The following is a 230,686-nucleotide window of genomic DNA, read 5'->3' as shown; positions in this document are numbered from 1 at the left end:
GAATTTTAAACTCGAAAAAGGAAAAACATACGCATTGGTAGGCCCAACAGGTGGTGGTAAAACTACTACAGCATCCATCATGGCGAGGCTGTACGATCCTGTAAGCGGATTAATCCTTTTAAATGGAAAAGACATTAAATCTTATACTCCCGAAGAAAGGAGTAAGAAAATTGGATTCATACTTCAGGAGCCATTTTTGTTTACAGGAACTGTTAGAGAAAATATTTTATACGGCAATGAGCAATATCATGAATATGATCAGCAAGGTTTCATAGATTTAATTCAGAGCACTGGATTGGAAAGCTTACTTTCTGTATTTGATAATGCAGGAGAAACAAAAGTTCTATCTTCTGCTGACAGTTTAAGCCTGGGGCAAAAGCAATTGATTGCTTTTATGCGTGCAGTGCTCAGAAAACCTGATTTACTAATTCTTGACGAGGCAACTGCTAATATTGATACCATAACAGAGAAACTACTGGGCGAGATATTAGACAAGTTACCAAAAGAAACTACGCTGGTAATCATAGCTCATCGTTTAAATACTATTGAGAATGCTGATGAGATCTTTTTTGTAAATAGTGGTGAAGTAACCAGAGCCGGATCATTTAGGGAGGCAATGGATAAGCTTATCCATCATAAAAGAAAAAGTTAATTTATACACGCTGACAGTTTCTACAGATTTTCTCCAAAGTCTGATTTTACTTTTATACCATATTCATACAGTGAAATTCTGGTAGTAAATGATAAAAAAAGTAAGGCAAATTCGGTTGGTCTTTCTATTAACACTTTTAAGTTATGGCGGAAGTATGTCCTTGTGTCGGGCTCAGAACTATAAGGTTGACGATTACATCCAAAAAGCATTAATTAATAGCCCTCTACTTAAAGATTTTAAGAATCAGCTGCTCCTCAATAAGATGGATAGTGCGATCCTCAAAGCAGGATATAAACCACAGATTACAGCCAGTTCCACTGGGACGTATGCTCCTGTTATAAATAACTATGGATATGATAATGCACTTAGCAATGGCAAAACATTCGACGCACTTATAACAGCTAATCAAAATATTATCGGTAAAAGTAGGCGCGATATTCAGTTAGAAGGAATTGCTTTGCATGCAGATTCAATAAATGCAGCCTCAAAGATCTCTGAGCAGGACATTAAAAAAAGCATTACAGAACAATACATAACAACTTATATCGATCAGCAGCAAAGAGATTTTTATGTCGAAGTCTACCAGCTTTTAAAAAAAGAAGAAAACATACTCAAAGTATTAGCCCAGAAAAGTGTGTATAAACAGGCAGATTATCTTGCCTTTCTGGTAACCTTTCAGCAGCAGGAACTGCAGCTCAGCCAGACAACCATTCAATTGAAGAATGATTTCGCACGTTTAAACTATTTAACTGGCATTGTAGATACCAATGTTGTGGTACTCCAAGAACCCTTGCTAACAACAACAGCTCCTGCGCGATTAAGCAATAGTATTTTTATACAAGGGTATAAAATAGATAGCTTAAAGTTACTTAATAGTAAAAAGCAAATAGATCTGAATTATAAACCTCTCGCAAGTATTTATGTAAATGGGGGTTATAATTCTTCTTTCATCCTACAGCCATATAAAAATTTCGGAACAAGTGTAGGCTTTACTATGTCTGTTCCTATTTACGATGGTGGCCAGCGTAAAATGAAGTATACCCAACTTCAAATACAGGAAAACACAAGGCAAGGTTATCAACGTTTTTTTGTCAGGCAGTATCAACAGCAGGTTAATCAGCTTATTCAACAACTGCAGGCTACTCAAGAATTGCAAACTAAAATTACGCGGCAGATTAAATTTACTGAAGGACTTATCAATGTAGATAGCAAATTGTTGCAAACAGGCGATATCACAATAGCAGATTATGTAATTGCCATAAATAATTACCTAAATACTCAATATATGCTTCGGCAGGTTAATGTATCCAGGCTTCAGCTAACTAATCAACTAAACTATTGGAACAATTAGTAAATATAAAGATGAGCAGTAAACTAACACTGGGTTTCGCTTTAATATGCTTAATTCTTAACGGATGTGGACCGGTATCTACTTCAGGTAATCAAGAATTGGATAAAAGTCCGGAGCCAAAAACTCCGGTAAGCATTACTCAAATCAGTAATGCCCCATTAAGTGATTATATTGAATTGAATGCAACAGCTACATTTCAGCAAAAAGGGATAATAAAGGCCAGCTCTAATGGTTATCTGCAAACTGTAAATGTAAAAAAGGGCGACTATATTAAAGGGGGACAAACGTTATTTACAATAATCACTAAAGAGGCTAAAAGTATAGGGAATGCCATTAATAACCTTGACCCAAGTTTTAAGTTTACAGGATTAACCCGTATTACGGCAAATACAGCTGGTTTCGCAGGAGAGGTAAGTCACCAAAAAGGCGACTATGTACAGGAAGGGGAGCAACTGGCAGTTATTACTAACCTCAACAGCTTTGTTTTTCTAATGGATCTTCCTTATGAACTAACGGGTATCATTAAAAACCAAAAAGCATTAGAAGTAACCCTGCCCAACGGAGAAAAGTTAATTGGGAACGTTGGATCTGCATTGCCTCTGGTCGATTCGGCCTCGCAAACTCAAAGAATAATCATTCAGGTAAAAACACAAAAAATAATTCCGGAAGGGCTTGTCGCAAAGGTTAAATTAATCCGATCAGAATCTTTAAACCCCATTGCTTTGCCTAAAGAATCAGTTCTTGCCAATGAAACACAGGATGAATTTTGGGTTATGAAGTTAATTAATGACACTACAGCAGTAAAAATAAATATCCAAAAGGGTCTGGAAACAAGAAGCTATATTGAAATAAAATCTCCCTTATTTAAACCCGATGATCGGTTTATTCTTACTGGTAATTACGGATTATCAGATACGGCCAAAATTACAATCAACCACAAATGAAGAATTTCTTTCTGACTCATAAAAACCCGATTATAATAATCCTGGCCATTATGATGTTCGGGGGTGTTATTGCTTATGAGAATCTAAAGACCTCACTTTTTCCTGAGATTACATTTCCTAAAATAAAGATCATTGCTGATGCAGGCCTTCAGCCTGTAGATAGGATGATGGTAACGGTAACAAGACCCCTCGAAAATGCGGTTAAACAGGTACCCGGACTAAAGCTGGTAAGGAGTACTACAAGTAGGGGGAGTTGTGAAATATCGGCTTTTATGAACTGGAACTCAGATATTGATTTGAGCCAGCAACGCATAGAATCCAGGATCAATCAAATCAGGAATGCATTGCCTCCTGATATCAATATATCGGTAGAGAAAATGAATCCTTCCATATTACCGGTAATGGGTTATACGCTCGAAAGTCATAGTAAATCTCCAATTGAACTTCGTCAAATAGCTACCTATACCATCAAACCTTTTCTTTCTCAGGTAGAAGGAGTTGCAGAAGTACGTGTTAGTGGTGGAAAAACCAAGGAATATTGGGTTGAGCTGGACAAAAATAAGATGAGTTCGCTTAATATTACCCCGCAACAGATAAATACTGCTTTAAGTCAAACCAATTTCATCCGTTCAAACGGATATCTTTCAGATTATAAGCTGTTGTATTTAACCATTACAGACGCGGCTTTAACAACAAAGTCAGATTTAGAAGATGTTGTTGTTAGTAATAACAGCCATAGGATTATTCAAATTAAAGACATTGCCAGAGTAAATATACAAGAGGGGGTGGAGTATACCAAAATCAATGCAAATGGTCATGATGCAGTGCTAATTGCAGTTGTTAAACAACCTGAAGCCAATTTGATTATCCTTACCCAGGAAATGGAGAAAAGGGTTAAACTTTTACCAAACATCTTGCCTCCGGGAGTAACTATTAAACCTTATTACATACAGGCTGATTTTGTTAATGATTCTGTAAAAAGCGTAACCGATAGTTTGTGGATAGGCTTAGGTCTTGCAATTATTGTTGCAATCATCTTTTTGAGGTCGTTAAAAGCAAGCACCACTATTCTTATTACCATTCCGCTAACACTTTGTTTAACTGTAATTGTATTGTACAGCATTGGCTATACTCTAAATATAATGACTCTTGGAGCTATTGCCGCTGCAATTGGTTTAATCATAGATGATGCGATTGTTGTTGTAGAGCAGATTCATCGGATGCATGAAGAACATCCTGATCTAAAGAGCTATGATCTGGTACATAAAGCCATCATCTATCTTTTTCAAGCGATGCTTGGTTCTTCACTTAGTACCGTAGTTATTTTTATTCCTTTCTTACTAATGACAGGCGTAGCTGGAGCCTATTTTAAAATAATGACCAATACCATGATCATTGCTTTGGTTTGTTCCTTTTTTGTTACCTGGATCTGTTTGCCTGTAGTATATCTGCTTTTAGGTAAAAGGAGCAAATCACCAAAAACTAATCAAACAGAAGTACATGCTGTAAAAAATCAGGCATGGGTAATCTGGTTTGTTAAGAAACCGATAATCAGTTTCGCCGCAATCATAATATTTATCCTACTTATAATACTCATATTGCCAAAACTCCAAACCGGATTTCTACCCGAAATGGATGAGGGTAGTATCGTACTAGATTATAAATCTCCACCGGGAACCTCTCTTCAGGAAACCGACAGGATGTTGAAAGAAGTAGAACAGATCATCATAAAAATCCCCGATGTAGAAACCTATTCCAGAAGAACAGGAACTCAAATGGGTTTCTTTATTACAGAACCAAATAATGGAGATTATCTCATTCAGCTTAAAAAACAACGTAGCAGAACAACTGAAGAAGTAATAAGCGAAATCCGTAATAAGATAACTGCAACTCAACCATCTCTTGAAATAGATTTCGGGCAGGTAATTGGTGATATGCTTGGTGATCTGATGAGTTCAACCCAGCCAATTGAAATCAAAATCTTTGGGGATAATCACTCCAAGCTTACAGCACTTTCTAAAGCGGTTGCTGCTAAAGTTTCTGAAGTTAAGGGAACTGCTGATGTATTTGATGGTATTGTCATAGCCGGGCCGTCCATTAATGTTAAACCCATATATAGTCAGCTTGCTCAATATGGTATTACCGTTGCCGATTTTCAGTATCAATTGCAAATGGCTTTAGAAGGAAATCCATCCGGAACTGTTCTCGAAAAAGAGCAACTCTCAACCATCAGGCTTGTTTATCCAAATAGTAGAAAATATAATGTAGAAGGGATTAAATCCATGCAGATATTCTTGCCCAATGGCAAACTGGTGCCAATCACTAATCTGGCTGTTGTTGATATCAATACTGGAGATGCAGAGATTGCCCGTGAAAATTTGCAGGCCATGGGTGTAATAACTGCTCGTTTAGAAAACAGGGATCTTGGGACCACAATTCAGGATATTCAACAACAAGTTGCAAGTAGTATTCATTTGCCTTCTGGTTATCATATAGAATATGGTGGGGCCTATGCAGAGCAACAACAGTCTTTTAAAGAACTGCTTATGATTCTGGTTTCTTCAAGTTTACTAGTATTTGCTGTTATTTTATTTCTGTTTAAAGATTTCAAAATTGCTACCCTAATATTATTTATAGCTGTTTTGGGTATTTCGGGCAGCTATCTTGCTTTGTTTTTAACAAATACACCATTAAACGTAGGCAGTTACACCGGCTTAATCATGATAATAGGTATTATAGGCGAAAATGCAATTTTTACCTTTCTGCAGTTTAAAGAGTCATGTAAAGAAAACAAAGTTCAGGAAGCCATTGTTTATGCCATTTCTACACGGCTACGCCCAAAATTAATGACAGCCCTGGGTGCAATAATTGCACTTATGCCCCTTGCATTAGGTATCGGTGCCGGAGCACAACTTCATCAACCCCTGGCAATTGCCGTTATTGGTGGCTTCATTGTTGCCATGCCATTACTACTTATTGTTTTGCCAAGCATAATAAACTTACTTTATAAAGACCAATAACTGCTCCAATTATTTACTAAATTTATTTTTTTAACATAGCCTGAATGAAGATCCTATTGATAGAAGATGAGAGCTCACTGCGCGAAAGTATTATCACTTATTTTACTGATGAAGGTAATATCTGTGAAACGGCTGTAGATTACAGGTCAGCAATAGAGAAGATTAATATCTATAGTTACGACTGTATACTTTTAGATCTTACCCTTCCCGGGGTGATGGAATGGAGATTTTGCGTGCCATCAAAAAAATCAATAAAAAAGATGGAGTACTTATTATTTCTGCAAGGCACTCGCTTGATGATAAGCTTGATGGACTGAATCTTGGAGCCGACGATTATCTTGTAAAACCTTTCCATCTGTCGGAACTTAAAGCGAGGGTTACTGCAATTGTGCGCAGAAAAAGTTATGACGGCAGTAATATTATTAATTTCAATGATATATATATTGATACACAGGCTATGTCTGTAAAAATTGCTGAAAATACACTAACGCTAACCCGTAAAGAATACGATCTGCTCGTTTATTTTATTGCAAACCACAGCAAAGTAATAACAAAAAGTGCAATAGCTGAGCATTTGTGGGGAGATGAGATTGATCTTTCTGACCATTTCGATTTTATTTATGCCCACATAAAAAACCTTCGGAAAAAGCTGATAGAAGCCGGTTGCAGAGATTACATTAAATCTATGTATGGCGTGGGTTACAAATTTGAAAATGTATGAAGCTGGCTGCAAAATATAACAGGGTCACCTTAATTGCCTCTATCATTGTGTTTTTATTTACAGGTGTAATCTATTATTCAGTAATACATTATATTTTAACAGGTCAGCTGGATAAAGACTTGGCCATCGAAGAAGATGAAATTGCTGCCTATGTGAAAACCTATGGCAAATTACCCCTGGCTGGTAGTTTTAAAGAACAGAAAGTAAGTTACCATCTGATAGATCCCAACCATGATTTTGAACGCAGGTATTTCTATAATGATTATTTTAATGAATCTGAACAAAGAATAGAACCTGGAAGAAGCCTCATAAGAACAATTGAAGTAAAAGGGAAACTATATTCAGTTACGGTAACAAAATCCAGATTAGAAGCAGAAGACCTGGTCAGAATTATATTTTTAATAACCCTTAGTGTAACCATTTTGCTTTTAATAACACTGCTGTTAATCAATAGGTTTATACTCAATAACATCTGGAGGCCTTTTTATGGAATATTGTTGCAGATGAAAGCCTTTAACCTGGCAGATAAAAATGATATCAGAATTGAACCAACTAAAATTGATGAGTTTGCAGAACTAAACGCCGCAGTAGCAACCATGTCTTTAAGGGTAAAACAAGACTACAGGGAACTAAAGAGTTTTACAGATAATGCTTCTCATGAAATGATGACTCCTTTGGCTGTAATCAATTCTAAGTTAGATACACTGATCCAAACTGAAACATTTAGTGATTCCCAAGGAGAACTGATAGAAGATATTTACGTTGCCGTGGGCAAATTATCCAGGCTTAATCAGTCTTTACTGATGCTTGCCAAGATAGAGAATAACCTGATTGGCGACCAGGAAACAATTAATCTGGATGAGCTGATCAGCCAAAAAACAAGGCAGTTTCAGGAATTACTTCAGTCGCAAAACTTAAATCTAAAAACGGAGCTAGCTACCAGGAAGATTGATATGAATAAGCACCTTGCTGATATGCTGATTAATAACTTGTTAAGCAATGCGATTAGACATAATTATAAAGGAGGAGAAATTTTTATTCAACTAAATGATAGTCAGCTTACAATAAGTAACACCGGGTTAGCTGCGGCATTAGTCGTTAATAAGGTTTTTGAAAGATTTTATAAAAATGCTGCTTCAGAAGGGATGGGTTTAGGCCTGGCCATATCCAATCAAATTTGTAATTTATATCGTTTTAAGTTAAATTATACTTATCAGGATACAAGACATACTTTTAAGGTTAGTTTTTAAAGAAATAATAGCTCCAGAATTACTCCAAAATTTGTAATTAATTTTGATGAACGGTTTAATGTATAAGAAGATGTTTAAGATGAAGTATGGCCTTTTGATTGCCCTTTGCTTTCCTTTTTGCGGTTTTGCGCAATATGCAAGTCAGGCAGATTCTCTGTCTCAAAAAAAGAATACCTTCAAAGTTGCTCCCTTCATTATTCCTGCTGTATTTCTGGCATATGGAGCAATGGGCGGAGGTAATAATTTTGTACATGATCTGGATGTAACTACCCGCAATGAACTACAGGAAGATTATCCTTTTTTTTCTGTACATGCCGATAATTTTATGCAATATGCTCCGGCAGCAGCAGTTTATGCTTTAAATTTATCGGGAGTAAAAGGCCGGCACAACCTTGCAGATGCTACAGGTATTTATGCCATCTCTTTTGGTTTGATGAAAGCATCTACACTCATTGTTAAATCTGCAACTCACAGGCTTCGCCCGGATGGCAGTACAAATAACTCATTTCCTTCTGGCCACACGGCAACATCATTTGCTGCAGCAGAGTTTTTAAAGCAGGAGTATAAAGACGTATCACCCTGGATAGGTTATGCAGGATATGCAGTAGCCGGGGCCACAGGGGTTTTCAGGTTATATAACAATAGGCATTGGGTTAGTGATGTGGTTGCTGGTGCAGGCTTTGGTATTCTATCAACCAAAATAAGTTATCTTGTATATCCACATTTAAAAAAGCTCATTATGGGTAAAAAAAACAATGATTTTACTGTGGCTCCTATGTATCAAAATAAGGCATTTGGTTTTTCCTTATCAGGTCAGTTTTAAGCAGATTAACAACAGAAGAGCCTAGGCTCTTCTGTCTAATATCCCTGTAACCAGGCCTTTAATTCCAAGTTTACGGTTAAAAAATACCGATACAATAACCATTAGTATTAGGCAAACTATGGTTAGTATATAACTAAAGCGAATCAATACTTTACACCAGCTCAGGTCCTTCATGAAAAACTCTTTGTAAAGCAGTAACAATACACTGCCCAGGTACCCGGCAGAATCGCAGATGTAAACAAAAAAGCCTGCATTAGCCTTTATCTTAAATAAAGCGATCATCCTATCGAAAAGCACCACCTGTATAGGTGTATAAGCCAAAAACATGCCCATTCCCACCAGTAGCATCCACCAAAAAGGGCTTATAAGGTGCATCTGGAAAAACAATGTGCTGCCACCGCTTAATAGCAGGCCAAGTGCAATAAGGTATTGGGTAGCCCAAAAACCGCGTATGTTGTTCCGGATCATTGACAGACTTCCTATTGCAATTAAGACGATAATGCCTGAAATGGTTTCTGTTAATGATAACACTCCTTTATCCCAATTGCTGTCAATTTCATTCCAGATTTCAACAGAGAAGTTGTCTCTAAAATCCCGCATGGTGGTTAGCATCATATAGATCAAACCAATGCCAAAAATCGCGAAGCCAAATTCCGCCATTACCGCGCGCTTATCTTCTGCGTTCATTGGCAAACGCTCAACACGCAATAGTTTGTCAGTTTCGGTAGGTTCCGGAATTACAGAAAGCATCCATACAAAAGTCAGAAAAAGTGGTAAAAAAAGTACACCCATCAACGCAGGCATCCAAAACTCCGAAACCATTGGAACCCATTCATTCACTGTAAAATAGATCGTTTTAATCATTCCCGAAGAAAAGATGAGGCTAATGCTCAATCCCATCGCCAATGTTTCTGTAAACCGCCTGCCTTCCAGGTAACTAAATACAATTCCCCAAACCATGCCCAAAGGAAGACCATTTAAAAACAGAAAAAAGAAGTTGTAAGGCTGTGGCACAGCTCCGAAAAGAAGCAATGCAGCCTCCGCAAAAAGAATAAGACAGATGATCAGCTTTTTTCTGCCCGAAGCCTTAAGTTCTGAAATTACCTTAATACCAACTACTTTGGAAAGCATGTAGCCCATAAGCTGTGCAATTATTAACACTGCTTTGTAATCGAGATCCCAAAGGGTTATTCCTGTATAGGTTCCATTGGTAAAGGGTTTTCTGAAGGCGTACATACAAAAGTAGGTGCCAAAAGCGGCAAGCATACACCAGATAATAAAGAAGAGTTTCGAGTTGGCCAGTAAATGGTTTATTCGCTTCATAAGGATTGATCGTAGAGTTTATCTGAGTCTGCCTAGTTGTAAATCTTTTTTATACTTGCTTCTGCGTATCCGGCCGAGGATGTCATGCCCTTGCCACCAATTGCAGTTCTGATATGTATGCGGTCTTCTATGTCATATTCCACAATGTGTTTACTGTTGTGTTGAGGATAAAAACCAGCCCAGGTTGACGCTATTTTGCGCACATCAAAGCTTACAATCTCTTGTGCTGCCGCTAGCATCAGTTCGTTAATGTGGCTGTTAATGCCAAAACCCAGATCATCGGTATGGTTCACATCCGCATACTCATGTGAGTCGCCGATGATAATAGATCCATCTACTGCTTTCTTAAACAAAATGTGGATACCCCATTTCTGGCATTCTTTGTAATGTTCAGGAGTAGATATTCCGGCATACGATGGGCATTCCTGGAACGACTCATATCTGCGGATGGACAATCCCGTCAAGATATTTCCTTCCAGCTGTACTTCGGGCATTGGTACAGTTTTCATCATTTGCAGTTTACTTAAAATGATTCCACTTTTGCTAAACAGATCTGCAAACAATAATTTGAATTCACCACCATTACAAATAATAGCCTTTTCTGCAGTAAATACCTGTTTTGCAGCAGTAGTAATTTCAATGTGATCACCAACGACAGTACAATCTAAAACTGCTGTCGAAGGCATGTAAGTAAGCTTTGGGTATTTAGCAACAGCATAGTCAATCAGTTGGTAAATTAGCTTGTTAGGTTCCACACTTACTTCTTGCGGAAAGAACAAGCCACCTTTACAGTATTCTTTTTTTAAAGAAGGCCATTTAGCCAGACAATCATCTGCAGATAACAAATTAGCCTCATAATCTATCGCATCCATCCGTTCCTTTAGCTCATGGAGTAACTGAGTTTCCTCATCATCAGAGGATAGGTAAACGGTGCCGTTATTGCGCACGCTGATGTCAGCATGCTGCTGAATTTCCTGATACAGCTCAGTTGACCTTCTGGCGTAATCAAACCAATCAGACGACATGCCTGATACTACTGCTTGTCCGAAATTCCTTACGGTGGCATTTATCGGGTATTGATCCTTCTCTGTAAGTAATACACTTTTACCTAACCTTAAAGCATGTAATGCGTGGAAAGTGCCCAGTATACCCGAGCCCACGACTATTAAATCATATTGAATGTTCTTTGTCATAATTACCAGGGCATTGAAAATGTTTTTACATAAGAGAAGCACTTAATGGCTTCAATTACTCCTTCTTTTATACCTAATCCCGAATCCTTAATTCCTCCGAACGGAGAGTTTTCTATGCGGTACCCGGGTACTTCATTAATATTAACAGTACCTACTTTTAATTCTTTTACAAAACGGATAGCGTGTTGCATATTAGTTGTAACCACTCCCGATGATAAACCGAAAGCAGTAGAATTCGAAAGTTCAATGGCATCGTCTATATCCTTAAATGTTAAAATAGGGGCTAATGGACCAAAAGATTCCTGTACCACCATTTGAGCATTGCGAGGCACATTTGTTATAACAGTAGGCTCCAGTAAAGCACCTGTGCGTTTGCCTCCAAGTAATATTTTGGCTCCTTGTGAAACAGCTTTTTGCACAACACCTTCAAGATAAATGGCAGATTGTTCGTCTATTACTGTTCCAACTTTGGTTGCCGGATTAGCAGGATCTCCACAGGTATATCCTTTAGCTTTTTCAATAAAACGCTTAGTGAATTCGTCAGCAATGTTTTCCTGTACAAGTATGCGTTTTACAGCAGTGCACCGCTGACCAGAGTTTCTGAATGATCCTTCAGCGGCAAGTTCAACAGCCAAATTGAGATCAGCATCTTCCAGAATAATCAACGGATCATTACCACCCAGTTCCAGAATTACTTTTTTGTAGCCGGCCGTTTTGGCTATCAGTTTGCCTACAGCAACGCTGCCGGTAAAGGAAACAACATCAATCCTTGGGTCTTGTACCAATATTTCAGAAACCACTTTGGTGTCTCCTAAAAGAACACTTAACATGTATGGGGGTAAACCTGCTTCGTACAAAAGTTCAACAAAGCGGATGGCTGTTAAAGGTGTTTTTTCCGATGGCTTTAAAATCACCGGTGTGCCCGCTGCAAGTGCAGGGGCAATTTTATGGGCTACCTGATTTAGGGGATGATTAAAAGGGGTTATGGCTACTGCAAGTTTTAGTGGTTCACTTGTAGTAAATATTTTTCGCTGTTTGCCATTTGGCGAAATGTCGCACGAAAAGATCTGTCCATTGTCTTTTAGACATTCCATAGCTGAAAAGAGAAGAACATCATGTGCTCTGCCAATTTCATAAGTGCTTTCAGAAATACAAAGTCCCGATTCGGCAGTAATTAGCTGAGCAAATTCTTCCTTTCTTTGTAAAAGCAGCAATCTCGCCCTTTCAAGTACAGTGTACCTTTCAAAACGGCTCATTAAAACACCACCCTTAAGCGCTGTTTCAATAGCGTTATTGGTGTCATTTAAATCTGCTGTTTCCACCGTTCCTACCAGTTCACCATTGTAAGGATTGTGTACAACCAATTGATTGCCTGATGAAACCGGTTTGCCGGCAATTAGTGATGAGAGCTTTATAATGTTTTGAGTGATGATATCTTCTTCTTTCATTTTCCTGATATAAATTGAAACCGTAAATGCAGATGTTAGTTAGTGCCATTAACAGTAAAATCGAACACATCGAAATTTCGGGGATCGCCCTGTGTTTTCATTTTATAAGTTGCATTCAACGGATGAGAAACAACTAAAGGAACCATTTCCTCATATCTGCCTCCGTGTGAGCGCAGGGTGCCGTCAAGTGCTTTTAAATCATGATGTGCTGCGGTTTTGCCAACTACTACATCGCGGGCCGACAGTACAAACAAATCACCCGTTCTATCTGCAGGTTGTTCAAGTATTCGGCAGCCGGTTTCTTTGTCATACACTTCGGTAACTCCAGGTTGTACTGCAAGCCAGTTTTTTACTTCATTTACTTTTGATACATCATCCATATGGACTGCTACATATGATCCTAAAGCACCATGGTGTTTTACATATGGGTCTGTAATAGGGCAAATTACTCTAAAACCGTTGCCAAATTTTTCGGTAAGCATGGTCTCAATAAACAATACATTAGGGGTGCCATCTTCCTTAACCTTAGCATTCATGCCATGATCTGCCGTTGCACCGATAATGGCTCCAAGTTCAAGCATTTTACCTAATTCAGCATCTTGGGCTTCGTAAAATGCAAGCGATTCTTCGGTGTCAGGTGCATAGGTATGCTGCATGTAATCGGTTAGCGATAGATATAAGAAATCGGCCATGCCATTTTCTATTAAAGCCACACCGGCACGTAATACGAATAAACTGGCTTCGGCACTATAAATCGCCGGAGTTTTATGACCAATTACCTGTTCGGCATTTTCAATACCATGAGTATCCAGTTTTGCCTGATCTGCTTTTTCTGCTGAAAAAGCAATCCCGTTTAGTTTGTAAGAAAGGATGTCGCGCAGTTTTTCCTTTGCAGTAACCACCGCAACCTTACGACCTGCATTTGCCGCTGCGGCAAGCAGTGTTTCTGCTCTAAGGTATTCTGATGAGTTCATCATCACTTCCTGATCCTTTGCCGTATCATAGAAGAAATTACCACAAATGCCATGAACAGCAGGGCTAACACCGGTCACTATAGATGAGTTATTTACATTGGTAAACGATGGTAATGCGCCGCGTACCATACCTCTGTAGCCTTGCAGAGCCATCTTTTTAAGGTTAGGCATACGGTCGTGAGCCATTGTGGTATCCAGATATTCATCTGCAGAACCATCCATACAAATTACCACTATGGGTTTTGCCGGAGGTGTATACGTTTTGCCATTAACAGAAAAGGGTTGAGTTGATATATTATTCATTATTACGTTGTTTTTATTGCTTTAAATTGTTTTTCAAGTATTTGTATTGCTTAGGTATTAGTAGGTTTATATAAAATTAGTGAAAAGAGCCACCGAAAAGTGGCCCTTAACCAAATAAACCAACCTTTATTTTATAAGCCACATAATATCATTTCTAGTATCGGAACCATTATACTGGCGCTTTAATGACGCTTTTAAATTCGATTCGTTGGTAGAATATTCTGTAGTAGGGTAAGCCCACCTTACCGGAATCTGATTGTTATTTCCATTTGCAGGTCCTATATCGAACTTCGGCACACCAGTTCTTCTGTTACTGTAAAAGGCTTGTCTGCCAGAGTTTTGAAAAAATGCAGCATATTTTTGCTTTAGTATCTGTTCCAATCCTGCTACTGTATTACCCAGATATTCATTGCCAGGTACCTTAAAATAATCACTAATTGCATCATCGCCAATTCCATAAAATTTCATAGAAGATGTAATTCCCTTTTTAAAATGATCAGCTGCATCTCCATTAATCCAGCCTCGGTTTATTGCTTCAGCAATTGAAAACTCAGTTTCGTAAGCACCAAACATTATAAAGGGTATTCCTGATGGCGACGACATCCAATAATCAAAATTAATGGTTGATAGTTTGCCGGCTACAGCCTGATCTTTTAGAGTGGTTTGTAACTCTCCGGTTTTTCCTCCTCTAAAAGAAGTGAACTTCTTTGCATAATTCACATCTCCGGTTGCTTTGGCAGAATCTGTTGGATTCGCAACTACAAACAACCTCGGGTCTTGCGTGCCTGTCATAATTTTTACATAAGTATCACCCAGATTATTACGAAGATCACTTTTAATAACTACTCCATCAGCCGGCCAAAGCGGATAATTATTATCTCTGGTAGTACTGTTATAAACCAATTGAAAATTATCGGCATTACTGGTTAGCAAGGGGTACTTGGTCAGGTTATTGGTAATGTCAGCAAATTGCTGTTTAATGTTAAGCTCTGGTGTATCATCTGCACGTTTGCTAAGGCTTATTAAAACACGTAAACGATATGCATTTATTAATCTTTGCCATTTATTCAGTTTGCCGCTATAATAGAAATCTCCGTTAACAGTGGCATTTGCTGCAACTAAAGGTGTTAATGCTGTATTTGCATCCTCTAACCATTGCAGGCATTGCTTATACACATCCTTCTGTGAATCGTATTCTGGCTGAAATATGCCATCGCTACGTCCTTTCATAGCCTGTAATAACGGGATGTCGCCAAACCTTTCGGTCATAGTTATTGCAAAGTATGCCTTAAAAAATTGTGCAAGTGCTATATAAGGTTTTCCCTCGTCAGCTTTTTTCTGAGCCTCAATCTCCAGCTGTTGTATATTGCGCAGCTGATCAAATCCGGAGAAGGAAAGAGCACCCCATGTATATGCCTGATTGCCATAATAACTCTCATTAATAACCATAAACTGGTTGTTAATCTGGTCGCCTCCCCACGGACTTTCACGCATGTCCAGTAGTATACCGGTTAGTATCAGTTGTGGATTAGGCTCATAAATGGCGGCAGGATTTTGCTGTAGATCGTCAATTTTTTTGCAAGAGCTGGATGCTATTATTGCAATAAAACACATCCAATAAATATATTTATGCTTCATGATTTTGTCGTTTAGAAAGTTAGGTTAAGATTAAGTCCAAAGCTCTTTACCGATGGGGTCTGGAAATCAGAATTGTTGCCCGTGTATTGATCAAGATCCATACTTTGTGTGCCTTTACCTGTAAAATAAAGTAAATTTCGGCCAACAAGCGAAATACTGGCACTTTGAAGGAATTTTGTTCTTTCTGTTAATTTAGCAGGAAGGTTATAAGTAAGCACTACCTCACGAAGTTTTACGTAGGTTCTGTTTCTGGCCAGTTGATATCCGGATTGATAATAGTTACGAGCCCAGGTTTGCCATAATACAGGTTTGTCATTTGGAGCAAAAACACGGGTATCAGATATTACGTTTCCATCCTGATCTGTACTTAATTGGCCAGATACAATTTTTTGCCCATTAGTCATTACAGAGCCTTTCCAGTTTGGATCATTTCGGTTTGTCCAGTCAAGATAGCGATACTCACTCGCCGATTCCGGATGCGTACCGGCACTCCACTGATACCCGTCTAAATAGTTATTTATCAGCCCGCCAAAGCGACCATCAACCTGAAAGGAAAGACTTAGAGTTTTATACCTGAAAGTGTTATTAATGCCCGCAATAAAATTGTTATCGGCATATCCAATTCGTGAGCTATAAGGATTATATGCCGGTAAACCATTTGTGCCAACAATCATATTGCCCTGAGCATCCCTTTGGAAATCTGTAATGTAATAGCCGTCAGCACGGTCGCCAAGGTGAATATTGCCGTCTCTGGTTAGCACTCCGTCAATATCTCTTAACCAACGGTGACTGGTAGACCAGTTTGCAAGAACATCCCACGAAAAATCCTGACCCTTTATCGGTGAACCATTTAAGGTAATCTCCCAACCTTTACGCAGATAGGTGTAGGCATTTTTTTGTATAGAGCTTACTCCTGAACTGTTTGAAACAGTAACATTTACAATGCCTGGGCCTTCAATGTTTCTAAAATAAGCCACATCAAAACCAACCCTGCTGTTTAGAAAACGTGCTTCTAAACCGGTTTCGATAGTTTTAACCCTGGACGGTCTTATATTAGGATTATAAAGCGTACCAGAATACCCAACACCAGGGTTATTATTCCAGCGAGTGCCGTATACCGAGTATACTGATAACAGATTGTATACATCATATGGGTTGGTAGAATCACCCAGATCCCCGGCAACATTAGCATATGAACCACGTGCTTTTAAAAATGAAATAGCTTTAGGCAGCGTAAACATTTCCGAAAACACAGTACTTAATGATGCCGATGGATAGAAATAAGTGTTGTGCGATTTAGGTAGAGTAGAAGACCTGTCGAAGCGACCGGTAAGGTTTAAGAATACATAGCTTTTGTAGTCAAGATCTACGAAACTATATGCGCTGGCCACCTGCTTAGATGCCAGTCTGTTTGTTGGTGAATTTGGTTCCTTTGAGTTGGTAAGTGTATATACACCTGGTACAACAAGGCCACCCTTTGTAGCACCTGTTATCTCTTTTGCAGATATAGTGCGTAAGTTGCCAAATAAGGCACCTTTAAAATTGAAATCCTTAAAAGTATCAGAATAATTTAAAGATGCCTCTGTGTTATTTTCCCATAGCTGGCTGTAAGATTGTTCATATCCGCCAACCTTGCTGTAAGGAGAATAGAAGGTTCCGCCAAAAGGATATCTTGTATCTCTGTTTAAATCGTATGTGCTTACGTTAGTTCTGGCACTAAATTTAAGTTTTTTGGAGATGGAGTAATCCATTTTAAAATAGCCATAAACATCATTTTTATAATACCCTCTCAGGTTTTCGTAGGCCACTAACCATGGGTTATTATATAAAGTATATTCACGATTGTAAACCTCTATTCCTTCTTTTCCCGGTTTCCAATAGTTTCTCAGATCTTTAATATCATAATCTGTACCGCCCCAAACAGTAATTAAATAGATTAAGCTTTGGGGTCCATAGCCAAGTGTAGGATAATTTTTTGTGTACTGTTTGTTGTAATTGATATTGGTCTCGAATCTAAGCTTAGTCCCTACATTAAGTCCGCCATTAACATTAAAGTTTGTTGAAGCGATCTGGGAGTTAGGTACAGTTCCTTTTTGATAGGTTTGCGACATTGATAAACGGATGTCGCCTTTATCATTATTTGCAGAAATGGCTAAGTTATTTGTGCTTAACAAACCATTGTTTAGGAAATCTTCAAGATTGTTCTTACCTCTTGCAAGCCACGGTAATGGCTGCAATTCTCCTGTAACCGGGTCTTTTGGGCTATTGTATTGGGTTATAGGCTGCCCTTCAAAACGAGGTCCCCAGATAAAGTAGTCATTATCGTTGATACCACTTCCCATACCATCTTTAAATGCATATTTAAACCCGTCGCCCGCCCCATATTCTGTTTGAAACTTAGGTATTGCATTATAACCGGTTTGCAGCTGTGTACTCGAGTTAAAATCTACCGCAAAACCGCGACTGTTTTTGGATCCCTTTTTAGTGGTGATCACAATTGCACCACTAATACCTAGTGCACCATATAAAGCAGCAGCATTCGGGCCTTTTAATACCGTGTAAGATTCAATATCATCAGGACTAAGATTCCATGAATCTGATTTAACTATAACGTTGTCTACAACGATAAGAACTCCAGACCGTCCGCGTAATTGAATTCCAGGGTCTCCGAATAAATTAGGGCTGGGAGAGATCGTTAAACCTGCAACTTTTCCGGTTAACGAACTAATGGCATTGGGTTCCCTTGCTTTTACAAGGTCTGCACCTTTTACCTCTTGTACCGAGTAACCAAGAGCCTTTCTCTCTTTTTTTACGCCAAGGGCGGTTACTACTACTTCATCTAAAGCACTCTGGTCAGGATCAAGCTTTATATTAAGTACTGTTTGTGAACCTATATTAAGTTCTTTTGGTGTGTAACCAATAAAGCTAATAATCAGAATGGCGTTTGCAGGTGCAGAAATACTGAACTTGCCTTCGGTGTTGGTTGTTGTTCCACTTTTGTTGCCTTTAATTTTAATGGAAGCTCCGGCCAGAGGCTGGTTGGTCTCATCAACTACAGATCCTGTAATGGTACTTTGGGCATAGGCAATGCCAAAAGTTAATAGCCACATCACTACTGTGAACAGGCTTGTCTTTTTTAATGAGTAACAGATTTTCATATTCTAAAAGTTTAGTTTGGCTATACTATTGTTTAGTATTTATACAAATGTAAGCACTTTATGTAAACAATATGTTAATAAATGCTAAACTTTTAAATTTATAATTTTAGGAAAAAAATTATATAATAGTTATCAAAAGTGTCTTTTGTTATGCTTTTAAGCTATTGTGTAAGAGAAATAGTTAATGTAGGCTTAAATTGGCTGACTTACTATTTAGTATTTGTAAACGTTTTTGGGTTGAGGCCTGGGGCAACTAGTCGTTTGTAATGAAATAATAAACAACCAGCATGAGGGCGTCAGAGTCGCCAATATTAGATAGGTTATGTCCTAATCTTCCATCAAAGAAGATAGAGTCTCCTTCTTCCAGTACGTAGTTCTTGTCTTCTATCAGGTAGTCAATTTTTCCTTTTATCAGATATTTGTATTCAAAGGCATCGGTACTTACCATTTTATTACGACGAGCACCTTTTTTTAATTCCAGCAGTACAAAATCTACAGGCCCCCATGAATATTGCGTGCAAGTATACGCTGATAATTAAATCCTTTTGCCGCTTCTTTTTTGAGTGGTTTATAATCGCTGGCACGTATTACAAAAACCTTTTCCTGATGATTGGCGGGAGAGATGTCTTTAAAGAATCCGGTTAAATCAAGGTTTAGCGAATGTACAATGTTCATTAATACAGGCAATGAGGGGATAGTACGGTTGTTTTCTATCTGCGATATTAAGCCTTTACTTACTCCGGCTCTGTCTGCCAGTTCCTGTATGGTAATGTTTTTTTCCTTACGTATTTCTTTTATTCTGTAGCTGATCTTTAGGATGATATCGTCTTCCATGGTTTTCGCATTTTATCCAAAAGTAAACAAAATTATAATACCGCCTGTGTCGGGCCAGGTATAAGTTATAATCGATTGATACTGTGTTAAAAATAAATAGATATAGAACACATATAAACAACATATAGAAAACATAATTGACGTACAAGGGTATTTCAATTATATTTTCTATATATTCTTATATGTTGCTTATATGTTTGAATATTAAACCGTATGCTAGTTGCCTGTAAAGCTATTCGCTACAGCTTTTCCTCTCCAGCTTTGAGGTGCTTTCAGTCCAAGTATCCAGGCAATAGTAGCACCAGTATCATAAGTAATAATTACGTCCTTAATCTCATGGTTCTTTTTAACCCCTACACCATTTATTACCCAGGGAATTAGTACTTCATCTAAAGATTTTCCACCATGGCCTTTGCCGGTTCCACCATGATCGGCAGATAAAATAATAATGGTTTCATTCTCGATGCCTGCGTCCTTTACAGCTTGTACAATCTTGCCAATTCTTATATCAACTTTTTGAAGTTGTTCGTAATAGGCAGGGGTTCTGTGTCCAATTCCATGGCCGGTACCGTCTGGCTCATCTAGATGTACAAAAGTGAAATAAGGTTTATCTCTTTTAATGATAGTGGCAGCTGTATCTGCACAAAAATCGTCATTATCATTACCGGGTACTACAATGCTGATCGCATCTTTCTCTACCAATGGTCCGATGCCTGGCCAGCTGTAAATTACTGCAGTTTTAGCAGCAGGTTTCTGATCTCTGATTACACTAAAGATAGAGGGAAATATGCCGTATTTTGTGGTAGTTGCGGATGGTATTTCAGGAGTTTTACTGCCCCATTCTGTGTAGCCATGTTCGGTTGGTCCGGCGCCCATAAGCATAGATGCCCAGTTAACGGCGCTTGAAGAAGGAAGGACAGATCTGGCTTTTAACGACCATGATCCGGTTTCCATTAGTTTTTTAAGGTTTGGCATTTTGGCATCAGGTACTGCATAGGCTCCAAATCCATCGCATCCAATTAAAACTACATGTTTTACCTTCTTTACCTGTGCGTTTAGCTGCATTGCAAAACAGCATATGCAGATGGCAATAATTGATTTTTTCATTTGCTTGTTATTTGTGGTTTAAAATTTTGCTAAAACAATGTGCGGTCTGTAGAAAGTTCGTCATCTCTCACATGCGTTCGAGATGATGTTTTCTTTCAAAAGTTAAATGTATGTAAAAAAAATGTTTAGTAAAACTAAACATTAGAAATATTACAAATTCTTAATAATAGAATAAAGTTAACTTAAGGAGGTTAAAGAGACTTTTTTCTGAATACCCAGTATTTTTGTAAAACGTAGTTAAAGCTCAGAGATACAATGATATCAACCATGATCCGGGTTATTTTGTAGTCTAATTTTAACCAGGTAGTAAATAGATAGGTGCCTGATGATTTTAATAAAATACTGCCTCCAACAACAAATATAAATTTAACCAGTTGCTGTCCAACCGGGGCTTTGTTTGCCTTTGCGGAGGTAAAAGTCCAGTAGCGGTTTACTGAGAAATTGACTATAGCGCCAACTATTCCGCCTATGGCAATAGAAATGGTATAATGAATGCCAAGTAATTCGGTACATAATATCATTACCAGATAGTCAACTATTCCTCCGGTAAAGGCAGAAAGCTGAGCTTTGGCAAAAATAAATACGGCATTTTTTTTACTCATTAAATAGTGTCTTTTTTGGCTAACCGAGTTTCCCGCTCTGCTTTGTCACGAATATCGCCAAGTTTTAAGAGTTTTCTGGTATCTAAAAAGTTAATAATAAACAAGGTAACACAGATTGCAGCAGCAAAATATTCTATTAAGTGACCAAAAATAACCTCGGCAACAAGTATTAAAGCCAGTATAATTCTGATTTCGGTTGGGCCTACAATCCCCGAATCAATACTGTAGATGTCTGTAATTTTATAGCGCAGTTGCGAAATGATCATTGCCCACCCGTATAAAACCACAAAAACGAAGGCAATAAGTTCGTATTCATTTCTCGCATATACCATATAGCCTAGTCCGATAAGCACAGTGCTTACCCAGTCCATTATGATATCTAAAGAGAAGCCATACCACTTTCTTGGAATATTCCGGTAATAGGCTATTCTACCATCAAGCGAGTCGCCAAGCCAGTTTATAGCAAGACCTAAAATACCTAGTAATAAAAATGTGCGGTTATCGTAAGTAGCTAAAATAAAGCCTATAAGCACGATCAGAGAGCCTATTGTACCAGTAAACGTTAGCATGTCTGAGGTTATGGATGAAGGAACCCGTTTTACCAGAAAAGAAATGGTGTTTTGTTCCGCATTTCTTAATATGTTAGTTCTTTTTCTGTCTTGAAATATCCTTTTCAGATCTTGTGTTTCTTCCATTTAGGGGTTGCAAGTATGCTTTATTATAACGAGGTACAAAAGTAGGTATTGTTAATTTATTTTGGGCGATCTTTTCAATTCTATTACAGTTATCTCTGGCCATATTCCAATTCTGCCCGAAAAGCCAAGGAAACCAAAGCCTCTGTTGATGTTTAAGAACCGTCCATTTTTACTTGTTATCCCTGCCCAATGTGCGTAGCGGTACTTTACAGGGCTCCATTTGATGCCAAATGCTTCAATGCCAAATTGCATACCGTGAGTGTGTCCGCTTAGGGTGAGGTGTACTTTTGAAGGGTGTTTTACTACCTCTGCTTCCCAGTGTGATGGATCATGTGAAAGTAATATTTTAAAATCATTGGTTTCGCTACCTGCCAAAGCTTTGTTTAAGTCTCCTCTTTCGCCAAAGCCTATTCCCCAGTTTTCTACTCCTGCAAGTATTATTTTTTGCTCGCCTTTATGTAAGGTTACCTCTTCGTCAAGTAGTAGTTTGTAGCCTAACTCTTTATGGTATTCTTTTAGCTGCTCCAGGTTTGCGCTTTTTTCTGCTTCGTTTTTCCAGGGGATGTAGTCGCCATAATCATGATTTCCCAGAACGGAGAACTGTCCGTATGGTGCTTTTACTTGTTTGAAATGATCTATCCAGGGTTTAATTTCTTCGGCTTTGTTGTTTACCAGGTCGCCCGTAAACACAAACAGATCAGAATTTTGTGCTTTAGTCAGGTTAATGCCTTTTTGTACTGCTGTCGGATTTTTAAAGCTTCCTGCATGTACATCAGAGATTTGTGTGATGGTGAAGCCATCAAAATTTGAGGGTAGATCATCAAAAAATAAAGTATGTTTAATTACTCTGTAGGCATATTTCCCTTTAACTATGCCGTAAATAAATATCAAAATCACCAGCAGGACAACCAAAAGAGCAAATTCTACCCAATGTATGTTTCTTGGCACTTGTGTTATTAGCCTGTATACATCACCTAAAAGAAGAAATGCAGAAAATATGACTTCGGTAACAAACAGGATCAGGAAAACGTGGGTGGTTACTTTAAAGAGTAAATCCATTCCATTGTCGCGCATTCTTATAATGGAATAAATAAGGGCGACTGTTGTAAGTGTAATAAAACCCCAGAAAAGTGGGGTAGTGAACGGAGTTGAGCTTATTGTTCTGATGCCCGAAAGCACATACCAGTTCAAAACAAAAAGCAGGATTGCTATAATAGCGAGTGGCAAAACACTGATTCTTCTCTTCATGTAATTTTATAAACGAATTAAAATTACAGCTTGGATGCCAAAGTGTTTGGTAAGTTACTCAATATGACATTACCATTAAACTTTAATTACCCTATCTGAGATATATGGTACATTAGGGTATCCGTTGTACTCGGGATCGTTTTGACTGGCTTCCTGTCCCATGTATTCAGATTTACGGCCTTTTATTTCGGCGGTGCCATTGGTGTGAATTGTTAAAAGCGCCCATAGGGGCTCTTTGGTGTGTGCAAAATCATATCCTTTAACCGGGTGGGTAAACTGATAGGAGATACTATTGATCTGCACATAATTAGTGCCGTTATAAATATTGTGGTAATCTTCGTGGTGGTGGCCGCTAAAAACAAACTGAACTTTGTGGAAGCCTGCTTTTTGGTTGACTCTTTCAAATATGAGCCGAATTAGTGCGCCTTCTTTTAAGCCATCCTGATCATTGTCTATACCCTGGTGGCAAAACACAATTGTAGGTAAGCTGGTTGCTTCCAGATCTTGTTTCATCCATTTTATCTGGGCTGCGTTTATCGATCTCGGGTATCCTTTAGAGGTGTCTCCCTCTGGTCTTTCATTGCCATTTAGCACAACAAAATGATAGCCATTGGTATCAAAAGAATAATATTTGCCTTTGGCGCTCCAAAAATCAACTACCTGATCATGTGTAAAACCGCCATCGGTATCATGGTTTCCTATTACGTGGTATTTTGGTCCGGTAAATTGGTTCCATATCTCCATTAGGTTTTTGTTCTTTTCCTTAGGGATGCAAAAATCTCCCATTTGAATAATGAAGTCAGGTTTTGCCTGGTTCATTTCGGTGATGAACGATTGTAGTCTTTTTTCGCCATCCTTTATCAGGTCTTGATGAAGGTCTGTGCAAATCCCTATACGCACTAACGGTTTTTTTTTCGGATAAATCTGCAGGGATTTCACTTTTTGCGTATAGGTTTTGTATTCCTGAAAGGCTGCCGGTGCCAATCAATGTGCTGATTAAAAAATTGCGTCTTTTCATAATTTCAGGTTGAAGTTCAGGAAGGGTTATTTGGAATGTAATTGTAAAATAAAAAAAACGAATTAACAAAGTTTATTTTTAATATTTGTAAACATATTGAAATAAACTTATGTTTGCTGTGTTATTGTTATATGGCTAATATAGTGTGTTTTAAGTATTTTTAATTAAAAACACTTAACTGTTAAATTATTGTTATTAAATCTTAAAGTTTATATATACTAAAAATTATGAAAACAAAATTACTTGTGTTTGTGTTGGTTTTTATGACTGCAATTGCCTCTTCGTTTGCCCAAAAGGGTAAGACAAAAAATGTGATCCTTATTTCTATTGATGGGTACAGATGGCAGGAAATTTTTAAGGGAGCTGACTCTTCTCTATTGTTCTCAAAAAAATACCGTAAGCAGGATTCAACAGAGCTGGTTAAAAAGTATTGGGCGGCTACTGCAAATGAGCGCAGGCAAAAGCTGATGCCTTTTTTCTGGAATACTATTGCTAAACAAGGACAGTTATATGGAAACCGCGACCTAAAAAACTACGTGAACGTAAAAAATAAATATTGGTTTTCTTATCCCGGCAGGAGCGAAACCCTGTGTGGTTACTATGATCCGGCAATTAATTCGAATAGTTACCCGGATAATCCTAATGAAAACGTACTTGAATTTATCAATAAACAAAAAGGTTATCAAAATAAGGTGGTGACTTTTGCCGGTTGGGATGCAGTGGCAAGCATAGTAAACCGTAATAGAAACAAAATGCCTTTAAATAATCCTTACGAAGTAGTGAAAGGGGCAAATTTAACAGAAGCTCAAAAACTTGCGAATGAAATTCAGGACTGTTTGCCGGATTATTTCGGTAAATCGGTGCGCTTTGATTTAACAACTTATGCTATTGCTAAAACCTATATTGCAGCGAATCATCCTAAATTAGTCTATATAGATTTTGTTGATCCTGATGATTTTGGACATTCAGGAGAATATGACTCTTTCCTGGATGCCGGTCATTATCTGGATAAAATGATTGCAAGTCTTTGGGCAAGTCTTCAGGCTGATCCATTCTATAAGGATAATACTACAATTATGATTTGTCCGGATCATGGTCGTGGTATTGATAAAGGCTGGGTAAGCCACGGATCTGGAACAGCTCACTCAAACGAAACATGGTTGGCTGTTATAGGTCCTGATACGCCGGCAAAAGGAGAAATGAATGCTGAGGGGCAGATTTATCAGGAGCAGTTTGCGCAAACATTAGCTCATTTTCTAGGCTTTAAGTTCACTGCCAATCATCCGGTAGGTGACAGAGTAGAAACAGTTACTTTGCTTAAATAAAGTGGCAGATTGTTTAATAACTGCCGTCATCTCGAGGGCATCGAGAGATCTCTTGGACAGTGTCTAAACAAGAGGTTTCTCAATGCGTTCGAAATGAGGAGATGAACACGATGCTGTCGTCTCTTCTTTGTATTTCTAATACTTAGGCCTCAGGCCGATATGGTGGCTTCAGTATGATGAAAAAGTCAGCGTTATTTTTTAACAGGTTCTTTTATTGCCGGTTTTTTAGCTTTAGCGGTAGCTGTAGTTTCTTTAACTGGAGCTTCAGCTTTTTTAGCAACTGAACTTGCTTCAATTAAATCAGAGCTGCTTACTTTAAGTTTTTTAGATAGTTTTTTAGCCAGTTTAACTGCTGCTTTATTGATTTCTTTTTTGGCATCTTTCGGATTGTAGTCTAATCCTGTAACTACTGCTTCAATTCCCGAAGCAATTTGAGTATTTAGAGATTTGCGGAGTTCTTTGATTGCAGATTTGATGGAGGATCCCTTTTTTTTATCTTTCATGACGTATCTTTTTAAGAATTACAAAACAACATAAAGATAGTGTAAAATTCATATTATCATTATGTTAACATTTGTTCGCTTGTTAACATAGAGCGGAGCTGAGTAGCACTAAGTTAGCTAATCTTGAATGGTTTTAAATAGCAAAATAACTGATTGATAATTAGTATATTAATATTTATTTTACAATTCCATGTACTACCAAACCTATATACTTTATATATTTGCTTTATGAAAACAGTGAATTGTAGTTTTAATTACGTGATCATGCAATGCATGAAAGGGTAGTACTACGGGCTGTTTGGAACAAAACTTTTAAAAGCTTCTTCAGTCTCCCCGACCAAGGAGCTTTTTTTAAATTAGACCTAACAAAAGATGCAGAGCTTTAGAACAGAGTTAGAAAATCCTATTGTCGAAAAAGATATAATCGATCTTGAAAAGAAGATCAGGGAATTCCGTGAGGGTAAAATCCATGATGAGAAATTTAGAAGCTTGCGTTTGGCGCGTGGTGTTTATGGCCAAAGACAGCCTGGCGTTCAAATGGTGCGTATTAAGCTACCATTTGGTAAAGTAACTTTTAGTCAGCTTTTGCGCATTGCAGATGTATCTGATGAGTATGCAAGCAGGAATCTACACCTTACAACTCGTCAGGATATTCAAATTCACTATGTGAGTTTAGATAGAACTCCTCAGCTTTGGGAAGAACTTCAACGTGACGATGTTACCATTCGCGAAGCCTGCGGAAACACTGTTCGTAACGTAACCTCATCTCCGGATGCAGGCATAAATCCAAATGAACCATTTGATGTGTCGCCTTATGCGCATGCATTCTTTAAATATTTTTTACGTAACCCAATTTGTCAGGAGATGGGCAGAAAGATCAAGTTTTCTTTCTCATCTGACGAAACTGATTCGGCATTTAGCTACATCCATGATCTTGGTTTTATTCCTAAAATTAATGAGCAGGGTGAACGTGGTTTTAAAGTGGTTTTAGGTGGTGGTTTAGGAGCTCAGCCATTTTTAGCTGAACCTGTTCACGATTTTCTGCACGAGGATCAGATCATTCCTTATGCTGAAGCAATGCTAAGAGTGTTTGATCGCTATGGGGAAAGAACCAATAGAAATAAAGCACGTCTAAAATACCTGGTTCAGAAATTAGGTTTAGAAGAGGTTGTAAGGCTTATTGAAGAAGAGCGTGTGGCGAATAAGTCAAAATCTTTTAAAATAGACCGTGATGCTGTACTTGATCCTCAGGTGCCTGAATTATTAGATTATCCTGCTTTGGAGGATGTGGTGAATTCGTTGGATTACAAACATTGGCGCGCTACCAACGTTGTTGCTCAAAAGCAAGAAGGTTTTTATGGGGTGTACATTAAAGTAACTAAAGGTGATATTCCAACCGATCTTGCACGTAAACTGGTTGATGCAATCAGCCCTTTTGCTGCTGATGAAATTCGTGTTACCCAGAACCAGGGTTTATTATTGAAATTTGTTAGAGAAGGCGCTTTACCTTCATTATATGTTGAACTTAAAGCTTTGGGCTTTGCTAAACCGGGCTTTGATAGTGTTGGCGATGTTACTACCTGCCCTGGTACTGATACTTGTAACCTGGGTATATCGAACAGTATGTCGCTTTCTGTTGCTTTAGAAGACGTGATCTACGAAGAATATCCAGAATTGATTTACGATAAAGATCTTAAAATAAAGATCAGTGGATGTATGAACTCATGCGGACAGCATGGTTTGGCTCATATTGGTTTTCATGGCAGCTCTGTAAAGGCTAGCGGCAAAGTTGTACCTGCGGTACAGGTAATGCTTGGTGGTGGTACGGTTGGTAATGGCGAAGGAAGGGTAGCAGAGCGCGTAATTAAAGCGCCATCTAAACGTGCTACTGATGTTTTAAGGACATTATTAAACGACTTTGGTGCTAAAGCTGAAACAGGAGAGGGCTTTAACCAATATTACGACAGAAATGGTAAGGATTATTTTTACCAGTTGTTGAAACCACTTGCTGATCTTACGAATCTTAAAGATGAAGAGTTTGTGGATTGGGGGCATGAAGAAACCTTTGAAACTGCTATTGGTGTTGGCGAATGTGCTGGTGTGGTGATAGATCTTGTTGCTACTTTGTTATTAGAATCTGAAGAAAAATTAGGTTGGGCAAAAGCCTCTTACGAAGCTGGCGCATGGTCTGATGCTATTTATCATACTTATGCAGTATTTGTTGGTTCTGCCAAAGCTTTATTGCTTGATAAAGGTGTGAATAGCAGTACCCAAATAGGAGTGATCAGAGAGTTTGATAAAAACTACGTTGAAACCGGAGAGATTGTACTTGAAGGTTCATTTAATGATCTGGTACTTCAAATTAACAAAAACGAGCCTACAGAAGCATTTGCAACAGCTTACTTAGCTGATGTTGAACGTTTTTATAACTCAATTAAAGGAACAAGAGGGGAGTAACCGAATGATCACTCATAAAAATATATATAACAGAGAACCTAGGATCACGCTTGTGGGCGCTGGTCCTGGTGATCCGGAACTAATCACCATGAAAGGGGCTAATGCGCTAAAAACTGCTGATGTAGTTTTGTATGATGCATTAGTTAATGAAGGGGTTTTAGATTATGCCAACCCTAATGCCATTAAGGTATATGTTGGTAAAAGATCCGGTGAACATTCATATGGACAGGATGCAATAAATAAGCTGATGATTGATTACGCCCTTAACTACGGCCACGTTGTTCGTTTAAAAGGCGGCGATCCGTTTGTTTTTGGCAGAGGGTATGAAGAATTGGATTTTGCTGCAGGTTACAGTGTGCCGGTAACGGTTGTGCCTGGCTTATCAAGCTCTATATCAGTACCTGGATTACAACAGATTCCGGTAACACACCGTGGACTTAGCGAGAGTTTTTGGGTGGTAACTGGTACCACTTCTTCAGGAAAAATATCTAATGATCTTTATGAAGCTGCCCGTTCAAAAGCTACTGTAGTGGTATTGATGGGTTTGGGTAAGCTTAAAGAGATTGTAAAACTGTTTCAGAATGAGGGTAAGAATTTATTGCCTGTGGCTGCTATTCAAAGCGGATCAACAGAGAATGAAAAACTAGCCGTGGGTACTGTAGATACTATTGTGGAACTGGTAGAGGAAAAAGGTATTGAAGCACCGGCTTTATTGATATTTGGTCAGGTTGTTTCTTTACATCCTTCTTTTCAGCCAATTAAGGATTTTTATCAGGCCTTAAAAGAAGAATTGTAGTTTTTATGGAAGGCAATCAGTTATTTCCTGTCTTCATAAAATTGAATACCATACACACCATACTTGTTGGCGCTGGCCCGGTTGGTTTGGAAAAGTTAACAGCAATATTAGGTAATAGTCCGGATGCCCGGGTTACTGTTATAGGGCTTGAGATTTTACCGGAACTGCAGGAACTTGCCGATAAGCATGAGGGGGTAACTGTAATTCAAAAAGAGTTTGCTGCTGCCGATCTTAATGGTGCAGATCTGGTAGTAGCAGCTACAAATAATGAATTATTGAATCAGGAAATCAGGATACAGGCTGATCAGCGTAATTTGCTGGTTAACTTTGCTGATAAACCTGACCTGTGTAACTTTTACCTGGGTTCAATTGTTAAAAAGGGCGACCTTAAAATAGCAATATCTACCAACGGTAAATCGCCAACCATTGCAAAACGGTTGAAAGAAGTGCTTAATGATAGTTTGCCTGACGAGTTAAACGATACACTGCAGCAAATGGAAGCACTTAGAAATACACTTAGTGGTGATTTTGCTTCGAAAGTTAAAAAACTAAATGAAGTAACTTTATCATTAGTTGAAGGAAATACATTAGTTGATGCTGAGCTTACAGAAGAATCTTCTTTAATTAAAGACAAAGAAGAGAAAAGCAAGAGGGGAAGGATGAAGTGGCTGATATGGCTTGCAATTGTGTTTTCTTTTGTAATTGTAGTTACTGCATTTTGGCATAAAGAACCGGAATTTCAGACTTATATTGAAAATCTGAACCCGATGTTCTATTGGTTCTTGCTGGGAGGTTTTGTTTTTGCAATGATTGATGGTGCGATTGGAATGTCGTACGGTGTTACTACTACCTCATTCTCTTTGGCAATGGGTGTTCCGCCGGCTTCGGCCAGTATGGGCGTTCACCTTTCAGAGATTTTGAGTAATGGTATAGCAGGCTGGATGCACTATCGCTTTGGTAATGTAAACTGGAAATTGTTCAGGTTGTTGCTACTTCCCGGAATTTTGGGAGCTGTAACCGGAGCATACTTGTTATCATCATTAGAGCATTACAGTAGTTATACCAAACCAGTTGTTTCTTTATATACTTTGATATTGGGATTTGTAATCCTTTCTAAAGCATATAAAGTAAATGCCAAAACAAAGGGCCCAAAGAAAAAGATAAAGAAGGTTTCTTTATTGGGGTTGTTTGGCGGTTTTATTGATGCTGTTGGCGGTGGAGGCTGGGGGTCTATCGTTTTGTCGAGCTTAATAGCTGGCGGAAGAAATGCCCGGTTTTCATTAGGAACAGTAAAAATAACGCGCTTTTTTATTGCGTTGATGAGTTCGCTAACCTTTATCACGATGTTAAATGGTGCACACTGGGAAGCGGTAGGAGGCTTAGTTATCGGCAGTGCACTTGCATCGCCAATTGCAGCAAGGGTATCTAACAAGATCTCTGCTAAAACTATTATGGTTGCGGTTGGTATTCTTGTAGTTCTGGTAAGTTTAAGAAGCATCATCAACTTTATCCTCAAATTAGTTTAGTTATGAAGGAAAAATTAGAAGAAATAGCAGAAAAAATAAAAGGACTTGATCCGGTTGATGCACTTAAATTCTTTGCAAGTGAATATCCGGGTAAGATTGTTTTTTCGACCAGTTTTGGTTGGGAAGATCAGGTGATTACGCACATGATCTTTGCAAACGATATTCCTATTGAGGTTTTTACATTAGAAACCGGAAGATTATTTCCTGAAACGTATTATGTTTGGAACCGTACTTTAGAAATTTATAAGAAACCGATTTTGGCTTATTTTCCGCAGGCTGAAGCTGTGCAGGAGATGGTGAATAAAAAGGGACCCAGCAGTTTTTATGAATCAGTAGAGAATAGAAAAGAGTGCTGCGGAATCCGTAAACTGGAACCATTAAGGCGCGCTTTAAACGGTAACAATCTATGGGTTACCGGTATCAGATCTGAGCAATCTGTTAACAGACATGATATGGCCAACCTTGAGTGGGATGAGCAAAATCAGTTGATTAAGTTTCATCCGATCTTTTTCTGGTCGCTTGATGAGGTAAAAGAATACATTAAAAAGAATAACATTGTTTATAATACATTACACGATAAGGGTTTTCCGAGTATAGGATGTGCTCCTTGTACAAGAGCGGTAAGAGAAGGTGAAGATTTTAGAGCTGGCCGCTGGTGGTGGGAAGATCAATCAAAAAAAGAGTGTGGTTTACATGCCACTTCGTAAATTGCAACAAAGAAAATGAGTAAGTATAATTTAGATTATTTAGACGAATTAGAGGCCGAGGCAATTCACATTTTACGTGAAGTTGCAGGGCAATTTGAAAAGCCGGCCCTGTTGTTTTCGGGAGGTAAGGATTCTATTACACTGGTACGTTTGGCTGAAAAGGCTTTCAGACCTGGTAAATTTCCTTTCCCTTTGGTGCATATTGACACTGGACACAACTTTGAGGAAACCATCACCTACAGAGATAAAATGATTGAACGCATTGGCGAAAAGCTAATTGTTGGTTCAGTTCAGGATTCTATAGATCAGGGCAAAGTGGTAGAGCAGAAAGGTAAAAATGCAAGTAGAAATTCTTTGCAAACGGTTACACTTTTGGATACTATTGCTGCTCACGGTTTTGATGCCTGTATTGGCGGTGCCCGCAGAGATGAAGAAAAAGCCCGTGCTAAAGAGCGTATCTTTTCGGTAAGGGATGAGTTTGGACAATGGGATCCAAAACGTCAGCGTCCGGAGTTGTGGAATATCTATAACGGAAAGATCCACAAAGGCGAAAACGTTCGTGTTTTCCCTATCAGTAACTGGACTGAGCTTGATGTTTGGAATTACATTCGTCGTGAGAATATTGAACTTCCTTCTATTTATTTTGCTCATGAAAGGGATGTAATTACGCGAAATGGTCAGTTAATGGCGGCTTCTCCATTCTTAAATATGGACGAAGAGGATATTGTTGAACACAAAAAAGTGCGTTTCCGTACAGTTGGAGATATGAGCTGTACTGCAGCAGTTGAGTCGGATGCCGATCAGCTGGACGATATCATTGCTGAAATCAGCGCATCAAAGATTAGTGAACGCGGAGCCCGCATGGACGATAAAGTGTCGGAAGCTGCAATGGAAGACCGCAAAAAAGGAGGATACTTTTAATGAACTTACTTAAATTTTTTACAGCCGGTAGTGTTGATGATGGTAAAAGCACACTTATTGGAAGGCTGTTATATGATACCGATTCCATTTTAGCCGATCAGCTAGAGGCTTTACAGCAATCTAACCGTAAAAACGATGATGGATCAATTGATCTTGCTATTTTAACAGACGGCTTAAGGGCCGAAAGAGAGCAGGGGATTACCATTGATGTGGCTTATAAATATTTTCAGACCGATAAACGTAAGTTTATCATAGCTGATACCCCGGGTCATATTCAGTATACCCGTAACATGATTACAGGTGCATCTACTGCCAAACTTGCCATCATTTTAATTGATGCACGTAATGGTGTGATTGAGCAGACCATCAGACATTCTTACCTGGTTTCTTTATTAGGTATTGAGCATGTTGTAGTGTGCTTAAACAAAATGGATATGGTAGATTTTAGTGAGGATGTATTTAATGCCATTACCGATAAGTATAAAGCTCTTGCCGCTAACTTAAGTTTAAAGGATGTTACTTTTATTCCTATTAGTGCCTTAAAAGGTGATAACGTAGTTAATGAATCGGAACATATGCCTTGGTATAAAGGCCAGAGCTTGCTTCATTTCCTGGAGAATGTTGATGTAGAGACTGGCCCTGATTATAATCTTGCCCGTATGCCTGTGCAGTGGGTGGTTAGGCCTCAAACAGATGAACTTCATGATTACAGAGGTTATGCTGGTCGTGTGCTTAGTGGTTCATTTAATGTAAACGATAAAGTAACTGTGTTGCCTTCTGGTACCAGCTCAGTTATTGAACGTATTGAAGTATTTGATCAAACTCCTTCTGAAGTACATGCAGGCCAGTCGGTAACCATTCACCTGAAAGATAATATAGATATTAGTCGCGGAGATGTATTGGTGAATTCCGATCACTTACCTCAACATTCTCAGCTGATTGAAGCTGATGTATGCTGGATGGATAAGCGCCCTCTTGATGAGAGTATTACTTATTTGTTGCAACACAATAGCAAGGTTACTAAGTGTAAAGTTCGTGAGATCATCCACAAAGTGGATATCAACACCCTTGAAAAACAGGAAGCTTACGACTTTAAATTAAACGACATAGGTCGTATAGTAATTAAAACGGCTGATGCGCTTGCGTTTGACTTTTACACGGATAATAAGGCTAATGGCGCTGCTATTTTAATAGACAGCAGAACTAATTTAACTGTAGCTGCTTTGATGTTCAGAGCTGTAGCAGATTAGATTTCTTGTTTGCTTTTGAAAAAAATCAACATACTACTCAGAGTCTGGAATCTTTTGCCCTGAAAAAGGGCAAAAGTTCCTAGGTCTCTTCGCAGTACAATTGATTTTTTCTAGACGCTTAACTTGGCAAATGTTACTTTCTAATCCAGATTCCCCTCAAATAAATTTGTCCTATCTCTATTTTACTCTCTCAATTTCCTTTCTCTACCCTCTCTTTCTCTCCTCTATCCCTTTATTTTTCCTCCCTATAAATTCAATAAAAATATTGGTGCGTAGTTTTGCACTTAGAAAAAAATGGATATGCTATGAAGAGCCCTAGGAATCATTTAAGCTTCTTCAGCGTAACTTATTCCAGACTCTGAATAGTATGCCATTTTTTTAAAAACTACCCGCCATCATTTTTATTAAATTTTTTTCCTTTAATTATTTGCTTTCCCTATTGGAATCGCTAATTTGAGAGTGATTTTTAAAACCTCAAATTATGGAAATTATACACCTTAGTGCCGAATGCTATCCTATTGCTAAAGTAGGTGGTTTGGGGGATGTTGTTGGTGCTTTACCTAAGTATCAAAATAAGCTTGGGCATGTAGCCAAGGTTGTTATGCCGGCCTACCAGACCCGATTTATGCAAGAAAATGAGTTTGAAGTGGTGTATGATGGCTGGAGTAAACTGGGCTTCCATAACTTTCCTGTAAGAATTTTTAGAGAGAAAACCAATAAACTTGGGTTTGATCTTTATCTGGTACACATTTCTGGCCTTATGGACCGGGAAAAAGTTTACGGTTATGACGACGATACAGAACGCTTTTTAGCCTACCAGATATCTGTTTTAGATTGGATTTCACAATGGGAGCATCGTCCTGATGTAGTACACTGTCATGATCACCATACCGGATTGGTGCCTTTTATGATGGCTTATTGCCAGCAGTTTAGGAATATAAGTAATGTACCAACCATATTAACCATTCACAATGCACAATATCAGGGGCAGTTTGGCTGGGATAAACTTCATTACATTCCACCTTTCGACTTATGGAAGTCAGGCCAGCTTGATTGGAGAGGTGCTATTAATCCTCTGGCATCAGCAATAAAATGTTCATGGAGGGTAACTACCGTATCTCCAAGTTATCTTGATGAAATAAGCTTCAGGGCAAACGGACTGGAAGATTTGCTGGCGCAAGAGAGAGGTAAATCTGTAGGTATACTAAATGGTATTGACAATGACGTTTGGAATCCCGCTACTGATACTATGCTGGAAAAGCAATTTTCAATTAAAACAGTAGAGGCCGGAAAACAAGCAAACAAAGCAGCACTTTGCAGTGTTTTTAATCTTGATCCGGATAAACCTTTGTATACTTTTATTGGCAGATTGGTTGGAGAAAAAGGAGCAGATTTATTGCCGGATATATTTTACAACGCTTTGCATCAGGCAAACGGCGATATAAATGTGCTGGTTCTGGGCTCTGGCGATCCGCAGGTTGAAGGAAGACTTAACCATTTAAAAGATGTTTTTCCTGGAAATTACAACGCATATATAGGGTATAATGAACAGCTTTCTCATCAAATATATGCAGGAGCAGACTTTTTGCTTATGCCAAGTAGGGTAGAACCTTGTGGGTTAAACCAGATGTACGCTTTAAGATATGGTACAATACCTATTGTAAGGCGTATCGGGGGACTTAAAGATACTGTAATAGATATAGGTGATAACGGTTTTGGATTGTGTCATGACCAAACCAGCGTATGGGATGTAAACCATGCAATGGGGCGTGCATATGAATTGTACCTGGATAAGAAAAAAGTAAAAGAAATTCGTAAGTTTATGATGCAGCTCGATCATTCCTGGGATAATGCAGCACAACAATATATTGATCTTTACCAAATTTAAATATGAATGAACATGACTGACAAAGTATTGGGTGTAATTCTTGGCGGCGGCCAGGGCTCTAGGTTAGCCCCTCTTACACAAACTCGCTCTAAACCTGCTGTGCCTATTGCAGGGAAATACAGATTGGTTGATATTCCAATCTCCAATTGCTTAAACTCGGGTATACACCGCATGTTTGTTTTAACGCAGTTTAATTCTGCATCTTTAAATAAGCACATTAAAAACACTTATCACTTTAGTCATTTTAGTCTGGCCTTTGTTGATATTCTTGCTGCCGAGCAAACACCTGATAATCCGACGTGGTTTCAGGGAACAGCTGATGCAGTAAGACAAACAATGCATCACCTGTTGAATCATGACTTTGAATATGTGTTGATCCTTTCAGGAGATCAGTTGTATCAAATGGATTTTAAGCAGATGGTACAGGCGCATATAGACAGCGGCGTTCAGGTTACGCTTGCAACTATTCCTGTAAATGCTAAGGATGCTCCTGATTTCGGGATACTTAAGGCTAATGAACAGAATATCATTACTTCATTCATTGAAAAGCCAAAAACAAATCTGCAAGACTGGGTTTCAGATACCGGTCCGGAAATGCATGCCGAAGGTCGCGATTATCTGGCCTCTATGGGTATTTACATTTTTAATAAGGATCTTTTAATCAAGATTTTCGCAGAAAATGAGGATGAGAAAGATTTTGGAAAAGAGATTATCCCAAGAATGCTTACTGAGTACGATGTATTAAGTTATCAATATGAAGGCTACTGGACCGATATAGGTAATATATCATCATTCTTTGAAGCCAACCTCGGTTTAACGGATGATATTCCTAAATTCAATTTGTTCGATAGCGGTCATAGCATCTTTACACGCGCTCGTATGCTGCCTCCATCAAAGATATTAGGAACCACTTTAGATAAGGCCATTATTGCTGAGGGCTGTATTTTAGAAGCAGAAAGTATAAAGCATGCCGTAATTGGTATCAGGTCAAGAATTGGAGTTGGTACTCATATTGAAAGCTGTTATATTATGGGTAGCGATAAATATCAAACCCTGATAGAAATAGAAAAGGAGAAAGGAACAAAACCACTTATTGGAATTGGCGATAACTGTAAAATTGTTAATGCAATAATTGATAAGAACAGCAGGATAGGCGACAATGTGCAGATTATTGGTGGCGCTCATTTACCTGATGGCGACCATGCACTTTATACTGTTAAGGATGGTATCGTAGTAGTGAAAAAAGGTGCTGTTATACCAGATGGAACGGTAATTTAATTATTGATATTTAAACACCAGAGAAAAGGTAGTTTTTTCGAAAGGAACCGAAGTTACTTCTAAACTTCCCTGGTGCATTTTCATAATGTTTCGGGTAATGGTTAAGCCAATACCCGAACCATTTTTTCTGGTGGTAAAGAATGGCACAAAAATCTTCTCTAATAGCTCCGGCTCAATGCCTTTGCCATTATCGCTAACCTCAAAATATAACTTGTTCTGATCTAGTCTGTAGCTAATCTCAATAACAGATTGCTCTGCAACACTCTCAAGTGCATATATGCTATTGGTAACCAGATTTATCAACGCCTGCTCTATCAGTTTCAGATCTATGTTTATACTAATCTTCGAGGATGTTTGGTCAACCTTAAGGATGATATTTCTGCCACTGGCAAAAGGTTGCATCAACACTTTAATGTGCTGTAGTATTTCGCCAATGGTATGGTAGTGCAAGTCAGGTGTAGGCAGTTCAGCTATTAAACGATAATCTTTTACGAAATCTAACAAACCTTCTGATCTTCTCCTGATGGTCTTGATTGCAGGTTTTAGATCTTCCAGTTCATCAGAATCTAGACTCTGTTTATTAGCAATCATACCATCAACCGTGTTAGAAAGTGAGCTGATAGGGGTAATGGAATTCAGTATTTCATGTGATATAACACCAATAAGCCTGTTCCACGCTTCTGATTCTTTTTGCTCAATCTCGTCCTTAATGTTTTGGAAAGATATTATGGTATAATCCGTATTGTATAAATTTAATGGGATCACTTCTGTTGATAGCTGGATAAGTTTGTCCTGTATTTTAAGTTCCATAAAGCGCTTTCCTCCCTTACCAATAGATTCTATCTCGGTAGAAAATTGAGGAATATGCTGGCTTAGCCTGTGCCAGTATTTGTAAGCGGGTACATTTAATAATTGGCTGGCTGCCTGGTTAAAGAATACTATTTCTTCATGTTTGGTATCTTCTCTATCGTCTTTTATTACAATTACGCCTACGGGTACCTGTTCAAGGATAGTTTTAATGAGCTGAAACATGGAATCTTTTTCGAGCTGTATATCCTTCTGAACTTGTATAATGTCATTAAATGACTCATATAATTCAGGGAAACTTCCTTTTGTCGCTTTGTTTTTGAAGTTTAAAGTATTATCGCGTGTTTTTACAGCCAGAATAAACCTATTGATGTCGTCCCTGATCTGGTTAATGTAATAGTAAAGGCTCAGCATTGTACCAATCAGAATAATGCCTAAACCAATTATTGTAAACCATAGTTCAGTTTTTTTGATTAGATAAAATAACAGGACAGCCAAGGCATTAATAACCACCAGGCGACTTATTAAACGAAAGGTAAAGCGGTTATAAAACATTATAAGTCAAATTTTTCTATACGTCTGTAAAGTGCTGCACGCGTTAGTCCAAGATCAGCAGCGGCTCTGGATATGTTCCCTTTATGTTTATCTATTGCTTTTTGCACCATTAGTTTTTCCATTTCTTCCAATCCCATATCTGATTGGATAGGTGCAGTGCCACCAAACTTCTGCGGACTGAGTTGCAGGTCGTTTACCCCAATTTTAAGGCTATCAGACATAATTACTGCTCGCTCTACTACATGCTGTAATTCGCGAACGTTACCGGGCCAGTGGTAGTTTAGTAACATACTTTCGGCCTTGGCTTCAAAATCAATAATGCTTTTATGGTATTTTGTACTAAAAGTATTTAAGAAATGGTTGGCTAGTAGCAGAATATCATCTCCACGTTGCGCCAGTCCTGGTAAAAGTAGCTCAACGGTATTTATTCTGAAAAGTAAATCCTGACGGAATGTGCCCTTTGAAACCATCTCATTAAGAGGCATATTGGTTGCCGTGATAAGGCGTACATTGATTTTTCTTTCTTTGCTTTCGCCCAAACGGTTAACTGTGCGGTTCTGAATTACACTTAACAGCTTGGCCTGTAATGGTAATGATAGGTTGCCAATCTCATCCAGAAATATTGTTCCACCTTCGGCCATTTCAAATCTTCCTGGTTTATCATCCTTTGCATCTGTAAAAGCACCTTTGGCATAGCCGAATAACTCGCTTTCGAATAGGTTCTCATTTAATGAACCAAGGTCTACATGCATAAAAATCTGATTCTTTCTGTGCGAAAGTTTGTGTAATTCATAAGCAAACACTTGTTTCCCTGTTCCATTCTCTCCCAGAATCAAAACATTGGCATCTGTAGGTGCCACTTTTACCAATGTGTTTTGCAGATGTTTTATGGGCTCAGAATTTCCTACAATGTTTTCAAACTGACGGTTAATATCCTTTTGCAATGAGGAATGAATCCTTTCCAGCTTCTTTACCTTTTTATTAGATTGCCTTAATCTGGATGCAGCAGATAAGGTTGCAAACAGCTTTTCATTTTCCCATGGCTTTAAAATGAAATCTGTAGCACCTTTTTTAATAGCCTGAACAGCAAGTTCAACATTGCCATAGGCAGTCATTAATATTACTACATAGTCTTTATCTATAGATAGGATATGTTCCAACCAGTAAATTCCTTCACGACCATCACTTGCTCCCTTTTGGTAATTCATATCGAGCAAGATAATATCAACTTCATTACGGCTAAGTAATACATTAATTTCTTTAGGTGATTTGCAAGTGATTACCTGATTAAAATGCTGCTTTAAAAATAATCTTGCACTTAAAAGGATATCATCATCATCATCATCAATGACTAAAACGGTTGCATCTATCATTGTAATAAAAGGTTTGTTAATCAAAAGTAGTAAAAGTGTTCGATGATGTACATTGAGTGTCCGATTATGAACATGTTTTGTTTTGTGATATATTTAATTATTTGATTTACAGCTGTATAAAAGCTATTTTTCTTGTTGGCATATACTTGGCTTAGCAGTAAGTGTTAAGCGTAAAAAACAAAATGGATAAGAAAATAGAGAAAAAGAGATTCAATAAAAAAACCATTCTGATGTTGGTAGGAGGGGCAATTTTTGTGGGTCTTGTTGCATATGGTTACAGTTTGTCACTAAATAAAGTTTACAAAGCCGATCCTGATAAAATCACTATCAACAAAGTGCTTTATGGAGATTTTGAAGATGTGGTTTTACTAAATACCAGCGTTGTTCCTTTAACCTCTGTGATTGTTAGCTCACCAGAGGGGGGGACTGTTGCTGAGATTTTTACTGAAAATGGTGCTAGTGTGGTAAAGGGGACACCTCTTTTAAGAATAACCAATCCTAATGCATTGTCAAATTACACCTCTAGCGAAACCAGTATAATTGAACAGATTAATCAGTTGCGTAAGCTTAGGCTTGATCTGGAGCAGAACCAAAGAGTAATGAGCCAGGATATGATGGAAATTGAGAACAGTTTAAGAACGGCAAGCCGTAAGTACAAAATAGATAGCGTATTGTTCTCAAAAAAGGTGATCACCTTGCAGGAGTTTAATATATCAAGTCAGGATTACGAATACTATCAGGGTCGTAAAAAAATACTAAGAGAGGCTGTAAAGCAAGAAAACCAAAGTCGAACGATGCAACTAAAACAAATAGATTTCTCTATTGGCAGAATGAACGAAAGTTTAGAAACCATTAGACAGAATATAGAAAATATGACCATCAAGGCACCTGTTGCCGGCCGTTTATCATCTTATGATCCGGTAACAGGTAAGTCATATAATGCAAATGAAATGCTGGGTAAAATTGATGTGTTGCAAGGCTATAAATTACAGGCAGGTGTTGATGAATATTATATTAATAGAGTAAAAGAAGGACAATCTGCAAATTGTGAGTTCAATGGAAAAACATACCGTTTAACAGTTAAAAAAGTGATCCCAGAGGTAACGGCCGGTCAGTTCCAGATAGAGTTAACATTTGATGGTGCATCGCCAGAGGGGTTAAGAAGAGGCTTGTCGTTACAGGTAAAACTAACCTTGTCAGATAATAGTAAATCGCTGTTGCTTGCACAGGGTCAATTTTTCCAAAGCACTGGTGGTTCATGGGCGTTTGTGATTAAAGACGGAAAAGCAACAAAAAGAAATATAAAGATTGGACGTAAAAATCACCTGTATTATGAGGTACTGGAAGGGCTGCAAAAGAATGAGGAGGTAATTACTTCATCTTATGATCAGTTCAATCAGTATGATATAATTGAAGTTAGTAAATAGAAATTAGTTTAGTTTTAGTTTAGTTGAATGAGAAAGGTTTTCTCTGATCTGTGCGAGGAACAGAGAAACCTTCTTATCATTAAAAATGAAAACCATAAAATAGACAACACGATAAAAATATAACCATGATAAAAATTGAGAATCTGGAAAAAGTTTACAAAACTGAAGAAATAGAAACAACTGCCTTAAATGGCATTAATCTACATGTTAAAGAAGGTGAGTTTGTTTCAATAATGGGACCTTCGGGTTGTGGTAAATCTACCTTATTAAACGTAATGGGTTTACTGGATAAGCCCGAAAGTGGTAGCTATAAATTTATTGATACGGAGCTTTTGAAACTGAACGATAGAGAACGTTCTAACTTCAGAAAACGCAATATGGGATTCGTATTCCAAAACTTTAACCTGATTGATGAACTGACAGTTTTTGAAAACATTGAATTACCGCTGATCTATAACAAAGTTGCTGCCGGAGAGCGTAAGCGCCTTGTAAATGAGATTATTGAACGCATGAACATTGTAAATAGAAGCGGACATTTCCCACAACAACTCTCTGGAGGTCAGCAGCAGCGTGTTGCTGTCGCCAGAGCTTTGGTTACCAAACCAAAATTGGTATTAGCCGATGAGCCTACAGGTAATTTGGACAGCTCTCATGGTAACGAGGTTATGGAGTTGTTATGCGAGTTGAATGAAACAGGAACTACCATTGTAATGGTAACTCACTCATCGCATGATGCCAGTTTTTCTAACAGAATCATCAATTTAAAAGACGGGCATGTAATTTCTGAGAAAATAAATAAGGGCCGCACCGAGGAATTGATTTAAACAAATCCAATTTCTAAGTAATAGAGTGAATAGCTAAGAAGTACACCGATAAATATGTTTAAACTGAATTTTAAGATAGCCCTACGTAACCTTTGGAAAAACAAAGTTTATACAGCAATTAATGTCGGTGGACTTTCAATCGCTCTGGCCGCATTTATAGTAGTGATTTTATATGTTACTTATGAAACCAGTTACGATAAAGATGTGCCTAATTACGCCCGGATTTATCAGGTAGGAAGGAGCTTACCCGACTTTAAAACTGAGTATACACCCGCACCATTGGCAAAGGCGATTAAGGATCACTTCCCGGAAGTTGAGGCGGTTGGAAGAACTAAAAGTATTCCATTTGAGTTTCCAATGACTACTGATCATGGGAGGGTTTACACTACAAAAGCCCTTCAATTAGATCAGGAAACTGCTAAAATGTTCAATATTGTGCCAACAAACGGGCCTGATGAAGAAAAGGATTTAAAGTTGAATATGTATATTCCTGAGCTATTCAGAAAACAACTCTTTCCAGATCCAAAAACTACATTTCCTCAGTTTGTAATGCTTGGACCAAAAGCGGCAGCCCAACAGGAAGTTGTGAATGGAACCATTGATCGCGTTGATCAGCATTCTAACTTAAAGTTTGATATTATAGCCATTGGAAGGGATATAGCCTTTAATGATCAGGACTACGGAACCAATAATCACAATACTTACATACAGGTTAAACAGGGTACAGATGTTTTAGCGCTCGAAAAGAAAATAGATCAGCTCTATAAAAAAGAATTAATAAAAGCTGGAGTTCCAGCCAATGACAGGAGAATTGCCGGCCGTTCTGTTATTTTTTTAGATGCACTTAAGAACCTGCATTTAAAACCTATCGCAGGCAACGATACTAATTATAAAGTTGTAATGGCCCTATTAGGGCTTAGCATTCTGATCTTGATTATTGCCTGCATTAACTTTACTAACCTAAGCATTGTACTCGCTACAAAAAGAGCAAAAGAGGTTGGCATAAAAAAAGTAATGGGTGCATACCGGTTAAATTTAACCTTTCAGTTCATTGCAGAAATTTTTATGCAATGTTTTATAGCCTTGGTACTGGCATTGGTATTAGCAGAGGTTATGCTGCCTTTATTTAATAGCATTTTTAGTACACCGCTTAGTATATGGAAGGGAGTTAGCTCTTTAGCCTGGCAATTGCCTCTAATCCTGGTTATAGTTACCCTTATTTCAGGGATTTATCCATCAATGGTTTTATCAGGATACAAACCAGTGCAGGTGTTAAAAGGCAATTTTCAAACAAGTTACAAAACACTTTGGTTAAGAAATTTTCTATTGATAGGTCAATTTGGCATTGCCATTATATTTATAGTAGGGCTTCTGGTAGTAAGCAGTCAGCTTAAATACATGCGTGCAGAGGACACCGGTTTTAAGCCTGATCAGGTTCTATATATAAAAAATATTGTGTTGTTTAGAGATCCTGCATCGTTTGAGCCTCTTCGTGAAAAAATAACTAAAATACCAGGAGTAAACAATGTTACCATCTCATCAAACTTACCAGACGGAAGTAAGCCTGGAACTAATACTTATAAAGTAGATGGGAAAGAGGCAACAATTGATTTTATTTTTACCGACTACAATTATTTTGAAACCCTTGGTATAGAATTAAAAGAGGGGCGTTTCTTTTCAAAGGAATTTAAATCTGATGAAGAGAATGGGGCTATAATAAATGAAACTGCAGTGGCACGTTATGGCCTTGTTAATCCTATTGGAAAAACCATACACGGTTGCGGTATGGATTATAAAATTGTGGGCGTAATCAAAGATTTTAAATCTCAGGGATTTGAACGTGCCGTAGATCCAACTATATATACTGTAAAAAACCCTTGTAGCTTTAGTAAAGATAAGATTCTGATTAATGTTGATCAAAGCAGAATGTCATTGGTTATTGCTGAATTAAAGAAGCAATGGCCTGATATCAATAAAACAGATGGTGATGATTTTCGTTATGAGTTTGTAAACGAACTTTACGGCCGATTATTTAAAAAACAAGAACAATTACAATCGGTATTCCTTTTTGCTGCTACACTAACCATTTTTATAGCGCTACTTGGTCTTTTTGCATTTTCTGCATTTACAATAGCTAGTAGGGTTAAAGAAATTTCTATTAGAAAGATATTAGGTGCTACAGATTTCGATGTTTACAGGCTGCTTAATTCTTATTTCGTTTGGATTGTACTTGTAGCCAATTTAATTGCATGGCCAGCGGCCTATTTGTTAGCAAGAAAGTGGCTGGATACTTTCGCTTATCGTATAGAAATGCCGCTGATTCCATTTATTACAGCTGCGGCTATATCCACCATTATTACTGTACTTACAGTAAGTATTCAAGCCAGAAAAGCAGTGAGAACAAATCCTGCTGTTGCATTAAAATATGAATAACCTTAAATAATATACCATGTTCAAACTTAATCTGAAAATAGCCCTACGTAACCTCTGGAAACATAAAACTTCATCAATAATTAATGTTGTTGGTTTGGCTATCGGCCTTGCTTCGTGTCTCTTATTGCTACTATATGTATCGTATGAGTGGAGTTTTGATAAGCAATTTAAGGGTTCTGAGAAGGTTTATCAGGTAATGACCAATTTTGTAGATGCCAAGGGTAACATAAAAGGAACAGTAGACCTTACAAGTAATGCAATTGCACAGGTAATAAAACAAGAAGTTCCTGATGTTGAAGCAATTAGCCGTATCAGTAATAACGGACAACAGCTAATCGCAAATGGGGAGAACAGCTTTAAAAAAGAATCTAAATACGCTGATCCGGATATTCTTAAAATATTTAATTACGATTTTATAGCAGGTAATCCGCTAACTGCTTTAAATACGCCTCACTCTGTTGTTTTAACGGAGCGGATGGCAAAACTACTGTTTAAGGATGGAGATGCACTAAACAAATCAATACGTTATAATAACGAAGTAGATTTAAAGGTTACGGGGATTATTAAAGACTTGCCTGCCAATAGATCAATTACATTTGACTTTTTGATGCCCTGGTCTTTGTTTGAAACACTTTCTGATTGGGTAAAAAGACCCGATTGGGGCAATTACAACTGGCAAACAGTAGTTTCTGTAAATGAGCAGGCCAATATTCCTTTAATAAATTCAAAAATGAAGGGAATAATAAAAAAGAACGGTGTAGATGCAACCGATGAGTCTTTTATATTTAAGTTATCCGACAGGCACTTGTTCGGGAAATTTGTGAATGGGAAAAGTGTAGGTGGTGATATTGAACGCATTTACCTGTTTATCGCATTAGCTTTTGGTATTCTACTGATTGCCTGTATCAACTTTATGAACATGGCAACTGCTAAGTCAGAAAGAAGGGCAAAAGAAGTGGGGATTAAAAAAACAATAGGGGCGAGCAGGGCCTCTTTAATTTCCCAATTCTTAACAGAATCTGTTCTGCTAACTATTATTAGTGTATTGATTGCTATTGTATTGGTCGAAATTCTGCTGCCAACATTTAATAACCTGCTTAATATTGAACTTAGTATTGATTATTACAGTAGTGGGTATTGGATAGGTATTTTAAGTGTGATTCTATTAACAGGATTGTTGTCCGGAAGTTATCCTGCATTATACCTTTCTGCTTTTAATCCTATACAAACACTTAAAAGAAAAATTACAAGAACAAAAGTTATCCCTGTTAGTTTAAGACAGGTATTGGTTATTGGTCAGTTTAGTTTCGCAATTATCCTGATTATTGCCACCCTCGTTATTTATAAACAAGTTCAGTTTATCAAAAACAGGCCCGTAGGTTATGATCTAAATCTTTTGGCCGAGATGCCACAGGAAGGTGAATTGGGAAAGAAGTTTGATCTTTTTAAGACCGAACTATTAAAATCTGGTGCAGTTACAGCATTATGTCAATCATCAGGAAGCTTATCCAATAGCGGTTCTAGTTTTTGGAATTTCGAATGGCCTGGAATGACCAAAGCCGATAAAGATGTAATTTTTAATCAGATTGCTACTACCTATGATTTTACCAAAACAAACGGAATACAAATGATTTCAGGGCGTGATTTCTCTAAATCATTTGCATCAGATACTGCCGCATTAATGTTAAGCAGTACAGCTGTGAAATTGATGGGACTTAAAAATCCAATTGGTACACCTGTAAAATATCATGGAAATGATTTTACTGTTGTTGGCGTATTTAAAGATTTTATTTGGGGCTCTCCATACTATACAGATCGGCCAATGGTAGTAGCTTTTAGTCAGGGTTGGGGTGGTCAGATCACCATGCGCCTTAATCCTAACAACAGCTTATCTAAAAATGTTGAATTAATAGCACAGGTAGCCAAGCAAATAAATCCTGCTTACCCTGTTGATTTGAAGTTTGTTAATGATCTGTATGCAACTAAGCTGCAAGGAGAAAAAGTACTTGGTATTTTGTCAAACTTATTTGGTGGCCTGGCTATATTTATATCTTGTCTGGGCTTATTTGGTCTGGCAGCATATAGCGCAGAGCAGCGCACCAAGGAATTTGGTGTGCGTAAGGTTCTGGGTGCTTCGGTGGCCAGTATTATGCAATTACTCTCAGTATCGTTTATGAAAATGATTTTGGCAGCGGTTATAATAGGTGTACCAATAGCCTACTATTTAATGAATAAATGGCTGGGGCATTTTGAATTCCGCACTGCGATTTCCTGGTGGGTTATTGTAGCAGCAGTATTTGGTACAACTGTAATCGCCTTTTTAACTGTAAGCTTTCAGGCTTACAAAGCTGCAAAAGCTAACCCTGTTGACGCATTAAAATATGAATAACCTAAATCAGCTCTAATATGTTTAAACTGAATTTAAAAATTGCATTACGAAACCTTTGGAAAAACAAGGGCTTTACGCTTATAAATATTGGTGGCTTGGGCATAGGACTGGCCAGTTGTATGATCTTATTGCTTTATGTTGCTTATGAGTGGGGGTATGATAAGCAATTTACAAACTACGATAAAACCTATATAGTTTATAACAATCAGAAAACACCTACAGAAACTTTCAGCTTTGCTGCTACTCCCGGAGTTTTGGCTGATGAGGCAAAACAAACTGTTCCTGGAATAGAAAAGATTGCAAGGTTAGATTATCCAACGGATAGGTTAATAACTTATAAACAAAACAGCTTTAAAAAAGGAAGCGTGTTTGTAGATGCAGACTTCACCAAGATATTCGACTTAAAGGTGCTTAAAGGGAACCCCTCAGCGTTTCTGAAAAACCCTAATTCTATAATCCTTACAGAGACACTTGCAAAAAATCTTTTTGGAAATGAAGATCCTTTGAATAAGACATTGAAACTTGATAATACCGAAGAATTAAAAGTGGAGGGAGTTGTTGCCGATGTGCCAAAAAACAGCAGCATTCAATATGAATTCCTGATGCCATGGGCATTGTATGAAAAACTAAATCAATGGACGAAAGAGGCATCATGGGGTAGTAATTTTTGTTTAACATTTGTTCAATTTAAAGACAATTCTTTCTTCGAAAATGCCAATAAACAGTTTCATCGTATGATCAAATCTCATGATAAAGGCAGCAATGGTGAACTTTTCTTATACCCGTTAGCTAAGTGGCATTTGTATAGCAAGTTTGAAAATGGGGTACCTGTTGGAGGCAAAATAGACCAGTTGAAAATCTTCTTTTTACTGGCCTTTTGTATCCTCCTTATTGCTTGTGTAAACTTCATGAACTTATCAACTGCACGTTCAGAGAAAAGAGCTAAGGAGGTTGGGGTACGTAAAGCCATAGGTTCCAGCAGAAATGCACTGGTAGGCCAGTTTATGATGGAATCAATGCTTATGGCTTTAATGAGTATGCTTATTGCCTTTGTACTGATAGAGATTAGTTTGCCTTATTTTAATAGCATAATAGGAATTCAATTATCCATTGACTATAGCAATTGGCAATTTTGGGGTACACTATTTGGTTTAACAGTATTAACCGGTTTATTGTCGGGCAGTTACCCTGCATTTTATCTTTCATCTTTTGCCCCAATTAAAGTGCTTAAGGGATTTACTTTATCAGGAAGATCTTCGTTGTCTGTCCGCAAAGGTCTGGTTGTTTTTCAGTTTGTATTTGCAGCCTGTTTAATTGTTTGCACCATCGTTATCTATCAGCAATTGAATTATATTAAAAATAAACCAATTGGATACAATAAGAATAACCTGATAGAAATTCCTATACAGGGGAATTTGAAAACTCCGGCTAAAAGAGAAATACTTAAAGACCAGTTGTTGAAATCGGGTGCTGTAACATCGGTAACTAATTTTTCGCAAAGACTAACTGCCGGTGGTAATAATGGGTATGACGTAAGTTGGCCAGGTAAAAATTTAAACGATAAGATCCTGATCAATTTTAGGTTTACAAGCTATGATCTGATTAAGACAACAGCTATGGAACTGGTTGATGGGCGAGATTTTAATCCTCAGTTTGCTGATTCAACAAATGTTTTGATTAACGAGACTTTTGCAAAAATTATGGGGATGACCAAGCCTGTTGGCAGTAAGATAAAATGGGGAAATACTGATATTACTATCATTGGAGTGCTTAAGGATTATGTAATGGAATCTCCATATCAAAAAGCCAAGCCGGTTTTGATTGGTATGAGTGACGGTCCGGCAAGGTATGTTATTGCGCGCTTAAATCCAGATCAAAATGTGAGTGCATCGGTAGCTACTATAGATGATATTGTAAAGAAATTGAATCCTGAATATCCGGTGGACAGAACATTTGTAGATGATTCTTTTGAAGGTAAGTTTGCGAACGAAAAATTGCTAGGTACTTTGTCTAATTGGTTTGGTGGTTTTGCTGTCTTTATTTCTTGTTTAGGTTTGTTAGGTCTGGCCCTTTATATGGCAGAACAGCGTAAAAAAGAAATCAGTATCCGTAAAGTTTTAGGTGCCAGTAATTTTAATATACTAACATTACTAAATAAGGATTTTATAAAATTGGTAGCCATTGCTAATGTAATTGCATTTCCACTGGCTTATATCATTATTAATAAGTGGTTGTCCGGATATGAATTTAAAGTGTCCATCTCTGTTATACCATTTGCAATAGCGGCCATTTTATCCTTAATCATCGCCATACTCACGGTAAGCGTGCAATCGGTTAAAGTAGCAAAGTCCAACCCAATTGACGCTTTGAAATACGAATAATTAAGAATGTTCATTATTGTACGAGGTCTGTTCGATAATGGACATTTGTTGTTTGTTTTTGTGTTGTAACTATTTGATTTTTAGATTTATAAGTGTATTTTTTAATTTGGCATACGATTAGCAACCCGAAATAAAATCATAACAATATGTTTAGACTGAACTTAAAAATCGCCCTACGGAATCTTTGGAAATACAAGGGCTATACTTTTATAAACATAGCCGGATTAGCTATAGGATTGGCTGCATGTCTACTTATTTTTATTTTTTTAAGATATCAGACGAGTTTTGATAAAGGCTACCAAAATGAGGACAGGATCTATAGAGTAGTATCATCATGGACATACCCTGAAGGTGAATTCTACAGTAAAGGTGTACCCAGGCCGCTTGCAGCTGCTGTACGTAATGATTTTCACCAAATGGAAAAGGTTGCCGCTATACAGGAGGCATCGGGCATTATTAAGGTAAAAGCAACCGGAAGCAAGCCTGAGATCAAAGAAACATCACGTATTTATTATACCGAACCTCAATTTTTTGATATTATTAAAGTTAATTGGCTCGATGGAGAACCCCATCAGGCATTGTCTGCACCTAATACTGTTGTGCTTTCCCGTAAACTGGCCGACAAATATTTTGGACAATGGAAAAATGCCGTTGGCAAAAGCATAAATTTTGATAATAAAACAGATTTTAAGGTAACCGGTGTAATTGAAGACTTTCCTGATAACAGCAGCTTCCCTGTTGAAGTTGTAGTCTCGTACTTGACTTATAAAGATGAAAGCCTTACCAGTTGGGAATCTGTTACTTCCAGCTCTGAATGCTATGTGTTGTTAAAAAAAGGTGTAGATGCTGCCAGTCTGGAAGTGCCAATGCAAAAGTTTATTGCAAAATATTATGATAAAACTAATGTTGGTAAAGAACATCATATTTTTCAGCCATTAACGGAAATACATTACAACGAGGTTTACAGTAATTTTGCTTACAAGATAATGCCAAAAGGGCAAATAATTGGTTTAATTGTTATAGGCGTATTCTTATTGTTAACTGCCTGTATAAACTTTATTAATCTGGCAACTGCCCAGGCAATTAGCAGATCTAAAGAAGTGGGTATTCGAAAAGTGATGGGTAGTTTACGCAAACAGCTGATATGGCAATTTTTAAGTGAAACAACCCTGATAACAACAATAGCTTTATTAATTGCATGTGTTTTAACAGAATTGGCTTTGCCTGGTATGAGAAATCTGTTTAGCGGAGAGATTAATTTTAGCCTGTTTGGCCATCCTGTAATATTCATTTTCATGATTGCCCTTATTTTAATTGTGAGTTTCCTTGCAGGTTTTTATCCGGCATTGATCATATCAGGTTTTAGCCCAGCCCTGGCAATAAAAAATAAAATAAGTGCCGCCAATGTGGGTGCTTTAGGGCTAAGAAAAGCATTGGTAGTTATACAGTTTGCAATAACAGCTGTATTAATAATTGGTACGTTGGTGGTGGTAAATCAAATGCAGTTTATGAGAAATCAATCATTGGGATTTGATACTAACGCAATTGCCCTGGTCGATGTGCCTTCAGATAGTTTAAGTCAGCTTAAATTTGGATTGTTAAAAGATAAAATATCAAAAATTGCAGGGGTAAAGAGTGTAAGTTATTGTAGTGCAGCCCCATCATCGGGAAACAATAATACTTCAAGTTTTAAGTATAACAGTACTAAAGATGAGAACTTTCAATTGAATGTTAAGGCAGCAGATGAAGATTATACCAAAACTTTCTCATTAAAACTTATTGCAGGCAGAACATTGTCAAAAAGTGATACTATTAAAGAATTTGTTGTCAATGAAACATTACTAAAGAAACTGAACATTACTAATCCAAATGATATTCTTGGAAAATATATCAGAACGCAGGGGCATCAAGCTCCTGTGGTTGGGGTAGTTAAAGACTTTAATAACTTCTCACTTCATGATAAAATTGAGCCTACAGCAATTTTTTCAGTTATCTGGGCATACAACACTATTGCAATAAAGTTAGATCCAAGGGAAATGTTGCCTGCTATGAAGGCCATAGAAAAAGAGTGGAATAATACACTCCCTGAATATGTGTATAAAGCCGATTTTATGGACAATCAAATCAGCTCATTCTATGAAACAGAACGTGTAATGGGGGTACTGTTTAAACTTTTTGCCGGAGTAGTAATCTTTATTTCATTTATCGGTTTGTTTGGGTTAATTTCTTTTATAGCTACTCAAAGAACAAAAGAAATTGCCATCAGGAAAGTTCTTGGAGCATCAACAATTGAGTTGATTAAAATGCTAAACAGTTCCTTTTTATGGATGGTACTTATTGCCAATCTTATTGCCTGGCCGGTTGCCTATATATTTGCTTCTAAATGGCTCGATGGGTTTGCATACCGTATCCCGCTAAGCATCTGGCCTTTTGTACTGGCAATGTGTATTTCGATATTAATTACCTTGATTACAGTGAGTTTGAGGTCGTACAGAGCTGCACACACCAATCCAATTGATGCCTTAAAATACGAATAGAATTAAATGCCCTCGCTATGTTCAAATTAAACTTAAAAATAGCACTCCGCAACCTTTGGAAAAACAAGGGATATACCTCAATCAATGTAGGTGGCTTAGCAATTGGTTTGGCCAGTTGCATGGTTTTGTTACTTTATGTGGCATACGAATGGAGCTACGACAAACAGTTTAAGAACTATGATAAAACTTACGTAATATATCTTAATTCTGTAAGCAGTACTGATATAGTTAGTTATGGCTACACGCCGGGTCAAATGGCCGGAGAAATCAGAGAAAAAATTCCAGGGATAGCTTATGCATCACATTCTTCGTATCCCTCCAATGAACTGTTAAGCTATAAGCAAAACAACTTTAAAAAGTCAGCTGTTTACGCAGACCCATCATTTCTGAAAATATTGGATTATAAGTTTATAAAAGGTAATCCTATGAAAGTATTGCAGGAAACAAATTCAGTTATACTGACCCAGACAATGGCTAGAAATTTATTTGGGAATGAAGATCCAATTAATAAGATTGTAAAATTTCAAAATAATGAGCCATTAAAAGTAGAAGCTGTAATTGAAGATGTTCCGAAAAACTCAACTATTCAGTTTGATTACCTGATGCCCTGGTCATTATATGAAAAATTAAATTTATGGGTAAAAAAAGCTAACTGGGGTAGCAATTCCTTTCTCACCTTAATACAATTGAAAGACAATAAATACCTGGATAATGTGAACGGTCAGATAAAAGACATTTACAAACGTAATTTGAAAAATTCCAAAAATGAAGGATTGGTACATCCTTTATCTAAATGGCACTTGTACGATAGATTTGAAAATGGAAAATCAACCGGTGGTAAAATAGATCAGATCAGAATTTTTATTGTTTTGGCTTTTTGTATTTTGCTAATAGCTTGTGTTAATTTTATGAACCTTTCTACTGCCAGGTCAGAGAAAAGATCAAAAGAAGTTGGCGTACGCAAAGCTATTGGATCATCAAGAAAATCACTTGTCGGACAGTTTCTTCTTGAATCCATGGTGCTTTCCCTTCTGGCTATGCTGGTTGCTTTTACTTTAATAGAAATAAGCCTGCCGTATTTTAACAACCTGCTCAATATTCAATTAGCTATTAATTATCAAGATTGGAAATTTTGGAGCACACTTATAGGTTTAACCATAATTACCGGTTTTATTGCCGGGAGTTACCCGGCATTTTATCTTTCTTCATTTGAACCGGTTAAAGTATTGAAGGGGTTTAATGCAACAAGAGGCTCATCAATATCAGTTAGAAAAGTATTGGTGGTATTTCAGTTCGTATTTGCAGCATGCTTAATTGTTTGCACTGGCGTGATTTACCAGCAATTAAATTTTATTAAGAACAAGCCCATAGGCTATAACAGAAATAACCTTATAGAAATACCTGTTCAGGGCAACTTAAAGGGGAAAGAGAAATTGGATGTTGTGAAGGATGAGCTTTTAAGGTCTGGTGCTGCCACCTCAGTAACTTATTTTAGCCATAGTTTAAACCAATTTGGAGATGCCACTTTTGATTTTAGCTGGCCGGGTAAAAATCCAAAAGACCTGATCTTGTTTAACTACAGAGGAGCCGGCTATGATTTTACCAACACAATTGGTGCTAAAATTATTGCAGGAAGAGAATTTTCATCAGGATTTGTAGATACCGTAAATGTTCTGGTTAATGAGACAGCCGTTAAAATAATGGGGCTGAAACAACCTATAGGAACCGTAATAAAATGGGACGATACTCCGATAACAATAGTAGGTGTTATGAAAGATTTTGTAATGGAATCTCCTTATCAAAAAGTTAATCCCTTGGTGATATATAATCCAACAAGTAATTATAATTACATCATAGCGAGACTGAATCCCAATCAGAATCTTAGTAATTCAGTTGCCACGATAGAGGGGATCATTAAAAAGTTTAATCCGGATTTTCCTGTAGATCACAGATTTGTGAATGATGATTTCGAATTAAAGCTTCAAAACGAGAAGCTGTTAGGAACACTGTCTAACTGGTTCGGTGGTTTTGCCGTATTTATTTCCTGTTTGGGTTTATTAGGTCTAGCCTTGTTTATGGCAGAACAACGTAAAAAAGAAATCAGTATTCGGAAAGTTCTGGGCGCAAGTACTGCAAATATCCTTACTCTTTTAAATAAAGACTTTATTAAGCTTGTTGCCATCGCAAATCTTATTGCGTTCCCACTCGCTTTTATCATTATTAATCACTGGCTGTCTGCATACAGTTTTAGAGTAGCCATATCAATATTGCCATTTGCTATTGCTGTTGCACTCTCATTTCTGATTGCAATTTTAACAGTTAGCATACAATCAATAAAAGTGGCAAAATCTAACCCTGTTGATGCTTTGAAATACGAATAATAAGGATTGTTCATTATTGTACGAGGTCTGTTCGATAATGAACATGTATTGTTTTTTTTGTGTTGTAACTTATTGATTTTTAGGTTTGTATGTGATTATATTAATTTGGCATACGATTAGCAATCTCAAACGAAATCATAACAATATGTTTAAACTGAACCTAAAAATTGCCTTGAGGAACCTTTGGAAACATAAGGCATATGCACTTATAAACATAGCGGGACTTGCAATTGGTATGGCAAGCTGTATCCTCATATTTATTTTTATAAGATATCAGCTTAGCTTCGATGATCAGTTTGTAAACAAGAATCGTATATTCCGGATAGTAAGTAACTGGGAAAGCAAAGGAAGTGTTGATGCATCTCAGGGAGTACCTGTTCCGCTTTCAAAGGCGATAAGAAATGATATATCCCAATTTGAAAAGGTAGCGGCAATTCAAAGTACAGGGGGTGTTGTTATGGCACTTGACCAGACGGGGAAAACTACATTTAAAGAAGATATACGTGTTTTTTACACACAACCAGAGTTCTTTGATATCTTCGATTTTACATGGCTTGCCGGAATACCGCAGCAAGTTTTAAACCAGCCTAATACTGTTGTGCTATCAGAAGAAAAAGCAATAAAATATTTTGGGACCTGGCAACAGGCACTAGGGAAAACAATACGTTTTAGAAATAAAATGGACTTGAAAGTAACCGGTGTATTTAAAGAATTACCTGAAAATACTACATTAACTTTAAATGTACTTATCAGTTATGCAAACTATCCATATAAAGACAGCGATAACTGGGGATCTGTAGGCTCAAGTTCCGAATGTTATGTGCTCTTAAAAAAAGGAATTGATATAAATTCGCTTGATGGTGCATTGGCTCAATTCAATAAAAAATATTACAAAAACGACTCCGATGGAAGTCGGCAGTTTCATACATTTCAACCTCTGAAAGATATCCATCAGAATAGCCGTTACGGTAACTTTTCGGGCAAAAGTATTGAGAAGAGGGAAATCTATAGCTTATCAGTCATAGGGGCTTTCTTACTGCTTACAGCTTGTATTAATTTTATAAATCTGGCCACTGCACAGGCTGTAAGCAGATCAAAGGAAGTTGGTATCAGAAAAGTGATGGGAAGCAGACGCAAACAGCTTGTGATGCAGTTTTTAGGCGAAACGCTTACTATAAGTATCATTTCAGTATTGATAGCCTGTGTGCTTACAGAATTTGCTTTGCCATATATGCAAAATCTTTTTGATGAGCAGATCTCGTTTAGCATGATTACCCATCCTGTAATCTTTGTTTTTCTGATCGTGTTAGTGCTTGTTGTTAGTTTCCTTGCAGGCTTTTACCCATCGTTAATCATGTCAGGGTTTAGTCCTGCTCTAGCCATAAAAAATAAGGTTGCCGCAGGTAATGCAGGTGGTTTAGGTTTACGTAAAATATTGGTAGTGATTCAGTTTACCATCACCATAATTCTTATCATATCTACCCTTGTGGTATTAAAACAAATGAATTACATGCGGCAGCAGCCATTAGGGTTTAATCCTGATGCAGTTGCTATGGTGGGCCTACCCGGCGATAGCTTAAGCCAGCTTAAATACACCAATTTAAAAGAACGGATACTTACTATACCTGGTGTCAGTAATCTGACTTTTTGTGACGTTCCTCCATCATCTAATAACATTGTAGAGAATAATTTTTCCCTTAATAATATTAAAATCAAAGATTTTCAGGTGAGAATGATGCATGCCGATTTTAAGTATTTTGAGACATTTGATTTGAAGTTAATTGCAGGCAAGCTCCTCACTAAAAGTGATACAGCTAATGGATATGTTGTAAATCAGACCTTTTTAAAAATGATGAACATTAAAACCCCGGAAGAGATATTGGGTAGAATAATGAGCATCCATGGTCGCGGATTCCCAATTGTTGGGGTAATTAAGGATTTTAATGATAAATCACTTCGTCAGTCAATTTCACCTATTGCTTTTTCTTCCCAAAAGAATGAGTATTACAACATGGCCATAAAAATGGATAGCAAGCAAATAATGCCGGCGATGAAACAAATTGAGAAGTTGTGGAATGAAACTTTTTCTAATGATGTTTATAACTCTCAGATTCTAAATGACGATTTAAATAATTATTATAACACCGAGCGTGTTATGGGGGTATTGTTTAGAGTATTTTCTGCCATTATCATCTTCATTTCTTTCATTGGTCTTTTCGGACTTATCTCCTTTGTTGCATCTCAGCGGACCCGGGAGGTAGCCATCCGTAAGGTATTAGGTGCATCTAATTATGAGTTGGTAAGGATGCTAAATGGTTCCTTTCTCTTGATGGTGTTTTTGGCTAATCTGGTGGCTTGGCCTGTTGCTTATATATTTGTGAGTAAATGGTTAAATGATTTTGCCTACAGAATACCACTAAGTATCTGGCCTTTTGCAATAGCTATGATTATTTCAATGACGATTACATTTATTACAGTGAGTTTGCGATCTTACAAGGCAGCGCAAACCAAGCCAATTGATGCCTTAAAATATGAGTAGAGACATTTTAAATACACAATCTTATGATAGAATTAAAAAATATAGAGAAGTATTACGCTAACAAAGGTGTAAAAAGTTACATCCTTCGTCACGTAACCACAAGTATAAAACAGGGTGAATTTGTTTCCATAATGGGGCCTTCAGGTGCCGGGAAATCTACTTTGCTTAATATATTGGGGATGCTCGAAGAACCTACTTATGGGCAATATGAATTTATGGGCGAAGATGTAGTCGCATTAAATGAACGTAAGCGGATCGAACTGTACCGTAACCACATTGGCTTTGTGTTTCAGGCCTATCACCTAATCGATGAAATGACGGTAGCCGAAAATATTGAAGCCCCATTATTATATAAAAAAGTTCCGGGTTCTGAACGCAAAAGCCGTGTAGCAGATATTCTGGATAGGTTTAATATGGTTGCCAAAAGCGATCTTTTTCCCAATCAGTTATCAGGAGGACAACAACAGCTTGTAGGTATTGCCCGTGCGTTGGTAGCTCAGCCATCTATCATTTTGGCCGATGAGCCTACAGGCAACCTGCAATCTGCACAGGCATTACAGATCATGGACCTGTTTAAAAAGTTAAATGAAGAGGAGGGGATTACCATTGTTCAGGTTACCCATTCCGAAGTTAATGCTGCCTATGGTAGTCGTATCCTGCACTTATTAGATGGTGTTATTAAAGAAGATATAACTGTTCAGCAAACTGTTTAAAGGATATCTGATAAGTCATGTTCAAACTCAATCTTAAAATAGCGTTTCGTAACCTCATAAAAAACAGGGTTTATACTGCAATCAATATCGGAGGACTAGCCTTAGGTCTCACTGGATTTGTATTGCTACTATTGTATATTAATCACGAAAATAGCTATGATAGATGGGATCAGAGACTAGAAAATGTTTATCAGATCAGAGAATTTCATAATCTTTCTACCCCTGATAATAAACCACATTGGCAGGAACTTAATAATTCCAGAAATGCAGCGATGCTCAAAAAAAGTATTCCTCAGTTTAAATATGTTACTAAGGTTGATAACGATTGGGGTGATAATTATTCTATAAAAACCGAGCTTGCTGACCCCTTAATATTAAAGGGATTTGTTAATACTGATTCTCTATTCTTTAAGGTATTCTCATATAAGTTTCTGCAGGGCAACGAAAATAATGCATTACAATCTCCTAATTCACTAGTTCTGAAGCATAGTACTGCAAAGTTGTTATTTGGTACTGATGAAGCTTTAGGAAAAACAGTTAAGATGTTGACGTGGCAGGGTGATCCTGGCACAACTTATACTGTTACAGGTGTGGTTGAAGATCCCTCTGTTCCGGAAAGCCTTAAGTTTAATGCAATAATGCATAACGGAGAAAGGGAAAAAGACCCTGAGAATTTGAAAGTCACCACCCACTGCAAAATATACGGTTTAGTAAATACGTCAATAGATACAAATGCGCTAAATAAAACAATTAACAGTGCTCATTTAGATTATAAAAATCAACTCTATGGTGAAACACAAAATAAAGCTCTTTCTAAAGGTAAACGCGTTCCGAGTTTAAAAATTATCCCTTTAAAAGATGTACATGCTAATCCTCCCTTTGCAAGAAACTGGATTGATAAAGTTAAGCCTGTAGTAGCATTATCTATATTTTTATTGTTGATATCTGTCATCAATTTTATTAATCTTGCCACAGCTCAATCTGTACAAAGAGCCAAAGAAGTTGGTGTTAAAAAGGTGTTAGGGACAAGTAAGAATCAGCTTATATGGCAGTTTCTTTTAGAGGCGGCTATTCAAAGTATGCTGGCTTTATTTGTTAGCATTGCACTTGTTGAACTGTTACTGCCCGCTTTTAGTAGTAATTTTGATGTACAGCTTAGCTTTTGGCACAATACAAACCTGGTGATAATATTATTGCAGCTGCTGTCGGTCTTTATTATAGTTACCTTGTTGGCAGGTTTGTATCCTGCCGCTGTACTGTCTAACTATAATCCTATCGCGGTATTAAAAGGAAATTATGAAAATAGTTTTAAAGGCATTGCTTTAAGAAACGGCTTAGTTATTCTCCAGTTCGTAATTGCAGCAACGTTTATAATCTCTATTGGTGTAATGCAATCACAAACAAATTTCTTAGTGAATAAAGATCTTGGTTTTGATCGTTCTCATCTCATCAATATATCGACCAATTATAATGACCAACTTGCCAAAAGGATAAAAAAAATACCTGGAGTTGAATACGTTGCCACTACAACCCAGGTAATGGGAAATACGTTTAACGTTTCTGAAAAAGTAGTGTATAAAAATAACACCTTTGACTTCAATACCGTAACAGTTACCATGGAAACATTGCCAGCTTTGGGCGTACAACTGGTTAGTGGTAGGCTGTTCTCCAAAGAGTATAAACAGGATACAATAAATACGGTTGTTTTAAATGAAGCAGCCGCAAAATTACTTGGTGGAAATATTGTTGGTCAGGACTATGATGTACCAGACGAAAAGAAAAAATATACCTTCCGCGTCGTTGGAGTGATCAAAGATTATAATAATGAAGGTTTTGATAAAACTGTTTTGCCTACAGTTTATAAGGTTACCCATTTGGGCGGGATGTCTAGTACAAATAATCTTATAGTCCGTTTCAATGCGGATAATTACCAACATATGATTGAGTCAGTAAGGTTGGAGTGGGCGAAGATTTATCCGGATTTTCCAATGATATATACCTCTGGCGAAGATGCTTTTCAGGCGCAGATACTTTCAGACAAACGTTTCATGAAAATGATTACGATCTTTAGTGCCTTTTCAATATTACTTTCTTTGCTTGGTTTATTTACCTTATCCGCATTTGTTTCAAAACGGAGAACAAAAGAAATTGCAGTGCGTAAAGTGTTGGGCGCATCGAATTTGCAAATCGTCAATATGTTGAATCGTTCCTTTTTGATCATGATCATAGTGGCAAATCTAATCAGTTGGCCAGTTGCTTATATCATTATGAATAAGTGGCTCCAAGGATTTGCCTATCGGGTTGATATGCCGTTCGCCCCATTTGTACTTGCCACTGTTATTTCTTTAATAATAGCGCTATTTACAGTAAGTATACAGGCCAGAAAAGCTGCGGTTAGTAATCCGGTAAAAGCATTGAAATATGAATAATTAAGCTCAATATCATGTTCAAACTCAATCTTAAAATAGCGTTTCGGAATTTATTAAAGCACAAGACCGCTTCGCTGATCAATATCAGCGGGCTTGCCATTGGTCTTGCAGCAAGCTTATTGTTGTTGCTTTATGTACAATACCAATGGAGCTATGACAAGCAATTTGGGAATAGTGAAAACACTTACCACCTCATGGCTAATTTTTACGGTGCCGATAAAAGTATTACAGGAACCACACCACAAGTTTCCAATGTGCTTCCGTTAGTGCTAAAAGAAGAGCGCCCCGAGATAGAACACATCAGTAGGGTATTGTGGGCCAGCAGAAGATTAGTAGCCAATGGGCAAAATTCTTTTAAGATAGATGGACGCTATGCAGACCCAGGCCTGTTGCAAATATTTAAGTTTGATTATCTGAGTGGCAATCCCGAAAAAGCATTTGACGATCCAAACTCCATTGTACTTACAGAAACTATAGCAAAGCGCTTATTTGGCAGCGCCGATGTACTTAACAGGACTGTTCGTTTTGAAAATCAGGCTAATCTGAAGGTTACTGCGGTAATTAGGGACCTTCCGCCAAACTTCACTTATGGATTCGAATGCCTTACCCCCTGGAAACTCTACGAAAATCTGAACAAATGGCCAGCAGAACCTAATTGGGACAATTATTCGTACTTTACACTGCTTACACTTAAGAATGGCACTGATGCCAACACCTTCAACCAAAAGATAAAAAACACCATTGCTCAGAAAACGGGCACAAAGACGCTTGAGGCTGCTCCATTTGTATATCCTCTTGAAAAATACCACCTGTACGGCCACTTTACTAACGGCGTAGCCGATGGCGGCCAGATAGAACAGGTGCGGATCTTCATTATACTCGCCTTAGGTATTCTTGCTATAGCGTGTATCAATTTCATGAATCTCTCTACAGCCAGATCACAGAAACGTGCTAAAGAAGTAGGCATCAGAAAAACAATAGGAGCCAGCCGTGCATCATTGGTAATGCAGTTCTTGTTCGAATCATTTATCCTAACTATAGTTAGTGTGGTACTTGCAATAGTGATGGTTGAATTATTCCTGCCCGCATTTAATGGTCTGTTGAATACCAAACTGCAAATCAATTATGCGAATCCCGCGAACTGGTTTGCAGTAACCGGAATGATCGCATTTACCGGATTAATGGCCGGTAGCTACCCTGCCTTTTTCCTTTCATCCTTTAACCCTGTTCAAACTTTAAAGAAAGCTGTAACAGTTAAAAACAACTTTAGCCTCAGCTTTAGGCAAGTGCTCGTTATCATCCAGTTCGGTTTTGCAATTGTTCTTATAGTGGCAACAATGATTCTTTATCAGCAATTACAATATCTAAAAAACAGACCTCTGGGATACAATACCAATGCCCTGGTCGAGATGCCTCATGAAGGAAACCTTTATCCCAAATTTGATCAGTTCAAAAACAGGCTCCTAAACTCAGGTGCAGTAACTGCAGTCGCCCAGTCGTCCGGTAGTATTGCCTTTCAAAATTCGAATACAAGCGGACTAGAGTGGAAGGGTATGAAAATAGAAGATAAGAAAATGTCATTCGACATTATTCAGACCACTCACGATTTCTTAAAAACAAATGACATTAGGTTAATTGCCGGACGCGACTTTAGTAAAGACCATGCCTCAGATTCATCTGGACTAATGCTCAATGAAACCGCCGTAAAACGGATGGGACTTAAAGATCCAATTGGTGAGCAGGTTTTTTTTAATGGCAAGCAAAGGCCTGTTGTTGGCATATTTGCTGATGTAGTGTGGGATGAGCCGACCAAAACATTGCATCCTATGGCTATAGTATTTAATGCAGACAATAGTGATGTGATTACAATGAGGCTAAACACCACACACGACATTCACGGAAGCATTGATCAGATCACCAAAATCACAAAAGAACTGAACCCCGATTTTCCTGTAGAGATCAAATTTGTAGATAGTCTGGTAGCTGAGAAATTTGAGCATGAACAGATGTTGTCTGTCATATCTAATCTCTTTGCAGGTCTTTCCATATTCGTTTCCTGTCTTGGTTTATTTGGCTTGTCAGCTTTTAGCGCCGAACAGCGTACCAAAGAGATTGGCATACGTAAAGTACTTGGCGCAAGCCTTACAGGTATTATAACCCTGTTGTCAGTAAGCTTTGTTAAAACGGTTATAATAGCTATGGTGCTGGCTATGCCAATAGGATATCTGATTATGGAGAACTGGCTGGTGCAGTTTGATTACCATGTTTCTATTGGCCCTCTGGTTTTCATTCTTACCGGATTATCAAGCGTTTTCATTGCGTTGGTTACCGTAAGCTGGCAGGCATATCGTGCTGCAAAGACAAATCCAGTTGATGCATTGAAATACGAATAAGTACCTAGTAAAGTAGCAAAGTACCTATCTTTGCACTATGCAACGCAGCTTTACCGATCAGCTAAATAGAGAAATCGTAATCCACTACCCGACAAAGCGGATTATCTCTTTAGTACCTTCTCAAACAGAGTTGTTATTTGAGCTTGGGCTTGATCAGGAAATTATTGGGCTTACAAAATTTTGTATCCATCCCATAGAAAAGTTTGCAGAGCGCACCAAAGTAGGTGGAACCAAGAAGTTGAACATTCAGCTAATAAAGGATTTAGATCCTGATCTCATCATTGGAAATAAAGAAGAGAACGAGCAATTGCAAATTGAAGAACTGATGGAAGATTATCCTGTATGGATGAGTGATATTTATACTTTAGAAGATGCCAAAAAAACCATTAGCCAAATAGGGGAACTGGTGAACAGGGAACCCGAAGCTGCTTACTTAAATCATCTGATAACAGCAGGCTTTAACGATCTTCAAACCCTGGCTGTACAAAATAGAATCAATAAAAAAGTTGCTTATCTGATCTGGAAAAAACCATATATGTTAGCTGGCTCAAATACCTTTATAGATAATATATTGGCATTAAACGGCCTTAGTAATGTAATTAAAAAGAAAAGGTATCCGGAAATTGAATTGAATGAGCTTGCCCAGCTAAAGCCCGACCTGATATTTTTATCCTCAGAGCCTTATCCCTTCAAAGAAGAACACCTTGAAGAAATAAGGGCCATAATACCTGAGGCTAAAGTAATGTTAGTGGATGGAGAGATGTTCTCCTGGTATGGTAGCCGACTGGTTAAGGCAGTTCAATACCTTTTTCAGCTTCAAAAAGAACTTTACTAACCAGCCGGTAAGGTTAAATTGTTTACTTTAACAAAGTGACCTCAACTCTTCTGTTTTTTAAACGTCCTTCTTTAGTTTTGTTATCCGCAATTGGTTGCGTGTCACCTAATCCTGAAGTTTGAATCCTGTTTCCGTTAATGCCTAAACTAACCAGATAATTTTTAACAGATACTGCACGTTTTTCTGATAACCATTGATTGTATTTTGCAGTTCCTGTTTTATCAGAATGGCCTTCAATAAGAATTTGACGGTTCGGATCCTTTTGTTTTAAAACTTTGGCAACATCAGCAATACTCTTTTTTGAACCTTCATTTAAATACGAAGAGTTGGTAGGGAATAAAATCTCTGAACTAAATGTAAATTTAATTCCGGCATTTGTACGCTCTACCTGACTTTCAGGAAGATCTTTTTTAATGTTGTCAAGCTCCGTGTCGCCCGCTGGCTTCTCTATTGGAACAGGTGTTGTCTGAACGACTTTCTTTTTTGTTTTACACGAGAGTGTTACGCTAACTAAGAGGGCCAGAAATAAGATTGTTTTCTTTGTCATTTGTGTGGTTTGTATTTAATGTTTGTGTTAATTCAAAGCGGTTGTTTGCTATTTTAATTCATTAATAACTGTATCAATATAGCTAGTGGTGGCTTGGTCAGCTTGTTTTTGCTTTTTAAGTTCCAGCAGAAAGTTAGTTACATATTCATTGTAACCGTAACTTTTATATTTTAGCCCTATGGCCTTAACAAGCTCAACGCCTTTTTTTAAATCATTAATATCACTGGTTTTACCTAATATATGCACATAAGCAGGAATCAGCTCAATTTGCTCCTGAGCAGACATTCCAGTAAATTTCTCAGTAATAAAAGGCAGCTCTTTCTCTGTGCCAAATTTAGAATAAACAAATGCAATAGCTTGGGTAAGTGCAGCTTTGTTATCTTTCTCGAGCGTTCTTGCAACTGCCAAAGCCTCTTCAGGTTGTTGCAAAGCAAGGGCTATTAATGATGATCCCTGTACAGCATACGATTTACTTTCAAGTCCTTTCTTAAATAATGCCAAATCAGCAGCATCTTTGTTGCCTGCAATGATAGAGATTGCCTGTGCCTGCACAAGAGTATTTGGGTCTGAGTTGGCAAGCTTTTGAATTGCAGGCATTGCAGTTTTAAAAAGTTCTGAATCATCAGAAGAAATTGAATCAAGTGCCTGTATTCTTAATGAGTAATACTTATCGTTCAAGGCCGAAAGTAAAACTTTTGCACCTTCAGCATCTTTTTTACTTTTTCCGGCAGCTTCTATAGCTTCAAGCCTGTCCATAAACAAAGGGGCATGTGCATATTGAAAAGCAAACTCAGCTAATGATTTATGATCATCTTTTTCAGCTAATAAAACCTTATCTGCGTCAACATTTACAAGGTCCGGTTTGGTGGTGCTTGCAAATGTAAAAGTCTGTACAGCATCTTTAAATGTTACCTGATAGCGTTTTTTACTGCCACCCGCATACACATCTATAGCCATAGGTAGTATAAAAGGCTCACCTGCCTGCGTCTGTTTAAGTGTTACTTTTTGTGTTTTCGCACTTTCATCCCATGCATAATCTATGCTTATTTTTGGGTGGCCGGCATTAAAATACCATTGGTTAAAAAACCAGTTCATATCCTGTCCGCTGGCTTCCTCCATGGCTAAACGCAATTGATGGGCTTCACCATTTTTAAAGGCGTTTTGTTTCAGATAGATATTTAAACCTTTAAAGAAAACCTTATCTCCCAAATAATTACGCATCATGTTTAAAATGCGACCGCCTTTTTGGTAAGATACTGCATCAAAGACCTCTTCTTTATCAACATAATGAAAACGAACCAGGTTCTTTAAAGCCTCTTTTTTTGAACCTAAATACTGGCTCAAGTCTTCATAATTGTGTGCATCGGCGGCATCTTTTCCATACTTATGTTCTGCCCATAAATATTCGCTGTAATTGGCAAAAGATTCATTTACAGTTAAATTGCTCCAGCTTTCGGCAGTAACATAGTCGCCAAACCATTGATGAAACAATTCGTGAGCAATAGTGCTTTCTGCCTGTCCAAAATTTTCATCAAGCATTTCTCTTGGGGTGCGTTGTACGTAAGCACCGTGCAAGGTTGCAGTAGTGTTTTCCATAGCACCACTCACGTAATCACGAACTACAATCTGGCTATATTTATTCCATGGATAATCAATCCCAAGCGTTTTAGAATAGAAACCGATCATTTCAGGAGTAAGCCCGAAAATTTGTTTGGCATAAGGCGCGTATGTGGGTTCCAGATAGTAATTTACTTCTTTATTATTCCATTTATCACGATAAATTTTGAAATCGCCAACAGCCATCATAAATAGATACGGAGAATGTGGCAGATCCATTTTCCAGGTATCTGTGCGCGTTCCATTAGCATTTTTTAACTGGCTTACCAATTTTCCGTTCGATAAGGTTACGTATTTAGCAGGCGCGGTAATGCTGATCTCGGCCGTAGTTTTTTGATTTGGCTTATCTATCGTTGGAAACCATGCCGACGATGCTTCTGTTTCACCTTGCGTCCAGATCTGTACAGGTTTCCCTTTAACAGCACTGTCAGGATTAATAAAATAAAGCCCTTTAGCATCAGTTATGGCAGCACTGCCTTTTACTTTTAATTCATCAGGCTTTGCCGTATAATCAATAAAGATAGTGTAAGCCTCGCCCGGTAAAAATTTCTTTCCCAGTTGTATTTTTAGCTGTTCCTCATCGTAGGTGTATTTTAACGTTTGCAGGTTTTTGCCATTTATTAAGGCAATAGTTCTAATATCCATGCCTTTTGCATCAAGAGTAAGCGAATCTGTTGCGTAGGCATAAGGTTTTAACGTTAACCATTCTTTACCAATCAGATGGCGTTTCGAATAGTCGAACTTCACATCTAATTTAGTATGTACCAGCGCATTTATTTTTGTAGATGATGCATGGTATGGTGCATTTTTATTACTGTCGTCTGTTTTTTGTACTTGAGCCCAAACACCACCAGAAGTTAAAATTAATGCCAGTCCAACACAGGCCGATTTGCAAGATAAATTCTTCATTAAAGCTAATTAAAGCGCCCAAGTTACGTATTCGTCATAATAAAGAAAAGTAACAGTGTTGTGCGCGTATTTTTTGCTTATTTTTATAAATATAATTTCAGTATTAAATTTTAGGTAAAATAATTTTGGCTATGAAAAGAACATTTAAAAACAGCCTGTTAGCACTTGTCATTATGTTCCCTATTTTTGCACAGGCGCAAAAAACCGATACAAAACAAAAAATGGCAATAACTTATCCCGAAACGAAAAAAGAAAATATAAAGGACACTTATTTTGGAACCGTAGTAACCGATCCATACCGATGGTTGGAAGATGATAGGGCAGAAGATACTAAGGCATGGGTAAAGGCAGAGAATGCAGTAACCCAAAAGTATATGGCCCAAATTCCTTATAGAAAAACCATAAAAGAGCGGCTAACAAAACTGATGAATTACGAAAAGTATTCACAGCCATTTAAAGAGAGTGATTATACCTATTTCTATAAAAATACAGGATTGCAAAACCAAAGCGTACTTTATCGTCAAAAGGAGGGAGGTGAACCTGAAGTATTTCTTGATCCGAATACTTTTTCTAAAGATGCCACCACATCGTTGGCAGATGTAAGTTTTTCAAAAGACGGTAGTTTAGTTGCCTATCAATTGTCGGCAGGCGGATCAGACTGGACCTCCGTTGTGGTGATGCATGCTGCAGATAAGTCGATTATTGGCGATACCCTGATAGACGTAAAATTCTCTGGCATAGCATGGCAAGGCAATACAGGATTCTATTACAGTAGTTACGACAAACCTAAAGAGGGCAGTCAGCTCTCTGGTTTAACAGAACAGCACAAGTTGTTTTTTCATAAACTGGAAACGCCACAAAAAGAGGATCAGCTGGTGTTTGGGGGTGCAAAAACTCCGCGCAGGTATATTGGTGCAGGTTTAACAGAAGATGAACGTTATCTAATCATTTCGGCAGCAAACTCTACATCGGGCAATGAACTGTACATAAAAGACCTTTCTGATGCTAATTCTGCTATCATCCCGGTGGTTGATAATTTTGAACAAAACCATAGCATTATTGATAATATTGGCAGTAAGCTATACATCTATACAAATTTGAATGCACCAAACGGACGTATCGTTACAGTTGATGCTGCCGACCCAAAACCTGCCAATTGGAAAGACCTGATTAAAGAAACAGACAATGTACTTAGCCCATCAACCGGTGGGGGCAAGTTGTTTGCAAATTACATTAAGGATGCAGTTTCTATGGTATTGCAATATGATATGGATGGTAAACTGGAACATGAAATTAAGTTGCCGGGGATAGGCACAGCTGTTGGCTTTGGTAGTAAAAAGAAAGAGCTTGAGCTGTTTTATACCTTTACCTCTTATGTTTATCCTACCACTATCTTTAAATATTCGGTAACTACAGGTAAATCAGAGCTCTATAAAAAACCCGGTATCGATTTCGATCCTTCAAAATATGAGTCTAAGCAGGTGTTTTATACCTCTAAAGATGGTACAAAAGTGCCAATGATCATCACTTATAAAAAAGGAATAGCGCTAAATGGGAAGAATCCTACAGTTTTATATGGCTACGGAGGCTTTAATATCAGTTTAACTCCTGCTTTTAGTACTTCGATAGTTGTGTTATTGGAGCAGGGAGGCGTTTATGCAGTCCCTAATTTACGTGGTGGTGGCGAGTATGGCGAGAAATGGCACCTTGCCGGAACTAAACTGCAAAAGCAAAATGTATTTGACGATTTTATTGCAGCAGCAGAGTATTTGAATTCAAATAAATACACTTCTAAAGATTATCTGGCTATTATGGGTGGTTCAAATGGTGGTCTGCTTGTAGGGGCTACCATGGCACAAAGGCCAGAATTGTTTAAAGTGGCGTTTCCGGCTGTTGGGGTAATGGACATGCTGCGGTATCATAAATTTACTGCCGGAGCTGGCTGGAGCTATGACTATGGAACATCGGAAGATTCAAAAGAGATGTTTGAATATTTACATAAATATTCTCCGGTACATGCTTTAAAAGCTGGGGTAAAATATCCGGCTACGCTGGTTACTACTGCCGATCATGATGATAGGGTAGTACCTGCGCATTCATTTAAGTTTGCTGCAACATTACAAGCAATGCAGGGAGGTGATGCACCGGTGCTGATCAGTATACAGACCAACGCCGGGCACGGTGCCGGTAAACCGACAGATAAAGCTATTGAAGAAATTGCCGATAAGTGGGCCTTTTTATTCTACAATATGGGCTTGGGATATAAGTGATATAACCGGTCTATGTCCGGGTGAATAGAATTTAATGGACATAGAAACTGACCGGTTGAAGGCCTCGGAATAAAAAAGTAAAATATTTTTTTATGAATAAAGATTAGAGTCTTGTCAAAAGTTTTAGATGTATTTTGCTGGTTATCAGAAGGCTGAAATTTTGATGGCGAGTAAGTGATGCTGGGAGGATAGAGAAACGTTAAATATTTATTGAAAATAATTTGAAAAGGGTTTTGAGAATTGAAAACTATCTCTATCTTTGCAGTCCTAAAACAATCCTAACTGCGGAAGTGGCGTAATTGGTAGCCGCACCAGACTTAGGATCTGGCGCTTCACGGCGTGGGGGTTCGAGTCCCTTCTTCCGCACACAAAAGTTCCCCCGCAACACGGGGGAATTTTTATATAAAGACGGTTATAAAATATTGATTCAGAAAGATGAACATTACACAGGAAAAAATTAACGACTTAAATGCAGTTGTAAAAATTAAAATTGCACCTGAAGATTATACTGAAAAGGTTAATAAATCTATAAAAGAACAAGCTAAAAAAGCAAACCTTCCTGGGTTCCGTAAAGGAATGGTTCCTCCTGCCCATATTAAAAAAATGTATGGCAGAAGTATTCTTGTTGAAGAGATTAACAATCTGTTAAGCGAAACTTTAAGTAAGCACTTAACTGATAATAAAGTAGAAATTCTTGGTCAGCCTTTACCTGTGATGGATGATTCGAAAGAATTTAAATGGGATTATACAGACGAATTTGAATTTGATTATGAATTAGGATTGGCGCCAGCTGTTGATGTAAACCTTTCTTCTAAAGATAAATTTACTCAATATGTTGTTAAAGCTGACGATGAGACTTTAGCTGCGCGTATCAAAAACATCCGCAAAAGCTATGGCAAAATGACAAACCCTGAAGTTTCGGCAGAAGAAGACGTACTTTATGCCGAATTAGCACAGCTTTCTGCTGATGGTTCAGTTTTTGAAGGTGGCATTACTCAAACAGGATCTATTCGTTTAGATCAGGTTACTGATAAAAAGATTTTGAAATCTTTAGTTGGTTTGAAAAAGGACGATGTAGTTACACTTGACGTTCAAAAAGCTTTTGATAAAAATGAAGGTGTTATAGCCAAATTGTTAAACATAAGCGAAGAAGACGCTAAGGAATTACAATCTAAATTCCAGGTAACGGTTAAAAATGTAAACCGTTTAGAGGAAGCTGATTTAAACCAGGAGTTCTTTGATAAATTATTTGGTGCAGGTGAAGTAACTGATGAGGCTGGTTTTACTGCCAGAATTACAGAAGAAATCGAAAGTATGTTTAAGCAAGATGCAGATCGTAAATTACAAAACGATATGTATACTAAACTTACTGACAGCGTTAAAATTGATTTGCCAGATGAGTTTTTACGTAAATGGTTAAAAGCCACTAATGAAAAACTAACTGACGAAGAGTTAGCTGAAGGTTATGATGATTTCGCTAAAAACTTGAAATGGACTTTAATCGAAAATAAATTGATTAAAGACAACAACATCGAGATTAAATACGAAGATGTTTTCCAAACAGCAAAACAACGTTTAGACGCACAATTCAGAATGTACAGTCCAGCTCCGATGCCGGAAGATCAATTGGCTCAGTACACTGCTACTTTCTTGAAAGAGAAAGACAACGCTAACCGTATTTTTGATGAAGTAAAAGCGATTAAAGTTTTCGAACACATTCAATCAGTTGCTACTTTAGACCAAAAAGATATAGCTTATAATAAATTTATAGAATTAAAATAGGAAAGGCTGGTAACAGCAAATACACTTTAATTATATAGTATTACAAATAAGGCGGCTTTATTAAGGCCGCTTTATTTATATAAAAGATATTCAAATTTTACAATGCCACAATAAATTACCAATTTAGTTTATCTACTTTGGTAGTAATAAAAGAAGAAAAAAAGTAAGAACTTATGAAACCTCAGAAGGAAGCTTCATAGCAGATAAAATAAAATAGAAACTTTATGAAAATAGATAAAGACGAGTTTAGAAAATATGCAGTTAAACATCACCGTATTAACGGTTTAAATGTTGATCGTTTTATTGGAGCTACAAACAACTCTCCAAAAAGCATGACACCTTATATCATTGAAGAACGCCAGCTTAATGTAGCACAGATGGACGTTTTCTCTCGTTTGATGATGGATAGGATTATCTTTTTAGGTGATGCTATTTATGATGGAAATGCAAACATTATACAAGCCCAATTGTTGTTTTTACAATCAACAGATAACAATAGGGATATTCAGATCTATATCAATTCACCAGGTGGTTCAGTTTATGCCGGTTTAGGTATATACGATACCATGCAGTACATTAGTCCTGATGTAGCTACAATTTGTACCGGTATGGCAGCCTCGATGGGAGCGGTTCTATTGGTGGCAGGAGCTAAAGGAAAACGTGCTGCATTACCTCACTCACGTGTAATGATTCACCAGCCATCGGGTGGTGCTCAGGGTGTGGCTTCTGATATGGAGATTAACCTTAGGGAGATGCTAAAATTAAAAAAGGAACTGTACGATATCATTTCTATCCATTCAGGACAATCTTATGAGTGGGTTGAGAAAGCCTCAGACCGTGATTACTGGATGAAAGCTGAAGAAGCTAAAGGTTTTGGAATGATTGATGAGGTACTGGTTGCTAGTAGTAAGAAAGATTAAAAATGGCTAAACAAAATAAAGAATCGCGTTGCTCTTTTTGCGGCTCAGGTAAGCAGGATACTTTAATGCTTATTGAAGGGCTTGATGCATACATTTGTGATAAATGTGTGGCTCAGGCCAATCAGCTTCTGGTTCAGGAGTTGGGTACCAAAAAAAGTAAAGCTTTAGATCCTTCGATTACCTTATTAAAACCACAGGAAATTAAAGCGCATATTGATCAGTATGTTATTGGGCAGGATGATGCTAAAAAAGTACTTTCGGTGGCAGTGTATAACCACTATAAAAGGTTAAGCCAGAAGATTGATAAAGGCGACGAGATTGAGATTGAAAAATCTAACATCATGCTGGTAGGTGAAACCGGAACGGGTAAAACTTTACTGGCTAAAACCATTGCCAAAATATTACATGTGCCTTTTTGTATTTGTGATGCTACAGTACTTACTGAGGCTGGTTATGTTGGAGAGGATGTTGAAAGTATTTTAACACGTTTGTTGCAGGCTGCTGATTATGATGTAGCTTCGGCAGAACGAGGTATAGTTTATATTGATGAGGTTGATAAGGTTGCACGTAAAAGTGATAATCCATCGATCACAAGAGATGTATCTGGAGAGGGTGTTCAACAGGCATTATTGAAAATTTTAGAGGGTACTATAGTAAATGTTCCGCCACAGGGTGGTCGTAAGCACCCTGATCAGAAAATGATCCCTGTAAACACTAACAACATCTTGTTTATTTGCGGTGGTGCATTTGATGGTATTGAACGTAAAATAGCAAACAGGTTGCGTACACAAGCAGTAGGTTATAAGGTTAAAAAGGATGATGAAGAGCTTGACCTTAAAAACTTGTATAAGTACATTACGCCTCAGGATTTAAAATCTTTTGGATTAATACCGGAGCTTATTGGTCGTGTACCTGTTTTAACGCATCTTAACCCGTTAAATAAACAGGCATTGCGTAATATTTTAACTGAGCCTAAGAACTCGTTGTTGCGCCAGTATGTGAAACTGTTTGAGTACGAGAATGTAAAGCTTGTATTTGATGATGAGGTTTTAGATTTTATTGTTGATAAGGCGATGGAGTATAAACTAGGAGCAAGGGGCTTACGCTCTATTTGTGAAGCGATTATGCTTGATGCGATGTTTGAAGTGCCATCGGACGCGAGTGTCCAGGAATTGAACATTACGCTCGACTATGCCGTAGAGAAATTTGAAAAAGCCGACTTTAAAAAGTTAAAAGCTGCTTAGAAATTTAAATCCCCGGTTTTACCGGGGATTTTTTTTTAACTTGTTATTTGGGGTGAGGAGTAATGTCTCTCTTTCAGGATAACTAAGTTTAACAGAAATACACCTGAAAAAAAAGAATAATAAAGAAAGGATAAATATATGAACGAAGAAAAAGACGTAAAAAAAGATGAAGCGACAGTAGCAAAAGCTAAAAAAAGTAAAGAAGTTGAAACTCCGGTAAAAGATGGTTTAAAATCTAAATCGGAGATTGTTAAGAATTGGTTGCCACGTTATACCGGAAGGCCGCTGGAAGAGTTTGGACAGTATATACTGTTAACTAATTTTAGTAAATATGTGCAAATGTTTTCTGAATGGAATGGCAATGCACCTATTTTAGGATTAGACAAGCCAATGCAGAGCGTTACCGCCAATGGAATTACCATTATTAATTTTGGTATGGGAAGCCCGATGGCTGCTACTATGATGGATCTGCTTACTGCGATTTCGCCTAAAGCGGTACTGTTTTTAGGTAAATGTGGTGGGTTGAAAAAGAAAAACCAACTGGGTGATTTGATTTTGCCTATTGCAGCTATAAGAGGTGAGGGAACATCAAACGATTACTTACCGGCAGAAGTTCCTGCATTACCTGCATTTGCTTTACAGAAAGCAATATCAACAACAATAAGAGATCACTCCAGAGATTACTGGACAGGAACTTGTTATACTACTAACCGTAGGGTTTGGGAACATGATAAGAACTTTAAAAAATACTTAAAGGGTTTACGCGCCATGGCTGTGGATATGGAAACGGCAACCATTTTTACTACAGGATTTGCCAATAAAATACCTACCGGCGCTTTACTGTTGGTTTCTGACCAGCCGATGATACCTGAAGGGGTAAAAACTGCAGAAAGCGATAGCGGTGTAACCACAAATTATGTGGAAACCCATTTAAGAATAGGGGTAGACTCCCTTATGCAACTAATTAATAACGGGCTTACTGTTAAGCACCTTCATTTTTAGTCTTCATCAGCACTTTTGGGGGAATCGAATTCAATTAACGTTCCGCCAAAATGACTTACTTCAGCCCAGCTATCTGTAGGGAATTCTATTATTACAATTCCACAGGTAGGGATATTATAGATACTTGCATCACTTAAATAGTTTGCAAAATCTGTAAATCCCGGGTTGTGCCCAAACATGGCTACTCTGTTATATTTATTGTTAAACTTGTTTGCCACTTTTAAAAGTGTGTTTACATCAGCCTCGTAAATAGCAGTTTCCTCTTTGATCTGATCTGGAGATTTGTGCCATACCTGCGAGAAATGTCTGGCGGTAGTAATTGCTCTTAGTGCCGGGCTACTTACCAATAATTGCGGAACAAGGTCTTTTTGAAGTATCCTTGCCGCCATTTCTGGTGCGTTTCTATGCCCGCGTGGATTTAATGGCCTGTCGAAATCTGCAAGATGGGAGTTGCCCCAGTCTGATTTACCGTGTCTTACTAATAGCAATTGCTTCATATAAGCGTTATTATGAGTTTATAAAACTAACAATCTTATCAGTATGAATGTTTTTCATACATTTAAAATGTCCTAACGGACATTTTTCTAAACCAAATTTTGAACACGGCCTGCAGGAAAGATCTTCTCCAACAATTAGTGATTGCGATATTTTATAAGGATGAACACCAAGCAGGTCAGGTGTAGTTCCGCCCCAAATGGATGCCAGAGGTCTATCAAAAGCTTCTGAAATGTGGGTAAGTCCTGTATCAAAACCTATTACTTTATAGGCTTTGGAAATCAGGAAAACAGACTGATCTAGATTTGTTAATCCGCAGTTGCTGTATACATTATCGCTGGTGGCTTCCTTAATGATATCGGCATTGTCTTTTACATCATTGCCTCCTAATAAAACTACAGGCAGGTTTATTTTATTACATATTTCAATGATTTTATCGTTAGGCAACCTTTTGGTAAAATGAGTTGCTCCAATAACAAATGCTACGAACTTTTGCTGATGAGAGGCAGGTAAAAACTCTGATAATTGATATTCTTTAGAGATGTAATAATCTATTGGCTTATCATCGTTTTTAACGCCCAGGAACTTTACGGTTTCAAGATACCTGTCTACCAGATGTTTTCCGGAAATGAGCTTATTCCACTTAAATTTTAATGCAAGCCATTTGGCTATTCTATCTTTTTTATAAGTAGAAGAGGGCAGTCCGGTTTTGAATTTGATAATAGAAGTGCGCAGGTTGTTATGCAGGTCTATGATCAGGTCAAAGTTTTCGGCTTTAATATCCTTAATCGTGTCTGATAACTTTGGCTTAAGGGTATGAAGCTTAGTTAAATAAGGGTTGTTTTGATAGATGTATTTGAATGCGGGTTTGGTAAGGAAATGTATCTCGCAGTCTGGTAATTGTTGTTTAAGGCATCTTACTACCGGGGTAGTGTAAATAATATCGCCCATTGAGCTGAACCTTATTACAATAATTTTTTTAGGTGTTTTCAAATCAATAATTTCTTATTGTGAACCTTTTATTTTTTCTATGATACTTGTTGATGAATAGCCGGGCAAAAAGTTAAGTACCTTAACTTCGCCTCCGTTTGCAATTGTTTCTTTTGCACCCACAATATTATCAAGGTTGTAGTCTCCTCCTTTAACCAATACGTCTGGTTGAACGGCATTTATTAAATTAAGGGGTGTGTCTTCGCTAAAAAGCACAACTGCATCAACAAAAAACATGGATGCAATAAGCTGAGTGCGACTAAACTCATTATTTATTGGCCTGTTCTCGCCTTTAAGCTTACATACTGAGTTATCCGTATTTAAGCCAACAACAAGGATGTCGCCTAAATCAGCAGCTTCCCCAAGGTAGGTGATGTGGCCAGGGTGTATAATGTCAAAGCAGCCATTGGTAAATACAATCTTTTTCCCTTCGGCTTTCCAGATACGGGCTTTATCAATTAAAGTATCTTTAGATACTATTTTCTGTCCAAGAGTCTGTTTTGAATCTTTTGCCATAATTAATGTGATTGATCTACTGCAGTGCAAAGAATGTGTCCAATAAGGATATGCATTTCCTGTATTCTGGCAGTATTATCTTCGGGGATTACAATGTTTATATCGCAAAGTTCATTCATCTGACCGCCATCTCTGCCAGATAGGCCCAGCGTTTTGCAGCCAATTTCTTTAGCTGCTTTTAACGCGTTTATAATGTTTGCGCTATTGCCACTTGTAGATATTGCAATAAACAGATCTGAGGGGTTTGCCAGTGCGTGTAGCTGACGCTCAAATACGCTATGGTAACCGTAATCATTGCTTATTGCAGTTAATGCCGAGGTATCAACAGTAAGTGCAATTGCAGGTAATGCTTTACGTTCTTTAACAAACCTTCCGGTAAGCTCTGCTGCAATATGCTGTGCATCGGCAGCACTTCCTCCATTCCCGGCCAATAATACTTTATGGCCGGCTAAAAGCGTATCTGTAATTAACTTACAACTGCGCTCAATTTGAGGTACAAGCTTAGAAATGACTTTCTCAATGGTTAACTTATGATGATTTAGTTCGTCTAATACCATGAATGTTAATTGGTTTTTAAAGATGCAATGATTTCTTCAATGCTGGTTGTTGCACTGCCAATATGTTTAATTACAATTGAAGCCGCATAGTTGGCTATGGTTGCTGCTTCTTCAACACTAAAGCCTAATGATAGGCAATAGGCTAAGGTAGCTATTACGGTATCGCCTGCACCGGTTACATCGTATACTTCGGTTGCTGCAACAGGTATAATTTTATGATCTTCTTTAGTGATAATTGCAATTCCTGCCTCTGAAAGTGTTACAATCAGATAGGTAGCCCTGGTTGAATCAAGAATAATATGGGCTGCTTTTATCAGATCCTCATTGGAATTGATTTTTTCCGTTTTTGCAGCTTCTGCCAACTCCTTACGGTTTGGTTTAATAAGAAAGGCACCTTCATATTTACTATAATCCAGTCCTTTAGGGTCTACAAGGATTCTTTTTCCAAGTGATTGGCAATAACCTATAATTCTTAAGGATAGGGTTGGAGTTAGTAAGCCTTTATTATAATCTGAAAGGACTACAATGTCTGTTTTTTCTATATAGGGTGTAATGAAAGCAAAGAAAGATTCTTCCAGTTCAGCAGAGATATTATGGGTGTCCTCTTTGTCTATTCTAACAATTTGATGATTTCCGGCGATAACCCGTGTTTTTACGGTAGTTACCCTGCTGCTATCTTTTAAAATTAATTGATCGCCTATGCCTTTTGTTGTTAAAATATCTGCAACATCATTTGCAAATACATCATCTCCAACAATCCCTGCAAGGTGCACTTTAGCTCCAAGATCAATAAGGTTACTGGCTACGTTTGCTGCGCCACCAATAATTTTAGATTCTCTGTGTGCATTTAAAATTGGCACGGGTGCTTCTGGTGATAATCTGGTTGCCGACCCAAAGATGTAGTGGTCCAACATGAGATCGCCTATAACTAATATATCCGGACTAGGGTTATTGTGATGGGCATTATGTAGTTTTTCTGTTAGCATGCTCTATTTGGGTCAAAGGTAAGCATAATGGCTTTTATAATGATTAAATATTGTTAGTCCTGTTTTTAAAATGATCTGCTATTTCATTTACTGAGTAACTATTTAAGCATTGTTTGGCCTCCAGTCCGCCTTTTCTGCCAACCAGTACACCGTACTTCATATCATGGAAACCCTCTGTTCTATGGGCATCCGGATTTATAGATAATATAACACCTTTTTCAAGCGCATAGCGATGCCAACGCCAGTCGAGATCCAAACGCAATGGGTTTGCATTGATTTCTATAACTACATTGTTGGCAGCGCAGGCATCAATTACTTTGGCATAATCTATCGGATAACCTTTTCTGCTAAGCAATAACCTGCCGGTAGGGTGTCCTAAAATTGTGGTGTATGGGTTTTCTATTGCTTTTATTAATCTTGATGTAGCTTTTTCCTCATCCATCCTTAAAATGCTGTGTACAGATGCTACCACAAAGTCAAAAGTTTTAAGGATATCGTCGGTATAATCCAAAGAGCCATCAAAAAGGATATCACTTTCTATTCCTTTGAATATTTTAAATGGAGCAAGTTTAGTATTTAAAGCATCAATTTCCTGATGTTGTGCGTAAACCCGTTGCTCGTTAAGACCATTGGCATAGAATGCGGATTTTGAGTGATCGCAAATCCCAAGGTATTCTAATTGCAAATTGTCTTTGCAATAAAGAGCCATCTGTTCCAATGTATGTACACCATCACTCCAGGTAGAGTGGTTGTGCAAGCTACCTTTAAGATCCTGGTAGGTAATTAAATGAGGCAATTTGTTCGCCTTTGCCAATTCAATTTCATTTAAGCCCTCCCTAAGTTCAGGTTCAACAAAAGCTAAACCCGCTTTTTCATAAATAGCCTGCTCATCATTAAAAGGACCATTGCCGGCGAGTGCCAAAACATCATTTACATGCTTTTCATTGCCTGTTAATTTAAACCAATTGAGGTAAAAATCTTGCCTGGCCACTACATAAAGTTTTATTTTCAGGCCTGTTGGGCTTTGCGCTATAAGCGCATCATCGCCTTGTGCTTCAAATTGTAAAGGCTCAAATTCTGATATTCTTGTAACCAGTTCATCGATACTTTCAGTACCAATTACAAGTTCTATTTCTTCGATAATTTCCAAACATCTGCGGTACGCTCCGGCAACGCCTAAAAGCGGCTCACCATGAATATTTCTAAGCCAAACAGCAAGGTCTTCAAATAGTTTGTTTACAAATCCTTCTGCCTGGGCATATAGGAATTTACCATGAGCTGCCATTTGAAATTCAATAACCTTTTTGATCTCTTCCTGTGTTTTTAGTCCGAAACCTTTGGCTTCAATAAGCCTGTTTTCATTACAAGCGTAATACAGCTCGCCAATATTTTCTATGCCAAGGTCCTTCCAGATGATTGCTATTTTTTTTGGTCCAATGCCTTTAATGCCCAGCATTTCTACAATTCCTTCGGGGGTTTCGGCCAGTATTGCCTGAAGCTCAGCCATTGAACCTGTTTGTAATAACTCCCATACTTTTGCTGATATGCTTTTGCCAAGACCATCTATCAGGGCAATTTCCTCAAGTGTTTTATCCTTGATTGCATAGGGTAGTTTATCTACCTTAAATGCAGCATTAGCTACTGATTTTATTTTAAATGGGTTCTCGTTATGCAGTTCCATCAATTGAGACAGGAGACGGAGGGTATGGGCAATAGTTTTGTTTTCCATTGAGTTGTTTTTTACTTTAACCACCTCGTCATCTCGATGATAGGAGAGATAACGATAGCTTTATACTCATCGTTGCTAAATTAAATAAAAAGGCTCGGTTTTTTGATTAAACTATTATTGGCATGTTTTTTTTATCTTTATATAGCTATGAGACAATTCAATATTTTAAGCGTTTTTTTTGCTGGCTGTGGTTTTGGGCTGCAACGAACCTAATAGAAAGGTGACAGAGGAGGATAAAGAGACTCGTTTGCCCGCCGGGGCATTCCCTGAATATTCAGGAGATTTGATGATTGTTCCGGGTAAGTCGATTGATAAGGTATTTCTGGGACAGGACATGCAGGAGGTTTTTAAGATCTTAGGTAATCCGAATGATGGTGATGCCGCCATGGGGAAGGCCTGGGGGATCTGGTTTCTCAGGGACTCAACGGATACAAAAAAAGGCACATTGTCTGTTTATTCGTCATACAAGGATAGTACGATGGTAGCCAAGGATGTGAAACAGATTGTTGTAAGCGCTTCGAATTACCGAACCGATAAGGGATTAAGGATTGGAGTTTCGCTGGATGAGATTAAGGCAGTTTTTCCGAATGTTAAAAAAGCAGGAGTTTATTTAAATACAGCTAAAAAGGATACTCTTGTTGTTTACGATGAAGAGAAGGAAGGAATAGCTTTTGATGTAAGGAATAAGGGCGACCATCTTTTTACTACGGCAATTACGGTGCACCCCAAAAATGTATCGGTAAATAGTACATATTTAACGATACATCCGGGTTGGGATAAGGTGCAGTAATGTTGCAGCTTTTATTTCACTATAATTTCAAATGGCATACGGGTTTGTACGCCTGATTTTGAAATGGTTGATTTTATTTGCTGATAAATTGGATAATTTTCGCCAAGTTCCTGCTTAGCATAATATGTTCTTACCTTATCTGTGCTGCTATCCATAAATGATTTTAAAGGGCTTATCATTTCCGGATATTCAACTACTCTGTAATCTTTTACTTTTGCTTTTTTTGCTGCGGAGGTAATTGCATCATTAAAGCTGCCGGTTCTATCTGCAAGCCCTATTTTTACTGCATCGGTGCCTATCCAAACACGGCCTCCTCCAATGCTGTCGATATATGCTTTAGTTCTTTTACGTCCTTCGGATACGTGAGCGATAAAGGTTTCGTAAACTCTGTTTACATCGGTTTGGATAATTAATCTTTCGCCATCTGTTAAAGGGCGGTTTGTACTCATTATATCAGCATACTTGCCAGTTTTAACGCCATCAAAAGTAATTCCCAATTTAGTATTTAATAATTTCTGGAAATTAGGGATCACGCCAAATACACCGATAGAGCCTGTGATTGTGTTGGGCTGTACAAAAATTGAATCGGCTGCGCAGGCAATGTAATAACCGCCTGATGCTGCTACATCGCCAAATGAAGCAATTACAGGCTTAACTTTTTTTGCAAGAATAATTTCCCTCCAGATCACATCAGATGCAAGCGCGCTGCCACCTGGTGAATTTACCCTTAATACGATGGCTTTAATATTTGAATCTAGTCTGGCTTTTCTGATGGTTCTTGAAAGACGCTCAGAACCGATCTGTGCATTAGAGCCCTCTCCGCCAACAATATCACCATCAGCATAAATTACCGCAACTTTGTTTTTACTGCTTTCACCAATATCTGTGTTTACATTTTTAGCATAGTCATTTATAGTTATGCTGCTGATGTTACTTTTCTTGTCTTTACCACTTAAAGTTTTAAGTTCATCAAGTATTTCATCTTTATATTTAAGCCCGTCAATTAGTTTATAAGCTACCGCATCTTTTGGCTGCTGGATTTTATAATCATCTGCAATTTGATGTAATGTAGGTGTACTGATATGTCTGCTTTCACCTATTCCTTCAAGAAAAGTATTGTACAGGCCGGTTAAATAAGCAGTAACCTGTTCACGATTTTTATCACTCATTTTATCGGTAATAAATGGCTCAATTGCACTTTTATATGAACCTACTCTTATTATTTGGGCTTCAATACCTAGTTTATCAAGTGCGCCTTTAAAGAACATAATCTGAGAGCTTAGGCCTTTAAATTCAAGCGCCCCTTCAGGATTCAGATAAACTTTATCAGCAGCAGATGCCAGGTAATAAGCACCCTGAGTATAAACTTCGCTGTAGGCTATGATTTTCTTTTTGCTGGTTTTAAAATCTATTAAAGCATTTCTTACTTCGCGTAATGTTGCAAAGCCCGCATTTGGAGAAGTTACATTAAGATAAATGCACTTGATGTTATCGTCGGTTTTTGCTTTTTTAAGAGATTTAAGTATGTCGTTAAACCCGATGCTTTTTTCACCATCCCCGCCCACGATTGGCAGATTTGAAAAAGTATCATCAGGAGTACGTTCTCTAATTGCCTGATCGAGGTTTAAATATAGTACTGAGTTGCTGCTAACGCTAACAGTTTTATCGCCCTCGAGAGATGAAACCACACCAACAATAATTACTACAAATAACAGGGTAAAAAGGACAAGTGAAATGATAACGCCTACAATGGTTGCAAAAACATACTTGAAAAATTCTCTCATGTGGTGGTTAAATATTTATTTTGTAAATATAAGTAAAAAAATAGCCTCAGGCTTTTATATGATGTTTGATACTAAAAAAGTTTATTTGTTACTGGGTAGTAACCTTGGAGATAGGAAACAGCTGATTGATGATGCTATGGCACAAATTGCACTTGATATTGGTGAGGTATTTGTAAGATCATCGGTTTATGAAACTGAGGCATGGGGTAAGGAAGATCAGCCTTCTTTTTTAAATGTTGCATTGGGTGTGAACACAAAGCTTACACCTGTTGAGGTGTTGGATAGGGCTTTAGAAATTGAATTGGAACTGGGTAGGGTAAGACACGAAAAATGGGGCTCCCGTTTAATTGATATTGATGTTATTTTTTATGATAATATTGTAGTGGATATGAAAGATAAGTTACAAATACCTCACCCTCAGATGCAATATAGGAAATTCGTTTTAGAGCCTCTGGCAGAGATTGCACCTGATTATGTACACCCGATCTTGAAAATAACTGTTAAGCAGGTATTAGAAAGATTACATGATAATTTATCTGTATCTAGAATTTAATTATATTTTTGTTCCGATGATTAACGTAAATAAAAATGATGAGCCTTTAGATCTTTCTTATTTAAGAGAGATGTCTGCAGATAATGCAGAGTTTATCATAGAGATGATAGATCTTTTTAAAGCTCAAACACCTGTATATCTTTCTGAACTTGAAAGTGCAGTTGCCGATAAAAATTGGCCGTTGGTATCAACATGTGCACATAGAATGAAGCCTACCTTTGCTTATATTGGAAGGGAAGACGCTAAATTGCATATGCAGATGATTGAACATAATGCCCGTGAACTTATTGAAGTAGAAGCATTGCCAAAGGCTTTTGCTGAAATTGCTGAGTTTGTGCCGGTTTTATACAGGCAATTGGATTTGGCAAGGGCAGATCTTGAAAAAGAACTTTAGGCAGTAGGGATACGCCTGAAATGTAGAATCGACAATCCTATATACAATACTAATATAAAAGGCACTGCTGCAAATTTTAGAAACGGAATTAACAGTACTGATATGATTAGAAAAATATATTTTATTTTGTTCTGAGCCCAGCTTGTTGAGCTGAATTTTAAAGAGAATATTCTAATTTCACTTACCAGTAACCAGCTTAATAATGCCGTTAATGCTATAAGAAGCAAGGTAGAATTGATAACCGAAGGATAGTCTTTTTGAATGAAAGGCAAGGAGACTATAAACAAGGTATTCATTGGGGTATTGAGTCCAATGAAATCTTCAGTTTGCCTGGTATCATTGTTAAATTTGGCTAACCTTAATGCAGAGAATACAGTGATGATAAATGCAAGGTAAGGCAGGTAAGATAATGTGTAATCACTTTGAGAAAGCAACTGATACATTACTACTCCCGGCAGGAAACCAAAGCTTACCATATCAGCCAAAGAATCGAGATCTTTCCCGATGTTTGATTTTACATTTAGCAGTCTGGCAGCAAAGCCATCAAAGAAATCAAAGATTCCGGACAGCAGCACAAAGTATGCTGCTGTCTCCAGAGCTCCGTTAAAAGCATAAACTATTCCTATACAACCTGAGAACAGATTTGCACAGGTTATTGCATTAGGGATATGCTTCTTTATCATTTATTAGCTATTCATCGAAATTAAAAACTCTTCGTTGGATTTTGTGCCTTTTATTTGTGCCTGTACAAATTCCATTGCTTCCTGAGCATTCATATCTGCAAGGTGGTTACGTAAAATCCATACACGTTGTAACGTATCTCTGTCATGTAATAGATCATCTCTACGTGTACTTGAAGCAGTGATATCAATAGCAGGGAAGATACGTTTGTTAGATAGTTTACGATCTAACTGTAGTTCCATGTTACCAGTTCCTTTAAATTCTTCGAAGATTACCTCGTCCATTTTAGAACCGGTATCTGTTAAGGCTGTTGCAAGGATGGTTAGAGAACCACCTTTTTCTATGTTACGTGCAGCACCAAAGAAACGTTTAGGTTTGTGCAATGCGTTTGCATCAACACCACCAGAAAGAATTTTACCAGATGCTGGAGCAGTTGTGTTGTATGCTCTTGCTAACCTTGTGATAGAGTCTAACAGGATTACTACATCATGACCACATTCTACAAGACGTTTTGCTTTTTCTAAAACGATGTTAGCAATTTTAACGTGACGTTCTGCAGGCTCATCAAAAGTTGAAGCAATAACCTCAGCTCTTACGCTTCTTGCCATATCAGTAACCTCTTCCGGACGTTCATCTATCAATAATATGATCAAATAAACTTCAGGATGATTTTTGGCAATTGCATTGGCAACCTCTTTAAGTAAATTGGTTTTACCTGTTTTAGGCTGTGCTACAATCAGACCACGCTGACCTTTACCTATTGGGGTAAACAGATCAATAATCCTGGTAGAGTAGTTGTTGGTTTCTGTGAAAAGGTTTAACCTTTCTGTAGGAAACAGAGGAGTAAGGTAGTCAAACGGAACACGGTCTCTAACATCAGCTGGTAAGCGTCCGTTAATCGTTTCTACTCTTACCAAAGGGAAATATTTCTCGCCTTCTTTTGGAGGGCGGATGCTTCCTTTAACTGTATCGCCTGTTTTTAAGCCAAATAGCTTGATTTGAGATTGAGATACATAAATATCATCAGGAGATGAAAGGTAATTATAATCGGCAGATCTTAGGAAACCATAACCATCTGGCATAATTTCCAGAACACCTTCGTTGGTGATGGTATTGTCAAAATCAAGATTTGAATAGCTATTCTCATTTTGTTTTTGATGACCACCTGAATTAGGTCCTTTAGGTCTGTTTTCGTCTCTTTGAGGCTTGTTGTTCTTTTTGTTTTCGCCTGAAGGGGCATTTTGAACAGGGGCAGCTACCGGAGCTGATTTGGCAGTTTCTATAGTTTCTGAAGGTGCTTGTGGCGTTTCAACCTCTGGCTCAGCATCAGGTATGATTATCTCTTGAGCAGCTTCATCTGCATATCTTTGTTCAGAGCCCGGAAGAGGATCAAACAATGATGCCTTATTGAAAGGTTTAGTTGTTGGGCCTTCATCTTCCTTTGCCGATATCCGGATTCTTTTACGGGTTGGTTTTTCTGCAGTGCCGGTATCTTTTGCAGCCTTTGCTTTACTAACTTTAGCTGGTGCTGCTACCTCAGTCACCTCAGCAACAGGAACATTTGTTTCTTGTTCTGTAATCTGTGCAATAATTTCAACCAGTTCAGCCTTACGTAACTCATCAGCATTTAGTATGCCCTGAGTTTTTGCAATCTCACGCAATTCGGCTGTGAGTTTTTCATTTAATTCTGTTTTATTAAACATTATATGGGTGTAGAGAAATTTTTAAAAAAAGCATTTATCACTTCAACAAAGCAGAAAAAACGGCTATAAAATATAGTTGGAAACAAAATTTTTATTGGATTTTCTGGAATGTGCAGATAAACTTTTAGAGAATTATGTTGCAATTGTATGTATTTGTAACCTAATCTCCAAGAAAAACTTAAAATTGTTTAAAATAATTTCGTTTAAAAGTTTTTAAATAGGCGTTAAATCACTGTTAAATTTGGCATCTTTGCACACAAAATTTACCCTCTGATGAATAAGAAGCAGTTATTTGAACAAATCAAAAGTAAGAAATCTTTTTTGTGTGTTGGCCTTGATCCGGTTCTGGAAAATATCCCAAAACACTTATTAAAATACGAAAACCCCGTATTAGAATTTAATAAGCAGATAATTGACGCGACTAAAGATCTGTGTGTAGCTTACAAACCTAATACTGCTTTTTATGAGTCAATGGGATTAAAGGGGTGGGAAACTTTAATTAAAACGTGGCAACATATTCCTAAGGGTATTTTTACAATTGCTGATGCAAAAAGAGGGGATATCGGGAATACCTCAGCCATGTATGCCGATGCTTTTTTTAATGAGGATAAGTCGGGTATGAGCTTTGATTCTATAACTGTTGCACCCTATATGGGAAAGGATTCTGTTGGCCCGTTTCTGGAATACAAAGATAAATGGGTAATCCTGTTGGCTTTAACTTCAAACACAGGCCATAGCGACTTTCAGTTACATAAAACCCCAGAGGGCAAATTATATGAGGAAGTTATCAGAATTTCATCTCAATGGGCAAATAGTGAGCAACTGATGTATGTTGTAGGTGCTACTCGTGGCTCTGAGTTTGAAAATATAAGAAGATTGGCTCCTGATAATTTCTTACTTGTACCAGGCATCGGTGCCCAGGGTGGCAGTCTTGCTGATGTTTGTGAATATGGTTTAAATAAAGAATGTGGTTTGCTTGTAAATTCTGCAAGAGCTATTATATATGCAAGTAAAGGCGAAGATTTTGCTGAAAAGGCAAGAGAGGAGGCGCTAAACGTACAAAAAGAGATGGAGCAGATCTTGCTGTCTGCAAAATTGATATGACCGCCAAAACGGATTTTAAACTAGTTTTTGCACTGATAGGCGTTGCTGTAGTTTGGGGAACAACATACCTGGGAATCCGTGTTGCAGTAGAAACCATTCCGGCCTGGTTTGTTGCGGCTATAAGACAGGCATTTGCATCCTTAATTTTGATGGGGATACTGCTGAGCAAAAATGAATTAAAATGGAAAGATTGGCCTTATTTAAGAAGGCAGCTGCTGGTATCTGTTTTAATGATTGTTGTTGCCAATGGTATGACTACCGTAGCAGAAGAAACTATACCCAGTGGTTTAACATCTTTATTAAATGCGCTGAGCCCTCTTGTAGTATTTTTGGGAAGTGTGTTGTTCGGTTTGCAAAAGCCTAGTTTAAAGGGGTTTTTGGGTGTAGTAATTGGCTTTTTAGGGGTGGCTTTTATTTTTAGAGCGGGTTTGGGTGATCTGCTTGATCCTAATTACAAAACAGGGATCATGTTTTTATGTTTTGCTGTTACGGGTTGGGCCACTGGAACTATTTATACTAAAAAATATACCCTTAAAACTGATAATATTTTTCTTGATCTGTTTTATCAATTTGTATTTTCTTCTATAATTCAGCTTGGGCTTGCTTTTGTTTTTTCTGGTAATACTCATGTAGCTGAATGGAGTTTAAAGAGTTTGATGGCGGTAGGTTACCTGGCAATTTTTGGATCTGTAGTTGGTTATTTCTGCTATCATTATGCTTTAAAGAAGGTTACTGCAACTGAAGTATCTATACTTTCTTATTTCAATACCATTATCGCCTTGTTTTTAGGCTGGCTGATCCTTGGTGAAATTGTTACTGTCGATATCATTATTGCTACTGCTCTGATTATTCTGGGGGTGTTCATCACAAATTATAGGAAACAAAAAATATAGGCTAATACTTGTTTAAATGAACATGGATCAGCCACATTTTATGGAAAGATCATTTGATTTTTTAAATCATATACCAGCAGAGGGAAAGATAATGATCACAAATTTTTTAGAATATGTGGTTAAGCCGGGCAATGCTTTTATGTCTCAGGCGTTATTACAATTAAATAAATATTACTGTACTCAAAAAAAATGCTTAAATTGTGGTATAGGAATTAAAATATTAAAAAAATAATATGTTCCAGCGCATTGTTACCTTTTTTGAAAAACAAAGTTTTGGGGTATGTACATATCTCGCAGAGCGTTTAAATATGTCGATTAGCAAAATCAGGCTATTCTTTATATACTCTTCTTTCTTGGCGGTAGGTTTTCCAATTGTATTTTATATTCTTGCAGCTCTGGTTTTAGACGTAAGGCACTATATTAAGCGTATACGCCTGCGCATTTGGGATGTATAGTGACGTTAAAGACGCAAAATCTCTGCTATTTCTGAAAAGCCTTTTTCTTCAGCGAGATCGGCAGGTAATTTACCTCCCTCCATCCGGATATCGAGATCTGCATTATTTTCCAACAATAAAACTATCATTTCAATATCTCCTTGTTGCGCTGCAGCATGTAAAGGGGTGAAGCCGGCTTGCTGTTTTACATTTATTATCGCTCCGGCATTAATAAGCATTTTGGTAAGGTTGTAGTTTTTTGCTGCAACTGCAGAATGGATAGGGTAAACATTAAAACCATTGTTTGCGGGAATATTTACATCAGCACCGCTATTTATGAGTAGCTTACATATCTCCTCGTTTGCAAAGTAAGTAGCAAGGCCTAATGGTGTAAAACCATCTGTAGAAAAGGAATTAACACCATCAGGATCTTGATCGATCAGTTTAGTTGTAAGTTCGTATTTGCCCAATGCACAGGCTTCAAATAATGTTATATTAGTTGAAAAACTGGCTATTAACAAAGCTATTCCAGGTTTTCTGTAATAACAGGCTAACAATACGGGAGATATTCCGTGGCTTGTTTTTTGATTGGCAAGCTGTGGTTGTCTGATCAAAAGATCTGATATGTCTTGTTTCTTATCGGCCTCAATTAAACTTTCAAGATGAGCAATGTCCATTGTTAAATTTAAATTAAAAATGCTTAATTAAATTAACAAACTTAGGTAAAATGTTATATCTAAAAAAGAATCCCGCTTAGTAGTACACTAAACGGGATCACCCTAAAACAAAACTATATCTAAAAATCAAAACTTAAACGCTTTGTATCTATGACTTTAATTACGAGAGAAGGTTTAAAATTCTGTTGAAATTTATTTTTAGAAGAACTCTTTTGTGTAAAAGTTTTTGAAGAAATGGACGTTTTTACTTTGAATAAATTTGTTGAATTAGATATGGTTTGCGGTATTTGTAATATCTTAGCATAGATGGCAATAATATTATTTAAGTTTGTTGATTATTAATATTTGTAAGAAAAATGTCGGTAAGGGGAAACCAATTTAAGTCCAATTCTTTTAAAAATGATCCAGCAGATAAGCAGGGTTCCAGATCACAAGGCCCTAAAAAATTTAGGGAGAGAACTGAGATATTACCCCGTCTGGATTTTCAGAATGGGAGAGCGGTTAAGATCATAGGCCTGTTTTTTGTCATTCTTTCGCTCTACTTTCTTATTGCGTTTACTTCGTATTTATTTACATGGCAAGAAGATCATAGTTATGTAATTGATGCAAATGGAGGCTGGAGCAATCTGTTTAAAACATATGAGGAATTGCAACAGACTAATATACCGCCTGTAGTACAGAACTGGTTAGGTAAAATAGGTGCATTATTGTCTCACCAATTTATTTACGAATGGTTTGGGGTGGCGTCGTTTCTTTTTGTTTTTGTATTCTTTGTTATAGGGTACAGATTGCTGTTTAAAGTGAAAATATTTGCGCTTGAAAAAACTCTTGGTTATAGTTTGTTCTTTTTGCTGTTTATTTCTTTGACCTTCGGCTTTTGCCATGCTTTCTTTTCAAACGCCCCTCATTTTTTAGAGGGTGAGTTTGGCTACTGGACTAATAAATTGTTGACGGCCCAGATTGGAACTGCCGGAGTGGGTGTATTAATTGCTTTTTTAGGGTTAACCATTTTAATAATTGCCTATAATATTGATTTTAAATTGCCACAGCGTAAGCAGGATGGAGCAATTATTCCGGAAACCCCTGATAATATTGAGATGGAGAATGAGGTGCGCTCTGAACCTGTTGAATTTACGCTTAATGATAAATTAGCAAATCAGCGTAAAAGGGAACAAAATGTGGTAGTTACCCCATCAAGATTTGAGGAGAAGGAAGCAGAGGAAGAGGGTGCACCGGTATTTACTCCGGCAGTAAATGTTATGCATACACCTATTGTGCTTTCTCCAACTGTTGATGAAAGACCTAAGTCTCCTATATTGGAAGTCCCTGTAAAGGCAGAGCCGGAATTGACAATTGAAAAAACTGAGGAAGACAAGAAATCAGAGGAGCTTGTAGAACAATTTGGTCATTATGATCCAACACTTGATCTGGCAAGTTATAAATATCCGCATCTGGACTTATTGGAAAATTATGGTTCTAATAAAATCTCTGTGAATGCAGATGAACTGGAAGCAAATAAAAACAAGATTGTTGAAACGCTAAATCATTATAATATAGAGATTGATAAGATTAAGGCGACAATAGGTCCAACGGTTACACTTTATGAAATTATACCAGCACCCGGTGTTCGTATTTCGAGAATTAAAAACCTGGAGGATGATATTGCTTTAAGTTTAGCAGCTTTAGGTATACGTATTATAGCACCGATGCCTGGTAAAGGTACCATAGGGATTGAGGTGCCTAATATGCATCCGGAAATGGTTTCGATGAGAAGTATCCTGGCTACTGAAAAGTTCCAGCAGACTGCAATGGATTTGCCTATTGCGCTTGGTAAAACCATTTCGAATGAGGTTTATATTGCCGACCTTTCTAAAATGCCTCACTTGCTTGTTGCCGGTGCTACCGGTCAGGGTAAGTCAGTTGGTATTAACTCCATTTTGGTATCGTTACTTTATAAAAAGCATCCTTCTCAGCTTAAATTTGTGTTGGTTGACCCTAAAAAAGTTGAGCTAACCCTGTTTAATAAAATTGAACGTCACTTTTTAGCAAAGCTCCCTGGCGAAGCTGATGCCATTATTACAGATACCAAAAAGGTAATTAATACCTTAAATTCTCTTTGTATTGAAATGGATCAGCGTTATGATCTGTTAAAAGATGCGCAGGTAAGGAATTTAAAAGAGTACAATGAGAAATTCATTAAAAGGAAGCTAAATCCGAACAATTCACATAGGTTTTTACCATATATAGTGCTGATTGTTGATGAGTTTGCAGATTTGATGATGACTGCTGGTAAAGAGGTAGAAACACCTATTGCGCGATTGGCACAGCTTGCCCGTGCGGTTGGTATCCACCTTGTACTTGCAACTCAGCGCCCTTCAGTAAATATCATTACGGGTACTATTAAAGCCAATTTCCCGGCGCGTTTGGCGTTTAGGGTGTTGTCTAAAATCGATTCAAGGACTATTTTGGATAGTGGAGGTGCTGATCAGTTAATTGGTAGGGGTGATATGCTTCTGTCGACAGGAAATGATCTTATCAGGTTGCAATGTGCATTTGTTGATACACCCGAAGTTGATAGGGTTTCTGATTTTATTGGCGTTCAGCGTGGTTATCCGGAGGCTTATCAGTTACCTGAATATATTGATGAGGCTGCTGAATCGGCGAAGCTTGACTTTGATCCGAATGACAGGGATGCCATGTTTGAAGATGCTGCCCGACTAATTGTTATGCATCAGCAAGGTTCTACATCTTTAATACAAAGAAAATTGAAGCTGGGTTATAATAGAGCAGGTCGTATTATTGATCAATTAGAGGCTGCGGGAGTGGTTGGGCCATTTGAAGGAAGCAAGGCAAGGGAAGTTTTAATACCCGACGATTACGCTTTGGAACAGTTCTTGAATGAGCTAAATAAATAATTGAAGAACATGATGAAGAAGATAGTGTTGTTGATGTTTGTGTTGGGAGTTGCCTTGTCCTCGTATGCTCAAACCGATGTTAAGGCTAAAGCTATATTAGCAGAGGTGAGTAAAAAATATCGTTTATATGATGTTGTTAAGGCCGATTTTACATTTACTATAGATAATCAGCAAGCAAAAGTTAAAGAAACGCAGCAAGGCACGTTATATGCAAAAGCCGGTGCCAATAAATATAAGGTTGCTATGTCTAATCAGGATTTAATAAGTGATGGTAAAAGCCAGTGGACTTATTTGAAAGACGATAAAGAGGTACAGCTCACAAATGTGGATAATAGTGATGATGTGATAAACCCGGCAAAGATTTTTACTATTTATGAAAAGGGCTATAAGTATTTGTATACTGGAGATAGTAAGGTTGGCGGAAAGGTTTATCAAATGATTGACCTGTCGCCAGTAGATACAAAGAAATCCTTTTTTAAGATTCGTTTAAGCATTGATAAGGCAGCAAAACAAATTGCTAATGTGCTGATTTTTGACAAGAACGGAAGCAAATATGCTTATGCTATAAAATCTTTTGTGCCTAATGTTAAGGTTCCCGAATCTACATTTGCTTTTGATGCTAAAAAGTATCCGGGTGTAGAGGTGGTAGACTTAAGGTAAGATTGTATTTTTTTAACAATTTTTTCTAAGTTTGGTGGTATGACAGTAACCTCTTTATTTTGAAGATCACGATTTTAGGAACAGGTACTTCGCAGGGTATTCCTGTTATTGCATGTAATTGCATAGTTTGTCGGTCTGCCGATCATAAAGATAAGCGTTTAAGGGTGTCTGTGTTGATAGAAACTGATGACAGAACCATTGTTATTGATAGTGGGCCTGACTTTAGATATCAAATGCTTAGGGCAAATGTTAAAGATCTGGATGCTATTTTGTTTACCCACGAGCATAAAGATCATGTTGCAGGTTTAGATGACATCAGGCCATTTAATTATCTCCTGAAAAAGAATATTGAGATTTATGCTACCGAACGTGTTCAGCATGCTTTAAAAAGAGAGTTTTCTTACATTTTTGCCGAGGCTCACTATCCGGGTTTACCACAAATTGATTTAAATACAATTTCTAATGAGGTATTCTCAGTGGGTGACACCTCTATAATCCCTTTGGATATTATGCATTATAAGCTGCCAATTTTGGGATTCAGGATAGATGATTTCGTTTATATAACTGATGCAAAAACTGTGTCTGAAGAAACAATTGCCAAAATTAAAGGGGCTAAAATACTTGTTGTAAATGCTTTGCAAAAAGAACAGCATATTTCTCACTTTACATTAGATGAAGCTATTAACTTTGCACAGAAGATAGGTGCTGAAGAGACTTATTTTACGCATATAAGCCATAATATGGGACTTCATGAGGTTGTTGAAAAAGAATTGCCTGATAATATCAAATTAGCTTATGATGGCTTAACATTATATTGTGAATAAATATATCTTTGCAGCAATATACCCGGGTGGCGAAATTGGTAGACGCGCCAGCTTGAGGGGCTGGTGCTGGCAACGGCGTGGCAGTTCGAATCTGCTCTCGGGTACACTTTTTAATAGCTAACAATCTTATTGTTAGCTATTTGTGTTTTATAAATCATCCTTTTCAAAATATTTTTGCTGCACTTTTAGAAAATTTGATTTTACAACTTTTTGATTCTCAAACACTTCGAAATCGCAGATTAATCAAGTTCTGATCTTATAGAAATTTCAATCAAAGTGGACATAATTTTACATGAAGAGACAACTAATTTGATATTTAGAATTGAATAAATATCCTTCATTGCATTTTTTTTATTTTTGAACTTCTGTATAACCTTGAGAAGATTTTTACAAGACATGCTCAGAATCAAGTTGCCGTCGGATAACCTATATACCTCTGTCTTGTCTGACTCCATTAGATAGCATTCCTTTACTAAATACTTTTTTAATTTCTTTTTGTATTTTGAATTTTTAAAAAATCGATGACTTCTTTTCGTCTCGTTAAGGTGTAAGACGACAAATTGTTCTATTTCTTCAATTGGAACATTATTGGCAATCCAGTCTTCGGTAATCCAGGAAGCGTCTAGTTTTAGTTTAACAAAATAGGAGAGTTCTGATTCACTTAATGCAATGCCAGTTATGGGATTTTTTAAAATCATACTAAATGTGTTTGGTTTATCTCATCAGTGCCATTCGCTGGCACTATTAATTTACTAATTCCTTTTGTTAATTGTTAACGTTAATCAAGTTGACTATTACCTTAACCATCATTTCTTTTTCGTCGGATTTGCTTTCCGCAATCATGAGTGTCAATGCAACGAGTGCATTGTCTGCAATGCGTTTAGAGCCATCCGATTTATATAGGATGTCATTTTTATCAAGAAACCAAACAAAAAGATAAGCGGCAATCCGTTTATTACCATCAGAGAAAGAATGGTTTTTAACTACAAAATACAGCAAGTTTGCAGCCTTTTCTTCTACGCTTGGATATAAATCTATACTGCCAAATGTTTGATATATGGCAGCGATAGAACCTTTGAAGGATTGATCTTTTTCATTTCCAAATAGAGAACTTCCCCCGAATTTTTCTTTTAAGTCTGTTATTGCTTGCTTCGCTTCCTTGTAGTCTATTATAAATAATTCAGTTGCAGTTGTTCCCTCAATTTTCAACTGTTGATGATCATACCTATCCAAGATATCCAATGCATAAGCGTAATCAGTCACTACTCTTAACAAGCCTGTCGCTTCATCAGAATTCAGTTCCTTGTTTATCAGAACATTGCTTAATAGACTGACAGTACTCTTGAGTTCCTTTAGGTGCTGTTCCTGCTCTTTGAGCCGTTTTTGATTAATGGCGTATCCTTTAATGAGATATTCTTTCAATACGTTATTAGCCCATATTCGAAACTGTGTACCCTTTTTTGATTTAATTCGATAACCAATAGATATGATTACATCCAAAGAGTAGTGCCTGACTTTATATCTCTTCCCGTCTTTGGCAGTTGTCAAGGATTCCTTGACAACTGCATCTTTGGTTAATTCATTTTCTTTAAATATATTGTTTATATGTAGACTTATATTCTGCTTTGTCTGGTCAAAAAGTAACTGCATTTGCGTTTGTGTGAGCCAAACAGTCTCATCTTGGAGCTTTACATCTATTGCAGTTTCGCCATTTGACGATTGATAAATAATAATTTGATCCTCAGTCATATATTAAATTTAGTGCTAACTTATTTATAAATCATCAAAGGTAGGTAATCATCTTATCCAATATTGGATTACGCATGCGTAGAAATCATTGACTGCTAAAAGCAAAAGGCCGATTATTGTTTTTCAAAAGTATTTGCTTACAAATACGCAAATTTTCTAGTTCTATATTATGGGATATAGGGGTGCGCATAAACTAAATTTATAAATTCCATGCTCACAATTTATATAAAACCTTTACTTTTTAAGTCCTGAATAATTGGATCCAGAATCATGCAGAAGCGCTCCAGATGTTCAAAGTAATCCTCCTTTACGGTACATTTTTTTAACACTGTGTTAGTATAGTGTTAAAGTTTCTTAGGAAAATTATTAAAGGGGCTGTAGATTAATGTCTGCAGCCCTTCTTGTTAATGACAAGCATTTTATGTAAATTTGATATAGTTTTAAGGTCAACATTTCATGGACAAAAGGAAACAAATATTTGATCAGGCCGAATTGGAACTTTTAAAAGAGGGTCTGAAACGAAGCTATAAAGAACGTTTTGAAATGGCTACGCGTTTGTATAAAATACAACAGACCATGAGTAAGGCTTCTATATCACATAAACCATTTATCAGTAAATAATTCGTGGATATCTTTGATGAAGAGATACTAAATTTTTGGAGAGCACTTCAAGAGTATAATGTGCAATATATTATAGTCGGTGGTTACGCCACCAATTTACACGGCTACCAGCGTTTTACTTATCCAAAGTAGATCGTTATCAGATCACCTCTTTTTCTTCTCCTTAACTAACTGATTCACAGTACTACTTTTGATAATCTTCTTTTAATAATCATCGTTATCTCTTGACCAAATGTAATTCAGCACTTGGTTAATGAAAATAAGTGATGATACAAGAAGACATTGATTCCCTCACCAACACATGTATAGCTTGGTTAAGGGAGAACGATTATTCTGAAGCACGAATTCGGGATTATATTCGGTTGTGGAAGAATGGTATAGTGATGTTCATGGAAAAACATGCCATATCTGTTTACAGTCCTACAGTTGGAGACGATTTTATTGACTCCCCGCTGCCCTTTAATAGTCCCACTTATAGACGTGCTGTACGCCGTAGCGTAGCTGTGCTTTCAGATTTCCTTGTCTACGGCAAGGTTAGCAACAGGATTGTCCCGCGTGTCAATCATGAACTCCTAGGTGAGATAGGATATGCCGCAGAGGCTTTTTTGGCATCGCAAGCGGAACTACGACGGAGTAAACCTACTCTCGATAACCACCGGCGTGTACTGAGTTATTTTCTAGAGCACCTATCACTGACAGCAGTACAGAGTATCTCTGCCATCAACGAGGAGCACGTACTTGCCTTCCTGGCTTCGACGCAGAACTGCAAGGATCAATACCTCAACACTACCCGTCTGTTCTGCCGCTATCTGTATGCCAGCAAACTGGTGGAGAGAAATATCGAATACGTCATCGGCAGAAACGCACTTGGCAAGCGAGAAAAAATACCATCCATATACGATCCTAATGAAGTCCTGCTAATAGAAGGTGTAGTGGATCAATCTTGTCCTGTAGGAAAGCGTGATTATGCTGTACTATTGCTGGCTACCAGGCTAGGACTTCGGTCATCTGATATTGCCGGCCTTAGGTTTGCCAATCTGGACTGGGATAATAACACGATCCGGCTCATCCAATATAAGACCAAGCGAGAGGTTGAACTTCCCCTTCTTTCCGATGTCGGTGATGCCATTATCAATTACCTGAAACATGTACGTCCGATATCATCCGAGCCCAATATATTCCTTTCGGCGTGTGCCCCATACCGTCCGATCAACCGCCTGATCATCAATGGTGCGATCAGCAGGATTATCAAAGCGTCAAAGGTAGATATTGGAAACAGGAAATTTGGACCCCACGCAATGCGGCATACCCTTGCAAGCCGGCTGCTTAGCAACGGTGTTCCATTACCTGTCATCTCGGAAACCCTCGGCCATACAGCCACTCAGACTACGATGAAATACCTCCGCGTCGACCTAAATAACCTCCGGCACTGCACACTTGGAGTTCCCTTGGTCGGAAGGGATTTTTATGAACAGAAGGGAGGAATGTTTTATGAGTAAGCAGATTATTTTCAAGAGCGTTTTTGCCCCGTATTTCAACAGTTTTCTACAAATGAAAGAGCAGCTAGGCTTCGGACTTCCTAAGTTCCAGAATGTATTTACCGAGCTAGATCATTTCTTCCTTGCAACAGGTGCAACCGAACCCCACATTACGCGGGATCAGATCAACGCATGGAGTGAAACCCGTTTCAATGATAAGGCCCGGACGCTTTATGATAAGCACTCTATTATGCGGCAGTTTTGCCGCTATCTCTGTCACTTGGGGCACGAGTGCTACATACATCGGTTACCCCGGAAGAACTGGCCGCCATTTATCCCTTATATTTTCTCGCACAAAGAAATGGAACTTATCTTCGGGGCGAGCGATAAATTGACCTTGCCGTACAGGTGCATGACTAGCGTGCTCATTGCCGTTCCTTGCCTGATCCGAGTGCTTTATTCCACGGGAATGCGTATCGGTGAGGCCCTGTTCTTGAAAAACGAAGACATAGACTTCCTGCGAAAACACATCCTTCTTAAACGGACTAAGAACCAGGAGGAGCGACTCCTACCTATTTGTCCTTCTTTGCTTGAGGTACTCAACAAGTACAAGGCCTACCGCGATCGCATACCCATCAAAGGGGTGTCAGCTTCTGGATCATTCTTCTTCGTGTCTACGGTGGGTAAGCCCATAAGTAAGAACTCAATTCATCGCTGGTTCAGTGAAATACTCGTGGAGTGCAGAATCCCGCGTCGCAATGATGGTCAAGGACCGCGTATCCACGACATTCGCCATACCACGGCCGTGCATTCACTCATGCAGATGGTGCGGGATGGGATGGATGTGTATTGTGCTATGCCGATACTTTCAGTCTTCCTGGGGCACAAATCACTCGCAGGGACAGAGACCTATGTACGGCTGACCCAAGAGATGTATCCAGATATCCTCGGAATGAAATATCCGGTGACCTCTTCTGTATTCCCAAACAATCCTTATATCGAAACAGATCATGGAAACAACTGACTTTGCAAAATACCTGAGCAGGTTCTTTTCCGATTACCTGGTCGGAGAACGTGGTGCCAGCACCAACACAATCAGATCATACAGTAATACCTTTACACACCTGCTGACTTTCCTGGATGAAAATGAACACATCAAGGCAGACGCCTTATTACTCGATCACTTTGACAGAAATGTAATCTTGCGTTTCCTTGACTGGCTGCAAACCAGCAGACAATGCGGCAACGCAACCAGAAACCAACGACTCGCTGCACTGCATTCTTTCTTTAGATATATGCAATACGAAGATGTGAAGCGCATTGGCCGTTGGCAGGAGATCTTATCTATCAAAGTGAAACGGCAAGAAAAACGAAGTGTTAACTACCTTACCGTTGATGCCGTCAAGTTACTCTTGGAGCAAATCCCCACAGGTAATAGGATTGGACGCAGGAACTTGGCTCTCATTGCATTGATGTACGACAGCGGGGCCAGGGTCCAGGAAATTATCGACCTTTCTCCTTCTTCTTTACGTATGGACAAACCTTGCTGTATCACGCTCCACGGAAAGGGAAACAAAAAACGGATTGTACCCTTACAAAACGAACAGGTGGCATTGTTACTGGACTATATGAAGGAAAACTCACTTGATAACCCTGCTAACAACCAACGTCCGCTGTTTGCCAATAATCATGGCGGGAGACTGACTAACGCCGGGATAACCTACATACTTAATATCTATGCCGATATCGCCCGTAAGTTGAAACCGGATCTAATCCCGGACAAGATCAGTCCTCATACATTGCGACACAGTTATGCCATGCATCTTTTACAAGCGGGGGTTAATCTCGTGTATATACGCGATATCTTAGGGCATGTCTCCATACAGACTACTGAGATATATGCTAGGGCAGACTCAAAACAGAAGCGTGAAGCATTGGAAGCTGCATATATAAACGTCATTCCTAATCTGGGAACCGAAGGGTCGTGGGAAAAGGATTCTCAACTCAAGATCTGGTTAAAAAACCTCACCAAGTAGTTTATCGTATCGTTATCAAAAGCTGTATTATAAAGTAGAGAAGGTAAATGGCTGATTTTCAGAAATGGTAAAATGCACTTTTGATAACGATCTACTTTGGATAAGAAAATTTATCACAACTCATGATAATTTTACAGGTGACTTAGATATTTGGCTAAAAGACACCTTAGAAAATAGAAAGCAGCTGAGAAAAGCATTTGTAAAATGTGATATGGGGGATTATTCACTGATCGAAACTATGCAATTTATACTTGGCTGGACAGATTTTCATCTTAACAATGGTCTCCGTTTAGATATACTCATTGAAATGAAGGGGCTTGAAGGATATACCTTTGACGAATGTTTGGAAATGGCCTCTATTGCGGATATTGATAGCGTAAATGTTCCTTTTTTGCATATTAATCAATTAATTGAGAATAAGAAGGTTGTTGATCGCGCAAAAGATCAGATTGACGTAGCAGCACTTGAACAAATACGAAAGTTGCGAGACGATTTTTAGTTCGATACAATCTGTTTTTGATTTTAAAAATCGGTCGGGAAATCATAAAGACGGGCACATTTTTTCATACCCTCTTTAAAACTCTTCGTTAACAATATGCTTTGGAGTACTTATCGGGATTTTGTCCGAAAATTGAAAGGATTGTTCATAATTGATTAGTTCTTTTTTGTTCATTTCCAGTGCATTAGCTATGAATTTGGGGTCAATGAAGTTTGTTTTAAACATACCGCCCCGTAGGCTAGATTGTCTTTGAACAAGGCGCGGACGATTGCATGCTTCTGAAATATGTTACAAAGCTCGTAGATTTCGAAGAGATTTCTCAGGTGTGGAAGCGTAATATTCAAATTTAATTGTTACCCGGATAGTTTATGTCATTGCTTGATGATTGTAAGAAGAATGTAGCAAGAATTCAAGGGTAATTTGAAAGGCCAACTTGTAACTGTTTCCTAAATAAATTCGTTTTGATTTTTGTCGCTGAATTATGTACTTAACCTCCACAAGGTTACCAGAAGTTATACCCGAAATGCAATCCCGGCTGCCCGAAGAAGAATTTTGACCATCTATCATCAACCTGTTTAAACGAATCAGGCATTGTTGATTGATAGGGACGATGAGTAATTGCTATTGAGGGTTGAAAGAAGAGCCTATCCTTGAAAAGTTTAATGTGATAACCAATGGAATAAGTGTTAAAGATTTGAAAGCCATTGTTCTTCTTGCCGTTATCATTTACAAAGGTTTGAAACGCAGGCATCACGTCAACTTGAGCAAAAAGATGCTTTAATAGAAACCTTTGATAATTAAGTGAAACCCCGTGTTCACGAATATAACCCGGGAACCCTTCTCCTTCTGCTTCAAATGATTTTCCATAAGGGATGCCAATTGGCCAGGCATATTTCCAGGTTTTAAATTCAAGTGAAACTACATCTTTTCCTGTGATGCGATAACCTAAGTTGAGATAAACCATTCCAGGCTTGTTATTATCAGCTACTACATTAGCTAGCATAAATAAGGTACTACCTATAAAATACTTTCTATAAGTACTGTCTTGTTTGGAATATTGAGCTTTAACTTGGAGTGTGCCTGCCATTATTAAAATCAAGGCGAACCATAAAATTTTCTTTTGCATTTTGATATATTGGTTGTTAAACGATAATGCAAAGGTAGATTGACGAGAGGCTATAACTCGTTCACTTAAGGTAAGAAATGAACCCTATCATGTATTTTAGTTTTTGAAGATTTAGTATGATCAGATTTTCATGTGAAATAATTTTTTTTGGGCATTAATATATCATCAAGAAATATTAAATTGACACCCCTATCGCCTAAATATTAAAAAAATGCAATTGACTAATGATAAAATGGATCAAATCCTATTAAATTTTTTAGCGAGGTATGTAATCCTGTCTGAAGAGGAGCAAAATGTTATTTTAAATTTAGCCATTTTTAAAAGTTTTAGGAAAGGAACAATCTTATTGAAAGAGGGACAGCGCTCAAAGGATGCTTATTTTGTGCTTCAAGGATGCATCAGGTGTTATTATATGGTTGATGCCGAAGAGAAGACTACTGCTTTTTATACCGAGTCTGAAACCCTTAGCCCTCCAGGTGCATTAAACGATACCCCATCCGAGTATTATGTTGATTGTCTTGAGGACTCTATTTTGATTATAGCTAGTTCAGAGACAGATGAAGAGCTTTTTGCAAAATACCCTATCTTAGAAAAACTGTGCCGTCTTGTTTCTGAAGATTTACACTCAAAAAGTCAAATAGCATTTGACAGTTTTAAGATTTCTACACCAGAGCAACGCTATTTGAATTTGCTGGAAATAAGGCCTGATTTGGCTCAAAGAATCCCTCAGTACCATTTAGCGAGTTATTTGGGCATCACTCCGCAATCTTTAAGCAGAATGAGAAAAAGGCTGGTTAGAAAAGCGTCATAAATTTACAACTCTGCGAAATCTGTTTTTGGCTTTTGTGTCGTTTTGACTAGTAGGTCACAAAGGTTTGATTTGTTCTTTTAATATCCTTTACATTTCCTGCTCACTTTAATACACACTGTCCACAATGAGACAGTTAAGTTTTGCTACATTATTGTAACTGATTTATTTACAGATGTTTGTTTCTGGCATTTCTATTGGAATACTGGGTTCAAATTATTGTAAATATGGACCGTGAAATTTCATCCAAAGAACAAGCCTGGCGAAGAACCAGGATATATATTGTCGTCACCATTGTCGTTATGGCAATCGTTTTTGGATTTATTCAATTTAAAAGTATTGTGGAACCTGCGGTGAAACTCAGTACCCTGACAACTTCAATTGCGGAAGCTGGTAGGATGGAAGCAACGGTACCAGCATCGGGTGTCATCACACCAGAATATGAATTCTCTATCAGTTCTCCGGTTAATGCGAAAATTGAACAGGTACTTTTTAATGCTGGTGAAAAGGTTCTGCCTGGGCAGTCAATTCTACGCCTGAATAAGGAAGCTTCTTTGCTGGCCTTTGAAAAACTGAACGAGGAACAACATGTTAACCGTAATAAAATAAACCAATTGTCCCTGGGTCTGGAGAAGAGTCTTGATGAACTGAAGACGCAGTATGCCATTAAGCAAATGAAAATCAGTAGCCTGGAAACTGCATTAGAACATGAACAATCGCTTTTAGCGATTGGTGGAAGTACAGATGAAAATGTTAAACAGGCTCGTTTGACTTTAAATGTAGCAAAACTGGAGCTACAGCAAATCAAAAACCAGATGGATAACCAGAAAGCTACAATGCAGGCTGATCTGAAAAGCCTGGGCTATGAAATCAATATCCGTGAGAAGGATATTAAAGGCATTAGCGATAAACTGAAAAATGCCTCCATCTCCTCGCCCCGAGATGGGGTAATCACCTGGGTGAACAGCAAGATCGGCTCGGAAATTAGTGAAGGGGAAGAACTGGTGCGTATAGCTGATTTAAGTAGTTTTAAAGTGGAAGCGAGCATTTCTGATACGTATGCAGACCAAGTTAAATCGGGCGGAGCCGCCTTGGTTAGGATCGATAAAACTGACCTGCGTGGTACAATCAGCAATGTACAGCCTGCAGTAGAGGACGGAACGGTGAAATTTGCCATCAATTTAAGTAACAAAAGTTCAAAGCTACTCCGGGCCAATTTAAAAGCTGATGTTTTCGTGGTCACTTCCTATAAAGAACACGCATTGAGGGTAAAGAATGGTGCTGCATTTACTGGGTCGGAAGAGCAAAAGGTGTTTGTGGTTGAGGGGGACCATGCCCTATCCCGTAAAGTGAAAGTGGGGGAAAGCAGTACCGACTATATCGAGATTCTTTCGGGAATAAAAGCAGGAGAAAAAGTCATTATCTCGGAGATGCAGGACTTTATTCACCTTGACAAAATAAAGATCAAGTAATTAAACTTAATAAGCTACAAATCCATGTTCAAGCCCATCTTATTACTTGCGGGAATTTTCATCACTATACCAGGGAAAAGCCAGGGCGTTAGTGATACGCTAAAACTAAACCTGACTGAAGTGATCGGGATTGCAAAGATGCATTCCACCGCGGCAGTACAGGCATCAACCATTCGGGAGAACCAATACTGGCAATATCGAACGTTCAAATCGAATTATAATCCACAGTTAACGCTCGACGGAACATTGCCTCAGTTTAGTAAAACTAATATCCCAGTGATCCAGCCAGATGGGACGGTAGAATTTAAACCGGTGATCAACGATAATTCACAATTAAATCTGGGGCTGACACAAAATATTAGCCTGACTGGTGGACAAGTATTTCTGGGTTCCAATGTATTAAGGTTCTCAGATTTTGACCGCAAGCAAACCCGTTACAATGGGAATCCGCTTATCATCGGGCTGAACCAGCCCTTGTTTGCATTCAATTCTCTGTCCTGGGATCAGAAGATTGAACCGCTGCGATATGAAGAATCTCAGAAAAAGTACAAGGAGGATATGGAAGTAGTGGGCCGGGATGCTTCAGAACTCTTCTTCGGTCTGCTAATCGCGCAGATTAACAAGGATATTGCCACTAAGAACCTGTCGAACAACGAGACCATTTATAAAATTGGCGAGGGGAAAGCTGCCTTGGGAAAATTATCAAAAGATGAATTACTTCGCCTGAAGCTGGGAGTATTGAATGCCAGGAAAGCGGTAGCACAGGCAAATGTAGATGCAGAAACTGCTGACCTGCAATTGAAATCTTTTATCGGTTTTTCTGCTACCAATCAGATCCAGCTCATCCTTCCTGAAAACTTATTGACCTTCGATGTAGATGCTAAAGTTGCCATTTCGCAGGCAAAAGAGAACCGCCAGAAAGCGATAGAGTTTAAAAGAGCCTTACTTGAGGCTGATCGGGAGGTAGCAAAGGCAAAGGGTGATAATGGATTAAAAGTAAATCTGTTTGGTACTTTTGGATTGACCAATGTAGCAGATCAACTTCCGGGAATTTATAGCAATGCGAAAGACCAGCAGGAAATACGCCTTGGTTTTCAGATTCCCATCCTGGATTGGGGTCGGGCAGCCTCAAGGATTAAAACGGCACAGTCGAACCGGAAGCTGGTAACTGCTACCATCAAGCAGGCACAAATAAATTTTGAGCAGGAGATCTTGACCACTCTGAGACAGTTTTCTATGATTAAGGAACAAATGCAAACCAATGCGGAGGCAGATGTTACGGCAAATGCACGCTATGAAATTGCAAAAAAGAGGTATTTTCTGAACGATTTGAGTATCACCGACTTGAATATTGCACTACAGGAAAAGGATCAGGCGCGTCGTGATTACATCTATTCCTTAAAAAGCTTCTGGAATGCTTATTTCAACCTCAGGCTGCTAACACTTTTTGATTTCACCACCAATAAAAAAATATAAACTCATTAATCAAATCAACATAAAACAATCAGATCATATGAAACACTTTATTGTTTTAATACTAGGCACACTAACTTGCAACCATTAACTCAAATCGAAATGATAAAATTATCCAACATAGAGAAAATTTACCGTACCAAAACAATTGAAACCACAGCCCTTAACCAAATCAACCTTAATATCGGTAAAGGTGAGTTTGTAGCCATCATGGGGCCATCAGGCTGTGGTAAAAGTACACTGCTCAACATCATGGGGCTATTGGATACACCAACTGCGGGATCCATCGAGATTGATGAGCAGACGGTGACCGCACTTAGCCGCAAAAGCCTTGCAGCATTCAGAAATCTTAAACTGGGATTTGTTTTCCAAAGCTATCACCTGATTAATGACCTTTCTGTTATAGATAATGTAGAATTACCGCTGTTGTACCGTAAAGGCATTTCTAGTGCCGAAAGACGCAAACGGGCAGTAAAGGCTTTGGAAAAGGTGGGCTTAAGTGCCCGTAGCAAGCATTATCCGAATCAACTTTCAGGTGGACAACGTCAGCGAGTGGCCATTGCACGTGCTATTATTGGGAACCCGGAAATCCTGCTTGCAGATGAGCCTACAGGAAATCTGGACAGTGCCATGGGAGAAGAGGTGATGAATTTAATGTTGCACCTAAATAAAACCGATGGGACAACGATCGTTATGGTCACCCATGATCAGCACATGGCAAAAAAAACGCAGCGGATCATTCATTTCTTTGATGGTCAGCAAGTAAGTTAACCGGTATAACCCAGAAATCATGTTAAAAAATTATATAAAACTCACTTTTAAAGTGATGCTTCGCAAGAAGTATTATACAGCACTTACCCTGATAGGAATTAGCCTGACAATTATGGTGATCACGGTATTTGCGTCCTTTCTCGATCAGATTGTAAGTGCCAATCCACCGGAAGTCCGTAGGGAAAGAACCCTGATACTAGATAAGGTATCGGTATATAAGGGCGGTAAAAAAACAGATGCTGTACCCAGTATCAACTTTCTTCAAAAAAACATACACAATTTAGAAAGCACCGAGTTCATTTCGTATTTTACGACCAGGGAATTTATTTCTTTCCTTAATGGAAAAACTGCCGGCCACGTGCTCAAGTTTTCCGATGAAAATTTCTGGAAGATTACTGATTTTGATTTTTTGGAAGGAAAACCTTTCCATGGCAATGAGGTTAGAAAAGGGGCGCGGGTTGCAGTGATCAATGAAAAGACAAAGAGCTATTTCTTTAAGGATGGCGCTGCCTTGGGTAAGACGTTTCCTATACAGGGAATTTCTTACCAGGTTATAGGCGTGGTAAAGCCCTCAACGCCTTTCAGCAGAATTTATGCTGATGTTTATGTTCCTTATACTACGGATATCAATATCCAACGAACGGATAAGGCATTGGAGGGCACTTATAATGCAATGCTGCTGGCAAAAACGAATGACTTGAAAAAGGTGCGTGCAGAGTTGAGAGGACTTTTGAAAAAGGTGAACCCGGTTTCAGGTGCAGATTCGGTAAAGGTGCATGCATTCAGCGCATTGGAACAATTCGCTAAAAGCAGCTCTTTTAACGATGATGAACCCGAGTATGGAAAGACCGCAATCATCATCAGCATTGTCCTGATTCTTTTCCTGTTAATCCCCGCGATTAGTCTGGTGAACATCAATGTTACGCGTATCGGTGAACGGGCAGAAGAAATTGGCATCCGTAAATCGTTTGGAGCTACTTCAGGTACCTTGATAGGTCAGCTGGTGACTGAAAACATTATCATCACCCTAATAGGTGGATTGATTGGGCTTGGTTTATCTGTTTACGCTTCACAGTTATTGGTGCAGTTTATTAATACTTTCGACCCTTTATTTAAAATGCCTACCGACAGTTTTGTCATCAGCTGGCGGGTATTTGGCTTCTGTCTTTTCAGTTGCCTGTTACTAGGATTGGTCTCCGGGATTTATCCAGCCTGGAAAATGTCCCGAATGGATGTTATTTATGCATTGAAAGGAGGGAATAACTTATGATTATGCACTTGTTTAAAATGATCATACATAGGAAAAAAGCGAATTTCTTCCTGTTACTGCAATTGTTTGTCACCTTTACTGCCTTGTTTCTGTGTTTGGGGTTGAATTTGAAGAAGTTAGGTAACTATTTCAGGCCACTGGGTTATCAGTATGAGGATGCCTGGCTGGTCTCACTTGATTTTCAGCAGATGCCCGAGGAAAAGAAACTGACCTATAGCACACTGATTAAGCAAAAGTTACAGGCCTTTAAAGAGGTCGAACTGGTAAGCGGTGCTCAGTTAATTCCCTTTCTACAATGGGGTAGTGAAGAAAAGATCACCTACAACAAACAAACCAGCAAAGCCCTGGAGTTTGAAGTAGATGAGGATTATCAGAAGGTGCTGGGTATTAAATTAGTTGAGGGACGATGGTTTACGGCTAAGGATGAGGTATTAAATATGATTCCCGTTGTCATAACTAAAGATCTGGCTGAACGCGATTTCACGGAGGGAAACCCTATTGGAAAAACAATTTTGATCGGGGGCAAATCCGCACGGATCGTAGGGGTATCAGAAGCTTTGAGAGAAAATACAGGAGCCGATCAGGTTCCGGGTTTTTTTGTCCCGTTGAAAACAGCTGCAACAACTTATTTACTGAAATCAAAAAACACAGACAACTTCAAACTACTGGAGGAACAGATCAGGAAATCCGTCAACTCGGTTGACGCTTCTCAAATCCTGATTAAGCAGAATATCTCTTTAACCCTGGTCAAAAAATATGCACAGAAAACAGATTACATTCAGTTGAGTATCACCTTGTTGGTGTTCGCATTTTTGCTGATCAATGTCTTTCTGGGGATCTCGGGGGTATTTAGTTATAATCTTTCAAAACGTAAAGCCGAAGTTGGCCTGCGGGTTACTATGGGGGCAAGTCCGGGGGATGTATTGAAACAATTTCTCCTGGAAGCAATGGTACTGACAACCTTAGGTATTTTACCGGGTGTGCTAATCGCGGGTCAGCTATTAATTATGCAATACTTAGACCTCTATTATGGAACTTTAAGTATTTTAGGGTCTGCGTTATTTTTGTATTTGCTGATGCTTAGTTGTGCTTTCTATCCGAGCCTGAAAGCAGCGCGGCTTAATCCTTCGGATGCTTTACATGAAGAATAAACTTATTAATTTGTTCCTATGATTTTGATTATTGATGATGATATTGCGGTATGTGCTTCATTGAGCCTGTTGTTGAAACAGAACGGATTCAAGTCCATCAAGGCAAATGGCCGGGAAGAGGCTCTCGAATATCTTAAGGAAAAACCAATAGTTGCGGTACTGCTGGACATGAATTTCTCTATGGAAACCTCGGGAGAAGACGGATTGGCGATGCTCCAGCAGATTAAAAAATCAAGGCCATTGTTGCCAGTCATTTTAATGACTGGCTGGGGCTCGATTAAACTAGCAGTTGAGGGGATGAAACTAGGGGCGGCAGATTTCATCAATAAGCCATGGGATAATGACCACCTGATGCGTGCCTTAAGAACAGCCCTGGATTTATCTACCGAAGAGGATAGCCCGGGTGCAATGAACCGGAAAAAACTGAATGATAAATATGGTTTTGAAAATATTGTCGGAGAAGACCCACGGCTTTTAGATATCCTCCAGACCATCGCGAGGGTTGCTGGTACTGACGCATCAGTACTGATTATCGGAGAAAGTGGCACCGGGAAGGAGCTTATCGCTGAAGCCATTCACCAGAACAGTTCCCGCAGGAATAAGCCCTTTGTTAAGGTTAACCTTGGAGGTATCTCTGCCAGCTTGTTTGAAAGTGAGATGTTCGGTCATAAACGCGGTGCTTTTACCGATGCCCGCAATGATAGGGTAGGCCGTTTTGAGCTGGCCGACAAAGGCACGATTTTTTTAGATGAAATAGGGGATTTGGACTTAAACAGTCAGGTGAAATTGTTACGGGTATTACAAGACCGCAAATACGAGGTGCTGGGCGATAGCCGGACCCGGGCGGTGGATTTTCGTGTAGTTTGTGCAACTAACCGTGATCTGCGGGAGATGATCGTTGCGGGAAATTTTAGAGAAGACCTTTACTACCGCATCAACCTGATCATTATTCGTTTACCACCTCTGCGGGAACGTGCAGAAGATATTCCGATTCTGGCCAATTACTTTCTTCGTAATCTTAAGGAAATTTATCAACGACCCAGGTTGCAAATTAATAACAAAGCCTCGAACTGGTTGAAATCACTTTCACTCCCTGGCAATATCAGAGAACTTAAAAACCTGATTGAACGTACAGTATTGCTCAGCGAAGGGGATGACCTTGATATCAAAGATTTTGAACAGCACTTGGAAGTGCAAAGACTATCAAATGCGCCCAAGACCTTGCCAGCTGTAGGGACATTGTCGATTGATGAAATGGAGCTTTCCATGATCAGGAATGCAATGGATTTTCATCAAAACAACATCAGTAGGGTGGCTAAAGCACTGGGTTTAAGCAGGGGAACGTTATATCGCAAACTGGAAAAATATCATATTCCCTATGAAACTCAAAACTAAAGTCTTACTGGTAGTAGTTGCAGTTCATGCGGTATTTATCTATCTACTCACTAAACTTTATACGGCAGATCGCACTGCATTTTTTATCGGAGAAGCCGTGCTTTTTGTTTCATTTTTGCTTTCTTATTGGCTCTATCAGTCGATAAGCAGGACTTTCGATACCATTTCCTCAGGAATTGAAACCTTGAAAGACAAGGATTTTAGTGCGCGGTTAAGCGAAATTGGTCACCCGGAAACGGATGAACTTATTCATGTCTACAACCTGATGATCCAGCAGTTGCGACATGAGCGCTTATTACAGGCGGAAAAAAGTTCTTTTCTGGGAAAACTGATTGAGGCATCTCCTTCCGGGATTATCATATTCGATTTTGATGGACTTATCTCTGCTATAAATCCCGCTGCAGCAAGTATATTTGACATGAAGCCAGATGAGGTTCTAAGAAAATCCCTTGGTCAGATCGGCGGAAGACTTGCTGAGGAACTAACAATGTTAGAAGTAAATGAAGCAAAAGTAGTTAACCTGGATGGTATAAAATCTTACAAATGCCACAGTGCAACCTTTACAGACCTGGGATATTCCCGGGCATTTATTACAATTGAAGAGTTAACCAGTGAGATTTATCTAAAGGAAAAAAATGCTTACGAGAAGGTGATAAAGATGATGTCTCATGAGGTGAACAATTCGATCGGTGCCATCAATTCAATGCTGAACAGTTGTTTAAATTATAAGTGCCAGCTGAACGAGGAAGATCAGGAAGATTATATGGCGGCCTTAAACACTTCTATTAACCGCAACCACGGTTTGAGTGAACTGATGTCAAATTTTGCCAGAGTCGTACGTGTTCCGGAGCCAATTAAGCATACTATTGAATTGGTCTCCTTGCTTCGATCTGTTGTTTTGCTTATGGAAGCAGGCGCGAAGAAAAAACAGTTGAACTGGTTATGGGATCTGGATGTGCTTGTATTTGAAAGCTTTGCGGATGCCCAACAGTTAGAACAAGTTTTTATTAATATACTGAAAAATGCAATTGAGGCTGCAGATCAGCTGGGGACCATACGGATTAAAACGTTATTTGCTGAGCAGATGATTTCAATTTCCAATACCGGACCCGGAATTTCAAATGAGGTGAGCCGGAAGCTTTTCTCCCCATTCTTTAGTACGACAAAAAACGGGCAGGGTATTGGACTGATGTTAACGAGAGAAATACTCTATAATCATAATTTTAAATTTTCTTTGCAAACTATTGGAGAATGGACAGAATTTAAAATCGTCATACCTGGTAGAGAGGAATAATTCATATTATCCAGGTTCCTGCTAAGACTTGTAAAGCGCGCGTAATGTTTACCTCAACTGGTTGATTTTTTTAAGGTGTTAATTAAGGACAGATAATTGATCAGGATATGAATTAAGGCTTGCAATATGGGACCTGAGAATATGACAGAGTGTATCCAGATCAAATGGTTTAGTTATGTAGCCGTCAAAACCATAAACCAGCATAAACGTTATGAATATTATAATTACAGCTGATTGCTAAAATAGGGAGTTTTGGATAGGCAGGTTTAATTCACTGACAGATAAGTATGTTGTCGGCCCCTTTAAGTTTAAAATCTAAAACCAATAGATATGGTCTTACAAATGCTACCAGATTTAACAATTTTTCATTACAGTTTTTAATCAAAGTTCCCTCAAAGCCATCGGCTTTGAGGGACAAGCTCAAGACATCCCTGATGGATGCATCGGCTTCCTGAATAAGAATTTTATGCATAACAGCTCTTTTATGAATCAGGTCAAACGAGCTTTAGCCATTACTGGAGATCGAAGATTCGATTTAATAATAGTCTGCTTGCTTTTGCACTTTATTCAGGCCCCTCGCGGATTGTTCTGAAAACACTTCAGAAACAGAAGATTTTTATGGAGAAAATTTTGCGATCTCCTTTGGTATTTGTATAACGGTCCAAAGGCAAATTTGTTTTGACTTATTTTTCAAGTAAATAATTGGGTTTTCATTATTTTAAACAATTTGATTTTCTGTGTGTTGATTTTATTCTATTTAAAAGTTCTTTTATGAGAGCAGCATTGTTTCACAAGTAAGGAGGATATCGCTAGCCTCCTTTAAACTTATTATTATGGCAAAGTATTCAGAAAAAGCATCAGAAAAGGTTGAAAAAACAATGCATGAGATGAAAGAAGGAAAACTGAGATCAGGAAGTGGGAAAAAGGTAACTTCTAAGAAGCAGGCTATTGCGATTGGATTATCAGAAGCAAGAAAGGAAGGGGCTAAAATGCCTAAAAAGAAAGGGAAATAGCTTGTTTATCACTATACCATCAGCAATTTTTGTAAATTTGGGTTTTCGAAAAGCAATCAAAAACATATTCCGTATTGACAATTTTATTTATCCTTATAATTAGTTTCATAGCATCTTTAGTACGTTCAACTTTGGGATTTGGTGAGTCACTGGTCGCCGTTCCGCTTTTTCTTTTTTTCCTGCCGGTAGATATTGCAGTTCCATTGTCCGTAATGCTGTCCGTGATTATTGCACTTATTATTGTGATACAAGACCATAAGAAGATCCATTTTTACAGTGCTAAATGGTTGATTTTTTATGCCGCACTTGGAGTACCTATTGGCATTATGATTCTGATGTATGGAAATGAAGTACTGGTAAAAATTGGCCTTGGAATATTGATTATAATATATTCCTTGTATTCGCTTCAATTTAATAGCAATAAAACATTAAATGAAGATAACAAGTTCTGGCTTTTTGTTTGTGGCTTCTTATCTGGAATATTTGGTGGAGCTTATGGTTTAAATGGTCCGCCATTGGTTGTATACGGGAATTTAAGACAATGGGACCCAAAATATTTCAGAGCCACATTACAAGCCTACTTTTTACCGGTAAGTCTTATTAGTATCATAGGATATTATGCCAAAGGGCTTGTCACCTCACAAGTGAATACTTATTTTCTTATTTCGATAATCACAGCTATGCCCGCCATATTTTTAGGGAGATATTTAAATCATCAATTGAAAGATGGATCCTTTTTTAAGTATGTTTATTGCGGGCTTATAGTGATTAGCCTAATTTTGATTATCAGTACTTATACCTCGTAAGCTATCTTTGCAAACTTATTTCTATACTCAATTGGGGTAAGTCCTGTAATCTTTTTAAATGTATCTCTAAATGCTTTTGTATCGGTATAGCCCACATCAAACATGATTTCTGATATATTTCTTCTTGATGCTTCAAAAAACTTTTTAGCAGCTTCAATTCTTACTCTTTGTATATACTCTATAGATGTGTTGTTGGTAGCCTCTTTAAATCGTCTTTCAAATGTTCTACGGCCCGTATTAATTAAATTTGCTAACGTTTCTATCGTTATTTTATCTTCAAAATGCTTTTCAATATGATCCTGTACCTTTTGAATTTCTGCATCCCCATGGTTTCTTTGACCTTTGAATATGGCAAATTGAGATTGGCTATCTCTGCCAATATCTAAAGCAAAATATTTCGAAATCATAACTGCTGTTTCCCTATCAGAAAACTTTTCAATAAGGTATAGTATTAAATTCCATAAACTACTTGCACCACCACTGCTGTAAATATTGTCGTGTTCTGTTATTATGGCTCCATCCTCTACTTCCACCTCAGGATATCTTTCTTTAAAATCACTAATGTAAGCCCAATGTGTAGAACATTTTTTACCATTCAGTAAGCCTGTTTCAGCTAAAAGGAAAGCACCAATACACAAGCTGGCTAGACTACAACCATTTTTATACAGCTTTTTAAAATAAGGAATAGCCTCTGCATTGGCCTGTATTCCTTTGGTAGTATCGCCAAATGTAGGAGGTATAATTAGTAAGTCCGTTTCACTAACATCTTTGAGTAGCCTATTGGTTTTAATTGTGTACTCTCCATTATTGGCTGGTACATAATCATTTAAACCAACGTACTCTACCTTGAAAATGGGTTTTTTACCAAATGTAGTTAAAAACTCATTAGCAGTATGGAAGCTTCTAAAAGGAGGTGTAATTGCCTCAATTACACCATACTCAGGCACAAAGACTGAAATTCGCATATCAATTATTTGATTATAATTACTAAGCTAAAAAATATTTTGTCATAATTTGCCCCCAAAGTTGTCGTTTTCGCAATAGCCCTGATTTTGTTTGCTAGTGTATCTTTGAATAGTAAAATTTAACATAAGATAACAATGGCGCAAGTAACAAGAATTACGGTAGAAGCAGCAACTAATCTTCCCGTAGCAAAAGTTTGGAAAGCTTGGAATACACCAAGCGATATTATGCAATGGAATAGTGCTGACCCAAGTTGGCATAGTCCAAGTAGTGAAAACGATCTGACAGTAGGTGGTAAGTTTAAACATAGAATGGAAGCTAAAGATGGCAGCTTTGGTTTTGACTTTGAAGGCGTTTATGATAAAGTGGATTTATATAAGGAAATTACTTACACCATGGGCGACGGAAGAAAGGCTACTACTTTATTTACAGAAGAAGATGGCAAAACTAACATAGCAACCACATTTGATGCTGAAACAGAAAATGATCCTGAATTTCAGAAACAAGGATGGCAAGCTATCTTAAACAATTTTGTGAAATATATTGAATCAACTAATTAATTAACCCTACTTATTTTAACTATTATGAAGAAGAATAAAGTAATTTTTTGGGTGGCAACGGGAATTATACTACTTTGGGAAGGAGTAATGCCGCTTGGAACTATGCTATTTGCACCCCAGTATGTAAATGCAGGTACAAAACCTTTAGGCTATCCAGATTATTTTGCCTATGCACTTATCATCTGTAAAGTACTAGGTGTTTTAGCTATTTCTTTCCCTAAAACACCTGTTAAGCTAAAAGAATGGGCTTATGCCGGGCTTACATTTAGTTTGATCTTTGCCTTCATCAGCCATGCATGCGTTGATAAAAACATCAGCTATATGATAATGCCACTTGCCGTATTAGGTATTCTGGCTGTTTCTTACAGGTATAACAATAAAATTCAGAATAATAGCAATTAATTAATCACCCATTAAATTTTATAACAATGAAAAGTAATTCAGTTTCTTTACACCGCGTTATTAAGGCAAGTCCAGAAAAAGTATTTCGGGCATTTGCAGATCCTATAGCACATTCAACATGGCTGCCACCATATGGCTTTATATGTACAGTAGAGCAAATGGATTTTAAGGTAGGAGGTAAGTTTAAAATGTCCTTTATTAACTTCAGTACCGGGAATAAACATTCTTTTGGAGGAACATATCTTGAAATAGTTCCGAATGAATTAATAAAGTATACGGATAAGTTTGATGACCCTAATTTGCCCGGAGAAATGACAACAACCGTATGGCTAAATAAGGTTTTGTGTGGCGCTGAGCTTAAAGTGCTACAAGAAGGTATACCTGAAGTAATACCCACAGAAATGTGTTATTTAGGTTGGCAGGAATCCTTGGATAAATTGATAAAACTTGTTGAACCTGAGATTCCTGATGCTTAATTTTTGCAGCTATGATTGAGTATGATCATAACAAAATAATAAGTGCTGTTTTCATAACGTTTTCAGGAAATTGCAAGAAAGCACTTAGCTTTTACCAAACCTGTTTTGGAGGGCTCTTGCAATTTGAAACTTTTGAAAAGAAAGTAAATGGTTACACTGAAATGCCTATTGTAAGTGGATCACTGATTTCTGACACTATAATTATCCACGGGTCTGATCTGGTGCACAACGAGGGAAGAAAACTCGGGAATTATATCTCCATTTTTTTGCACTGTAAAAATAGCTATGATAGAGATGAGCTTGTTAATAAGCTGGAATTTGCCAGAAAGAACTTTCTGGCAAATAATTATGATGACCAAAAGCTAATTGAAATAACAGATGCTTTTGATGTAAGGTGGGTACTGGGTATTTAGTAGTATAGATAATTAATCTATGTAGTTTTGTCATGTATAAAACTTTAACCATATGAGAAAATTAATATTAGGATTAGCTGTAACATTAGACGGATACATTGAAGGTCCCAATGGAGAGTATGATTGGTGTTTTACAGACCAAGATTATGGCCTCAATAAATTTTTTACCTGTATAGATGCGCTCTTTATTGGCCGTAAAAGCTATGAAATAGCACAGCAATATGCTAATAGCAATAATGGTGAAATGATACCTGGGATGCCGGCAATGACCGAATATGTATTCTCGAAAACATTAAAGTCAGTAAAAGAAGGAGCCGTAATTATAGCAAACAATAGTATTTCCGAAGCGCGGAGGATAAAAGAATTGCCCGGTAAAGACATATGGCTATATGGTGGGGCCTCATTAACCGAGGTATTTATGAAGGAAGGTTTAGTTGATGAATTATGGCTTTCAGTACACCCTATATTACTGGGAAGTGGCAAGCAGCTATTCCAAAGTTATGGCCACCGTACACATCTTACACTTTTAGAGAGTAAAACTTATGAGACTGGTTTGGTTTCGCTTCGTTATGGTATTAAAAATATTGCTTAAATGCACTGATACAAAAAATGAAATCTTCAACCGATCTTAATAATAAAATAATCCATTAATATAAATGGAATATCCATTTCCTTTACATTAGGTTAGTGTATGTTTGCTTTTATTGTTAAATAATGGATTACCATGAATATAAAATCTACATTCTCCTTTTTTGTTCTCCTTCTAATTATGAACGCTGGCTTTTCTCAGCAGAAACTCTCTGTTGCAGGCTCGTGGAAATTTCAGTTAGATCCAGACAAAAAAGGAGAAAAGGAACATTGGTATCAAAAACAATTTACAGATAACATTCTTTTACCTGGTACAACAGATGAGGGAAAAAAAGGAACAAAAACCAAAGGTGCCGATTATGGTATTTTGTCAAGAGCATATAAATACATTGGTGCTGCATGGTACAGCCGCGAGATAAATATTCCAGCAAACTGGAAAAATATGGAGGTAAACTTGTTTCTTGAACGGGTAATGTGGCAATCAAAAGTATGGGTAGATGATAAGCTTGTTGGAACTGAAGATGCACTTGCTGTACCTCACGTGCATAACTTAGGAAAGTTAAAACCAGGAAAACACCGCATTACCTTGCGAATTGATAATGATTTAATCTATAATATAGGCGATAAAGGCCATGTGTATACCGAATATACCCAAAGCATCTGGAATGGTGCGGTAGGGAAATTAGAACTGAGAGCAAAAAAATCTACACAGATAAGTGAAATTCAGGTATTTGCAGATGCTGAAAGTAAATCGATTGAACTGAAACTAAAGGTTAGCAATCCTGTTCCAATGAAGGTCACCTATCGTGTAATTGATTTACAAACCAACAAGCAGGTATTTCAGGCAAATGAAAAGCTAACTCCCTCCGCAAAGCAACGGCATAACCTTAAATTAAATTTTCCTGTTAAACTGTGGGATGAATTTTCTCCTAATCGCTACAAAATAACTGCGAGTTTGCAAAACGAAAACCAGATCGCAACAAATTTTGGCTTTCGAAGTATTGGGCATTCTGCCTCAAAAATATTGATAAATGATGCTCCGGTTTTTTTACGGGGAAATCTGGATTGTGTACACTTTCCTCTTACAGGCTATCCTTCATGCGATGTTAAGGAATGGGAAAGGATCTTTAAAATATACAAATCTTATGGACTCAACCATGTCCGCTTTCATTCCTGGTGTCCGCCTGAAGCAGCTTTTGAGGCAGCAGATAAGCTTGGCATTTATATACAGGCCGAAACCATTTGGATAGATTGGTGGATGACTGATCCACCTAAAGACAGACCGGATATGGAAACTAAAGGACATCCCAACGGTCTCGGTAAAAACCCATCAGCAGATAAGTTTGTACAGGATGAAATGCAGCGTATGATTGATGCATATGGAAATCATCCTTCATTTGTGATGCTTTGTATCGGAAACGAATTAGGTAATTCAGATTTTAACCAGATGGAGCAATGGGTTAAAAAGCTAAAAGAAAAAGACAACAGAAGACTATATGCTACATCTACTGCAAGGAAAATAATGTCAGTTGATGACTATTCTGTTACCCATAACATCCCAAATGTAGGTGGTACCTATGGTTTAAAAGGAGGACGTTCAGACTATGATCTGGAAAAAAACTATTCACAAAGTAATATCCCAATTATTGCACACGAAGTTGGTCAGTTCCCGGTTTATCCATTGTGGTCAGAAATAGATAAATATAAAGGGGTTTTAAAAGCAAGGAATCTCGAGGTATGCAGGGAATCGGCCATCGCTTCCGGGCTTGAAGGTCAGGATTCTATATTTCATTTTGCAAGCGGGGCCTCACAAAGGATCTTATATAAAAGTTTAATTGAAAACTTCTATCGCACTCAATCATGTGCCGGATTTCAAATGCTTAGCATGCAGGATTATCAGGGGCAGGGCGAAGCTTTAGTTGGTTGGTTAGATGTGTTTTATGATGACAAAGGAACAACAAGTCCGCAGTATTTTAAGCAGTACAATAATCATGTTGTACCTCTGGCCAGGATTAAAAAATTTGTGTGGGAAAACTCAGAAACCTTTAGCGCATCATTAGAAGTTGCCAATTACAGTAATGATACTATACAAAATAGTGTGAGCTGGGAGGTTATTGATAATGAAGGGAAAATTCTTGGCAAGGGTATTAGTAATCCCACTACTATAAAAAGAGGAGAGGTTAAGGCCATCTCAGAAATTAGCGTTCCCTTAAACACTGTATTAAAGGCTACTAAGGCAAAACTTGTGGTTAGTTTGCCAGGTACATCTTATCGCAATGAATGGGATCTCTGGGTATATCCTCAAAATTTAACAAACCCTTCTACTGCAGAAGTTATTGAAAGTAACCAGCTTGACAGTAAAACCTTGGATGCGCTGGCCAACGGTAAAACTGTACTGCTTTATGCCTCCAAACTTGGTAAAGATGCAAGTTTCAGACCATTGTTTTTTACCCCTTTGTTTTGGTCTAACGTATTTTTTCCAGGGCAAGAGAACACTACACTTGGAGCATACATTAACAATAAACACGATCTCTATAAGTATTTCCCTACCGATAACTATTCAGATTGGCAGTGGGAACCAATTAGCAAGGGCAGATCTTTTAAACTTGCAAGCTGGCCAAAAGATATTGAGCCAATAGCCCAACCCATAAGTGATTTCCATATTAATGAGAAATTGGGCTCACTTATAGAATGTAAAGTTGGAAAAGGTAAGCTGTTAATTTGCGGATATGATATACAAGAGGCAACAAATCCTGTAGCTAAGCAATTAAGATATAGTGTTTTAAAATATGTAGAGAACGAAACCTTTTTGCCGAAAGTGAATGTTGATGCTAACTTTTTAAAAGAAAATTTCCCTTTGGTACAGGAAGCTGAAAGTAAGGTACCAGTACCGGCTGCATTTGCGGATGCATTGGTTTATGTTAAAGCAGAGCCTGAAAATGTAGTGTTAAAGCGTAGTACTAAATACGCACTGAAGGACTCAGAAGGTATTTGGCGCTGGGATAAAAAGGCTGCCTGGTATGGTAAGAAACTGGAAATAGAAATCAACCCACCTCAGGGCGTAATTGGGGAGTTGTTTATTCATTTTGAAGATTGGAACAATGAAGGCAGGATAGCTAAAATTTGGATTGATGGCAGAGAGTTCTCAACCGGAAAACTTGATAAGCAGGGTAAATGGATAAAACTGTTTGTGATGAGAGAGGATACAAACGACGGTAAATTAGTAATCCGGATTGATTCGCAATCTGGCAGTAATGCTATGATTGATGAACTTGTGTTTTTAGAAAATAAGTAGATTCTACATTATAATGTTATTTTTGAAAAAAGTATTAGTCAGTAGATTAAGCTTGTTTAAATAGCATATAACATAACTCAATTTATATTGAAAACATTAGTATTAGGAGCATCAGGACAATTAGGGCAATGTCTTAAGGCAGTTGCCTCGAAAAGAAATATCGGAACACTAGACTTTCCGGATGAAACTACAGCAAACATTCTGGATGTTGAGAAACTAAAAGCTTTGTTTGCAGATAAAAAGCCTGAATACGTAATCAATTGCGCTGCTTATACAGCGGTCGATAAGGCTGAAGATGATGTTGAGCTTTGTCGATTAATAAACAAGCAGGGGGCATTAAACATTGCCTTGCTTTGTAAAGAATTTGGAGCTACACTTGTTCACGTTTCAACAGACTTCGTTTTTGAAGGTGCTATCCCTGAATTGCTAAAAGAAGATGATTTGGCAAAACCGATTAGTATTTATGGCTTAACTAAGCTTGAAGGTGAGGCAGATATTATTGATAATCTTAATGAGCATTACATTATTCGCACAAGCTGGTTGTATTCTGAGTATGCAAATAACTTTGTGAAAACAATGTTGAAACTAGGAGCAGATCGTGATGAGTTGAATATTATAGCTGATCAGATTGGCTCACCAACTTATGCTATTGATCTGGCAGGTGCAATTCTGGACATTATTGCTTCTGGTAAAACCGAATATGGAATATATCATTATAGTAATGAAGGCTCTATTTCATGGTTTGATTTTGCTAAAGGTATTTTCGATATCAGTAATACACAGGTAAAAGTTGGCCCGATTCCAACTTCTGCCTATCCAACAAGAGCCAGCAGACCCAAATTCTCTGTAATGGATAAAACAAAGATTAAAGCAACTTTTGGAATAGAAATACCTTATTGGAGAGATAGTTTAGTGAGGTGCATTGAGCAATTATCTGTATTAGAAAAGGGTTAAAACATAGGGTAACTAAACCCTGATGTAAAAAAAGAACGGAATTATATAAATCTTTCTCCGTTCTTTTTCCAATCTTTGAACCGTAATGAAAAGAACACTGCTTACCATACTCGCCATTTTCTATCTGGGTGTTTCCAGTGGGGCAGCTGTGCATTTTCATTATTGCATGGACAAGCTGGTAAGCTGGAGCATGTCAAAACAAACTGGTAAGCTATGCGATTTCTGTAAAATGCCTTTGGCAGAATCTAAAAAGAAATCATGCTGTAAAGATGTTAAGCATGAAGTTAAGGTCGAGAATTCTCAAAAAGTAAATCAAGCGGTTTATAAATTTGATCAGCCATCTACTGCAATCTTGTCAGCAGAATTATTTGTTAATTATCAGGCTCCGGTGCCTGTTAAAATTATAAGGGAAGCATTAAGCAATGCACCACCTAACGGACAGCAAGTGCCTGTCTACCTAAAAAACTGTACCTACAGAATATAATACCCTCTTTCTTTTCTAATGCCCGGCACATCCGTGCCCTGGTTACAGCATTACTGTAGCCCCAATTTTTATTTATACCAATTTCTTTAAAACTTATTAAGATGAACTCATTAAGATCTCTTCTGGTAGTCGGCTTGACTTTCCTTGGTAGTGCTGTATTTGCACAATCTAAAACCGATAAAATTAAAGTATCAGGAAACTGTGGAATGTGTAAAAAGCGCATTGAAACTGCCCTTAAAGTTGAAGGCGTTAATACTGCCGTATGGGATGTAAAATCTAAAATATTAACCGTAAGCTATGACAGTGCCAAGATTACGGCTGATAACATTCAGCAAAAAATTGCGGCAGCAGGGCACGATACTCAGAAAATTACTGCCAAACAAGAAAATTATAGCAAACTACCTTCATGCTGCCAATACGATAGAAAGAGTACAGACAAAAAATAACTAAAAGAAAGAGGGTTATTAACAATGGTACATAAAATTATAGAATGGTCGATGCACAATAGATTTATTGTGTTGGTACTTTCTGCCGGTTTATTTATATGGGGAGTCTTCTCCGTGCAAAAGAATCCGATAGATGCGATTCCTGATCTTTCAGAAAATCAGGTAATCGTATTTACCGAGTGGATGGGCAGATCGCCACAGTTAATTGAAGATCAGGTAACTTATCCGCTGGTTACCAATTTGCAGGGAATACCAAAAATTAAGTACGTAAGAGGTTCTTCCATGTTTGGAATGAGTTTCATATACGTGATTTTTGAAGATGATGTAGATGTTTATTGGGCCAGAGAAAGGGTTCTGGAACGGATAAGTACCATTTCCAGAACGCTGCCCGAAGGTGTATCTCCACAACTTGGACCAGATGGAACAGGAGTAGGCCATGTATTGTGGTATACCCTGGATGCTCCTGAGATGGATTTGGGAGAGCAGCGCGCAATACAGGATTGGTATGTGAAGTTTGCTTTGCAAACCGTTCCGGGAGTAAGCGAAATAGCCTCATTTGGTGGTTTCCAAAAGCAATATCAAATCTCAATAGATCCAAATAAACTGCTTTACTATAAACTTACTGTACCACAGGTAATAGCCGCTGTTAGGAGTAATAACAACGAATCTGGCGGCCGAAAATTTGAGATGAGCGATATGGGCTATATCATCAAAACATCGGGCTACCTCAAGTCAATTCAAGAAATTTCAAACATCCCGGTAAAGAATCAGAACGGTACACCGGTAAAGGTATCCGATCTGGCTACCGTTCAGATGACGGGAGAAACCAGGTTAGGCATATTTGACCAGGATGGTAAAGGCGAACGGGCAGGCGGTATTGTAGTTATGCGATACGGCGAAAATGCCGCGCAGGTGATTGATCGTGTAAAAGAAAAGATGAAGGAAGTGTCGAAAGGATTACCTAAGGGCGTAAAATTTGATATCGTTTACGATAGAGGTGAACTAATTAAAGAATCGGTTGATTCTATAAAAAATACACTGATCGAAGAGATGATAGTAGTGTCGCTCATCGTGTTTGTATTCCTCTTTCACTGGCGTAGTGCCCTGAGCATAATTATACAAATTCCCATTACAATTGCCGCAAGTTTTATCCTGCTTAATGCCTTTGATATCTCATCGAACATCATGTCACTAACCGGTATTGCACTGGCCATCGGGGTAATTGTAGATAATGGGATTATCATGAGCGAAAATGCCTATAAGCATTTGGCAGAGCGATATGAACAGTGGGAAAAAGATCAAAATAAAACTACAGTATCATGAGGAACTGGTTTAAAAATATATTTCGCAAATCTCCGGATTGGATTAGCGAAGAAGATCGCCTTGCCGTGATCACTAAATCCAGCAAACAGGTATCCAGAGGTGTATTCTTTGCTACGGTAATTATTATAACCTCCTTTTTACCCGTATTTATGCTAACCGGACAGGAAGGGAAATTGTTTCATCCGCTGGCCTACACCAAAACATTCATCATGATTGTTGATGCTTTGCTGGTGATTACGTTAGCGCCTGTACTGATCTCTTTCTTTATGAAAGGGAAATTCAGACCAGACCATGCAAACCCCGTAAACAGGCTTTTGGAAAAGGTTTATGAGCCAATTATCAGAACGGTATTGAAATGGAGAAAAACAACTATTGGCATTAACATTATCGCTTTGCTGATTACCATTCCGTTGCTTAAAAATTTAGGAACAGAGTTTATACCACCTTTAGATGAGCAAAGTATTTTGTTTATGCCGGTAACGCTGCCTGATGTTTCAAATGCAGAGGCAAAGCGGATATTACAGGTTCAGGATAAGATAATTAAAGCGGTACCCGAAGTTGATAAGGTTCTGGGAAAAGCAGGAAGGGCAAATACCGCTACAGATAATTCACCGATCAGTATGATCGAAACAATTATTACACTAAAACCTAAAAGCGAGTGGAGAGAGGGCATCACCAAAAAAGATATTGTTTCAGAACTGGATGCCAAGCTTCAAATTCCGGGTGTGGTAAACGGCTGGACACAGCCAATTATTAACAGGATCAATATGCTGGCTACCGGTATCCGTACCGATGTAGGGATAAAGGTATTCGGACAAAATCTGGATACCATTGCCTCAGTTTCTGAAAAGGTAAAGGCCGCATTAGCAGGTACGCCTGGGGTAAGCGATTTATTTGTTGAGCCCATTACTGGCGGTAAATATTTAACTATAGATGTAAAAAGAGAAGAGCTGGCAAGGTATGGCTTAAACGTAGACGATGTTAATCAGGTTGTTGAAAGTGCCCTGGGTGGAGCAACCATTGGCAATACCATTGAAGGTAGGCAACGCTTTTCTATAAGTGTCCGTTTGGCTCAGGAATATCGTAACAGCGTAGAGCGTATTCAAAGAATCCCTATTCAATCAGCTTCTTTTGGTGAAGTTCCTTTATCGGCAGTTGCCGATGTGAAGTTTGAAGATGGGCCGCCAATGATCAGCTCTGATAATGCTATTCTTCGGGGTGCGGTAATGTTTAACGTTCGCGATAGAGATTTGGGTAGTACGGTTAAAGATGCAATTGAAAAACTGAATAAAGAGAGAGGTGTTCTTCCCCAAGGATATTTTCTGGAATGGAGTGGCCAGTACGAAAACCTGATCAGGGGTAAGCAAACGTTGATGTGGATAGCTCCGGTGGTTCTGGTAATCATTTTCTTCTCACTGTATTTTGCATTTCGCTCTATCAGAGAGGCATTCTTAAGCCTGATCACTGTTCCTTTTGCCTTAATTGGGGGAGCTTACATGATTTATTTTTGGGGAGTTAACCTCTCTGTTGGTGTGGCTGTGGGCTTTATTGCTTTGTTTGGGATAGCTGTAGAAACCGGTATTGTGATGGTAATTTACCTGAATGATGCCATGCAGCAACTTATCAAATTAAAAGGCAATTCTAATGAGACAATTACAAAGGATGACCTTAGAGAATATGTAATTCATGGTGCAGCCAAAAGGTTAAGACCAAAATTGATGACGGTTTGCGTGTCGTTATTCGGATTGGTGCCAGTGTTATGGGCTAGTGGCGTTGGGGTAGATGTAATGCAGCCAATAGTATTGCCAATGATAGGTGGTGTACTAACCTCTTCTACACACATTCTGTTGGTTACGCCACTTATCTTTTTAATGTCCAAAGAGTATGAATTGAGGAAATATGGAAAACTGGAGGTTCACGATGTACATCATTAAAAAATTAACATGGGTATTGTTGTTGCTGCCCTTTTACACTGCAGCCCAGCAAAAACAGGTGCTATCGTTGGATACGATTTTGTACCGTATAGATAAAAATAATCTTTTACTGCAATCGTATGGCTTAAAAGCCGAGAGCTATAAACATACCGCCAAAGCGGCTACAGCCTGGATGGCGCCAATGATAGGTGTGGGTACTTTTATGACCCCTTATCCGGGTCAGGAACTTATGGACGACAGGGATAAAGGATCTATAATGGTGCAGCTGGAACAGGATATTCCAAACCTGTCTAAATTAAATGCCAACAAGCGTTATATCGAATCGAAAGGTAAGGCAGAGAATGAAACCCGCGGCATTACCTTAAATGAATATAAAACACAGGCAAAGCGATTATATTTCGGTTGGCTGGTTGCAGCTCAGAAAATAGAGGTGCTTAAGCAAAATGAAAAAATCATGCAAACCATGAAGAAGATTGAAGAGATCAGGTATCCCTTTAATCAATCGAAATTGGGTAGCGTATATAAAACCACTGCAAAACTGGAAGAAAACAGAAATATGATCCGTATGCAGGAAGGGGATATTGCTAAATCAAAAGCATGGTTAAATAGTTTAATGAACCAGCCCGGAAATGCAGATATAGCTATTGATACCAATTATCAGCCAAAGTTTGTACAGGCAAATGCTATTGATACAGGAAGCCTGGCCATGGCCAGAAACGATATCAAGAAGATGGATTATAATATCCAATCTATGCAACTAAATATCGAAGCAATGAAAAAGCAAAGCAAGCCCGATTTTAAGCTGCGGTTCGATCATATGTCGCCCTTAACCAAGATGATGCCTAAAGCTTTCAGTGTAATGGGTATGGTAAGCATTCCTATTGCCCCATGGTCTTCAAAAATGTACAAATCAGAAGTGAAGGGCATGGAATATGAAGTACAGGCAATGGGCAAAGAGAAGGCCGCTATGCTACAGGAAACACAAGGGATGCTCTATGGTATGCAGTTCGAAATCCAGTCTATGCAAAAGCGTATTGATGCTATGGAAACTAAGATTATTCCAACACTGCAAAAATCGCTGGATGTTAACTTTTTAAACTACCGTGAGAATAAGATGGAACTGCCAGAGGTAATTGATTCGTGGGAAGCACTTACCATGATGCAGACCAGTGTTTTAGATGAGAAATTGAAACTTTATTTAATGATAGCCGATTATGAGAAAGAATTATATCGCTAAGCTGCAAACCTACAGACTGGTTGCACTTGCCCTGATCGGCTTATTGGCAATTAGCGCTTGCAACAGTGCTAAAAACAATAAACATACCAATCACGATGATCCGGGTGTGGTAAAAATTGACAGTAATCTTTCTCACTTGTTGAAGCCTTCAAACGAGCAGGTAGTATCTACACTACCTGTAATTAAGGCCGAATATGGTACTAAAATATTTACGGAAGAGGCTCAAGGTATCATTAATTACGATACAAGAAATCAGAGCAGTATTGCCAGCAGAGTGAGTGGAAGAATAGAGCGTTTGCTAATCAAATACAATTATCAGCCAGTTAAAAAAGGACAACTGATAATGGAGGTTTACTCTCCGGATTTGGCGGCTGCACAGCAGGAATTGCTATTCCTGAAAGGTACAGGAACTGATCAGACCATGTTGCAGGGAGCAAAGCAACGCTTAATGTTACTGGGGATGAGTGCTGCCAGCATCAATCAGCTCTTAAAAACAGGAAAGGTAAATTACCGTATTCCGATATACAGCAATGCAGATGGATACATCCTCGAAAAATCTGCAGCACCGGCACCTGTTGCTAGTGCAAGGGCATCGACAGCATCATCTGGTGGAGACGGAATGGATAATATGGGAGGCGGAGGGAGCCCATCGGCAGCAGCTCCTGTAAGTGCTGTTCCGGTAAATTCTCCTGTGCTTTTGCGTGTCGGGCAATATGTAAGCGCCGGACAATCGCTTTTTACCATCTACAATGCCAATCAGCTGATTGCTGAATTTTCCTTAAAGCCTGCCCTGGCGTCGCTGATTAAAAAGGGAGACAAGTTTTTATTCTATAAAACCGCTGATAAAAGTACCATTCAGAATGCCGGTATAGGTATGATACAGCCAGTTTTTAAAGATGGAGTGAACTTTACCATTGCCCGCACTTATCTTAATAAACCAAACTTTAGGGTAGGTGAGCTACTAACTGCCAGAATTCCTGTATTACTTGAGGCATCCTGGTGGTTGCCAGAATCAGCTGCGGTATCTCTTGGTAATAAAACAGTGGTGTTTAAAAAGGGAGGTAATGTTGTTATCCCTAAAGTTGTAAAATCGGGGGTTACCATATCCGGAATGATACAGATTAAAGAAGACATCAGGAACTGGGAGGTAAGTAAAAATGCAGCTTATCTGGTAGATAGCGAAAGCTTCATAAAAATGACTGAAAACAAAAGAAATTAAGTTATGGAACGGAAAGTATTTATAAAAAAGTTTGCCCTGCTGGCTTTGGTTCCGTCGGTATTTGTTGCTGCCTGCAGTAGCGAGGATAAATCGAAAGGGAAAGTGGGTGCGGTAAAACAGCAAACGTTTACCTGCCCTATGCACCCACAGATAATAAAAAACGAGATGGGTACCTGCCCGATCTGTGGAATGGATCTGGTGCCGTTTGAAAAAAACAGTAATGAAAAAGCCCTTAAAATAGATGAGAAGCGACAGGCCCTGGCTAATATTACTACCTTAGTAATTGGCGAAGGTAACCTTTCAGGAGCTAAACAGCTTAATGGCAGACTTACTGTAAACCCAGAGCAAAGCAGCTATATATCGAGCAGAATTGCCGGTAGAATTGAGCAATTGTATATCAGAGAAACCGGAGCTAAAGTTGGTAAAGGACAACCTCTATACAAACTTTACTCAGAGCAATTGGCTACGCTTCAACAAGAATACCTGATGGCTATAGCCCAGGAAAAACAATTCCAGGGCGATAAAATAGAACGACAGATTGTAGCCGCTGCAAAACAAAAATTGCAATTGTATGGGCAATCTGAAAGTCAGATCCAACAGCTTGTTAAAACTCAGAAAAAAGATCCATATGTGGTATTCTATGCGCCAGAAGGTGGAGTAGTTGCCGAATTATCAGTAACACAAGGCCAATATGTAACAGAAGGTAGCCCGATTTTAAGACTGGAAGGATATGGTCAGTTATGGGTTGAGGCTGATGTTTATCCAAACGAGGCCAAGAATATTAAAATAGGGCAGAAGGTTAAAGTAGTTATTGCCGGATGGGAAGATCAGCCAAAGGAAATGACCATTAGCTTTATTACGCCGTCACTTCAGGCTGGAACACAGCTTACCCAAATCAGAGGAAGCATTGCAAACCCACGGCAGCAATGGCAGCCGGGCCTGCAGGCAAATGTTTTTTTACCATCGGCAAGTAAAAGTAACGTGTTGACTTTACCGGTTGATGCTGTAGTTAGGGATGGTAAAGGAATGCATGTGTGGGTTAAAAATGGTAAAGACCACTTTGAACCACGATTAGTAAAAACCGGACAAGAGAATAACAATGAAGTAGAGATTTCTGAAGGTTTAAAAAACGGAGATCAGGTTGTTGTAACCGGGGCTTACCTTTTATATAGCGAGTACATCCTTAAAAAAGGTAAAAATCCAATTGAAGGGCTTAAAATAAAATAGTAATAAACACACAATAATTAAAAAAGAAGAAAATGAAAACAGTAACTAATTTCATTATTACTTTGGCAGCAGTAACCTTACTTGCTGCCTGTGGCAACTCGCAAAAAAACGCAAATGCTGATGCACACGATGGTCATAACCATGCAGCAGGCGAGGGACATGCTGCACCTACAGAAAAGAGTAGCGCCACAGTAAGTTTAAAAGACGATAAATTAAACGCAGTTTATCAGCATTATGTTCACTTAACCAACGCGCTTGTTAAAGGAGATGTGGCTGAGGCAAAGGTAGCTGCTAATGCAATTGAACTAGGCTCAAAAGAATTAAGTAACGGAACTTCTTTAGCAACAATTGTAGCTAAAATAGGATCTGCCACTGATATTGATGCACAAAGAATTGCATTTGCCGAATTGAGTACAAACTTTATTGAAAGAGTAAAAGCATCTGGCCTAAGCTCTGGTGAGTTGTATGTAGATTATTGCCCAATGGCCTTAAATGATAAAGGTGCATCGTGGTTAAGTAGCCAAAAGGAAATAAAGAACCCTTATTTTGGCGAAAATATGCTTACCTGTGGTGATGTAAAAGAAACTATAAACTAAGATTTGAAAATCTCTATATTTATAGAAACTATCTTAAAATGAAAAAAATAATTCTCCTCACCCTACTGATTTTACTTAAAATTGGAGTTTACGGTCAGCAAAAATCTAAGCAGGATTTTCAAAAATTAAAATGGCTGTCTGGCGATTGGATTCGTACCAATGGTAAACCCGGGCATAAAGGCTATGAAAGCTGGAAAGTAATATCTCCTTCAAAATTAGTGGGTGAGGGGGTAACCATTAAAGGCACCGATACAGTGTTCTTTGAAAAGATGGAATTGTTGACCAAAGGGAACGATATTTTCTTTACCGCAATTGCAAAAGGCGATCCAAATCCTACCTTCTTTAAACTAACGTCCATTTCCAATAGTGGATTTGTTTGCGAAAACCCAGAACACGACTTTCCCAAAAAAATAGCTTATACGCTAAAAGATAAAAAAATATATGCTACAATATCTGGTGATGGACATAGTGTTGATTTTATTTTTATTAAAAAACCATGATATAACAAAAGGAACATCTTCTTTAATTCTCTATACCAAGCCCTCACATAGTTCACACATTCTACACACATCCTTCACAAACAGTTACGTGGCTGTTGCAGAACAATAAAACATTTCTAATTATTTCCAATTATTTTTTAGATTGGGTATATTAAAGCCATGCAAGGCAAAAAGGGTTATAATGAAAAGTTGTTTACTAATTTCCAATTATCAAACCATGTTCCCCAGGAGAACTTTTATCGTAGGCTTCTAGAAACAATTGATCTTAGTTTTCTATATAAAGACACTAAATTTCTATACGGAAATACATGAAACCCGTCTATTGATCCTGTATTTTTCTTTAAACTGATGCTAACAGGTTATCTAGAGAATATCACATCAGACCGGAAGCTGGTTGAGCATTGCGCTATGCGAATGGATATACTTTATTTTTTAGGATATGACATAGATCAGGAGCTACCTTGGCACTCCACCATTAGTCTCAGTAGACAATTATATCCCATCTCTTTATTTGAGACCCTGTTCAATAAGGTGTGTAGTCTATGTGTAGTGGCAGGGTTGGTGTCTGGGCATACTCAGGCAATAGACTCAGCACCAGTTAAAGCTAATGCATCAATGGAATCCCTGGCCTTAAAAGTTCCTGTTGAATCAGTTGGAAGTTATCTTAAGAAAGCAGATTCAGAGAATAGTGAAGATAAAAGAAACAATAAACCGATTAAAGAGCAACATATCACTGCTCCAGAACATCAGTTAAAACCAGTGGAAAGGCAGCAGCAGAAAATACGCAATAGCGAAGTGAAACCTATGGGCGCTTCCAATAAACAGGCTCAACTAGTTAGTAATAAAACACACTATAACCCTCATGATCCCCACGCCCGTATTTCAGTTAAACCAGGTAAAGCAAGAAAGCTAAATTATCACTGCAGCATGGCTGTAGATACAGCACAGGGAATCATTAGCCATGTACAAGCTGATTTTGCGGATGGTCGTGATAGCCAATATTTACCTGGATTAACCAATAAGATACAGCACCGTCTGCAGAAAAATGAACTGATGTTAGAGAACCTGTTAGCAGACACGGGGTATTCTAATGGGTTTAACTATCATTGTTTAGCGCAAAGAAATATTACCGCATGGATACCTGTTTTTGGCAGGTACAAACCAGAAATAGAAGGATTCCCTTATGACAAAGAAAAGGATCAGTATACTTGTACAATGGGCAAATCAATACCTTTTAAAAGGTTTAATAAATCTCAAGACGGTAGTTTATTGAAGAATTACCGGTCAGCTCACAAGGACTGTAAAAACTGTCCTTTAAAGACTGACTGCATCCCAAATAGCAACTCGAAAAAAATCAACAGATCAGCCTATGGAGAAGAGTATCAAAGAGCATATAGTCAGCAGCATAGCAAAAGAGGTAAGCAAATGAAACGATTACCTCAAAGCACCCTGGAGCCAGTATTTGGAAGTCTTGTTCATTACTACGGCTTGAATAAAATTGGTGTAATAGGAAAACCCGGTGCACATAAAGTCATGTTGATGTCTGCAATAGCTTTCAATCTTAAGAAATACATGAAATTCAGAGTAAGGAAAGCCTCAGATAACCTCTTTAAGTATGTACAAAAAGCAAAGAGTCATCAATATAAACTAGATAATGCTCCAGATCAAGCATTTGTCATAAGCCTGAATTAATTAGCCTATAAACTACAATTCATCATATAAAAACGAATATGCTCAAAATTATAAGTCTTCTGCAACAGCCACGTACCTGTTTGTGTATTTGGTGTGAAGGAGGTGTGTAGAAGGTGTGAAGAAAAGCTAATCTTGTGAAGGATTTGAATTGCATAAGGTTTTATCGCATCTTTATTGTTAACCACACATTTTGAATTATTTATACGTCTATTTTAATGAGCAAACAAAGAACTAATTTCAGGGCTTTAATAGAATTAACGGCAGGTTTTTGCTTAGTATTATTTGTACTGGTAATAAGCGTTAAAGTAGCCTTAGCCCAAAAACCAATTAGAGAGCAAAAAGCTGTTAAAGCAATTGATTTTTTAAATAGCATTGGTGTAAACTCTGCAATATCCAAACGCGGAGAATCTTTAGATAAAACTATTGAACTGATGAAGTATACAGGGATTAGGTGGATACGGGCTGGTTATGAAGGAGATATCCCGGATGCAGATTTTATTAAACTTCATAAAGAAACGGGTGTTAAGTTTAGTTATGGACTTTTAAGTGGTGGAACTGATATTGAAAGATTATTAAAAGGTGCAAGGAAACTTGATGCCGTAGGAGCGCTGCTGGCTTTTGAAGGTTCTAACGAGCCAAATAACTGGGGTTTTAAGTACAAGGGGATAGCGGGAGGCAAAAACTTAACCTGGCTGCCAATAGCGCAATTACAAAAGGACTTATACGCTGCAGTTAAAAGTGACGCGATGTTGAAAAAATATCCGGTATGGGACCTCTGCGAAAATGGGGCACAAACTGATAATGTAGGCTTACAATTTCTTAAAATACCTATGGGGGCTGGCACTTTGATGCCTGATGGAACAAAATATGCTGATTTTGCAACATGTCATAATTATTTTTCGCATCCTTCTCATCCTGGCTTGTATGACAACCAGACCTGGAATGCCGCTGATCCGGGACCATTGTGTAAGGTTGACGGGCTTTATGGTAATTATGGTAAAACCTGGCTAAAAAAATATCAGGGATATACTGAGAATGAACTTTTGACATTGCCACGGGTTACTACCGAAACAGGTGTAACCCTTAGTAACGAAATAAATGAGGAGAAGCAAGCACGACTATACCTGAATTTATATTTGTCGCAATTTAAACAGAACTGGAGTTATACTGCTGTTTATTTATTAAGAGACAGAGTAGACGAAGCAGGTAATCAGACCTTTGGTTTTTATAAGCCAGATTATAGTCCAAGAAAATCGGCCATATATTTACATAATTTAACAACAATCCTGGCAGACAAGTCTTCAAAATTTAATCTGCGTAATATGTCTTTTGAGATTATTGATCAGCCTGAAACTGTACATACGCTTCTGCTTCAAAAAAGTAATGGCAAGTTTGAACTTGTAGTTTGGGGAGAGAAAGCAAAGGGCTCAGAAGAAGTAGAAATAAAACTAGGCAAAACGTATCCTTTGGTTAGAATTTACGATCCTACAAAAGGAACAGAAGCAGTTCAGTTTTTAAGGAATACAAGCGCTGTTAAGCTTACAACAAGTGATCATCCTTTTGTTATAGAGATATAATTATTAGATAATGTTTTTCTTATATTTATAATGTAAAAAAACTTTCTTTGCTACTATAATTATCCCGGTTAATGAAGCGCTTCAAATTCTTTGTGCCTTTTATTCGTGAGAATGGAAAGATCATTTCCAGTTATATTTTTACTCTTTTTTTTATTGGTCTTGCCATTTGGTTTATTAAGCAGGAACGGGGCGAAATACATCACGTAAAACAATTGTTAATAACAGCAAAATGGGCCTGGTTAGGGGCTGGAATGCTGCTGAGCGTGGTTTATGTGTTTATTCATGGAATGATGTACAGATCTTCATTTGCTGCGGTATCGAGTACTATCACAGTTGCAGAAGGCACCCTTCTTTTTTTAAAACGGAATTTTGTAAGTGTTTTTTTGCCGGCCGGAGGGGTATCATCACTAGCCTTTTTTAGCGCGCCAATTGAAAGGAAGGGGATAAGCAGATCGCAAATTAATTTTGCATCATCTATTTACGGTTTTGTAGGTATTTTATCCGTATTGGTAATTGCCATACCTGTATTTGTTTATGGCGTTTTAGAAGGAACACTGGGGCAGGGCGAATGGTTTGGTTTGCTGGCCGCATTGCTGCTAATTGCCGGTATTTATTTGTTGTACAGATCAGTTATAAAAAAAGGAGTAGTTTATAAGCTTATTGTTAAGTACATCCCGACGGTAGAGGTATTTGCCGCCGAATTCAGAAGCAATAAAATTGAACGTAAGCATTTTCTTTCAACTTTTATTTACAGCATTTTGATAGAGGTAGCCGGCATTGTTCACATCTACATTGCAATGGTTGCGTTGGATATGAATCCCTCCTTAATTTTTGCAACCATAAGTTACGTAGTTGCAGTTGTGTTTTTAATTATTTCTCCTTTTTTAAGAGGGTTGGGTGCGGTAGAGGCCTCCATGACTTTCATTTTAATTAGATTGGGTTATTCAAACGTGGCAGCGGTTTCAATTACCCTATTGTACCGGTTTATGGAGTTTTGGATTCCGATGGTTCTGGGCGCGCTAAGTTTTCTTCTAAAAATTAACAAGCTGTTGATGAGAATAGTGCCCGCATTGCTGTTGCTACTGCTGGGTGTTATTAATATTGTTTCGGTACTTACGCCGGCAATCCATTCCAGACTTGCATTTCTTAAAGATTTTTTGCCCATAGAAGCAATCAGGGCATCCAATTATTTTGTACTCGTTGCCGGGCTGTTTTTGCTGGTTACAGCCGCATTTATGCTTAAAGGTTTACGCATGGCATGGTACTTTGCCGTTGCGCTGTGCATACTCTCGCTGGTAGGGCATTTAACTAAAGCAATTGATTATGAAGAGGCAGGGTTCTCTGTAATTGTACTCGTTATTTTATTCGGATCGCGCAAAGAATACTACATTAAGCACAATTCCAGACTAAGGTTTATTGGAATTCAAACAACACTGTTAAGTATACTGGCAGTTTTGCTGTATGGTGTTATTGGATTTTATTTTCTTGACCAAAAGCATTTTGATATTGATTTTAGCTGGCCGCAATCGATCAGGTATACTTTGCAAAATTTCTTGCTGGTTGGAAGTTCTGATTTGGTACCTCAGGATGGGTTTGCCAGAGGCTTCCTTTTTTCAATTAACATTAGCGGATTCTTATCTATAGCTTTTCTTATTTATACTATGATAAGGCCGTATATTTTAACAATGGATACCTCAGAAGAGGAATTTGAAGCAGCAAAGGCCGATCTGGAAAAATATGGTAATTCGGCAATTGATTATTTCAAAACTTATAGAGATAAGCTTATTTATACAAGTGATGAATTTGATGGGTTTATAGCCTATCGCATAGCTGGGAATTTTGCAGTTGTACTGGAACTACCTGTTAGCCTGCCTGAAAGCAGACAGGGATTTATTAAGTCGTTTGACCGTTATTGCATGGAAAGTGGAATGAAAAGCCTTTATTACAGGGTTTCTGAAGAAAGCCTGGACGATTTTGTTTCACTAGGTAAAAAAAGGCTTTTTCTGGGACAGGAGGGGGTGGTTGATCTGAGTTCTTTTTCGTTGGAAGGAGGAAGTAGAAAGTCTATCAGAAATGCACTAAAAAAGGTTTCAGATCAGGGATACTACACAAAGGTTTATAATAGCCCAATTAAGGACGGACTGCTTCAAAAACTTAAATCAGTATCTGATGAATGGCTTGTTGAAACTGAGCGCGAAGAAATAGTGTTTTCGCAAGGCATATTTATTTGGGATGAGCTAAAAAATCAAACTATAATTACTGTAGAAAATACAGAAGAAAAGATTGTTGCCTTTTTAAATGTAATACCTGATTATGTAAAGGGGGAAGGGACTTATGATTTGATCAGAAAAACCGCCGATGCTCCGAATGGCGTTATTGATTTTATTATGGTTGCCTTGTTTAATTACCTTAAGGAGCAGAATTATACCGCAGTGAACCTTGGTTTTGCTCCCTTGTCGGGCCTTAAAACACCACAGAATTTTACAGAACGGTCTATGAGATTTGCTTACGAAAAAATCAGGTCATTTTCTCACTATAAGGGATTGCGTGCAGCAAAGGAAAAGTTCTCGCCAGAATGGCATAATAAGTATTTGATATATGATCAGGATTATGATCTTTTACAGGTCCCCAATGTATTAACTAAAGTAATTAAACCCTAATGATTATGAAAAGATGCATCTTTTTATGCTTTATGCTGGTTTGCCTGTGGGTAACAAAAGGGTTAGCAGGGCAAATAGACTCTGTAACTCATAAAAAGTTTGGCCTAATAACGGTATATCATCCCACCGGTACACCAACTTCTGTAGCTTTATTTGTTTCGGGCGATGGGGGATGGAAGAACGGGGTAATTAATATGGCAAAAAATATTGCCAATCAGGGAGCATTGGTGTTAGGTATTGATGCCAAACGCTATGGAAATTATTTATCGAAAGTGTCTACCCAATGCTTGTATCCGGCAGCCGATTTTGAGGAACTGAGTCTTTTTATCCAAAAGAAATACAAGTTTACTAACTATTATAAACCGGTACTTATTGGGTATTCGTATGGAGCTGTTTTGATATATGGAATATTGGCGCAGGCTCCTGCAAATACATTTAAAGGGGCTATAGCTTTGGGGTTTTGCCCTGATATTGAGCTTAAAAAACCTTTGTGTAAGGGTAGCGGGCTTACGCAACATGTTTTAAAGCCAGGTGTTTCGTATTACCTGGAAGCTACAAAAAGCTTAACGGCTCCGTTTATTGTATTAAATGGGGTGAAGGACCAGACTTGCCCATTTGATGCTACGGCAGCTTTTTTAAAGGATATGCCAATGACCGAGCTTGTTACATTGACAAAAGTAGGCCACGGATTTTCTATAGCTAATAACTGGCTCCCTAATTTTAATGCAGCATATAAAAAGGTATTGGCTGCCCGGGCCTTTAATGAACAAGCTTCGCAGCCTAAGGCTTATTCTGGTGCAATGCCATTAACGCTGATCCATTCTGATAAAAAGAATAACCTGCCTTTTGTTTTTATGATCTCTGGCGACGGAGGGTGGACTAGTTTTGATCAATCGCTTGCAGAGTCTATGGCTTCTAAAGGGTTATCGGTAATTGGGCTTGATGCCCAGAAATATTTTTGGAATGCTAAAACTCCGGAAAGAGTAACGGCAGATTTAAGTAAGGCTGTTGCTTACTACAAACAGGAACTTGGAAAAGAAAATTTTGTACTTGCAGGGTACTCTTTTGGAGCTTCTGTTGTTCCCTTTCTGGCAAGCAGGTTATCCGCTGAAATGAAGAACGACTTAAGAACTGTTTTTTCTCTTTCGCCTGATGTAAATGCTGATTTTGAAATTCATATTACAGATATGCTTAGCCTTGGAAGTTCAGATGATAAGTATGATGTAATTGCTGAAATAAAAAAGATAAGGTCGCTAAAACCAATTTGTGTTTTTGGAACAGAAGAAGATGCGGATATTAAAGATAAGTTTGTGCGAAATGGCATTAAAGTGGCTACAATTTCTGGGAATCATCATTTTAACGATGATTATACAGCCATTTCTTCCGTTCTTTTAAAGGAACTGGCTCAGTAAGTTTTTTTCTTATTATTTGGCTGATTTGTTACCTTTAAAAACACTAACTTATGATTATGAAATATTTTTCGCTGCTATTGCTTTTCTCAGCAATATGTTTTTCTGGCTTTACGCAAAACAAGGATGCGATTCTTGGAAAATGGATTAACTCGACAGGAGAGGCCCACGTAGAAATCGCTAAAAAGGGCGATAAGTACTTTGGTAAAATTGTTTGGCTTAAAGAAACAAAGGATGATAAAGGTGTTGTTAAAACAGATTTGAAAAATCCTGATGAAAGCTTAAAATCAAGGCCTATTCTGGGATTGGAAATTCTTAAAGATTTTGTTTATACAGGTAGTAAGTGGGCTGATGGAACAATATATGATCCTAAGTCTGGCAAAACCTATAGCTGCAATATGACACTTAAAGATAATGGCCAGCTAAATATGAGAGGATATGTTGGTATCTCCTTAATTGGCCGATCGGAAGTTTGGAAAAGAGTTAAATAATGAAAAAAATAATCTGGTGCCTGATCTTTTTGCCCTTATTAGGGTTTGGGCAAACCTATGAATTAACCCCCTTAACAGGAGGTACAAATACAAGCTTAAGGGGTATGTCTATTGTTTCTGATAAGGTTGCCTGGGTAAGTGGTAGTAATGGCAGTATAGGCAAAACTATTGATGGTGGTACAACCTGGGAATGGATTATGCCCGCCGGATATGAAACACTCGATTTTAGAGATATTGAAGCCTTTGATGCTGATAGGGCTGTAATTGTAAATGCGGGTGCTCCTGCATTTATATTGCTTACTAAAGATGGGGGTAAAACCTGGACTGAAACCTATAAGAATGTTGATTCGGCAATTTTTTTAGATGGGATGGATTTTTGGGATGAGCAAACTGGAATGACATTTGGCGATCCGATAAAGGATAAGATGCAGTTGCTAAGAACTAAAGACGGTGGGGCTACCTGGACTGATGTTTCAGATAATTTAAAAGCCAAAATGGCTTCGGGCGAAGCCAGCTTTGCCGCCAGCGGCTCAACTATAAAAGCCGTGGGCAAGGGGAAAGTGTGGATTGCCAGTGGTGGTGCTGTATCTAACATTTATTTTTCGAACAATTATGGATACACCTGGAAGGTTTTTAAATGTCCTATTTTGCAGGGAGAAAGTAGCACGGGTCCGTTCTCTATCGCTTTTTTTGATAAAAATAAAGGTGTTGTAGTAGGTGGTAATTATTTAAAAGATAAAGAGAATACCAATAATGTACTATTAACTAACGATGGTGGGCAGAGCTGGAAGAAACCTCTGAAACCTGTGAGTGGTTTCCGTTCAGGTGTAACTTATATAAATTCAAAGTTCTTGCTTGCAACTGGAACATCTGGAACTGATGTATCTAAAGACGGGGGCCTGAATTGGTATAATATTTCCTCATCAAGCTTTAATGTAGTTCAAAAGGCTAAAAAAGGTAAGCTTATTCTTTTGGCGGGAAATAAGGGCGAGATTTATAAACTTACTATTGCAGCGAAGTAACGGGAAATTAGATGATGATAAATAAAGTACATCATATTGCAATAATATGTAGTGATTACGAGGTTTCTAAAGCATTTTATACCGATGTTTTAGGGCTTACAATAATTAGAGAAGTATATAGAGCAGAAAGGTTGTCGTATAAACTTGATCTGGCATTGAATGGGGTTTACATTGTAGAACTTTTCTCTTTTCCTGATCCGGTTAAGCGCCCATCCAGACCAGAAGCTACGGGTTTAAGGCACCTTGCTTTTGAAGTTGATGATCTTGATAAGGTGGTAAGTACGCTTAACAACAAAGGAGTAGAAGCTGAACCGATACGTGTTGATGAGTTTACAGGCAAGCGCTTTACTTTTATTGCTGACCCTGATCAGCTCCCTATTGAATTCTATGAAAAATAATATTTTTTTTGCCTCTGATACAATAAATAGAATATTTAGTCGTCTATGTATATGAGAGCGTTAATTTAGATAGCGGGGATACGGCGGATTGCTGTATCCCCGTTTCTTTTTGCAATAGTTTTTTCTGAGCTGGAATACGTTATGCTATTAAACAGCAAAGCCAGGTCATCCAACCTGGCCGCATTTTAAACAAAACTTAGATCTAACCAAACATCTAATGATTCAGACAATATAGAAATTGAACTGGACGTCAAGGGCGGATTCGAACCGCCGTCAAAGGTTTTGCAGACCCTCACCTAACCACTCGGCCACATGACTATAGGACAAATATATGTAAAGTCTACAGAATTACTAGATTTTATTTAAAAAAATATTTCCTTTAACTGTTTTTTTATCATTTAGTCTACCCAAAATGGAATAAACCATACCATATTGGAAGGCTACTTTAACTGTGGAAACAGTGCGCAGCGAGCTATAAGTGCATTTTCTAACCGTTTAAAGTGGTTTGTTGCATTTGTCTACTGTATGGGCATCTCATTTGATAATGCCGTTCATTAATCTTTAAAAAAATGGAAAATCAGATGATATTTGTTCGTATCGCTACAATAGCAGATATTAAACATGTTGATGAAATAGTTAATGAAACAGAATCTTCGGCAATTGCAAGGGGATCCGGCATAGCAAAGCGTAGTCCGGAATCTATTGCTCAGAAGATAAAAGAAGGTAAAGGAGTTATTGCAGTAACTGGCGGTGGTGAATGGGTAGGTTTCTCTTATTTTGAAGTTTGGGAAAACAATTCTTTTGTCTCTAACTCTGGCTTAATTGTAGCCCCTAAATTCAGAAATGCCGGAGTTGCAAAGGCAATCAAAGATCGGATATTTAAAATTTCGAGAAGAATATATCCGGATGCAAAGATATTTAGTATTACATCGGGGGCGGCCATCATGAAAATGAATGCTCAGCTGGGCTTTGAACCGGTAACATTTGACCAGATCACACACGACGAGCATTTCTGGGAGGGTTGTAAAAGCTGTGTTAACTATAATATTCTGGAGGGTAAGAAAAGATGTAATTGCTTATGTACGGCTATGCTATTTAATCCTCATAAACAAAATTTTAGTGCTCACACGCAAACCAATACTACTGAAAAGTGTGAAATGACGATTGATTGTATTGCCTGCCCAAGGTTGAGCCTGGCAGCCGGGGCTGAAGGGACTAATGCTATTTGTAGTGCTTTAACCGATATTTTATGGTTTTCGGAATATACCTTTCCTATTGAATCCAATTTACCCGAGCCGGTTAAAATGACTGTTACAAATGTAAATATGGATGGAAGCCCAAATTCTAGTTCTAAAGAGTGCCACTTTACAGTTGTAATTGTTTATGATCATAATTACACCGAAAAGGAGATATTAAATACAATTAAAAACCATACAAGGTGTAAATTTACAATAAGAGAAGATGTTACTAATGTTTCTATTATTGATGATTGCATATATGAACAGCAACTTGTCTTGAATAATTGCTAATATTGTTGAAATTATCAGCGATGCAAAAAACCGTTTTAATAATAGACGACGAGAAAAAGATCTGTAGCCTGTTGGCACGCATCATTGAACTGGAAGGCTTTAAAGTTTACCAGGCAAATACAGGGAAAGAGGGCTTGAAAATTCTGGCTGCTCAAGATGTATATGTGGTAATTAGCGACGTAAAACTTCCTGATATTAACGGAGTTGAACTTGTAAAAGAGATCAAAAAAATTAAACCTTATGCTGAAGTGATCAATCTGACTGCTTTTGGAACAATACAGGATGGTGTAATGGCAATGCGTAACGGTGCTTTTGATTACATTACCAAAGGTGATGATAATGATAAAATTATCCCCTTGGTTTATAAAGCAATGGATAAAGCAAGGCTTCAGTTTAGAATTAGTGAGTTGGAAAATAAGGTAGCCAGAAAGTACGATTTTGCCTCCATACTGGGACAATCAAAAGTAATTAAAGAAGCAATATCATTATCTGAAAAGGTAGCTGGTACTGATACAACAGTACTTTTACTTGGCGAAACAGGTACAGGAAAGGAAGTATTTGCGCAAGCGATCCATTATGAGAGTTTAAGGAAAATGAAACCTTTTGTTGCCGTAAACTGTAGTGGATTTAATCATGAACTTTTAGAAAGCGAACTGTTTGGTCATAAAGCGGGAGCTTTTACAGGGGCAATTAAAGATAAAAAAGGCCTGTTGGAAGAAGCCAATGAAGGTACTATCTTTTTGGATGAAATTGGAGAGATGAATCTGGACTTGCAGGCAAAGCTGCTGCGTGTGTTAGAAAATCAAACCTTTATAAAAGTAGGGGATACACAAACCAGTAAAATCAATGTAAGGATTATTGCTGCTACTAATAGAGACTTAAAAACTGAAGCGGAAAATGGTAAATTCAGATTGGATCTTTATTATCGGCTTTCTGTATTTTCTATTGAACTTCCGTCTTTGTCTCAGCGGAAATCGGACATTTTATTAATTGCCAAACATTACCTAAAAGAGTTTGCTAATAAAGTAAACAAACAAGAACTGGTAATGGCCGATGATTTTTCTGAGCTACTCCTTAAGCATAGCTGGAAAGGGAACATCAGAGAGCTTAAAAATGTAATTGAGCGGGTTGTTATTCTGGCTGAGGGGAATACTGTTGCCGCAAGCCTTTTACCTTATGAGTTTCATAATTTAGGCGAGGCGACAGAACAAACTGATCCTATGAAAATGGAGATTGTTGAGAAACAGCACATCATTAAAGTGTTAAAATACACCAGAGGTAATAAGACTGAAACTGCCCGATTATTGGGCATTGGACTTACCACCTTATACCGGAAAATTGAAGAGTTGAAAATAACAACTCATCTCTAAACTTATATCGTTTCATAATGATAAAAAACCCTTCCATTTTGGAAGGGTTTTTTATTTTCGGCTAATTCCATTTTGAGTCGTTTTTGTTTTTATGTTTTGATATTCAGTTGGTTATGTGTTTTTGTTTTTGTTTTGGTACGTAGGTTGGCTATGGCTTACTAAAAATATACTAAGATGTTGACAATACTACTCTTTCTTGCCCTGCTGATACTTTGCTGGGTGGTTTACAAATCAATCGACTGGTTCGAAAAAATCTAAAAATTATGATCGTATTATTTCTAATCGCAATTGCCGTATTCATCTACATGATTTATGTGCTGATCAAACCCGAAAAATTTTAATTAAAAGCTATGAACACTGAATTACTCGGAATTATTGCTACCTACCTGCTTACGTTGGTTATAGCTATTCCTTTAGGCAAATACCTGGCTAAGGTATTTGCCGGAGAAAAAGTCTGGACAGACTTTTTAAAACCTGTTGAGAACGGAATTTATAAACTTTCCGGAATCAATACCAAAGAAGAAATGAATTGGAAACAACATATGAAAGCCTTAATTACCATTAACCTGGTATGGCTTATTTATGGTTTTTTTGTATTGATGTATCAGGATAAATTACCCTTAAATCCTGATGGTAATCCTGGTATGTCTCCCGATCTTTCTTTTAATACCATTATTAGCTTTGTGGTTAACTGTAATTTACAGCATTATTCAGGAGAAAGTGGTCTGACTTATCTTACCCAGCATTTTGTAATCATGTTCCTTCAATTTGTAAGTGCTGCAACTGGTATTGCAGCAGCGGTGGTGCTCTTTAAAGCATTTCGTGATAAAACATCCGTTAAACTGGGTAACTTCTGGGAGTATTTTGTAAAATCAATTACACGTCTTTTACTTCCTTTATCGCTTGTAATGGCAATTGTACTTGCCTTTAATGGTACGCCATCAAGTTACGAAGCTAAAGATCAGTTCATTTCCGTTCAAGGTGACACCGTAAATGTATCCAGAGGCCCTGCTGCTGGTATGATTGCCATCAAACATTTGGGAACAAATGGTGGCGGATATTTCGGAGTCAATTCCGCTCATCCTCTTGAAAATCCGAACTACATTACCAATATGGTTGAATTGATTGCACAGGTAATCATCCCTATTGCCATGGTCATCGCCTTTGGTATTTTCATCAGACGTAAAAGACTAGGCTGGATGATCTTCGGGGTTATGACCATTGGGATGCTCCTATTGTTAATCCCAACCGTAAGTTCAGAACTTGGTGGAAGTCCAGCCATTGCAAAAATGGGTATTTCTCAAGCCACAGGCGCTATGGAGGGCAAAGAGGTGCGCTTTGGGCCGGCCATATCGGGTTATTGGAGTACAGTAACCACCATTATATCTACAGGTTCAGTAAATAGTATGCACGACAGTACCATGCCTTTAACAGGCGCATGGCAATTACTGGGTATGATGATCAACTCGTTTTACGGGGGGTGTGGTGTCGGGGTATTGAATTATTTCATCTACCTGATCATTGCTGTATTTATTTCAGGATTAATGGTGGGTAGAACACCGGAATTTCTTGGTCATAAAGTAGAAGCCAGAGAAGTAAAGATCGCCGCATTGATCACCTTACTAAGTCCTTTCCTGATTTTAGCAGGAACAGCAATAGCAAGTTATGTGTTTACCAATCATGGCGATGCAGCCTGGGCAGTACAACCTAAAAACTGGTTAAACAACCCAGGTTTCCATGGTTTTTCTGAGATGTTGTATGAAATGACCTCATCAAATGCTAATAACGGTTCTGGTTTTGAGGGTTTAGGAGATAATAATGTATTCTGGAATGTGGCTACTGGTTTTGTTTTGCTGCTAGGCCGTTTTTTACCAATAATTGGCCCAATAGCCATTGCAGGTTTACTTGGTGCTAAGAAATATATACCAGAATCTGCAGGTACTTTAAAAACTGACACGCTAACATTTAGTCTGATGACTTTTGCCGTGATCCTGGTATTAAATGCCCTTTCTTATTTCCCTGCTTTGGCCTTAGGCCCTCTGGCAGAATATTTTACCATAATTAAGTAGAAATGAAAACTCAAAATAATAAATTATTTGAACCTGCTTTAGTGCAAACTGCATTAAAACAATCCTTTATCAAACTCGATCCGCGGGTGATGGTGCGTAACCCGGTTATGTTTACTGTTGAAATAGGTACACTGATTATGGCTTATGTTACTGTGTACTCTATAAGTCATACAGATCAGGGTTCTGCATTGTATAACTTCTTCATCTTCTTTATCTTATTGCTTACTGTGCTCTTTGCCAATTTTGCAGAGGCAATTGCAGAAGCCAGAGGAAAAGCCCAGGCCGATAGCTTAAGAAAAACAAGAGAAGAAACCCCTGCTAAAGTATTACTAAGCAATGGAAATATCGAAATGCGTTCTTCCAATCAACTTAAAAAGGGCGATGTTTTTGTTTGTGAAACCGGTGATGTTATTCCTACAGATGGAGAGATTATTGAGGGAATTGCCACAATAGATGAATCTGCAATAACAGGAGAATCTGCTCCGGTAATTCGTGAATCTGGTGGTGATAAATCATCTGTTACAGGTGGTACTAAAGTATTATCAGATCATATTAAAGTGCAGGTAAGTACACAGCCAGGTGAAAGTTTTTTAGATAAAATGATTGCCCTTGTGGAAGGAGCATCACGCCAGAAAACACCTAATGAAATTGCATTGACCATATTGCTGGCCAGCTTTACATTGGTGTTTATTATTGTTTGTGTAACCTTAAAACCATTTGCTGATTATGCAAATACACCGATAACAATAGCTGCACTAATCTCATTATTTGTGTGCTTAATACCAACTACAATTGGTGGCTTATTGTCGGCCATTGGTATTGCAGGTATGGACAGGGCGTTGAGGGCCAATGTGATTACAAAGTCGGGTAAAGCTGTAGAAACTGCCGGTGATATTGATGTTTTACTTCTTGATAAAACAGGGACAATTACCATTGGAAACCGTAAGGCTACTAATTTTTACCCTACAGCAGGAGTTATTATTAAAAACTTTACAGATGCCTGCGTGTTGAGTTCGCTTGCTGATGAAACCCCTGAAGGTAAATCGATTATAGAGCTTGCTGCAGCACAGGAAAATAAAGTGCTTACAATCGCTCCTGATGGTTCCAGGTTTATCAAATTCACCGCCGAAACCAGATCAAGTGGTATAGACACTCCAGATGGAAGAAGGATTCGTAAAGGTGCTTTTGATTCCATTAGAAATATCGTTTTAACAGCCGGTAATCCATTTCCATCGGATATTGAAGAACAGGTTAAAATCATAGCCAGTAATGGGGGGACGCCTTTAGTTGTTTCTGAGAATGAAAAAGCTTTGGGGGTGATAGAACTACAGGACATTATAAAACCAGGCATTAGTGAACGTTTTGAACGTTTGCGTAAAATGGGGGTTAAAACGGTAATGGTAACAGGTGATAATCCACTTACAGCCAGATTTATTGCCGAAAAAGCCGGGGTAGACGACTTTATTGCTGAGGCCAAGCCTGAGGATAAAATGAATTACATTAAAGAAGAACAGGCTCAGGGTAAGTTAGTAGCAATGATGGGCGATGGTACTAATGATGCTCCTGCATTAGCGCAGGCAGATGTTGGTGTGGCCATGAACAGTGGAACGCAGGCTGCGAAAGAAGCAGGAAATATGGTTGATTTGGATAATGATCCGACCAAACTCATAGAGATTGTTGAAATAGGTAAACAGCTGTTAATTACCAGAGGTACATTGACTACCTTTTCAATAGTCAATGATGTTGCCAAGTATTTTGCTATTGTGCCTGCATTATTTATAGCTTCTATCCCTGCGTTACAAAGTTTAAACGTGATGGGATTACACAGCCCGGAAAGTGCAATTTTATCAGCTGTAATTTTCAATGCCATCATTATTCCTTTTCTTATTCCACTTGCTTTAAGAGGGGTTGCTTACAAGCCTATAGGTGCAAGCGCACTGTTGTTGAGAAACCTTTTTATTTACGGAATTGGGGGAGTTATTGCACCATTTATCGGTATCAAACTGATTGATGTTGTAGTAGGCTTATTTGTTTAAAAAAATATCATGAAAACCGCTGTATGAATTCATACAGCAGCTTGAATACCATTAAATAACAATAAAAATATCATGAAAAAATATATTATACAATCTATACGCCTTACCGTAGTATTAATGGTATTGCTTTGCGTAATCTACCCGCTTGTTGTGGCATTTGCCGGAGGCTTTTCAAAAGGCAAGGGAGGTGGAGAGAAAATAGTTAAAAATGGTAAAGTGGTTGGGTATGCTTTGCTGGGACAATCTTTTACTAAACCCGAATATTTTTGGGGCAGGCCATCGGCCGTAGGCTATAATGCAGCTGGTTCTGGCGGCTCAAATAAAGGAGCCTCAAATCAGGATTACCTGAAAGATGTATCCAATAGAGTTGATACATTACTAAAATACCATCCTTATTTAAAAAGATCGGATATCCCTGCTGATATGGTTACTGCTTCTGGTAGTGGATTAGATCCTAATATCTCAGAGCAGGGTGCAATAATGCAGATCAAAAGAGTAGCAGGTTACCGTAAGCTAGATGAAAGAACAGTTGCAGAATTGGTGGTGAAAAATACTCAGGGACCTTTAATGGGGATGTTTGGCCCTTCATCTGTAAATGTATTGAAACTTAACCTGGCTCTGGATGAGTTGAAAATTAAATAACCAAGGAACATGAAAAGAATAATATTATTAGCCGTTGCCCTATCAACAGGATTATTTGCTAACGGTCAGGAAACATCAAAGATTAAAGTAAGCGGTTATTTGGAAACCTATTATGGGTTCGATTTTAACAAACCATTGGATAACAACAGGCCTGGATTTATATACTCCCACAACCGCCATAATGAGGTAAACTTAAACCTTGGTTTTATTAAGGGAAGTTATGATAATGGTAATATCCGTGCTAATGTAGCCATAATGGCGGGTACTTATACTAACGCAAACCTGGCTGCTGAACCTGGTGTGTTAAAGAATATTTATGAAGCAAACGCAGGTGTAAAGCTTTCTAAAACAGCTAATTTATGGCTTGATGCAGGTGTTTTTTCGTCACATATTGGATTTGAAAGTGCAATTTCTAAAGATTGCTGGGTGTTAACAAGAAACATATCTTCTGAAAATACCCCTTACTATGAGTCGGGTGCTAAAATTACTTACGGAACAAATGATGGTAAGTTTACTGCTGCACTTTTGTATTTAAATGGCTGGCAGCGTATTACCAGGCAAGCTGGAAATAGTAAGCCTGCAGGGGGCATGCAGTTAACCTGGAAACCTACCGACAGGGTAACGGTAAACTATAGCAATTATCTGGGTACTGAAGGTGTGGATTCTGTACAGGTAACCCGCTTTTATCACAATGTGTATGGGATTTTTCAGTTAACAGATCAATTGGGTTTAACCCTTGGCCTTGACTACGGTACTCAACAAAAAACAAAAGGAAATAGTGAGAAAAAAGAAGTCTTATCGCCAGTTGCAATAGCTCAATATAAAATAAACAGTACCTGGGCATTGGCCGGAAGATTTGAGTATTATCAGGATAAAAGTGGTATTTTTATATCTACAGAAACACCCGATGGTTTTAAAACGAAAGGTTATTCTATTAATGTAGATTATGCTCCAATTGCTAATGCGGTAATCAGGCTTGAAGGGAAATTATATCAAAGTAAGGATAAAATATTTGTGCGCGAACAATTACCGGTAAATAATAATGCAGCAGTAACTGCAAGTATCGCAGTGTCATTTTAATTAAATAGGCTGAATTATGGAAGATGAAAATAAAGCGGGTTCTGTAAGAAAGTTTCTGGATCTGGTGAAAAAGTCCAGAAGAGGGAAATTTAAAGTTTATATAGGCATGAGTGCGGGCGTTGGAAAAACCTATAGGATGCTTCAAGAAGCTCATGCACTTTTAAAAAGCGGGATAAACATCCAAATTGGTTATATAGAAACTCATAACAGAGCTGAAACTCATGTGCTTTTACATGGTTTACCATTAATTCAGCGTAGAAAAATATTTTATCGCGGCAAAGAACTTGAAGAAATGGATGTGCAGGCCATCATCAATATCCACCCCGAAGTGGTTATTGTTGATGAGCTTGCTCATACAAATGTTGAAGGCAGTAAAAATACCAAGCGATGGCAGGATGTATCTGATATTCTTGATGCTGGAATAAGTGTGATATCTGCAGTAAACATCCAGCATCTGGAAAGTATGAATGGCGAGATTGAAAAAATTACAGGTATCCCTATAAACGAGCGGATACCTGATAAGATTCTTGAATTGGCAGATGAGATTGTAAATATTGACCTTACTGCAGATGAATTGATTGACAGGCTGAAAGCCGGTAAAATTTATGACAAGAGTAAAATTCAGAGCGCACTAAGTAATTTTTTTCAATCGGAAAGGATTTTACAACTGAGGGAACTGGCTTTAAAAGAAGTAGCACACCATTTAGAACGGAAGATAAGCATAGAAATACCCTCACAAATTAAACTTAGACCGGAACGATTTATGGCCTGTATATCTACAAATAGTCATACTGCCAAAATTGTGATCCGTAAAACTGCAAGGCTAGCGTCTTATTATAGGTCGCCATGGATTGTGCTATACGTACAGAGTAGCAGGGAAAGCGGGGACAGGATTAAACTTGATTTACAGCGCCATTTGATTAATAATTTTAAACTGGCCACGGAACTTGGTGCTGAAGTAATAAAGATAAAAAGTGATCATATAACAAAAACTATTATTGACATTTCAAGAGAGAAAGAAATTACAACAATCTGTATTGGTAAACCTCATTTAAATTTGTTTCAGATTATTATGAGAACCGCTATTTTTAACCAACTTTTACGGAATATTTCTGCAACCGAAACAGATCTTGTAATTCTATCTTGAAAGTTAAAATTAAATTATATCAGGATGAAATCATCATGAGCAAACATTCAAAACAACAATGAACATTGCTCATATAGCTTCATCACCATCAAAAAAAGTAAACTATAAACTGATGAAAATAAAAACCAAATTACGCCTCGGATTCGGATTCCTATTCGTGGTGGTTCTCTTTTTCGGTGCAATTTCTTTGTTCTATATGAACAAAATTTCAATTAGTTCTAAGGTTATTTTAAAGGATAATTATGAAACACTAAGCTTTACGCGCAAAATGCGGGCAATACTTGATGTAAATAATTTACCACTTTCAACAACTGTATCAGACCAATTTGCCGCTTTACTTGCACAGGAGGGTAAAAATATAACAGAGCCCGGAGAAGGAGTTGCCGTGGCTAATTTAAATAGAGCTTACCTTGGCATTATTAACCCTGACGCTGGCATGGTAAGCCGACAAGCTGCTGTAATTAAGGCCAGACTTGAACTGAGCGCTATTGATCAATTAAACATGAATGCAATAGTAAGAAAAAATGCCGCGGCACAGGCTGCAGTAGAAAGGGCGAGTATGTACTTGATTTTTGCTGCATCTATGTGCTTTCTTATTTTATTCTCTTTCATTGTGAATTTTCCGGGGTTTGTGGCAAATCCATTACGAGAATTTTCGGATGCAATTAAAGAGATCAGTAAAAAGAATTACAAACAACGATTGGAATTTGATGGCTCTGATGAGTTTGCTGAACTGGCGGGTTCCTTTAATGCTATGGCAGCAGAACTTAACAGATGGGAAAGTAGTAATCTGGCTAAAATTCAATCTGAAAAGCTTAGAATTGAGGCAATTATAGAGCAAATGCAGGATGCTATTATTGGATTGGATGAGAAAAATGATGTGCTGTTTATGAATAAGGTAGCCGGTCAATTGATAGGTAAAAATGAAAAAGAAGTTGTAGGGTTAAATGCCCTTGAACTAAGAAAAAAGAATGATCTTTTGAATAGGGTTCTGCAGAATGATGGGGGTGATAAATTAATGAAAATCTATGCTGATGAGAAGGAATCGTACTTTCAGTTGGAACGAAGAAAAATTATAGTGCCAAGCTACGATGAGAATAGTGAACAGGCAACAGTACAGACTGGTAAGGAGGCCGGAGAGGTATTTATCTTAAAAAATATTACCCAATTTAAAGAATTAGATGAAGCTAAAACCAATTTTATTGCTACCGTTTCTCATGAATTGAAAACGCCAATATCATCCATAAAAATGAGCTTAAAATTAATGGATGATGAAAGGGTGGGGAGTATGAATCCTGAGCAAAAAGAACTGGTGCAGCATATTAAAGAAGATTGTAGCCGTTTGCTAAAAATTACAAGTGAGTTACTGGACCTTGCTCAGGTAGAAACTGGTAACCTGCAATTGAATTTTGTAAAAACCGATCCAAGAAAAATAGCCATTTATGCTATGGATGCAGTTAGGTTTCAGGCAGAACAAAGATCTATAGAGCTGGAACTGATCAGCAGGAATAACCTGCCTAATGTAAGTGTAGATATTGAAAAGACAGCTTGGGTATTGATCAATTTTTTATCTAATGCCTTAAGGTACAGTTCTGAAAAATCTAAAGTAGTTATTCAGGTTATTGAAATAGGAAATAACATAGAATTTTCGGTGCGTGATTTTGGGAAGGGAATAGATGAACAGTATCAAAAAAGATTGTTCGATAAATATTTTCAGGTACCTACTGATGGTAATAATAAATCCGGTTCGGGTTTAGGACTAGCCATTTCAAAAGATTTTATTACAGCAGAAAGCGGCTCTATTTGGGTTGAAAGCGCAATTGGAGAGGGAAGCAGGTTCTGTTTTTCGTTGCCGATAACTGATTAATAGAAAGAGATTTGGATGGCATTGATTAATTCATACATTTGAATTAATCAAATATAACCCCTATGCCTAAACATTTACCTGACCTAAATAGTCTGATAAGTCATATTGCTTTATATAATAATGAGAATGCATATGAGAAGCTCTTTAAATCATTATTTCCTTCTCTATATCGTTTTTGCTTTTATTTGTTAAAGTCGCGTGAACTTGCAGAAGAAGTGGCAAGTGATGTTATGATTACCCTTTGGCGAGACAGGGAAAAATTAACAGAAATAAAAAATATTAAGGTGTATGCCTTTGTTATTGCGCGTAATTTATCATTAAATGTCCTGAACAAACATTCTAAACAGGAATGGGTATCTCTTGATGATATTGAATTCGAGATTATTCTTGATAACCTGAATCCGGAGCAAATATTGATTAATGATGAGCTGAAAAAAAAGCTCGAAGTGGCAACTGAAAAGCTCCCTTCTCAATGCAAACTGGTATTTAAGTTAATAAAAGAAGATGGGTTAAGCTATAAAGAAACAGCATCAATTTTAAACATTTCTCCAAAAACGGTGGATGCCCATTTGGTAACAGCAATTAAAAAGATGAGTAATGTTTTAAAAGCTGAGTTTAACCTCATGTAAAAAAAAAACTTTTATTTTTTTAGAAAAGACTAGGGAGTTTCTTAAAAAGGATTGTCCTATACATACAAACCAATATAAACTTACCTGGACTATCTGTATGTATAAAAACAGAATTATAGAATTGTTAGCTCGTAAATTAGCTGGTGAAGCTACAAAAAGCGAACTTGAAGAGCTAAATGACCTCATAACAAGGTATCCCGATTCTGTTTATTACGAAGAATTTTTAGAACAACTTTGGTTAAATTCAGATGAGCAAACTGATATACCCGATGTAGATCAGGCATATCTGCTACATACGCTGAAGTTTCGTGATGAGTTTGAACCGAAGCCACAGACAAATAAAATTGTTGGTTTCAGGAAATATAAAAGTCTTATTGGAATTGCCGCGATATTGCTGGTTGTAGTATCAGTATCTGTTTTTTATTTTAACAGAGGTCATAAATTTTCACCTGATACGGAGATAGTTGCAGGCAAGGGTATCAGAAAAAAAATTAAGCTTCCTGATGGCACTTTAGTCTGGCTTAATTCTGATAGCAAGCTTTCTTATGAAAGTGACATTAATCAAAAACAGAAGCGGATTGTTTATCTGGTAGGCGAGGCTTTTTTTGATGTAGCCCACCACAAATCTCATCCGTTTATTGTACGCACAGATAAACTTTGCGTAAAAGTTCTGGGAACTGCATTTAATATTAAAGCTTATCCCATCGATAAAAAATCGGAAGCAACGTTGATCCGTGGTTCTATTGAACTTTCCGTAAATGATAGGTCAGAGCAAAAGATTATATTAAGTCCTTCTGAAAAGTTTGCACTGGTAGAAGATAAAAAGGTGCTTCATGTTAAATCTGGACGTACCCCAGATGTTCCTAAAGACATCACACTAACAATTCAGCATATTGTACCGGTTCGTATTGGCGAGAATGAATATATCGAAGAAACTTCATGGCGTGATAGCCAGCTTGTATTTCAGAATGAATCGCTGGAAGATCTGAAACCAAAGCTTGAACGCTGGTTTAATGTGAAGGTCAACTTTGAAGCAGAGAAAGCAAAATCTTATCGCTTTACAGGGGTGTTTAAAAATGAAACAATTGAAGAAACCCTGAAAGCAATGCAATTAATCAAACCATTTAACTTTAAACTTAAAGAACATGACGTGATCATTTACTAACAAAAAAGGGAGTTAAAATGCGGCTAACATTTTCTCTCCCCCTAAACCTTCATGAGTAGCTAAAAGCTACTATTACAGATTTTTAACTTTGAAATTCACAAATCTATGAAAAAAAAAGAACTGTGCAATAAAGTTCTATGTGCCAACTTTCCCAACAAAAAACTAATAATGATGCTAAACTGGATCTTTGTTTCATCGTTCCTCCTATGTTTGCAAGTATCGGCCTCCACCTTCTCTCAGGGTACAAAAGTTGATTTAGAGCTGCATAGAGTCAAACTAAAGGATGCACTCAATGTGCTTGAAAAGAAAGGAAATATCCGCCTTCTATATAGCGAAGATGACCTTTCGGGTAGTAAAGATGTTACACTGGTAAAGAGTCAGATATTTGTTTCTGATGCCCTGATGTTACTTTTAAAAAACACTAATCTGGAGTTTCAGGAATTGGAAGATAATCTGGTAGTGATAAGACTAAAAAACATTTGGGCTGCCGATATTTTGGTGAAAGGTCTGGTTACTGATGCCAACGGAACGGGCATCCCCGGGGTAAGTGTTAAACTAAAAGATGGTGCAGCAGGTTCAACCACTGATGCAACCGGTAAGTACAGCATTAAAGTGCCGGAAAATGGCACATTGATATTCTCTTATATGGGATATCAGACTCAGGAAATCCCGGTTAATAAGCAGGGAACAATTAATGTTAAATTAGTAGAAAGTGCGCAGGCACTATCAGAAATTGTAGTTGTTGGTTATGGAACACAGAAAAAAGCTGTCGTTTCGGGTGCTGTAACTTCAGTTAAAGGAGCAGAGCTGGCAAAAACACCAACAGTAAACCTTTCTAACTCATTGGCTGGTCGTTTGCCGGGTGTAACCGCTGTTCAGGCAAGTGGTGAACCTGGTTATGATGGTTCAACTATCCGCATACGTGGGGTTAATTCCTTAGGAAATAACAATGCCCTAATTGTTATTGATGGGGTGCCAAACAGGGCAGGTGGTTTAGAGCGTTTAAATCCGAATGATGTAGAAAGTGTATCCGTTTTAAAAGATGCTTCTGCAGCAATTTATGGTTCAAGGGCGGCAAATGGTGTAATCCTTATAACCACTAAGCAAGGGAAATCAGGCAAACCACAATTATCTTATGATTATGGTTATGGCTTGCAACAGCCAACCAGAACTCCTAAAATGTCAAATTCATCGCAGTATGCAGAAATATTGAACGAATTAAACATATTTGGTGCCGACTTGCCTCAGGATCAGTGGAGCGCTGCATGGCAGGCATTTAAGGAAACAGGATCATACAAAAGAACAGATAACAACAGTACAATCAGTGCTGCCTATCGTCCTGATGAAATGCAGAAGTTGCGTGATGGTTCAGACCCTTTAAGATATCCGAATACAGATTGGTTTAATACTACACTTAAAAACTGGTCGCCGCAACAAAAACACAACCTTCAGATAAACGGGGGTGGAGAGAATATAAAATATCTTGTTTCCCTTGGTTATCTTGATCAGGATGGTTATTACAGAAAATCGGCTACAGGCTATCAGCAGTACGACCTAAGAATTAATCTTGAAGCAAATATCAACAAGTATGTAACCGCAACTTTAGGTGTTACCGGAAGAGAGGAAGTTCGTAATTTCCCAACTGTAAGTGCATCTGATGTATTTAGGATGTTAATGCGCGGAAAACCAACTGAAATTGAGGTTTGGCCTAATGGTTTACCAGGACCTGATATCGAATACGGGTACAATCCATATGTAACAACTACCGATCTGACAGGTTATAACAGAGATCGCAGAGATTATTTACAAACTACCGGTAAAGTAGAAATCCGAATTCCATGGGTTGACGGTTTGAAAGTAACCGGGACTGCCTCTATCGATAAATTTGCAGGCCGTCAAAAAAGATGGCAAACACCTTGGACGCTTTATTATTGGGATAAGAAAAGCTTTGAAGCCGATGGTGTAACGCCCGTGCTAACTGGTTCGGTACGCTCTGAACGTACTGACCCTAGTTTAACTGAAACCGCCGGAGCACAATTGGCTACAAACTTAATGGGGATGATTAATTATGATAAAAAAATAGGAGATCATACTATTGGTTTAATGGCTGGTGTAACCAGAGAAAAGGTTGACAATGATGGCTTTTCGGCCTTTAGAAGATACTTTATTTCTACTGCTTTGCAAGAATTGCTGGCTGGTAGCGATAAAGAGCAATCGATAAGCAATCCGGGTGATCCGAATAACTTATATAAAAGAGCTCGTTTGAGTTATTTTGGAAGAGTAGGTTATAATTACAAAGAGAAATATCTTGCTGAATTCTTATGGAGAGCCGATGGATCTTATATTTTCCCTGAAGACAGACGCTTCGGTTTCTTTCCTGGGGTATCATTGGGTTGGAGATTATCTGAAGAACCTTTCTTTAAAGATAACGTTCGCTTTATTAACAATTTGAAAATAAGAGCTTCATGGGGCCAGATGGGAGCAGAGGCATATTTCGGAGATGCACTTGCAGAGTATCAATACCTGAGCACTATGGGCTTTGGAAATTATGTAATTAATGATCAGTTAAGTCAGACTTTAGTTGAAAATCGTGTTCCCAATTTAGATTTTGGCTGGGAAGTAGCTAACAACTCTAACGTAGGTTTGGATGCATCATTTTTAGATAATAAATTGAGTTTTGAATTTGATGCTTTTTATAACAAGCGTACAAAAATTCTTATAGCAAGAGGTAACTCTATACCTGGAAGTTCGGGTATTACTGATAAACTGCCTCCGGTCAATCTTGGAAAAGTAAACAACAAAGGTTTCGAATTTAAGCTGAGCTACAATGATAATATAGGCGAGCTTAATTACGGAGTAAGTGTTAACGGAGGATATTCTAAAAACAAGATCATATTTTGGGACGAAACACCTGGTGCACCAGCGTGGCAACGATCAACAGGAATGCCTACTGGAACAGAACTTGTATATCAATATGATGGGGTTTTTAGAGATCAGGCAGAAATTGACGCTAACAAAATTGACTACAGTGCATTTACTGGCAAATTACTGCCAGGCGACATGAAGTTTCAGGATGTAAACGGCGATGGCAAAATCAATGGAGATGATCAAATCAGAATGGATAAAACCAACATACCTACTTTTACAGGAGGCTTTAACCTAAACCTAGCTTATAAAGGTTTTGATCTTTCGGCTTTAATTCAAGGAGCATCAGGTGGTTTACAAATTGTTGGATTAACAGAATCTGGTGATATTGGTAACTTCTTAGAATGGTCATACAAAAACCGTTGGAGCATTGAAAATCCTAGTAGTGAGTTTCCTAGACTGTCGAACCGTGGTAAAACCTATTATACCGATTTTAATAATGCAGCACGTAATACGTATTGGATGCGTAGCAACAACTATATAAGATTAAAAAATGTTGAGCTGGGCTATACGTTTGCTCCGGAATTGGTAAAAAGAGTAGGACTAACAGCGCTTAGGGTATATGTAAATGGGCTAAATCTTGTAACCCTGGATAAAATTAAAATTTGGGATCCTGAGTCGACAAACTCCAGTGCCCAATATTATCCACAGGCAAGGGTTATCAATACAGGAATTAAAGCCACTTTTTAAGTTCAAAGAATTAAAATATTTTATATGAAACCTATAAATAGAATTACATACATATTTTTCATCGCTCTTATAACTCTGTTCGGAACAGGTTGTAAAAAGGATTTCCTTGCAGTAGATCCGCCAACTGCAATTAATGCTGATCTGGTATGGAAAGATCCCGCACTAGCGCAAGCTTTTGTTACGGAGATATACAACGGATTAAGTGTTGGAGGTTTTGATGAGCAAATGTTATCATCAGTTTCGGACGAGTCACTTTTTACGCACCCAAACAGGGGAATTGATCTTGTTAATGCAAGTACAATAAATCCAACAACATTAGGCTGGGTTCACGTTACCTGGGGTTATGATCAAATGTATAACCGTATAAGAGCTTGTAATATTACAGTAGAGAAGTTAACCGCTACCGACAATGCAATTACTGACGAAGCTGTAAAAGCGCAGTTGTTAGGTCAGGCTTATTTTTTAAGAGCGTATTTCTATCAGCAGTTGTTGCGTTATTATGGCGCTGTACCACTTATTACCAAAAGCTATGCTTTGAATGACGATTTTAAAGTAAAGAGGGCTACATATGAAGAGTGTGTAAACTTTATTGTTAAAGACTGCGATGAATCTTTTAATCTTTTAAAAGGTAAAACCATGTTAAAAGGCCAAACTAATTCTTTAGCTGCTTTAGCCTTAAAATCACGTGTTTTGTTATACGCTGCAAGTGATCTACACGATGTTCCAACTGCAAAAGCAAAATCAACAATTATTTCGGGCTATGGCAATCCAGAATACTTAGGCTATTTGACCGGTGATCGTACTGCACGCTGGAAAGCCGCACAAGATGCAGCAAAAGCAGTAATGGATGCAGGAACAGGATATAAGTTAAATTTGAGCGCAAAAGTATCCGCTGCCGAGGGAACCAGCAATTATAAAAGCATAGCCATGGGCGGTGGTAGTAAAGCTCCAGGTATTGATATAGGTGCTGCCTCTGAATTAATTTTTGCCAGATATTTTATAGACCGTAGCGACTTGCGTTATGGTCGAGCAAATGGACCAAATGGGTATCACAACTGGGCAGGGAATACACCAATAGGATTACTTGTTGATGATTATGAGATGACGGATGGAACAAAATTCAGTTGGACTAATGCTGTTCAAAAATCAGCTCCTTATGAGAATCGTGATCCACGTTTCTATGCAACTGTTCTATATGATGGTGCCGGTTGGAAGCCTAGGAGTAAAGTTTCTGGTTCTGTAGATCCTGCCAATCAGATACAAACAGGTGAATATGATTTGATGGAGGATGGAAAAAAGATTCGCTTTAAAGGGCTTGATACCAGAGGTAGTTCTATTGAAAACTGGAACGGAAGCTGGACAGGATATTATACACAAAAATTTATAGATCCAGATCCTAATATCATAGATGCCTCTATGCCTCAATTTGTACCATGGCCATTTTTTAGATATACTGAAGCGGTAATGAATTATATTGAAGCCAGCATAGAGCTAGGTGATTTTGCTCCGGCTGTATTGTGGTTAAATCGCATCCGTTTCAGAGCAGGGATGCCAGCAATTACCGGTAGCTCAAAAGAAGTTTTAACAGAGCTTTATCGTCATGAGCGCAGAATTGAAATGGTATATGAAGAACAACGCTACCATGATACCCGCAGGTGGATGATAGCGCCAGAAACATTAGGTAGAAAAGCAACTTACATTAAGGTTTCAGGTACTTTTAAAGCTGGTAAAACAATGTCTGAGCCATATCACTACGATACTTCGGTTTATGATTATACATACACGCCAACTGTAGAGACCGCTCAGGAAAATCGCAAATGGGAAGATAAAATTTATTTTAGACCATTTAGTCGTGACGAGATCAACAGAAACAGTGAACTGAAGCAAAATCCAGGTTATTAATAGCGCACTCTAATTAATAAGGGCTGTTCAAATTGAACAGCCCTTTTTTTTGATTTATCCTCAATTGGGGTTTTACTATTTGTTAGTAGAATAAAAAAACATATTTTTATCGAGGAATCAAATAATAAAGGAAATTGCAGCATGTTATAACACATTCAGGAATTCAATCTTGATTGTACTTTTCTATAAAGAATTTTCCGCTTACTTACGACTTCCAGGCTGAGTACATTTTTAAATGTCTAAGTCAAATTCATCATTTTTATAACATTTAAATTATCAATGGATTCATCGATCAACACCTTTATGAATAAAATACAATTCCGGAACTCACATGAACCGGAATTTTTACAGGCAGTATATGAAGTAGCAGAATCAATAATACCCTTTAGTGAAAAGAATGCCAAGTATAAGATCAACAAGATTTTAGAAAGAATTGCAGAACCGGAAAGGGTAATTATTTTTAGAGTGCCCTGGTTGAACGATAAAGGTGAAGTTGAAATTAATCGTGGATTTAGAGTTCAAATGAACAGTGCAATTGGGCCTTATAAAGGCGGGTTACGCTTTCATCCATCTGTAAATTTGAGTGTGCTTAAATTCCTGGCATTTGAGCAGGTATTTAAAAATAGCCTTACCGGTTTGCCTATGGGCGGAGGTAAGGGAGGCTCAGATTTTGACCCTAAAGGGAAATCTGATGCCGAGGTGATGAAGTTTTGCCAAAGCTTTATGACTGAATTATATAGACATGTTGGACCAGATATAGATGTTCCTGCCGGAGATATTGGTGTCGGCGCCAGAGAAATAGGATTTTTATTTGGTCAGTACAAACGCATTAGAGGTGAATTTACAGGTGTGCTAACCGGAAAAGGATATGAGTGGGGAGGAAGTTTAATTCGTCCTGAAGCAACCGGTTACGGTGTAGTATACTTTGTTCAGGAGATGTTGAAACTGAAAGGTGACTCACTAAAAGGGAAAACTGTCGTAATTTCAGGTTCTGGAAACGTTGCTCAGTATACAGCAGAAAAATGTATTGAGGTAGGAGCGAAAGTATTAACCTTGTCAGATTCTGAAGGTTTTATCTATGATCCAGAAGGAATAGATGCTGAAAAGCTGAAGTTCATTATGGAACTTAAAAATGGCCGCAGAGGAAGAATTAAAGAATATGCCGATAAATTTAACTGTCAGTTCTTTGCCGGAGAGAAACCATGGGGATAAAATGTGATGTGGCTTTCCCGAATGCAACGCAAAATGAAGTAAATGAGAACGATGCCACAATTTTGGTGAAAAATGGTTGTATTTGTGTAGCAGAAGGGGCTAACATGCCATCTACACCAGAGGCTATCCATGTTTTTGAAAACGCAAAAATTTTGTACGCGCCAGGTAAGGCTGCAAACGCAGGTGGTGTTGCTGTTTCCGGGCTTGAGATGTCGCAGAACTCTCTTCGTTATTCATGGGACCGCGAAAAAATTGATGTTAAACTAAAAGTAATTATTGCTCAGATTCATCAGAATTGTGTTAAATATGGCAGGGAAGACGATGGATATGTAAACTACGGTAAGGGTGCAAATATTGCAGGCTTTGTTAAAGTTGCTGATGCAATGATAGCACAAGGAATTGTATAAAACTATTTAGAGAACAGGCAAAGGAGGATTCGAGGAATCGTTTATTACTTTGCCTGTAATTTTATGTCTTTTACCTCCAAAGTAGGTGTACTATAACCTTTCGAAACACAATTAATCATAGCTAACCCCACTTCGCGCATTGTACAAATCCAATTAGGAACAATCAAATACCATAAAAACGACAAAGCATCGAACACACGGTAAATAAACCTGACATTTTTTTGTCCTTTTACAGGCCTCATAAATCCCGGACGAAAGTTATATGCTGCTTTAAAAGGGAGTTTCAATAAAGCGTTTTCCGTGCGGCCTTTTACTCTTGCCCACATTACTTTTCCCTGTTCTGTACTATCTGTGCGATTACCTGAGACATAAATGAATGTTATTTTGGGACTGATATTGCTAAGGATTTCGGCAAATGAGATCACAAAATCGTATGTTTTTTTCGTAAATGAAGCTTCATCTTCACCCACAGAACTTACACCAGCACAAAAGAAACAAGCATCGTACGTATTGATTTGAGTGTCATGATTTTTGATTTCATCAAAATCTTTTACGATCAATTCTTTAAGTTTGTCATGTTTATGGGACAAAGGTTTTCTGCTAATGCTTAATACTTCTGTAACTGACGGATTTTCGAGGCATACCAACAGTACACCTTCGCCAACCAAACCAGTGGCACCGGTAATAATTATCTTCATCACTGTTTATTTTATATTGCCTAATTTAGCTAAACTATTTGCAGTAGCCAAAATAGCTTTATCTGTAGAACAAGGTATAAGTGATTAATAATCAAGATGATTACATGATCTTATTTCATAACTATTAAAATTGATTCACCGAGATTACTTTGATAATTTTCAAGTTCGACAATTAGTATTGCAAATAAAAATGTAAACTTTGTAAATAAAAACTTGACACCATGACTGATAACCGAAATCTCCTGCCTGGAAAAAGCAAATTCCTTTTCGGATTGGTAACACTAGTATTTATCTCTGTAATCTGCTTGGCTTTCAATATGAAGAATAATGACGATTTTGATGTCTCCAGAAGGGAAGTTTTACTCCGAAAAATTGGACATGAATTACTTTTACAATCGGGCGACAGTACATCAAGGGTACTCCCTGTAGAAAAGATCGCCGAAAATGAATACCAGATCAGATTTGAGAATGAGCTTGCTTTTCAATCGGATTCACTGGTAAATACTACTCAGCGTTTGTTAGCTAAGGATCCACTTGCACATGATTATGTTGTTAATGTCTTGAACTGCGGCAATGCCAGCGTTGCTTATGGATATGCCATATCAAAAAATAAGAAGGATGATATTGTTGCCTGTATGGGAAGAAAGCAACCTAAGGCATGTTACATGATCAATATTAAATTCAAACCTACAGGCATAAATATACCAAAGAAAGTATACCTTCTGAGCAGCCTGCCTTTTTTAGCATTTGTTGGCTTTATTTTTTTGAGATCTGCTAAGCCAAAGAGAGCCTTGCCTAAAGGCCCGAATACCAATATATTCGCTTTTGGATCCGTGTTGTTTGATGCTCAGGAAAGGAAACTGATAATAAATGAAAAAACTATAGATCTAACTGGAACTGAAACACGTTTACTGCTCATTTTTGTATTATCCCCTAATGAGACTATAGCCAGAAGCCGGTTGCAAAAAGAGATATGGGAAGATGAAGGAGTTATTGTAGGGCGTAGTCTGGATATGTTCATATCAAAGCTTAGGAAAAAACTGGAGCCCGACTCCAATATTAATATACTTGTTATACGTGGCAAGGGGTATAAGCTTGAAGTTAGCGCTTAGCGCGGCATAGCTGCTCTAATATCACTAAAAAATAAAACCCTCCCTACGTAATGTAAGGAGGGTTTTGTACTCAGAGCGGGAATCGAACCCGCACGACTTTTAAGGTCACAGGATTTTAAGTCCTGCGTGTCTACCAGTTCCACCATCTGAGCAGGTGAATAACCTTTTAAAATTAAATGCCTTCTACTGAAGGCATTTTGAGCGAAAGACGAGATTCGAACTCGCGACCCCGACCTTGGCAAGGTCGTGCTCTACCAACTGAGCTACTTTCGCGTTGGTATTAATGTTTTATTGTACTCAGAGCGGGAATCGAACCCGCACGACTTTTAAGGTCACAGGATTTTAAGTCCTGCGTGTCTACCAGTTCCACCATCTGAGCATAGTCTAATTTCAATATCTGTTGAAATTATTGACTGTTTACTTAAAAACCTTTAAAGGTTTTTAGAGCGAAAGACGAGATTCGAACTCGCGACCCCGACCTTGGCAAGGTCGTGCTCTACCAACTGAGCTACTTTCGCATTGGTTTCATAAATCATTATCCAATGACTCCCTTTTTTAAACAATAATTAATGAATTAACCTTGTTTCCGTTTGGGATTGCAAATATAAATACTTTTGCATTACTGTCAAGTTATTTTTTTATAAAAAATGCTGCGGTTAGGCTAAGCCATTGGCCTGTAGTACTTCCGAGATTAAATTACTTTCAAACCCCTTGCTCATAAGGTAGGTGGTAAGCTTATACCTTCTCTTATAATCTTCCTTTTCTTTAATAGCAGGTAGTTTTTTATTCGCTAAAACAAGTATAGTTTCTAAATATTCATCATAATCTATTGTTTTTAACGCATTCGAAATCATCTTTTCAGTTACCCCTTTTAATTTAAGACCTTGTTTGATTTTCATCTTACCCCATTTTTTTATCTTAAATTTTCCAGAAACATACGCCATTGTAAAACGTTCCTCGTTTAAAAAGTTTGTTTGTATAAGTTCTGAAATGAGTTCCTCAACCTCATCTTTCCAAAGTCCCCATTCATAAAGCTTGCTCCTGATTTCCTGTTGTGACCTCTCTTGGTATGCACAGTAGTGTTCTGCTTTTGCTAAAGCTGCTTTCTTATCTAACTTTACTGTTTGTTTTTTTGAAGAATCGAGCATTTACAATATTACAAAATGTGCAGATTATTAATGAGATTTATGTTTAAACAAAAGATTGGATATTTGCTTTTTTATGTTTTTTAAATAAAATGTGCAATTGGTCTCATTTTAACGTATTGTAAATGAATAAAAAGCAATAATTACCTAAAACATTTTGCTTGTTTTGAGGTTTTTTTGTTATACTATTGTCGAAAAGGTGTATTTTAGCTTCATTCGAATGTTATTTAGTTAACTCTCCATCTATGGAACCAAAAAAGATATTGAAAGTCGGATTAGATTCGGCAGCTCCATTTCCAATGCATTCAGATTATAATTCTGAAAAATTCGAAGGTTTCGAAGTTGATTTAATGAAAGCCATAACCGAACATCTTGATCTGGAGGTTGAGTATGAGGTTTCATTGTGGGCTACCATTCTCGAAAAACTATTTAAAGGAGAACTTGATCTTATCTGTTCGGCGGTAACTGTTACTCCTTCGCGCAGGCATATCCTTGAATTCAGTAATCCTTATCTGCATTTCAGATTATGTGCGGTAGTAAATAGCGAAGATCATTTGAAAGATGTAAATGATCTTAAAAATAAAACTATTGGCATCAGAGAAGCAACAGAAGCTGAAAGATATGTCCATGTTAATTTTCCGGCCAACAATATGGTTCATGCCGAGACAAATAGGGAGTTGTATAGGAAGCTTCAGGCAGGGAAAATAGACCTACTTATTGATGACTCTCCAATTGCTGGTGGTTTTTTGCAAAAAAACAAAAAGCTTAAAGTGGGGATGTATCTGCCCAAAACAGACTCACAATATGCAATCGCCATGAAAAAAGGTGATACTCAACTACGCGATCAGTTTAATGAAGTTTTAGGCCTTTTAAAAGAGAATGGAACTTATCAGACTATTTATAAAAAATGGTTTACTGATATTCAGTTTTAGAAAAGGTGATATAAAGACAAAAAGTTTAATTTTGAGGCATGAGCAATCCAAGTTATTCCATTTCTCTTATCGCCGGCATTTTATCTGCAAGATCATACATTGTTAATGATCAGGCCATAATTACCAAACTGGTAATTGATAGCCGAAGTGTGATCGATCCGGAAGAGTCTTTGTTTTTTGCTTTGGATGGAAAAAGGGATGGGCATGAGTATCTTAATCACGCTTATACAAATGGAATTACGAACTTTGTAATTAGTAATAGAAACTACGCTGACCGATTCCCGGATGCCAATATTCTATTAGTTGCTGATGTGTTAACTGCACTTCAAGCTTTAGCAAGATATAACCGTGAACATCATAAATTAAAAACAATTGCTATTACCGGAAGTAATGGTAAAACAATAGTCAAAGAGTGGTTGTATCAATTGCTTGCTGCTGATTTTAATATAGTTCGAAGTCCTAAAAGCTTTAATTCTCAAATAGGTGTGCCACTTTCTGTATGGGAAATTGAAGAAAACCATACCTTGGGGATATTTGAGGCAGGTATTTCAAGAGCTGGAGAAATGGATAGCCTCGCTAAAATTATACAGCCCAACATAGGTGTTTTAACCAATATTGGTGAAGCACATGCCGAGGGTTTTTCTTCAACTAAAGAAAAATTACTCGAAAAACTAAAGCTTTTTAAAAATACAGAACTGTTTATCTATTGCCCAGAATATACTGAAGAGTTAAGTTTGGATCAATTGCCTGGTAAATTAAAATTCTCCTGGAGTTTTAAACAAAAGGCTGATTTGCAGATTTTATTTATAGAGCCAATAGATGGCAGAAACTATATAAGAGCTATATTTAAGGGCGAAGAAATAGAATGCTTAATTCCATTTAGTGATAAGGCGTCTCTTGAAAATGGTGTGATTTGCTGGGCTACACTACTTGCTTTAGGTTACAGCCCTCAACAAACGGATAGTTTATTAGAAAAGCTAACGCTGGTTAGCATGCGTTTGGAGCTAAAAAACGGAATTAATCAATGCTCTGTTATAGATGATTCATATAGTGCCGATATTTCCTCGCTGGCCATTGCACTTGATTTTTTAAATCTACAGAACCAGCATCCTAAAAAGACCCTTATTCTCTCTGATCTTTATGAAACAGGTAAAAGTGATGAGGACCTTTATGCAGAGATATCTGCCCTACTTAAACAAAAGAATGTTAATAGATTGATAGGTGTTGGGTCGCATATTTCTGCTGCTGCCAATCTATTTGACATGGAGACTTCTTTTTTTGAAAGTACCACGGCTTTTATTGAGAGCTTTCCATCTCTTCATTTTAGTAATGAAACCATTCTAGTTAAAGGAGCCCGTAGGTTTGAATTTGCCCGGATTAGTAAGCTGATTACCCAAAAAATACACGATACTGTTCTGGAGATTGACTTAAATGCATTGGCAGGAAATCTACAGTTCTATAGGAATAAAATACAGCATGGTGTTAAGGTAATGGCAATGGTTAAAGCCTTTTCTTATGGTAGCGGTAGTTTTGAAATTGCAAACCTTTTACAATACCATAAGGTCGATTATCTTGCTGTAGCATATACAGATGAGGGCGTTGCACTTAGAAAAGGTGGTATTTCTATGCCTATCATGGTAATGAGTCCGGAGCCTTCTGCTTTTGATGCAATTGTTAAACATAAGCTTGAACCTGAAATATATAATCTGGATATTCTAAAAGAATTTATTGGCTTTTTAAATGAGAATGTGGAAGGCTATCCTGTTCATCTAAAAATAGAAACAGGAATGCACAGACTCGGTTTTGAAGAGTCGGAACTTTCAGATCTTTTGGAACAACTAAATGGAACCAAAAAAATAAAGGTGGTTTCTGTATTTTCTCATCTGGTCGGTAGTGATGATCCAATGCACGATGAATTTACGGCATATCAGTTAGCACGATTTACAGCTGTTGCAGATAAGATCAGGAATGGGGTAGGCTATTCATTTATCAAACATATTTCTAATACATCAGGTATTTCCCGCCATCCGGAGGCCCAATTAGATATGGTTAGGCTTGGTATTGGTTTGTATGGTTTTGATGGAGGCCTGGCTCATAATAAAGGACTTCAAACGGTAGCTGTTTTAAAAACTACAGTAACCCAGGTAAAGCCTATAAAACCTAACGAAACTGTTGGTTATAGTAGGCGGGGCGCTTTGCCAAATGGAGGAATGATAGCTACAGTTAAAATTGGTTACGCAGATGGCTATAATCGCAAATTTGGAAATGGGGTAGGTAAGATGCTGATAAACGGACAACTAGTATCTACTGTAGGGGTGATATGTATGGATATGTGTATGTTAAATGTAACAGGTTTGGACGTGAAAACAGGCGATGAGGTGATAGTTTTTAACGGGGAACTCACCATAGCCGAATTAGCAAAACAAATAGATACTATTCCCTACGAAATATTAACAAATGTATCTCAAAGGGTAAAACGAGTGTATTTTTATGAGTAGTTTTATCTAAGTTTGCATCATGAATAGAATTGGTAGGGCGTTGTTAAATTACCTCATTAAAGGGTTGTTGATTGTGCTGCCTATTGCACTAAGTATTTTTATTGTGATTTGGGCTGTTACCACCGTAGATAGTTGGTTAAATGTAAACAACATTCTTGGTGTGGATCCCAGAACCGGAGCAAGCAGAAATATTCCTGGATTAGGATTGGCACTGGTAATTTCTATTATCCTTATGGCCGGAATTTTTGTGACAAATTTTGTTACAGAGCCAATGTATAACTGGTTTCAGAAGGCTTTAGACAGGTTGCCTGTTGTAAAATTTATTTATTCGTCTATTAAAGATCTTACGGAAGCATTTGTAGGTGATGAGAAGAAGTTTAATCACCCTGTGCTTGTAGAGGTTGAAGGAGACTTAAAAAGGATAGGGTTTCTTACGCAGTCAGATCTTAAATCGATAGGACTTCCTGGCGAAGCGATTGTTTACTTCCCATTTTCTTATTCTTTTGCCGGACAGGTGTATGTTGTTAAAAACGAAAAGATTAAGTCGTTGAATATTAGTGCCGCGGATGCTATGAAATTGGTGGTGTCTGGCGGAGTTAGCCATTTCTAATTAATAAATATGATCAGAATTTATCATAATAGCAGATGTAGCAAAAGCAGGTGTGCACTAACTGTTTTGGAAGATAGCGGAAAAGAATTTGAAGTTGTCAATTATCTGGAAACGATACCTACTGCTGATGAACTGCGGACTATTATCGCTAAACTAGGAATAAGCGCTCATGAGCTTGTTCGCAAATCTGAAAATATTTATAAAGAGCAGTTCAAAGGAAGAGATCTTTCGGATGAAGAATGGGTTTTAGCAATGATAGAAAATCCAATATTAATAGAACGCCCTATATTAGTTTCTGATGATCTTGCCGTTATAGCAAGACCAACAGAAAAAATTTATGATATCCTTTAAAGGATAACTTAGAAATTCGGTTTCAGGACATATTTGTCATAGAACCTGAAAATATGTTCTGTAGCTTCTTCGGCGGTATCTACCAGTCTGAATAGGTTTAAATCCTCTGCATGTATATTATGCTCCTTGTTTAACATTGTATTGGTTATCCAGTCAACCAATCCGCCCCAGTAATCCTTGCCAACAAGCACAATAGGGAATCTAGCGATTTTACCTGTTTGTATAAGGGTAATGGCTTCAAAAAGCTCATCCATTGTGCCCATGCCACCGGGTAATACAATAAAACCTTGCGAGTATTTCATGAACATAACTTTTCTTACAAAGAAGTAATCAAATTCCAGAAGTTTATTATGATCAATATACTTATTGTGGAATTGTTCAAAAGGCAATTCGATATTTAAGCCTACCGATTTACCACCATTTGTATGTGCGCCTTTATTTCCGGCTTCCATAATTCCGGGTCCGCCTCCTGTAACAACTCCATAACCACGGTCAGTTAGCAGTTTGCCACATTCTACAGCTATTTGGTAATACTTATTTGTTTCAGCTGTTCTTGCCGACCCAAAGATGGTAACACATGGACCTATCTTTGCTAATTTTTCAAAGCCGTCAACAAATTCGGCCATTATTTTAAAGATTTGCCAGGAGTCGGTAACTTTTATTTCCTGCCAGTTTTTGTTTTCAAAAGCGCTTCTTATTTTCTCTTCACTTGTCATTCTAATAGGTATTAAAATATTTAAAATTTGGTCTGGGTGGTAGTTTGTTTTCCAGTTACCCAAAGTAGTATAAACGTTATCAATCCGTTTAATATAATAAGTTCAAAACCTAGTGCATAATTGAACCAGGTTAATGAGTTTATATCTATTATGTAGCATAGTATTGGCGAAAGGATGCAGATATAAGGTACAAGCTTATCTGTTACAGCTTTTTTGGTTAACATACCAAAGCCAAACAAGCCAACCAGAGGGCCGTAGGTATAACCTGCCGCCTTAAATATAGCATTAACAACAGAATCGTCGTTGATCAGCTTAAAAATCAAGATTACCATGACCATTAATGCCGAAAAGCCAACGTGGACATAATGTCTTTTGCTAACAAGCTTAGGGTCGTTTTGATCTGCTTTTTTATCAAAATGTAAAAAGTCAACACAAAAAGATGTGGTTAGCGCTGTTAAGGCCGAATCTGTTGTCGCAAATGTTGCAGCTGTTAAACCCAGCATAAAAATAATTCCGGGAATAATGTTTAGGTAATTTAATGCTATTTCAGGATAAAGGTGGTCTGGTGTTTTTAAAGCTGCTACCTCAATTCCGTTTTTAGCTGCAAACAGGTACAATAACGCTCCTACACTTAAAAAGAAAATATTCATTACAACAAAGACTGCAGTAAATGTGAACATGTTTTTTTGTGCCTCACCTATTGTTTTCATACTCAGGTTTTTTTGCATCAGATCCTGATCAAGTCCGGTCATGGCTATGGTTACAAAAATACCGCCAAGGAACTGCTTTATAAAGTGTGTTTTACTGCCCATAAAATCTTCCCAGAAAAAGATTTTTGAATAGCTGCTGTTCTTTACAGCCTCAAAAGTGCCGGTAATATCCAAATTTAAAGATCTTGCAATGAAGATAATAGATAATACTACTGAGAGTAGCAAAAATACTGTTTGCAATGTATCGGTAATAATAATAGTTTTTAATCCACCTTTATGGGTGTAAAGCCAAATTAGAACCAGGCAGATCACAATTGTAAGCCAAAAAGGAACATTCCAGGCATCAAATATGAATTTTTGTAAAACAATGGCAACAAGATACAGCCTGAAAGAGGAACCAATAGTTCTTGAAACTAAAAAGATAACTGCGCCACTCTTGTAACTCCAAAAACCCAGGCGTCGTTCAAGATAGGTATAGATAGATATGATATTAAGCCTGTAATATAAGGGCAACAGAACGGTAGCTATAATTACAAAACCAACGGCATTACCCAGTATAAATTGAAAGTAGCCGAATTCACTTTTACCAACAGCGCCCGGAACAGAGATGAAAGTAACACCGGAGAGCGCAGTCCCAATCATTCCAAATGCTACCAGATACCACTTCGAGTTTCTGTTTGCTATAAAAAATGCTGCATTATCTGAATTGTTTCGGGAAGTAAAGTAGGAGACACCTATTAACAGTGCAAAATAACCGAGCAGAAAAGACAAAAGTATAATTGGACTCATTTTTTATGATTAGTTAAGATTCTAAATGTAAGAAACCCTCATGAGTTTCTACTTATAAAAATTAAATATCTAAGTTTGTAAAATGAACTTTTCTTCTAAATTGCTTGAGGACGCTGTTAATGAATTTTCGAAGTTACCTGGCGTTGGACAAAAGACGGCTTTAAGGTTGGTTTTGCATTTATTGAATAAAGAGCAGGAGGAAGTGGAGCATTTTGGAAATGCAATTGTAAGGCTTAGAAAAGAAATTAAGCATTGTAGTGTTTGTCATAATATTTCTGATAGTCATATCTGTGAAATATGTGTAGCGCCCAAGCGTGAAAAGGAAGTGATTTGTGTTGTCGAAGACACCAGAGATGTAATGGCGGTAGAAAATACTTCGCAGTATTTCGGTGTTTATCATGTGCTTGGAGGGCTTATATCTCCAATGGATGGGGTAGGGCCATCTGATCTTTTCATCGATTCACTTGTGCAGCGTGTTGCTACAACTCCTGTAAAAGAGATCATACTTGCGCTTAGTGCAACCATGGAAGGCGATACTACACTCTTTTATTTGTATAAACGGCTTAAAGATTTTCAAATACCAATTACTACAATTGCCAGAGGGATTGCCTTTGGTGGAGAGCTGGAGTATGCTGATGAGATTACACTGGGAAGGTCTATCATTACCAGGGTGCCTTATGAAAACTCATTAATTAAATAATTAGAATGGATTTTAAGAATAAAGTAGTCATAATTACGGGTGCATCATCTGGTATTGGAAAAGCATGTGCCGAAGAGTTTGCAAGACGAGGTGCTAACCTGGTGCTTGGTGCCAGACAATACGTTACGCTTTGTGAAATTACTGCCGATCTGGAGGCAAGGTATGGCATAAGGGCTATTGCAGTACAAGCAGATGTGAGCAAAGAAGAAGAATGTGAAGTACTTGTTAAACAAGCTTTGATTACTTTTAGCAGGATAGATATATTAATCAACAATGCAGGCTTATCTATGCGCGCGTTATTTGATGAACTGGATCTGTCTGTATTAAAAAACCTGATGGATGTTAATTTCTGGGGTACAGTTTATTGCACCAAATATGCTCTTCCCGAAATCTTAAAAACCAAAGGGAGTATAATTGGTGTGTCCTCTATCGCTGGTTATCGTGGTTTGCCTGGCCGTACGGGTTATTCGGCCTCTAAGTTTGCTATGAATGGTTTTATGGAATCATTACGAACTGAATTGCTTAAAACAGGTGTTCATGTGATGGTTGCTTGTCCGGGTTTTACGGCTTCTAATATTAGGGTTACTGCACTAGCTAAAGATGGCGCCTCGCATGGAGAGACAAGTATGGAAGAGGGTAAAATGATGACAGCCGAAGAAGTGGCCACTCGTATAGTTGATGGTATTGCGGCAAGAAAGCGAACTTTAGTTATGACAGGGCAGGGTAAACTAACTGTATGGATTAATAAGTTATTACCCGCACTGGCCGATAAACTTGTTTTTAATCATTTTACTAAAGAAAAGAATGCCTTGATTAAGTAAAGTACTCTTGCAAAGAGGTAATAAATTTTATTTTTTTTGATAAAAGATTTGCTGCTTTGCAAAAACAATTCCATATTTGCTTTAATGATACTTACAAACGGACTTAATAACTGGTGGTGGCACAACGCAATAGCGTAGTGTAACCCCGTTTTGAACGTTTTATTTTATATAAAAATATTTTGAGGGTTGCTTAAGGCAACCTTTTTTGTTTTACGACATTTTGAAAAAGCTTCTTTAAGAAGAAAAGAACATGAAGAAAATACTTAACCACTTATTCGAAAACAAAACCTTTAGCAGAGCAGAAGCGCAAAGGATACTTACTTCTATTGCCCATGGCGAATTTAATACCTCGCAAATAGCTGCTTTTATTACTGCTTACGGAATGAGGAATATAACCGTTGCTGAGCTTCAGGGCTTTCGGGATGCAATGCTTGATCTTTGCGTAAAACTGGATTTTTCTGATTTTGAACTTGTTGATCTTTGTGGAACAGGGGGGGATGGTAAAGATACCTTCAATATTTCTACCCTTGCTTCTTTCGTTGTTGCAGGTGCAGGTCATAAAGTTGCCAAGCATGGTAATTATGGTGTGTCATCAGGCTGCGGTTCTTCAAATGTTATGGAGTATCTTGGTTATACTTTTACAAATGATCAGGATACTTTAAAACGTAGTTTAGATGAGGCAGGGATATGTTTTATTCATGCTCCACTATTTAACCCTGCAATGAAAATTGTTGCTCCTATACGTAAGGAATTAGGTGTTAAAACCTTCTTTAACATGCTGGGGCCAATGGTTAATCCTTCCCAACCTAAAAATCAGATTGTTGGCGTGTTTAGTTTAGAGCTAGCCAGACTTTATGCTTATTTATATCAGGATACGGATAAAAACTACACGATACTGCATGCAGTAGATGGCTTTGATGAGGTATCACTTACCTGCGATTTTAAAACTTTTAGTAAAAAAGGAGAATCATTGTTAACTGTTGCAGATCTTGGTTTTACGCAAATCGATGAACAGGAGATAAAAGGAGGGGATACTGTTGAGTCGTCGGCAAAGATTTTTATGGATGTACTTAATGACCAGTGTACCGATGCTCAGCGTAATGTTGTAATTTGTAATGCTGCGCTTGCTATTCAAACAATTGATAACACCAAATCTTTTGCTGATTGTTTTTATGAAGCAGAAGCTTCTTTAATGAGTAAGAATGCTTTGAATTGTTTTAACAAATTAACATCAAGGTAATGGACAAGAGACTGAAAGTATGTGGAATGAAGGTGCCATCAAACATAGAAATGGTGGCCGACCTACAGCCTGACTATATAGGATTTATTTTCTATAAAGGCTCAAAAAGATATGTAGCAGATCTTTCAGCTCAGTTTGTTAAAGATCTTCCATCAAATATCAAAAGAACAGGTGTTTTTGTAAATGAGGAACTTAGAACAGTTGTAGAGCGGGTATTGGAATATGGATTGCACGCTGTTCAATTACATGGAGACGAACCTGCAAGTTATGCCAGAGAGCTGAAAGCTTTGATTGATATAGAGGTAATAAAGGCATTTGGAATTGATGATCAATTTGATTTTGATCAGCTGGATGCATATTCAAACTCTGTAGATTATTTTTTATTTGATACTAAAACTCCCGATCATGGAGGTTCCGGAAGAGTATTTAACTGGGATTTACTTAAAAAATACAGTTTAGATAAACCTTACTTTTTAAGTGGGGGAATTGATCTGGAAAGTATTGATGAAATAAACCGAATAAAGGATGAGCGTTTTTATGCAGTAGACGTTAACAGTAAGTTTGAACTGGAGCCAGGCCTAAAGGATATAGATAAATTGATTGACTTTAAAAATATGTTGTCCTACTGAGCTATGCTCAATAAAGGATTTAAGAACAAGATTATGAACTACTTTGTAAATGAAAAAGGATACTACGGAGATTTTGGCGGAGCTTATATTCCGGAAATGCTATATCCTAATGTAGAAGAATTGCGACAGAATTACCTTAAAATTATTGAGGATGAAAGCTTTCAAAAAGAATTTCATCAGCTGCTTAAAGATTATGTTGGCAGGCCTTCACCATTGTATCTTGCTAAACGCTTATCGAAAAAATACAATGCCAATATCTTTCTGAAACGAGAGGACCTGAATCATACCGGTGCACATAAAATTAACAATACTATTGGGCAAATATTGCTTGCAGAACGTTTAGGTAAGAAACGTATTATTGCCGAAACTGGTGCCGGCCAGCACGGCGTGGCTACGGCAACTGTATGTGCATTACGCGGACTTGAATGTGTAGTGTATATGGGTGAGATTGATATTCAACGTCAGGCTCCTAACGTTGCCAGAATGAAAATGCTTGGCGCTACGGTTGTGTCGGCTACTTCTGGAAGCAAAACCTTAAAAGATGCTACAAATGAGGCTATGCGTGATTGGATAAATAATCCTGTAGATACGCATTATATTATTGGCTCTGTTGTAGGTCCTCATCCTTACCCAGATATGGTAGCTCTTTTTCAATCAATCATTTCAGAAGAGACTAAAAAACAACTGATAGAACAAACCGGTAACGACCAGCCTGATTATGTATTGGCTTGTGTTGGCGGTGGTAGTAATGCTATGGGAATGTTTTATCATTTTATTGATGATGAAAAGGTAAAACTGGTAGCTATAGAAGCAGCTGGTAAAGGAGTGGATAGTGGCTTTTCTGCAGCTACAACCGCTTTGGGTAAAGAGGGTGTATTGCATGGCAGCAGAAGCATTTTAATGCAAACTGAAGATGGTCAGGTTGTTGAGCCGCACTCGGTGTCGGCAGGTTTGGATTATCCTGGAATCGGCCCTCAGCATGCACACTTATTTAAAACTGGTCGCGGTAAGTACGTTTCAATAACCGATGATGAATCTTTACAGGCAGGCTTGCTGCTTACTCAAATGGAAGGGATTATTCCTGCCATAGAGAGTGCCCATGCATTGGCTTATTTAGAAAAAATGAATTTTAAAGGAGGAGAGAATGTGGTGGTTTGTTTGTCGGGTCGCGGCGACAAGGATATGGATACTTACATGAAATATTTTGGATTATAAACAAATGAATAGAATTAAGAAGTTATTTCAGGAAAAGAAAGATATATTATCAATTTATTATACAGCCGGTTATCCTAATTTGGGAGACACAGTTGCAATTGCTGAAGAGTTAGAACGTTCGGGTGCAGACTTATTGGAAATAGGCTTCCCTTATTCTGATCCTGTTGCTGATGGACCGGTAATACAGGCAAGCAGTAAACAGGCGCTTGATAATGGTATGGATTTAAAATTGTTATTTGAGCAGCTTAAAGACCTACGAAAAAAAGTAAGCATTCCCGTTTTACTAATGGGCTACGTTAATCCAATGCTTCAATTTGGCGTCGAAAATTTTTGCAAAGCTTGTGCAGAAGTGGGTGTTGATGGGTGTATAGTTCCAGATTTACCGATGGTTGAGCACGAAGAGCTTTATGAACCTGTTTTTGCTAAATATGGTTTAAGCAATATTTTTCTGGTTACCCCTCAAACTTCTGAAGAGAGGATCCGTAAAATAGATAACTTAAGCAATGGTTTTATCTACTTGTTGTCATCTTCAGCAACTACAGGTAAGAATCTACAGGTATCTGATACTACCGAAGCATATTTTTCAAGAATTGCTTCCCTAAAACTTCAAAACCCAACTATGATAGGTTTTGGGATCAGTAGTAAAGAAACCTTTGATAAAGCTTGCAAATATGCAAATGGAGCAATTATAGGTACCGCATTCGTTAAAAGTTTGTCTGCAGATGATGTTCAGGGCAGTGTCAAACAATTCATGAAAGAATTTAAACCTTAACAGGTGCTTTTTCTTTAATAGATTTTAGAAAAATAAAGCCTGCTAAACCTGCAATAACCGAAGCACAAAGAATAGCAAATTTTGCTTCGGTTACATGCATTTCGTCGCTAAAAGACAATAGGGAAATAAAAATAGACATTGTAAACCCTATACCTGCAAGCATACCTAAGCCAATAATGTGTTTCCACCCTGATTCAGAAGGAAGTGTACCTAGCTTAAGTTTTACCGCTATCCATGAGAATAAAGCTACACCTATTGTTTTGCCCGCAAACAGCCCAGTTATAATTCCAAGTCCTAATGGAGATACCAGGCCTCCAAGCATTTCTTTTTGAAAGGTAATATTGGTATTTGCCAACGCAAATATTGGCATTATAAAATAATTTACCGGGCCGTTTAATAAATGTTCAAGCTTTTCTAAAGGCGATTCGATGTTATTCGAATTGCATGGTATGGTAAGTGCAAGTAATACACCTGCAATTGTTGCATGTATGCCGGAATGGTGGATAAAGTACCATAAAAAGATGCCAGGGATAAGGTAAAAGTAAAGTTGTTTGATTTTGAAAAAGTTAAATACAAGTAACAACGCAAGTACTCCGCCCGCCATCAATAGATAATCCAGATGCACCTCATTTGTGTAAAAAATAGCAATAACCAGTATAGCTCCAAGGTCATCAACAATGGCTAGGGCAGCAAGAAATATTTTTAATGAAGCAGGTATACTTTTCCCTAGCATAGAGATAATGGCTAATGCAAAGGCAATGTCTGTAGCCATTGGAATTCCCCAGCCCGATGCAGTATCCGTATTCTTATTTAAAATAAAATAAATAAATGCAGGTATCAACATGCCTCCAAGTGCTGCAACCACAGGTAACGAAGCACTTTTTACAGATGATAATTCACCTTCTACCAATTCTCTTTTTATCTCTAATCCTACCAAAAGAAAAAATATAGCCATGAGTGCATCATTTATCCAGGCAGAAACCGAAAGAGAATAAGAAATAGAGCCAAGCGTAAAGCCTAAGTCCGTTAATAATAATTCAGAAAAATTGTCTTTGTGGTTTGAATTTGCAATAATTAGCGAAATTACAACACAAATCATTAACAGTACACCGCCGATTTGGCCTGAACGCAAAAAGTCCTTAAATGCTTGTAGGTTTATTATTTTCGTCATTTACAGATAGTTTTCCAAGTTTCCTTTTCCTTGACGGATAATTTCAAAATCTCCCAATGTACAATCTACAACTGTAGATGGCTCATTGTCTCCATATCCACCATCAATTACAATATCCACAGTATCTTCATACTTTTCATGGATCAGTTCAGGATCTGTTGAATACTCTACTACCTCATCATCGTCATGTATAGAAGTAGAGAGGATTGGATTGCCAAGTTGTAATACAATTTCTCTTGCAATGTCATTGTCAGGTACCCTTATACCAACAGTTTTTTTATTAGAACTCAATAGCTTCGGTACATTGCTGTTCGCATTTAAGATAAATGTAAATGGACCAGGTAATGCCTTTTTCAGTACCCTAAAGGTTGTAGTATCAATTGGTTTTATGTAATCAGAAATATGTCTTAAGTCCGAGCAGATAAAAGAGAAGTTGGCTTTTTCAGGTTTAATGCCCCTCAGCCTACAGATTTTTTCAATTGCTTTATGATTACCAATGTCACAACCCATCCCATAAACGGTGTCGGTTGGATAGATGATTATTCCTCCCTTTTTCAATACTTCAACAACTTGCTCAATTGCCTTGGGATTTGGATTTTCTGGGTAGATTTTAATAAGCATATGTAAATTTACAAAATCTTGATCCGAAATCAGATTATAATTGTTCTATTGGCATGTTTTTATTAAATTAAGGAATATGAGAAAAGCATTTATCGCAATTGCGGCGTTTTTGGTAGCACTTACTGTAATGTTGGGCCTTACTTATCCACCTTTATGGTGGTTGTTTATTTTTACCGGCCCGGTTGTTTTACTTGGTATTTATGATCTGTATCAACCAAAACACAGTATAGTAAGAAACTATCCGGTAGTAGGTAGATTAAGGTACTTTATGGAAGATTTGAGGCCTAAAGTTTATCAGTATTTTGTTGAAAGTGATACCAATGGTAAACCTTTTAGCAGATTAAGCCGCTCTTTAATTTATCAGCGTGCAAAAAGAGAAAATGATACCATTCCATTTGGTACCCAGTTAGATGTATATGAGAATGGGTATGAATGGTTAAGTCATAGTATTTCTGCAATCAGCCATACTGAGCTTAATGAGGATCCAAGGGTATTGGTTGGCGGTCCTGAATGTTTAAAGCCGTATTCTGCAAGTATTTATAATATATCTGCAATGAGTTTTGGTTCATTAAGTCAAAATGCAATTCTTGCATTAAATGGTGGTGCTAAGATGGGTAACTTTGCTCATAATACGGGTGAGGGTGGTATTAGTGATTACCATGCTAATCCCGGTGGAGATTTGATATGGCAAATTGGAACAGGTTATTTTGGTTGCCGTCATCATGATGGTACATTTAATTATGAGGCCTTTGCGGAGAGAGCAAGTACAGATCAGGTAAAAATGATTGAAATTAAGCTTTCGCAAGGAGCTAAACCCGGGCATGGAGGTATATTGCCCGCCAAAAAGGTTACACCCGAAATAGCCAAGATAAGGCTGGTAAAAGAAGGCTTTGATGTGATTTCGCCTCCGGCTCATGCTGCTTTTAAAACCCCCTTGGAATTAATTGGTTTTGTAAAGAAGTTAAGAGAGCTTTCGGGCGGAAAGCCTATCGGTATTAAGCTTTGTATAGGACGAAGAAGTGAGTTTTTTTCAATATGTAAAGCCATGGTCGAAACTGGCAGTTATGTAGATTTTATTACTGTTGATGGGGGCGAGGGAGGTACCGGTGCTTCACCTCAGGAGTTTTCTAATGCTGTGGGTATGCCATTAAGGGAGGCTGTTGCTTTTGTTTATGATGTTCTTGTAGGGTTTAACCTGAAAAAGCACATTAAAATTATTGCTTCGGGTAAAGTGGCTTCAGGATTTGATTTGGTAAAGAACATTGCACTTGGAGCCGACCTTTGTAATTCAGCCAGAGGGATGATGTTTGCCCTTGGTTGTATACAAGCCCTGGAATGTAATAGTAATACGTGCCCTACAGGTGTAGCAACACAAGATCCAAGTTTAATGAAGGGACTTGTAGTAGAGGATAAAACGGTAAGGGTTTATAATTTCCATAAACTTACTGTAGCGAGTGCAGTAGAATTATTAGGCGCCGCGGGGCTGCATCATCCTTATCAATTAACAAGAGCATATATCAACAGGCGTACTGCACCGAACGTAATGCAATCGTATATGGAAAGTTTCCCATATATTCCTGAAGGGAGTTTATTAAAATCGCCTTATCCTTTACGGTTTGAGCTGGGGATGGCATTAAGTGTGTCTACAAGCTTTGTGCCTTCCGATTATAAAGTTTCTTTGGTTGATTACACTCATGCAAATTCGTTTGCCGATGATTTGAATCAGAACCTGAATAGGTAAATTAAATATAAAGCCCCTGTTTCAATGAAGAAGCAGGGACCTTTTTTGTTATAGTGGTGAGTCTATTAAAATTCTGCGTTTTTAGGGAAACGAGGAAATGCAATAACATCTCTGATGTTAGTCATTCCACTTACAAATAATATCAGTCGTTCAAAACCTAATCCAAAACCAGAGTGTGGTGCCGATCCAAAGCGTCTGGTGTCAAGATACCACCACATTTCGTCTTGTGGAATATCAAGATCTTCCATTCTTTGGGTAAGCCTATCAAGGCGTTCCTCTCTTTGAGATCCACCTATTATTTCTCCAATTCCTGGAAACAAAATATCCATCGCAGCAACCGTTTTTCTGCCCTGTGCATCAGGCTCATTCTGACGCATATAGAACGATTTAATATCAGCCGGATAATCTGTTAATATAACAGGTTTTTTAAAGTGTTTTTCAACAAGGAAGCGTTCATGTTCTGATTGTAAATCAGCTCCCCATTCATCAATAATATACTTGAATTGTTTTTTCTGATTAGGTTTCGAAGATTTTAAAATCGCTATAGCCTCTGTGTAAGTTAAACGTTCAAAATCATTGTTCAGGCAGAAGTTTAGTTTTTCTATTAAAGATAACTCACTGCGCTCATTCTGAGGTTTTGTTTTTTCCTCTTCAAGTAAACGATTATTTAAGAACTCTATTTCTTCTTTACAGTGCTCAAGCGCATAGCTAATAACATATTTAAGCATATCTTCAGCAAGCTGCATATTGTCATCAAGGTCAGCAAAAGCAACTTCAGGCTCAACCATCCAAAACTCAGCAAGATGGCGGGCTGTGTTCGAGTTTTCAGCTCTAAAAGTAGGGCCAAAAGTATAAATCTGTCCAAAAGCCATTGCAGCCAATTCACCTTCTAGCTGTCCTGATACTGTTAGGTTAGTTGCACGTGCAAAGAAATCCTGTGAGTAATCTACTTTTCCATCTTCAGCACGTGGTACATTATCAAAGTCAAGAGTAGTAACTTTAAACATTTCACCTGCACCTTCAGCATCCGAAGCGGTAATTACCGGAGTGTGCATATATACAAAGCCTCTTTCATTATAAAATTGGTGAATAGCAAAAGCTAATGCATGGCGTAATTTGAAAACTGCATTAAATGTATTGGTCCGGAAGCGTAGGTGGGCAATCTCACGTAAAAATTCCAAACTATGTTTTTTAGGTTGAAGGGGGAATTTTTCAGGATCACTATCGCCTAATATTTCAATAGATTCTGCTTTAATATCTACTCTTTGACCTTTTCCTAATGATTCAACAATTGTTCCTTTAACAGAAATTGCAGCCCCGGTAGTTATACGTTTTAAAAGTTCTTCCGGAGTATTATTAAAATCTACTACAATTTGGATATTCCCAATGCAGGAACCATCATTTATTGCAATAAACTGGTTGTTGCGAAAAGTTCGCACCCATCCCATAACTGTAACTTCTCTGTCGAATTCGTTTGTATTTAACAAACTTTTTACTTTTTCTCTTTTAATCATGATTTTCTTGTGGAGCGGCTCAAAAATAAGGATTTCCTTTAATAAATGAGAGGGAATATTTTAGTTGATCATTAAAGTTGTATAAGGTTATTTTTGTTTTGATTTATGCTGTTTTTTTATGTTTTTTATAGTTTTGTTATGGTTTTTTATAAAAATGTGTTATTTTTTATTGTGTTTTTATCAGTTTGTGTATGTTTTTTGAGATTTTTTTAGTTTTATATTATGTATATTTTGTATTTGTTGTTGATTTGTTGTTGTTTATTTGACTATTTGTATTGTTTTTGTATGTTATTTGTGTTTTGTGTCAGTTATTTTAATGATTTTATGATTTTATTTTTAAAAATATATCATTTTGTATTGTTTTTAATTTAAAAACTCTATATTTGTAATGCTCGTTTAATTTATATTTGGTTAGAGAGGCATACAATTGGATGGTTGTATGCCTCTTCTTATTTTAAAAGTGTTATTTCAATTTTTTTGTGTGCGGTGGGCAGATAATAAGCCTATTTATTTTTTTGTAAATGAAAAAAGCCAATTGAGTTAACAATTGGCTTTTTCTTGTGTGCCGGGCATGGCAATCAGCTCTAGGGTGCAAGTCCCGAACACACTTTGCAGTAGGAAGTGTTAGCCAATAGCAAGGGTGTCGCAGGCGACTGCGAATCCGAAGGAAGCTGGCGGCAAATATGGGGACTTACGAACAGGAACTGTATATAAGGCGAGGTGATATGGGTGATGTTGCAAGACAAACAAAAGCCCTATACTGCACAGAATATCACTACGTAGATACAGAGGTCACATCCATAGAAAGCGGGTTGCCTTACCCCGGGAGATCTCCCTATAATCTGTCGAGAGCAAGTGCGATTGCTGTAGAAGAAACAATGGACAGTATCGTAATGCCCATCTGGTACAGGGAGAAGTCAGCCGAGGTCATAATACCTATATTTTTTTAGGGAAGGACTGAATGTTGGGATGGCAAAGGAAACAGAAAGTTTATGGCAGAGTGATTACAGCGGAACCACTTTAGAGAACTGCTTACATGATGGTAGGACGGAATCCGAGAGTAGACTGTAAGAGGAGCTGAGCCGAGCCGTGCAACCAATGTGCACAATGCCTGGGAAAGAGTTTTTTTTAGTAGTATGCTTGAAGAAATATTAGACATCCGAAATGTACAAAGCGCCTTTAGGCAGGTAACCGCCAATAAGGGAGCTGGTGGTATTGATGGTATGCAGACCGATGAACTTCGGGACTACCTGAATATCAACTGGCAGACATTACGGTCTGATATTTTGAACGGCAGTTACCGCCCGAGTGCGGTAAGAAAGGTAGAGATACCCAAGTCTGGTGGGGGAGCAAGGATGCTTGGCATCCCAACGGTCATTGATCGGTTGATTCAACAGTCTATTTCCCAATGGCTGAGTCCGAAATATGAGGGCGACTTTTCTTTCAGTAGTTATGGTTTCCGTCCAAAGCGCAAGGCTCATCAGGCAGTGCTCAAGGCACAGGAATACCTTAATGCTGGTTACACATGGATTGTGGAGCTTGATCTGGACAAATTCTTTGATCGGGTAAACCATGACAAACTCATGTGCCTGCTATCAGGAAAGATAAAAGATAAGCGTACATTAAAGCTTATCCGTTTATATCTGAGCAGTGGTATGATGGAGAACGGGCTTGTTTCCCCAAGAAAAGAGGGCACACCACAGGGCAGTCCACTTAGTCCGCTTTTATCCAATATTGTTCTTCATGAACTGGATGCTAAGCTCGAAGAGCGGGGTCACAAGTTCGTACGATACGCTGATGATTGCAGTATATATGTTCACAGCAGAAAATCGGCAGATAGGGTGATGGATAACATTACCAGCTATCTGGAAGGAGGTCTAAAGCTGAAAGTGAACCGTGAAAAGAGTAAGGTGAGCAGACCATCACAGAGTACCCTGCTGGGCTTCTCGTTCTACAAGACGGGCAAAGATTGGAAAATGAGGATTGCAACCAAGTCTGTTAAGATTATAAAACAGAAACTCCTTGGACATACTAAACGCAATGATCCAATTACTATCATCGAACGGATCAGAAAGCTTGATATGACCATTAGGGGTTGGGTCAACTATTTTTTCCATTGCAGGGGCTAAGCATGTGATGATAAGGCTGGATGAAATGACACGGGTCAGACTGCGGATGATCATCTGGAAACAGTGGAAGAATGCAGGATGCCGAAGCCGAAACCTGATCAAACTGGGGGTTGGAAAGCAGAAGGCATTCGAATGGTCTAATAGTAGGAAGTCCTATTGTCGACTGGCACGTAGTCCAATCCTTCAGGGTAATCTGAGTATTGAGTATTTCGCAAAGCTGAAGTACATTGGATTTGCCAACTACTACTATTGGAAAACTGAACACCAAACGAAGTTATTCTAACAAACCGCCGTATGCCGAACGGCACGTACGTGTGGTGTGAGAGGACAGATAGGGAAATAATCCCTATCTTCCTACTCGATTAATAAAGATTTATTTTTTGTAGCTAAATATTAAGCTAATACTTTAGTAACTAAATCAGCAGCATCTTTTAATGCTATTGCAGAGAAAACTTTTAATCCTGAATCATCTATTAGTTGCTTAGCTTCAACAGCATTTGTTCCTTGTAAGCGACAAATGATTGGAACTGGAACATCTCCAATTTCTTTATAGGCATCAATAACACCTTGGGCAACACGGTCGCAACGAACAATACCGCCAAATATGTTAATCAGAATAGCTTTCACATTTGGATCTTTAAGGATAATGTTAAAACCAGCTTTTACTGTTTGTGCATTTGCAGTACCACCAACATCTAAAAAGTTAGCCGGCTCTCCACCTGCAATTTTAATAATATCCATCGTAGCCATTGCAAGTCCTGCTCCATTAACCATGCAACCAACGTTTCCATCAAGTTTAACATAATTAAGGTTTGATTCGCTTGCTTCAACATCAGTAGGATCTTCTTCCAGTTTATCACGCATTGCAGCGTAATCCGGATGACGGAATAATGCATTTTCGTCTAGATCTACTTTAGCATCAACAGCAATAATTTTATCATCGGATGTTTTTAAAACAGGATTGATTTCAAACATTGAAGAGTCAGTGCTGTCGTAAGCTTTGTAAAGTGCGCTAACAAATTTTACCATCTCTTTAAAAGCCTGACCACTTAGGCCAAGGTTGAAAGCTATTTTACGAGCCTGAAATCCTTGTAAACCAACTTTAGGGTCAATCTCTTCTTTGAAGATCAAATGAGGAGTATGTTCTGCAACCTCTTCAATATCCATCCCACCTTCAGTAGAATACATGATTATGTTTCTTCCGTTAGCACGGTTTAACAATACGCTGATATAGAATTCTTTGGTTTCAGATGCACCTGGATAGTATACGTCCTGAGCAACTAAAATTTTGTTAACTTTCTTTCCTTCCGGACCAGTTTGTGGAGTTACCAACTGCATACCTAAAATAGCAGTAGCTCTTTCCTTAACCTCATCAAGGTTTTTAGCAAGCTTTACACCGCCGCCTTTACCTCTACCACCAGCGTGGATTTGAGCTTTAATTACAACCCAGTCAGAATTGTAGTCAGTTTTCATTTTTTTAGCAGCTTCTACAGCCTGCTCTACCGTGTCGGCTACTATACCTTCTTGTACGGCTACTCCAAAACTTTTAAGTATTTCTTTACCTTGATATTCGTGGATATTCATTATGCTGAAAAAATTTGTTCAAATCTACAATTTCAAAAGCTTTATAACAAATGGCTACAGGTATTTTCGGTGTTTATATTTTCGCTTTCTGGTTTCAGTTTTTTAATAGTCTTTCTAAACTTGAGTTTCATCTTGACCCAATAACTGTAAAAGTGAACCTTGCCAGCATTGAACAATCTTTTGTGCGCAAGCCAGACTACCATGGCTGTAGAAAAATAGAAAACTGTGTAAAAATAATAGGTAATAGTTCTTGTAAATGGACTCTTGTGTTTATATATCAAATGTAATCTCTCAATTTGAAAATTAATATGAGCTGCTTCGTCAATTAAAATATCGGTACATATTTGTTTAAGCAGTTTACAGTTGGTAGCATCCTTTAAACATTGATAAAATATCTGGGCAGTACTTTCAACTGTAATTACAGCAATGGTCCAAAACTCCATGTCTGTATTTAGTCCCCTTATTTTTCTAAACAAGCTATCGCCCCAGTCTTTTTTTATCCTTTGTTCACCAATTAGATCAATATACCGGCCCAAATTATTACCATGCTTTTGCTCTTCTTTAATAAATAGCTTAATTGCATCTGTGTAATACGGATCACTTAGGTTCTTTGTATGTTTGGTCGCAGCATTTACCAGGTTTGTCCCCTCAGATGTTTCTCCCAATTGCCAGGCCTGTAAAGAGCTTAAAATATTGGTTTTTTCTAGTTGAGTTAAATTCGGGCTGATGCTCCAGTCGATTCTTTTGTTCTGTAGGTTTTGGTTAAAATAGTTTATCCAGTACGATGAGTTGTGCATACATCAGATTTTAAGATTATAGATGATTTTCAGTTAAAAATTGCATGGTTTGCCAATCGCGGTAATTCCACGAAAGCCAGGATGTTTCATTGTATTTTGTTTTAAATGTATTGTTGCGCTGGTTTAAATCTTTTTCAAAAGCCAAAATCTGTTCTGCATCGGTTGGTGCAGTTGGTTTTGTAGCGATACGGGTTGTATCGTTACTCCATCTGTAGGCATATTTTGAGGTGCTCAAATATTTTCGAAGTATCAACTTATTCTTATTCAAGAGGGGGAGTGTCTTGTCAGACAATTCTGTTAAATGATCAAGATCTAAGTTGATGGAGTCCCTGTTATTAATGTTGTGATTCACGATTAAAACATCCCAGTTTACAAAACCAAAAACTAGCAGTAATGTATACCACATCAATCCATTCACTTTACACAGATAGAAGAAGGTTTTCTGTTGTGCAACTTTGATGTAAACAGTAAAAAGGCCTATTGAACAAAGTAATAAGAAAACCAATACCCCAATGCGCTTGTAAGTTAGCCCAAGGGCATTTATATAATGAAAATCTCTGAGTAAAACAGAACAAACCAGAAACATATTCTGAAAAATCCATAAATAGGCCAGGAGTCTGATTGTCTTATTTTTGCTATAGAAATTTAAATTACCTCTAAAAAAATAAACAATAACCATCATGGCCATAACAATACTTATTATTAGCGCGTTGGTACCATCATGAAGTTCATTTGAATAGTCTGCTCCGCTTAACCCAATATTTTTGCCTAGCCACAACGTAGTTAAATCAATAATATTTAATGAAAGCAATAAGAGGTTTAAGGCTATGAATGAGATGATGCCTATAATGTTTTCAGTTTTTAAAGCCATCACTTTTTTTAGCAAACCTTCAGCAAAAACTTCCATAAACATATACCCGATAGATTTGGATGTTTTATTTCTGTGCGCCTTTGTTAGCTGCTCATTAAAGCGACTTTCAATTTTTTCAAGTTCAACCTTTTTTAAGCTGATGAAAATTCCTGCACTCAAAATGATCCCAAGTATAATGTGCATAAAGCGTTCAAAACTTAATTGGGGGAACAGGAAGATCAGTATGTTGTTTATAAATGTGGATATGCCAGAAGTAATCTGATTAAGGTAATCGGCAAAAATGGTGTTAGCCTCGCTATAAAGTATACTAAAAAAAAGTATGGCAAAGCATGGGATAACAATGTATGTAACAATCTTTAAAACAGGCTTAAAAGAGAGACTCCTGAAATGAAGTGCCATTATTTTTTTTAAAAGATTTATCGGAGCTGTAATGATTTGTAAAAATGCAGCCAGCAGGACAGAAAAAATATTCCTTAACAGAGGGAAATGGATTAAGCCCATCATCACTGCAAAACTGATATACCAGGTTATGATGTTCAGTATCGATTGATTTATAACTACAAGCACGGCAGCCAGAAGATGACTGGCGATAACAATGTAGAGTTTTTTGGTTTTTTGCTTTTCCTGGTCAAGTAAAGTGATGACAATTAAAAAAAGGGAGTAAATAAGAAGGTTAAGAGCCTGTTTCTCCATCCAGAAGAGGAAAGTGAAAAGAATGCCGCCACCAATTGTTGCAAAAAGCTGTAGGTCTATGCGCTGTTTCATATGAGTTATAATATTAGATTAAGGGTAATTCTGTGATTATCCACAGGTAGATAAAGGCAATGGGGAGGTTAAACAGCATAACAATTGCTGTCTTTAAGAGCGGGAGGTAATCTTCAGGATAAATGATTATGGTAATCAATAAACTCAAAAAGATAATTGAGTTGATCACCAAAGCGAGCACGATGTATAATAAGCCTACTCCAATCAAAGGACTAAATTTTGTAAGACAATAAATTAAGAATAATAAAGACCCGGCAATAAAAGAATACCTGGTACATTCTTTAGCAATTGTTGTGATTTGACTGATTGATGTTGTTTCCATTTTTGTTTATTAAAAGTGCTTTGTATTTCAAAGTGAATAGATAAAAAAAATTAAAGGCTCTTGATCATCTTTTCTAAAGCTTCCAGATGTACTTTAAAAGCTTGTTTGCCTAAATCTGTAATTATATAAGTAGTATTTGTTTTTTTGCCGATAAATGATTTTTGGACTTTTAAATACTGAGCCTGCTCCAAAGTATTCAGGTGGGAGGCAAGGTTGCCATCTGTAAGTTCCAGCATTTGCTTTAGTTCATTAAAACTAATGCTGTCGTTTACAATCAAAATAGACATCACGCCCAGTCTGATCCGGCTATCAAATATTTTGTTAAGGGCTCCAATCGGGTTTTTCATTACTTAGTCCTTTCGTACTTAAAATACATAAGCAAACCATAAAAAATATGAAGTACACCAAAACCAAAGGCCCAGAAATAAAGTCCATATCCGATATTAAACATTGCTGCTAATCCAAGCACAACTTCGCAAAGGCCTAAAAAACGGATGTCACTATAAGTATACTTGCTGGCATTAATTAAAGCCAGACCGTAAAATAATAAGCAAGAAGGAGCTATTAAACCATAAGTGCCTGGATGAACCAAAAGAAGAGCAATAATAAATAAGCCTCCAGCGATGAGGGGGATTGCCAAATTGATCAGTAAATTTTTAGTGGTTCTGTCCCAAAACGGTAATTTCTTTCTTCTTGTTTGTCTAAGTGTAAGCAGAAAGCCTCCTATAAGAGCAATAACAAGTACTCCAACACCTATTTTAATTAAATTGGCCTCCAGATCATCCTGGGTATAGCCATATTCATAGGTTCCGTTTGCACCATTGGTAATTTCTAAATGAGCAAGATAGGCACCTACTAATGCGGTAACTCCGGCAAAAACTCCTGATAAACCACTTAAAGAAATAAATCTTGACGAACGATCCATCATTTTTTTAATGTCGTTCAATGCATTTAGCTGTTCTTCCTTGTTACTCATTTTAAAAGCACTTTGTTTTTCAAAGTTAGTTGAATAATCTGAACTTCCAAGAAAAATTTAGCATTATTTGTTATCTCATATTTGTTTAACCTTGTGCTATGTTTTTGTAAGTTTGCATTTATGCTAAAAGCCACAGGTATAAAAAAAGCGTATGGGAACCTACCCATATTAAAAGGAGTAGATTTTGAAGTATCAAAAGGTGAGATTGTAAGCATAATAGGTGCTTCAGGTGCAGGAAAAAGTACTTTGCTCCATATACTAGGTACGTTAGATAAGCCCGACCACGGTACAGTAGAGCTTAACGGTTCAACAGTTAATAAGCTCTCTGGCGAATTGCTAAGCGTTTTTAGAAATAAGAATATCGGCTTTGTTTTTCAGTTTCATCATCTTTTACCTGAATTTACTGCGTTAGAGAATATTTGCATACCAGCATTTATAGCCAAAGTACCCACAAAGCAAGCAATAGCAAGGGCAACTGAACTTTTAGAGCTTCTGGGGTTAAAAGACAGGTCCGATCATAAACCTAACCAGTTGTCTGGTGGCGAGCAGCAGCGTATTGCGGTAGCAAGAGCGTTGATAAACAATCCGGCAATTATTCTTGCCGATGAGCCATCTGGTAATCTGGATTCGGCAAATGCCAGCTCATTGCACCAATTTTTTATTACACTTAGAGATAATTTTAAGCAAACCTTTGTTATTGTAACCCATAATGAAGATCTGGCTAAGATTAGCGATAGGGTAGTTACTATGAAAGACGGTTTAATTATTTAAGTTGTGAAAATATTAATAACAGGAGGGAAGTCTGCTCAATCATTAAAACTAATTAAGACTTTTGCAGATGATAATATTGTATTGGCTGATTATGGAGATGTACCTTCTTTTCCATCTGCGCGGTACTATTTCATTTCCTTAGGCCAGAGAAATGATGAGATTATAGCTCATAATTTGTTAAACCATTGCCTCAATGAAGGAGTTGATGCAGTTTTACCTTTACATGAGTTTGAGGTAAATGAAATATCAAAATCGCAGGTGCTTTTTGAAGAATTTAATATTCAGGTACTATTGCCCAAAGAGGACCAGATTATCCATTTAACCAATATTTAATGGCATTTGAACATTATTTAAAAGATAAACAAGCATTTGTTTTTGAGCTCGACGATGTCCTTTATCCACAGAAGGATTATTTATTACAGGTCTATTATCTATTTGCTCAATTTATAGAATATGCAGAACAAATAAGCGCTGATGAGATTGTTAAAAGTATGCAGCAAGCATATGTTACAACTGGTAATGATGATATTTTTGAAATAACAGCCGCACAATTCAATATTCCATTAAAGTATAAAATGAACTTTGATATGCTTTTCTTAAGCGCGCGGTTGCCTCTAAAGCTTCTGATGTTTAATGAGATGCTTAGCTTTTTGCAGGAAATTACGGTTGAACGTAAACAAATATTTATATTCACCAATGAAGATCCTATGATGCAGCTCAATAAGATTAAGCAGGTTGAATGGAATGGACTAGAGAGCTATCTTACTGTTTATTTTGCAGCAGAAACTGCTTATAAACCATCTTTAGCAGGGATTCAGGAAATTTTAGATAAGCATAATTTAAAGAAAGAAGATGTGTTGATGGTAGGCAAGTACAAGGTAGATGAGGAATGCGCAGCAAATGCCGGTGTAGACTATTTGAATGTTGATAAACTATTAGTAACTTAATTACGTTTATACCTCCGGACCTGGTGTTGGTGTTTAAAATATTATTAATGAAAAATAACTTCGTAAAAGATTATATAATGGGTTCGGTCTTGGTGATCTGTGTCCTTTTTAGTGCGTGCAAAAAAAATAAAACTGCACCAGAGCCTCAATCAGAGCCTGTTCAAAATACCAAGCAAACTCCTACAACAAACAGGGTAGAGTTAACCAATGATTCTATATTTCTGTACGCTAAAGAAGTTTATTTCTGGAATGAGGCTTTACCTACCTACGATGCATTTAATCCACGGCAGTATAATACCGGCGCAACCAATTTGGAGAAGTATGAATCCAATTTGTATAACCTGGTTAAATCATCAAATTCTCAAGATTATTTAAGTAATAGTTCGTCGCCTAAATATTCTTATATTTTTGATAAAGCTGATAAAAATCCTACTGCTGTTATTCCTGGTACAAAAATGTCGGTTGATTTAGAAGGAAATGGTAATGATGTTGGTTTAAGGTTTGGTTATTTTGGTCAAACTAATACAGACTATTCGATTTATGTTACTGCTGTGTATCCTAATTCTCCTGCGGCCAAAGCTGGCGTTACAAGGGGAGATGAAATTACAGCGATCAATGGCGTAACTTATGGAACTAATTTTAATGCAGAAGTCGATAAAATTGAAAGCGCAATAGAAGGTGGTACAGTAACAGTAGCAGGTAAAAAAGGAACTGTAAGTTTTACTAAAACACTTACTAAAGCCATTTATAAAAGCAGCCCTATATATAAAGATACTGTTTTCACAGCCAGCACTAAAAAGATAGGTTATTTGGCATATGCAAGGTTCTCAAATAAAGAGAACTCAGAAAGCGCATTAACTACAGTATTTAATAATTTCGCTGCTAAAGGGGTTACGGATCTTATTATAGACCTTAGATATAATGGTGGTGGTTATATAAGCACCGCACAACATCTTATTAATCTTATCGCACCTACAGGAACTTCAGGTACAATGTTTACAGAACATTATAATTCTACCATGCAAAACAAAAAGGCTACAATTTTAAAGAATCAGCCTGTTGTTGATAATGGCCGTATTACAGGGACTTATTTTGATGATGATTATTCTGTAAGTGGCAATACCACAACCTTTCAAAAAACTGGAAATTTAACTGGTGTAAAGAATATTGTTTTTATTGTAGAACGCTATACGGCATCTGCAAGTGAACTTGTAATAAATAGTCTAAAACCCCACATGACTGTTAAGCTTGTAGGAGAGACCTCTTATGGTAAACCTATTGGGTTTTTCCCGATAACGCTTGAAAATAAATACGATGTTTACTTTTCAATGTTCGAAACTAAAAACTCAGCCGGTGCAGGAGGGTATTATAATGGGATGACACCTGATGTTAAAGGATATGAATTTGCTGAAGGAGATATTATGTACAATTTTGGTAATGCCAAAGACGATTGTACGGCAATGGCTATCAACATTCTTGCTCCAGGTATTACCGTTACCAGTCAGGGAAAAGTGGCTGCTACTGCAAACAGATCCAAGTCAACTCGTTTGCAGGCAATAGGAGGCAACGCAAGTGGTGAATTTGTAGGGATGATTGAAAACAGAAAATAACCTGTATTTAATTTATTCTTTTCTTATCATTAATTACAGATTTCAAATAAAGCTGATGGTCTAATCTTGCTGAAATTTCAAGAATAGCCTCGCTTGCATTGGTAAAAAATGTAGGGTTTATGTTTTTAAACTCGTCAGTAGCTTTGTGGTAATCCTTATGGTCCTCAACTCCAAAATAAATAAAAGGTATGTCCTTGTCGTTAAAAGCCGAATGGTCACTTTGATTAGTCCAGTCATTGCTTCCCATTTTGGGGTCATCATGGCCTAAAATTATTTTTATTTTAGAACTCTTACTAAAAACAGCTGGTTTTAACTGAGGATATTTAAATGTGCCACAAGCATACAGCTCACCTTTATCATTGTGGCTTACCATATCCATATTGATGTTAAGTTTGATGTTCTCAAGTTGCACAGGAGGATTTTTTACAAAAGCACTTGCACCCTGTAAGCCTGCTTCCTCAGCATCAAAAGCAGCAAAAATTAAAGTATGGTAAGGTTTATTTTTTAAATAATGTGAGGCAAGTTTCAATAAAGCTGCAACTCCCGAAGCATTATCATCGGCACCATTGTAAATCTCATGGTTTATAATTCCAATATGATCATAGTGAGCAGATATAACTATTACGTTTTTGCTTTTTCCCTCAACATAGCCAAGCAGGTTTTTACCTTCAATGGTCGTTCCTTTATTATTTTTAAAAGAAAACGGCATCTCATAGCCTGAAAATGATGGTAGTGTATTTAAGCCAATTTCTTTAAAACGCGACTCTATATATTTACGTGCCATTTCGGCCCCTTTTGTCCCTGTTTTTCTCCCTTCATATGTATCAGAAGATAATATTTCAACATCTTTAAGTAGCTGGCTTCCAGCCTGAGCATCTGTTTTTTTTACAGAACTGCAGCTCAATAATAAACTAAGCGGTATTAATAGGTAAAATTTCATTTTTGATGTTTAAATATATAATACTAAAGTAAAGATATAGAACGATATTAATAACTCTTTTCATGTCCTATTGTTATTTAAGTAGATTAAATGCATATTTAAGTAAGAATAAGTCATACTACTATGTTAGGGGAATTAATAGAAAAAGAATCAATAGATATAAGTAAAATCGTTCCAGCCGATCAGAATCATACAGAAGAATTAAGGGATAAGCTAAACTCCGCACAAAGACTGGGAAACGAGTTTAAGTCAAAAGCCGATATCACATTTAACACTACCGAAGGTCCAAAAACTGTTAACACCACAGTTTGGTCTGTTACCGAGAAATATATTCAATTAAAAAGGGGGGTACATATCCCGCTAAGCAGCTTGATTGATATAGATTTTTAAAAACAAAAAGACCGGGTATTGCCCGATCTTTTTGTTTTTATATATTTTTCTTAAGCTTTATGCGGCTTATCCCAGGTATGATTTTAAGATCTTACTACGTGAGGTATGACGCAAGCGCTGAAGTGCTTTATCTTTAATCTGACGTACACGTTCACGGGTTAAGTTAAACTTCTCTCCAATTTCTTCAAGAGATAAAGGATGGTTAGTGCTTAGTCCAAAGAAAAGTACAATGATTTCGCGTTCTCTTTCTGTTAAAGTAGACAATGAACGTTTAATCTCTTCCGAAAGGGATTCGTTAATCAGGCTGCTGTCTGTATTAGGTTCGTGGTTTTCCAATACATCTAACAATGTATTTTCTTCGCCCTGAACAAAAGGAGCATCCATTGATACGTGTCTTCCTGAGTTACTTAAGGTGTCAGATATCTTATCAACAGTTGTTTCAAGTATGTCTGCCAATTCTTCAGGAGATGGTTCGCGTTCGTATTCCTGCTCCAGTTTAGAGAAAGCTTTACTGATTTTACTTAACGACCCAACCTGGTTAAGTGGTAAACGAACAATACGGCTTTGCTCTGCAATTGCCTGCAAAATAGACTGACGGATCCACCAAACAGCATACGAGATAAATTTAAAACCCTTTGTCTCATCAAAACGCTTGGCAGCCTTAATTAAACCCAGGTTTCCTTCGTTAATTAAATCCCCTAGAGTTAAACCTTGGTTTTGATATTGTTTTGCTACCGAAACCACGAAGCGCAAATTTGTTTTAGTTAAACGTTCTAATGCTGCCTGATCGCCCTCACGTATTTTTCTTGCTAATATTACTTCTTCTTCCGCGGTAATTAAATCCACTTTACCAATTTCGTGAAGGTATTTGTCTAGAGATTGACTTTCGCGATTGGTAATCGATTGCGTGATTTTGAGTTGTCTCATTTATATGCTTTGGTACTCTTTATGTGTTTGAACGTGCAAAAGTAAGAATTTATAGGCAATTAGAAAACATAAATTACTGAAAACGTTACACTTTACACGTATTAATTATACAAAACTTTAGTAGCAAAAATTATTCCAAAATCCTTTTGTCAGTATTAATGTCACTATATTATAAAACATATTATTATTATTGTATATCAATGTATGTATTGTGTATTTCAATCAATATTGATGAGCTTATAAACTAAAATAAATGTTTGTCTTTATGATGTCAGGAAATAAAATGAAGAAATAGTATCTTATTAATGTCTGGTAATAAAAACATATTATGCCAATAATTACAAATTTAGATGTGATGCTAGCTAAAAGGAAGATGTCCTTAACAGAGCTAAGTACAAGGGTAGGGGTAACAATGTCTAACCTCTCTATATTGAAAACAGGAAAGGCTAAAGCAGTACGACTGGATACTCTGGATGCTATATGCAATGCTCTTGACTGTCAACCTGGTGACATCCTGGAGTTTCGGAGGTGATGAGAATAAGTGTTATTAAATCTGTGGTCATCATGTCATCCTGAATTATAAAACAAATGCCTGATCAATATCATTGATCAGGCATTTAAAAAAATTATATGAATAGACTTTAGGTTAAATCAGAAATTTCTGCACCTGGAGCATTCTTTTTAACCGATTCAATACCGTTGTCTCTACTTGCAACACTTTCGTACATTTCACTGTTGCCAATAATTTGTCCGTTTGTAGCTTTTAAATTAAAATATGGTTTATCATTAGAAGAAGTTTTTCTCTCATACTTACTGTCATCCTGAGAATTTTTCTTTACAGATTCTATTCCGTTTGTGCACCCGCTTTTGCTGGTATATCCCTCACTTGTTAAAATTACCTGGCCATTTCCTGCCTTTAAATTGAATTGGAATTCTCCATTCTTTCTTGTTGTGATTTCAAATTTGCCCATAATCTTTTATTAATTTAGTTTTACCGTAGGTTGTTTTAATATCCCAATTTATAAAAAACTAAACAAAACCAAGCGATTATTATTTTTTTGTTTATGGATTTGTAATACTTGTTAAATCAAAAGTCTGGTTAAGCCTTATTCCTTTTTCTGTATGGTGTAAGGTACAGCATTCATTTACGGCATCATGTTCCAGGTAAAGTATGTAACCATTATCAGTAGCTTCCTGTAAAAAAGATCGCTTTTCTTTTAATGTTTGTAATGGGAACATATCATAAGCCATTACATAAGGTAAAGGGATGTGTCCAACCGAAGGCAGTAAATCGGCCATATACACTATAGTTTTGCCCTTATATTCAATCTGAGGCAGCATCATTGCATCAGTATGGCCATATGCAAAGCGAATGTTTACACCATCATGAAATTTAACCCCATCAACGTCATCAATAAACCTTAATTGTCCGCTATCCTGAATAGGCAGGATATTTTCTTTTAAAAAAGAAGCCTTCTCCCTTTCATTCGGGTTAACGGCCCAATCCCAGTGTTTCTGGTTGCTCCAGTAGAAAGCGTTTTTAAATGCAGGCCTCAGTTTGTCGCCAACACGCATTATAGAACCGCCACAATGATCAAAATGAAGATGCGTTAAAAAAACATCAGTTATATCATCTCTCGAAAAGCCTTTTGCAGCCAATGATTTATCTAAGGTATCATCGCCATGCAGATAATAATGACCCAAAAATTTCTCGTCCTGTTTATCACCAATGCCGTTATCTATTAATATTAATCTATCACCATCTTCAATTAACAAACACCTCATAGCCCAGGTGCACAAATTATTTGCATCTGCCGGATTACTGCGTTGCCATATAGACTTCGGAACCACGCCAAACATAGCGCCCCCATCAAGTTTAAATAAACCGGTATTAATTGTGTGTAAATTCATGATAACCTAGTGTAAGTTGTAAGCTAGTGTAATTATAACTCAGTTGTAATTGTGCAATTTAATACCAACTGGCTTTGTAAATATAAACATAAAAAAAGAGGTAGTTAACAACTACCTCTCTAAGTTTTTTTGCAACAAATTTAGTGTCTGGAAGAGGGCCTAGCATTCATTTTCGCTTCTTCAGCGAAATTTAATGCAGCCCGAAAACAGATCACTCAATTTGTCTTTTACAAATGAATTACCTCTCCATACGCATCAGCAGCAGCTTCCATTATTGCTTCGCTCATAGTAGGGTGAGGGTGAACAGATTTAATCATTTCATGGCCAGTTGTTTCCAATTTACGGGCAACAACAATTTCGGCAATCATTTCAGTAACGTTAGCACCAATCATGTGGGCACCTAATAATTCACCGTATTTAGCATCAAATATTAATTTAACGAAACCATCTTTAGCGCCGGCAGCACTTGCTTTACCAGAAGCAGAGAATGGGAATTTTCCGATTTTTAATTCATATCCGGCAGCTTTGGCAGCTTTTTCAGTATAACCTACCGAAGCAATTTCAGGACTGCAGTAAGTACATCCCGGAATATTGTTGTAGTCTAAAGGCTCAGGTTTATGGCCTGCAATCTTTTCAACACAAATAATACCTTCGGCCGAAGCAACGTGAGCTAAAGCCTGTCCGCCAACAACATCACCAATTGCATAATAACCTTTTACAGCAGTGTTGTAAAATTCATCAACAACTATTTTACCTTTTTCAGTTTTGATGCCGGTTTCTTCTAAACCAATGTTTTCGATATTGGCAACAACACCAGCAGCAGAAAGCACGATGTCGCACTCAAGAGTTTGCATACCCGATGCAGTTTTAACCTGCACTTTGCAACCAGCCCCACTGGTATCAACAGATTCAACACTTGATGAAGTCATGATCTCGATACCAGCTTTTTTAAAGCTGCGTAACAATTGTTTAGATACATCTTCATCCTCAACAGGAACAACATTATCCATAAACTCAACAATGGTAACCTTAGTGCCTAAAGTAGCGTAGAAATAAGCAAACTCCACACCTATAGCGCCAGAACCAACAACCACCATAGATTTTGGTTGTTCAGGCAACACCATAGCTTGTCTGTAGCCAATTACTTTTTTACCATCTTGTTTTAAATTAGGTAATTCTCTTGATCTTCCGCCAGTAGCTATTATAATACTGGTTGCGGTGTACTCTTTTTGAGACCCGTCAGCAGCTTTAACTTCAATTTTGTTTCCAGGTTTAACTTTCCCTGTTCCCATTATAACGTCAATTTTGTTCTTTTTCATTAAGAACTGAACCCCTTTGCTCATGCCATCTGCAACACCACGGCTACGTTTAATGACAGCTGCAAAATCAGCTTCGGCTTCGGCAGTTTTTATACCATATTCAGACGCATGGTTAATGTATTCAAAAACCTGTGCACTTTTTAGTAATGCTTTAGTAGGTATACAGCCCCAGTTAAGGCATATCCCACCTAAGGATTCGCGCTCTACAACTGCAGTTTTCAAACCTAACTGAGAAGCTCTGATTGCAGCTACGTATCCTCCGGGACCGCTGCCTAATACAATTACATCGTAGTTCATATCTTATTATAAAGGAATTTAACTTTAATAAACGCCCAAAAATAAAAAAAAATGTTCGTTAATACTCCCTTTAAGATTTTTGGGCAGCTGATTTCGCTTAACAACCTGTTAACATGTTGCTATATTAATAGCCAGCTTATTTATAGTGTAAAAACAAATAGCTGATAAACTGTAGGTTATATATTTAATTCTTATGTTAAATGTTGCAATTTTTTGACTTTATTAATAATTATTTAACATGAAAATTAAACTGAACATTGAATTAATATTTAAATTTGCCCCCATCATCAATTTTTGATGGTATTCATAAAAAAACAAAGCAATATGAAGAAATCTTTACTATTTAAAATGGTATTAATCGTTTTAGCTATGGTAGGGTCTATTTCTGCAGTGAATGCACAGATAACCACATCTGCTATGAACGGTACTGTTAAAGACGCTAAAGGTGCCTTGCCAGGCGCTAGCGTTAAAGCCATACACGTACCAACCGGTACTGTATATTCTGTTTCAACAAACAACGACGGCAGATTTAGCATTGCGAATATGAGACCAGGTGGTCCATATACGATTGAAGTAAACTATGTTGGCTTTCAAAAAGAAACTGCTAATGATGTTTATTTAAAACTAGGTGATCCTTATACCTTTAATGTGGTTTTAAGTGACGACAGCAAAAACCTTGAAGAAGTAGTAGTATCTGGTAAAAAAGATGCAACTATGAACAGCAAAAGAACAGGTGCAGCTACAACAATTTCAAAAGAGCAGATTCAAAATTTGCCAACTTTAAGCCGTAGTCTTCAGGATTTTACGCGTTTAACGCCTCAGGCAAACGGAAACTCTTTCTCAGGATCAAGTACACGTTATAACAGCATCAACATTGATGGTGCTATGAACAACGATATCTTTGGTATTGCAGGTTCTCCGGCACCGGGTGGTTTGGCAAAAACTCAGCCTATCTCTTTAGATGCTGTGCAAGAAATCCAGGTGGTTTTAGCTCCTTACGATGTAAGTTATGGCAACTTTACAGGTGGTGGTATTAACGCTATTACACGTTCAGGAACTAACAATGTAGAAGGATCAGCTTACTTTTTTGGCAGAAACCAGAAGCTTGTAGGTAAAAACTTTGCCGGCGAAAAAGCTAACGATTTTTACAGAACACAATACGGTTTCCGCTTAGGCGCTCCTATTGTTAAGAATAAATTGTTCTTATTTGTAAACGCTGAGCAAACCAGAGATAAAGTGCCTACATCATACAACGTTGGCGATGCTAATGCAATGCTTTCTGCATCTGATGCTAAAACCTTGGCAGATTTTGTTCAAAAAACTTATGGTTACGATATTGGTAGCTACGATAAAATTGATCAGGAAACAAAGAGTGATAAGATTTTTGCACGTTTAGATTGGAACATCAATAGCAAAAACCAATTAACATTACGTCATAACTATATCAAAGCATCTGATGATAACCTTAGCAGAAGCCCTTCTTTCTTCCGTTTAGAAAACAATGGTTATAAATTTAACAATACTCAAAACATCAGTGTATTAGAGTTAAGGTCTCAGATCAATTCAAGCTTGTCAAATAACCTGATTGTTGGTTATTCAAGAATCAGAGATGCACGTGCAACAAATGGTTCTTTATTCCCTCAGGTAGAAATTCAGAACTGGGGCGGACAAGCAGGAAGCACACTTCAATTTGGTTCAGAAAGAAGTTCAACAGCAAACTCACTTAATCAGGATGTTATTGAATTTACAGATAACCTAAAACTATTAACGGGTAACCACACTTTCACATTAGGTACACACAACGAGTTCTTTAAGTTCAGTAACTTGTTCGTTAATAACTACAGAGGTCGTTACCGTTTTAGCAATCTTGATAACTTCTATAACGATAAACCGAATAATATTGATGTTACTTACCCTTCGGTTGCTGGTACAGTTCCTGCTGCTGCATTTAAAGCAGCTCAGTTAGGATTTTACTTCCAGGACGAAATCCAGGTAGATCCTACATTCAGGTTAACTGCCGGTTTAAGGTTAGATGTTCCTTTATTCTTTGATAAACCAGCTGATAACCCTGCAGTTTCCGCTTCGTTCCCTGGTTATGGAACAAGTAATTTACCAAGCGGTCAGATATTGGTGTCGCCTCGTATCGGGTTTAACTGGGATGCAACTGGTGATAGAACAATTCAAGTACGCGGTGGTAGTGGATTATTTACAGGCCGTGCTCCATTCGTATGGTTCTCTAACCAATACGGAAATACAGGTTTAGATTACAGAAGTATTGCTTTGTCAGGAACTACTGCTAATAATGCAGGTTTTGAGCCAGATCCAGAAAAACAATCAACAGTTGGATCAGCTGGAAATACTTATCAGGTTAACTTAATGAGTCCTAGATTCAGAGTACCTCAGGTATTCCGTAACAACTTAGCCGCTGATTTTAAATTGCCTGGAGGTATGGTAGGTACTTTAGAAGCTATTTACTCAAAAACAGTAAATAACGTTCTTTACAGAGACCTTAATGTTAAAGCAAAAGGAACAACTATTAGCCCAGATTTAAGTAACGGAGCTGATTTGCGCCCAGCTTATTCAAATAGAGTAATCCCAACTTATACAGGTGCTTACCTTTTGGATAACACAAGCAAAGGTTATTCATACAGTTTAACTGCAGAGTTAAAGAAAAACTTCTCTAATGGTTTATTTGCAACAGTAGCTTATAACTATGGTCAATCTAAAGATGTAAACTCTGGTGCAAGCAGTACTGCTCAGTCTAACTGGGAATTTGTTCAGATTGTTAATAACCCTAATGATCCTGATCTTGTATATTCAAACCAGGATGTTCGTCATAGAATTTTAGGTAGCTTATCATACGCTGTAAACTATGGTCGTCAAAAAGCAAGTGGTACTACTTTCTCAATCTTCTATGCAGGTAGCTCAGGTACACCTTTCACCTACCTATATAACGGCGATTTAAATGGCGACGGAGCTTTTGGTAATGATTTGTTGTTTGTTCCAAGAACAATGAACGATATTAACATGGTTAAACTTGAGATCAAAGATGCAAAAGGTGCTGTTGTTAAAACCTATACTCCGCAGGAGCAATGGGATGCATTAAACACTTACATCAATAACGATTCATATCTTAAAACCATCAGAGGCCAGTATGCAAAAAGAAATGGTAGCCGTTTACCTTGGCAACATCAAGTTGATTTGCGCGTAATGCAAGATATAGGTACTATGATCGGTTCAACTAAAAACCGTTTACAGTTATCATTCGATGTATTTAACTTCACCAATTTATTAAATAAGAAATGGGGTCGTCAATACAGCTATGCTAACCAGGCTTATCAGTTAATTTCATACAATTCAGGTTTAAAAGGATTCAATTTCTCTCCTACAACACCTGCTAATACATCAACTGAATCTTTCGATTCAAGATGGCAAGGACAAATTGGAGTGAGATATTTGTTTAACTAGGATTTATTATCATAAACAAAAAAGGCTTCCAAATCTGGAAGCCTTTTTTGTTTAGTTGAATTTTTACTACAATACCGTTATCAAACCCAGGTATTGACTGTTCGAAGCGCTGAGTCTGTCGTCTGATACAAACGACATGTAAACCTCAAGCGGTTCATTTTTCATAGAAGATGGGATTTTTAAGATATCGCATCCTTCTATTCTTTGTGCACCACTATTATTAAAGCTCATATCCTTGCTGTTGGGAGCATAAGCCAAAAGCATTACACGATCTGTGTTTTCTTGCGGAATGTTATGTTGTACTTCCCAATTAAATTTTAATCCTTCAGCTACCATTTCTACTGTAGGGTTAAATGCCAGCGACAAATGCCCTGCGCTGATAACAATTTTTGGATAGTCTATTTCTACATCTGGGAAATAACCTTTTAGTGCATTTGGCTTGTTGTATTCAATAGCCAGATTGTGATAATTTTTAATTGTACCAATTGCTTCATGACCAAAGCCTGCTTTAAGAATAGGCTTCATTCCATTAAAGAATTCACTTATAACTTCCATTTGCTGGTAATTATTAAGCTGTTTAATTGTTGGTGGATTGTTGTTTTTTCCGTTAGACCTTACGATTTCCTGTCCATTAAGGCAATAACATGTTACGGTACCAACTTTTCCCGATACACCCCCAAGGATGCCGTTTTTAAGTTTACCCATTTTTTTATATTTGATTAAGTTAGTTAGCAGGATTCTTAGATATATCCCGAAGTTGAACAAAGATATATATAGTTGTACATTAAGTGGTTAGTTCTAAGGTAGATTTGTGAGTTTTACTAGTGCTTTTTTAGGGGGTTGCAAGGGCAATTAGCCCTACCAAGGCCCTATCAAGGCTCAATGAACACCCCATCAAGGCCCTCGCACGAGAAAGTGTCTATTTAGCCATCCAGGTATGATTAAAGTACTCTGGATCAAACTAAAATTCAATCAAATAATATTCAGGTATATTATTTCCTTTTTTACAACGTTATATAACAATTAAGTTACAGTTGGAAGCCGCAAATTATTAGGAGGAGCAATAATGCCTTTAGAAATTACAGAATCAGAAAAATTTCAAATGACTACAAAGGAATTCTTGAATGAACATTCTTTTCAAGAAATCCATGAGATGCTTGATAAGTTGTATAGTGGATGGGCAGGTCATGCGGCAATTCAGGTAGAAACTGAAGAACGCCTTAAAACGCTGATATTTTTTGATGAATTAAAACAGTTCTTCGAAAAAATAGAAGAAAGCAATTAGTTATACCATTTGTAATTAAAATTAGTAAATTGGATTTATAAGCCTATTCTTATCAATAAAGATAAGAATAAATGCCTCCTAATATTGTGAGTCGAATACCTTTTAAAGTAGTGCTAAAATACATGTTTGTATGTGGCATGTTTTGCTGTCTATTTTTAGGTGCTCGTGCACAAAACAACCCTCGTAAGTTTAAAGTAATTGCATTTTATACCGCTAAAAACGATCAGGCTCATACAAGTTTTGTCCACGAAGCGAATAAATGGTTTCCAAAAAAAGCACTGGAGCATAACTTTACTTACGATTCTACCAATAACTGGGACGACCTTAATACAAACTTTCTTTCCAAATATCAGGTTGTTATTTTTTTAGATACCCGACCAGATCAGCCATCGCACCGAGAAGCATTTGAAAATTACATGAAACATGGAGGGGCATGGATGGGTTTTCACTTTTCGGCTTTTGCGCTAACTCCGTCAGACTTTCCTCAAAACTGGGACTGGTATCATAACGAGTTTCTTGGTTCCGGATCTTATGGAAGTAATACATGGCGGCCAACATCTGCAATACTTAAGGTTGAAGATAATAAGCATCAGGCAACAAAAAATTTGCCTCAAACTTTTAAGGCTAGTCCAAATGAGTGGTACAGGTGGACAAATGATTTAACCAAGAACCCTAATATTAAGATCTTGCTGTCTATTGATAGCAGCAGCTTTCCGTTAGGTACCGGCCCTAAACCTTACGAAATATGGCATAGCGGTTACTATCCTGTGGTGTGGACAAATAAGCAGTATAAAATGATTTATATGAACATGGGCCATAACGATATAGATTATGAGCATCCACCACATAACAAAGAGTTATCATTTACATTTGATAATGAAGTTCAAAATAAATTGATCATTAACAGCTTAATTTGGCTCGGCAATAAATAAGTACAACTCAAGGCGAAATATCTACGCTTCATCAACTATTTGTCTTTTCCTATTTAACAGATCAACAGCTTTGTACAGATAAGTATTAAGCAATATGTTAACAGGATGTCTTTTTGAAAATAGAGTGGGTGTCAAAATATTTGGCGATACTTCTGATTTGATTTCGTTGCACAAAACTGTGCATAAAATAAACATGGTAATAGTTGATTATGACCTAGACAATACCGATGTATCTAATTTACTGGTCGATTTTTTAGAGAATATTGAAAAAGCAATTCATAGAAATCGGGGTATGTATTATGGCTTTCAAAGCCGCTGGATAGATTTATTAATAGTTAGCAGTCTGTTACGATCGTTGTCTGAACATGCAGTAACGGATGACATGGACGAAATTAACATGCATTTGCTTGAATATATTATTGAACAGACTGCTTTATCGGTTAATAAGCAAGACTATATTGCTATTATTAATTATATAGAAAAAGGGCTTTTATGTGTTGGCATTAGGCAGTTTATTAAAGGTTTTGATGCGATTATAAATAATAAATACAGTTATGAAAAGCATTAGGTATACTTTAATTACTGGCGCCAGTTCTGGTTTAGGCAGAGAGTTTTCGGTTCAATGCGCCACCATGGGGATGAATATTATTATGATTGCCCTTCCGGGAAGTAATATGGCCTCAATTGCCCAAAACCTTGCCGCTGAATATAAAATAGCTACCAAAGTATTTGAGTTTGACATTACCGATAGCATATTGCTTATAGAAAAGATGAACCACATAACAGAAAACTTTGAGGTTGATTTTTTAATTAATAATGCTGGTATTGGTGGCACTGCATCTATAACAGAAAGTTCATTAGAAGCGATGGATAGAATTTTGCAGGTTAACATCAGGAGCATGGTTTCTATAACCCAAATGCTTTTGCCTCATTTATTAAAACACTCCCAAAGCCATATCCTTAATATCTCGAGCATGGCTGCTTTTACGCCAATAGCTTATAAAACAGTGTATCCGGCATCAAAAGCATTTATTTCTTCATTTTCTTTGGGTTTAAGAGAGGAACTTCAGGATAGTAATTTATCGGTTAGTGTGGTTTACCCGGGGCCAATTATGACAAACTCAGGCGTGTCTATACGAATAATGGGGCAGGGTGCAAGGGGGAGGATTGGTTTATTGGCAACGGCTGATATTGTTCGCATTGCACTGAAACAAACCAGGCTTAATAAGGCGGTAATTATTCCGGGTTTGTGGAACAAGATAAATCATAGGCTTATGGGCATTTTGCCTTTAGGGCTAAAACTCAGAATCGTATCAAGAGCAGTTAAAAAGGAAATAGCAATTAAATAGTTCTTTAATAATGAAAGTTTTAATAACCGGCGGAAATGGCTTTTTAGGCTCTAATGTTGCACGTGAATTGTTTAGGCGTGGTTATGAGGTTAAATTGATGATGAGGGATACGGCAGATGCAAGCGTGGTGGCCGATATTCCCTGCGAGATATATCATGGCAACATCAGTAACCAGGAGGAGGTATTAATGGCTGTAAAAGGTTGCGATTATGTGGTTCATACTGCATCTATAACTCAGCAATGGGCAGTAACTTTTAAAGAATATGAGCTGGTTAACGTTAGGGGTACCATAAACGTGGTTAATGCTTGTTTGCAACATGGTGTTAAAAAACTGATCCACATTAGTACTGCAAATACTATTGGGCCGGGCAACAGGGTTAAGCCTGCAAATGAATTGAATTCTTTTACATTGCTTCATGTAAATTCTGGTTATATAAATAGTAAATACATTGCCCAGCAGTATGTTTTGGAACAGGTTGAGCGTAAAAACCTTCAGGCAGTAATTGTAAACCCAACTTTTATGATCGGCCAGTATGATGCGAAGCCCAGTTCAGGTAAGATTATATTGCATGGCATAAATAAACGATGGTTTTTTTATCCGCCAGGGGGTAAAAACTTTGTGCACATTAATGATGTATGTACTGGGATAGCCAATGCATTGGAAGTAGGTAAAATAGGTGATTGCTATCTGTTGGCTGGCGAAAATTTATCGTATAAAGAGTTTTTTAAACTGCTGAACAGCGTGGCAGGACAAGATCCTGCAATGGTACGCATACCTCAATTCGTTTTAAAAATGATAGGAATAATGGGTACATTGGTTGGTGTATTTAGCAAAACATCTGGTAAGCTGACTTATTCTTCGGCCTATATGCTGTGTTTGTACAACTACTATTCGGGTAAAAAATCTGAGCGGGAATTATTAATAAAGTACACCCCAATAGAGAAAGCGATAGGTAGTGCATTAGCGTGGTTCAAAGAAAATAATTACTGCTAGTGCTATGTTAATTGGTTTTATAATAATGCTGATAAGGATGAATCCGGCTAAGGTTGAACAGATTTTTCAGAACAAGTATTTTAAGTATGGCTTAAGGGTATTGGTGCTTTATATTTTTAGCCTGATATTTAAATCATTTGACCTTACTTTTCCGCACGAAGTAGGCTCGTTCTTATTAAGAGGGCAGGCTTTTAGTTTGTTGTATATCATTTTTGGGTTAATTTCGTGGGAGGGCGCTGCAAGGCTCTCTAAATATATAGAAAGGAATATTTTTAATAAAAGTGTTTCTTCTAAATTACTGTTTTTGTGCGTAAGCCTTTTGCTTTACGGTTTGCTTGTAGCTTATTTGTTTGGGTTGTGCTACTCTGTATTTGATATTGTATTGTTTAAACAATACGAGGCCTGGAATCATTTTGTGGCTTTTAGCTATGATTTAATTTTTGGTACATTCCTTTTCTATCTGTTAATACTTGCATACAATGGTGTGGTTCTGTATTATAAAAACTGGAAGGAATCGCAACTGAATGCTGAAAGATTAATGCGCGAAAATATTCAGGCTAAGTACGATGTATTGAAAAGCCAGATAGACCCTCATTTTTTCTTTAACTCATTAAGTGTACTTACCAATCTGGTTTATAAAAGTCCGGATTTATCGGCCGAATATATTACCCAGCTGGCTAAAAGCTACAGGTATATACTGGATAAGAAATTCGAAAACCTGGTAACTATTAAAACAGAGCTGGAGTTTCTAGAATCGTACTCTTTTCTGATCAGGATAAGGCACCAGAGTAGTATAGAGTTTCATATAAATATTAGCGAAGAGGTGCAAGGTACCGGCATGGTGCCGCCTGCAACTTTACAAATGCTGGTAGAGAACGCTGTTAAACACAACCGGTTTTCGGCCAACGACCCTCTGCGCATTTGCATTAAAGATGAGGATGGATCGTTGGTTATAGCAAACGATTTAAGGAAACGGGCAAGTGTGCAGAATTCTATTGGTGTAGGGCTAGAAAATATTAGCAAAAGATATGAACTAACCAGCGATAAGAGAATTACGGTAACCGAAACGGCAAATACATTTACAGTACGTGTACCAATAATACATACTTATGAAGATTATAATATTTGAGGATGAAAGGCATAATGCCGAAAGGTTGATTCAGCTATTGCAAAAATGCCTGCCCCAGGTTGATGTGATAGCTATAATTGAATCTGTAGAGGACGGTGTTAAATGGTTTGATAATCAGGTTGATGCTGCGGATTTGATATTTATGGATATTCAGCTGTCGGACGGTAACTGTTTTGAATTGTTTGATAGGAGGGATGTTCAGGTTCCTGTTATTTTTACTACTGCATATGATAGTTTTGCTTTGCAGGCATTTAAGGTTTATAGTGTTGATTATTTGATGAAACCTATTGATGTAAAAGACCTTAAGCGGGCAATAGAAAAGTATGAGTATTTTAAGCTTCCGGCAAACTCCGGAGTTAATATTTCTAAAATTGCCGAGGAGTTTTCTAAACGGGAGAATACACGGTTTATAGGTAAAATTAACAACCAGCTTATTTATGTAAAGGCTAAGGATATTGCCCATATTTATTTTGCTGATGGGTTGACCTGGGCTACTACAATGACTGATCAGAAGATCCCGCTGGATTATTCTTTAGATCAGATCGAGAAATTACTTGATAAGAATTTGTTTTTCAGGATCAACAGGAAACTGATTATCCATATTGATGCGATAAAGAAAATTACTACCTATTATAACAGCAGGTTTATTCTGCAGTTATCGCCTGCTGTTGATGTTGAGGCCATTATAAGCAGAGAGCGGGTAAGTGGTTTTAAAGCCTGGCTTGAGGGGCAGGCCATTTCATCATAATTTGTTATTTATTAACCAGTAATCCCAGCAGCTTGATTTTCTTTTCTACTTCATCACTCCATTGAAGTCCAAAGCTTAACCGTAAGCAATTATCAAATTGTTGTTTTAAACTAAACATTCTACCTGGGGCAATACTTACATTCTGCTTTATTGCACGCTCATATAAGTCTAGTGTATTTACATTTTTGTTTAGCTCTACCCATAAAAAGTACCCGCCTTCAGGTCGGCTTACACGTGTGTTTTCTGGAAAATAATTAGCTATGGCACTGCTGTATTTGAGGCTGTTGTTATAAAGTATCTGGCGTGTTTTTCTTAAATGATTCTCATATCGGCCATTCTTTAAAAAGTCTGCAACAACTTCTGATGTGATTGTAGTTGATGAAAGTGCGTGACTAAATTTTAGTCTCATTACCTGTTCCTTAAACTTTCCGGGGGCAACCCAGCCTACTCTATATCCCGGAGCAAGTGTTTTAGATACGGAATTACAATAAAGAACCAGGCCGCTCTCGTCATATGTTTTGCAGGTGGTTGGGCGGTTGGCACCAAAATAAAGATCGCCATAAAGATCGTCTTCAATTAAAGGCACATTAAAGTGCTCCAGTAATTTAACTGCCTCTTTTTTATGTTCGGCAGGCATAGAAGAACCACATGGATTGTTAAAGTTGCTTACCAGCAGACAAACCTTGATTTTATTTGTGGCAAGTGCTTTTTTTAAAGCTTCAAGTTCTATACCTGTAGTTGCATTTGTTGGAAGTTCCAGAACATTTAGTCCCATAGTTTGGGTAAGCTGAAGGATGCCAAAATAAGCGGGGCTTTCAATTGCTATCGTATCTCCGGGTTTAGTTGTGGCCAGTAGGCAATAAGCAACGGCATTCATGCAGCCGGCAGTAGTTATAATATCTGTACTGTTCAGATCGCCACCCCACGAAAGAGACCATTTGGCAACCTCACGTCTGAGTTTGTCATTTCCCTGAACCTGATCGTAAGATGTTCCGCTGCCATCAAGCGTTCTCATGGCTTGTATCATCCCCTTATTTAATTTTGCAATAGGCAAGAGGCTTTTATGAGGCACACCTAAAGAGAGCAGTGTTATTTTTGGATTTGCACTATCCTGATGGACACGGGCAATAAGATCGTCCTGACTATGAAGTGCCGCGCCCGCAGAGGGGTTGCTTGTTTCGGGTACAGCTAAACGTTTTTTAGGAAGCACGCTAACATAATACCCCGATCTTGGCCTTGTTTCAATAAGTGACCTGCTTTCCAATTCATAGTAGGCTTGTGTAACGGTACTCATGTTATGGCCTAATTCCCTGCATAGCATTCTTACAGATGGGAGTTTGTCGCCGGCTTTTAACACCTCGTTCATGATTTGCTTTTCAATACGGGCAGCTATCTGAAGGTATAAGTATGGTTCTGATTTGGAGGCTTGCTTTAATTCCATAGTTAAAACTGTATTGGTCAAATTTAATAAAATTGTATCTGTGTTGGTGTAATTATATTGTAGAATTTTGTGTTATTATTTTAATAGTACTGATATGACCATTTTACATAGCACACAGGAAGACTTAGATTCTATTTTTAAAATTTATGATGATGCTACTGAGTATCAAAAAAAACAGACCATTAATTATTGGAAAGGTTTTGAAAGATCGCTTGTTAAGAAAGAGATTGACGAAAAGAGGCAGTACAAGATTATGGCAGATGATGAGATAGCCTGTGTTTTTGTGATCAACTATGATGATCCGCTAATTTGGAAAGAAAGAAATGCAGATCCATCTATTTATATTCATCGTATAGCAACTAACCCGGCATTTAGAGGTAGTTCTTTTGTAAAACAAATTGTAGAATGGGCTAAAGGCCATGCTAAAGAAACTGGCAAGGAGTTTATAAGGATGGACACTACCAGTGGTAACGATAAGCTGAACAACTACTATTTTAACTGTGGGTTTGCAGATAAAGGAATTGCACAGATAGGGTTTGATGAGGAGCTACCTGTACATTACAGAGGCGGTAGCGTTAACCTGTTCGAGATAAAATTGTAAATCTAAATATATGGACATGAAGAAAATAGAGTTTTATCAGATTGATGCATTTACTGACCAGCTTTTTGGTGGTAATCCGGCATGTGTAGTTCTGCTTGATGAGTGGTTGTCTGATGGTCTGCTTTTAAAGATTGCTATGGAAAATGCCGTTCCTGAAACTGCTTTTTTTGTGGCGGATGGTGAGGCTTTTCATTTAAGATGGTTTACTCCAGATCATGAGATGGATTTGTGTGGCCATGCAACATTGGCTACTGCCCATGTTTTAAAAACGATTCTGAATTATCAGGGTGATAAGATTATTTTCAATTCTAAAAGTGGATTATTAGAGGTTACAGTAGCTGATGAGCAATACACTTTAAATTTTCCATCGAGAAATCCTGAGCCGGCAGAGTTGCCAGAAATCATTTCCAGGTCTTTAAAGAAACAACCAAAGGAGGTGCTAAAGTCAAGAGACTATGTGCTGGTTTATGATGATGAGCAAGATATAAGGGACTTGGTACCTGACAGAGAAGTTCTGAATCAGATAAATCTTGATCCGGGAGGTATAATTATTACAGCAAAAGGTGATAAGGTTGACTTTGTATCCCGTTTCTTTGTTCCCCAGGCAAGTATATTTGAGGATCCGGTAACAGGGTCGGCGCATTGTTCATTGATTCCGTATTGGGCAGAAAAACTGGGTAAGACGGAGATGAGTGCCTTGCAATTGTCGGACAGGCTAGGTAAACTTCAGTGTGTTAGTTTAGGTGACAGGGTGCTGATCAGTGGAACGGCCAGAACCTACGCTGCAGGTTTTTTCTTTATAGATTAACCCAGTTATTCATTAACTTTACGGCATAACTAACTAATTATTTTATCATGAAGAAAACAGTATATCTGCTGTTGTGTGCAATGGTATTTTCCTTTGTAAACACTGTTAAAGCAGATGAAGGGATGTGGATCCCGATGCTGATAGGTAAAAACTATGAGCAAATGAAGAAACAGGGCTTTAAATTGACTGCAAAAGACCTGTATAATGCAAATGGATCGAGTTTAAAGGATGCTATTGTTCATTTTGGTGGATTCTGTACAGGCGAGATCGTATCTGATAAAGGTTTGATCTTTACGAATCATCATTGTGGCTATGATGCTATTGCTTCAAATTCAACTGCTCAGAACAATATTCTTGATAACGGTTTTTACGCTAAAAATTACGGCGAAGAAAAGCCAATTGACGGATTGTTTGTGCGTTTTCTTCAAAGAATGGAAGATGTAACGGCTCAGGTTAATGAAGCAACTAAAGGTTTAAAAGGTGCTGAGAAAGCCTCAAAAATGCTTGAGGTGTTTAATACCATTTCGAAAGCGGCTGTTACCGGCCCAACAATAGAGGCTAATGTAAAGGATTTTTATAAATCTAATCAGTTTATACTTTTTGTTTACGAACGTTTTGATGATATCCGTTTGGTTGGTGCTCCGCCACAAAATATTGGTAAATATGGTGGCGATACAGATAACTGGGAATGGCCTCGCCAAACCGGTGATTTTTCTGTTTTCAGAGTTTATGCTGCTAAAAACAATGCGCCTGCAAAGTATGCTGCTGACAACGTTCCTTATAAACCAAAGAAATTCCTGCCTGTATCTATTAAAGGTGTTAAAAATGGTGATTTTTCGATTGTTTATGGATACCCTGGCCGTACGGATAGGTATTTAACATCGTACGGAGTTGATCTGGCTACCGAAAAAGTAAGTCCTACTATTGTTAAGCTTCGTGATATTCGCTTAAAAGCATGGAAAGCGGAGATGGATAAAAGTGTTGAAACACGCTTAAAGCTGTCGTCTAAATATGCTAATATTGCTAACTACTGGAAATATTATATTGGCCAAACTGAGCAATTAAAGCGCTTAAAAGTTGCCGAATCTAAAAGAAAAGACGAAAAAGCATTTACGGAATGGGCTGCTCAGAAAACTGAATTTGCAGGTTTAATGGAGCAATATGACCAGATTTACAAAAGTATTGATCCGATTTCTGTTCAGCGTACTTATATTAATGAAGGTTTCTTAGCATCGGCATGGGTGCCAAATGCCATTTCAATTGGCCGTGCGTGGAATGCAATGGATCAGAAGAAAGGTGATGATGCTTTTGCTGCACAGGTAAAAGGTGGTGTTGATAAAACTCTTGCTACTTATCAGGAAACATATAATGAAACTGCAGACAAGAAGATTTTTGCGCAAATTCTTGCCTCTTTTTACAATGACGTTCCGGTAAAATCACAGCCTAAGTTCTTTAGTGAAATTGCAGAAAAGTATTGGACAGGAAATCCTGAAGCTACTTTCCAGAAGTATGCAGATTACCTTTGGGAGAACAGTAATTTTATTAAACCGGAGAAGTTAAAGATGTTTATGGCTTCTAATCCTTCTCTTGATGCCATTAAAAATGATCCCGGATATAAGTATGCGGTAAACCTTTATCCGGCAGATTATGTTAAGACTAACTTTGGTTCTGTAGTTGCCGATTTTGAAAGCAAAAAAGAAGAATTGGATAACTTGTACCTTAAAGCAATTCTGGAGAAGAATGCAGGGAAAATAATGTATCCTGATGCAAATTCAACAATGCGACTGAGTTATGGTAATGTGCAGGATTACTCTCCAAAAGATGGTATTGTATATAAAACTACAACTACCATTGATGGGGTGATGCAAAAGTATATTCCAGGCGATAGTGAGTTTGACTTGCCGGCTAACCTGATAGAGAACTATAATAAAAAGAACTTTGGCCAATATGGTAATGACGGAACTTTAACAGTTGGTTTTATTACCAATAATGACATTACCGGAGGCAACTCAGGTTCGCCTGTTATTAATGGTAAAGGTGAACTGATCGGTTTGGCTTTTGATGGTAACTGGGAAGCAATGAGTGGTGATATTGCTTTTGATAAGCAGTTTAAACGTACGATATGTGTGGATGTGCGATATGTTTTATGGTGTATTGATGTGCTTGGTGGTGCTAAGAACTTGATTGATGAATTGGAGTTGAGAAAATAAAAGGAAAAAATGATACACTCTTTTCATCCTCGAATCTTTGCTGAAGGGCAAACATTCGCATGTCTTCAAAGAGGAATCATTTTTTCTGGGAAAAGGGAGAGGATGGAGCAGATTTTCAGGGAAAGAGGAGAGGATGGAGCAGAAATAGCTTAATATATAATTTTTAGAAAAGGGCCGGTTTGCATTTGCAGACCGGTTTTTTTATAGCGGTTTATTGGTTTGCTATAAGGGTTTAGTAACGTAAATAATGCTGTTTTTTATGGAATGTGTTTTATATCTTTAGCATTGCACACATTGTGAAAACTTAAGAACCAAATTTATAACTAATCAGTATTATGTCCTTAATCTTTAATAGAACAATTACGTCCAAATTTAAGGTGGCCTTTTCAGCAGCTTTACTTTTTGGTCAGGGTATTGCTATGGCCCAAACAAACCAATATGAGGGAACTGGTAACCTAAAATATGTAGATCCGATAATTGGGAACGTAGGTCAGCTTTTGGAACCTACCAGACCAACTGTACAACTTCCTAATCAAATGATAAGGATGTTTGCTCAAAGACCTGATTACATGTCTGATCAGATTTCCAGCTTTCCATTAAATGTGGTTTCGCACAGAATGGGGCAGGTTTTTGCAATTAAACCGACAGTAAAGTCTATTGAAGGAAATGATTGGGGTAAAAAAATGACGTATGATCATGATTTGGAGATCAACCGCCCATGGTATTATACTACCTGGCTGATTGACGAAGAAGTAAAAGTTGAGTTTACTCCGGGAAAAAAAACGGGTATATTCAGATTTGAATTTCCTGCGAATAGTGAAAAAGGTTTATTGCTTAGCACATATAATGGTGGCGACCACGAGTATAAGTCAATTTCGAAGAAAGAAATAAGTGGCATAGAAACTTACAGTGGAAATATTAAGGTGTACATGTATGGTGCTTTTAATACAGATGTTGTACTGGGTGGTTTGAAAGATGGTAAAGCAGTAGCAGCTAATTCAGTAAATGAAAAAGAATTAAAAGCGTGGGTTAGTTTTCCGAAAAATACCCCCAAAGCTATTGAGTTTAAATACGCGATTTCTTATATCAGCGCTGAGCAGGCCAAAAAGAATTTCGACAATGAGTTGAAAAACTCAACATTTGAGCAGCAGGTTAAAAAAGGGGAAGAAGCTTGGTCGAAGGTGATTAACCAGATTAAAACAGTAGGTGGTACAGAAGCTCAAAAACGTTCATTTTATACTGCTTTATATCGCTGTTATGAGCGTATGGTTGATATTACCGAAGATGGTCAGTATTATAGTGGTTACGACAAACAGATTCATAAAACCACACGTCCGTTTTATGTAGATGATTGGTCGTGGGATACTTATCTTGCTCACCACCCACTTCGTACAATCCTTAATCCTGAACAGGAAGGTGACATGATGAACTCTTACGTAAACATGTATACTCAAAGCGGATGGGTACCTACATTTCCGTTGTTATTTGGTGATAATCCATGCATGAATGGATTTCACTCATCAATTACCTTTCTTGATGCGTACCGTAAAGGAATTAGAAGTTTTGATGTTAAAAAGGCCTATGAGGGAATGCTTAAAAATGCAAATGAAGCCACAATGCTGCCTTGGAAAAATGGCCCTAAAGGAGAGTTGGAAGACTTCTATTATGCAAAGGGATATTTTCCATCTCTAAAAAAGGATGAAAAGGAAACTGTTGCAGAAGTACATAGCTGGGAAAAGCGCCAGGCGGTAGCGGTTACCTTAGGGCACAGCTATGATGACTGGGCTGTTGCCCAAATGGCGAAAGAGCTTGGGAACGACCAGGATTATACCAAATTTATTGCAAGAAGTAATAACTATAAGAACTTATGGGATAGTAAAACTCAAATGTTCTTGCCAAAAGATAAAGATGGTAATTGGGTAGATATTGATCCTAAATTTGATGGTGGCATGGGCGGCAGAGACTATTATGATGAGAATAATGGCTGGACTTATTTGTGGCAGGTGCAACAGGATGTGAAAGGCCTTATAGGATTGTTTGGTAGTGAAAAAAGCTTTGAAAATAAGTTAGACCAGCTTTATAGAGAGCCGCTTGGCAGAAGTAAATATGAAAATTGGGCTAAGTTTCCGGATGCAACAGGTATGGTTGGTCAGTTCTCTATGGGTAATGAGCCTAGTTTCCATATTCCTTATTTGTTTAACTATACGGCTTCGCCTTGGAAAACTCAAAAACACATCAGATTCCTTTTAGATACCTGGTTTAAAGATAATGTATTCGGCATTCCGGGTGATGAAGATGGTGGTGGTATGACCGCTTTTGTTGTATTTTCTTCAATGGGCTTTTATCCTGTTACTCCAGGTATTCCGGTATATACAATAGGAAGTCCGGTGTTTCAGAATGTTACCATAGATCTTCCAAGTGGAAAGAAATTTCAACTGATTGCCAATAACTGTTCGGTTGTAAATAAATACATTCAAAGTGCTAAGTTCAATGGACAGGTGTTAAATACCCCATGGTTTACCCATGAGCAATTAGTTGCAGGTGGTAAACTGGAACTTGAAATGGGTGCTAAACCTAATAAAACCTGGGGAGTATCAAAGTAAGTAAGAAACCGTCTATACAAAAATGAATTAACCATTTATAACTAAATTATGAGCGATTTAAAAGTTAAAGTGCCACTTACTGAGAAGAAATTTGTGGTAACCATGATATTTGTAACCTCCCTTTTTATGTTCTGGGGAATTGCAATTACAATGGCCGATGTGCTGAATAAACATTTTCAGCAAACTATGAGTCTGTCGAAGTTTCAATCGGCGTTTGTGCAATTTGCAGTTTTTGGAGCATATGCGGTGATGGGGATACCGGCGGGATTATTTATGAAGCGTTTTGGGTATAAAAATGGGGTGCTTTTAGGGTTATCTCTTTTTGCTGCGGGTGCTTTTTTGTTTATTCCGGCTGCTAATATATCATCGTTTGCCTTTTTTGGAATTGCATTATTTATTGTTGGATGCGGTTTATCAACCTTAGAAACGGTTGCCCACCCATTTGTTGCCTCGCTGGGAGATCAGCGTACGAGTGATCTTCGTATCAATTTCGCGCAGACCTTTAATGCGGTGGGTACCATGATTGGTCCTGTTATGGGAGGGTTTTTTCTGCTTTCAAATAATGTTGAAGGAAGTACAGATCTTACCTCGGTTAAGTTATTATATGCTGTAATAGGAACTGTTATTTTGCTTGTTGCGATATCTTTCTCTTTTGTTAAAGTTCCTGCTTTAGTGGATCCGCATGTAACTTCTTCGGCAGATGCCGATGCTGTAAATGTTGATTTTGAACCAGGTAAAAAATTGTTTGCGCACAAGCATTTTGTGTGGGCAGTTGCTGCTCAATTTTTTAATGTAGCTGCACAGGCGGGTACATGGGCATTCTTTATAAACTATACTCATGAAATAGCCGGTTTTAGTGCTTCTAAAGCATCGTACATTATGGGTGCCTTTTTTATGGGTATGATGCTTGTTGGACGTATTCTTGGAACTTTCTTAATGCGGTTTATAGCGCCGAACAAGTTGTTGGCTGCATTTGCAGTAGGTAATATTGTTATGTGTATTATTGTTGCCCAGGGGCTTGGTATGGTTTCGTTTGGTGCCTTGCTTATGATAAACTTTTTCTTTAGTATTATGTTCCCAACTATTTTTAGTCTTGGACTTAAAAATTTGGGCTCGCATACGCAGCAGGCTTCTTCATTTATTTCAATGGGGGTTGTTGGTGGTGCATTTTTCCCTTTTATAATGGGGGCAGTTGCTGACAGAGCAGGAGTTGCAAATGCTTATTATGCGCCAATAATCTGCTATATTGTGATCTTTATGTTTGCTTATAAGTTCTATAAGGTAAAACACTAGAAAATAACTTTAACCAAATGAATAGTATGAAAATAATTTCAAAAAGATGGCTGATTGTTCCGGCTATTTTACTTTCGGTTCAATTTGCTCAGGCGCAGGATTGGGCGAATCTAAAAAGATATCAGGAAGAGAATTCAAAGCTTAGTGCACCTTCAGGTAATGAAAACAGGGTTGTTTTTATGGGTAACTCGATTACTGAAGGATGGAAGAATAATCACCCTGAGTTTTTTAGCAGTAAGCCCTACGTTTGTCGTGGGATTAGTGGGCAGACTACTCCGCAAATGCTTATCAGGTTTCATCAGGACGTAGTAGCATTAAAACCTAAAGTAGTGGTAATGCTCTGCGGAATCAATGACATTGCTGGTAATACTGGTCCATCGACCCTGGAGATGATTGAAGATAACATCATGGCAATGACTGAGATTGCTCGGGCAAATAAAATTAAGGTAGTTCTTTCATCTGTTTTACCTGCTTTTGCATTTCCATGGAAACCAGGAGTGGAGCCTGCTGATAAAGTAATTGAGCTAAACAAGTGGATTAAATCTTATGCTGAAGAAAATAAACTTATTTATGTAGATTATTTCTCAGCTATGAAAGATGAAAGAAATGGCTTACCGAAAAGTCTGGCAGAAGATGGTATTCATCCTAATAAAGCGGGTTATGCTATTATGGAGCCCCTTGTGGATCAGGCTATAGCAAAAGCGCTAAAGCAAAAGAAATAGGAGTAAGTAATCAACAAAAAAGCTGGAATAAACTATACTCGCATGTATAATTTATTCCAGCTTTTTTGTTGAAAGAGTGTTTTTATATGTTAGTTATAAACAAACTCGCCGTTTTCTGAAACAATTGTTACTTGTTTTTGGGTTGAACCCTCAACGCGACCAATAATCTGGGCATCAATATTAAAGCTTTTAGAAATGGCAATGATACCTTCAGCTATTTCGGCTGGAACATACAATTCCATACGGTGACCCATATTAAATACTTTATACATTTCTTTCCAATCTGTGCCTGATTGTTCCTGTATTAAACGGAACAGGGGAGGAATTGGAAATAAGTTATCTTTAATGATATGAACATTATTGTTTACAAAGTGAAGTACTTTGGTTTGTGCACCACCACTGCAATGAACAATGCCATGAATTTGAGACCTGTGTCCTTCTAATACCTTTTTAATTACAGGAGCATAAGTACGCGTAGGTGATAATACTAATTTACCTGCTGTTACTTCTGTTTGTTCATCAATTTTAACCGGATCAGTTAGTTTCTTCCCACCAGAGAATACCAGGTCAAAAGGAACTGCAGGGTCAAAACTTTCAGGATAGTTAGTAGCTACAGATTTATCAAATACGTCATGACGGGCTGAAGTAAGTCCATTTGATCCCATACCTCCATTATATTCAGTTTCGTAGCTGGCTTGCCCATAAGATGATAGACCTACAATTACATCACCTGCCTGTATTTTATCATTGCTGATAATCTTTTCGCGCTCAATACGGCATGTTACGGTTGAATCGACAATAATTGTACGTACCAGGTCGCCAACATCTGCAGTTTCACCCCCGGTTGAGTAAATAGAGATGCCCTGAGATCTAAGCTCAGCTAAAATCTCTTCAGTGCCATTAATGATGGCAGCAATTACTTCTCCAGGAATGAGGTTTTTGTTACGGCCAATTGTTGATGATAATAAAATATTATCGGTAGCTCCTACACAGATCAGATCATCAATATTCATAATGATGGCATCCTGTGCAATTCCTTTCCAAACAGAAATATCACCGGTTTCTTTCCAGTAAACATAAGCTAATGAAGACTTTGTGCCTGCACCATCCGCATGCATTATATTGCAAAAGGCCTCATCATTACCTAAAATATCAGGGATGATTTTGCAGAAAGCCTGCGGAAAAATACCTTTATCTATGTTTTTGATGGCTTGGTGCACATCTTCTTTCGAGGCAGAAACGCCACGTTGGTTGTACCTGTTATCACTCATGTTATTGCAAAGATAGGGAAACCCCTTAATGTTAAAACGTTAATGTAGAAAAAAAACACACTAACTGATAAAAAAATAACCCCTACTAATTAAAGCAGAGGTTATAAAACTAAAAAATAGTTGGTTATTAGGGGGTTGGTTTATTTTATAAACAATAATTCCCTGAACTTAGGTAGAGGCCATACGCTGTCATCTACAATTTGTTCTAATTTATCTGTATGGTAACGGATAGTATCGAAGTAAGATTTCACTTTCTCATCGTAGCTGATTGCTTTTTCACGTGAATCTTCAATTGCATTTACTTTTTTACGTTGCTCAAGCATTGCGTCGATGCTGGTTTTAACGATATTTAAGTGCTCAGATACTTTGTTGATAATTGCAAGTGGAGTTGCTAATGCATCGCCAGATAAGCCAAGTTCTTTTAATCCTTTAGCATTTTCAATTAGTGAATTCTGGTAAGCAATAGTAGCAGGAATAATCATGCTGTTTGTTACTTCGCCCATTACCCTTGCTTCGATTTGAAGTTTTTTGTAATAGCTTTCTAACAAGATCTCGTGACGTGCATGTAATTCACGCTCGCTAAAGATGTTGTTTTTAGTAAATAATTCAGTAGATTTTTCACTTACATAAGCATCTAAAGCAACCGGAGTAGTTTTGATGTTTGATAAACCGCGTTTAGCAGCTTCTTCAGCCCACTCATCGCTGTAACCATTTCCTTCAAAACGGATATCTTTTGATTCTTTGATGTATTTTTTAAGGATAGTTAATAATGCAACATCTTTTTTCTCTCCTTTTTTGATCAGTTTATCAACTTCAACTTTGAATTTAGCTAATTGATCGGCTACGATTGTATTTAAAACAGTCATGGGAGCAGAAGAGTTAGCAGATGAACCAACAGCTCTTAACTCAAATTTATTACCTGTAAAAGCAAAAGGAGAAGTACGGTTACGGTCGGTGTTATCTAATAAGATCTGAGGAATCTTAGGGATACCTAACCATAAAGAATCTTCATTTTTAACTTTTTTAATGATGCTTCTTGATGATTCGATCTCGTCTAATACTTCAGCTAATTGAGAACCAAGGAAGATAGAGATGATAGCAGGAGGAGCTTCGTTAGCACCTAAACGGTGATCGTTACTTACTGAAGCAATACTTGCTCTTAATAAATCTGCATGCTCATGAACAGCTTTAATGGTATTAACAAAGAATGTTAAGAACATTAAGTTGTTTTTTGGAGTTTTTCCTGGAGATAATAAGTTTTTGCCAGTGTCAGTAATTAATGACCAGTTGTTGTGTTTACCTGATCCATTGATACCAGCATATGGTTTTTCATGTAAAAGAACTTTAAAGTTATGTCTTAAAGCTACTTTTTCCATTAAGTCCATTAACAATTGGTTATGATCAATTGCAAGGTTGATTTCTTCATAAATAGGAGCACACTCGAATTGAGATGGAGCAACCTCATTATGACGGGTTTTCAAAGGAATGCCTAATTTTAAAGCTTCATTTTCGAAATCAACCATGTAAGTGAATACACGCTCAGGAATAGATCCGAAATAGTGATCTTCTAATTGTTGTCCTTTTGCTGACATGTGACCAAATAAGGCACGGCCAGTTAATGCTAAATCCGGACGAGCATTATATAATGCAAGGTCAACAAGGAAATATTCTTGTTCAATACCTAAAGATGCATTTACTTTAGTGATGCTTTTATCGAAATATTGACAAACATCAACAGCAGCCTTATCCATAGCAGCAAGTGCTTTTAATAAAGGTGCTTTATAATCTAATGCTTCGCCAGTATAAGAAACAAATACAGTTGGAATACAAAGTGTTTTACCAGCTTTGCTTTCCATAATGAAAGCCGGAGAAGAAGGATCCCATGCAGTATATCCACGTGCTTCGAAAGTATTACGGATACCGCCATTTGGGAAGCTTGATGCATCTGGTTCTTGTTGAACTAATGCACTTCCAGCAAATTTTTCAATTGCTCCGTCACCACTTGGCTCAAAAAATGAATCATGTTTTTCAGCTGTAGTACCAGTTAAAGGTTGGAACCAGTGGGTGTAGTGAGTAGCACCTTTTGCCATTGCCCAGATTTTCATAGCTGTAGCAATGTGGTTCGCGTCTTCGTGATTAATTAATTCACCATGTTCGATGGATGAAACAAGTTTCTCATAGACCTCTTTTGACAAGAAATCTTTCATTTTTCTCTTGTCAAAAACATTAACGCCATAAAAATCAGAAATTTTAGTCGAAGGTGACTTTACCTCTGTTGAAACTCTTGTCTGCGCTTCTTTTAATGCAATTGTTCTTAGGCTTTTCATTTATTTGTTTAAAATTTTACCAAAAATAGGATTATTAATTAATATTTTCTATCAAATTGTTTGTAAAAATACAAATGTTAGCAAAATTTGACACAAAAATTCGGCTTTTTTGATGAAAATCAGTTTTTGATACGAAAAATAAGTTAAAGAGGTGCTTGGTTTGTTGGAAGGTTAAGTTGGCCTCTTGAAGGGTAAATATACTGTTTGTTCGATTGTTTTTATATTTTTTGAAGTATTTTTTTCTTTTTTTAGGTCTTTTTAATAAATATTTCATTGCTTTTTAATGTAAAAGCAATGAAAATCTGTAAAACGTTAGTTTTTTTAAATTTTTATCAGAGAAAGCATTTTTCGCTGTTTTAATGGAAAAGTAGTGTGATTTAAGTTTTTTTTAAAGTATTATGGAATATATGTGCCTTTTGCATCTTGTTTAAAACTAATACTTAAAATTATGTTTAACATCTCATCCAATTTACACAAGGCAGAGTGGCTCAACCTTGTATTTAAAAACAGGAACAAAAACTATGGGGCTTATGCATTAAGGTCTCAGTCGTCAGGTACTACTGCCCGCGCGCTATTTATAGCCGCGCCACTCTTTGTTCTGCTTTTTGCGGGTCCAATGATTTATAAACATTTTTATGGTAAAGAGGAGGTGATGGAGCCTGTTAACACAGATGTTGTTATTGATATTAATATGGCTGAACGTGCTATAGAGAAACCGAAACCTCAGGAAAAGTTGGAAATGCCAAAAACAGAACCTGTAAAGGAAAAAATTAAAACTGTTAAGCCAATTTCTAATCCAATTGTTGTGGATAGACCTGTGATAACGGATCCACCAACTTTAGAACAAATAGAGCACGCTGCGGTTGGGGCTGTTACCCAGTCAGGGGTAGAGACATCGCTTGGGTCAGTTCCTACTGAGGGTAATGGTAATGGGACAGCAATAGGTAATGGAGAAGGAAATGGTGTGAAGGAAGATACCGGAATTCATGAATTAGGAGATATACAGGCCTATCCTGAGTTTGAGGGAGGAATGAAAGCCTGGGCCAAATTTATACAAAGAAATTTAAGGTATCCGAATGCAGCTCAGGAGGTGGATGCCCAAGGTAAAGTTTTTATCAGCTTTGTAATAGAGAAAGATGGTTCTGTTTCTAATGTTACAGTTTTGAAAGGTATAGGTTATGGATGTGATGAAGAAGCCGTGAGGGTGATAAGTAAGTCGCCAAAGTGGAAACCAGGCCGACAAAATGACCAAAATGTTAGAGTTAGGTATAATATGCCGCTTTCATTTATGATAAACAGGTAGAATCAAAGAAATTTGGTGCGCTCTCGGTGTAAAGGATAGGGTTGAGGGGGTGTAATTAAGTTTACAGCCCCTTTTTTGATGCTATTTTGCGGTAAAAAACTAAATTGCATGTTCAAAGACCACTTTATGCAAGATTTTAAACCTGTAGAATACTCTCAGACCACACTTACTGAACTTATGATTCCTTCTTATTCTAATTTTGGAGGAAAAATACATGGAGGTATTATTCTAAGCTTAATGGATAAAGTTGCGTATGTATGCGCAGCAAAACATTCTGATGGATACTGTATAACTGCTTCAATTGATGTTGTAGACTTTTTAGCGCCTGTTGAAGTAGGGGAACTGGTTTCTTTAATGGCATCAGTAAATTATGTTGGTAATACCTCTATGATAATAGGAATAAAGGTTGTTTCAGAAAATTTGAAAACTCAAACTATAAAGCATACCAACACCAGTTATTTTACTATGGTAGCCATAGGGGATAATCACAAACCTAAACAGGTGCCGGGATTGATATTAAAAAGTGAAGAAGATGTTAGGCGATTTGCGCAGGGCTTAAATAGAAAAAACCTTAAAACAGAATACAAAAGGAATGAAGCCAGCCTAAAGGAAAATTACAATAATGAGAACTGTTTAGTTACGCTTAAAAATGAAAGATGTAAGGTTGAATTGTTCTAGATTTTATAATACAGATAAAATTATTTAATATTGATTTAATCATCCGGGATTAAAATTCTTAGCCTTAGCATATTGGATACAACAAGGAATATTCCTATTGATTTAACTGCTTTTGAACAATTATTTAGATTACACCACAAGCGTCTTTGTTTGCTTGCATTGAACTTGATTGGAGATAGTGATGTTGCTGAAGATATTGTTCAGAATTTCTTTATTACATTATGGAATAACCGTGAAGTTGTACGATTGAAAACTTCTTTTGATGCTTATGCTTATAAAGCAATAAAATATAGCTGTATTGATTATCTGAGAAGGGAAGCTGTATTGGAAAAAAGAAAGGAATTACTTTCTGTGCAAGTAGAAGATAATGATGAAGAGGATAGTATTGCTGATCGTGTTAAATTGTACGCTCAAATTATTGAAGTAGTTGATAGCTTACCTACTGATCGTAAAAATGTGTTCTTATTACACGCTGTAGATCGATTGAGCTATGCCCAGATTGCTGATAAACTAAATATTTCGATTAATACGGTTAAAACTCAGCTTAGACGTGCATACATGTACCTGCGAGATAAACTTCATTTGTTCTTACTTGTTGCTTTTTTGAGTCTTTTATAGAAAAGATATACTTTTTTGTTTTTTCTGTCACCCTTTTTTGTTTATCGTGCGACATACTATTGAACAAACGATAAAAAGATGTCATCAGAAAATCCAGATTGGGAGAAGCTAATAGAATCTCTCGAATACGAAGAGTCGTTGGGTAAGGTGTTGAGTAAAGAAGAAACGGACCTGTTAAATGAACTTAGGCGAATTAAGGATGATTCTGTTAATGCCTATGTAAACTTAAATAAGTTTAATACAAATAAGAGTTGGGTTGATTTTTTGAGTCGTGTCAATTTTGAAAAATCATCAGAGGAAATACAGAAAGATCAGGCTGTAATAAGAAAAATAGATCGTAGTAACCTGGTAATTAAAATTTCTGCAGCAGCAGTAATTATCTGCGCACTATTGGCAGGTATTTTCTTTTATAATGGAAAGGGAAAAGGTGATCAACCAGCTTTTGTTTCAAAAAATACAAAAGAAATTATAAACCCCGGGGGCAATAAAGCAACACTTACTTTAGGGAATGGTACCAAGATAGATCTTACAGCAGCGGGGGTTGGTCAGGTAGTTAAGATTGGAAACGTGACAGTTGTAAAATCTGAAGACGGGCAGGTTGAGTATAAATCTGCCAGCGCTTTGCCTTCTACAGCTGTTTCTTATAACACAATTACTACACCTCGGGGAGGGCAATATAAAGTGGTGCTGCCTGATGGCAGTGAAGTGGTGCTGAACTCTATGTCGTCACTTAAATTTCCAACTGCATTTTCAATGAATGAGCGTTTAGTGTCACTCACTGGTGAAGGATACTTTGAGGTGAAAAGGAATGAAAAAGCTGCTTTTAAGGTTAATGTGAATGGTAAACAAGTGGTGGAGGTTTTAGGGACTCACTTTAATATTATGGCCTACGATGATGAACCTCTAATAAAAACCACCTTACTTAAAGGTAGAGTGCATATTAGTGTAAATAAATCTGATGCAGGTTTAATTCTTAAACCTGGCCAACAAGCCCTACAATCTACTTCCGGAGAGCTAAATATGAAAGAATTGTCAGATCCTGATCAGATCGTAGCATGGAAAAATGGACTGACCTCATTTAGTAAGTCTGATATTAAAAGTATTATGAGGCAGGTAGCCAGATGGTATGATGTTGAAGTTGAATATAGGCCCGGGATACCCAACCGTTCTTTTTCAGGTGATATTTCCAGAGGTTCAAGTATTTCCAGCCTGCTCAAAATATTGGAACTGAATGATGTTCATTTTGTAGTTGAAGGGAAGAAAATTATTGTTATGCCCTAAATAAATATTGATTAAACTTTAAACTTAACCAGATATATGATGAGATAAACTTACCCAGAACCGGGTTGATCTAAAATAAAAAGCCGGCAGTGCTCGTAACACTACCGACAAATGTTTGGCTCAATCCATTCCGCATAATGCGGTAAAAACCTTTCTACAGTCCTTAATTCAATTAAACCAAACACTCAAAAGTATGAATTTTTATACGCCCAATAGGTATGTCCATAAATATTATGGAAAACTTAGATATGCAATTCTAGTTATGAAGCTTACGGTATTTCTACTAGCCTTTACCTGTTTTCAAGTTTGTGCAACCGGATATGCACAAAGGATTACATTGTCAGAAAAAAATGTATCGGTCGAGACGATCTTGAAGAAAATAAAAAAACAATCGGGCTACCATCTCTGGTACGAAGATAATCTGCTGGATAAAACCAGAAATACAGATATTAATGTAACCAATGTTTCTTTGGAACAGGCGCTTGAGAGCTGCTTAAAAGGATTTCCGCTTACCTATGCTATAGTAGACAAAACTGTAGTTATTAAACGAGATAAATCATGGTATGAGTTATTGACCATTACAGGTAAAGTAACTGATGAGCAAGATCAGCCAATGACTGGTGTAAGTGTAAGACTCAAAGGAAGTGAAATTGGGGCTACTACAGATAATCAAGGGCGTTATTCTTTGGATTTGCCAGATGGAAATGGCGTGCTCTTATTTTCATATGTTGGGTTTAAAACTTATGAGGTTAAGGTGAATAACCAGAGTATTCTGAATTTAAAAATGACACCTGAGGCTCAGGGATTAAATGAGGTTGTAGTTGTAGGGTACGGTACACAGCAAAAAAAGGATATTCTTGGTGCAATATCCACTGTTGGTGCTAAAGATCTGGAAGAAAGGCCTGCAACTAATTTTGGTTATTCAATTGAAGGAAAGGCTGCCGGTGTGCAGGTACTTACACCTTCGGGCAAACCTCAGGCAGGGTTTTCTATAAAAGTAAGAGGTACAACTTCTATTACTGCCGACAGTGAGCCTATGTATGTAGTTGATGGAGTACCTAGTGTTAACACTTATGATATAAACCCGAGCGATATTGAAAGTATATCGATTTTAAAAGATGCTGCGTCGGCAGCAATATACGGTGCTTCAGGAGCGAATGGTGTAGTTTTAATTACTACAAAGAGAGGGAAGAACCAAAAGGCCCAGCTTTCATTTAGTACATATGCTGGTATATCTAACGTGAAAAGCAAAATAGATGTATTAAATAGGGCCGATTATATTGCCTTAATGACAGAAATTGGTCAGGTAGCGGCCTGGGATAATTATAAAGATGATACTGATTGGCATAAAGAGATTTATAGAGAAGCATATGCCCAGAATTATCAGCTTTCGGTAAATGGGGGTAACGATGCTACAACTTACTACATATCGGGGGCCTGGACAAAACAAGATGGTGTAGTTAGAACAAATACAATGAACCGGTTTAATTTTAAGGTTAACCTGGATCAAAAAATAAATGATTTTATTAAAGTTGGTACAAGTGTTTCTTACGCAAGATGGTATGATCGTAATATTGATGACAACCGTGGTTCTGCAAATTCAGGAGTAATTATGAACGTCCTTACTTCATCACCTGTAACGGGCATTTATAATGAAGACGGGACATTTACCGCAAATCCATTAAGACTATCTTTCAATAATCCTGTTGCTTATACCGATGGTTCAACCAACGGATTTAATAACAGTCGCTTTTTTGGTAACCTATATGCAGAGGTGTCAATTTTAAAAGATCTAAAGTTTAAAACTTTATTTGGTTACGATAATTCAAAAGGAAAATACAATTACTTTTTAGATCCTTTTAGAACAGATTGGGGAAGAGTAAATAAAGGCCTGGCTGATTTGAATATGAATGAAAGTGAGTATTGGCTTTCTGAGAATACCTTGAGTTATGCTAAAACTTTTGCTGAAAAGCATGCGGTTGATGCTTTTGTAGGATATACTTCAAGTCGTACAACTTCTGAAATTTCGGAAATTGAAACCAAGGGATTTAGCGGTATAAGTGTACCAACTGTAAATGGAGGTTCTATTGTGAATTTAGCCACAGGCTCAAGAGCTGCACGAACAAATACTTCTATTGTTGGAAGGGTACGTTATGCCTACGACGACAAGTATTTAATATCTAGCAATTTAAGAGCAGATGCGTCTTCTGTTTTTGGACCTGATAAACGATGGGGCTTTTTTCCTTCTTTTTCTGCAGGATGGAGAATATCAAAGGAGAATTTTTTAAAAGATGCTGAATTTATTAATGATTTAAAGATTAGGTATGCCTGGGGTAAAGTTGGTAATGACCATATTGATCCTTATGCGTGGTATGGACTTATAGGAACTGGAAGTAATTATATTTTAGGAGAACAGGTGAATTCAGGTACGGCTCCTACTACTCCTGAAAATAGGAATTTACAATGGGAAAGTACTACTCAGAATAATCTTGGAGTAGATTTGAGTTTGTTTAAAAGCAGGGTTAATTTATCGGTTGATTTATACCGGAAATCTACTGCGGATTTGTTATTTAATAAACCTGTGCCTACTTCAAGTGGCTTTTTAGGAGCATTACAAAATATTGGTAAGCTGGAAAATAAAGGGATAGAGTTTGCTTTGAATACAAAAAACCTAAATGGGGTTGTGAAGTGGGAATCTGATTTTAACATCTCGTTTAACAGAAATAGAATAGGATATATAGGTGATCAGGAGCTTGCAGTAGGGGGGATTCCACAGCGGCAACAAGCTGCAATTATAAAAGAAGGTTTGCCAATTGGTACTTTTTGGGGATATGTTTCGGATGGAGTAGATCCTAAGACAGGTAATATGATTTATGAGGATGTAAATGGCAATGGGTATAATATTGATGAAGATGGTGCGCTTGATGCCGGAGATAGGAAAGTGATAGGGAATGCAAATCCTAATTTTACTTATGGATTTACAAACAGGGTTTCGTATGGCAACTTTAGTTTAGATGTATTTTTACAAGGGGTGCAAGGAAATGATATCTTCAATGCTACGCGAATTGAAACAGAAGGGATGATGGATTATAGAAATCAATCTGTAGCAGTATTAAGAAGATGGACAAAGGAGGGGCAGATTACAGATATTCCCAGGGCAGAATCTGGAAATGTGGTTAATTCAGATATATCCTCCAGATTTATTGAAAATGGCTCTTATTTGAGATTGAAATCATTAACATTAGGCTACAAATTACCACAATCGTTATTAAGCAAGTTTAAGGTAAAGAACGGGTCACTGTATGTAACCGGTGAGAATCTGCTAACCTTTACGAAGTACTCAGGTTATGATCCAGAGGTTAGTGCCTTTGCTGGTACTGGTGGCGAAAGTTCTAACGGTGCACTGGGTATTGACTATGGTACTTACCCCCAGGTTAGGCAGTTTATTTTTGGATTAAGTTTTTCTTTTTAAAATCTACGATCATGAAAACGAAATTATATATCATTATTTGCTTTTTAATGGCCGCTGGCTTCTCTTCGTGTAAAAAATTTTTAACTGAAGAACCTGAGTCTAGTGCAACAACCGGAAATGCATATAAAACTGCTTCGGATATTGAGGCTGCTTTAACGGGTGTTTATAATTCTTTGTACACAGAATATTTTGTATGGGAGTTCTTTCTATTATCGGATGTACGTTCTGATAATGCTTACGCAGGAGGGGATGCTCAAGAAGTATATCAATATGATAACCTGGCTGTATCTCCGCTTAATGTAAGGGTGTTTTATGACTGGCAGCAATTGTATAACGGTATTGCTAAAGCCAACCTGGTGCTAGAGAAAATTGGGGAGGTAAAAGATGTAGCTCTTGATCAAGGTAACAGAAGAGCACAGATTATAGGTGAAGCGAAATTTTTAAGGGCTCTGTTTTATTTTGAATTGGTAAAAAACTTTGGAGATGTGCCATTGGTAATGCAGTTTGGAAAGATTGATCCGGCTGAAGCAAACGTTTCTAAGTCGCCTGCGGCTGAGGTTTATACAACAATTATAACTGATTTAAATGATGCACTGGCCGTGCCGGATAGTTACAGTACTGCATCTTTAAGTAAATCGAGAGTCACCAAAGGTGCAGTTTATGCATTGCTGGCAAAAGTATATGCACAAAAGTCTGATAGGGATTACAATAAGGTGTTAGAAAACATTAAACATGTTGAAGAACTTGGATACAAATTGCATGGTAATTATGATGAACTTTTTGATGGTTCTCATTATGTGAATGACGAGGCTATTCTTGAAATTCAATATAAAGCATCTACGCCTCAGGCAAATTATGGTCCTCAGCTTTTATTGCCTCCATCTATATCTGGTGATGATTGGAGGAAATACTGTACTCCATCTAAAGATTTGATTAAAGCTTTTGATACCGAAGGAGACCAAATTCGGAAAAACTCTACCGTTTTGTTTGAAGATGTAGAATGGTCAGATGAATTCTGGAAACCTTGTGCCAGTGCAGGCTCAGTACCCTTTACTTATAAATGGAGGCACGCTGAAGGTTGGGCCAGTGGTGATTATGTATATATATTAAGGTATGCCGATATTCTTTTGCTTAAAGCAGAAGCATTAAATGCCTTAGGGCGAAGTTCTGAGGCTCTTGCTCCTTTAAACATGGTTAGAGATAGGGTGGATTTGCCTATAATTAAAGCAGGTGATTTTTCTGATGTACAGCTTGCCGACAAGATATTAAATGAAAGAAGGTTGGAGCTTGCGTTTGAAGGGCAGCGCTGGTCTGATCTGATACGAGCTAATAAATTGGAATCTGTAATGGGAGCACTAAAGGAGTATGTGTTAACTTGTGAAGGTGGCAGTAAGCAAATGAATTATAATATGAATTTAGATAAAAGGCTTTTGCCTATTCCTCAGGATGAACTTAACAGGAATACTAAATTAATTCAAAATAAAGGATATTAGCGTTATGGGTTACTGATAGAATACACCGTTAATTTATCTGATTTTAACGGTGTATTTTATTGAAATAGTTGAAAGTCTTTACATTTAAATTTTAGGCTCCCACCCTTTTTCATAGGTACGGCCCCATAATTTCTGAGCATCTTTATCTCCGATAATATGTCCGTTTTTAGGATCAATTTTTAAGTCGCGACCTACTCTCCAGGATATATTGCCTAGCTGCATAGCTAGACAGCTTTTGTAACCTAGTTCAACATCACAGTTCGGACGCCTGTTGTTTCTAATTGCTTCAAGAAAATCTGCCATATGCAAACTATCCATCCCTAAACTTGGGCTTGCAGTGTTTCTTCCCTCTAAAGATTCTCCACCGGTTTTTGGTTTTACATCTTCAATTAACTTCCCTTGAAGATCATATATTTTATAGGCATCATCTCCAGTATCCAAACTTCCTTTTTCACCATAAAAGATAATACCTCTTTCCTGACCTTCAACTTTTCTTCCGTTGCAGCTTCTGTTTTCCCAAAGCAGAGTAATTTTACCGGGATAATCTATTGTTACTACCTGCGTGTCTGGGGTTTCCCAGTCATCATTAAAATGATATCTTCCTCCAGATGAGCTAACGCGTGTTGGGAAGTCTACCCCCAAACCCCAACGGGCTACATCTACCTCGTGCGTCCCGTTATTTAGCGCTTCGCCGGTTCCCCAATTCCAAAACCAGTGCCAATTGTAATGTATAAGACCATCTTTGTAATTAACACGAGGCGCCGGGCCCTGCCATAAATCATAATCCAGCCAATCGGGTACATTGCCTGGTTTTAAAAAAGTTTCTTTTCTTGTGTTTGTGTACCATGTTTTTGCCATGTATACACGTCCAATAATACCTTCATGAAGTAATTGAATTCCTTTTGTAAGCGTAGGAGCAGAACGGCGTTGCGCACCCATTTGTACTATTCTGTTGTATTTTCTGGCCACTGCCACAGCCATTTCGCCTTCTTTTGGATTATGACTTAAGGGTTTCTCTACATACACATGTTTGCCTGCCTGACAAGCCATAATAGTTAATGGGGCATGCCAATGATCTGGGGTAGCTGTATATATGGCATCAACAGATTTGTCTTCCAAAATCCTGCGCAGGTCTTTTTCGGATTTAGGTGCTGTCGTTTGGCCTGCTTTTACAATAGTGTCTATTGCTTTAGGGATTGCTCTTGAATCTACATCACATACGGTAATAACCTGCGCGTTTTTTTGTTTGGCAATTGTGCCTCCCATGCTATTTCCTCGGCTATTAACGCCGATAGTTGCCATGTTTATTCTGTCATTAGCGCCAATGATATTCCGATAGCTTTTTGCACTAAATGCAGAGGCAGTTCCGCCGAATAAGCTGTTTCCAACAGATAAGGCTGCTGTTCCGATACCTATTTTTTTTATGAAATCTCTTCTTGAATTGTTGCTCATAATTTGGTTCTTGGTTGATTCACTGTAGATAAATTTAGCGAAACAATTATGATATCAACAAAGAATGGTTAGCTGGTAAGAAGATAGTATGAAGTTGTTACATATGGAACGCCCTAAAAGCATTAAAGCCAAATCATCATTTCTGATTGATTCGGCTTTAATGCTTAGTAGTTATGTTTTTTTAATTTTATCCTTTGTGGCTTTCCACCCATTTTCTGGCATTTACAAATGCTTCTATCCAGGGGGTTACTTCATCCTTACGGCCTTTAGGATAGTTTGCCCAATGCCATTGGAATAGTGAGCGCTCGATATGGGGCATCATTACCAGGTGGCGACCAGACTCATCGCACATCATTGCGGTGTTGTAATCTGACCCGTTCGGGTTTGCTGGGTAAGTTTCATAAGCATATTTAGCTATAATCTGATACTTATCTTCCGAATACGGTAATTGGAACCTGCCTTCACCATGTGAAACCCAAACGCCTAATGTAGTTCCCGCTAATGTAGAAAGCATAACTGAATTGTTTTGCTGTAAGGTTAATGAGGTGAATATACTTTCGTGTTTACCACTTTCATTATGCAGCATTTTTGGTTTTTCTGCATGATCTTTATTGATTAAGCCAAGCTCAACAAAAAGCTGACAGCCATTACAGATTCCAACAGATAATGTGTCTGGTCTGTTAAAGAAGTTTTCAAGAGCAATTTTTGCTTTTTCGTTGTACATGAAAGCTCCTGCCCATCCTTTGGCTGATCCTAAAACATCTGAATTAGAGAAGCCACCAACAGCACCGATGAATTGTATATCTTCCAGAGTCTCTCTGCCAGCAATTAGATCTGTCATGTGAACATCTTTTACATCAAAACCGGCAAGGTACATAGCGTTAGCAAGCTCACGTTCAGAGTTACTTCCTTTTTCACGGATAACAGCTGCCTTTGGTCTTGGTTTTGAAGCATCAATAACTGGTTTCCTGCCGTCAAACTGAGTAGGGAAGTTGTATTTAAGCACGTGGTTTTTGTAGTTGTCAAAGCGTTCTTTTGCTTTTACCGGTCCACTTTGTTTTTTATCTAAAAGATAAGAAGTTTTGAACCAAACATCACGTAAGTGATCAATGTCAAAAGATAGCTCATCTGAATTGTTTTTTATTTGCAAGCTAGCAGTTGAAGTCACTTTACCAAGTTTATGGTAAGCAACACCATTTGCAGAAAGGGTAGCCTCAACATCTTCAGTTGCCTGGAACACAATACCTATGTTTTCTGCGAAAAGTAATTTGATAATGTCTTGTTCACCTAAAGCAGATAAATCTAAAGACGCGCCAAGATCACGATCGGCAAAGCAAAGCTCTAGTAATGTAGTTATTAAGCCACCACTACCAATATCATGTCCGGCTTGTATTTTATCAACTTTTATTAAGTCCTGAAGTGTATTAAAAGCATTCTTAAGTTGGTCTGCATTTTTAACATCAGGCGTTTCATGGCCAATTCTGTTTATAATTTGAGCAAATGAAGAACCACCAAGTTTATAAGCATCATTAGATAAATTGATGTAGTAAATTGAACCGCCGTCTTTTTGTAAAACAGGTTCAACCACTTTAGTGATATCATTACAATTTCCTGCAGCAGAGATAATCACTGTGCCAGGTGCAATAACCTCATCGCCTTTGTATTTTTGCTTCATCGACAGTGAATCTTTACCTGTAGGAATATTGATTCCTAAACTGATTGCAAAATCAGAACAAGCTTTTACAGCTTCGTATAATCTAGCATCTTCACCTTCGTTTTTACAAGCCCACATCCAGTTCGCTGACAGCGAAACGCTTTTAAGCCCATCTTTTAATGGTGCCCATACAATATTAGAAAGAGATTCGGCAATTGCAATACGACTTCCGGCTGCAGGGTCAATTAATGCAGATAGCGGAGCATGACCCACTGAGGTTGCAATACCTTCTTTTCCCTGGAAATCTAACGCCATAACACCACAATTGTTTAGTGGTAATTGCAGCGGACCTGCACATTGTTGTTTGGCAACACGGCCACCTACACAACGGTCAACCTTGTTTGTTAGCCAATCTTTAGATGCAACTGCTTCAAGTTGTAAAACCTGTTCCAGATAGATATTTAGTTGGGTCTTATCGTAAGTAACTGGCTCATATTTTCTATCAATGGTTTTGTCCTCCATTACCATCTTTGGCGAACTGCCAAACATGTCTTTCAATTCAAGATCCATTGGCTTAGCACCAGTTGTTGCTGATTCAAAGGTAAAGCGATGATCACCTGTAACTGTACCTACAGTATACATTGGAGAACGTTCGCGATCAGCAATTTTTTGCAATGTTTCTATATCTTTTTGGCCGATTACAAGACCCATACGTTCCTGGGATTCGTTGCCGATAATTTCTTTAGATGAAAGGGTTGGATCTCCCACAGGTAATTTATCAAGGTCTATTTTTCCGCCAGTTTCTTCTACTAGTTCAGAAAGACAGTTTAAGTGACCACCAGCACCATGATCATGAATAGATACAATGCTGTTATGATTGCTCTCTACCATACCACGAACAGCATTTGCTGCTCTTTTCTGCATTTCAGGATTGGATCTTTGAATGGCATTTAGTTCGATTCCACTACCCAGGGCACCAGTATCTGCAGATGATACTGCAGCACCACCCATACCAATTCTATAGTTCTCTCCTCCAAGAACTACAATTTTATCACCAGTTGTAGGTGTATGTTTTTTGGCCTGGCTGGCTTTACCATAACCAACACCACCGGCAAGCATAATTACTTTATCGAAACCTAGCTTACGTCCCTCTTCCTCATGTTCGAAGGTAAGTACAGATCCGGTGATTAGGGGCTGACCGAACTTATTTCCAAAATCAGTAGCTCCATTAGAAGCTTTGATCAGAATATCCATTGGAGTTTGGTATAACCATTTTCTTTCTTCAACCGCTTTTTCCCATGGGCGATTTTCCTCTAATCTTGATAAGGCAGTCATGTAAACTGCAGTACCAGCCAATGGTAACGAACCTTGGCCACCTGCAAGTCTGTCTCTAATTTCACCGCCTGAACCTGTAGCTGCGCCATTAAATGGCTCAACAGTAGTAGGGAAGTTATGTGTTTCTGCTTTTACAGAAATTACTGATTCAAAATCGCTGATCGCATAGTAATCAGGTTCATCTGCACGTTTTGGTGCAAATTGCTGAACTACCGGGCCTTTTATAAAAGCAACA

The 230,686-nt window shown here is 37.7% G+C and carries 191 protein-coding genes, 7 tRNA genes and 2 pseudogenes (2 of these 200 cut by a window edge); 138 read left to right on the top strand and 62 right to left on the bottom strand.

Annotated elements, in window-relative coordinates; genetic code table 11:
- From CPT03_RS11880 to CPT03_RS11850, 8 genes and pseudogenes are all read left to right on the top strand, one after another.
- A protein-coding gene (locus tag CPT03_RS11880; protein WP_099441094.1) for an ABC transporter ATP-binding protein crosses the window boundary here: on the top strand, positions 1–652 show its end. Its footprint begins 1,109 nt before the window's first position; the window shows 652 of its 1,761 coding nt (coding positions 1,110–1,761); the start codon falls outside the window, past its left edge; it ends in the stop codon at positions 650–652.
- An 88-nt stretch (positions 653–740) separates the two neighbouring features.
- Positions 741–2,003: a TolC family protein gene (locus CPT03_RS11875; protein WP_099439051.1), complete on the top strand. Its 1,263-nt coding sequence runs from the start codon at positions 741–743 to the stop codon at positions 2,001–2,003.
- Positions 2,004–2,014: 11 nt separating this feature from the next.
- The gene (locus CPT03_RS11870) at positions 2,015–2,947 is read left to right on the top strand and encodes an efflux RND transporter periplasmic adaptor subunit (protein WP_099439050.1); all 933 of its coding nucleotides are present in this window, start codon (positions 2,015–2,017) and stop codon (positions 2,945–2,947) included.
- Positions 2,944–5,967: an efflux RND transporter permease subunit gene (locus tag CPT03_RS11865; RefSeq protein WP_099439049.1), complete on the top strand. Its 3,024-nt coding sequence runs from the start codon at positions 2,944–2,946 to the stop codon at positions 5,965–5,967. Before CPT03_RS11870 ends, CPT03_RS11865 begins: the two co-directional genes overlap by 4 nt.
- Positions 5,968–6,011: 44 nt before the next feature.
- Positions 6,012–6,286: pseudogene (locus CPT03_RS23290) on the top strand (response regulator transcription factor); the annotation flags it as partial.
- A 138-nt stretch (positions 6,287–6,424) separates the two neighbouring features.
- Positions 6,425–6,688, top strand: a complete 264-nt coding sequence (locus CPT03_RS23380; protein WP_410522630.1) for a winged helix-turn-helix domain-containing protein — start codon at positions 6,425–6,427, stop codon at positions 6,686–6,688.
- Positions 6,685–7,938, top strand: coding sequence for a sensor histidine kinase (locus CPT03_RS11855; protein WP_099439048.1), 1,254 nt, complete (start codon positions 6,685–6,687; stop codon positions 7,936–7,938). Before CPT03_RS23380 ends, CPT03_RS11855 begins: the two co-directional genes overlap by 4 nt.
- A 46-nt stretch (positions 7,939–7,984) precedes the next feature.
- Positions 7,985–8,761 carry a phosphatase PAP2 family protein gene (locus CPT03_RS11850; protein WP_245869818.1) on the top strand — a complete coding sequence of 259 codons (777 nt, stop codon included), beginning with the start codon at positions 7,985–7,987 and terminating at the stop codon, positions 8,759–8,761.
- Positions 8,762–8,782: 21 nt separating this feature from the next.
- Here the strand turns inward: CPT03_RS11850 and CPT03_RS11845 are convergent, their stop codons facing one another.
- The 14 genes from CPT03_RS11845 to CPT03_RS22970 all read right to left on the bottom strand — a co-directional run bounded on the left by CPT03_RS11845 (position 8,783) and on the right by CPT03_RS22970 (position 24,302).
- On the bottom strand, positions 8,783–10,084 hold the full coding sequence (locus tag CPT03_RS11845) for a DUF5690 family protein (RefSeq protein WP_099439047.1): 1,302 nt from the start codon (positions 10,082–10,084) through the stop codon (positions 8,783–8,785).
- Between the two features lie 32 nt (positions 10,085–10,116).
- Positions 10,117–11,277, bottom strand: coding sequence for a TIGR03364 family FAD-dependent oxidoreductase (locus CPT03_RS11840; protein WP_099439046.1), 1,161 nt, complete (start codon positions 11,275–11,277; stop codon positions 10,117–10,119).
- Between the two features lie 2 nt (positions 11,278–11,279).
- Entirely contained in the window at positions 11,280–12,725 is a 1,446-nt protein-coding gene (gene phnY / locus CPT03_RS11835; RefSeq protein ID WP_099439045.1) for a phosphonoacetaldehyde dehydrogenase, read from the bottom strand.
- A 35-nt stretch (positions 12,726–12,760) separates the two neighbouring features.
- Complete coding sequence (phnA, locus tag CPT03_RS11830) at positions 12,761–14,002, bottom strand: phosphonoacetate hydrolase (RefSeq protein WP_099439044.1); 1,242 nt, start codon at positions 14,000–14,002, stop codon at positions 12,761–12,763.
- A 126-nt stretch (positions 14,003–14,128) separates the two neighbouring features.
- Positions 14,129–15,640: a SusD/RagB family nutrient-binding outer membrane lipoprotein gene (locus CPT03_RS11825; protein WP_216641542.1), complete on the bottom strand. Its 1,512-nt coding sequence runs from the start codon at positions 15,638–15,640 to the stop codon at positions 14,129–14,131.
- An 11-nt stretch (positions 15,641–15,651) separates the two neighbouring features.
- On the bottom strand, positions 15,652–18,798 hold the full coding sequence (locus tag CPT03_RS11820; RefSeq protein ID WP_099439042.1) for a SusC/RagA family TonB-linked outer membrane protein: 3,147 nt from the start codon (positions 18,796–18,798) through the stop codon (positions 15,652–15,654).
- Between the two features lie 253 nt (positions 18,799–19,051).
- Entirely contained in the window at positions 19,052–19,246 is a 195-nt protein-coding gene (locus tag CPT03_RS23070; protein ID WP_245869817.1) for a cupin domain-containing protein, read from the bottom strand.
- 44 nt (positions 19,247–19,290) lie between these two features.
- A complete protein-coding gene (locus CPT03_RS23065; RefSeq protein WP_245869816.1) occupies positions 19,291–19,632 on the bottom strand; it encodes a helix-turn-helix domain-containing protein in 342 nt (113 codons plus the stop codon).
- A 216-nt stretch (positions 19,633–19,848) separates the two neighbouring features.
- Complete coding sequence (locus CPT03_RS11810) at positions 19,849–20,739, bottom strand: alkaline phosphatase (protein ID WP_099439041.1); 891 nt, start codon at positions 20,737–20,739, stop codon at positions 19,849–19,851.
- 191 nt (positions 20,740–20,930) lie between these two features.
- The gene (locus CPT03_RS11805; RefSeq protein ID WP_099439040.1) at positions 20,931–21,341 is read right to left on the bottom strand and encodes a GtrA family protein; all 411 of its coding nucleotides are present in this window, start codon (positions 21,339–21,341) and stop codon (positions 20,931–20,933) included.
- Entirely contained in the window at positions 21,341–22,036 is a 696-nt protein-coding gene (locus tag CPT03_RS11800) for a CDP-alcohol phosphatidyltransferase (RefSeq protein WP_099439039.1), read from the bottom strand. The genes CPT03_RS11805 and CPT03_RS11800 overlap by 1 nt, the downstream gene beginning before the upstream one ends.
- A gap of 51 nt (positions 22,037–22,087) precedes the next feature.
- The gene (locus tag CPT03_RS11795; RefSeq protein ID WP_099439038.1) at positions 22,088–23,284 is read right to left on the bottom strand and encodes a metallophosphoesterase; all 1,197 of its coding nucleotides are present in this window, start codon (positions 23,282–23,284) and stop codon (positions 22,088–22,090) included.
- Between the two features lie 75 nt (positions 23,285–23,359).
- Positions 23,360–24,184, bottom strand: a complete 825-nt coding sequence (locus CPT03_RS11790; protein WP_157766418.1) for a metallophosphoesterase family protein — start codon at positions 24,182–24,184, stop codon at positions 23,360–23,362.
- Positions 24,084–24,302: a hypothetical protein gene (locus CPT03_RS22970; RefSeq protein ID WP_216641680.1), complete on the bottom strand. Its 219-nt coding sequence runs from the start codon at positions 24,300–24,302 to the stop codon at positions 24,084–24,086. The genes CPT03_RS11790 and CPT03_RS22970 overlap by 101 nt, the downstream gene beginning before the upstream one ends.
- Positions 24,303–24,529: 227 nt before the next feature.
- Between CPT03_RS22970 and CPT03_RS11785 the strand changes: the two genes are divergently transcribed.
- Positions 24,530–25,627 carry an alkaline phosphatase family protein gene (locus tag CPT03_RS11785; RefSeq protein ID WP_099439036.1) on the top strand — a complete coding sequence of 366 codons (1,098 nt, stop codon included), beginning with the start codon at positions 24,530–24,532 and terminating at the stop codon, positions 25,625–25,627.
- A 191-nt stretch (positions 25,628–25,818) separates the two neighbouring features.
- Here CPT03_RS11785 and CPT03_RS11780 read toward each other — a convergent pair whose 3' ends face one another.
- A complete protein-coding gene (locus CPT03_RS11780) occupies positions 25,819–26,130 on the bottom strand; it encodes a hypothetical protein (RefSeq protein ID WP_099439035.1) in 312 nt (103 codons plus the stop codon).
- A gap of 372 nt (positions 26,131–26,502) precedes the next feature.
- Here CPT03_RS11780 and CPT03_RS11775 point away from each other — a divergent pair, with 372 nt between their 5' ends.
- The 8 genes from CPT03_RS11775 to CPT03_RS11740 all read left to right on the top strand — a co-directional run bounded on the left by CPT03_RS11775 (position 26,503) and on the right by CPT03_RS11740 (position 36,953).
- Positions 26,503–28,587 carry a HEPN domain-containing protein gene (locus tag CPT03_RS11775; RefSeq protein ID WP_099439034.1) on the top strand — a complete coding sequence of 695 codons (2,085 nt, stop codon included), beginning with the start codon at positions 26,503–26,505 and terminating at the stop codon, positions 28,585–28,587.
- A gap of 4 nt (positions 28,588–28,591) precedes the next feature.
- On the top strand, positions 28,592–29,383 hold the full coding sequence (gene cobA, locus CPT03_RS11770) for a uroporphyrinogen-III C-methyltransferase (RefSeq protein ID WP_099441092.1): 792 nt from the start codon (positions 28,592–28,594) through the stop codon (positions 29,381–29,383).
- Positions 29,384–29,424: 41 nt separating this feature from the next.
- The gene (locus CPT03_RS11765; protein ID WP_317044284.1) at positions 29,425–30,909 is read left to right on the top strand and encodes a TSUP family transporter; all 1,485 of its coding nucleotides are present in this window, start codon (positions 29,425–29,427) and stop codon (positions 30,907–30,909) included.
- 2 nt (positions 30,910–30,911) lie between these two features.
- A complete protein-coding gene (locus CPT03_RS11760; RefSeq protein WP_099439032.1) occupies positions 30,912–31,616 on the top strand; it encodes a phosphoadenylyl-sulfate reductase in 705 nt (234 codons plus the stop codon).
- A gap of 15 nt (positions 31,617–31,631) precedes the next feature.
- On the top strand, positions 31,632–32,537 hold the full coding sequence (cysD, locus tag CPT03_RS11755; protein WP_099439031.1) for a sulfate adenylyltransferase subunit CysD: 906 nt from the start codon (positions 31,632–31,634) through the stop codon (positions 32,535–32,537).
- Positions 32,537–33,787: a sulfate adenylyltransferase subunit 1 gene (locus CPT03_RS11750; RefSeq protein ID WP_099439030.1), complete on the top strand. Its 1,251-nt coding sequence runs from the start codon at positions 32,537–32,539 to the stop codon at positions 33,785–33,787. Before cysD ends, CPT03_RS11750 begins: the two co-directional genes overlap by 1 nt.
- Positions 33,788–34,268: 481 nt before the next feature.
- A complete protein-coding gene (locus tag CPT03_RS11745) occupies positions 34,269–35,675 on the top strand; it encodes a glycogen synthase (RefSeq protein ID WP_099439029.1) in 1,407 nt (468 codons plus the stop codon).
- A 12-nt stretch (positions 35,676–35,687) separates the two neighbouring features.
- On the top strand, positions 35,688–36,953 hold the full coding sequence (locus tag CPT03_RS11740) for a glucose-1-phosphate adenylyltransferase (RefSeq protein WP_099439028.1): 1,266 nt from the start codon (positions 35,688–35,690) through the stop codon (positions 36,951–36,953).
- On the opposite strand, the gene CPT03_RS11735 is transcribed toward CPT03_RS11740, so the two are convergent.
- Both CPT03_RS11735 and CPT03_RS11730 read right to left on the bottom strand, forming a co-directional pair.
- Positions 36,954–38,315 (bottom strand): sensor histidine kinase, encoded by a 1,362-nt coding sequence (locus CPT03_RS11735; RefSeq protein WP_099439027.1) that lies wholly within the window; start codon positions 38,313–38,315, stop codon positions 36,954–36,956.
- Positions 38,315–39,688: a sigma-54-dependent transcriptional regulator gene (locus CPT03_RS11730; RefSeq protein WP_099439026.1), complete on the bottom strand. Its 1,374-nt coding sequence runs from the start codon at positions 39,686–39,688 to the stop codon at positions 38,315–38,317. Before CPT03_RS11730 ends, CPT03_RS11735 begins: the two co-directional genes overlap by 1 nt.
- Positions 39,689–39,870: 182 nt before the next feature.
- Here CPT03_RS11730 and CPT03_RS11725 point away from each other — a divergent pair, with 182 nt between their 5' ends.
- From CPT03_RS11725 to CPT03_RS11670, 12 genes are all read left to right on the top strand, one after another.
- Positions 39,871–41,115, top strand: coding sequence for an efflux RND transporter periplasmic adaptor subunit (locus tag CPT03_RS11725; protein WP_099439025.1), 1,245 nt, complete (start codon positions 39,871–39,873; stop codon positions 41,113–41,115).
- 125 nt (positions 41,116–41,240) lie between these two features.
- Complete coding sequence (locus tag CPT03_RS11720) at positions 41,241–41,939, top strand: ABC transporter ATP-binding protein (RefSeq protein ID WP_068890251.1); 699 nt, start codon at positions 41,241–41,243, stop codon at positions 41,937–41,939.
- Between the two features lie 54 nt (positions 41,940–41,993).
- A complete protein-coding gene (locus tag CPT03_RS11715) occupies positions 41,994–44,372 on the top strand; it encodes an ABC transporter permease (RefSeq protein ID WP_099439024.1) in 2,379 nt (792 codons plus the stop codon).
- Positions 44,373–44,388: 16 nt separating this feature from the next.
- Entirely contained in the window at positions 44,389–46,761 is a 2,373-nt protein-coding gene (locus CPT03_RS11710) for an ABC transporter permease (RefSeq protein WP_099439023.1), read from the top strand.
- 17 nt (positions 46,762–46,778) lie between these two features.
- Positions 46,779–49,142 (top strand): ABC transporter permease, encoded by a 2,364-nt coding sequence (locus tag CPT03_RS11705; protein WP_099439022.1) that lies wholly within the window; start codon positions 46,779–46,781, stop codon positions 49,140–49,142.
- A 146-nt stretch (positions 49,143–49,288) separates the two neighbouring features.
- Positions 49,289–51,679 (top strand): ABC transporter permease, encoded by a 2,391-nt coding sequence (locus tag CPT03_RS11700; protein ID WP_099439021.1) that lies wholly within the window; start codon positions 49,289–49,291, stop codon positions 51,677–51,679.
- A 17-nt stretch (positions 51,680–51,696) separates the two neighbouring features.
- On the top strand, positions 51,697–54,060 hold the full coding sequence (locus tag CPT03_RS11695) for an ABC transporter permease (protein WP_099439020.1): 2,364 nt from the start codon (positions 51,697–51,699) through the stop codon (positions 54,058–54,060).
- A 145-nt stretch (positions 54,061–54,205) separates the two neighbouring features.
- Positions 54,206–56,599, top strand: a complete 2,394-nt coding sequence (locus CPT03_RS11690; RefSeq protein ID WP_099439019.1) for an ABC transporter permease — start codon at positions 54,206–54,208, stop codon at positions 56,597–56,599.
- A 23-nt stretch (positions 56,600–56,622) separates the two neighbouring features.
- Positions 56,623–57,312 carry an ABC transporter ATP-binding protein gene (locus CPT03_RS11685; protein WP_099439018.1) on the top strand — a complete coding sequence of 230 codons (690 nt, stop codon included), beginning with the start codon at positions 56,623–56,625 and terminating at the stop codon, positions 57,310–57,312.
- Between the two features lie 17 nt (positions 57,313–57,329).
- Positions 57,330–59,741, top strand: a complete 2,412-nt coding sequence (locus CPT03_RS11680) for an ABC transporter permease (RefSeq protein WP_099439017.1) — start codon at positions 57,330–57,332, stop codon at positions 59,739–59,741.
- 14 nt (positions 59,742–59,755) lie between these two features.
- Positions 59,756–62,134 carry an ABC transporter permease gene (locus CPT03_RS11675; RefSeq protein WP_099439016.1) on the top strand — a complete coding sequence of 793 codons (2,379 nt, stop codon included), beginning with the start codon at positions 59,756–59,758 and terminating at the stop codon, positions 62,132–62,134.
- Between the two features lie 37 nt (positions 62,135–62,171).
- A complete protein-coding gene (locus CPT03_RS11670) occupies positions 62,172–62,969 on the top strand; it encodes an ABC transporter substrate-binding protein (protein WP_099439015.1) in 798 nt (265 codons plus the stop codon).
- Positions 62,970–62,991: 22 nt separating this feature from the next.
- Here CPT03_RS11670 and CPT03_RS11665 read toward each other — a convergent pair whose 3' ends face one another.
- Both CPT03_RS11665 and CPT03_RS11660 read right to left on the bottom strand, forming a co-directional pair.
- Positions 62,992–63,516, bottom strand: a complete 525-nt coding sequence (locus tag CPT03_RS11665) for an OmpA family protein (RefSeq protein WP_099439014.1) — start codon at positions 63,514–63,516, stop codon at positions 62,992–62,994.
- Positions 63,517–63,564: 48 nt separating this feature from the next.
- On the bottom strand, positions 63,565–66,042 hold the full coding sequence (locus tag CPT03_RS11660; protein WP_099439013.1) for a M1 family metallopeptidase: 2,478 nt from the start codon (positions 66,040–66,042) through the stop codon (positions 63,565–63,567).
- 131 nt (positions 66,043–66,173) lie between these two features.
- Here CPT03_RS11660 and CPT03_RS11655 point away from each other — a divergent pair, with 131 nt between their 5' ends.
- The 6 genes from CPT03_RS11655 to CPT03_RS11630 all read left to right on the top strand — a co-directional run bounded on the left by CPT03_RS11655 (position 66,174) and on the right by CPT03_RS11630 (position 73,260).
- Entirely contained in the window at positions 66,174–68,312 is a 2,139-nt protein-coding gene (locus CPT03_RS11655; protein ID WP_099439012.1) for a prolyl oligopeptidase family serine peptidase, read from the top strand.
- 284 nt (positions 68,313–68,596) lie between these two features.
- A tRNA-Leu gene (locus CPT03_RS11650) sits at positions 68,597–68,678 on the top strand.
- A 69-nt stretch (positions 68,679–68,747) separates the two neighbouring features.
- Entirely contained in the window at positions 68,748–70,094 is a 1,347-nt protein-coding gene (gene tig / locus CPT03_RS11645; protein ID WP_099439011.1) for a trigger factor, read from the top strand.
- Between the two features lie 224 nt (positions 70,095–70,318).
- A complete protein-coding gene (clpP, locus tag CPT03_RS11640) occupies positions 70,319–71,014 on the top strand; it encodes an ATP-dependent Clp endopeptidase proteolytic subunit ClpP (RefSeq protein WP_099439010.1) in 696 nt (231 codons plus the stop codon).
- Between the two features lie 2 nt (positions 71,015–71,016).
- Positions 71,017–72,258: an ATP-dependent Clp protease ATP-binding subunit ClpX gene (clpX, locus tag CPT03_RS11635; protein WP_099439009.1), complete on the top strand. Its 1,242-nt coding sequence runs from the start codon at positions 71,017–71,019 to the stop codon at positions 72,256–72,258.
- A 138-nt stretch (positions 72,259–72,396) separates the two neighbouring features.
- Positions 72,397–73,260, top strand: a complete 864-nt coding sequence (locus CPT03_RS11630) for an AMP nucleosidase (RefSeq protein WP_099439008.1) — start codon at positions 72,397–72,399, stop codon at positions 73,258–73,260.
- Here the strand turns inward: CPT03_RS11630 and CPT03_RS11625 are convergent.
- Genes CPT03_RS11625 through CPT03_RS11600 form a run of 6 tightly spaced genes read right to left on the bottom strand, consistent with a single transcriptional unit; the run spans position 73,257 to position 78,533 of the window.
- The gene (locus tag CPT03_RS11625) at positions 73,257–73,757 is read right to left on the bottom strand and encodes a SixA phosphatase family protein (protein ID WP_099439007.1); all 501 of its coding nucleotides are present in this window, start codon (positions 73,755–73,757) and stop codon (positions 73,257–73,259) included. The two genes, CPT03_RS11630 and CPT03_RS11625, sit on opposite strands and share 4 nt — an antisense overlap.
- A 10-nt stretch (positions 73,758–73,767) precedes the next feature.
- Positions 73,768–74,748 (bottom strand): glycosyltransferase family 9 protein, encoded by a 981-nt coding sequence (locus tag CPT03_RS11620; RefSeq protein ID WP_245869815.1) that lies wholly within the window; start codon positions 74,746–74,748, stop codon positions 73,768–73,770.
- 12 nt (positions 74,749–74,760) lie between these two features.
- On the bottom strand, positions 74,761–75,261 hold the full coding sequence (gene rfaE2, locus CPT03_RS11615; protein WP_099439005.1) for a D-glycero-beta-D-manno-heptose 1-phosphate adenylyltransferase: 501 nt from the start codon (positions 75,259–75,261) through the stop codon (positions 74,761–74,763).
- Positions 75,262–75,263: 2 nt separating this feature from the next.
- Complete coding sequence (gene gmhA, locus CPT03_RS11610) at positions 75,264–75,818, bottom strand: D-sedoheptulose 7-phosphate isomerase (protein WP_099439004.1); 555 nt, start codon at positions 75,816–75,818, stop codon at positions 75,264–75,266.
- A gap of 5 nt (positions 75,819–75,823) precedes the next feature.
- Complete coding sequence (gene rfaE1 / locus CPT03_RS11605) at positions 75,824–76,804, bottom strand: D-glycero-beta-D-manno-heptose-7-phosphate kinase (RefSeq protein WP_099439003.1); 981 nt, start codon at positions 76,802–76,804, stop codon at positions 75,824–75,826.
- A 43-nt stretch (positions 76,805–76,847) separates the two neighbouring features.
- The gene (locus CPT03_RS11600) at positions 76,848–78,533 is read right to left on the bottom strand and encodes a DNA polymerase/3'-5' exonuclease PolX (protein ID WP_099439002.1); all 1,686 of its coding nucleotides are present in this window, start codon (positions 78,531–78,533) and stop codon (positions 76,848–76,850) included.
- 178 nt (positions 78,534–78,711) lie between these two features.
- Between CPT03_RS11600 and CPT03_RS11595 the strand changes: the two genes are divergently transcribed.
- Positions 78,712–79,323, top strand: coding sequence for a hypothetical protein (locus CPT03_RS11595; RefSeq protein ID WP_157766417.1), 612 nt, complete (start codon positions 78,712–78,714; stop codon positions 79,321–79,323).
- Positions 79,324–79,334: 11 nt separating this feature from the next.
- Here the strand turns inward: CPT03_RS11595 and sppA are convergent, their stop codons facing one another.
- Positions 79,335–81,107, bottom strand: a complete 1,773-nt coding sequence (gene sppA / locus CPT03_RS11590; RefSeq protein ID WP_099439000.1) for a signal peptide peptidase SppA — start codon at positions 81,105–81,107, stop codon at positions 79,335–79,337.
- Here sppA and folK point away from each other — a divergent pair.
- Both folK and CPT03_RS11580 read left to right on the top strand, forming a co-directional pair.
- Complete coding sequence (folK, locus tag CPT03_RS11585; RefSeq protein WP_245869814.1) at positions 81,091–81,660, top strand: 2-amino-4-hydroxy-6-hydroxymethyldihydropteridine diphosphokinase; 570 nt, start codon at positions 81,091–81,093, stop codon at positions 81,658–81,660. The two genes, sppA and folK, sit on opposite strands and share 17 nt — an antisense overlap.
- Before the next feature lie 16 nt (positions 81,661–81,676).
- A complete protein-coding gene (locus CPT03_RS11580) occupies positions 81,677–82,054 on the top strand; it encodes a histidine phosphotransferase (protein ID WP_099441090.1) in 378 nt (125 codons plus the stop codon).
- Here CPT03_RS11580 and pssA read toward each other — a convergent pair.
- Together pssA and rho are read right to left on the bottom strand one after the other, a co-directional pair.
- Positions 82,051–82,737 carry a CDP-diacylglycerol--serine O-phosphatidyltransferase gene (gene pssA, locus CPT03_RS11575; RefSeq protein WP_099438999.1) on the bottom strand — a complete coding sequence of 229 codons (687 nt, stop codon included), beginning with the start codon at positions 82,735–82,737 and terminating at the stop codon, positions 82,051–82,053. The two genes, CPT03_RS11580 and pssA, sit on opposite strands and share 4 nt — an antisense overlap.
- Positions 82,738–82,740: 3 nt before the next feature.
- Positions 82,741–84,438 (bottom strand): transcription termination factor Rho, encoded by a 1,698-nt coding sequence (gene rho / locus CPT03_RS11570; RefSeq protein ID WP_099438998.1) that lies wholly within the window; start codon positions 84,436–84,438, stop codon positions 82,741–82,743.
- A gap of 273 nt (positions 84,439–84,711) precedes the next feature.
- Between rho and pyrF the strand changes: the two genes are divergently transcribed.
- From pyrF to CPT03_RS11550, 4 genes are read left to right on the top strand one after another with little or no spacing between them, the layout of a single operon-like run.
- Positions 84,712–85,542, top strand: coding sequence for an orotidine-5'-phosphate decarboxylase (gene pyrF / locus CPT03_RS11565; RefSeq protein ID WP_099438997.1), 831 nt, complete (start codon positions 84,712–84,714; stop codon positions 85,540–85,542).
- Entirely contained in the window at positions 85,539–86,435 is an 897-nt protein-coding gene (locus CPT03_RS11560) for a DMT family transporter (protein WP_099438996.1), read from the top strand. The genes pyrF and CPT03_RS11560 overlap by 4 nt, the downstream gene beginning before the upstream one ends.
- A gap of 16 nt (positions 86,436–86,451) precedes the next feature.
- Complete coding sequence (locus CPT03_RS11555; RefSeq protein WP_099438995.1) at positions 86,452–86,667, top strand: hypothetical protein; 216 nt, start codon at positions 86,452–86,454, stop codon at positions 86,665–86,667.
- Between the two features lies 1 nt (position 86,668).
- Positions 86,669–86,890: a PspC domain-containing protein gene (locus tag CPT03_RS11550; protein ID WP_048904402.1), complete on the top strand. Its 222-nt coding sequence runs from the start codon at positions 86,669–86,671 to the stop codon at positions 86,888–86,890.
- 5 nt (positions 86,891–86,895) lie between these two features.
- Here the strand turns inward: CPT03_RS11550 and CPT03_RS11545 are convergent, their stop codons facing one another.
- Complete coding sequence (locus CPT03_RS11545; RefSeq protein ID WP_099438994.1) at positions 86,896–87,546, bottom strand: ankyrin repeat domain-containing protein; 651 nt, start codon at positions 87,544–87,546, stop codon at positions 86,896–86,898.
- Positions 87,547–87,902: 356 nt separating this feature from the next.
- Between CPT03_RS11545 and CPT03_RS11540 the strand changes: the two genes are divergently transcribed.
- The 4 genes from CPT03_RS11540 to CPT03_RS11525 all read left to right on the top strand — a co-directional run bounded on the left by CPT03_RS11540 (position 87,903) and on the right by CPT03_RS11525 (position 92,049).
- Positions 87,903–90,461: an FtsK/SpoIIIE family DNA translocase gene (locus CPT03_RS11540; RefSeq protein WP_099438993.1), complete on the top strand. Its 2,559-nt coding sequence runs from the start codon at positions 87,903–87,905 to the stop codon at positions 90,459–90,461.
- Between the two features lie 9 nt (positions 90,462–90,470).
- Positions 90,471–91,121, top strand: coding sequence for a LolA family protein (locus CPT03_RS11535; RefSeq protein WP_099441089.1), 651 nt, complete (start codon positions 90,471–90,473; stop codon positions 91,119–91,121).
- A 59-nt stretch (positions 91,122–91,180) separates the two neighbouring features.
- The gene (locus CPT03_RS11530; protein ID WP_099438992.1) at positions 91,181–91,945 is read left to right on the top strand and encodes an MBL fold metallo-hydrolase; all 765 of its coding nucleotides are present in this window, start codon (positions 91,181–91,183) and stop codon (positions 91,943–91,945) included.
- 20 nt (positions 91,946–91,965) lie between these two features.
- Positions 91,966–92,049: transfer RNA gene (locus tag CPT03_RS11525), tRNA-Leu, on the top strand.
- Positions 92,050–92,184: 135 nt separating this feature from the next.
- On the opposite strand, the gene CPT03_RS11520 is transcribed toward CPT03_RS11525, so the two are convergent.
- Both CPT03_RS11520 and rhuM read right to left on the bottom strand, forming a co-directional pair.
- Positions 92,185–92,643: a hypothetical protein gene (locus CPT03_RS11520; RefSeq protein WP_099438991.1), complete on the bottom strand. Its 459-nt coding sequence runs from the start codon at positions 92,641–92,643 to the stop codon at positions 92,185–92,187.
- 67 nt (positions 92,644–92,710) lie between these two features.
- Complete coding sequence (rhuM, locus tag CPT03_RS11515) at positions 92,711–93,694, bottom strand: RhuM family protein (RefSeq protein WP_099438990.1); 984 nt, start codon at positions 93,692–93,694, stop codon at positions 92,711–92,713.
- Positions 93,695–94,150: 456 nt separating this feature from the next.
- On the opposite strand from rhuM, the gene CPT03_RS22795 reads away from it, so the two are divergent.
- From CPT03_RS22795 to CPT03_RS11495, 5 genes are all read left to right on the top strand, one after another.
- Positions 94,151–94,315 (top strand): hypothetical protein, encoded by a 165-nt coding sequence (locus CPT03_RS22795; RefSeq protein ID WP_157766416.1) that lies wholly within the window; start codon positions 94,151–94,153, stop codon positions 94,313–94,315.
- A gap of 266 nt (positions 94,316–94,581) precedes the next feature.
- Positions 94,582–95,814 (top strand): tyrosine-type recombinase/integrase, encoded by a 1,233-nt coding sequence (locus tag CPT03_RS11510; protein WP_216641541.1) that lies wholly within the window; start codon positions 94,582–94,584, stop codon positions 95,812–95,814.
- Positions 95,807–96,817: a tyrosine-type recombinase/integrase gene (locus CPT03_RS11505; protein WP_157766415.1), complete on the top strand. Its 1,011-nt coding sequence runs from the start codon at positions 95,807–95,809 to the stop codon at positions 96,815–96,817. Before CPT03_RS11510 ends, CPT03_RS11505 begins: the two co-directional genes overlap by 8 nt.
- On the top strand, positions 96,804–97,829 hold the full coding sequence (locus CPT03_RS11500; RefSeq protein WP_099438988.1) for a site-specific integrase: 1,026 nt from the start codon (positions 96,804–96,806) through the stop codon (positions 97,827–97,829). The genes CPT03_RS11505 and CPT03_RS11500 overlap by 14 nt, the downstream gene beginning before the upstream one ends.
- A 64-nt stretch (positions 97,830–97,893) precedes the next feature.
- The gene (locus CPT03_RS11495; protein WP_216641540.1) at positions 97,894–98,328 is read left to right on the top strand and encodes a hypothetical protein; all 435 of its coding nucleotides are present in this window, start codon (positions 97,894–97,896) and stop codon (positions 98,326–98,328) included.
- A gap of 502 nt (positions 98,329–98,830) precedes the next feature.
- Here CPT03_RS11495 and CPT03_RS11490 read toward each other — a convergent pair.
- The gene (locus CPT03_RS11490; protein ID WP_099438987.1) at positions 98,831–99,454 is read right to left on the bottom strand and encodes a hypothetical protein; all 624 of its coding nucleotides are present in this window, start codon (positions 99,452–99,454) and stop codon (positions 98,831–98,833) included.
- A 211-nt stretch (positions 99,455–99,665) separates the two neighbouring features.
- Between CPT03_RS11490 and CPT03_RS11485 the strand changes: the two genes are divergently transcribed.
- The 8 genes from CPT03_RS11485 (at position 99,666) to CPT03_RS11450 (ending at position 109,088) form a co-directional block, all read left to right on the top strand.
- Positions 99,666–100,265 (top strand): Crp/Fnr family transcriptional regulator, encoded by a 600-nt coding sequence (locus CPT03_RS11485; protein ID WP_216641539.1) that lies wholly within the window; start codon positions 99,666–99,668, stop codon positions 100,263–100,265.
- A gap of 224 nt (positions 100,266–100,489) precedes the next feature.
- Positions 100,490–101,734, top strand: a complete 1,245-nt coding sequence (locus tag CPT03_RS11480) for an efflux RND transporter periplasmic adaptor subunit (RefSeq protein ID WP_157766414.1) — start codon at positions 100,490–100,492, stop codon at positions 101,732–101,734.
- A gap of 24 nt (positions 101,735–101,758) precedes the next feature.
- Entirely contained in the window at positions 101,759–103,210 is a 1,452-nt protein-coding gene (locus CPT03_RS11475; protein WP_099438985.1) for a TolC family protein, read from the top strand.
- 99 nt (positions 103,211–103,309) lie between these two features.
- Positions 103,310–103,978 (top strand): ABC transporter ATP-binding protein, encoded by a 669-nt coding sequence (locus CPT03_RS11470; RefSeq protein WP_099438984.1) that lies wholly within the window; start codon positions 103,310–103,312, stop codon positions 103,976–103,978.
- Positions 103,979–103,997: 19 nt separating this feature from the next.
- Positions 103,998–105,248: an ABC transporter permease gene (locus CPT03_RS11465; RefSeq protein ID WP_099438983.1), complete on the top strand. Its 1,251-nt coding sequence runs from the start codon at positions 103,998–104,000 to the stop codon at positions 105,246–105,248.
- Between the two features lie 17 nt (positions 105,249–105,265).
- Positions 105,266–106,399 (top strand): ABC transporter permease, encoded by a 1,134-nt coding sequence (locus CPT03_RS11460; RefSeq protein WP_172954170.1) that lies wholly within the window; start codon positions 105,266–105,268, stop codon positions 106,397–106,399.
- 18 nt (positions 106,400–106,417) lie between these two features.
- Positions 106,418–107,794, top strand: a complete 1,377-nt coding sequence (locus CPT03_RS11455; RefSeq protein ID WP_099438981.1) for a sigma-54-dependent transcriptional regulator — start codon at positions 106,418–106,420, stop codon at positions 107,792–107,794.
- Positions 107,778–109,088 (top strand): sensor histidine kinase, encoded by a 1,311-nt coding sequence (locus CPT03_RS11450; RefSeq protein ID WP_099438980.1) that lies wholly within the window; start codon positions 107,778–107,780, stop codon positions 109,086–109,088. Before CPT03_RS11455 ends, CPT03_RS11450 begins: the two co-directional genes overlap by 17 nt.
- Positions 109,089–109,359: 271 nt before the next feature.
- On the opposite strand, the gene CPT03_RS11445 is transcribed toward CPT03_RS11450, so the two are convergent.
- Positions 109,360–109,560 (bottom strand): hypothetical protein, encoded by a 201-nt coding sequence (locus tag CPT03_RS11445; RefSeq protein WP_099438979.1) that lies wholly within the window; start codon positions 109,558–109,560, stop codon positions 109,360–109,362.
- Between the two features lie 361 nt (positions 109,561–109,921).
- Between CPT03_RS11445 and CPT03_RS11440 the strand changes: the two genes are divergently transcribed.
- Positions 109,922–110,101, top strand: a complete 180-nt coding sequence (locus CPT03_RS11440; RefSeq protein WP_099438978.1) for a DUF6496 domain-containing protein — start codon at positions 109,922–109,924, stop codon at positions 110,099–110,101.
- 74 nt (positions 110,102–110,175) lie between these two features.
- Positions 110,176–110,907, top strand: coding sequence for a sulfite exporter TauE/SafE family protein (locus CPT03_RS11435; RefSeq protein WP_099438977.1), 732 nt, complete (start codon positions 110,176–110,178; stop codon positions 110,905–110,907).
- On the opposite strand, the gene CPT03_RS11430 is transcribed toward CPT03_RS11435, so the two are convergent.
- Positions 110,895–111,872 carry a GlxA family transcriptional regulator gene (locus tag CPT03_RS11430; RefSeq protein ID WP_099438976.1) on the bottom strand — a complete coding sequence of 326 codons (978 nt, stop codon included), beginning with the start codon at positions 111,870–111,872 and terminating at the stop codon, positions 110,895–110,897. The two genes, CPT03_RS11435 and CPT03_RS11430, sit on opposite strands and share 13 nt — an antisense overlap.
- 135 nt (positions 111,873–112,007) lie before the next feature.
- Here CPT03_RS11430 and CPT03_RS11425 point away from each other — a divergent pair, with 135 nt between their 5' ends.
- The 23 genes from CPT03_RS11425 to CPT03_RS11315 all read left to right on the top strand — a co-directional run bounded on the left by CPT03_RS11425 (position 112,008) and on the right by CPT03_RS11315 (position 136,773).
- Complete coding sequence (locus CPT03_RS11425; protein ID WP_099438975.1) at positions 112,008–112,430, top strand: SRPBCC family protein; 423 nt, start codon at positions 112,008–112,010, stop codon at positions 112,428–112,430.
- A gap of 24 nt (positions 112,431–112,454) precedes the next feature.
- Positions 112,455–112,832: a DoxX family protein gene (locus CPT03_RS11420; RefSeq protein WP_099438974.1), complete on the top strand. Its 378-nt coding sequence runs from the start codon at positions 112,455–112,457 to the stop codon at positions 112,830–112,832.
- Positions 112,833–112,858: 26 nt separating this feature from the next.
- Positions 112,859–113,308, top strand: coding sequence for an SRPBCC family protein (locus tag CPT03_RS11415; protein ID WP_099438973.1), 450 nt, complete (start codon positions 112,859–112,861; stop codon positions 113,306–113,308).
- 11 nt (positions 113,309–113,319) lie between these two features.
- The gene (locus CPT03_RS11410; RefSeq protein ID WP_099438972.1) at positions 113,320–113,721 is read left to right on the top strand and encodes a glyoxalase; all 402 of its coding nucleotides are present in this window, start codon (positions 113,320–113,322) and stop codon (positions 113,719–113,721) included.
- A gap of 52 nt (positions 113,722–113,773) precedes the next feature.
- Positions 113,774–114,313, top strand: coding sequence for a dihydrofolate reductase family protein (locus CPT03_RS11405; RefSeq protein WP_099438971.1), 540 nt, complete (start codon positions 113,774–113,776; stop codon positions 114,311–114,313).
- A gap of 177 nt (positions 114,314–114,490) precedes the next feature.
- A complete protein-coding gene (locus CPT03_RS11400; protein ID WP_172954169.1) occupies positions 114,491–117,604 on the top strand; it encodes a sugar-binding domain-containing protein in 3,114 nt (1,037 codons plus the stop codon).
- A gap of 87 nt (positions 117,605–117,691) precedes the next feature.
- Positions 117,692–118,558 carry a dTDP-4-dehydrorhamnose reductase gene (gene rfbD / locus CPT03_RS11395; protein WP_099438969.1) on the top strand — a complete coding sequence of 289 codons (867 nt, stop codon included), beginning with the start codon at positions 117,692–117,694 and terminating at the stop codon, positions 118,556–118,558.
- Between the two features lie 85 nt (positions 118,559–118,643).
- On the top strand, positions 118,644–119,042 hold the full coding sequence (locus CPT03_RS11390) for an HYC_CC_PP family protein (protein WP_099438968.1): 399 nt from the start codon (positions 118,644–118,646) through the stop codon (positions 119,040–119,042).
- 101 nt (positions 119,043–119,143) lie between these two features.
- Positions 119,144–119,488: a heavy-metal-associated domain-containing protein gene (locus CPT03_RS11385; protein WP_099438967.1), complete on the top strand. Its 345-nt coding sequence runs from the start codon at positions 119,144–119,146 to the stop codon at positions 119,486–119,488.
- Positions 119,489–119,512: 24 nt separating this feature from the next.
- Positions 119,513–120,811 carry an efflux RND transporter permease subunit gene (locus CPT03_RS11380; protein ID WP_099438966.1) on the top strand — a complete coding sequence of 433 codons (1,299 nt, stop codon included), beginning with the start codon at positions 119,513–119,515 and terminating at the stop codon, positions 120,809–120,811.
- Complete coding sequence (locus CPT03_RS11375) at positions 120,808–122,745, top strand: efflux RND transporter permease subunit (protein WP_099438965.1); 1,938 nt, start codon at positions 120,808–120,810, stop codon at positions 122,743–122,745. The genes CPT03_RS11380 and CPT03_RS11375 overlap by 4 nt, the downstream gene beginning before the upstream one ends.
- A complete protein-coding gene (locus CPT03_RS11370) occupies positions 122,732–123,982 on the top strand; it encodes a TolC family protein (RefSeq protein ID WP_099438964.1) in 1,251 nt (416 codons plus the stop codon). The genes CPT03_RS11375 and CPT03_RS11370 overlap by 14 nt, the downstream gene beginning before the upstream one ends.
- Positions 123,960–125,201, top strand: coding sequence for an efflux RND transporter periplasmic adaptor subunit (locus CPT03_RS11365; protein WP_099438963.1), 1,242 nt, complete (start codon positions 123,960–123,962; stop codon positions 125,199–125,201). The genes CPT03_RS11370 and CPT03_RS11365 overlap by 23 nt, the downstream gene beginning before the upstream one ends.
- Before the next feature lie 3 nt (positions 125,202–125,204).
- The gene (locus CPT03_RS11360; RefSeq protein ID WP_099438962.1) at positions 125,205–126,428 is read left to right on the top strand and encodes an efflux RND transporter periplasmic adaptor subunit; all 1,224 of its coding nucleotides are present in this window, start codon (positions 125,205–125,207) and stop codon (positions 126,426–126,428) included.
- A gap of 32 nt (positions 126,429–126,460) precedes the next feature.
- Positions 126,461–127,024: a DUF3347 domain-containing protein gene (locus CPT03_RS11355; protein WP_099438961.1), complete on the top strand. Its 564-nt coding sequence runs from the start codon at positions 126,461–126,463 to the stop codon at positions 127,022–127,024.
- Positions 127,025–127,062: 38 nt separating this feature from the next.
- Positions 127,063–127,524 (top strand): DUF6265 family protein, encoded by a 462-nt coding sequence (locus tag CPT03_RS11350; protein WP_099438960.1) that lies wholly within the window; start codon positions 127,063–127,065, stop codon positions 127,522–127,524.
- Positions 127,525–127,872: 348 nt separating this feature from the next.
- Entirely contained in the window at positions 127,873–129,216 is a 1,344-nt protein-coding gene (locus CPT03_RS11345; protein ID WP_216641538.1) for a transposase, read from the top strand.
- A gap of 215 nt (positions 129,217–129,431) precedes the next feature.
- Positions 129,432–130,793 (top strand): glycosyl hydrolase, encoded by a 1,362-nt coding sequence (locus tag CPT03_RS11340; protein ID WP_099438959.1) that lies wholly within the window; start codon positions 129,432–129,434, stop codon positions 130,791–130,793.
- Between the two features lie 71 nt (positions 130,794–130,864).
- Positions 130,865–133,453, top strand: a complete 2,589-nt coding sequence (locus tag CPT03_RS11335; protein WP_099438958.1) for a phosphatidylglycerol lysyltransferase domain-containing protein — start codon at positions 130,865–130,867, stop codon at positions 133,451–133,453.
- A gap of 5 nt (positions 133,454–133,458) precedes the next feature.
- Positions 133,459–134,865, top strand: coding sequence for an AcvB/VirJ family lysyl-phosphatidylglycerol hydrolase (locus CPT03_RS11330; RefSeq protein ID WP_245869813.1), 1,407 nt, complete (start codon positions 133,459–133,461; stop codon positions 134,863–134,865).
- 56 nt (positions 134,866–134,921) lie between these two features.
- A complete protein-coding gene (locus tag CPT03_RS11325) occupies positions 134,922–135,353 on the top strand; it encodes a DUF2147 domain-containing protein (RefSeq protein WP_099441086.1) in 432 nt (143 codons plus the stop codon).
- Entirely contained in the window at positions 135,353–136,375 is a 1,023-nt protein-coding gene (locus tag CPT03_RS11320) for a WD40/YVTN/BNR-like repeat-containing protein (RefSeq protein ID WP_099438956.1), read from the top strand. Before CPT03_RS11325 ends, CPT03_RS11320 begins: the two co-directional genes overlap by 1 nt.
- Positions 136,376–136,386: 11 nt before the next feature.
- Complete coding sequence (locus CPT03_RS11315; protein WP_410522613.1) at positions 136,387–136,773, top strand: VOC family protein; 387 nt, start codon at positions 136,387–136,389, stop codon at positions 136,771–136,773.
- Between the two features lie 244 nt (positions 136,774–137,017).
- On the opposite strand, the gene CPT03_RS11310 is transcribed toward CPT03_RS11315, so the two are convergent.
- Positions 137,018–137,091: transfer RNA gene (locus CPT03_RS11310), tRNA-Cys, on the bottom strand.
- A gap of 251 nt (positions 137,092–137,342) precedes the next feature.
- Here CPT03_RS11310 and CPT03_RS22965 point away from each other — a divergent pair.
- From CPT03_RS22965 to gdhA, 14 genes and pseudogenes are all read left to right on the top strand, one after another.
- A complete protein-coding gene (locus tag CPT03_RS22965) occupies positions 137,343–138,302 on the top strand; it encodes a hypothetical protein (RefSeq protein ID WP_216641537.1) in 960 nt (319 codons plus the stop codon).
- Positions 138,303–138,322: 20 nt separating this feature from the next.
- Positions 138,323–139,672, top strand: a complete 1,350-nt coding sequence (locus tag CPT03_RS11300) for a sigma-54-dependent transcriptional regulator (RefSeq protein ID WP_099438955.1) — start codon at positions 138,323–138,325, stop codon at positions 139,670–139,672.
- A 263-nt stretch (positions 139,673–139,935) separates the two neighbouring features.
- Positions 139,936–140,013, top strand: coding sequence for a K(+)-transporting ATPase subunit F (gene kdpF, locus CPT03_RS23375; RefSeq protein ID WP_099441084.1), 78 nt, complete (start codon positions 139,936–139,938; stop codon positions 140,011–140,013).
- Between the two features lie 9 nt (positions 140,014–140,022).
- Positions 140,023–141,741, top strand: coding sequence for a potassium-transporting ATPase subunit KdpA (gene kdpA, locus CPT03_RS11290; protein ID WP_099438954.1), 1,719 nt, complete (start codon positions 140,023–140,025; stop codon positions 141,739–141,741).
- Between the two features lie 2 nt (positions 141,742–141,743).
- A complete protein-coding gene (gene kdpB, locus CPT03_RS11285) occupies positions 141,744–143,777 on the top strand; it encodes a potassium-transporting ATPase subunit KdpB (protein ID WP_099438953.1) in 2,034 nt (677 codons plus the stop codon).
- Positions 143,778–143,849: 72 nt separating this feature from the next.
- Positions 143,850–144,419, top strand: coding sequence for a K(+)-transporting ATPase subunit C (locus tag CPT03_RS11280; RefSeq protein WP_099438952.1), 570 nt, complete (start codon positions 143,850–143,852; stop codon positions 144,417–144,419).
- A 9-nt stretch (positions 144,420–144,428) separates the two neighbouring features.
- The gene (locus CPT03_RS11275) at positions 144,429–145,499 is read left to right on the top strand and encodes a porin (RefSeq protein ID WP_099438951.1); all 1,071 of its coding nucleotides are present in this window, start codon (positions 144,429–144,431) and stop codon (positions 145,497–145,499) included.
- Between the two features lie 16 nt (positions 145,500–145,515).
- Complete coding sequence (locus CPT03_RS11270) at positions 145,516–146,646, top strand: sensor protein KdpD (protein ID WP_099438950.1); 1,131 nt, start codon at positions 145,516–145,518, stop codon at positions 146,644–146,646.
- 58 nt (positions 146,647–146,704) lie between these two features.
- Positions 146,705–148,513, top strand: a complete 1,809-nt coding sequence (locus tag CPT03_RS11265; protein ID WP_317044283.1) for an ATP-binding protein — start codon at positions 146,705–146,707, stop codon at positions 148,511–148,513.
- A 62-nt stretch (positions 148,514–148,575) separates the two neighbouring features.
- Entirely contained in the window at positions 148,576–149,142 is a 567-nt protein-coding gene (locus tag CPT03_RS11260; RefSeq protein WP_099438948.1) for an RNA polymerase sigma factor, read from the top strand.
- A gap of 97 nt (positions 149,143–149,239) precedes the next feature.
- Positions 149,240–150,307, top strand: a complete 1,068-nt coding sequence (locus CPT03_RS11255; protein WP_099438947.1) for a FecR family protein — start codon at positions 149,240–149,242, stop codon at positions 150,305–150,307.
- Positions 150,308–150,412: 105 nt separating this feature from the next.
- The gene (locus CPT03_RS11250) at positions 150,413–153,922 is read left to right on the top strand and encodes a SusC/RagA family TonB-linked outer membrane protein (RefSeq protein WP_216641535.1); all 3,510 of its coding nucleotides are present in this window, start codon (positions 150,413–150,415) and stop codon (positions 153,920–153,922) included.
- A 24-nt stretch (positions 153,923–153,946) separates the two neighbouring features.
- On the top strand, positions 153,947–155,824 hold the full coding sequence (locus CPT03_RS11245; protein ID WP_099438946.1) for a RagB/SusD family nutrient uptake outer membrane protein: 1,878 nt from the start codon (positions 153,947–153,949) through the stop codon (positions 155,822–155,824).
- 279 nt (positions 155,825–156,103) lie between these two features.
- Positions 156,104–157,443 (top strand): annotated as a pseudogene (gene gdhA, locus CPT03_RS11240) (NADP-specific glutamate dehydrogenase).
- Between the two features lie 44 nt (positions 157,444–157,487).
- Here the strand turns inward: gdhA and CPT03_RS11235 are convergent.
- A complete protein-coding gene (locus CPT03_RS11235; protein WP_099438945.1) occupies positions 157,488–158,141 on the bottom strand; it encodes an NAD-dependent epimerase/dehydratase family protein in 654 nt (217 codons plus the stop codon).
- Positions 158,142–158,362: 221 nt separating this feature from the next.
- On the opposite strand from CPT03_RS11235, the gene CPT03_RS11230 reads away from it, so the two are divergent.
- Positions 158,363–159,253: a winged helix-turn-helix domain-containing protein gene (locus CPT03_RS11230; protein WP_099438944.1), complete on the top strand. Its 891-nt coding sequence runs from the start codon at positions 158,363–158,365 to the stop codon at positions 159,251–159,253.
- A 67-nt stretch (positions 159,254–159,320) separates the two neighbouring features.
- Here the strand turns inward: CPT03_RS11230 and CPT03_RS11225 are convergent.
- The 5 genes from CPT03_RS11225 to CPT03_RS11205 form a co-directional block, all read right to left on the bottom strand.
- Positions 159,321–159,405, bottom strand: a tRNA-Leu gene (locus CPT03_RS11225).
- A gap of 48 nt (positions 159,406–159,453) precedes the next feature.
- A tRNA-Gly gene (locus CPT03_RS11220) sits at positions 159,454–159,526 on the bottom strand.
- A 21-nt stretch (positions 159,527–159,547) separates the two neighbouring features.
- Positions 159,548–159,632, bottom strand: a tRNA-Leu gene (locus CPT03_RS11215).
- 66 nt (positions 159,633–159,698) lie between these two features.
- Positions 159,699–159,771 (bottom strand) — tRNA-Gly (locus CPT03_RS11210).
- Between the two features lie 138 nt (positions 159,772–159,909).
- A complete protein-coding gene (locus CPT03_RS11205) occupies positions 159,910–160,401 on the bottom strand; it encodes a regulatory protein RecX (RefSeq protein ID WP_099438943.1) in 492 nt (163 codons plus the stop codon).
- Between the two features lie 242 nt (positions 160,402–160,643).
- Here CPT03_RS11205 and CPT03_RS11200 point away from each other — a divergent pair, with 242 nt between their 5' ends.
- Genes CPT03_RS11200 through arsC form a run of 4 tightly spaced genes read left to right on the top strand, consistent with a single transcriptional unit; the run spans position 160,644 to position 164,789 of the window.
- Positions 160,644–161,330, top strand: a complete 687-nt coding sequence (locus CPT03_RS11200; protein ID WP_099438942.1) for a substrate-binding periplasmic protein — start codon at positions 160,644–160,646, stop codon at positions 161,328–161,330.
- Between the two features lie 38 nt (positions 161,331–161,368).
- Entirely contained in the window at positions 161,369–163,828 is a 2,460-nt protein-coding gene (locus CPT03_RS11195; protein WP_099438941.1) for a bifunctional UDP-N-acetylmuramoyl-tripeptide:D-alanyl-D-alanine ligase/alanine racemase, read from the top strand.
- 19 nt (positions 163,829–163,847) lie between these two features.
- Positions 163,848–164,438, top strand: a complete 591-nt coding sequence (locus CPT03_RS11190; RefSeq protein ID WP_099438940.1) for a DUF502 domain-containing protein — start codon at positions 163,848–163,850, stop codon at positions 164,436–164,438.
- Between the two features lie 9 nt (positions 164,439–164,447).
- Positions 164,448–164,789: an arsenate reductase (glutaredoxin) gene (gene arsC, locus CPT03_RS11185; RefSeq protein ID WP_099438939.1), complete on the top strand. Its 342-nt coding sequence runs from the start codon at positions 164,448–164,450 to the stop codon at positions 164,787–164,789.
- Positions 164,790–164,797: 8 nt separating this feature from the next.
- On the opposite strand, the gene CPT03_RS11180 is transcribed toward arsC, so the two are convergent.
- Positions 164,798–165,505: a TIGR00730 family Rossman fold protein gene (locus tag CPT03_RS11180; RefSeq protein WP_099438938.1), complete on the bottom strand. Its 708-nt coding sequence runs from the start codon at positions 165,503–165,505 to the stop codon at positions 164,798–164,800.
- Between the two features lie 20 nt (positions 165,506–165,525).
- A complete protein-coding gene (locus CPT03_RS11175) occupies positions 165,526–167,004 on the bottom strand; it encodes a sodium:solute symporter (RefSeq protein ID WP_099438937.1) in 1,479 nt (492 codons plus the stop codon).
- 82 nt (positions 167,005–167,086) lie between these two features.
- Here CPT03_RS11175 and recR point away from each other — a divergent pair, with 82 nt between their 5' ends.
- The 6 genes from recR (at position 167,087) to trpA (ending at position 172,381) form a co-directional block, all read left to right on the top strand.
- Complete coding sequence (gene recR, locus CPT03_RS11170; protein WP_099438936.1) at positions 167,087–167,704, top strand: recombination mediator RecR; 618 nt, start codon at positions 167,087–167,089, stop codon at positions 167,702–167,704.
- Between the two features lie 5 nt (positions 167,705–167,709).
- A complete protein-coding gene (locus tag CPT03_RS11165) occupies positions 167,710–168,525 on the top strand; it encodes an SDR family oxidoreductase (RefSeq protein ID WP_099438935.1) in 816 nt (271 codons plus the stop codon).
- 250 nt (positions 168,526–168,775) lie between these two features.
- Complete coding sequence (gene trpD / locus CPT03_RS11160) at positions 168,776–169,765, top strand: anthranilate phosphoribosyltransferase (RefSeq protein ID WP_099438934.1); 990 nt, start codon at positions 168,776–168,778, stop codon at positions 169,763–169,765.
- On the top strand, positions 169,765–170,394 hold the full coding sequence (locus CPT03_RS11155; RefSeq protein ID WP_099438933.1) for a phosphoribosylanthranilate isomerase: 630 nt from the start codon (positions 169,765–169,767) through the stop codon (positions 170,392–170,394). The genes trpD and CPT03_RS11155 overlap by 1 nt, the downstream gene beginning before the upstream one ends.
- A 33-nt stretch (positions 170,395–170,427) precedes the next feature.
- The gene (trpB, locus tag CPT03_RS11150; RefSeq protein WP_172954168.1) at positions 170,428–171,609 is read left to right on the top strand and encodes a tryptophan synthase subunit beta; all 1,182 of its coding nucleotides are present in this window, start codon (positions 170,428–170,430) and stop codon (positions 171,607–171,609) included.
- A 4-nt stretch (positions 171,610–171,613) separates the two neighbouring features.
- Positions 171,614–172,381, top strand: a complete 768-nt coding sequence (trpA, locus tag CPT03_RS11145) for a tryptophan synthase subunit alpha (protein WP_099438932.1) — start codon at positions 171,614–171,616, stop codon at positions 172,379–172,381.
- Here trpA and nhaA read toward each other — a convergent pair.
- Both nhaA and CPT03_RS11135 read right to left on the bottom strand, forming a co-directional pair.
- Entirely contained in the window at positions 172,371–173,552 is a 1,182-nt protein-coding gene (gene nhaA, locus CPT03_RS11140; protein ID WP_099438931.1) for a Na+/H+ antiporter NhaA, read from the bottom strand. The two genes, trpA and nhaA, sit on opposite strands and share 11 nt — an antisense overlap.
- Complete coding sequence (locus CPT03_RS11135; protein ID WP_099438930.1) at positions 173,553–174,173, bottom strand: L-threonylcarbamoyladenylate synthase; 621 nt, start codon at positions 174,171–174,173, stop codon at positions 173,553–173,555.
- A gap of 76 nt (positions 174,174–174,249) precedes the next feature.
- On the opposite strand from CPT03_RS11135, the gene CPT03_RS11130 reads away from it, so the two are divergent.
- Complete coding sequence (locus tag CPT03_RS11130; protein ID WP_099438929.1) at positions 174,250–175,914, top strand: FMN-binding glutamate synthase family protein; 1,665 nt, start codon at positions 174,250–174,252, stop codon at positions 175,912–175,914.
- Positions 175,915–175,979: 65 nt separating this feature from the next.
- On the opposite strand, the gene asnS is transcribed toward CPT03_RS11130, so the two are convergent.
- The gene (gene asnS / locus CPT03_RS11125) at positions 175,980–177,428 is read right to left on the bottom strand and encodes an asparagine--tRNA ligase (RefSeq protein WP_099438928.1); all 1,449 of its coding nucleotides are present in this window, start codon (positions 177,426–177,428) and stop codon (positions 175,980–175,982) included.
- A 1,136-nt stretch (positions 177,429–178,564) separates the two neighbouring features.
- Here asnS and ltrA point away from each other — a divergent pair.
- Both ltrA and CPT03_RS22955 read left to right on the top strand, forming a co-directional pair.
- Positions 178,565–179,557, top strand: a complete 993-nt coding sequence (ltrA, locus tag CPT03_RS11120) for a group II intron reverse transcriptase/maturase (protein WP_216641534.1) — start codon at positions 178,565–178,567, stop codon at positions 179,555–179,557.
- A gap of 7 nt (positions 179,558–179,564) precedes the next feature.
- Positions 179,565–179,840: a hypothetical protein gene (locus CPT03_RS22955; RefSeq protein ID WP_216641533.1), complete on the top strand. Its 276-nt coding sequence runs from the start codon at positions 179,565–179,567 to the stop codon at positions 179,838–179,840.
- A gap of 110 nt (positions 179,841–179,950) precedes the next feature.
- On the opposite strand, the gene sucC is transcribed toward CPT03_RS22955, so the two are convergent.
- The 5 genes from sucC to CPT03_RS11090 form a co-directional block, all read right to left on the bottom strand.
- Positions 179,951–181,141, bottom strand: coding sequence for an ADP-forming succinate--CoA ligase subunit beta (sucC, locus tag CPT03_RS11115; RefSeq protein WP_099438927.1), 1,191 nt, complete (start codon positions 181,139–181,141; stop codon positions 179,951–179,953).
- Between the two features lie 41 nt (positions 181,142–181,182).
- The gene (locus CPT03_RS11110) at positions 181,183–181,938 is read right to left on the bottom strand and encodes a hypothetical protein (protein ID WP_099438926.1); all 756 of its coding nucleotides are present in this window, start codon (positions 181,936–181,938) and stop codon (positions 181,183–181,185) included.
- A 16-nt stretch (positions 181,939–181,954) separates the two neighbouring features.
- The gene (locus tag CPT03_RS11105) at positions 181,955–183,574 is read right to left on the bottom strand and encodes a DUF4173 domain-containing protein (RefSeq protein WP_099438925.1); all 1,620 of its coding nucleotides are present in this window, start codon (positions 183,572–183,574) and stop codon (positions 181,955–181,957) included.
- A gap of 372 nt (positions 183,575–183,946) precedes the next feature.
- Positions 183,947–184,243: a winged helix-turn-helix domain-containing protein gene (locus CPT03_RS11095; RefSeq protein ID WP_099438923.1), complete on the bottom strand. Its 297-nt coding sequence runs from the start codon at positions 184,241–184,243 to the stop codon at positions 183,947–183,949.
- Positions 184,243–184,872, bottom strand: coding sequence for a hypothetical protein (locus tag CPT03_RS11090; protein ID WP_099438922.1), 630 nt, complete (start codon positions 184,870–184,872; stop codon positions 184,243–184,245). The genes CPT03_RS11095 and CPT03_RS11090 overlap by 1 nt, the downstream gene beginning before the upstream one ends.
- Positions 184,873–184,992: 120 nt before the next feature.
- Here CPT03_RS11090 and CPT03_RS11085 point away from each other — a divergent pair, with 120 nt between their 5' ends.
- Genes CPT03_RS11085 through CPT03_RS11070 form a run of 4 tightly spaced genes read left to right on the top strand, consistent with a single transcriptional unit; the run spans position 184,993 to position 188,200 of the window.
- Entirely contained in the window at positions 184,993–185,643 is a 651-nt protein-coding gene (locus tag CPT03_RS11085; protein WP_099438921.1) for an ABC transporter ATP-binding protein, read from the top strand.
- 3 nt (positions 185,644–185,646) lie between these two features.
- A complete protein-coding gene (locus CPT03_RS11080) occupies positions 185,647–185,976 on the top strand; it encodes a hypothetical protein (protein WP_099438920.1) in 330 nt (109 codons plus the stop codon).
- Positions 185,976–186,590: an HAD hydrolase-like protein gene (locus CPT03_RS11075; protein WP_099438919.1), complete on the top strand. Its 615-nt coding sequence runs from the start codon at positions 185,976–185,978 to the stop codon at positions 186,588–186,590. Before CPT03_RS11080 ends, CPT03_RS11075 begins: the two co-directional genes overlap by 1 nt.
- Positions 186,591–186,637: 47 nt before the next feature.
- On the top strand, positions 186,638–188,200 hold the full coding sequence (locus CPT03_RS11070) for a S41 family peptidase (protein ID WP_099438918.1): 1,563 nt from the start codon (positions 186,638–186,640) through the stop codon (positions 188,198–188,200).
- Positions 188,201–188,207: 7 nt separating this feature from the next.
- Here CPT03_RS11070 and CPT03_RS11065 read toward each other — a convergent pair whose 3' ends face one another.
- Positions 188,208–189,140 carry a M28 family peptidase gene (locus CPT03_RS11065; protein ID WP_099438917.1) on the bottom strand — a complete coding sequence of 311 codons (933 nt, stop codon included), beginning with the start codon at positions 189,138–189,140 and terminating at the stop codon, positions 188,208–188,210.
- 123 nt (positions 189,141–189,263) lie between these two features.
- Here CPT03_RS11065 and CPT03_RS11060 point away from each other — a divergent pair, with 123 nt between their 5' ends.
- Complete coding sequence (locus tag CPT03_RS11060; protein ID WP_099438916.1) at positions 189,264–189,530, top strand: hypothetical protein; 267 nt, start codon at positions 189,264–189,266, stop codon at positions 189,528–189,530.
- A 66-nt stretch (positions 189,531–189,596) separates the two neighbouring features.
- On the opposite strand, the gene CPT03_RS11055 is transcribed toward CPT03_RS11060, so the two are convergent.
- Positions 189,597–190,457: an RNA polymerase sigma factor RpoD/SigA gene (locus tag CPT03_RS11055; protein WP_008242129.1), complete on the bottom strand. Its 861-nt coding sequence runs from the start codon at positions 190,455–190,457 to the stop codon at positions 189,597–189,599.
- A 328-nt stretch (positions 190,458–190,785) separates the two neighbouring features.
- On the opposite strand from CPT03_RS11055, the gene CPT03_RS11050 reads away from it, so the two are divergent.
- Entirely contained in the window at positions 190,786–190,989 is a 204-nt protein-coding gene (locus CPT03_RS11050) for a helix-turn-helix domain-containing protein (RefSeq protein ID WP_099438915.1), read from the top strand.
- A gap of 109 nt (positions 190,990–191,098) precedes the next feature.
- On the opposite strand, the gene CPT03_RS11045 is transcribed toward CPT03_RS11050, so the two are convergent.
- The 3 genes from CPT03_RS11045 to lpdA all read right to left on the bottom strand — a co-directional run bounded on the left by CPT03_RS11045 (position 191,099) and on the right by lpdA (position 193,984).
- Positions 191,099–191,428 carry a YegP family protein gene (locus tag CPT03_RS11045; RefSeq protein WP_099438914.1) on the bottom strand — a complete coding sequence of 110 codons (330 nt, stop codon included), beginning with the start codon at positions 191,426–191,428 and terminating at the stop codon, positions 191,099–191,101.
- Positions 191,429–191,519: 91 nt separating this feature from the next.
- Positions 191,520–192,368: an MBL fold metallo-hydrolase gene (locus CPT03_RS11040; RefSeq protein ID WP_099438913.1), complete on the bottom strand. Its 849-nt coding sequence runs from the start codon at positions 192,366–192,368 to the stop codon at positions 191,520–191,522.
- A gap of 227 nt (positions 192,369–192,595) precedes the next feature.
- Complete coding sequence (lpdA, locus tag CPT03_RS11035) at positions 192,596–193,984, bottom strand: dihydrolipoyl dehydrogenase (protein ID WP_099438912.1); 1,389 nt, start codon at positions 193,982–193,984, stop codon at positions 192,596–192,598.
- A 324-nt stretch (positions 193,985–194,308) separates the two neighbouring features.
- On the opposite strand from lpdA, the gene CPT03_RS11030 reads away from it, so the two are divergent.
- Positions 194,309–197,452, top strand: a complete 3,144-nt coding sequence (locus tag CPT03_RS11030) for a carboxypeptidase regulatory-like domain-containing protein (RefSeq protein WP_099441081.1) — start codon at positions 194,309–194,311, stop codon at positions 197,450–197,452.
- A gap of 66 nt (positions 197,453–197,518) precedes the next feature.
- Here the strand turns inward: CPT03_RS11030 and CPT03_RS11025 are convergent, their stop codons facing one another.
- On the bottom strand, positions 197,519–198,157 hold the full coding sequence (locus CPT03_RS11025; protein WP_099438911.1) for a DUF6266 family protein: 639 nt from the start codon (positions 198,155–198,157) through the stop codon (positions 197,519–197,521).
- Positions 198,158–198,554: 397 nt separating this feature from the next.
- Between CPT03_RS11025 and CPT03_RS11020 the strand changes: the two genes are divergently transcribed.
- The 7 genes from CPT03_RS11020 to CPT03_RS10990 all read left to right on the top strand — a co-directional run bounded on the left by CPT03_RS11020 (position 198,555) and on the right by CPT03_RS10990 (position 203,889).
- Complete coding sequence (locus CPT03_RS11020; RefSeq protein WP_157766413.1) at positions 198,555–198,737, top strand: hypothetical protein; 183 nt, start codon at positions 198,555–198,557, stop codon at positions 198,735–198,737.
- 71 nt (positions 198,738–198,808) lie between these two features.
- Positions 198,809–199,669: a ThuA domain-containing protein gene (locus CPT03_RS11015; RefSeq protein ID WP_216641640.1), complete on the top strand. Its 861-nt coding sequence runs from the start codon at positions 198,809–198,811 to the stop codon at positions 199,667–199,669.
- Positions 199,670–199,763: 94 nt separating this feature from the next.
- Positions 199,764–200,237, top strand: a complete 474-nt coding sequence (locus CPT03_RS11010) for a DUF6904 family protein (protein WP_099438908.1) — start codon at positions 199,764–199,766, stop codon at positions 200,235–200,237.
- A complete protein-coding gene (locus CPT03_RS11005; RefSeq protein WP_099438907.1) occupies positions 200,224–201,018 on the top strand; it encodes an SDR family NAD(P)-dependent oxidoreductase in 795 nt (264 codons plus the stop codon). The genes CPT03_RS11010 and CPT03_RS11005 overlap by 14 nt, the downstream gene beginning before the upstream one ends.
- A 10-nt stretch (positions 201,019–201,028) precedes the next feature.
- Entirely contained in the window at positions 201,029–202,012 is a 984-nt protein-coding gene (locus CPT03_RS11000) for an NAD-dependent epimerase/dehydratase family protein (RefSeq protein ID WP_099438906.1), read from the top strand.
- A gap of 25 nt (positions 202,013–202,037) precedes the next feature.
- Positions 202,038–203,141: a sensor histidine kinase gene (locus CPT03_RS10995; protein ID WP_245870027.1), complete on the top strand. Its 1,104-nt coding sequence runs from the start codon at positions 202,038–202,040 to the stop codon at positions 203,139–203,141.
- Entirely contained in the window at positions 203,122–203,889 is a 768-nt protein-coding gene (locus tag CPT03_RS10990) for a LytR/AlgR family response regulator transcription factor (RefSeq protein WP_099438904.1), read from the top strand. Before CPT03_RS10995 ends, CPT03_RS10990 begins: the two co-directional genes overlap by 20 nt.
- 4 nt (positions 203,890–203,893) lie before the next feature.
- Here the strand turns inward: CPT03_RS10990 and CPT03_RS10985 are convergent, their stop codons facing one another.
- Positions 203,894–205,330: a PLP-dependent aminotransferase family protein gene (locus CPT03_RS10985; RefSeq protein ID WP_099438903.1), complete on the bottom strand. Its 1,437-nt coding sequence runs from the start codon at positions 205,328–205,330 to the stop codon at positions 203,894–203,896.
- A gap of 94 nt (positions 205,331–205,424) precedes the next feature.
- Here CPT03_RS10985 and CPT03_RS10980 point away from each other — a divergent pair, with 94 nt between their 5' ends.
- From CPT03_RS10980 to CPT03_RS10955, 6 genes are all read left to right on the top strand, one after another.
- Entirely contained in the window at positions 205,425–205,931 is a 507-nt protein-coding gene (locus tag CPT03_RS10980) for a GNAT family N-acetyltransferase (RefSeq protein WP_099438902.1), read from the top strand.
- A 16-nt stretch (positions 205,932–205,947) separates the two neighbouring features.
- Entirely contained in the window at positions 205,948–206,739 is a 792-nt protein-coding gene (locus CPT03_RS10975) for a PhzF family phenazine biosynthesis protein (protein ID WP_099438901.1), read from the top strand.
- Positions 206,740–206,786: 47 nt separating this feature from the next.
- The gene (locus tag CPT03_RS10970) at positions 206,787–208,949 is read left to right on the top strand and encodes a S46 family peptidase (RefSeq protein WP_172954167.1); all 2,163 of its coding nucleotides are present in this window, start codon (positions 206,787–206,789) and stop codon (positions 208,947–208,949) included.
- Positions 208,950–209,284: 335 nt separating this feature from the next.
- Positions 209,285–211,552 carry a GH92 family glycosyl hydrolase gene (locus CPT03_RS10965; protein WP_099438899.1) on the top strand — a complete coding sequence of 756 codons (2,268 nt, stop codon included), beginning with the start codon at positions 209,285–209,287 and terminating at the stop codon, positions 211,550–211,552.
- Between the two features lie 48 nt (positions 211,553–211,600).
- Entirely contained in the window at positions 211,601–212,845 is a 1,245-nt protein-coding gene (gene fucP, locus CPT03_RS10960) for an L-fucose:H+ symporter permease (protein WP_099438898.1), read from the top strand.
- A 26-nt stretch (positions 212,846–212,871) separates the two neighbouring features.
- Positions 212,872–213,567: an SGNH/GDSL hydrolase family protein gene (locus CPT03_RS10955; RefSeq protein WP_216641637.1), complete on the top strand. Its 696-nt coding sequence runs from the start codon at positions 212,872–212,874 to the stop codon at positions 213,565–213,567.
- An 89-nt stretch (positions 213,568–213,656) separates the two neighbouring features.
- Here the strand turns inward: CPT03_RS10955 and CPT03_RS10950 are convergent, their stop codons facing one another.
- Positions 213,657–214,838, bottom strand: coding sequence for an AIR synthase related protein (locus CPT03_RS10950; protein WP_099438896.1), 1,182 nt, complete (start codon positions 214,836–214,838; stop codon positions 213,657–213,659).
- Positions 214,839–214,978: 140 nt separating this feature from the next.
- Entirely contained in the window at positions 214,979–217,165 is a 2,187-nt protein-coding gene (locus CPT03_RS10945; RefSeq protein WP_099438895.1) for a glutamine synthetase III, read from the bottom strand.
- 448 nt (positions 217,166–217,613) lie between these two features.
- On the opposite strand from CPT03_RS10945, the gene CPT03_RS10935 reads away from it, so the two are divergent.
- The 6 genes from CPT03_RS10935 to CPT03_RS10910 all read left to right on the top strand — a co-directional run bounded on the left by CPT03_RS10935 (position 217,614) and on the right by CPT03_RS10910 (position 226,010).
- Entirely contained in the window at positions 217,614–218,468 is an 855-nt protein-coding gene (locus CPT03_RS10935) for an energy transducer TonB (RefSeq protein WP_099438893.1), read from the top strand.
- Between the two features lie 108 nt (positions 218,469–218,576).
- The gene (locus CPT03_RS10930) at positions 218,577–219,146 is read left to right on the top strand and encodes an acyl-CoA thioesterase (RefSeq protein ID WP_245870026.1); all 570 of its coding nucleotides are present in this window, start codon (positions 218,577–218,579) and stop codon (positions 219,144–219,146) included.
- A gap of 72 nt (positions 219,147–219,218) precedes the next feature.
- Entirely contained in the window at positions 219,219–219,764 is a 546-nt protein-coding gene (locus CPT03_RS10925) for an RNA polymerase sigma-70 factor (protein WP_157766412.1), read from the top strand.
- 78 nt (positions 219,765–219,842) lie between these two features.
- Entirely contained in the window at positions 219,843–221,045 is a 1,203-nt protein-coding gene (locus CPT03_RS10920) for a FecR family protein (protein ID WP_099438891.1), read from the top strand.
- Positions 221,046–221,238: 193 nt separating this feature from the next.
- Positions 221,239–224,517: a TonB-dependent receptor gene (locus CPT03_RS10915; protein WP_245870025.1), complete on the top strand. Its 3,279-nt coding sequence runs from the start codon at positions 221,239–221,241 to the stop codon at positions 224,515–224,517.
- A gap of 11 nt (positions 224,518–224,528) precedes the next feature.
- Positions 224,529–226,010 carry a RagB/SusD family nutrient uptake outer membrane protein gene (locus CPT03_RS10910; protein WP_099438889.1) on the top strand — a complete coding sequence of 494 codons (1,482 nt, stop codon included), beginning with the start codon at positions 224,529–224,531 and terminating at the stop codon, positions 226,008–226,010.
- Positions 226,011–226,094: 84 nt separating this feature from the next.
- Here the strand turns inward: CPT03_RS10910 and CPT03_RS10905 are convergent, their stop codons facing one another.
- Together CPT03_RS10905 and purL are read right to left on the bottom strand one after the other, a co-directional pair.
- A complete protein-coding gene (locus CPT03_RS10905; protein WP_099438888.1) occupies positions 226,095–227,462 on the bottom strand; it encodes a Gfo/Idh/MocA family oxidoreductase in 1,368 nt (455 codons plus the stop codon).
- A 187-nt stretch (positions 227,463–227,649) separates the two neighbouring features.
- A protein-coding gene (gene purL / locus CPT03_RS10900) for a phosphoribosylformylglycinamidine synthase (RefSeq protein ID WP_099438887.1) crosses the window boundary here: on the bottom strand, positions 227,650–230,686 show its 3' portion. It continues 629 nt past the right edge of the window; 3,037 of the gene's 3,666 nt are visible here — the last part of the coding sequence; the start codon falls outside the window, past its right edge — the gene reads right to left on this strand; its stop codon occupies positions 227,650–227,652.

This window comes from Pedobacter ginsengisoli, assembly GCF_002736205.1.
Taxonomy (GTDB): Bacteria; Bacteroidota; Bacteroidia; order Sphingobacteriales; family Sphingobacteriaceae; genus Pedobacter; species Pedobacter ginsengisoli_A.
This window is presented reverse-complemented; position numbering and strand designations above follow the sequence as displayed.

Coding starts and splice junctions, on each gene's coding strand:
- CPT03_RS11340 (WP_099438959.1), top strand. CDS start 129,432: ATGAGCAAACAAAGAACTAATTTCAGGGCTTTAATAGAATTAACGGCA.
- CPT03_RS11490 (WP_099438987.1), bottom strand. CDS start 99,454: ATGCAAAAGAAAATTTTATGGTTCGCCTTGATTTTAATAATGGCAGGC.
- CPT03_RS11355 (WP_099438961.1), top strand. CDS start 126,461: ATGAAAACAGTAACTAATTTCATTATTACTTTGGCAGCAGTAACCTTA.
- CPT03_RS11805 (WP_099439040.1), bottom strand. CDS start 21,341: ATGAGTAAAAAAAATGCCGTATTTATTTTTGCCAAAGCTCAGCTTTCT.
- CPT03_RS11055 (WP_008242129.1), bottom strand. CDS start 190,457: ATGAGACAACTCAAAATCACGCAATCGATTACCAATCGCGAAAGTCAA.
- CPT03_RS11535 (WP_099441089.1), top strand. CDS start 90,471: ATGATGAAGAAGATAGTGTTGTTGATGTTTGTGTTGGGAGTTGCCTTG.
- CPT03_RS23380 (WP_410522630.1), top strand. CDS start 6,425: ATGTCTGTAAAAATTGCTGAAAATACACTAACGCTAACCCGTAAAGAA.
- CPT03_RS11025 (WP_099438911.1), bottom strand. CDS start 198,157: ATGGGTAAACTTAAAAACGGCATCCTTGGGGGTGTATCGGGAAAAGTT.
- CPT03_RS11270 (WP_099438950.1), top strand. CDS start 145,516: ATGGAAGATGAAAATAAAGCGGGTTCTGTAAGAAAGTTTCTGGATCTG.
- CPT03_RS11655 (WP_099439012.1), top strand. CDS start 66,174: ATGAAAAGAACATTTAAAAACAGCCTGTTAGCACTTGTCATTATGTTC.
- CPT03_RS11460 (WP_172954170.1), top strand. CDS start 105,266: ATGATCATACATAGGAAAAAAGCGAATTTCTTCCTGTTACTGCAATTG.
- CPT03_RS11695 (WP_099439020.1), top strand. CDS start 51,697: ATGTTCAAATTAAACTTAAAAATAGCACTCCGCAACCTTTGGAAAAAC.
- CPT03_RS10970 (WP_172954167.1), top strand. CDS start 206,787: ATGAAGAAAACAGTATATCTGCTGTTGTGTGCAATGGTATTTTCCTTT.
- CPT03_RS10980 (WP_099438902.1), top strand. CDS start 205,425: ATGACCATTTTACATAGCACACAGGAAGACTTAGATTCTATTTTTAAA.
- CPT03_RS11465 (WP_099438983.1), top strand. CDS start 103,998: ATGTTAAAAAATTATATAAAACTCACTTTTAAAGTGATGCTTCGCAAG.
- CPT03_RS11175 (WP_099438937.1), bottom strand. CDS start 167,004: ATGAGTCCAATTATACTTTTGTCTTTTCTGCTCGGTTATTTTGCACTG.
- CPT03_RS11205 (WP_099438943.1), bottom strand. CDS start 160,401: ATGCTCGATTCTTCAAAAAAACAAACAGTAAAGTTAGATAAGAAAGCA.
- CPT03_RS11370 (WP_099438964.1), top strand. CDS start 122,732: ATGTACATCATTAAAAAATTAACATGGGTATTGTTGTTGCTGCCCTTT.
- CPT03_RS23065 (WP_245869816.1), bottom strand. CDS start 19,632: ATGGAAGACGATATCATCCTAAAGATCAGCTACAGAATAAAAGAAATA.
- CPT03_RS11550 (WP_048904402.1), top strand. CDS start 86,669: ATGTTCCAGCGCATTGTTACCTTTTTTGAAAAACAAAGTTTTGGGGTA.
- CPT03_RS11135 (WP_099438930.1), bottom strand. CDS start 174,173: ATGCTTATTAAAATCTACCCAGAAAATCCAAATCCCAAGGCAATTGAG.
- ltrA (WP_216641534.1), top strand. CDS start 178,565: ATGCTTGAAGAAATATTAGACATCCGAAATGTACAAAGCGCCTTTAGG.
- phnA (WP_099439044.1), bottom strand. CDS start 14,002: ATGAATAATATATCAACTCAACCCTTTTCTGTTAATGGCAAAACGTAT.
- CPT03_RS11010 (WP_099438908.1), top strand. CDS start 199,764: ATGTTAACAGGATGTCTTTTTGAAAATAGAGTGGGTGTCAAAATATTT.
- phnY (WP_099439045.1), bottom strand. CDS start 12,725: ATGAAAGAAGAAGATATCATCACTCAAAACATTATAAAGCTCTCATCA.
- CPT03_RS22970 (WP_216641680.1), bottom strand. CDS start 24,302: ATGAAAAGACGCAATTTTTTAATCAGCACATTGATTGGCACCGGCAGC.
- CPT03_RS22955 (WP_216641533.1), top strand. CDS start 179,565: ATGATAAGGCTGGATGAAATGACACGGGTCAGACTGCGGATGATCATC.
- CPT03_RS11710 (WP_099439023.1), top strand. CDS start 44,389: ATGTTCAAACTTAATCTGAAAATAGCCCTACGTAACCTCTGGAAACAT.
- CPT03_RS10965 (WP_099438899.1), top strand. CDS start 209,285: ATGTCCTTAATCTTTAATAGAACAATTACGTCCAAATTTAAGGTGGCC.
- CPT03_RS11670 (WP_099439015.1), top strand. CDS start 62,172: ATGCAACGCAGCTTTACCGATCAGCTAAATAGAGAAATCGTAATCCAC.
- CPT03_RS11350 (WP_099438960.1), top strand. CDS start 127,063: ATGAAAAAAATAATTCTCCTCACCCTACTGATTTTACTTAAAATTGGA.
- CPT03_RS11745 (WP_099439029.1), top strand. CDS start 34,269: ATGGAAATTATACACCTTAGTGCCGAATGCTATCCTATTGCTAAAGTA.
- CPT03_RS11335 (WP_099438958.1), top strand. CDS start 130,865: ATGAAGCGCTTCAAATTCTTTGTGCCTTTTATTCGTGAGAATGGAAAG.
- CPT03_RS10995 (WP_245870027.1), top strand. CDS start 202,038: ATGCTGATAAGGATGAATCCGGCTAAGGTTGAACAGATTTTTCAGAAC.
- CPT03_RS11400 (WP_172954169.1), top strand. CDS start 114,491: ATGAACGCTGGCTTTTCTCAGCAGAAACTCTCTGTTGCAGGCTCGTGG.
- CPT03_RS11795 (WP_099439038.1), bottom strand. CDS start 23,284: ATGAAGAGAAGAATCAGTGTTTTGCCACTCGCTATTATAGCAATCCTG.
- CPT03_RS11440 (WP_099438978.1), top strand. CDS start 109,922: ATGGCAAAGTATTCAGAAAAAGCATCAGAAAAGGTTGAAAAAACAATG.
- CPT03_RS11245 (WP_099438946.1), top strand. CDS start 153,947: ATGAAACCTATAAATAGAATTACATACATATTTTTCATCGCTCTTATA.
- CPT03_RS11190 (WP_099438940.1), top strand. CDS start 163,848: ATGAATAGAATTGGTAGGGCGTTGTTAAATTACCTCATTAAAGGGTTG.
- CPT03_RS11365 (WP_099438963.1), top strand. CDS start 123,960: ATGAGAAAGAATTATATCGCTAAGCTGCAAACCTACAGACTGGTTGCA.
- CPT03_RS11070 (WP_099438918.1), top strand. CDS start 186,638: ATGAAAAATAACTTCGTAAAAGATTATATAATGGGTTCGGTCTTGGTG.
- CPT03_RS11050 (WP_099438915.1), top strand. CDS start 190,786: ATGCCAATAATTACAAATTTAGATGTGATGCTAGCTAAAAGGAAGATG.
- CPT03_RS11540 (WP_099438993.1), top strand. CDS start 87,903: ATGTCGGTAAGGGGAAACCAATTTAAGTCCAATTCTTTTAAAAATGAT.
- CPT03_RS11680 (WP_099439017.1), top strand. CDS start 57,330: ATGTTCAAACTCAATCTTAAAATAGCGTTTCGTAACCTCATAAAAAAC.
- gmhA (WP_099439004.1), bottom strand. CDS start 75,818: ATGGTATTAGACGAACTAAATCATCATAAGTTAACCATTGAGAAAGTC.
- CPT03_RS10975 (WP_099438901.1), top strand. CDS start 205,948: ATGAAGAAAATAGAGTTTTATCAGATTGATGCATTTACTGACCAGCTT.
- CPT03_RS11485 (WP_216641539.1), top strand. CDS start 99,666: ATGCAATTGACTAATGATAAAATGGATCAAATCCTATTAAATTTTTTA.
- CPT03_RS11445 (WP_099438979.1), bottom strand. CDS start 109,560: ATGCATAAAATTCTTATTCAGGAAGCCGATGCATCCATCAGGGATGTC.
- CPT03_RS11315 (WP_410522613.1), top strand. CDS start 136,387: ATGATGATAAATAAAGTACATCATATTGCAATAATATGTAGTGATTAC.
- CPT03_RS11705 (WP_099439022.1), top strand. CDS start 46,779: ATGTTTAAACTGAATTTAAAAATTGCATTACGAAACCTTTGGAAAAAC.
- CPT03_RS11425 (WP_099438975.1), top strand. CDS start 112,008: ATGGCGCAAGTAACAAGAATTACGGTAGAAGCAGCAACTAATCTTCCC.
- CPT03_RS11040 (WP_099438913.1), bottom strand. CDS start 192,368: ATGAATTTACACACAATTAATACCGGTTTATTTAAACTTGATGGGGGC.
- CPT03_RS11180 (WP_099438938.1), bottom strand. CDS start 165,505: ATGACAAGTGAAGAGAAAATAAGAAGCGCTTTTGAAAACAAAAACTGG.
- CPT03_RS11450 (WP_099438980.1), top strand. CDS start 107,778: ATGAAACTCAAAACTAAAGTCTTACTGGTAGTAGTTGCAGTTCATGCG.
- CPT03_RS11345 (WP_216641538.1), top strand. CDS start 127,873: ATGCTAACAGGTTATCTAGAGAATATCACATCAGACCGGAAGCTGGTT.
- CPT03_RS11015 (WP_216641640.1), top strand. CDS start 198,809: ATGCCTCCTAATATTGTGAGTCGAATACCTTTTAAAGTAGTGCTAAAA.
- CPT03_RS11690 (WP_099439019.1), top strand. CDS start 54,206: ATGTTTAAACTGAACCTAAAAATTGCCTTGAGGAACCTTTGGAAACAT.
- CPT03_RS11855 (WP_099439048.1), top strand. CDS start 6,685: ATGAAGCTGGCTGCAAAATATAACAGGGTCACCTTAATTGCCTCTATC.
- CPT03_RS11360 (WP_099438962.1), top strand. CDS start 125,205: ATGGAACGGAAAGTATTTATAAAAAAGTTTGCCCTGCTGGCTTTGGTT.
- CPT03_RS11195 (WP_099438941.1), top strand. CDS start 161,369: ATGAGCAATCCAAGTTATTCCATTTCTCTTATCGCCGGCATTTTATCT.
- CPT03_RS11090 (WP_099438922.1), bottom strand. CDS start 184,872: ATGAGTAACAAGGAAGAACAGCTAAATGCATTGAACGACATTAAAAAA.
- CPT03_RS11030 (WP_099441081.1), top strand. CDS start 194,309: ATGAAGAAATCTTTACTATTTAAAATGGTATTAATCGTTTTAGCTATG.
- CPT03_RS11560 (WP_099438996.1), top strand. CDS start 85,539: ATGACCGCCAAAACGGATTTTAAACTAGTTTTTGCACTGATAGGCGTT.
- CPT03_RS11020 (WP_157766413.1), top strand. CDS start 198,555: ATGACTACAAAGGAATTCTTGAATGAACATTCTTTTCAAGAAATCCAT.
- CPT03_RS10955 (WP_216641637.1), top strand. CDS start 212,872: ATGAAAATAATTTCAAAAAGATGGCTGATTGTTCCGGCTATTTTACTT.
- CPT03_RS11725 (WP_099439025.1), top strand. CDS start 39,871: ATGGATAAGAAAATAGAGAAAAAGAGATTCAATAAAAAAACCATTCTG.
- kdpF (WP_099441084.1), top strand. CDS start 139,936: ATGATCGTATTATTTCTAATCGCAATTGCCGTATTCATCTACATGATT.
- CPT03_RS11105 (WP_099438925.1), bottom strand. CDS start 183,574: ATGAAACAGCGCATAGACCTACAGCTTTTTGCAACAATTGGTGGCGGC.
- CPT03_RS11750 (WP_099439030.1), top strand. CDS start 32,537: ATGAACTTACTTAAATTTTTTACAGCCGGTAGTGTTGATGATGGTAAA.
- recR (WP_099438936.1), top strand. CDS start 167,087: ATGAACTTTTCTTCTAAATTGCTTGAGGACGCTGTTAATGAATTTTCG.
- CPT03_RS10990 (WP_099438904.1), top strand. CDS start 203,122: ATGAAGATTATAATATTTGAGGATGAAAGGCATAATGCCGAAAGGTTG.
- CPT03_RS11520 (WP_099438991.1), bottom strand. CDS start 92,643: ATGATTTTAAAAAATCCCATAACTGGCATTGCATTAAGTGAATCAGAA.
- CPT03_RS11735 (WP_099439027.1), bottom strand. CDS start 38,315: ATGTTTTATAACCGCTTTACCTTTCGTTTAATAAGTCGCCTGGTGGTT.
- rhuM (WP_099438990.1), bottom strand. CDS start 93,694: ATGACTGAGGATCAAATTATTATTTATCAATCGTCAAATGGCGAAACT.
- CPT03_RS10950 (WP_099438896.1), bottom strand. CDS start 214,838: ATGAGTGATAACAGGTACAACCAACGTGGCGTTTCTGCCTCGAAAGAA.
- CPT03_RS11385 (WP_099438967.1), top strand. CDS start 119,144: ATGAACTCATTAAGATCTCTTCTGGTAGTCGGCTTGACTTTCCTTGGT.
- trpB (WP_172954168.1), top strand. CDS start 170,428: ATGAACTACTTTGTAAATGAAAAAGGATACTACGGAGATTTTGGCGGA.
- rfaE1 (WP_099439003.1), bottom strand. CDS start 76,804: ATGCTAACAGAAAAACTACATAATGCCCATCACAATAACCCTAGTCCG.
- CPT03_RS11760 (WP_099439032.1), top strand. CDS start 30,912: ATGAAGGAAAAATTAGAAGAAATAGCAGAAAAAATAAAAGGACTTGAT.
- CPT03_RS11580 (WP_099441090.1), top strand. CDS start 81,677: ATGATTAACGTAAATAAAAATGATGAGCCTTTAGATCTTTCTTATTTA.
- CPT03_RS11865 (WP_099439049.1), top strand. CDS start 2,944: ATGAAGAATTTCTTTCTGACTCATAAAAACCCGATTATAATAATCCTG.
- CPT03_RS11720 (WP_068890251.1), top strand. CDS start 41,241: ATGATAAAAATTGAGAATCTGGAAAAAGTTTACAAAACTGAAGAAATA.
- CPT03_RS11280 (WP_099438952.1), top strand. CDS start 143,850: ATGAAAAAATATATTATACAATCTATACGCCTTACCGTAGTATTAATG.
- nhaA (WP_099438931.1), bottom strand. CDS start 173,552: ATGACGAAAATAATAAACCTACAAGCATTTAAGGACTTTTTGCGTTCA.
- asnS (WP_099438928.1), bottom strand. CDS start 177,428: ATGATTAAAAGAGAAAAAGTAAAAAGTTTGTTAAATACAAACGAATTC.
- CPT03_RS11480 (WP_157766414.1), top strand. CDS start 100,490: ATGGACCGTGAAATTTCATCCAAAGAACAAGCCTGGCGAAGAACCAGG.
- CPT03_RS11000 (WP_099438906.1), top strand. CDS start 201,029: ATGAAAGTTTTAATAACCGGCGGAAATGGCTTTTTAGGCTCTAATGTT.
- CPT03_RS11660 (WP_099439013.1), bottom strand. CDS start 66,042: ATGAAGAATTTATCTTGCAAATCGGCCTGTGTTGGACTGGCATTAATT.
- CPT03_RS11700 (WP_099439021.1), top strand. CDS start 49,289: ATGTTTAGACTGAACTTAAAAATCGCCCTACGGAATCTTTGGAAATAC.
- CPT03_RS10920 (WP_099438891.1), top strand. CDS start 219,843: ATGTCATCAGAAAATCCAGATTGGGAGAAGCTAATAGAATCTCTCGAA.
- CPT03_RS23070 (WP_245869817.1), bottom strand. CDS start 19,246: ATGGTAAGTACCGATGCCTTTGAATACAAATATCTGATAAAAGGAAAA.
- CPT03_RS11825 (WP_216641542.1), bottom strand. CDS start 15,640: ATGAAGCATAAATATATTTATTGGATGTGTTTTATTGCAATAATAGCA.
- CPT03_RS11870 (WP_099439050.1), top strand. CDS start 2,015: ATGAGCAGTAAACTAACACTGGGTTTCGCTTTAATATGCTTAATTCTT.
- CPT03_RS10935 (WP_099438893.1), top strand. CDS start 217,614: ATGTTTAACATCTCATCCAATTTACACAAGGCAGAGTGGCTCAACCTT.
- CPT03_RS11500 (WP_099438988.1), top strand. CDS start 96,804: ATGGAAACAACTGACTTTGCAAAATACCTGAGCAGGTTCTTTTCCGAT.
- CPT03_RS11810 (WP_099439041.1), bottom strand. CDS start 20,739: ATGAAAAAATCAATTATTGCCATCTGCATATGCTGTTTTGCAATGCAG.
- CPT03_RS11390 (WP_099438968.1), top strand. CDS start 118,644: ATGAAAAGAACACTGCTTACCATACTCGCCATTTTCTATCTGGGTGTT.
- CPT03_RS11075 (WP_099438919.1), top strand. CDS start 185,976: ATGGCATTTGAACATTATTTAAAAGATAAACAAGCATTTGTTTTTGAG.
- rho (WP_099438998.1), bottom strand. CDS start 84,438: ATGTTTAATAAAACAGAATTAAATGAAAAACTCACAGCCGAATTGCGT.
- CPT03_RS11275 (WP_099438951.1), top strand. CDS start 144,429: ATGAAAAGAATAATATTATTAGCCGTTGCCCTATCAACAGGATTATTT.
- CPT03_RS11410 (WP_099438972.1), top strand. CDS start 113,320: ATGATTGAGTATGATCATAACAAAATAATAAGTGCTGTTTTCATAACG.
- CPT03_RS11875 (WP_099439051.1), top strand. CDS start 741: ATGATAAAAAAAGTAAGGCAAATTCGGTTGGTCTTTCTATTAACACTT.
- CPT03_RS11600 (WP_099439002.1), bottom strand. CDS start 78,533: ATGGAAAACAAAACTATTGCCCATACCCTCCGTCTCCTGTCTCAATTG.
- CPT03_RS11155 (WP_099438933.1), top strand. CDS start 169,765: ATGGACAAGAGACTGAAAGTATGTGGAATGAAGGTGCCATCAAACATA.
- CPT03_RS11230 (WP_099438944.1), top strand. CDS start 158,363: ATGACTGATAACCGAAATCTCCTGCCTGGAAAAAGCAAATTCCTTTTC.
- CPT03_RS11665 (WP_099439014.1), bottom strand. CDS start 63,516: ATGACAAAGAAAACAATCTTATTTCTGGCCCTCTTAGTTAGCGTAACA.
- CPT03_RS11375 (WP_099438965.1), top strand. CDS start 120,808: ATGAGGAACTGGTTTAAAAATATATTTCGCAAATCTCCGGATTGGATT.
- lpdA (WP_099438912.1), bottom strand. CDS start 193,984: ATGAACTACGATGTAATTGTATTAGGCAGCGGTCCCGGAGGATACGTA.
- CPT03_RS11300 (WP_099438955.1), top strand. CDS start 138,323: ATGCAAAAAACCGTTTTAATAATAGACGACGAGAAAAAGATCTGTAGC.
- pssA (WP_099438999.1), bottom strand. CDS start 82,737: ATGATAAAGAAGCATATCCCTAATGCAATAACCTGTGCAAATCTGTTC.
- CPT03_RS11845 (WP_099439047.1), bottom strand. CDS start 10,084: ATGAAGCGAATAAACCATTTACTGGCCAACTCGAAACTCTTCTTTATT.
- CPT03_RS11555 (WP_099438995.1), top strand. CDS start 86,452: ATGAACATGGATCAGCCACATTTTATGGAAAGATCATTTGATTTTTTA.
- kdpA (WP_099438954.1), top strand. CDS start 140,023: ATGAACACTGAATTACTCGGAATTATTGCTACCTACCTGCTTACGTTG.
- CPT03_RS11475 (WP_099438985.1), top strand. CDS start 101,759: ATGTTCAAGCCCATCTTATTACTTGCGGGAATTTTCATCACTATACCA.
- CPT03_RS10985 (WP_099438903.1), bottom strand. CDS start 205,330: ATGGAATTAAAGCAAGCCTCCAAATCAGAACCATACTTATACCTTCAG.
- CPT03_RS11850 (WP_245869818.1), top strand. CDS start 7,985: ATGAACGGTTTAATGTATAAGAAGATGTTTAAGATGAAGTATGGCCTT.
- clpP (WP_099439010.1), top strand. CDS start 70,319: ATGAAAATAGATAAAGACGAGTTTAGAAAATATGCAGTTAAACATCAC.
- CPT03_RS11130 (WP_099438929.1), top strand. CDS start 174,250: ATGAGAAAAGCATTTATCGCAATTGCGGCGTTTTTGGTAGCACTTACT.
- CPT03_RS11095 (WP_099438923.1), bottom strand. CDS start 184,243: ATGAAAAACCCGATTGGAGCCCTTAACAAAATATTTGATAGCCGGATC.
- CPT03_RS10945 (WP_099438895.1), bottom strand. CDS start 217,165: ATGAAAAGCCTAAGAACAATTGCATTAAAAGAAGCGCAGACAAGAGTT.
- CPT03_RS11470 (WP_099438984.1), top strand. CDS start 103,310: ATGATAAAATTATCCAACATAGAGAAAATTTACCGTACCAAAACAATT.
- CPT03_RS11780 (WP_099439035.1), bottom strand. CDS start 26,130: ATGAAAGATAAAAAAAAGGGATCCTCCATCAAATCTGCAATCAAAGAA.
- CPT03_RS11545 (WP_099438994.1), bottom strand. CDS start 87,546: ATGGACATTGCTCATCTTGAAAGTTTAATTGAGGCCGATAAGAAACAA.
- CPT03_RS11045 (WP_099438914.1), bottom strand. CDS start 191,428: ATGGGCAAATTTGAAATCACAACAAGAAAGAATGGAGAATTCCAATTC.
- cobA (WP_099441092.1), top strand. CDS start 28,592: ATGATCACTCATAAAAATATATATAACAGAGAACCTAGGATCACGCTT.
- CPT03_RS11265 (WP_317044283.1), top strand. CDS start 146,705: ATGAACATTGCTCATATAGCTTCATCACCATCAAAAAAAGTAAACTAT.
- sppA (WP_099439000.1), bottom strand. CDS start 81,107: ATGAGAGAATTTTTCAAGTATGTTTTTGCAACCATTGTAGGCGTTATC.
- CPT03_RS11065 (WP_099438917.1), bottom strand. CDS start 189,140: ATGAAATTTTACCTATTAATACCGCTTAGTTTATTATTGAGCTGCAGT.
- CPT03_RS11420 (WP_099438974.1), top strand. CDS start 112,455: ATGAAGAAGAATAAAGTAATTTTTTGGGTGGCAACGGGAATTATACTA.
- CPT03_RS22965 (WP_216641537.1), top strand. CDS start 137,343: ATGGAAAATCAGATGATATTTGTTCGTATCGCTACAATAGCAGATATT.
- tig (WP_099439011.1), top strand. CDS start 68,748: ATGAACATTACACAGGAAAAAATTAACGACTTAAATGCAGTTGTAAAA.
- CPT03_RS11495 (WP_216641540.1), top strand. CDS start 97,894: ATGGTAAAATGCACTTTTGATAACGATCTACTTTGGATAAGAAAATTT.
- CPT03_RS11785 (WP_099439036.1), top strand. CDS start 24,530: ATGAAAACAAAATTACTTGTGTTTGTGTTGGTTTTTATGACTGCAATT.
- CPT03_RS11165 (WP_099438935.1), top strand. CDS start 167,710: ATGGATTTTAAGAATAAAGTAGTCATAATTACGGGTGCATCATCTGGT.
- CPT03_RS11320 (WP_099438956.1), top strand. CDS start 135,353: ATGAAAAAAATAATCTGGTGCCTGATCTTTTTGCCCTTATTAGGGTTT.
- CPT03_RS11085 (WP_099438921.1), top strand. CDS start 184,993: ATGCTAAAAGCCACAGGTATAAAAAAAGCGTATGGGAACCTACCCATA.
- CPT03_RS11630 (WP_099439008.1), top strand. CDS start 72,397: ATGAACGAAGAAAAAGACGTAAAAAAAGATGAAGCGACAGTAGCAAAA.
- CPT03_RS11255 (WP_099438947.1), top strand. CDS start 149,240: ATGTATAAAAACAGAATTATAGAATTGTTAGCTCGTAAATTAGCTGGT.
- CPT03_RS11430 (WP_099438976.1), bottom strand. CDS start 111,872: ATGCGAATTTCAGTCTTTGTGCCTGAGTATGGTGTAATTGAGGCAATT.
- CPT03_RS11510 (WP_216641541.1), top strand. CDS start 94,582: ATGATACAAGAAGACATTGATTCCCTCACCAACACATGTATAGCTTGG.
- rfaE2 (WP_099439005.1), bottom strand. CDS start 75,261: ATGGCAAAAGATTCAAAACAGACTCTTGGACAGAAAATAGTATCTAAA.
- CPT03_RS22795 (WP_157766416.1), top strand. CDS start 94,151: ATGGACAAAAGGAAACAAATATTTGATCAGGCCGAATTGGAACTTTTA.
- CPT03_RS11380 (WP_099438966.1), top strand. CDS start 119,513: ATGGTACATAAAATTATAGAATGGTCGATGCACAATAGATTTATTGTG.
- CPT03_RS11405 (WP_099438971.1), top strand. CDS start 113,774: ATGAGAAAATTAATATTAGGATTAGCTGTAACATTAGACGGATACATT.
- arsC (WP_099438939.1), top strand. CDS start 164,448: ATGATCAGAATTTATCATAATAGCAGATGTAGCAAAAGCAGGTGTGCA.
- CPT03_RS11060 (WP_099438916.1), top strand. CDS start 189,264: ATGTTAGGGGAATTAATAGAAAAAGAATCAATAGATATAAGTAAAATC.
- CPT03_RS11775 (WP_099439034.1), top strand. CDS start 26,503: ATGCAGAGCTTTAGAACAGAGTTAGAAAATCCTATTGTCGAAAAAGAT.
- CPT03_RS11800 (WP_099439039.1), bottom strand. CDS start 22,036: ATGGAAGAAACACAAGATCTGAAAAGGATATTTCAAGACAGAAAAAGA.
- CPT03_RS10915 (WP_245870025.1), top strand. CDS start 221,239: ATGAATTTTTATACGCCCAATAGGTATGTCCATAAATATTATGGAAAA.
- CPT03_RS11200 (WP_099438942.1), top strand. CDS start 160,644: ATGGAACCAAAAAAGATATTGAAAGTCGGATTAGATTCGGCAGCTCCA.
- CPT03_RS11415 (WP_099438973.1), top strand. CDS start 112,859: ATGAAAAGTAATTCAGTTTCTTTACACCGCGTTATTAAGGCAAGTCCA.
- CPT03_RS10910 (WP_099438889.1), top strand. CDS start 224,529: ATGAAAACGAAATTATATATCATTATTTGCTTTTTAATGGCCGCTGGC.
- CPT03_RS11820 (WP_099439042.1), bottom strand. CDS start 18,798: ATGAAAATCTGTTACTCATTAAAAAAGACAAGCCTGTTCACAGTAGTG.
- CPT03_RS11250 (WP_216641535.1), top strand. CDS start 150,413: ATGAAAAAAAAAGAACTGTGCAATAAAGTTCTATGTGCCAACTTTCCC.
- trpA (WP_099438932.1), top strand. CDS start 171,614: ATGAATAGAATTAAGAAGTTATTTCAGGAAAAGAAAGATATATTATCA.
- CPT03_RS11330 (WP_245869813.1), top strand. CDS start 133,459: ATGAAAAGATGCATCTTTTTATGCTTTATGCTGGTTTGCCTGTGGGTA.
- CPT03_RS11505 (WP_157766415.1), top strand. CDS start 95,807: ATGAGTAAGCAGATTATTTTCAAGAGCGTTTTTGCCCCGTATTTCAAC.
- kdpB (WP_099438953.1), top strand. CDS start 141,744: ATGAAAACTCAAAATAATAAATTATTTGAACCTGCTTTAGTGCAAACT.
- fucP (WP_099438898.1), top strand. CDS start 211,601: ATGAGCGATTTAAAAGTTAAAGTGCCACTTACTGAGAAGAAATTTGTG.
- CPT03_RS11005 (WP_099438907.1), top strand. CDS start 200,224: ATGAAAAGCATTAGGTATACTTTAATTACTGGCGCCAGTTCTGGTTTA.
- CPT03_RS10930 (WP_245870026.1), top strand. CDS start 218,577: ATGTTCAAAGACCACTTTATGCAAGATTTTAAACCTGTAGAATACTCT.
- CPT03_RS11715 (WP_099439024.1), top strand. CDS start 41,994: ATGTTTAAACTGAATTTTAAGATAGCCCTACGTAACCTTTGGAAAAAC.
- sucC (WP_099438927.1), bottom strand. CDS start 181,141: ATGAATATCCACGAATATCAAGGTAAAGAAATACTTAAAAGTTTTGGA.
- CPT03_RS11730 (WP_099439026.1), bottom strand. CDS start 39,688: ATGATAGATGCAACCGTTTTAGTCATTGATGATGATGATGATGATATC.
- trpD (WP_099438934.1), top strand. CDS start 168,776: ATGAAGAAAATACTTAACCACTTATTCGAAAACAAAACCTTTAGCAGA.
- pyrF (WP_099438997.1), top strand. CDS start 84,712: ATGAATAAGAAGCAGTTATTTGAACAAATCAAAAGTAAGAAATCTTTT.
- CPT03_RS11325 (WP_099441086.1), top strand. CDS start 134,922: ATGAAATATTTTTCGCTGCTATTGCTTTTCTCAGCAATATGTTTTTCT.
- CPT03_RS11675 (WP_099439016.1), top strand. CDS start 59,756: ATGTTCAAACTCAATCTTAAAATAGCGTTTCGGAATTTATTAAAGCAC.
- CPT03_RS11110 (WP_099438926.1), bottom strand. CDS start 181,938: ATGCACAACTCATCGTACTGGATAAACTATTTTAACCAAAACCTACAG.
- cysD (WP_099439031.1), top strand. CDS start 31,632: ATGAGTAAGTATAATTTAGATTATTTAGACGAATTAGAGGCCGAGGCA.
- CPT03_RS11740 (WP_099439028.1), top strand. CDS start 35,688: ATGACTGACAAAGTATTGGGTGTAATTCTTGGCGGCGGCCAGGGCTCT.
- CPT03_RS11260 (WP_099438948.1), top strand. CDS start 148,576: ATGCCTAAACATTTACCTGACCTAAATAGTCTGATAAGTCATATTGCT.
- CPT03_RS10905 (WP_099438888.1), bottom strand. CDS start 227,462: ATGAGCAACAATTCAAGAAGAGATTTCATAAAAAAAATAGGTATCGGA.
- CPT03_RS11235 (WP_099438945.1), bottom strand. CDS start 158,141: ATGAAGATAATTATTACCGGTGCCACTGGTTTGGTTGGCGAAGGTGTA.
- CPT03_RS11840 (WP_099439046.1), bottom strand. CDS start 11,277: ATGACAAAGAACATTCAATATGATTTAATAGTCGTGGGCTCGGGTATA.
- CPT03_RS11455 (WP_099438981.1), top strand. CDS start 106,418: ATGATTTTGATTATTGATGATGATATTGCGGTATGTGCTTCATTGAGC.
- CPT03_RS11685 (WP_099439018.1), top strand. CDS start 56,623: ATGATAGAATTAAAAAATATAGAGAAGTATTACGCTAACAAAGGTGTA.
- clpX (WP_099439009.1), top strand. CDS start 71,017: ATGGCTAAACAAAATAAAGAATCGCGTTGCTCTTTTTGCGGCTCAGGT.
- CPT03_RS11625 (WP_099439007.1), bottom strand. CDS start 73,757: ATGAAGCAATTGCTATTAGTAAGACACGGTAAATCAGACTGGGGCAAC.